This window comes from Herbaspirillum sp. NPDC087042 (assembly GCF_044745245.1).
GTDB lineage: Bacteria > Pseudomonadota > Gammaproteobacteria > Burkholderiales > Burkholderiaceae_D > Herbaspirillum.
Window position 1 is genome coordinate 112,753 of record NZ_JBIUZW010000001.1, and the last position, 228,761, is coordinate 341,513.

A 228,761-nucleotide genomic window follows, 5' to 3' on the forward strand; every position below is an offset into this window, starting at 1 on the left:
CGTATTGCTGACGATGCCGGCATTGCAGACCAGGATATCCAGCGCCGGCAAGGAGCCCGCCAAGCCATTCAGGCTGGCGCTGTCGGTCACGTCCACCCGGAAGGCCTTGCCGGGCGTGGCCAGGCTGTGGGCCGTGCTCTTGGCGCGGTCGAGGTCGAGATCGGTGCATAGCACCGAAGCGCCATGGTCGGCCAGCGCGCGTGCGCACGCCGCGCCTATGCCTTGTCCTGCGCCAGTGACCAGGGCCAGGCGGCCATTGAGGTCTGGGTGTCGGGGTGAATTCATCTGGAAGCTCTCCTCTTGGTGGTAATCAATAATATAGTTTGACTACATCTATTCTCGCCCTGGTTTTACTTTTCGGGTAATTATGGCGACTTAAGTGTGCATTTGTCGATAAATTGGGATGTGCGAGTGATTGCGCATTCTTGTTTTATCTAGTTATGCTATATTCATCACGGGCAAAGGAGAGGGCTCATGCAAGATCTGTTGGCGCGTTTTACCGGCAAGCTGTTTGTGCGAGGGGGTCTGATCGACGGCGGCGGTCCTCGCTTGCCGGTGCGAAATCCAGCCCGCGGCGAGGTGATCGGCGAGATCGCCACGGCATTGCCGGCCGAGATCGATGCCGCCGTGGCCGATGCCGATGCGGTGTTCCGGTCCTGGTCGAGGGCGCCGGCCCGCGTGCGCGCCGAAGCACTGCATGCTCTGGGGCGGCTGATTCGCGATGACGCCCGATCCATGGCGCAGGTGATGACGATGGAGCAGGGCAAGCCCCTGAACGAAGCCCGTGGAGAGATCCTGAAACTGGCCGAGGCCTGCCATTTCTATGCCGAGGAGGCCGTCCGGGTCCATGGCGAGATCATCCCCAATGACCAGCCGGGCTACCAGAGCCTGGTGGTGCGCGAAGCCATCGGCGTGGTCGCTGCCATCACGCCGTGGAACTACCCTGCCGAGCTGGTCGGCTGGAAACTCTGCGCGGCACTGGCGGCAGGTTGCCCCATCATCATCAAGCCCTCCGAATCGACTCCCTTTACCGCTCTCTACATTGCCGAAAAGACGCAGCAGGCCGGTATTCCTGCCGGCGTGGTCACGGTCCTGACCGGCGACGGCCCCACGGTCGGACAGGCGCTGGTCAATCATCCGGCCATTCCCAAGATCGCCTTCACCGGATCGAGCCAGACCGGTTTGCGCATCCAGCAGTCCTGCCCGGCGATCAAGCGACTATCGCTGGAGCTGGGCGGCAACTGTGCGCTGCTGGTGACGCGCCATGCCGAACTTGGCGCAGCGGTGCAGGGCGCGGTACGGCGATCGTTTCGCAACATGGGGCAGATCTGTATCGCCATCAACCGCATCTATGTGGAGCGCACCCTCTATCCGGCCTTCCTGGAACAGTTCGCCCAGGCCACGCGCGCGCTGGTGATCGGCGATGGCCTGCAGCATCCGGACGCCGATGTCGGGGCCATGGCGCTGGCGGCGCCCCTGCAAAAGACCCGTGCACACCTGGAAGATGCCCTGCGCAAGGGCGCCCACCTGGTCGCGGGCGGTGCGGCACCGGCGGGCGCCGGGTTCGAACGCGGTCACTTCTTCCAGCCCACCATCGTGGCGGATTGCACCCCCGACATGCTGGTCATGAAGGAGGAAACCTTCGGTCCGCTGGTCGGTGTGGCCGCCTTCGATACGCTCGACGAGGCCATTGCCCGGGTCAACGATTCCCCTTACGGACTGGCTGCCTACGCCTATACCCAGGACCTGAAGGAGATCCACCGTCTGGCTGCCGAACTGGACGTGGGCAACGTCGCCATCAACCATGTCGACGCCGGCATCATGAATGCGCCCTATGGCGGTCGCAAGCAAAGCGGCATCGGCGTCGAGCACGGCCGCGAGGGCTTGCTCGAATACTTCCAGTTCAAGCATGTGCGCCTGCGTCACGGCGTGGAGGGGTGAACCATGAGCATTTCCTGCCTGCTGGGCATAGACCTGGGTACCTCAGCCTGCAAGGCCTTGCTCCTGAGCACCGATGGCCGCATCGTCGCCACGGCCAGCAGTGCCTATGAGGTCGTGCAGCCCCGGCCCCGCTGGGTCGAGCAGGATCCGGCGCTGTGGATTGCCGCCGTCCGGCAGGCCGTGGCCCAGGCCATGCAGGCGGCTGGCCCGGTGGAGGTGCTGTGCATTGGCCTGTCGGGCCAGATGCATGGCCTGACCGCGCTGGATGGACAGGGGCAGCCCTTGCGCCCGGCCATCCTCTGGAACGACCAGCGCAACGAAGTCGAGGCGGCCGAGATCACGGCCACCGCAGGCGGGCTGGAGGCCTTGTTGCGCATCACCGGCAATCGCATGCTGGTCGGCTATACCGGCGGCAAGCTGCTGTGGATGAAAAAGCATGAGCCGCATCTGTATGCACGCCTGCGCCACGTACTCAATCCCAAGGACTATCTGCGCCATGTGCTCACCGGCGTGTTTGCCACCGAGGTTTCCGATGCCTCGGGTACGGGCTTGTTCGATGTGCGGCGCAGGGAGTGGGCGAGGGCGCTGATCGAAGCGCTTGGTCTGTCGCCGGCGCATTTCCCGGATTGCAATGAATCCCGGCAAGTCAGTGGCCGCCTGCACGCGGCAGGCGCGGCCCTGCTTGGCCTTCCGCAAGGTCTGCCGGTGATCGGCGGTGGCGGCGACAGCGTCATCCAGTCGTTGGGCGCAGGTGTGGTGGCGCCGGGTGTACTGCAGACCACCGTCGGCACGGCCGGCATCCTGGCGGCAGCGCTGGCGCAGCCGCTTGATTGCCCGGATGGGCGGATCCAGGTGTTCTGCAATGTCGATCCGCGGCGCTGGCATGCCATGGGGGTCTCCCTCAATGCCGGCGGCGCACTGGCCTGGTTCCGGCAGCGGATGAACGAGGCCGTGGGCAACGAGGTGCAAACCTTCGAGAGCCTCGTGGCGGCTGCGCAGCGCAGTGTTCCGGGCGCGCGCGGCTTGCTGTTCCTGCCTTACCTGAATGGTGAACGTTGCCCGCATCCCGATCCCGCCGCCCGTGCGGCCTTCATCGGCCTGACGGCACGGCATGATTTCGCCGATCTCTGTCGCAGCGTGCTGGAAGGCGTGGTGCATTCCCTGTGCGACATGCAGGCACTGATGGCGGCCATGGGCGTGCGCGCCAGCCTGGTCAGCACCTCCGGTGGCGGTGCGCGCTCGGCATGCTGGCGCCAGATCCAGGCCGACATGCTGGGCTGCGATGTCGTGACCCGGCAAGGCGCAGCGGAAGGTGCGGCCCTGGGCGCAGCCCTGCTGGCGGGCGTGGGCATGGGTGTCTGGTCCGATATCGATGTTGCGGCCGCACTGCTGCAGGAATTGAGTCGCGAGCGTCCCATCCCTGCCCACCAGGCGTGCTATGCGCAAGCCCGGGAAATCCATCAGGGGCTCTATCCACTGCTGGCCGGCAGCTTTGCCCGACTCGGTGAACTGGCCGAGCAAGGAGCGGCAGCATGAAGGCAGACGTCATGCCGCACTATGCGGCCTTCATTTTCGACCTGGATGGCACCCTGATCGACAGCGCGCCCGATATCGCAGCGGCAGTCAACGCCTACCTGCGCCAGCAGGGCCATGGCGAACTGGATACTGCCTATGTGGAGCGCTTCATCGGCAACGGGCCACGGCGGCTGATCGCCGACATCCTGGCCGACCAGGGCATCGCCATCGACGAGGCCGGCCTGTCGCACGCCGTCGAGCAGTACATCGGCCATTACCGGCGCAACCCTGCCAGCCACACGCGCTTCTTCCCGCATGTGCGGGAGGACCTGGCGGCACTGCATGACAGTGGCTTCCGGCTGGGCATCTGTACCAACAAGCCGCATGCACTGACCCGCCAGATCCTCGATCTGCTTGGACTCTCGCCATTGGTCGAGGCGGTCCTGGGCGCCGATGCCGTGCCGGCCTGCAAGCCCGACCCCGGGCATTTGCTGGCAGTGGCGGCCAGGATGGCGCTGGCCCCTGGCGACTGGGCCTACATCGGTGATACCGAGGTGGACCGGGCCACGGCAGCAGGTGCCGATGCCCCGTTCTTCGTGGTGCCCTGGGGCGGCGGTGGCGAGGTCGAGGTGCCGCCGCGGCAGCGTTTGCATCGCCTCAGTGACCTGCTGTCTTATAGAATCGCGCCTTTGGCCACGAGCCCTTCGACAAAGGACAGTCATGAGTAACAGCCTGCTGCAGCAGATCGTGCGCGAGCAAGACGAGATGAAAGCGGCCGAGCTGCGTATCGCGCATTTCGTCAGCGCGGCGCCGGGCGAGGTCATCCACATGAGCATGGCCACGCTGGCCGAGCGTTGCGCGGTGAGCGACCCGACCATCGTGCGCTTTTGCCGCCGCTTCGGTTTCAATGGCTACCAGGATTTCAAGCTCAGCCTGGCGCAGAGCCTGGTCCCCGCTGCCCCCTTCGTCTACGAGCAGATCACCAAGGCCGACGACATCGGGGCGATCGTCAGGAAGACCTGCCACAACTCGCTCAGCGCCATCCAGCGCGCCCTGGACGACCTGGTGCCGCAGCAGATCGAAGAGGGGGCGGCGCTGCTGCAATCGGCCACCTGGATCGGCATCTATGCCAGTGGCATTTCCGAGATCACCGCGCTGGACGCCGAACACAAGTTCCAGCGCCTGGGCCTGCGTTGCTCGGCCGTGATGGAAGAAAAGAAGCAATGGATGCACGCCGAGAAATCGCGCCCCAACGAAGTGGCGCTGATCTTCTCGCAATCCGGGCATACCCGGCGCATGGTGGAACTGGCCATCGCCGCCCGTGCCGGTGGTGCACGCGTGGTGTCGGTGACAGCGGCTGACAGCCCGCTGGCCCATGTCACCGATGCCCTCATTGCCGTCACGCCTTACGACCAGACCGAATTGATGACCCCGCTGGCCTCGCGCCTGAACCACCACCTGGTGGTCAACATGCTGGTCACGGCCATTGCAGTGGCCAGCAACAGCGAGTTCCCCGACCAGTTGCCGGCGCTCGACTCCTGGATGACCGACAAGATCTAGCCAGGACGGGCGCGGTGCCGATGTGTGTTTTTCGAAGGAGACCGACATGCAGTTGAACCAGAATGAAGCCAAGAAACTGGCCGGCCGCCGCGCCATCGAGGAATTCGTGCGGGATGGCATGCGCCTGGGCCTGGGCTCGGGCACGACGTCGCACTTCTTCGTGCGCGAGCTGGCCCGGTCCATCGCCGATGGCCTGCGCGTGACCTGTACCGCCACGTCGCGCTCGACCATCGACGTGGCCCGCGAGGTCGGCATTCCCATCATGGATCCCAATGAGATCGGCCCGCTTGACCTGACCATCGATGGCCCCGATGAAATCGATCGCGGCTTCCAGATGATCAAGGGCGGTGGCGCCTGCCTGCTGTGGGAAAAGATCATCGCCCATGCCTCCAGCCGCATGATCACCATCTGCGACGAGAGCAAGATCGTCGAACGCCTTGGCGCCTTCCCGCTGCCGGTGGAGGTGGTGCAATTCGCCTGGAAGCAGACCGAACGCATGGTGGCGGCCCTGCTGGAGAGCCATGGCATCACCGCCGAGATCAGCCGGCGCAACCGGGATGGGCGTGCGCTGGTCACCGACAGCGGCAACTTCATCCTGGATTGCCGCTGCCAGGCCATTACCGACGCGCCGCGCCTGGAAGTCGAACTCAATCGCATCCCCGGCGTGGTCGAGAACGGCCTGTTCACGCGTGAAGCCGCCGGCATGGTGGTGGGCTGCTTCGATGGCACATCCCGCGTCTTGTTGCGTGCGCAGGTCTAGTAAAACTCCGCAGCTTGTTGCGGGCAATTATTTTGTTTTCTTTTTCCCCGAAGATCCGTTGGCGATGCAGGTGGAAGCGAGGTAATGAGTAGCGGCGTGGCCGCACCTGCATCTTTTTTATAGCAAAACTATATCAATTACTGGAGGTAGGCATGAGTCAGCATCACAAGTCAGGACGTCGCCAGGTCGTATTGGGTGGTCTCGCGCTGGGCGCGATGGCGGCCACCCGTTGGGCCGGGGCACAGGAAAAACTGCTGATCCCGTTCAGCAACAAGAGTCTCGATTACTACTTCTTCGTGATCGAGGAGGCCGCCGTCAAGCGCGCCGTCGAAGCCAGCAAGGGTAGCTTCCAGGCCACCAATGCCAGCTTCGACAACACCCGCCAGCTGGAGCAATGGCAATCGCTGATGCTCTCGCGTCCAGCCGCACTGGTATCGGATCCGATCGACAGCCAGGCCATCGTCAGCGCGCTGCGCCGCTACAACCAGCAGAAGATCCCGGTGGCCATCATCGATACGCCGGCCGAGAGCGGCAACGTCGCCATCACCGTCAGCTTCGATAACTACCTGGGCGGGGTCATGGCCGCCAGGGAGATCATCAATCGCCTGGTCAAGAAGCATGGCAGCGCCAGGGGCAAGGTGCTCAACTGCTATGGCGCGCTGGCCAGCGTGGCCTGGCGCCAGCGCAAGGAGGGCATGGATGCCGAGTTCGCCAAGCACCCCGGCATCACCTACATCAGCCGTCCCACCGAGGGCAAGCTGGACCAGATGCTGGCGGTGACCCTGGCAACCCTGTCCGAACATCCCGACCTGGATGCCGTACACGCACCCAGCGATTCGCCAGCGCGCGGCATTGCCACCGCCCTGCAGCAGAAGAACCGCTGGAAGAAGGTCGACGAGAAGGACCACGTCATCTTCGTCACCATCGATGGCGAGCCGGTGGCGCTGCGCTGGATCCAGGACGGCTACATGGATGCCTGCGTCTCGCAGGATCCGATCGCCTATGGCGAGGTGGCCGTGGAGATGCTGCTCAAGTACGCCATCCCCGGCAAGGACGTCCCCATCGGTCCCTACGAGAACAAGAAGTACTTCTGGGAGAAGGGCCAGATCGTCAAGGGCAAGACCGGGCCGACGCTGATCATCCCGCCGTTCGTCATCGACCGGACCAATGCCGCCGACCAGCGCCATTGGGGCTACGTGGCCGAGAAGGTCTGGGGCATTGCCTACACCTGAGCCCCGTGGCGCCCGCCGCCGTGCTCGCTGACACCCTCACCAAGGAGTCCAGATGACGACTGACCCATCCTTCCGCGCCGACCTGGCCCTGCGCGTGGACAAGCTGAGCAAGCGCTATGGTGCCTTCCACGCCCTGCGGGGCGTCAGCCTGGGCATACGCCGGGGAAGCATCCATGGTCTGCTGGGAGAGAACGGGGCGGGCAAGAGTACGCTGGTGGGGATCATTTCCGGCCAGCGCGCCCCCAGCGAAGGCAGCATCTACCTCGACGGCCAGCCCATCGAGGGCGCCGACGTCAAGCGCATGGAAGAGGCGGGCGTCTACCTGGTGCCGCAGGAGCCGATGATCATCCCGCACATGTCGGTGATGGAAAACCTGATGCTGGGCCTGTGGCCATCCACGCGCGGCTTCATCGCCTGGCGCCGCATGCGGGCCAACGCCGCTCGCATGCTGGCCGGCACGGGGATCGACGCGCATCGCATGGCCGGCAGCCTGGACGCGGTGGCGCGGCGCAAGCTCAATATCCTGCGGGCGATGTTCTCGGGCGGCAGCATCATCATTCTCGACGAACCGACCGCCGCGCTGACCGTGCCGGACCGGATCCAGCTGTTCGACTTCATGCGCCAGCTGCGTTCGGAGGGCGTGACCTTCCTTTTCATTTCCCATTTCAACGACGAGATCCTGGAAATCTGCGACGCCGTCACCGTACTGCGCGATGGCGAACTGGTGGCCACCTGCGAGGACGTCGGCAGCCTCAGTTCATCGCAGCTCTCGGAGTTCGTACTGGGGCGGGAGCTGGATCTGTTCCAGCGTGACCGGAGCAGGGCGGATACCGGCACGGGCGGGGACGCCATCGAGCTGGATGAGATCGTCGCCGGCAAGCTCCATATCGAACGGATGGCGATCCGCCCCGGCGAAATCGTCGGCTTTACCGGCCTCCCGGGCGAGGGCGCCAAGGAGCTGGCGCGTAGCCTCTTCGGGCTGGCGCCGGTGCAGGGTGGCCGCCTGCGCTTTCCGCGCCAGCAGGCTACGGCATTACCGGCCACGCCCGAGCAGGCCATTGCCATGGGCATTGCCTATCTTTCTGACGACCGGCGCAAGGATGGCGTGGTCGGGCACCTGTCCATCCGCGAAAACATTGCGCTGTCCTCGCTGCGCCGGCGCGTCCGGCGTGGCCTGGTCGATGCGGGGCAGGAGAGCCGGGTCTGCGCTGCCTATTTCACGCGCATGGGCATCAAGGCCGGTGGCATGGAGGACGCCGTCAATACGCTCAGTGGCGGCAACCAGCAGAAGGTCTGCCTGGGCCGCGTACTGGCGACCACGCCACGCCTGCTGATCCTGGACGAACCCACGCGCGGCATCGATGTGGGCGTCAAGCAGGACGTATTGCGGATCCTGGATGAACTCAGCGCGCTGGGCGTGGCCGTCATCATCGTCTCCACCGACGTTGATGAACTGGCCCGTGCGGCTGACCGCATCTGCATCTTCCAGCGCGGCCGCATCGCCCATGTAGTCAGCGGTGACGAGATCAGCACCGACCGCTTGCGCCAGCTATCGCAATGAGACACACACGACAGAACACGAACAAAGGAGACCCGACATGACCGCTGCAACACAGACTGGCGCCACCCCGGGCGCAACCATTCCCACCCGGCAGCCGCACCGTGCCCGGCAGATGCTGGGCTGGATCCTGCGCAATGTCGTCTGGATCTGGCTGGTGGCGCTGGTGCTGGGATTCGGGATGTTCAGCCGCTTCTTCCTGAGTGTGATGAACCTGCAGAACATCCTGGTCCAGGCCACCGTGCTGGGCATGCTGGCGCTGGCGGTGGCCTTGCCCCTGCTGGTGGGCGAGATCGACCTGTCGCTGCCGGCCAACCTGGGATTTTCCTCGGCCATCGGGGCCTGGCTGTATGCCAGCTATGGCGGGCCATGGTGGCTCACCATGTTGGCCGGTGTGGCCGTGGCGACGGCCATCGGCTGGTTCAATGGCCTGTGCATCACGCGCTTGCGCATGGTCTCGCTGATCCAGACCCTGGCCATGATGATCGTGCTGCAGGGCGCCTTGCTGGCGCTCACGCAAGGCAAGACCATTACCAACCTGGACGATGGCTATATCTGGATAGGCTCGGCCACCCTGGGCGGCTGGCCGGTGATGCCGGTGATCTTCGTGCTGGCCTTGCTGGCCATGGCGGTGCTGCTCAGGCATACCGTGCTGGGGCGTTCCATCTATGCGGTGGGTGGCAATGCGCAGGCCTCGTATGCGGCCGGGATCCGGGTCAACCGCATCAAGATCACCTGCTATGCGCTGGCCGGCTGCATCGCCGGCATTGCGGGCTATCTGCTGGCCTCCTGGCAGATCGCCATCACCTCCAACCAGGGTGCCAGTTACCTGTTGTATGCGATCGCCGCGCCCATCATCGGGGGTGTCAGCGTCTTCGGCGGACGTGGCAGCGTGCTGGGCATCCTGGGCGGTGTGCTGCTGCTGACGGTGATCCAGGTGGGACTGGCCATTACCAATGTACCGTCCTTCTACGTCGGCATGATCGGCGGCGTGATGATCTTCATCGCCGTGGCCATCGATGCGATCCGGGTACGCTTCTTCGTGCAATAGCCAATCACCGATCACCCATCGCCGAGCGCCATCCATGAAAAAGGCACGCCGACGCGTCAGTGCGTCGGCGTGCCTTGTGCTGGCGTCCTGGCAGGCCAGAGGCGATCAGTGCCTCAGAATGCGTCGCCCGGCACGCGCACCCAGCCTTCCATGAGCACACGGGCGCTGCGGCTCATGATGGCCTTGGTGACCACCCATTGGCCGTCTTCCAGCCTGGCCTCGGCACCTACCCGCAGGGTGCCCGAGGGATGGCCGAAGCGCACGCTGTTGCGTTCGCCGCCGCCAGCGGCCAGGTTGACCAGGGTACCGGGGATGGCCGCGGCCGTGCCGATGGCCACCGCCGCCGTGCCCATCATCGCGTGGTGCAGCTTGCCCATGGACATGGCGCGCACCAGTACGTCGGTATCTTGCAAGCCGACCGTCTTGCCGCTGGAGGAGACATATTCCTTCGGCTTGGCCACGAAGGCCACCTTGGGGGTGTGCTGGCGGGTGGCGGCTTCTTCCACCTTGGCAATCAGTCCCATGCGGATGGCGCCATGGGCACGGATGGTCTCGAAGCGGGCCAGCGCGGCCGGATCACTGTTGATGGCCTCCTGCAGCTCGGTGCCGGTGTAGCCGAGCTCTTCCGCATTGAGGAAGATGGTCGGGATGCCGGCATTGATCATGGTGGCCTGGAAGCTGCCCACGCCCGGCACCTCCAGCGTATCGACCACATTCCCGGTGGGGAACATGGCGCCGCCGGCGCCTTCTTCCTCGGCGGCCGGGTCCATGAATTCGAGTTGCACCTCGGCGGCGGGGAAGGTCACGCCATCGAGTTCGAAGTCACCGGTCTCCTGCACCTGGCCACCCCGGATCGGGACGTGGGCGACGATGGTCTTGCCGATATTGGCTTGCCAGATGTGGATCACCGCCACGCCGTCTTGCGGCAGCTTGGCCGGATCGACCAGGCCGGCGGCGATGGCGAAGGGGCCGACGGCGGCCGACAGGTTGCCGCAGTTGCCGCTCCAGTCCACGAAATCCTTGTCGATGGAAACCTGGCCGAACAGGTAGTCGACGTCATGGCCGGCCCGGCTGCTGCGCGAGATGATGACCGTCTTGCTGGTGCTGGAGGTGGCGCCGCCCATGCCATCGATCTGCTTGCCATAGGGATCGGGGCTGCCGATGACGCGCTGGAGCAGCTTGTCGCGGGCGCGGCCCGGGACGCGGGCGGCTTCGGGTAGGTCGTCGAGCTTGAAGAAGACGCCCTTGCTGGTGCCGCCACGCAGGTAGGTGGCGGGGATGCGGAACTGGGGGACTTGGCTCATGCTTGTTCCTTTGCGTTCTGGCCGGCATGGGTGGAGGCTTCCAGGAAATCCTGGGCGAAGCGTTGCAGCACGCCGCCGGCTTCATAGATCGAGACTTCTTCGGCAGTATCGAGACGGCAGGTCACCGGCACCTCGACGCGTTCACCATTCTTGCGGTGGATGACCAGGGTCAGGTCGGCGCGCGGACGGCGCTGGCCGATGACGTCGAAGGTCTCGGTGCCATCGATGCCGTAGGTATTGCGGTTCTCGCCAGCCTTGAATTCCAGCGGCAGCACGCCCATGCCGATCAGGTTGGTACGGTGGATGCGCTCGAAGCCCTCGGCCACGATGGCTTCCACACCGGCCAGGCGCACGCCCTTGGCGGCCCAGTCTCGCGAGGAACCCTGGCCGTAGTCGGCGCCGGCCACGATGATCAGCGGCTGCTTGCGGTCCATGTAGGCTTCGATGGTTTCCCACATGCGCATTACCTTGCCTTCCGGCTCCAGGCGCGCCAGCGAACCCTGCTGCACGCTGCCGTCGGGCTTCTTCACCATCTCGTTGAACAGCTTGGGATTGGCGAAGGTGGCGCGCTGCGCCGTCAGGTGGTCGCCCCGGTGGGTGGCATAGGAGTTGAAGTCCTCCTCCGGCAGGCCCATCTTGGCCAGGTATTCGCCGGCCGCGCTATCGAGCAGGATGGCGTTGGACGGCGACAGGTGGTCGGTGGTGATGTTGTCGCCGAGCACGGCCAGCGGGCGCATGCCCGAGAGCGTGCGCTCGCCGGCCAGCGCGCCTTCCCAGTAGGGCGGACGGCGGATGTAGGTGCTCTGGGCGCGCCAGTCGTACAGCGGGCTGACCGACTGGCTGCGATCGACGCGGGCCGAGAACATCGGTGTGTAGACATTGCGGAACTGCTGCGGCTTGACGGCGGCCGCGACCACGGCGTCGATTTCTTCGTCGCTGGGCCAGATGTCCTTGAGGCGGATTTCTCGGCCATCGGCGCTGACGCCCAGCACATCCTGTTCGATATCGAAGCGGATGGTGCCGGCGATGGCATAGGCCACCACCAGCGGCGGCGAGGCCAGGAATGCCTGTTTGGCATAGGGGTGGATGCGGCCGTCGAAGTTGCGGTTGCCCGATAGCACGGCAGTGCTATAGAGGTCGCGGTCGATGATTTCCTGCTGGATCTTGGGATCGAGTGCCCCGGACATGCCGTTGCAGGTGGTGCAGGCGAAGGCCACGATGCCGAAGCCCAGCTTTTCCAGGTCGCCGGTCAGGCCGGCTTCTTCCAGGTACAGCTCGACCGCCTTGGAGCCAGGCGCCAGCGAGCTCTTGACCCAGGGCTTGCGCTCAAGACCCAGGCGATTGGCGTTACGTGCCAGCAGCGCCGCCGCGATCACGTTACGCGGGTTGCTGGTGTTGGTGCAGCTGGTGATGGCGGCGATGATGACGGCGCCGTCGGGCATCTTGCCCGGTTCGTTCTCGACCTTGCCGGCGATGCCCTGGGCGGCCAGCTCGGATACCGGCAGGCGCTTGTGCGGGTTGCTGGGGCCGGCCAGGGTGCGCACCACGGTCGAGAGGTCGAAGCGCAGCACGCGCTCGTATTCGGCCTTGGCCAGGGTGTCGGACCACAGGCCCGCCTCCTTGGCATAGGTTTCCACCAGCTGGACCTGCTCGTCTTCACGACCGGTCAGCTTGAGATAGTCAATGGTCTGCTGGTCGATCGAGAACATGGCGGCGGTGGCACCGTATTCCGGGGCCATGTTGGAGATGGTGGCACGGTCGCCCAGGGTCAGGCTGGCGGCACCGGCGCCGTAGAACTCCAGGTAGGCGCCCACCACCTTCTGCTTGCGCAGGAATTCGGTCAGCGAGAGCACGATGTCGGTGGCGGTGATGCCAGGCTGACGACGACCGGTCAGCTCCACACCGATGATGTCGGGCAGGCGCATCCAGGAGGCGCGGCCCAGCATGACGTTCTCGGCTTCCAGGCCGCCCACGCCGATGGCGATCACGCCCAGCGCATCCACGTGCGGGGTGTGGCTGTCGGTGCCGACCAGGGTGTCGGGGAAGGCCACGCCATCCTTGGCATGGATCACCGGCGACATCTTCTCCAGGTTGATCTGGTGCATGATGCCGTTGCCGGGCGGGATCACGTCCACGTTCTCGAAGGCCAGCTTGGTCCAGTCGATGAAGTGGAAACGGTCTTCATTGCGGCGGTCCTCGATGGCACGGTTCTTCTGGAAGGCCTGCGGATCGTCGCCGCCACATTCCACCGCCAGCGAATGGTCGACGATCAGTTGCACCGGCACCACCGGATTGACCTTGGCCGGATCGCCACCCATGTCGGCAATCGCATCGCGCAGGCCGGCCAGGTCCACCAGCGCGGTCTGGCCCAGGATGTCGTGGCACACCACGCGCGCCGGGAACCAGGGAAAGTCCAGCTCGCGCTTGCGCTCGATCAGCTGGCGCAGCGAATCGGTGAGGGTGGCCGGGGCGCAGCGGCGCACCAGGTTCTCGGCCAGCACGCGCGAGGTGTAGGGCAGGCCATCCCAGGCGCCGGGGCGGATCGCCTCCACGGCGGCGCGGGCGTCGAAGTAGTCCAGTCGGGTGCCGGGCAGTTGCTTGCGGTATTGGGTGTTCATGGCGGTTGGCTCGTGTCTCGTTGATGGAATGATTCTTGGGGTGCCGTCTCAGGCCTGATCCCGCTGGCTGGCCGGTTTGCCGGCCGAGGCTTGCGCGATCTGGTGTTCGATGTTGCGGCGGGAAGCGCCGATGTGACGCCGCATGAGCAGGTCGGCCAGCTCGCCGTCACCATCGGCCAGCGCATCGAGGATGCGATGGTGTTCGGCAAAGGCCTGGCGCGGCCGGTTGGGAGCGGCGGAATACTGGATGCGGTACATGCGGGCCAGCTGGTACAGCTCGCCGCAGAGGATGCGGGTCAGGATCTGGTTGCCGCTGGCCTGGATGATCTTGTAGTGGAAGTCGTAGTCGCCTTCCTGCTGGTAGTAACCGCGTCCGGCCTGGAAGCCTTCATCCTTCTCGTGGGTTTCCAGCACCCGGCGCAGCTCGTCCAGCTCGGCGCGGCTCATGCGTTCGGCTGCCAGGCGGCAGGCCATGCCTTCCAGCGATTCGCGGATCTGGAACAGCTCTACCAGCCCCTCCAGCGTCAGCGACACCACCCGTGCGCCCACATGCGGTACCCGTACCAGCAGGTTCTGGCCTTCCAGGCGATGGATGGCTTCACGCAACGGTCCGCGGCTGATGCCATAGGTGCGCGCCAGCTCGGGCTCGGAAATCTTGCTGCCGGGAGCGATATCACCCTGCACGATGGCGCTCTGGATCTTGCGGAAAACGTGTTCCGACAGTGTCTCCCCGTCGCGGTCAGATCCTGACAGTGCAATCAGCTCAGTCATGGTGTCGACAATCCTTGTTTATTTATGGGATTGATCATAGCACTTTGCCTGAAAAATGGAAGAAGTGTCGACACTCAGCTATTTTCGGCACTGACCAGTTAAAAAATAGCATGAGGCAATTTTCGTTGCAGATGAGAAAATTCAGCCAGCCATTGGGAAAATGTGAAGGCTCCCTTCAAATTTTTTCAAAAAATTTCCCTATATACGGGAATTAATCGCCTAAAGTGAGAATTTAACCTTATATTGCCGCCATGGACTCTCCACAAACCTCCACCATCGTCGACCGCGTACTCCACGTTCTAGCAGGCGTGGCCCGTGCCGGCAAACCTGTCAGTGCCAAGCAGATTGCTGCCATGGTCCAGCAACCGGTCAGTACCGTGTATCGCCACCTGGCTTCCCTGAAGAAATGGGGCCTGTTGCAGGAACACATGAACTCCGGCACCTTCGAGCCGGGACCGACCGGCGTGCAGCTGGCCTGGGGCTTTGACCAGAACTCCAACCTGATCAGCCAGAGCCGCGAGGAAATCAGCTCGCTGGTCCAGCGCAGCGGTGAAAGCGTGGGCCTGCTGGTGCCGATCAACGGACAGATGGTCTGTATCGCCATGGAAGAGAGCGACCAGCCCCTGCGCTGTTCCTTCACCAAGGGGCGGGCGCATCCGCTGCTCCGGGGCGCATCGGCCAAGAGCCTGCTGGCCTTCATGCCGCGCAAGCTGCAGCAAAAGATCATTTCCGACCAGCTGGGCGAGAAGCCCGAAGAGGCCCTGGCGCTGGAAACCCAGCTCGACGAGATCCGCCGCCGCGGCTATTGCATCAGCGAGAGCGAGGTCGATCTGGGCGTGTGGGGGGTCTCGGTCCCCATCATGACCTCCAATGGCCGCCTGGAAGGCACCATCACGCTGATGGCGCCGGCCCTGCGCGTGGGCACGCGGGAACAGGAACTGGTGCGCATGACAGTGGAATCTGCGCAGCGGATTTGTAATCGTTTTTAAGCGTGCAGGTCACCGGTCTTTCTCCTCGGGGAAGGCCGTGTACCGAACGCCTGAAGGATTTGTTGTCATCACGCCGGTATGCCGGTACGCCGGTGTCCGATCCGTCTCGTCGTTTCTCTACTGAGGAAGTCATGATGAAATTCTCCAAGCTGCTTTGCGTCTTCACGGCCAGCCTGGCCATGCTCACCGCCGCTGCGCCGGCGGTCCACGCCGCCGACAATGTCATCCGTGTCGGCACCGATGCCACCTTCCCGCCGATGGAATTCGTCAAGGATGGCAAGCGCACCGGTTTCGATGTGGAATTGATCGAAGCCCTGGCCAAGACCATGGGCAAGAAGGTCCAGTGGGTCGATATCGACTTCAAGGGACTCATCCCTGGCCTGATCTCCAACCGTTTCGACATCGCCGCCTCGGCCATCTACATGACCGATGAGCGCCGCAAGGTCGTCAATTTCAGCGATCCCTACTACCGTGGCGGCCTGGCCGTGCTGGTACGTCGCGAGGACCAGAGCATCAAGGTCCCCGATGACCTGAACAAGGGCAAGAAGGTCTCGGTGCAGGTCGGTACCAAGTCGGTGAGCTACCTGAAGGACAACTTCCCTGGTGTGGAGCGCGTCGAAGTGGAAAAGAACCAGGCCATGTTTGACCTGCTGGCCACCGGTCGTGTCAATGCCGTGGTCACCGGTCGTCCGGCGGCGGTGGAGTACGCCCGTACCCAGCCGCTGGTGCGCGTGCTGGACAAGGGCCTGACCACCGAGCTGTATGGTTTCGCCATGCGCAAGGATGATGCGGCGCTGGCCGAGCAACTCAACAAGGCCTTGCAGACCCTGCGCGTGAACGGTACCTATACGGCCCTGACCGACAAGTGGTTCGGCAAGAGCGAGTAAGTTCCAATCCGGCCGCATCCGGCCACATCCGGCCTCTGGTTCGAGCAGGCCTGAGGCCGGACCTGGACCGCCCGGGGCGGTGGTCCATTCTCCGTCTGCATGGCACCTACAGCCCGGGCTTTTCGGTCGGGGAATGGGATTCTTTTTTCCGGGGTTTTTCATGAAACTGGATTTTTCGGGCGTCTGGGAAAGCTGGCCCTCGCTCGTCCACGGGACGCTGGTCACGGTGGAAATCACCGCCGCCGCCCTGGTACTGGGCTGCGTGCTGGGACTGCTGGTGGGGCTGGGGCGTCTGTCGCCGCAGCGCCGCGTGATCTACGGCATCTGTACCTTCTACCTGACCCTGGTGCGCGGCACGCCGCTGCTGGTGCAACTGTTCCTGTGGTTCTTCGGCCTGCCGCACGTGGGGCTGATCCTGCCGGCCTATGTCTGCGGCATTCTGGGGCTGGGCATCTATAGCGGCGCCTATGTGTCGGAAATCGTGCGCGGCGCCATCCAGTCCATCGAACGCGGCCAGATGGAGGCCGCCCGCTCGCTGGGACTGCCGTATCGCATGGCCATGCGGCGCGTGATCCTGCCGCAGGCCTTGGTGCGCATGATCCCGCCGCTGGGCAATGAATTCATCGCGCTGATCAAGAATTCGGCACTGGTGTCGCTGCTGACCATCGCCGACCTCATGCACGAGGGCGAGAAGATCATCAGCGTGACCTACCGTTCGCTGGAGACCTACCTGGTCATCGCCGTGATCTACCTGGTCCTTACCAGCGTCACCACCATCATCCTGCGCCGGATCGAGAAAGTCCTGCGTTCCGAAGGGAGGGTCTGATGAGCCAGGCCATCGTCGATATCAAGGGCTTGCGCAAGTCGTTCGGCAGCCATGTGGTGTTGAAAGACATCGACTTCGCCGTCGCACCCAGCCAGGTGGTGGTCATCATCGGCCCCAGCGGCAGTGGCAAGAGTACCTTCCTGCGTTGCCTGAACGGCCTGGAAACGGCCGAAGGCGGCACCGTGGTGGTGTGCGGCCATCCGGTGGTGGAGGGCGGCCGCATGATGCCCGAGCCCAAGCTGGATGCGCTGCGTGCCGAGGTGGGCATGGTGTTCCAGTCCTTCAACCTGTTCCCGCACCTGACGGTGCTGGACAACATCACCCTGGCACCCACCTGCCTGCGTGGCGTGCCGCGCAAGCAGGCCCAGGAGCAGGGGCTGCGCCTGTTGCAGAAGGTCGGCCTGGCGCACAAGGCCAAGGAGTATCCCGGCACGCTCTCGGGCGGCCAGAAGCAGCGCGTGGCCATTGCCCGCGCCCTGGCCATGGAACCCAAGGTGATGCTTTTCGACGAACCGACCTCGGCGCTCGACCCCGAACTGGTGGGTGAAGTACTGCAGGTGATGAAGGATCTCGCCGCCGATGGCATGACCATGCTCATCGTCACCCACGAGATGGGCTTTGCCCGCGAGGTGGCCGATGTGGTGGTGGTGATGGACCATGGCAGCATTGTCGAGTCCGGCGCGCCGGCCGATATCTTCACCGCACCACGCGAGGCCCGTACCCGCAGCTTCCTGCAGACCATGCTCACGCGCGAGGCGGCCCATGGCGCCTGACTCCGGACTGAAACGGGAGCGCGCCGCCAAGACCATCGCCTTCGTCGGCGAACTGGGCCGCATCGACGCCGTCCCCTGGAAGAACGAAGGCGGCCAGACGCGCGAGCTGTGGGTGCAGCCGGAAGAGGCCGATTTCTCCAGCTTCACCTGGCGCGCCAGCGTGGCCGATGTCGGCCGCGACGGCGTGTTTTCGACCTTCGAGGGCATCGACCGCACCATCGTCTTGCTCGAGGGTGGCGGCTTCACCATGCACAGCCTGGGGCAGCCGGTACACGACCTGCGCGAATGCTTCGCGCCCCACGCCTTCCCCGGCGAACTGCCGGTGTCGGTGCAACTGCATGGCGCACCGACGCTGGACTTCAATCTGATGGTCAGGCGTGACCATGCCGAGGGCAGGGTAGTGATCTTCAATGAGCTGAACTCGCGTCGGCTGCCGGCCGACACGGTCCTGCTCTACGTCGCCCAGGGCGCTGCCTGCCTGTCCGACGTGGACGGCTTGCAGCAGGCCCTGTGCGGCGGCCAGTTTGCGCGTCTGCGCGAGGGCGTCAGGCTGCCCGACCTGCTTTGCACGCCCGGCACCGTCGTGCTGGCTGTGTGCATACGGCCGAAGACCTGAGATCCCCGGACATTGACGATCCACCCGCCACCAGCGGCGTCAATGAACTGGGCCTACACTGGAACGCCTTTCGTCGTGATTCCGTGATTCCAAGCGGACGTATGAGAGGTGTTCCAGACATAGCCAATACAAAAAGGTGAGCACATGGCATCGCATCGCGAACAAGACCTGCAACACCTTGATGGCGCCGGCGGCACGCTGTTCTGCCCGCTGGCCTTGCTCCCCGAGGGCTGGCGCAGTGACGTGCTGCTGCGCTGGGACGGCTCGGGCAATTTCCTGGCCGTCGACGCCGGTAGTGATGGTGGTGACAGCGGTGATGTGCCGGTGGCCACCGGCCCCGTCATCGCCGGCATGCCCAACCTGCATTCGCACGCCTTCCAGCGTGCCATGGCGGGATTGACCGAGACCATGGGCAGTCCCACCGATTCCTTCTGGAGCTGGCGCACGTTGATGTACCGCTTTGCCCAGCGGCTGCAGCCCGAACACCTGGAGGCCATCGGCCGCCAGCTCTACATCGAGATGCTCAAGGCCGGCTATACCTCGGTGTGCGAATTCCATTACCTGCACCATGCCCCGGATGGCCAGTCCTATGCCGATCCGGCCGAACTGGCCTTGCGTGTCATGCAGGCTGCGCAGGAGGCGGGCATCGGCATGACGCTCTTGCCGGTGCTGTACCAGCAGGGCGGCTTTGGCGGGCAGCCGCCATCGGCCCAGCAGGCGCGCTTCGTCTCCTCCGTGCCCTGGCTGCTGGATTTGCGCGAGCGTTTGCAGCGCGCGCTTCCCGAGAACGGCATGCGCCGCTATGGCATGGCGCCGCACTCGCTGCGCGCCGTGTCGGCGCAGAGCCTGGATGCGCTGGTGAACGGATTGCGCTCCCAGCCGGGCGGACACGATGCCCCCCTGCATATCCATGTCGCCGAGCAGATGCGCGAAGTGGAGGATTGCCTGGCCTGGTGCGGCCAGCGCCCGGTACAGTTATTGCTTTCCCTGCAGGAACTCGACGCACGCTGGTGCCTGGTGCATGCCACCCACATGGATGATGCCGAATATCGGCGCGTTGCCGCCAGCCAGGCGGTGGTGGGCCTGTGTCCGACCACCGAGGCCAATCTCGGTGATGGCATCATCGACGCGCCGCGCCTGCTCGATGCCGGCGCGCAATGGGGCATCGGGTCGGACAGCAACATCGCCATCAACCCGCGCTCGGAGCTGCGCCTGCTCGAATATGGGCAGCGCCTGCACCACCAGCGACGCAATGTGCTGGCCACCGGGCAGGCTCCGGCGGTGGCCGATCGCCTGTACGTGCAAGCCGTGGCTGGTGGCGCCCGAGCCAGCGGCCGGGCGGTGGCCGGGCTGGCAGTGGGGCAACGCGCCGACTTCGTGGTGCTGGACGGCGAGCATGTCAACCTGGCCGGACGCAGTGCATCGCAACTGCTCTCGGCGCTGGTGTTCGGCGAGCACGAAGGCAACCCGGTGCGTGACGTCCATGTTGCCGGCCGCAAGGTGGTCAGTGCCGGCCATCACGCGCTGGAAGACCATGCACGCCTGGCCTATCGCCAGGCCGTGGCCGATTTACTGAAGGAGTAGGAAGCAAGATGCAAAACGATATTTTCGCGCTGCGGCAGGGTACGACACCCTTGCTGATTTCCATGCCTCACGTGGGTACGCGCCTGCCCGAGGACCTGAAACCGGTCTATAGCGAGGTCGGCCTGCAGGTCGACGACACCGACTGGCATATCGCCGAGCTGTACGACTTTGCGGCCGGCATGGGCGCCTCGGTGCTGCGTCCCTACCACTCGCGCTACACCATCGACCTGAATCGTCCGGCCGATGGCAAGAGCCTCTATCCGGGCCAGAACACCACCGGCCTGTGCCCGCTGACCACCTTCGACAATGTGCCGCTGTACCGTCCCGGCTGCGAGCCCGACGAGGCCGAGACCGCACGTCGCCTGGAGCTCTACTGGAAGCCCTATCACGCGGCCCTGCAGGCCGAACTGGCGCGCATCAAGGCCCTCCACGGCTATGCCTTGCTGTGGGATGCACATTCGATCCGCTCGGTGATCCCGCACTTGTTCGAGGGCGAGCTGCCGGTCTTCAATTTCGGCAATGCCAGCGGTGCATCCTGTGCAGCCGGTGTGGGCGAATCGCTGCTGGAGCTGGCCCGGGAGCTGGCGCCGCACTATCCGGCGGTACTCAATGGCCGCTTCAAGGGCGGTCACATCACCCGCCACTATGGCCAGCCCGACCAGAAGGTGCATGCGATGCAGCTGGAGCTGGCGCAGCGCAGCTACATGCAGGAAGAGGCGCCATATGCGCTCGATGCCGCGCTGGCCGGGCAGCTCAAGCCGGTGCTGGCGCGCCTGATCGAGCGCTTCCTGGCCTTCAGGCCGACCTGATGTCCTGGTGCTGAGAAGACTCGCGGCCTGCCACTGTGCAGGCCGTTTTTGTTTGCGCGTTGCCATTTGATCTAGCGCAAGCCGCGTCCAGCCTGGCCCCCAGCGCGGTAGCGACTTGATGCATGTCAAGTACAGACCGGTGTGCCGGGCCTACTATGCAGTCATACGAAATCAGTCACCTACGGAGGTCAACATGTTCAAGAACATCCTGCTGGCAACCGATGGTTCTCGTCTCTGCAATGAATCCGTGAAGGCGGCCATTGCATTGGCCAAGAGCTGCGGCAGCAATCTGGTGGGCTTGTCGGTGGCGGGCAATCTGCGCGCCTTGTCGATTCCGGAAGTCAGCGTGGGCGTCGATGTGGCGCGTACCGGCGAAGCCGGCCGTGCACGGGCACTGGCCAGCGTGGAGATGATCACCGAGATGGCGCGTGAGCAGGGCGTTCCCTGCTCGGTGCAGGTGGCACAGGGTGGTCGGCCCTACGAAGAAATCATGCGCGTGGCCGAGCGTGAACATTGCGATGCCATCTTCATGGCTTCCAAGGCCCGCTCGACGCTGGGGCGACTGCTCTTCGGCAGCCAGACGCAAAAGCTGCTGGCCCGTAGCAAGGTGCCGGTGCTGGTGTTCCGCTGAGATGGATGGAGGAGCACTGAGATGAATTGAGGCAGGTGGCTGCAAGGGCCATTGCCAACGGTTTGTGGTGTGGAGGGTCGGGCCGTTCCTGTGGAGAGGGACGGCCCATTTTTTTTGTCCATCGAAATGGCATGGAAATGACGTTGATGCTTGCAAGGAGGCGTCAATAAAGGTCAATTTCGGCTTACAGCTCTCTGCAATTGCAAAGTTTGCCAGACACGCTCAGGTGGCAGGCTACACTCGCGGCGACCACAAGCCCACACCTGACGATGTGGGATGCGCTGGAACATAACAACAAGGCCATCCGCGACATGACTCTTTCCAAGACAAGCAAGCTGCTGCCGATGCTGCTGGCCCTCGCATTGCTGTCGGCCCACGCCAGCAGCATGGCCAACGGCATCTCGATCTCCCTGTCGCTCAGCGTGAGCGGTACCGTGGCCAGCGTCTCTACCCTGGTCAGCAAGGCCACGACCACGGTGGTCAACCTGGTGGACCTGACCCATGGCACCTACAAGGTGAGCAATATCGAGGTGGCCGATGGTCGCACCGACCAGATGCGCCTGCGGCTGCAGGCCGATGGCCAGGATCGCGACCACGACATCTATCTCTATCTGCCCGCCAATGACTATGCCCGGGTCGAGATCGGTGTGGGCCAGACGGTCAGGGCGACACGGCAGGACTATGGCCTGGCGTTCTACCAGGCATTCGAGAAGGAACCTTTCGTAGTGGTCCTCAACGAGCAGTGGCGGGATGATCTCAATGCCAGGCAGGTCGTGATCCAGTAGGATGGCCGCAGTCCTGCCCGCTATGACTGGCCGCTTGCATCGCCTGCTGCGGCAGGCGCTTTTGTGCCTGCTCTGCAGCTGCGCCGTGGTCGTCATGGCACCCGCCCATGGCGCCAACCTGTTCGTCTATTGCGACCGTACCCTGGACCTGAACGCCGAGCAGAAGAACCAGTTGCTGCATTTCGCCGCCGCCGTCAGGGCCGAACTGGACCAGGCCGATGCCAGCAGCGCCATCATTTCGCGTTCGGCCATCGATCTGGAGCGTTTTCACATCCGTTATTCGCATGCCGGCTTTGCCATCCGCACTGGTGCGATGGGCTGGACGGTGCGCCAGCTGTTCTACAGTTGCGAAGACGAGAAGCCGGATATCTTCGACCAGGGGCTGGCGGGCTTCCTGATCAACAATGACAGCACCACGATTCCCTTCGTGTCGCTGGTGTTCGTGCCCGGCGTGCTGGGCCTGGAAATGCATGACACGGCGCTAGACAAGACGCTGGCGCTGCATCTGCTGGGCGGGCAGTACAGCGCCAACGCCTATGCCTTTTCGACCCAGTTCCAGAACTGCAATCAGTGGCTCATGGAAATGCTGGCCTTTGCATGGGGGCATATCGATGTCGACCATGCGTTCCGCGCGGCGGCCCAGCAGTGGCTGCGCGACAGTGACTATCGACCCAGCGATATCCATGTCGAGCAGCGCTACCTGATGTGGGTCAGCCATGTCATCCCGCTGATCCACAATGCCGATCATCCGCCGGCCAACATTGCCGGCAATCTCTATCAGGTCAGCATGCCGGAATCCATCGAGGACTTCATCCAGCGACGCGACCCTCGCAGCCGGCGCGTCGAGCTGTGCATGCACGGTGGCACGATCGTGGTTCATCATGGCTGGAGCCGCATCGCCGACGACTGCAGCCCCGGGCAGGGTGACCAGACCCTGTCGGCGCGCTGAGCCAGATCCCGGACTCGCTTTATTTGGAGAATTGGCGCTCCCTTGTTACAGTCAATGCCTGTGTTGAAAACGGCAACAAGGAGCAGTCATTGAGCAAGACACATCAGCAATCTTCCGGCGGCAACGCCTTCATGCGTTTCTTTGCCCACGAGGCGGCCGGCGGCATCGTACTGGCCATCGCGGCGGTGCTGGCCCTGGTGATCAGCAATTCGGACTGGCGCGAAGCCTATGCGCGCTTTACCCAGATCAAGGGGACGGTCGATATCGGCGGGCTGGTGGTGCTGTCCAAGCCCTTGCTGCTGTGGGTCAATGACCTCTGGATGGCCGTCTTCTTCTTCCTGGTGGGGCTGGAAATCAAGCGTGAATTCGTCGAGGGTGAGCTGGCCTCGCGCAAGCAGGCCATCCTGCCGGCCGCCGCTGCCCTGGGTGGCATGGTGGTGCCGGCAGCGATCTATGCCCTGGTCAACCTGGGCGATCCGGTCGCCTTGCGTGGCTGGGCCATCCCCGCGGCCACCGACATCGCCTTTGCCATCGGTATCGTGATGTTGCTGGGTTCGCGCGTACCCACGTCGCTGAAGGTTTTCCTGACGGCCGTGGCCATCATCGACGACCTGGGCGCCATCGTCGTCATTGCGCTGTTCTATACCGACCATCTGTCGCTGGGCATGCTGGCCGGCGCTGGTGTGGGCACGCTGGTGCTGGTGCTGCTCAATCGCAGTGGAGTGCGGCGTGCCGACATCTACCTGGTGGTCGGCCTGATCATCTGGGTGTGTGTGCTCAAGTCGGGCATCCACGCCACCCTGGCCGGGGTAGCCACGGCGCTGGCCATTCCCATGCGCGATGCAGAGGACAAGCCACTAGCGGGTGCGCTCGAACATGGCTTGCATCCCTGGGTGGCCTTCCTGGTCCTGCCCATGTTTGCCTTTGCCAATGCCGGCGTGAGCTTGCAGGGCATGTCGCTGGGCAGCCTGCTGGAGCCCATTCCCCTGGGGATTGCCGGCGGGCTGGTGCTGGGCAAGACCGTGGGGGTCTTTGGCGCGGCCTGGCTGATGATCCGTAGCGGCCTGGCGGCAGCGCCCACCGGTGCCAGTACCCGGCAATTCATCGGCGTGTGCATGTTGTGCGGCATCGGGTTCACGATGAGCCTGTTCATCGGCGGGCTGGCTTTCCAGGGACTCTCCGCCGACTTCGAGGCCAAGCTCAAGCTGGGCGTGCTGGGGGGATCGATCCTCGCGGGCCTGTGCGGCACGCTGGTATTGTGGCGTAAGACATAAGCGTGGTGAATGTCTGGACGGCATGGCGGGCATCTGATGCCGAACTTCGGGGAGAGACCAGTACAAGCGCGGCATTCGGGACAGCGTATTGCCGAAGTCGCCATTTGACGACGATTTCACAACTTTTTGTTTTGCGGCGCAAAAAAGTTATCTGATAATCAATGACTTGGCGTTTTCCTGTCGGATGAGGCTTTGCCAAAATGGCATCGGCCTGTTTGCAGCTCTGCAATGACGTCCTGCCAACGGGCAATTTGCTGCTACGCGAAATAAAGCATTCTTTACATCATTTTTTGGCAGTAGCAAGATGGGCTTGCGGGCCTGTCTGGGCGTGGACCGGGAGCTCGGTCACGGTATCTGGAGTGACAGCAGGCCCTGCAGCATGGCAGGGATGTTGATTGAAGGAAATTTCATCCCTTGAGACGATAAGCAGCACGAATATCAGTGCGGCAGATGAAACGAGGAGACAGCGATGAAATTCATCGAATTGCTACTGGACTATGGCGCCCAGGCGTTGGCATGGTATCTCTTGTACGTCATCGTGGGCAGTTTCGCTTTTGGCGCCTATGTCTGGCGCCGCGCCAGTCCGGGACACTAGCCCGGTGCGCTGAGCGGATGTGTGGAAATGTTGCCTGGGGGCAGGCAGAAGGTTTGGGGAAGGACGATATGCACATCCTGGAACAGATCCTTGCGTGGGGCAGGGTCTTCTTGAACTGGTACGTGGTCTACGTGCTGGTGGCGGGCGGCGCTTTTGCCGCCTATCTGGTCTATCGGCTGTGGCTGCCTGATTCGCTCAAGCCCAAGCAGGACCGATCGGGGTCGGCCCATCACGGTCGCGTGGACTGACACGCCCGGCAGCAACGACGGTCATGGACGGCGGGTAGTGCCAAGCGGTGCTACCCGCCGTTTTTCATGGCAGCGTCACGGTGCGGGCTGACATGGCGGGGCCCTCCTGGCGCCGCTCTTCAAATAGATTGACTGACTGGCAAGACATGAAAAAAGCTGCGGGACGGGCTTTATTTTCATGAATGCCGGTGCTATTCTCCATTTCGCGCAAACGTTTGCGCGACTATAACGGTGCGTATCTTCAGGGAAACGCCGACAACATCAATATTGGAGACGCAGATGAACACATTCACCCGCCGCCATTTCGCCATTGCCGCTCTGGCCTGTGCAGTCCTGCCCGGTGCCGCGATGGCGCAGACCCCGGCCAAGCCCAAGGTGGCGCTGGTCATGAAGTCGCTGGCCAACGAATTCTTCCTGAACATGGAGAATGGCGCCCGCGAATACCAGAAGGCCAATGCCAGCAAGTTCGACCTGATCGCCAACGGCATCAAGGACGAGCAGGACACCGCCAACCAGATCAAGATCGTCGAACAGATGATCGTCTCCAAGGTGAGCGCCCTGGTGATCGCCCCGGCCGATTCCAAGGCCCTGGTACCGGTGGTCAAGAAGGCCATCGACGCCGGCATCATCGTGGTCAACATCGACAACAAGCTCGATGACGCGGCCTTGAAGGAGAAGGGCATCAGCGTGCCCTTCGTCGGTCCTGACAATCGCAAGGGCGCCAAGCTGGCCGGTGACTACCTGGGCAAGCAACTGCAGAAGGGCGACAAGGTCGCCATCATCGAAGGCGTGTCCACCACCTTCAACGCGCAGCAACGTACCCTGGGCTTCCAGGATGCGATGAAGGATGCCGGCGCCAACGTGGTGACCGTGCAGTCGGGCCAGTGGGAAATCGACCAGGGTAACAAGGTCGCCGCTGCCATTCTCAACGCCCATCCGGATGTCAAGGCCATCCTGGCTGGCAATGACAACATGGCGCTGGGTGCCGTGGCCGCCATCCGTGCCGCCGGCAAGACCGGCAAGGTGCAACTGGTGGGCTACGACAACATCACCGCCATCAAGCCGATGTTGAAGGATGGCCGCGTGCTGGCCACCGTCGACCAGTTCGCCCAGCAGCAAGCGGTGTTCGGCATCGAGACCGCACTCAAGGCCATCGCCGAGAAGAAGCCGCAAAGCGCCCTGGGTGGCGTGGTCGAAACCAAGGTGTCGCTGGTCACCAAATAAGCACCAGGTAAGCCCAAGGCCGCTCCGGCGCGTCTGTCTCTCCCGCAAAGCGCCTGTGCCACCGACGGTGGCGCGGGCCTTTGCCTCCCCCTCATTGCGCTACCGCTTTCATGCAGCCCAACGACAATCCTCCTCCATCGGCTCCCTTGCTGACCCTGTCGGGCATCGGCAAGCGCTATGCCGCACCGGTGCTCGATGGCATCGACCTGGACCTGCATCCCGGCCAGGTGCTGGCGCTGACCGGTGAAAACGGCGCCGGCAAGAGCACGCTCTCCAAGATCCTCTGCGGCTTGGTCGATGCCAGTGCCGGCCAGATGACCCTGGACGGCCAAGCCTATCAACCTGCCTCGCGCACCCAGGCCGAAGCCCTGGGCATCCGCATGGTGATGCAGGAACTGAATCTGATCCCCACGCTGTCCATCGCCGAGAACCTGTTCCTGGAAAAGCTGCCACGCCGCTTCGGCTGGATCGACCGCAAGCAGTTGGCTGCTGCGGCGCGTACCCAGATGGACGTGGTCGGCCTGGGCGAGCTCGATCCCTGGACGCCGGTGGGCGAGCTGGGACTGGGGCATCAGCAGATGGTCGAGATTGCCCGCAACCTGATCGGCAGCTGCCGTTGCCTGGTGCTGGACGAACCCACCGCCATGCTGACCAACCGCGAGGTGGAACTGCTGTTCTCGCGCATCGAGCGCCTGCGCGCCGAAGGCGTGGCCATCATCTACATCTCGCACCGGCTGGAAGAACTCAAGCGCATCGCCGACCGCATCGTCGTGCTGCGCGACGGCAAGCTGGTCTGCAACGACGATATCGGTCGCTATACGACCGAGCAGCTGGTGCAACTGATGGCCGGCGAATTGACCAAGGTCGATCTCGATGCCGGTCATCGTCGTATCGGCGCGCCGGTCTTGCGGGTGCGCGGCCTGGGACGCGGCACGGTAGTACAGCCCACCAGCCTGGCATTGCATGCCGGCGAGGTGCTGGGCATCGCCGGCCTGATCGGTTCGGGTCGTACCGAATTGCTGCGCCTGATCTTCGGTGCCGACCGGGCCGACCAGGGTGAAGTCTTCATCGGCGACAGCCAGCAGGCCGCGCGCATCCGCAGCCCCAAGGAGGCGGTAAAGGCGGGCATCGCCATGGTCACCGAAGACCGCAAGGGACAAGGCCTGCTGCTGCCGCAGGCCATCAGCGTCAATACCTCGCTGGCCGACCTGGGTCGGGTGAGCCGGGGAGGGGTGCTCAACCATGCGGCCGAGGCTGCCGTGGCGCAGGACTACATCGCCAAGCTGCGCATCCGCAGCCATGGCGCGACCCAGGCTGCCGGCGAACTGTCGGGCGGCAACCAGCAGAAGGTGGTGATTGCGCGCTGGCTGTATCGCGATTGCCCGATCATGCTCTTCGACGAACCCACGCGCGGTATCGACATCGGCGCCAAGTCCGACATCTATCGGCTCTTTGCCGAACTGGCGGCGCAAGGCAAGGGGCTGCTGGTGGTCTCCAGCGACCTGCGCGAGCTGATGCAGATCTGCGACCGTATCGCCGTCATGAGCGCCGGCCGCATCGCCGAGACCTTCAGCCGCAACGACTGGTCGCAGGAGCGCATCCTGGCTGCCGCCTTCAGCGGCTACGTGGGACGCCAGGAAGCCGCTGCCGCCGCGCAGGTGGCCGGCAATACGGCCTGAGGCCGGGCCGTCCCGATATCAACTGCAACGAATCGAACCGAACCGACAGATGCAAACCTCTACCTCATCCTCCCTGCCCAAGAGCCGCCAGGCGGCTTACCTGGCCGGCCTGAAGAACTATCTGGGACTGGTCGCGGCGCTCGTGGCCATGTGCGTCATGTTCGCCTTCCTGAGCGAAAACTTCCTCAGCGCGGCCACCTTCATCACCCTCTCCAATGACATCCCGCCGCTGGTGGTCATGTCGGTGGGCATGACCTTCATCCTCATCATCGGCGGCATCGACCTGTCGGTCGGCTCGGTGATGGCGCTGGCGGCCTCCATGCTGTCCATGGCCATGGTGCGCTGGGGCTGGCCGCTGTATGCCGCAGCACCCCTGGGTGTAGTGGTGGCCGCGGCCTGCGGCACGCTGACCGGCCTGGTGTCGGTGCACTGGCGCATCCCGTCCTTCATCGTCTCGCTCGGCGTGCTGGAGATCGCCCGTGGCCTGGCCTACCAGGTCACCAACTCGCGCACCGAATACATCGGCAGCGCCGTGGACGTGATCAGCTCGCCCATCCTGATGGGCATGTCGCCGGCCTTCCTCTCGGCCATTGCCATCGTGGTGATCGCGCAGCTGGTATTGACCCGCACCGTGCTGGGACGCTACTGGATCGGCATCGGCACCAACGAGGAAGCGGTGCGCCTGTCTGGCGTGAATCCCAATCCCAGCAAGATCCTGGCCTTCGCCCTGATGGGCGCACTGGCCGGCATCGCCGCACTGTTCCAGGTCTCGCGCCTGGAGGCGGCCGACCCCAATGGCGGCGTGGGCATGGAGCTGCAGGTGATTGCGGCTGTCGTCATCGGCGGCACCAGCCTGATGGGCGGTCGTGGTTCCATCGTCAGCACCTTCATCGGCGTACTGATCATCTCGGTGCTGGAAGCCGGGCTGGCGCAGGTGGGTGTGAGCGAGCCGATGAAGCGTATCATCACGGGCGCGGTCATTGTCGTGGCCGTCATTCTCGACACTTACCGTCGTCGTGGCCAACGCCACGCACGCTAGGCGTCGGGCTTGCCCACGCTTTTGAACAGCCACCATGTCAACCATCAAGGATGTCGCCAGATTGGCCGGGGTGTCGTACACCACGGTGTCCCACGTGCTCAACCAGACCCGCCCGGTCAGCGCCGAGGCGCGCGAGCGGGTGCTGCAGGCCGTCAAGGACCTGGAGTATGTCCCCAGTGCGCTGGCGCGCTCCCTGCGCAGCAAGGTGACCGGCAGTATCGGCCTGATCATCCCCAACAATACCAACCCGTATTTTTCGGAGCTGGCACGCGGCATCGAGGATCACTGCTATGGCGCCGGCTATAGCGTGATCCTGTGCAATTCCGATGATGACCCCGACAAGCAGCGCGACTATCTGCAGGTATTGCAGACCAAGCGCTGCGATGGCCTCATCATCGCCACCCTGAACCAGAGCCACTTGCAGCCGACCGGTCGGCTCGATATCCCCACCGTGCTGCTGGACCGCGCCCCCAAGGAGCGCGATATCGACCTGGTCAGTACCGACAATTTCCTGGGCGGCCAGCTGGCGGCCCACCACCTGCTGGAGCTGCGTCGCCGACGCATTGCCTGCATCGCCGGCCCGGCCGGGCTGGAGCTGTCCGACGAGCGGGTTGATGGCTTGCGCCGTACGCTCGCCCTGGGCGGCGTGGCGATGGCCGAGGCCGACCTGCTGCATGCCGACTTCAGCGGCATCGGCGGTTACCAGGCCGCCATGCAGTTGCTGCAGGGCGAAAGCCGACCGGACGCCATCTTCTGCTGCAACGATATGATGGCCATTGGCGTCTTGCGGGCCGCGGGTGAATTGCAGATCGAGGTGCCCGGTCAGCTGTCGGTGATCGGCTTCGATGATATCGAACTGGCCCAGTTCGTCCATCCGCCACTGACCACGGTGGCCCAGAACACGCGCCGGCTGGGCAACCTGACCGCGCAATTCCTGCTGGAACGCATCGCCGACCCGGCCTTGCCGGCGCGCCGCGAAACGGTGGCGCCGCAACTCCATGTGCGCGGCTCCACGGCCCCGTACATGCCTCCAACCTGAACAACCTGAAGACACAAGAGCATCGACATGATCGTCATCATCGGCAGCATCAACATGGATCTGGTATTGCGCGTGCCGCGCATGCCCATGCCGGGGGAAACCCTGGCCGGCGAGCGTTTCATGACCATCCCCGGCGGCAAGGGCGCCAACCAGGCGGTAGCTTGCGCGCGCCTGGCCGCGCCCGGTACCGGTGTGGCCATGGTGGCGTGCGTGGGCGACGATGCCTTTGGCACCCAGATGCGTGCCTCCATCGTGGCCGCCGGCATCGATGACAGCCACGTCGACGAGATCGCCGGGGAAGCCACCGGCATTGCCTCCATCATGGTCGATGCGCAGGCGCAGAACAGCATCGTCATCGCCGCCGGTGCCAATGGCCGGCTGGACGTCGATCACATCGAGCGCGCCCGGCCTCTGATCGAGCGTGCTTCCATCGTCCTGCTGCAACTGGAAGTGCCGATGCCGACCGTCATCCACGCCATCGAACTGGCCCATGCTCTGGGCAAGACAGTGGTTCTCAATCCGGCACCGGCACCGACCTCGGCGCGCGCACTCCCGGACGAGTTGCTGCAAAAGATCGACTACCTCATCCTCAACGAGATCGAGGCCGCCATGCTGGCCGGCCTGGCCTCGGAAGACATCCCGCTGCTGGCCGACAGGCTGCATGTGCAGGGCGCGCGCAATGTGGTGGTGACGCTGGGCGAGAAGGGCGTCTATGGCTCCTTCGCCGATGGCCAGAAGCGCCACCTGCCGGCACGCAAGGTACAGGCGGTCGATACCACGGCCGCAGGCGACACCTTCATCGGTGGCTTCATTGGCGCCCTGGCGCAAGGCCGCGACCAGTTCGAGGCCATCGCCTATGGCCAGGCGGCGGCCGCCCTGAGTGTCACGCGCGCCGGTGCCCAGACCTCCATTCCCAGCCGCGACGAAGTCGTGCTCTGATCACCAGGAAGAAGCAGAAACCAACAGGAACCAACAGGACCGCCATGAAAAAAACCGCCTTGCTCAATGCCGCTATCTCCCAGGTGATTGCCTCCATGGGCCATGGCGATACCCTGGTCATCGGTGACGTCGGTCTGCCGGTGCCGCCGGGTGTGCCCGTGATCGACCTCGCTCTCACGCGCGGCATTCCCGATTTCATGAGCGTGCTGCAGACGGTGCTGACCGAACTGCAGGTCGAATACCACATCGTGGCCGATGAGTTGCCGGTGGCCAGTCCTGCGATGGCAGCCCGGATCAACGCGCTGGGATTGCCCCAGAAGCGCTCGGTGTCCCATGACGTGTTCAAGGAACATACCTGGCGCGCCCGTGCCTGTATCCGCACAGGGGAGTGCACGCCTTACGCCAACATCATTCTGGGTTCAGGTGTGGTGTTCTAATTACTTGCTGAATAGTTAAGTGAGACAACTAGTTGTGTGACGACTTAGCCACATTCCGGCGTAAATATTGGATTCGATATTGCTTTGCATCAATGGCTCAAGCATCATGACGCCCAACCAACAATAAAAGTATCAGGGTGCTTCGCCACCGCTGTTCAACAAGAACAAGGCCGGTCTTCAAGAGAATGGAGAGACAGCTAACACATGAACAGCAAAGGGAAGAACCATGTTTGCGTATTTCAGGAATCTCAGGGTAGCCGTGCGCCTGGCGGCGGTCTTCACCCTGATCGTGGCGCTGCTGGCGATCGTCAGCGTGACCGCCTACATCAAGATCACCAACATCAATCGCTCGATCGACCAGATCGTCAATGACCGCTACCTGAAGGTACGCTGGGGCTTTGACGTGCGCGATGGCGTCAACGAACAGATCAAGTACCTGCGCGGCATCGTCATCGACGTTGCCCGTCCTGACCAGAACGAAAAGCGCTACGGCCAGATGGACGTCGCCGTCAGGCAGACCAAGGAAGCGATCGACAAGATCGCGGCACGCCAGGTCAGCGAAGTGGGCAAGAAGAAGATCAAGGCGCTGGAAGATGCGCGCGCGGCCTTCGATACCGGCAAGGGCGAGTTGCTGGCGCTGGTGCGCGCCGGCAATGCCGAGGGCGCACAGGAATACGTGCTGCGCAAGATCACCACGGCCCAGAACACCTATCTCGACCTGGCCCGCGCCTTTGCCGATTCCCAGGACCAGCAGCTGCGCGACGAAGGCGCACGCGCCGTGGCCGATGGCGCCGTGGCCATCACGGTTACCCTGGCCTGTTCGATAGTGGCCGTGCTGGCGGCCATCATCATGGGCTACCTGATGGCACGCTCCATCGTCGACCCGCTCAATGAAGCCGTGCGGGTGGCCGAGAACGTCGCTGCCGGCGACCTGAGCACCCGTATCGAAGCCCATTCGCGCGACGAGACCGGCCAGCTGATGCTGGCATTGCGCAAGATGAACGACAACCTGCTCGACATCGTCGGTGGCGTGCGGCGCGGTACCGAGGCCATCACCACGGCCTCCGGTGAAATCGCCAGCGGCAACCTGGACTTGTCCTCGCGCACCGAGCAGCAGGCCGGCTCCCTGGAAGAGACCGCCTCGGCCATGGAAGAGATGACCTCGACCGTCCGGCAGAATGCCGACAATGCGCGTCAGGCCAACCAGATGGCGGCCTCGGCGTCGCAGATCGCCCTGCAGGGCGGCGAGATCGTGGGCCGCGTGGTCGATACCATGGAAGAGATCAACCAGTCCTCGCGCAAGATCGTGGACATCATCGGCGTGATCGATGGCATCGCTTTCCAGACCAATATCCTGGCCCTGAATGCGGCCGTGGAAGCCGCCCGTGCCGGCGAACAGGGTCGCGGCTTTGCCGTGGTGGCCACCGAAGTGCGCAGCCTGGCGCAGCGCTCGGCAGCGGCGGCCAAGGAGATCAAGTCCCTCATCGATGACTCGGTGGGCAAGGTCGATGGCGGCAGCAAGCTGGTGGCAGAAGCGGGTGCGACCATGGAACAGGTGGTGTCCAGCGTGCGCAGCGTGACCGATATCGTGGCCGAGATCTCGGCGGCCAGCGCCGAGCAGAGCAGCGGCATCGAAGAAATCAACCACGCCATCGCCCAGATGGATGAGAGCACCCAGCAGAATGCGGCCCTGGTGGAGCAAGCTGCCGCTGCGGCCGGCGCCATGCAGGAGCAGGCCATGCGCCTGTCCCAGGCCATCAGCATCTTCAAGCTGGCGCAGGGCAGCACCATCGTGGCGCCCGTCGCCGCCGTGCCGGTGCAGCCGCTGGCGGCCCAGCGCAAGCCGGCTCCCCTGTCCCGACCGCTGCCATCCCCCGCCCGCGCCTTGAAGGCGCCGGTGCAGCAGGATGACGACGCCTGGGAAACCTTCTGAATCGGCGCCTGCCGTCACGCTGACAGGCGGGCGGCATTTCCTCCTATAGCCAGCATTTCCGGTAAGCCTGATACTCTTGCGCTTGGTCGACAAGAACAAGAGCACGGGAAGGGAGTCCGACATGCGCAATCGCTGGTCGCTGGCGTGGACCTGGCTGGCCCGGGGGATGATGCTCCTGGCCGCGTTGACGCTGTTGCTGGCGTTGCTGGTGACCCTGGCTGGCTGGAACGGCGCCAAGCCCTGGCTGCTGCACCAGGCGGCCACAGTGCTCGCGCGCGAGGTGAGCGTGACGGGGCCGCTGCGCCTCTCCTGGCGCATGGGGCCCTCCGACGGCACGCTGGTGTCGCGGGTGCTGCCGCAGTTGCATTTCTCGGCCGACCAGATTGCGCTCGGCAATCCCGCCTGGGCCGGCGAGGGCGATCCTCTGCTGCGCGCCGGACGCGTGGAACTGTCCTTTTCTCCCTGGTCACTGCTGCATCGGCACTGGCATATCACCGGATTGCGTATCGACGCACTTGACCTGATCATGCTGCGCGACGCCCAGCAGCGCAAGAACTGGCGTTTTTCTGATACACCTGAATCGGCCTGGAGCGTCGAACTTCATGGCGTTCGTGTCGATAGCCTGGCGGTGCGTTACACCGACCAGCCGCTGGACCTGGATTTGGTCTTTCGGACCAATGGGCCGGCGCAGAGCGCCCCCGCTCTGATCAAGGACGGACCCGGCACGACGGTGGACACGAGCGGACTGGCCCTGGCGGCAGACGTGTCCGGTCGCTATGGACAGGCGAGCGTGCAGGGGCGGGTACAGGGCGGCAGCCTGCCGGACCTGCTCAATGACGGCAGCGTCTATCCCCTGCAGGCAGAGGGACAGATCGGCCAGGTCCATGCCGGACTCTCCGGACATCTCATCAATCCCCGCCAGCTTGAGCGCGCCGATCTCCATCTGCGCCTGAGCGGCAGCAGCCTTGGCGAGCTCTATGCGGCTACCGGCGTCCCCCTGCCGGCCTCAAGGCCCTTCAGTACCGAGGGCAGCCTGAGCATTGCGCGCGTGGATGGCGCAAGCGACCAGTGGGACTGGCGCTATACGCACTTTACCGGCAAGGTCGGGGAGAGTGACTTCGCGGGCGATGCCCGCTATCTCAAGGGGCCGCCCAGGAACCGGCTGGACGTCAGCACCCAGGCGCAACTGTTGCGCCTGGCCGATTTTTTCCCGGCCATGGAGATGGGCAAGGCGTCGACTGCGTCGACTGCGGCGGTTTCCGGGCGTGTGTTCTCCGGCAAGCCGATGCCGGTGCAGCGCTGGGCCAGGCTGGATGCCGATATCAAGATCCAGGCGCAGCGGGTGGAGTTGCGGCCGGGACTGGAATGGCAGGATGCCAGCACCACCATCCGTCTGCAGGACCAGGTGCTGACGGCCGCGCCACTGCGCTTTGCCCTGGCCGGTGGCAAGGGCGAAGGGGAGCTCAGCCTGGATGGCCGCGCAGACCAGGTCCGCTCGCACCTGCAGATGCAGTTGCATGAGGTGCAGGTGCGGCAGCTCTTTCCTCGGCTCTCCAGCTTGCAGGCCAGTGTCGGCAGGCTGGACGCGCAAGCCGAGCTGCGTGGCACGGGTAACTCCATCGCCGCCATGCTGGGTAGCGCCGAAGGTGAGGTCAAGGTGGATCTGGGGCCGGGCAAGATCAGTCGTTTCGTCCTGGAGGCTGCCGGTTTGAATGTCGCCAATGCGGTCTTCGCCAAGCTGTACCAGGATCAGCCAGCACGCCTGCTGTGTGGTGCCGCCGATGTGGTGATCAAGGATGGTAAGGCCGATTTTCAGCGCGGCATCGTCAACACCGAGGATGCCGTCATCGATATCAGCGGCCAGGTCGACCTGGCCCGCGAAGAACTGGCGCTGGACATCCATCCGCGCGTCCGGAAGCTGCGCATCCTCTCCCTGAGAACGCCTTTGTATGTGCGCGGCACGCTGGCCAGGCCGGTGATCAGTGCCAGCAAGGAGGCCCTGGCAGCACGCGCCGGCGCGGCAGCGGCCCTGGCCCTGGTGGCGCCGGTGGCCGCGGTGATTCCCTTGATCTCACCGGGGCAGGCGCTGCCTGAGGACTGTGCTCCGCATCCATCCCAGGGCGCCGCGGTGCGCTGATGCCGGTGCCGGTCGACCAATGCGAATCAGTCGATGAATTCCAGCAAGGCCTGGAAGGCCGGCAAGGCCAGCACCAGGCGATCGGCGTCGTGCTGGCAGGGCAGATCCAGTTGCTGCGCGCGTGCGGCAATCATGTTGCGGTCGCCACCGCGTAGTCGCAGCACGGCGAAGCAGGCCGCGCGTGTCGGCACATGGGCGCTCAGCGTGCCATAGCGGCCAGGCAGGTCGCCGGGGTGGGCGAAGTCCAGGCGGAAGCCGTCTGTCCATTGGCCTAGTTGCGCGTAGCGTCTGGCCGCAGCGGCGGGGTCGGCATCAGTGACCAGCAGGCTGGCGATGCCCTGCACACCGTTGGGATGCGCCATCCATGCATCGCGCCAGACCAGCTCGGGGGTGAAATGGCGGCAGGCATAGACGCGGCCGGCCGCGAACTGGCCAGGGATCAGCCTGACCGTGGAAAAACGCGCATCGAGGGTGGCGCCGTCCAGTTCCACCGGCCGCGAGAAGTGCTGTACCGGCTGCACTTGCAGGCCCATAGCCTGCCAGGCGTCGTGGCAGGCTGGCACATCCTCGACGGCGTAGACCAGACCATCCAGCCCCACCGGGCTATCCAGGATTTCCTGGCGTACCTTTTCGCTGTGGCGCGGTTGCCCGATCAGCTCCAGGTAGCCGCCCGGGAAGACCACCAGGTGATTGACCGAGCCCAGTGTATGGTGACCGCGTGGCGTGAGCGTGAAGCCCAGCGCCTGCAGCAGATCCGCGGCAGCATCGATGTCGTAGTGGGTATTGAGGACCAGGTGATCAAGCCGGGCGGTCATCTCTTGCCCAGCGGGGGAGCTTGGAGCGTCGTGTGATGTCATGGCTTCATTGAACGGAAAAACGCGCGGCACGCGCAAGGCAGGGATTCTACGTGTGGCCTGCGGCCCTGTCATGCGGGCCGCGTGCGGGATTGCATTATCATGTTGCTGGCCATCGGGATCAGTGACGACCCACACCCGTGTCCCGGCCCAGACCAGCAGAGGGGGAAACTTGAACCACCAAGCGGCAGCAGAGGGGAATTCTCCATTGAGCAGCGCCTACCGGCATGCCCTGCTGGAAGCCATCGACGATGGTTTCTGCATCATCGAGTTCATCGATGGGCCACACGGCCCCCTGAGCGACTACGTCCACATCGAGGCCAACTCGGGCTACCAGCGCCATACCGGTATTGCCGGCATCGTCGGCAAGCGCTTGCGCGAGGTCGAGCCCGACAACGCCCAGGTCTGGCTGGACATCTACGGTCGCGTCCTGCAGACGGGCCAGCCGGTGCGCTTCGAGCAGGAGTTCGTGGCGGCCGGGCGCCATATCGAGGTCTCGGCCACCCGCGTGGGGCCGGTGGAGATGCGCCAGGTGTCGGTGCTGTTTCGCGATGTGACGGCCCGCAGGAAGACCGAGGCGGCCCTGCGTGACAACGTCGAGCGGGTGCAACTGGCCATGGAAGCCGGCGCCATCATCGGTACCTGGATCTGGGATATCCCGTCCGGCCGTTTCAACGTGGATGAAGGTTTTGCGCTGGCCTTTGGCATCGATGCCGGCCGTGATCTCTCCAGCCTGGATCTGGAAGAACTGATGCAGTCCGTGCATCCGGACGACCGCGAGGTCTTGACCGCGCGCATGCGCGAGGCGCTGGTGCGGGGTGGCGCCTATGCCCACCAATATCGTACGCGCCGGCGCGATGGCCGCTATTACTGGCTGGAAGCCAATGGCCGGGTCGAGCTGACCGAGCAGGGCCAGCCCAGGAAATTCCCCGGCGTGCTGATCGACATCGAAGGCCGCCGTGCCGTCGAAGCCGAACGTGACCGCGCCCTGGCGGCGCTGCGCACCCTCAATGAAACCCTGGAACAACGCGTGGACGAACGCACCACCGCCTTGCTCAATGCCGAGGAAGCCTTGCGCCAGGCCCAGAAGATGGAGGCCGTTGGCCAGCTGACCGGCGGGCTGGCACATGACTTCAACAATATCCTGGCTGGCATCAGCGGCAGCCTGGAGCTGATGAAGGTGCGCCTGGCCCAGGGGCGCATTGCCGACATCGAGCGCCACCTTGCCGGCGCGCAGTCCGCCGTCAAGCGCGCCGCTGCCCTGACGCAGCGACTGCTGGCCTTCTCGCGCCGACAGACGCTGGACCCGACGCCAGCCGACCTGAACCGCATCGTGGCCGGCATGCATGAACTGATCGGGCGCAGCGTAGGGCCATCGATCGCCGTGGAGACCATCGCCGCCGGCGGCTTGTGGAACACCTTTGTCGATGTCGGCCAGTTGGAAAACGCCTTGCTCAACCTGTGCATCAACGCCCGCGACGCCATGCCCCATGGTGGCAGGCTCACTATCGAAACCGCCAACCGCTGGCTCGACGATCTGGCGGCGGCCCAGCGCGGCGTGGGCGCAGGCCAGTACGTCTCGCTGTGCGTAAGCGATACCGGCACCGGCATGACCCCGGATGTGGTGGCGCGCGCCTTCGATCCCTTCTTCACGACCAAGCCGACCGGTCAGGGTACCGGCCTGGGGCTGTCCATGGTCTACGGCTTTGCGGGCCAGTCCGGTGGCGCGGTGCGCATCTATTCCGAGCTGGGACAGGGCGCCACCATCTGCATCTACCTGCCGCGCCATACCGGGGAGGACAGGGGCGAGGACCTCGCCTTGCACGAGGAGCTGGCGGCCGGGGCGGCACCGGGCAGCAAGACCATCCTGGTCGTGGACGACGAGCCGCTGGTGCGCATGGTCACCGTGGAAGTGCTGGAAGACCTGGGCTACAACGTGCTGGAAGCCGAAGACGGTCCCTCGGCCCTGCGCCTGGTGGCCGCCTGCCCGGAGATCGACTTGCTGCTCACTGATGTGGGCCTGCCCAATGGCATGAACGGTCGCCAGCTGGCCGATGCCATCCGTGCGCCTCGACCGGATTTGCCGGTGCTCTTCGTGACCGGCTATGCGGAGAATGCCGTGCTCAATCACGGTCATCTGGACCGCGGCATGCAGGTCCTGACCAAGCCGTTTGCCGCCGAAGTGCTGGCACGTCGGGTCAAGGAGCTGGTGGGGGATGAGGACGACGTGCAGGTGTGAGCACCGAGGCAGCCGGTGGTCGCGGGCCCACTACCATCCAGGGCAGCAATTCGGTGTTTCGTCGCATGGCGCTGGGGCGGCGCCATGCCGGGCGGGACAATCGGCTATCGATCCAGAGAACCGAAGGCCGTCCATGTACCTCATGCCCATCATTGCCATCCATCTTGCTGCCGCCCTGTGCGCCGTCCTGATCGGCCCCTTTGCCCTGTGGGCCAGGCTGGGCCGCATTGTCCGTCCGCGCTGGCATCGGGCGCTGGGCTATGCCTGGACGACCTGCATCGTTGCGGTGGCGGTATCGGCCATGTTCATCCGCGACGGCCGCCAGCCCAATATTGCCGGATTTACGCCTATCCACCTGCTGGTGCCCTTTACCCTGTGGTCACTGTACAAGGCATTTTCGGCGCTGGCCCGGGCCGATATCGCTACCCACCGCCGTTGCATGCAGCGCCTGTACATCGCGGCCTGCGTGATTGCGGGCTCGCTGACCCTGCTGCCGGCGCGCTACCTGGGGCAACTTGTGTGGGGAGACTGGCTGGGATGGCTATGACCGGCTAGGCCGCCGCGCCGACGATGGCGCCGATGACCACCGTCGCGCCAGCGCAGGACACTGTGCTTGCCACGACTCATATCGCCCAGCGGCCTGAGACAAGGATGCGCTCTTCAGGCCCGGCAGCACGCACGGACGCTATGCGATCCGGGTAAGCACTCACAGGCAATATGCTTGCTCAATCGGACAGGATGATAGAAATAAAAGAAATTCCATAGTGCAACCTATTGCATTAAGGTCTTTCCTGCAGCGCGTCGTGTCGCCGATGGCAGCGTCGCCGGCTGCAGCTTGCTCGACACAACACAAGAACAGGAGACGCAATGACATTCCAAGTGACAGCCGCCCTGGCAGCGGCAAGCATGATCGCGCTGGCCGGGTGCAGCAGCCTTCAGACGAGCCGTCCGGATGGCGTAGGCAGCCTGGCGGTAGCCGAGGTGGGAAGCTTTCATACCGGCGGACGTACCGTCAGCCTTGAGGGCTTGCCGATCAAGCAAGTCCGCTTTACGCCGACCTCGCCATTGACGCGGCTGGACCCGAACGGCGAATTCGCGGTCGAGCAGATGTACACCCAGTACGTCAAGCTGGCACCCCAGGCAAGGCGCGCCCCCTATCCCTTGCTGATGTGGCATGGCGGCGGACTCAGCGGCGTTACCTGGGAAACCAAGCCGGACGGTCAGCCTGGTTGGCAGATGTTCTTCCTCAAGGCCGGGCATGACGTCTATGTCTCCGATGCTGTGGAGCGTGGTCGCGCCTCATGGGCGCGCTATCCGGAAGTCTTCAACAGCGAGCCGGTGTTCCGCACCAAGAAGGAAGCCTGGGAATTGTTCCGTATCGGCCCTCCCGACAGTTACCAGGACGCTGCCCATCAGCGAGCCTATGCCGATACGCAGTTTCCTGTGGCCGCCTTTGATCAGTTCATGAAACAGGGCGTGCCACGCTGGCTGACCAATGATGACGCTACCGCGCGCGCTTACGATGCACTGGTCCAGCGTATCTGTCCTTGCGTGATCATGGTGCACAGCCAGGGAAGCACCTTTGCCTACACCATGGCCAATCGCTATCCGGACAAGGTCAAGGCAGTCATCGGGATTGAACCCTCAGGGGCAGTCGATCCCGCGACGGTGGATCTGAGCCCTCTGGCCAAGGTACCGCTGCTGTTCGTCTGGGGTGACAAGATCAGTCAGACCGCACGCTGGCAGTCCATCCAGGCGCCGTTGAAGAAGATGATCGCCGCCGTGCGCGACAAAGGTGGGCGGGCTGACGAGATCGACCTGCCCGGCAAGGGGATCATCGGCAACACCCACATGATGATGATGGATCACAACTCCGACCAGGTGGCCGCATTGATCCAGGATTGGCTGGTCGCGCAGGGACTGGCTGCGCGCTGAACCGTGCATGGGCTTGAAGGGGGCAGGTTGATCGTAGGGAAAGCCTTGTGGACGAATCGTGCATTGTCAATCGCAAGGCGGCACAACACCATTGAGCGAAAAGGCGAATGCTCATTGCGGTGACACTGACGAAGCCAACCTGGCCGGTCATGCAGCTTGCTGTGGCAATCGATATTTCAACGAGGGCATCCATGGCGCGGGTGCCTGACACAATAACGCCACAGGAGACCCCTCTATGACAACAGTTGCCCAGCCAGCCGTGCCGGCAGACCTGGTGAAATCGACGCCAAAAAAATGGTACCGGCACCTTTACCTGCAAGTTCTTGTTGCCGTCATCATCGGCATTTCGCTGGGTTATTTCCATCCTTCGCTGGGTGAGGCGATGAAGCCGCTGGGAGACAATTTCCTGAAGCTGATCAAGCTGATGGTGGCGCCTCTGATTTTCTGCACCGTGGTGCATGGGGTCGCCAGCATGAGCGACATGAAGACGGTCGGACGCGTCGGCCTGAAGTCGCTCATCTATTTCGAAGTGATGACCACGATCGCACTGGCAATCGGTATCATCGCGGTCAATGTGATGAAACCTGGTGCGGGGATGCACATCGACCCGTCCACGCTGGATGTCTCGGCCATTGCCGGCTATACCAAGGCCGCCCATGAACAGACCGTGGTTGGCTTCCTGTCGCATATCATTCCGAAGACGGTATTCGGTGCCTTTGTCGATGGCGAACTGCTGCAGGTGCTGTTCATTTCCATCATCTTCGCAGTCGGATTGCAGATGCTGGGCGAACGTGGCAAGCCCATGCTTCAGGTCATCGATGTGGCTTCCCAGACGTTTTTCAACATGGTGCGCGTGGTGATGTATCTCTCGCCGCTGGGCGCCTTCGGGGCAATTGCCTTCACCATTGGCAAGTACGGCATCGGTGCCCTGGCAAGTTATGCCCATCTGCTTGCCACTTACTATCTGACCGCGTTCTTCTTCGTCCTGGTGATCTTGAATATCACCTGCCGCCTGGCCGGATTCAGCCTGGTGAAATTCTTGCGCTACATCCGCGACGAGCTGCTGCTGGTGCTGGGGACCTCGTCGTCGGAATCTGCGCTGCCCAGGTTGATGGCCAAGCTGGAGCGCCTGGGCTGCGACAAGTCGACCGTCGGACTGGTGGTGCCGGCAGGCTACTCCTTCAATCTTGACGGCAGCTGCCTGAACATGACCGTCCTGGCCATCTTCATTGCGCAAGCGACCGATACCTATCTGTCTCTGGGGCAGCAGCTGACGCTCCTGTTGGTGCTGCTGCTGACATCGAAAGGCGCAGCCAGCGTCAGCGGCGGGGCATTCATCGTATTGGCGGCGACCCTGGGTTCGGTGCCGGGATTCCCGGTGGCCGGTCTGGTTCTGGTGCTGGGCGTCTATCGTTTCATTTCGGAAGGGGGCGCCATCGTCAATGTCATTGGCAATGGCATCGCGACGATCGTGGTTGCGAAATGGGAGAAAGTGCTGGACCTGGAGATGTTTCACCGCGAGCTGGACGCCGGGCCGGGTGAAGCAAAAGCCTGAGTGTTCTTCAGCCTGCCGCGCTTTTCCTCTGCTTTAAGGGTAGGGAGTTCGTAAAAAAGCGGGCGGGAATCTGGAAATTCTCTTGCACTTCGGATATTTTCGAATGCCCAACGAATGTAAGTCCGTCATGCGATGATCAACCCCGCCCATTTCGATCTGCAAACGCTCCGCATCTTCCTTCTGGTGGCGGATTCAGGCAGCCTGACGCGTGCGGCGGAACGGGCCCACATGACGCTATCGGCAATCAGCAAGAGAATTGGCGAGCTGGAAAAGACGATTGATTGCGAGCTCCTGGTCCGCCTGCCACGCGGGATTGAACTGACCCCCGCCGGGGTTGGTTTAAGGGAGCATGCGCAGCGCGTCATCGAGCAAGTGAACCGGATGGCCGGTGAGATGAGCGATTTCGCCGTCGGCGTCCGGGGCCATGTCCGCATGTGGGTCAACACCTCAGCCGTGGTGCAATTTCTGCCAAACGATATCGCCGAGTTTCTTTCTGAAAATGCGGGGATACATATCGGTCTTGAGGAAAAACTCAGCGTTGCCATCATCGAGGCATTGAATCATGGACGAGCGGACCTGGGTGTCTTTGCCGATAACGTGCCTTCTCCGGGTATAGAAAAGAAGCCGTATCGCTCGGATGACCTGGTCCTTCTGGTGCCACGAGGTCATCCGCTGGATGGACTCAAGGAGATAGCGTTTGCCGATACCCTGGAGTATGGGTACGTGGCGCTCAATGAGGGGAGTTCCCTGCTCAAGCGGATGGTGACCGCGGCCACTGCCACCGAGAAGACGCTCCGGATCCGCATCCAGGTCAGCAGCTTCGATGGCATTTGCCGGATGATCGAAGCGGGGCTGGGAATCGGGGTGCTGCCTCGGGCGGCCGTACGTCCTGAAATCCTTGGTACACGTCTTCATGCCATCACGCTCATCGATGCCTGGGCACATCGCACTCTTTGGATAGGGCGTTCAGCCACGGCCGTACAGCCGGAGGCCATCAAGTTGTTCAATTTCCTCGCCGGGCGGCAGTAAGCTGGCATTCCCCACGCATCCGATTTCCTTTCCGGTTCAGAAAGGGTCTTGGACAAAATCGACATTTTCTGCAAGCGCAGCTTGAGCCAACATGGACGCATCAATCACACCATGTTGGAGAGATCATGTCCAAACCCCTGCTAGGTATTCGTGTGCTTGAACTCGGGCAATTGATCGCCGGACCGTTCGCCGCGAAGATGCTGGCTGAATTTGGTGCCGACGTCATCAAGGTCGAGCCGCCCGGAACGGGTGACCCCTTGCGCAAGTGGCGACTGCTGCATGATGGTACGTCTGTCTGGTGGGCCGCCCAGTCGCGCAACAAGCGCTCACTCAGCCTGGATCTGAAAACGCCCGAGGCACAAGATGTCATCCGCAAGCTGGTCGAGAGCACGGACGTGCTCATCGAGAATTTCAAGCCAGGGATGCTGGAGCAATGGGGCCTGGACTGGGATGCGCTTCACAAGATCAATCCGCGTCTGGTGATGCTGCGCGTTTCGGGATATGGCCAGACCGGCCCGTACCGTGATCGGCCCGGTTTCGGCGTCATCGGAGAGGCCATGGGAGGCTTGCGCCACCTCAGTGGCGAGCCGGGCCGTACGCCTGTACGGGTAGGCGTTTCCATCGGTGATTCGCTCTCGGCGCTTCACGGCGTCATCGGCGTGCTGCTGGCTTTGCGCGCACGCGACGAGCATGGTGGCGAAGGCCAGATGATCGATGTTGCGCTCTACGAGTCAGTGTTCAACATGATGGAGAGCCTGTTGCCCGAGCACTCCGTCTTCGATGCCGTTCGGCAGCCGGCGGGCAGCAGCTTGCCGGGTATCGCGCCGAGTAACGCCTACTGCTGCGCCGATGGGAAATATGCGCTCATCGCCGGCAACGGTGACAGCATTTTCCGACGCCTGATGGCAGCCATTGGTCGTGATGACCTTGGCGATGACCCGGCATTGGCGCACAACGACGGCCGTGTCAGGCAAGTCGGGCGGATCGACGATGCCATCCGGGAGTGGACCGGGAAGCATCGTCTGGACGAGGTGCTGGACCTGCTCAATCAGGCTCGTATCCCGGCTGGCAAGATCTACGACATCGCTGATATCGCCGCGGATCCACACTACCAGGCGCGCGACATGCTGCTGGACGCCGAACTGGACGACGGCACCCCGGTCAAGCTCCCTGGCATTGTTCCCAAATTGAGCAAGACGCCCGGCAGCGTGGAAAGGCCGGCGCCGCGCCTGGGACAGCACACCGACGAGATCCTGTCTTCCCTCGGCATCGCGGATGCGACGCGCGACCAATGGCGGGCACGCAACATTATTTGAACCCAGGAGCAAGGCATGTCCAAATTCGCAACCTCCGGTCACGGAAAACGTATCTATATTCAAGAAGTGGCAACGCGTGATGGTTTCCAGAACGAAGCCACATTCGTCGACACCAGCGACAAGGTCGATCTCATCGACAGCCTGTCGGACTGCGGCTTCGCCAAGATCGAAGCAACGTCTTTCACTTCGCCCAGGGCAATTCCGGCCTTGCGGGACGCCGAGGCGGTAATGCATCAGATCCGGCGCCGTCCGGGTGTGGTCTACACCGTCCTGGTGCCTAACGTGCGTGGTGCCGAACGTGCGATGTCGTGTGGCGTCGATGAGGTCAACCTGGTGATGTCGACTAGCGAGACCCACAATCGGGCCAATCTGCGCATGAGCAGAGAGCAATCCTTCGCGCAGTTGACCGATGTCATCGCGGCAGTGCAGGGGAGTGGGCACAAGACGGCGATCAATGTGTCCCTGTCGACCGTTTTCGGTTGTCCGATGGAGGGGGAAATTGATGAGGCAGATGTGCTGCGCTGGATGGCACGTTTCATGGAGCTCGGCGTCGATGGGTTCACGCTGTGCGATACCACCGGCATGGCCTACCCCAGCCAGGTCCAGGAATTGAGCGATCACGCGCGCAAGCTGTTCCCGGAAGTCCAGCTGACCCTGCATTTCCACAATACCCGGGGGATGGCGCTAGCCAATGCGCTGGCGGCCATCGAGGCCGGCATAGACCGCTTCGACTCCTCCATGGGAGGGCTTGGTGGATGCCCTTACGCTCCCGGTGCCAGCGGCAATGTGTGTACCGAGGACCTGGTGCATATGCTGCAGCTGATGGGCTACGACACCGGTGTTGATCTGTCGGCGCTGCTGCAGGCGTCGGGCCGCTTGCCGGGACTGATCGGCCACGAGGTCCCCAGCCAGATCCTGAAGGCCGGGCGCCGCATGGATCTGCATGCACGTCCGGCGTATCTGGATGAAGCGCAAGGGGCGACGCAGATGGCAGGCAGTTAGACCACGGCGCCGAAGATCGAACCAATGGCCGCCGTACTGGCCATGGCGATCGAGCTCCACAGGCTCACACGGACAGCGCCTTTCCAGACATTGGCGCCACCGGTCCTGGCGGCCACGGCTCCCAGCACGGCCAGCGAGAGAAGGGCCGTGATGACGATGGCTTCCAGCAGTACACCCGGAGGTGCCAGCAGTACCACTGCCAGCGGCAAGGCCGCACCCACGCCAAAGCTGAGCGCCGACACCAGCGCCGCCTGCACCGGGCGTGCGGCCGTGGTTTCCGAGATGCCCAGTTCGTCACGCGCATGGGCGTCCAGCGCATCGTGGGCCATCAGTTGCGTGGCGACCAGGTGAGCGGTCTCCTGGTTCAGGCCTCGACGCATGTAGATGCCCATCAGTTCGCGGTGCTCGCCCACGGGATCATTGGCCAGCTCGTATTTTTCCTGGCTCAGCGCGGCCTTTTCGCTATCGGCTTGCGAGTGCACGGAGACGTATTCGCCCGTGGCCATCGACATGGCCCCTGCCACCAGTCCGGCGATGCCGGTCAGGAGGATGCTGTCGTGGCTGGCATGGGCCGCCACCACCCCGACCAGCAGGCTGGCAGTGGAGACGATGCCGTCATTGGCGCCCAGTACGGCTGCGCGCAGCCAGGAGATGGCGTCGACCTTATGATGCTCGATATGGAATTTGCTCATGGCAGGTGTTTCAGCACAATCTGGAATGGCGCCGATTCTAGTTTCCGTGCCGCGCAAACACCATCTTAATTAGCGAAAACAAGGACGATTCGTATTAAGGCGCCGCCTGGCGCCCGCCTTGGTCAGACCGCGTTGATGGGGATCTTCAGGTAGCGCACGCCGTTGGTTTCGGCTGCCGGCAATTCTCCGGCACGCATGTTGACCTGCACCGAGGGCAACAGCAGGACCGGCATGTCCAGCGTGGCGTCGCGAGCGGTGCGCATGGCCACGAAGGCATCTTCGCTGATGCCCTCGTGCACATGGATATTGGCTGCGCGCTCCTCGGCCACGGTTGTCATGAAACGCAACTCACGACCGTTGGGTTGGTAGTCGTGGCACATGTACAGTTGCGTATGGGCGGGCAACGCCAGCACGGCATGGATGGACTGGAACAGCGTGCGCGCATTGCCGCCCGGGAAGTCACAGCGTGCAGTGCCATAGTCGGGCATGAACAGCGTATCGCCGACGAAGGCCGCGATCTGCTCGCCTTCTTCCACCACATAGGTGACACAGGCAGGCGTATGGCCGGGCGTATGCATCACTCGCGCCTCGATCTGGCCGATCCGGAAACGGTCGCCATCGCGGAACAGATGATCGAACTGGCTGCCATCATGGGCGAACTCGGTGCCGGCATTGAACAGCCGCCCGAACACATGCTGCACCTGGCGGATGTGCTCACCGATGGCGATGCGACCACCCAGCTTCTGCTTCAGGTAAGGCGCCGCCGAGAGATGATCGGCATGGGCATGGGTCTCCAGGATCCACTGGACCTGCGCGCCCAGGGCCTGGACGCGCTCGATCAGACGATCGGCGCTGCGGGTCGTGGTGCGCCCGGACTTGGGGTCATAGTCCAGTACGCTGTCGAGCAGCGCGCAAGCGCCGCTGGCACGGTCCAGCACGATATAGCTGACGGTGCTGGTGACGGGATCGAAGTGACCTTCAATGTGCAGGTTTTCCATGACAATTCCTAATGCTTTGACAGAATGAAGAGCTTACGCCAGGCGGGGCTTATTGCACCACTGGTCGTTGCAGCCAGTTGAACAGCAGCATGCCGGCCAGCATGGCCACGACGAAGAGCGCCCCCTTGAGCTCTCCGGCGCCCAGCAGGACCAGTGCCGGGCCGGGGCAGATCCCGGCGATGCCCCAGCCGATGCCGAAGAGCAGGCTGCCCAGCACCAAGCGACGGTCGATCCGCGTGCTCGTGGGGAGCTGTATGGGCAGGTCCAGCAAGGTGCGTGGCATGCGTCGCGCATAGGCAAACGCCGGCACGCCGACCGCGATGGCGCCCGCCATCACCAGGGCCAGGGAGGGATCCCATGCACCGGCCAGGTCGAGGAAAGCCAGTACCTTGGCCGGGTTGGCCATGCCGGAGACGATCAGGCCCAGGCCGAATACCAGTCCGGCCAGCAAGGCAGTCAATTGGTTTTTCATCTGCGTACTCCGTGAAGTTCAGGCGCCCAGGACATGGCGTAGAAGGTAGACACTGGCAAAGCCGGTCGCCATGAAGCAGGCCGTGGCAACGGCTGAACGCGGCGAAAAACGCGACAAGCCGCATACGCCATGTCCGCTGGTACAGCCGGCACCATAACGCGTGCCAATGCCCACGATCAGTCCGGCCAGTGCGATCTGCGCATGGCTGGCCTCGATGCGAATGGGCGGCAGTGTGGCGCAGGCGATATACAGCGCTGGCGCCAGCAGCAGGCCCAGCAAGAACATCAGGCGCCAGCCGGTCTCGCGCGGACGCGGCTCCAGCAAGCCCGCCAGGATGCCGCTGATACCGGCGATGCGGCCATTGAGCAGCACCAGCAGGGCCGCGGCCAGTCCGATCAGGGCGCCACCGGCCAGCGATGCGCCGGGGCTGAAGGTATTCCAGTCAATCTGCATGGGCTTCACTCCTTGGGGCAGTACAAGTGATACATCAACGTCAGCATCTCCAGCAGCCTGGCATCGGCAACCTGGTAGTAGATGCGCTTGCCTTCGCGGCGGGTGCTGACCACGCCTTCACTGCGCAATACGGCGAGTTGCTGCGACAGGGTCGGCTGGCGGATGTCCAGGGCCTGTTCCAGTTCGCTGACGCTGGATTCCTGCTGTGACAGATGGCACAGCAACAACAGGCGATCTTCATTGGCCAGCAGCTTGAGCGCCGTCACCGCCTGGCCGGCGGCCTGGCGCATCAGTTCGGGCGACAGTGAGGCAGAAAGCGGGCTCATGGCAGCAGACAAACTACAAAATAATAATATATGAAAATATATATTAATTGATGCAGAAGTGCAAACCAGTGCTGGTAAGGCGTCAATGCAGGAGAAGTTGTGGCGGCCGGATGGTCATGAGGATGACCCGGGGGACCCGGGGCGTATGGCCAATCCGGTTCAGGAAGCGTACTGCAGGTCGATCATGTGGCGGCTGGTTTGCCGGGCGGCGGCCATGGCTTCCTCGGCGAAGGCAAACGGCGCATCCTGGCCGCAGAACCGGAGTTCGCCATTGATGTAGAGGTCCCAGGTCCATCCCTGTCCGATAGGACATTTCAGTTCGATCCTGACCAGTTCGTCGCGATAGCTGAACAACGCCTTCCTCATGGGGGCCTCGGAGATTTTCTTTTGATGTTGGCGGGACCGCCTTGTAGATCCCCTCGCACGTGTGAGAGTTTATTCGATTATCGGAATGACAATATTGGCAAAATATTGCATATATATGGCTGCTGGTCTGAAGCCTTCAATGCATCGACGTGCGTGGTCAATGGAGGTTCAGGCCGCACATCGCCTTTGCAATCAGTAAAGGCAGGATGTGGCACCGTTTCGCCGCGACGACAAAGGCCGCTGGAAGTCGGGTTGCTGGACCTGGCAGGTGCTGTCGGCGCAGCAAGCCGCTGCGCTGCGCCGATGGACCCGCTTGCGCCAGACTGGCCCAGGCTACTCGGGGAAGCGCACCAGGCGCTTGCTGTCCTTGGGTGCCTGGTATTGGGCGGCATTCATCTGCATGGCCAGCAGGGTGTAGTAGGCGTTGATGCCGGTCAGGTCTACCACGCCTTTCTTGCCGAAGCGTTTCTCGGCGCGTTCGAAGCTGCGGTCCGATACCCGCTTGTTGCGGTGCAGTTCGATGGAGAAGTCATAGACGATTTCCTCGTCCTCGCTCATGCCCACGGGGCGGCGGCCATCGGCGATGGCGCTGGCGATGTCGGGCTTGATGCCGGCCTTGATGGCAATCGGATAGTGGACGTACCACTCGTAGTCCTGCGTCCACTCCCGAGCGGTGATGAGGATCACCAGTTCGCTCAGGGTATTGCCGAGGGCGGAGTTGTAGCGCAGGTAGTCGCCCATCGCACGCGCCTGGCTCATAACTTGCGGACTGTGCATCAGCGGCTCGAAGGGGCCGAACACCGGAACCTTGCGCGCCGCCAGGAACTGCTCGGCGGCCTCTTTCTGTTCGGGCGTATATTGGTCGGGCGGGATGCTGGGCAGCCGTTCGGCGGCCTGTGCCAGTGATGCCGATAACAGCAACGACGCGAGCGCGGTGGCGAGCGGGTTCTTCATTCTTGTCTCCTCCTGGGAATGGGTATCGGGGCTGCCAGTGCAGCCACTCGCCCGGTGCATGGGCGCCGGGATCGACAGCATCTCACGAATCGGAGGCCCCACGCGTGCCGTCAGGGATCCCTTGCTCGCCGGCCGGTGCTTCCTGGTGGGCAGTGGTGTGGTGCAAGAACTCCCGGAGCTGCGCGGCCAGCGTTTCCTGGGCTTCGCTCCTGGCCACGGCCGCTGCCAGGGCCAGCTGGCTTTGATGCCATTGCGCTTCCATGCGCCTGCAGTTTTCTTCCAGCGCACCGTGGCGTGCGGCCAGCTGTTCGCTGGCCGTTGCCTGTTCCCGTAATTGCTGTTCGAGCCGCTGCTTCTGGCTCTCGACCTGGCGCAATTGGGCCAATTGATCCTCCTGCGCGCGTCCCCTGGTCTGTTCTTCCAGCAGTGCCTGACGGGCATGCGAGAGCTCCGTGACCATGCGCACGCCTTCCTGGTTGCTGCGCGTGATGTCTTCGTTGCGGATGATCAGGTCCTGGCGCAGCTGCCGTATCTCGGCCTGCAGGGTCTGGACTTGCTGTTCGTGCCGACGGACATCCTGGTCACGCTGGTCCCTGGTGGCCGCACGATAGTGTTCCAGTGCTTCACGGGCATGCTGGTGCTTCTCTTCCAGGGAGGCGCGATGCTGCTCATGCTCGGCCAGGCGCTCCTTGAGGGCGGTCAGCTGGGTGTCCAGTGTCAGGCGCAGGGTGGATTCCTCCTGCAGTTGCGTGGCTAGGCGCGCATGGGCCGCGGTTTGTGCCAGCAATTCGGTGCGGACGGCTTCCAGCTGGGTGGTCAGCATCTGGTTGGCCTGCTGCAGCGCATCCTTGTCGGCCCGCTGCTGAGCGCTCGCCGCATCGTAACGGGTCTGTGCGGCCTCGATCTGCGCATCGGCTTCCTGCTGAAGTCCGGCGGCCAGTCGTGCCACCAGGTCTTGCAGGGCATCGCTGATGGAGGGCTTGCTTGCATCGATACCGCCGTCTTCCTGCTCCAGTTCCTTCAGATATTTGTGGATCGTGCTCTTGGAGCCGGTATTGCCCAGGGCGATGCGCACGGCATCGACGGAAGGGTGCTTGCCCTGCGCCAGCAATGCGTCGCGGGCAATCTTGATCTCTGATTTGTACAGGCCGGTGCGTGCCATGGCGTGCTTGTCGGGTATTTGATAATGTATTACATAATACGTAATAACATAATGATTGTAATGTATTATTGTGGTGGAATTACATGTATCTGGTATGGGATAATCAATGCTTATCACATGTCAGCGTACTGGAATCCCCGGAATTCACCTCTCCAGCTGTAATGATTGGCCAGGGGACTGCAGAAACCGATCCGTCCATGAATCCGATAGACACCTATATCCACGCGGCCACCCGCGACAACACCCGGCGCAGTTATCGTGCAGCCGTCACGCATTTCGAAGTGGAGTGGGGCGGCTACCTGCCGGCGACGGCTGACAGCGTGGCCCGCTACCTGGCCGACCACGCGACCGTGCTGGCGCACAGTACCCTGCGGCAGCGCCTGTCGGGATTGGGGCAATGGCATGTGGAGCAAGGGTTTCCCGATCCGACCAAGGCGCCGATCGTGCGCAAGGTGCTGCGCGGTATCAGGGAATTGCATCCGGCACAGGAGAAGCAGGCCAAACCGCTGCAGCTCGATGCGCTGGCGCAGGCCATCCAGTGGCTTGAAGCGCAGCGGGAGCAGGCCCGTGTCCAGCAGCGCTATGCCGATCTGCTGCGCCATACGCGCGATCAATGCCTGTTGCTGATCGGGTTCTGGCGCGGTTTTCGCAGCGACGAGCTGATCCGCCTGGAGATCGGCCGCATCGAGGCGGTAGCCGGGGAGGGCATGACCATCCATCTGCCGCGCACCAAGACCGACCGCAGCCTCAAGGGCAGCACCTACCGGACGCCGGCGCTGTCGCGCCTTTGTCCGGTGGCGGCCTATCTGGACTGGCTGGCCGTCAGTGGCCTGTCCAGCGGGCCGGTGATCCGGGGTATCGATCGCTGGGGGCGCATCAGTCCCGATCCGGTGAGCCCAGGCAGTGTCATCCCGATGTTGCGGCGTATCCTGCAGCAGGCTGGCGTGGCCGATGCCCAGGCCTATAGTTCGCATTCGCTGCGCCGTGGATTTGCCTCATGGGCCAGCGCCAATGGCTGGGAGCTGCGCTCCCTGATGGAATATGTCGGGTGGAAAAACATGGCCTCGGCATCGCGCTATATCGATTCCGACGACCCCTACCACCGGCAACTGGTGGAGCGGCTGCTGCCGCGTCTCTAAGGCAGAGGGCGTCGTTGCTGGCCGGGCTGGTCTTGCGACGCCTGCATCTTCTCCAGCGTGATGTTGAGGCGGTTGAACTGGCTGATGTAGCTGTCGCGCAGGCAGGCTAGCCGCTCCTGGGTGGCGGCCTGCTGGTCGGAGACGCTCTTGAGGCTGATCTGCAGTGCGCGGGTCTTGCCAGCGAGGAGGCCGTTTTCGTGCAACAGCCGGCTCAACAGCGACAGCGCGCGCGGTACCAACCCGTCCTGGGCACAGAAGAATGCCGCCAGTCCTTGGGGATTATCATCGGCGGCCGCATTCAGACGAGTGGCGTCCACGGCCAGCGTGTCGTCCCTCCCGAAACAGATGCCAACGGTCGCCAGCGAGCAGTTGGCATGACCGCCGGCTGCGGCCAGCACGCTGTCGCGCAACTGCGCGATGAGGGTTGGCACCATGGCATCGCTGGCCAGCGGGTCCTGCCCATCCGCCTTGTCGCGCAGGGCCGACGGCGCGGGGCGGGACAACTCGGCCATGGTCTTGATCAGGGTGTTGAAGGCGTGGACGAAGCCACTCGCAACACGGGTCACGCTACCGGCATCGTTGCCGAGGGCGGTCTGGTACGTATCGAGCCAGGGGCTGTCCCATTCCTGCAATGCCATCTGGCAGGCGCCTAGCGCCAGGCGCAGCGCGCCATAGGCGGAGATCAGCGCATTGAGCGCTTCTGCCTTGCGGGCTAGCGGCGCCAGGCGCGACTTGCTTTCCACCTCGATCAGCTGGCTGACCAGGTTGCTCACGTCCAGCGGACCGTTTGTGCCGGGGCTGGAACCGGAAGATGTTGCCATCGGGCCTCCTTGCTACTTGCGACGTACGCCTTGCGACTCAGCGGCCTGCGCACGAGAACATGCGACCGACTTCCTGCGTAGCCTCGCGCGTGAGGGCCAGGCGCTGGCGAGCCTCGGCACGCTTGCGCGAGGGCAGCAGGTCGAGCCTGGCTTCCGGTTCGATGCAGGGCAGCTCGTAGTCACCATCGCTGCGCCGATCCGCGCCGATTTCCTGCCAGAAGGCGTCATAGTCCGCATGCACCCGCTGGCGTTTGCTACGGCGGTTGGCCACCCGGTTGCCGTTGCTGACCAGGACCACGCGGCCGCAGCCGACACCGGCGCCGATGGCGCGCACCAGCCGGATCATCAGCGCCTTGGGCCGCAGTCCGAACATGTCGCGTGTGGCGCGGCGGATCTGCTCCCGGCTGTCGGCGCAGCCTGGGCCCTGCAGGCAGCCGATGCGGATCACCCAGCTGCCCGGCTGGCGGCAGATGGTGAAGGCGGTCGAGAACAGGAGCCGGTCGCCGCGATACAGGTGCAGCGCCAGTTCGCCCTCATGCTCCAGGCTGGCGATGGCGGCCAGGCGCACTTCATAGAGGTCACCCGCCTTGCCGTTGAATTGTCCGACGGGGATGGGCTGGCGGGCTGCCTGCAGCACCAGCGGCGCCAGGCCACGGCGGATGACGAAGTCGTAGTGGGACATCAGGATGGCCATGCGCTCGGACCGGCGCAGTCGCAGGGACTGGTAGGGCCGGTAGATCTTGTGTAGCAGGCGGGGCGTGGCCAGCGCCAGCGCACTATGGGTGGTGCTATGGTTCCAGAAGGCCAGCCAGTGGCGGGTCTGCCGTGGATACAGCATGCTGCGCGTGCGCAGCTTGCATTGCCGCGCCAGCCACGACAGCAGCGCACGCGGCCGGTCGGGGGCGCTCTGCAGGGTCACGCGCCGGCTCTTGAACGTACGGTCGACGCCGGCCGGTAGCGCGCGCACGAACCAGCTGGTGCCAACCCGCAGCTGGCGATAGCAGCGGGCCAGACCCGGCCACGCCAGGTAGACGGCCAGCGCCAGCAGCACCAGGCTCAGGCAGGCCAGCAGGGGTTCCTGGGTCTCCAGCGGCAGCCAGTAGGGGGCGGCGGAACGGGGGACATGGAGAAAATGGGGGGCATGGACGATGGTCATGAGGGGGCTCCTTGCGCGATGAAGACAGAGAAATCAGTCTCTTTGTCTTGCTTGTGCAATGAGCGGCCCGAAATGACGGTCTGTTACAAATTATTTTTTCAGCGCCGCCGCAACAGGCCATGCCACGGGCGTGGATCTCGCAGGATCAGAACTCGACGATGTGGGTCAGGGTGATCGTGCGCGCCGGCTCCACGCCGATGGTGGTGGTGGCGAAGTCGCTGAAGAGGCGGCGGTCGAACAGGTTGCGGATGCCCAGGGTCGTGCGACTGTTGCCGGAGCGGTAGTAGAGGCTGGCGTCGGTGCGGGTCTGGCCGGGGATGCGCACCTGGGAATCGATGTCGTTGAAAGCCATGTAGCCGCTGCGCATGGTGAGGCCGAACCCGAAGCCCCAGCCGCGCCAGTCGTCGGACTGCAGGTCGTAGGTGCTCCACAGGCTGGCCCGGTGATGCGGGAACTGCGCCAGCCGGCTGTCTTCATCGTCGCTCGGGGCCGGGTGGAACAGGTTGTAGCTGTAGCTGGCGATGAGGTTCCAGCCGCGTGCCATGCGGCCCGACAGGCTCAGTTCCAGGCCCCGGCTGACGGCTGAGGGCAGCAGGATGTAGCGGTTGAAGGGCGAGCTGGTGTCGGGGAAGACGAACTGCAGCACATTGGTATGGCTGGCTCGGTACAGCGCCGCGGTGAAGATGGCGCGCTTGTCCAGCAACTCCAGCTTGACCCCGATTTCGGCCGACTTGCCGGTGGTCGCCGGTGCCGTGTTGACACCGGGCTTGCTGCCATTGAGGGTGGAGTCCAGCAACAGCTGGCCGGGCGTGAAGCTGCGGAAGGTGTTGGCATAGAGGGTCGCCGTATCGCTCAGGCGATAGGCAATGCCGAGGTTGTAGACCGGACGCGGACGTGGCGCGGAGGTATCATGGACCACCCCGTTCATGTCGATGTCGTAGGAAAAATTGTTGCGTTCCCGTTCATAGCCGATATTGGCCAGCACGTACCAGCGCCGCCAGCGGATCTGGTCCTGCAGGTAGACGTTGGTGGTATAGATGGCGTTGTTGTCGTCGACCAGGCTGGGCGTGCCGCTGATGGGTGGCAATACGGCCGGGGAGGGCGGCCACGGGACCTCGACGAGGTTCATGTTGTCGCTGTCGGTGAAGCTGCGTAGGCGGGTGCGGGAGAAACTGGCGCCGCCCATGACGGTATGGGTCCACTCGCCGATGCTGACGCTGCGCGAGAGATTGTTGTCGAAGCTGACGCTGTCGCTATTGAGCACGGACTGGTCGGCCACACACACGCCGGTGCCGGCGTCCAGGTCGATCGGCGTGCAATCGGTATAGCCGGCCGAGGTGTAGCGCAGGCGCGTGAAGCGGGTCTTGCTATTGAGGCGCCAGCCATCGCCCAGCTGTTGCTCCCAGGTGGCGAACAGCTCGGTCTTGGTGGCCAGGCTATGGTCGTCGGGCCGACCCCAGGGCGTGGTGCGCAAATCGGGGCCGGGGCCGTCGGCGTTGAGCATGGCGCTCTGGTAGCCACCGAACGGCGTATGCGCGACCTGGTGGCTCAAGCCTGCCACTACCGCGCTGCTACTGTCCTTGTAGCCGATGGACGAGGCCAGGTAGAACTCGCGTGCGCCGTCGTAGCCATCCAGGGTGCGCTGGTCGTGGATCGCCGAGACGATGGTGCGATACGTCCAGGCGCGGTCGGCTGACAGGCTTCCTCCCAGGTCAAGTGCGCTGCGGCGGCGCCCGCGATTGTCGATCTCCAGCGTCAGCTCCCGGATCTTGTCGGCCACCGGCTGCTTGGTGACGATGTTGACCGATCCTCCAGGCTCCATCGGACCGCCGACAATGATGGAATCGGCGCCGCCCAGCACCTCGACGCGTTCGATGGCGGCCGTGGGCACATCCAGTGAGGTAATTGCGCGCGAACCGGCGACCCGGCCATTGGTCACGTTGGACAACGAGACCAGGTCGGCCCAGCCATTGCGCATGATGGGCGCCACGAAACCGCGTACATACAGGGTGCCGGCCTGGTCGGCGCCGTCGCCACGCCCGTAAGCCACGGTACTGATGTTCTGCAGGCTGTCCACCACCGAGCGGGCTTGCTGGCTTTCGATGACGCTGCTGGTAATTTCCTGCAGCGACACCGGCAAGCCCGACAAGGGCGCGTCATTGCGGGTGGCAAGGCGGCTGTCCGTGGCCAGGAAGCCGCTGTCGAGATAGCCGTGGCTGGTGTCGCGCGGCGGGTTCTCGCTGGTACGCAGCAGCGGCGGCAGCGGCGGGTTGTAGCGTTCGGGGAGTGCGCTTTCCTGCGGCGCTGGCGCGGCAGGCCGGTCGACGCCGAAGGAGCCATCGGGATGCCGGACCAGCACCAGCGGACTATCGCCCAGCGCCAGCCGCAGCGCCTGTTCGAGCGTGAAACGCCCCTGTACCGGCGCGCTGCGCAGCGCCTGCGTCGCCACCGGGTCGAACAGCACGATGCCCCCGCCGATGCGCGCGATGCTGACGAGGCTGGTCTCCAGGCTGCCAGCCGCTACCTGGAAATCGAACAAGGCCGCCGGCGCCTGTGTTACTGCAGGTTCAGCGGCGACCACCTCGACCGGGACGGTAAGCACAGCCGCCATGATGGCGCTGGCCAGGCACGGCGCCAGCAGACAGGCGGGGCGTTGCGCTTGCATGGACAAGGGTAGATCAGCTGCGGGTACTGATGCTGACCCAGTACGGACTGAGTCGCGAGACCGAGATGGGCAGGGCGCTGGCCAGCGCCGACAGGGCGCGGTCGGTGTCATCCAGCGGGAAGGCACCGCTGATGCGCAATTGCGCCACGGCCGGATCGAGCCGCAGGAGGCCTTTACGATAGGGACGCAGCGCAGCCACGACGTCGGCCAGTGTGGTATCGGAGGCGGTGAAGTAGCCATCCACCCAGGCGCCTTCGCTGCCGTCGTTCGGACGAGGTGGGGCGACGGTGTCGGTATCGAACCAGGTGTGGCGCCCCGCGGCCAGTTCGCCGCGCGTGCCGTTGCGGGTATGGATCAAGGCGCTTGCCTGGGCGGCCACCACATCGGTGCGCATCGTCTGCAGGCTCATCGTGAGGATGCCGGCCGTCGCGCTTGCGCTGCCGTGGACGGTCTCGACAGAAAAGGGCAGTGCACCGCGCTGGGCCACCTGGACTTGCAGCTCACCCGCCAGCAGGCGCACCTGGCGCAGATCGGGCCGAATCAGATGATCGATGGCGCTGCGGGCATTGAGGATCAGTACGCTGCCATCGGCCAGCGTGGTGCGCTGGCGCTGGCCGGTGGCGGTGTGCAGGTCGGCGCTCAGGCTGCCCAGTGGCGTGACGCGATCCAGCAATACCCCCGCACTCACCGCCAGGCCGGCCAGTGCGGCAATCTGCTTGAGGGTTTTGCGGCGCTTGCTCTTCTGTTGCAGTGTGTTGCGCAGGATGCCCGGCGCGGCACCGACCTGGCGCGGCACATCGAACTGCTGTACCGATTGCGCCAGGTTGGCATAGGCCATGGCATGACGCGGATCGGCTGCCTGCCAGTGTTCGAAGCGGGCACGTTCGGACGTGCTCAGATCGCCTTGCTCAAGCAGCAACATCCACTCGATGGCCTGTTCGACGATCTTTTCTTCGCTGCTCATGGGCGGGGACTACTTCAGCGGCGCAAAGCCGGCCGCCTTGTAGCAATGCAGCAGGCCCTTGGCCACGTAGCGGCGGGCCACGCTGGGAGTGATGCGCAATTGCTGGCCGATATCCTGATAGGTCAGGCCATCGAGCTTGTAGAGCAGGAAGGCCGCGCATTCCCGGGAAGACAATCCGGCCAGCGCCTGGTCCATCGCCCGCAGGGCCTGCAGGAGCTGCAACTGGTCCTCGGGCGAAATGGCGTGATCGTCGGCACAGCGATGGGCCAGCGCTTGCAGGCAGGCCTCTTCAAGATCGCGGCGACGCCACAGTTCGTAGACGATGCGGCGCGAAATCGTTGTCAGCAAGGCGCGGGGTTCACGTACCTCCTGGGCGGGCGGCGCGCTGAGCAACTGTGTAAAGGTTTCCGACGCCACGTCGTCCGCCGCAAAGACATCGCCCACGCTACGCCGCAGGCGCGTGCGCAACCAGCCATGATGCTCGATGAACAGGGCTTCGATCCTGCTCATCGCACCGAGTCGGTCGGAGATCATCTGGGAACTCATCTGGGGGGCTTTATGAAATGCAAGTCGTTGATCTTGGCAGGAGCACAACAAGCCGCGGTGGCGTGATCTCCAGGCCATCTGCGATGCAATACAGGATGGCTGGCGAATTATAAGAGAAATTGCCTGGAGTCAAAACAGGAGAGCAGCCTGACAGGGCGGGTTGGCAGGAATTCGCCCTTGGGTGCATTCTCTGGCAAGCTTGAATTTCTGATCTCTTTGGTATTATTGCTGCTTGACAATAAATAACAATTCAACGGGGAAGGATGCGCTGTGCTTAAGTGGATCAGCAAGGCTTTGGGCGGAACAACTGACAACGTACGGGCCGAGGTGCCGGAGAAATGGCTTGCAGAGCTTGAAGCGATGCTCGCCCCAATCGAGAAATTGCCGGAAGCTGCGCTGCGCAAAGGATTGACTCGCGACATGCTGTCTTATGTGCTGGAGGGGGAGCCGCTGGCGGTCTTGCATGAACTGGGCCAGAGCAAGGTGGTGGCCGAGCGGCTCAAGCTGATCGGCTATCACCATTCCGACGAAAAAGCGGTGCCGCGCCTTTTCTATTCACTTTTCGACAGCGTGCCGGCGGACGTTGCCCTACGCTGGGCAAAACTGATTGAAGCTTGCGTGGCGCCGCATGCTGGCGGATTCGTACTGAGGCTGCCAGCAGACGTGCATTGGCCGGAGGTATTGCTCGTGCACAGTGCTGGCAGCAGCCTGACCAACTGGTCGAGCCAGCGTCCGGTCAGCGATGCCCTGTCGGCGTCGACCGTTGAGAAACTGCTGATCGAGGCGGGGATGTCCCCGGCAGCGTTGCTGGTCGCGTCATTTTCGGATCCGTCTTCCGTGGGATTCTGGACGAATCAGCGGCAACTACTGGTCAGTGACCTGAAAGGCTATGCCGGCTGGCTCGACCGCGAAGTCGACGCCATCCGGCCTTTGCTGAACGGCCCCGTTGCGCAGCGCCTGCACATTGTGTCCATGCTGGAAAAAGCCGAGCTATCGACCCTCCAGAGCCTGCTGCCCGAGCTGGTGGAGATGGTGGTGTCAGGCAGCAAGCAGGTCAGGTCGGCAACGGAAGTGCTGGTGCGCCGCGCCGGCAAGCCGGCATTCGCACCCTTGCTCGACATGGCCCGCGGCGGCAAGCCGGACCAGCGCCTGTACGCGCTGCGCCTGACGCACTCGATCGCGCGCGTGGAGCAGGATGCCGCCGCCCTGCAACTCGCACGGGATGCTGCGATGGCGGACAAAGCCGCATCGGTCAACGCCTTGCTCAGGGAGTGGGACGATGAGCAGGCACTCGGCGGCACCGCGGGCACGCAGCGCTTCGACTACGCGCTGCCTGTCATCACCTGGGCCGTGACGCTGACACCAGCGCTGTCCACCGCATTGGAAACCTTCTGGAAGACAGTCAGCGAATCGATTGTCAAAGCCAACAAACAGGCGGCCGAGCATCACGAGCGCATGCGGGCGTCGGGCCACAGCTTCCCGTTGCACCAGGCCAGGCCCTTCAGCCAAGATGACATGCGCCAGCTGCGGGCCTACCTGGAGTCGGACATCTCCGCGCCCCCCAAGCGCGACAACAACCGCATGTCCGCCATTCATCATGTCAGATCGACCTTGCAAACACTGGCGACAATAGACTGCATGACACCGGTCGCGTTATTGAAAATGCTGCTGTTCTTCGACCTGGCCGTCGACGCCGACCGTGGACTGCTGTCGCCTGCGTCGGCAGCTTTCAACGCGATGCACCGTGCTGGCGGGCGGCCCAGCCTGCTGGAGTTGTCGCTGATGCTGGAACAAGCCGGACATCCGGCAATCACCCCGCTCTACAGCTACTGTCACGTCTGGGGCGACCCGCTTGGCAGCGACTGGGATCGTGAGGCCGTATGGCCGTTCTTTGCGCACCAGCTGGATTCAGTGGTTCAACTGCTCACGGGAACGGGCTCGCCCACCGACTACTGGTTCAACCGTGACGGCCTGTTCCGCGGCATTGCCACGCTGCCTTCGCCGCCGGTCCAGGTCGTCAGTGCCTTGTTCGGGCTGGCGCTCGGTGCAGGCAAGACCGAACGGCCGGCTGCGCAGCGGGCGCTGGAGAATCATCCCGGCAAGGAAGCACGTATTGTGTCAGCGCTGGCCGATGGCAAGGCCGAGACGCGTGCCGTGGCCGCGCAATGGCTGGGCCGCCTGGCGCATGCACCCGCCGTGGAGGCACTGGAGCAGGCGTTGAAGAAGGAAAAGAACGACCTGGCCAAGGGGGCCATGCTGGATGCATTGGAGGCACTGGGTCAGCCGGTCGACAAGTATCTGGACCGCGTCGCGCTGCAGGCCGAGGCGACCAGGAGCCTGAGCAAGGGCGTGCCGAAGGAAATCGAATGGTTCCCGTGGGCCGCCTTGCCCGCGGTGCGCTGGGCCAACACGGGCGAGGCTGTCGACACCGAGCTGTTGCGCTGGCTGATGGTGCAGGCGGTCAAGCAGAAGCAGTCTGAACCCAACACCATGCTGCGCAAGGTCTGCGCGATGTTTGACCCGCGCGACCGCGAAACGCTGGGCCAGTTCATCCTGGAGGCGTGGCTGCACGAGGATGTGCGCCCGATCGCGCCGGAAGACGCCATGAGGCTGGCGCAAAGCGCAGCGCAGTCCATGCATCAGTATATGGCCAGCTACCCGCAGCACTTCCAGAATAACCCCGGACTGGGCCAGACAGTAGAACAGCTCACGGCAAGCTATCTGCCTAAATACCTGCGCCAACCGGCAGGCTCGGCCAGCGGCAGCAAGGGCTTGCTGGCCATTGCCGCCGTCTGCGCCCGTGGAATGGCCGCTGCGCCGGTCGCGCGCTACCTGAAGGAGTGGTACGGTTCGCGCGCCGCACAGGGCAAGGCACTGATCGCCATGCTGGCCTGGATCGAGCATCCTGGTGCGACGCAGCTGATGCTATCCATCGGCAGCCGTTTCCGCACCAAGAGTTTCCAGGAAGAAGCGACCCGGCAGGCGACTGCGCTGGCCGAGCGCAAGGGCTGGACGCTGGCCGAACTGGCCGACCGCACGATTCCCACCGCCGGTTTCGATGACAACGGTGAACTGGAACTGAGTTACGGCATGCGCAGTTTCACCGCGCACCTGCATGCGGACTTCAAGATCGACCTGAGCAACCAGGACGGCAAGAAGATCGCCGCGTTACCGGAGCCACGCCAGGACGATGACGCTGATCTCGCCAAGGACGCGAAGAAGGCGTTCAGCGCAGCCAAGAAGGAGATCAAGGGCATCGTCACCCAGCAGGGCGAGCGCCTCTACGAAGCGCTGTGTACCGAGCGCGAGTGGTCGTTCGAAGACTGGAGCCTGTACATGAACCGCCACCCGGTGGTGCGCCACCTGGTACAGCGGCTGGTGTGGGTCGAGGTCGGGGATGAGGGTGTGTTGCGCAGCTTCCGCCCGCTGGGCGATGGGACCCTGACCGATTTCGATGACGAAGAACTGAATATTGAGGCCAGCGCCCGCATCCGCATTGCCCACGATTCGCTGCTGGACGCCGAGCACATCGCGCGCTGGCAGCAACACCTCGCCGACTACGAGATCGCGCCGCTGTTCCAGCAGATGGGCAAGGGCATCTATACCCCGACGACTGAGGTCAGCAACAGCAATGGCATCAAGGATTTTGAAGGCCATCTGGTCGAGGCGTTTGCGCTGCGCGGCCGTTCGCTCAAGCTGGGCTATACGCGCGGGCCGACCGAGGACGCCGGCTGGTTCTACAGCTACGAGAAGCGCTTCCCGACCTTGGGTCTGCAGGCAGTGATCCAGTTCACCGGCAATCCGCTGCCGGAACAAAGCCGTACCGTGGCGCTGCTGAACCTGTCGTTTGCGTCCACGGCGGCCACCTCGACGTGGCAGCGCGCCAGCCTGCCCTTGAACAAGGTGCCCAGGATCTTGCTGTCGGAGTGCTACAACGACCTGCGGCTGATTGCGTCGGAGGGGACTGGTTTCGACCCGGAATGGCAAAAGAAGAGCGAGTACTGACATGAGCTTATCGAATGATGCAATCCTGCGCGCGCCCGCCGAGCAGGTGTACGCGGCAGAACTGGCGCGCTTGGCCGAGCGGGATGCCGGTCCGCGGCCCAGCGGTTGGAAACTGTCTCCGCGCGCGGTGCGTGGCTTCATCCTGGGCGACGACAAGCTTGGCATCAAGCGCAAGTTCTACGGTGACGATGCGCTGGTCGATCGCTGCATCGTCACCCTGATGAGCGACCGCGGCTTGTTGCTGGTGGGCGAGCCGGGGACGGCGAAATCGATGTTGTCCGAGTTGCTGTCGGCCGCTGTCTCGGGCGACTCTGCCTGCGTCATCCAGGGCACGGCCGGTACCACCGAAGACCAGATCAAGTACTCCTGGAACTACGCCCTGTTGCTGGCCGAAGGGCCGACGCCGCGCGCGCTGGTACGCGGCCCGGTCTACCAGGCCATGCAAAGTGGCAGCCTGTGCCGCTTCGAAGAAGTCACCCGCGTGCAGCCGGAGATCCAGGACAGCCTCATCAGCCTGTTGTCCGACAAGGTGCTGCACGTGCCCGAGCTGGATGGCGAGGCCGGCCTGGTGTTTGCCGCGCGTGGCTTCAATGTGCTGGCCACGGCCAACATCCGCGACCGTGGCGTGCACGAGATGTCCAGCGCGCTCAAACGTCGTTTCAACTTCGAGACCGTGCGCCCGATCAGCGACCGCAAGCTGGAAACCCAGCTGGTGCGAGAGCGCACCGAGGCGCTGCTCAAGCATGCCCAGGTGGAAGTCGAGATGCTGCCGGACGTGGTGGAACTGCTGGTCACTGCATTCCACGATCTGCGCGCCGGCGTCACCGGGGAAGGCGTGGTCGTGGAGAAGCCCACGGCCGTGATGTCTTCTGCCGAGGCGGTGTCGGTCGGCTTTGCGGCGTGTCTGGACGCACATTATTTCGGCGACGGCGTGGTCGGCGGGGAGCATATCGCCCGCCAGTTGATCGGCACCGTGCTCAAGGACAATCCCGAGGATGGCAAGAAGCTGCGGCATTACTTCGATGTTGTGGTCAAGCCGCGCGCCCAGCGCCAGCCGCAATGGCAGCGCGTGTTCGACGCGCGGCGCGAACTCGAACGCTGATCGGCAACCTTGATGCTGCCGATTTCCGACCACGTGCGCGCACTGGGAGAGCAGCTCATCACGGATGAGCTGGTGATATTGCCTGTGCGGCACCATAGCCCGGTCTGCGCCTGGCAACTGCAACGCCTGTTTGAGCAGACCAGGCCGTCGGTGGTGCTGATCGAAGGACCGCGCTCGTTCACCGCGCTGGTGCCCATGCTGGTTGATCCCCAGGCGCGTATGCCGCTGGCCATCTTTACCTATGCAGTGCGCCGCATGGAAGGAAACGACACCCCGCCGCGGCGCGCCTCCTACTATCCTTTTTGCGACCATTCTCCCGAGCTGGTGGCGCTGCGGGCGGCGACGGGGAAGGGCGTCCCGGTGCGTTTCATTGATCTGGATTTTGCCGAGCAGATGCTGCTTGTCCCTGACGGCAAGGCTGACGAAACGCAATCCGAATCGCTGCTGGAAGAGCGCCATTACCGGCGCAGCCATTACTTGACGGCACTGGCCGAACGGCTCGGATGCCGCGACCACGAAGAACTGTGGGAACACCTTTTCGAGGTGCCGGGCACGGTACACACGTTGCAGGAACATGTCACCGCCATGGCCGCGTACTGCCACCTGGCGCGCAGCGAATATGGCGATGACGAGTTGCAGGCCGACGGCACCCTGGCGCGCGAGGCGGAGATGGCCTGGCACATCCGCGAGGCCCTTGCAACGAGAGCGCCGGGCGCCGGCCCGGTACTGGCGGTGATGGGCGGGTTCCATGCGGTCGTCATGCCGGATCTGCTGCAGCAAGGAAAGGGCGGCCCGGCGCGGCCAGCGATTTCGCGCAAGGACATCACGGATGAGGCATCCGCACTGATCCGTTACAGCTTTGACCGCCTTGACCGTCTGAACGGCTATTCGGCCGGTATGACCTCGCCCGCCTGGCAGCAGTTGCTGTGGGAACGTATGAGCAAAGCCAGCCAGCTGGCTTCTCGCCCGTTGATGAAAGTGCGCCATGACGCCGCACTGACCGTGTTGTTCGACATCGCCGAGGTATTGCGCCAGCGGCATGGCATGGCCTTGCCGACGCCCGCGCTGGCGGCTGCTTACGAGCAGGTGTTGCGGCTGGCCCAGTTGCGCGGCCGGGCAGCGCCCGTGCGCGAGGACGTGCTGGATGCGGTCACAAGCTGTTTCGTCAAAGGCGAGGCGGATGCGGAGGGTGCGCTCGTGTTCGCCGCCGCACGGCGTGTGTTGAGCGGCGATGCCATGGGCAAGGTACCGGCCAATGCCGGCTCGCCACCACTGGTACAAGATTTTCACTACCGCGCACGTCGCCAGCGCCTGAAGATCGACGATTCGACGCCGCGCCGCCTGGTACTCGACATCTATCGTCGCCCTGAACACCGGATGACCAGCCGGCTGCTGCACGGCCTGGCGTTGCTCGGCGTACCGCTGGCCGTGCGCACGGGCGGGCCGGATTTCGTCAATGGCAGCGGGCTTGACCGCTTGCAGGAGCATTGGCAATACGGCTATTCAGCCGCGACTGAAGCCGCTCTGGTGGAGACCTCCGTCTACGGTGTGACCGTTGCGCTGGCAGTATCGAACCGCTTCATGACAAGGGTGGAGCAGCTGGAAACGGATAGCAGCGAACACAGTGCAGGCGCCGGCGCCACATTGCTGACCCAGGCCTGCGTGCTGGGCATGCACGACCATGTGCCGCGGGTGGTCGCCATGTTGCGGCGACAGATCGGTGGCGATCCGGCGTTCGAGTCCGTGGTGGCAGCGGCGGGCAGCATCAGCCTGTTGTCTGAATCCCGCGAGCCGCTGGAGGCGCGCGATGTGGAGGGCTTGCCCGCCTTGCTGCATGCCGCCTATGAACGCGCCATCTACCTGGGCCGTGAACTTGCCGTGCCGGACGACAAGGCCGTCGACAGCATGCAAGCGCTGGCCAGGCTGCGGGAGCTTCTGGCCAGCCGCGCGGGCGTCGCGCTGGACGCCAGCCTGTACTGGTCGATGCTGGCGGCGCTGTATGCCGGGCATGATGTACCGCTCATTCGCGGCGCCGCAGCCGGTCTGTTGTTTGCCGCTGGCCGGCTCACCGACACCGACCTGGACATGGCCTTGCAAGGGCACTTGAGCGGCATGGCGTTGCCGCGTGATACAGTGGGCTTCCTGCGCGGCTTGCTCCACACGGCGCGTGAAGTGGCGTGGCAGCAAGAGGGCGTCTTGCAGGTACTGGACCGTCTGCTCGGTGGGTGGGACGAACCGGCGTTCATCGCCAGCCTGCCCGAACTGCGCTTGGCCTTCGCCGACCTGACCCCGAAAGAAACCGATCGGGTTGCCGAATCGGTGGCCCGGCTTCACGGCCAAGACCACCTCGGCCGGCTGGTACATCAGGACCTGTCCGAAGCCGGTGTGCAAGCCAATCTGGCCTTGTCACGGACCTTGGACGAGATTCTTGGGCAGGACGGCTTGCAGGGATGGATGGTGCAATGAAGGAACCCACAAAAAATCTCGACCGCTGGCGCCTGGTGCTGGGCAAGTATGCCGACCAGGGCCTGCAGCAGGGCGCTCTGTCCGGCCATGCCGCCCGGCTTGATGCGGCACTGGAGTTCCTGTACGGCCGGGAATATCTCGGGCGCGGACTGCGTGGCGACACCGGCCCCGGCTCGCTGGATGCTTCGCAGCCGACATTGGTGACCTGGCTGGGCGAGGTGCGTGAGCTGTTCCCCAACGACACTGTCGAAGTCATCGAAAAACACGCACTGGACCGTTACGGGCTGACCGAACTGATCACCGACCCCAAGACGCTGGAACGGTTGGAGCCTAACCAGCAGCTGTTGCGTACCTTGCTGACGTTGCGTGGCCACCTCAAGGGCGAGGTGTTGAACGTGGCGCGACGCATCATCCGGCAGGTGGTCGAAGAGCTTCGTGCCAAGCTCGAGCCAGAAGTGCGCATGGCCCTGGCCGGGCGGCTGAACCGGTTCCGTCACTCGCCCATGGCCATGGCGCAGAACTTCGATGTGATGGGGACCATTCGCCGCAATCTGAAGCACTACGATACCCAGCGCCAGCAGATCGTGATCGAACAATTGCGCTTTTTCGAGCGCAACAACCGGCGTCTGCCCTGGGACATCATCCTGTGCGTGGACCAGAGCGGCAGCATGGCCGACTCGGTGATCCACAGTGCCGTGATGGCGGGCATCCTGGCGGGGTTGCCGGCATTTCGCGTCAAGATCGTGGTGTTTGATACCAGCGTGGTCGACCTCTCTGGTCACGCCGACGACCCGGTCGAGATGCTCATGCGCGTGCAGCTCGGTGGCGGCACCCATATCGCCCAGGCCGTGCGTTACTGCGGCCAGCTGGTGGAAAACCCGCACCGCACCGTCTTTGTGCTGGTGAGTGACTTCTGTGAAGGTGCACCGCCCGGAGAACTGCTGCGCGAAGTGGCCAAGCTGGCCGAGGCACGCGTGAAAACCCTCGGTCTGGCCGCGCTGGATGGTCAGGCCCACCCGTCTTACGACAGGCAGATGGCCGAGCGCCTGGCGGCCTGTGGCATGGAAATCGCCGCCCTGACGCCGCAACGGTTGGCGCATTGGCTGGTCAAGGTGATTTCATGAGCGACCTGCTGACGCAGTTGCAGGTCCAGCTGCAACGCTTTGATGATGATGCGCTGGCGGCGCTGGCCAATCGCGGGCTGCTGCGGCGCGCCCAGAAAGACCTGGAAAAGCTGGCACCTGCCATCGCGGAAGACAGCGCCACCGGCCTGGTCGTCAGTGTCGGCGAACACCGGATCCGTTTCGATGCCCGCGGTCCCGCACAAGCGCAATGCAGTTGCCCGGCCAGCAGCATCTGCCAGCACATCCTGGCGGCGATGATCGCGCTGCAGCGGATGGCCCCGGCGGAACCGCCTGCTCCCGCGCCACAGGCAGCCGGGCCGCTGACGGAAGATGACCGGAAAGACGACCCGAAGGAGGCTAGGGAAGAGCCTGCGGTTGCGAACGAACCAGCCCCCGATGATGCGCTGGCGCCCTTGCATGAGGCTCTGCTGCAAATCGGTGCCGCCGAGATGACACGCCATGGCGGAACGCGTGGTTACCGATGGGCCGTACAGTTCGTGCATGACCTTGACCCGAACGCGGGTCCGGCCATCAGCGGCAGCAAATACATCGTGATCCGCTTCGCGCATCCGCGGGTGGAATTCCGCTACATGGGCGGCGCGCTGGACAACCTGATCGCCGACGTCAGCCTGTCGGCCATCGAGAAATACCAGGTTGCAGCCGTGCTCGCCTATCAACGCGCGCATGGCATCGAACTTCCGGCACCGGCCTCCACCTCCATGGCCAAGGCCGGCAACGCCGTCCTCAATCTGGGCAAGGATCACGCCCTGCCGGAAACCGCTGGCGAGCAGTTCGCGTCGCGAAAGCGGCTGCGTGAGAGCGTGCGGCAGCTGATCGAGGAATGTGTCGGGCTCGGCCTGTCGCATTTGTCGAACGGCATCCACGAGCGTTTTTCTACCCTGTCCGTATGGGCCCAAGGTGTGGAATATCATCGTCTGGCCTTGCTGATCCGGCGGCTGGCAGATCACGTCGAATTGCTGTTGGCACGCGCCGGTGGTGCTGACGAACATCGTCTGCTGGACGAGTTGGCCCTGGCCTATGGTCTTGCCAGCGCCCTCGACCGTGCGGCGGCACGCGGCCTTGAAGCGACCCATTTGCTGGGCCGCGCCCGCAGCCGGTATGCGCAGGGCGGCGCCGTCGAGCTGCTGGGACTGGGCGCTCGGCCGTGGCGATCTGCCTCGGGCTACGTCGGCCTGTCCACGCTTTTCTGGTCGTCTCAGGACGGTAGTTTTTTCTCATCCAGCGATGCGCGCCCTGAAACGCAACGGCGCTTCAATCCGCGCGAGCGCTATCGGACCGCCGGCCCATGGACGGGCATCGGTGCGCCCGCCCAGCTCACCGGCAGGCGTGTGTTGCTGACCGGCGCGCAGTTCAATGAGCAGGGGCGGATTTCAGCCGGGCAGGGCAGCAGTGCAACGTTGCTGCCACAAGAGGCGGCAGCCCGGTTCGCGGCTGCCTTGTCAGCCTGCGACGACTGGTCCAGCCTGGCTGCGTCGCGCGCGCTGATCCGGCGCAGCTTGTTATTAGAGCAGCAACCGATGAAGGATTGGATAGTCTTGCGTCCGGCGCGTTATGGCACGGCGAGATTCGAGGCAACGCGCCAGACACTGACCTGGCCAGTATTCGACCACCAGGACCGCCAGCTGGATATCGAACTGGTCTACAGCGACATGGCGGCACACGCCATTGCCCGCATCGAGCAGATGCGGCCGGAACAACTGACTGCCGGCACCATGCTGGTCGCGATGCTGCGTAACGACATGGGGCGCTTGAGCGCGGAGCCGCTCAGCCTGGTCCGTCCGCATGCGGTGACCGGCGAGGCCGCCGTTGATGCCTTGTATTTTGATGAGGCGCCTGAAGCGGCAGTTGCTGCCCGGGTGCGGGCCTTGCAGCAGCAAGTAGCGGCGTCAGGCGATCGGAAGGCCATTGCGCAGGGCATGCCGTCCATCGTGCCAAGGGCGTTACGCGAGGTTCGCGATTGGATCCAGCGGCAAGCAGAACGTGGGGTCAGCCCGGAAGGTGGTGGGGAGGTATTGGCGCGGATCACCGAACTCAATAGGCGAACCGGCGACGCCGGCATGAGCATGTTCGGCAAACTGGCGTCGGGGGCGAATGTCGCGATGAATTTGCTGCGGATGCATTACCTCTGCATGCAGTACGAGCACTTGCTGGGCGGTGGGCAGGGAGAAGGCGGTGATTGAGGGGATTCCCGGCCAGCGATGATGGCGGGAATATAAAGCTTCTCCAGATCAACTCACGGCGCAATGCGGGCCGTGATGAGCATTCTGTGCCAGGAAACGAAAAGCGCCGTGACAATGTCACGGCGCTTCTCTTTGTACATCGGCGTCGCTTGCCTGAATCGCTTACTTCCAGTCGTCGCTGGACGGCTTGCGCTTCTTGCTGCGCATGAGAAGCACGAGCAGCACCAGCAGGAGCAGCACCACGACTACGGCGCCGACCGCCATGCCGACCCGGGCCATCAGCACCAGGTGCGAGCGCGGGCCGCCCTGGCGGATTACCGCGACGTCTTCGGCGGTGACCTTCACCGCCGGGTTGCCGTAGTACTTCAGGATGTAGTTCGACAGAGCGGCCACGTCATCGTTGCTCAATGCATTGAGTGCATTGGGTTGGCTGCCGAACGGTGGCATGAAGACATGGCCGCCGCTCCTGGTGTCACGCTCCACGCCGTACAGGATGGTGGCGATCAGGTTGTTGGCGTTGACGCCGGCGGTCGCGGAGTTCTTGTACAGGCTGGGATAGTAGCCGTCCTTGCTGCCCTGGCCGTTATAGCCGTGGCAGGAAGCGCAGCTGCCCGAGAAGATCCGGGCGCCGCGCACTTCTTCAGGGGCGCCGGACGCCACTGGCAGCCCGCGGAACTCGGGTAGTGCGTTGCCGGCCTTGCCCTGCTCGAAGCGGCTGCGCTGCACCTCGGCATCCTTGCCGGCGATGGCCGGGCGATCCTTCAGATAGACAGTGATGGCGCGCAGGTCGTCATCCGTCAGCTGGCTAAAGCTGTGCGTGATCGCTTCAGCCATGCTGCCGGCGGCCTGGGCACGGCCTTCCACCCGGCCGGTCTTGAGGTATTGCACCAGCTCGTCGTTAGTCCAGCCGCCGATGCCGCTGGTCGGGTGGGGCGTGATGTTGGGGGCATACCAGGGGCCGACCTGGGCGCCGGAGTACTGCAGGTCCAGCTTCTCCTGCATCAGCAGGCCACGCGGGGTGTGACAGGTGCTGCAGTGCGCCGGTCCCTCGGTCAGGTAACGACCGCGCAGCCACTGCGCCGAATGGTCCGGTGCCGGTGGCAAGGGCTTGTCGTTGAGGAACAGAACGTTCCAGACCTTCATGGAGGCGCGGATGTTCATCGGGAAGGGCAGGCTGGTGTGCGCCGTGGCCCGCTCCACCGGCGCGACGCCCTTCATGAAGTAAGCGTACAGCGCATGCACATCCTCGTCGCTCAGTACCGAATACGCGGTGTAAGGCATGGCCGGATAGAGATTGGCGCCGTCGGCGCGAATGCCGCGACGTAACGCGTCCGAGAACTGCGCTTCGGTGTAGTTGCCGATGCCGAACTGCCTGGAGGGCGTGATGTTGGTCGCCACGATCTCGCCCACCGGCGAGGCGATGGGGTTGCCGCCGGCCATGGGCTTGCCGTGGGCCGCGGTGTGGCAGGCCATGCAGTCCGAGGCGACGGCCAGGTAGCGGCCGCGTTCGATGAGCGCCTGCTCCGGCGTTTGCGGGCTGGCAGCCTGGGGCGTGGGTGCTTCCGTCGTGGCGGCTTGCGGGCTGGGCTCCTGGGCCCAGGTCGGGGAGAGCGGTAACGCCAGCGCCGTCAGGAGGCCGGCGAAGACCAGTGTCGTTGCTTTGTTCATGTCAGGCCTTTCGCATCTGGCGCACGATGGCGTCGGCCGCCTTGAGGCCGAGGGCGGCCATGCTGATGGTGCTGTTGCCGCACGCGGTGCTGGCCATGGCGCCGCCACCGGGCAGGAACAGGTTGTCATGGTCGTAGGCGCGGCAGTCCGGATCCACCACCGAGTTGGCCGGATCGCTGCCCATGATGGTGCCGCCCATGATGTGCTTGCTCTGCGCGAATTTCGGGCTGATCTTGACGTCGATGGCACCCATGGCTTCGGCGATGCGATTGCCAATAGGGAGCGAATAGGTCTCGGCCGACTTGCGGGTGTAGTCCCCCACGTCATAGTGGATCGCCGGACGCGGCAGGCCCAGCCAGTCTTTCTTGGACGACAGGGTGAGACGGTTCTCGGGATCAGGCAGCACTTCGTGCGCCAGCACGATGTCGGCGGTACAGCCCGACATGCGGCGGATTTCCTCGTCCAGCGCACGGCCGACCAGGCCCTTCTTGAGCGCGCCGAAGGTGACGAAGCGGTTGCGGGCAAAATTGTTGAAGCGGAAATAGGCGCCAGCGTGTTCCGAGCGGAAATCCCCTTGCGAGGTTTCCATGATGCCGCTGTTGACCACCGGGCCCACGCCCGACCAGTAGGGCTCGGTCAGCGTGAGCGTCATGGTCAGCTGCGGGTGGTCCATCATGTTGCGGCCGACCTGGTCGGAGCTGTTGGCCAGGCCCTTGGGATTGCGGGTGTTGCTGGACATGAGCAGCAGCTTGGGCGTCTCGATGCCATTGCAGGCCAGCACGAAGATCTTGCCGCTGATGCGATGGCTTTGCTTGTTGGCGTCGAAGTAGTTGACGGCCTCGACCTGGTTCTGTGCGTTGGTGTCGACGCGGTAGACCACGGCGTCGGTGAGGATGGTCGCGCCCTTGGCCTCCAGGCGGCCCAGCGCGGTGGCGGCGTCATACTTGGCGCCCACTGGGCAGACCGGCACGCAGTTGTTGTTGGCGCAGCAGGCCGGGCGGTCGTCATACGGAACGCCACTGTTGCGGGCCTGTGCGGTCGGGATGTTGCGGTAGCCGAGTTCTTTCACCACCTCGGTGAAACGCTGTTCGCCGGGACTGAAAGGCAGGGCTTCCATCGGATAGGGCTGGGAGCGCAGCGGCGGCCATTGCAGTTCCGGGTCGGACGGGCCACAGATGCCCAGCTTGTGCTCCACGCGGGTGTAGTAGGGTTCGAGCACGTCGTAGCCGAAGGCCCAGTCGCGTCCCACGCCATAGCGCGAATGCAGGCGCATGTCGTCCGGCGTGAGGCGCCAGCACGTGCCGGCCCAGTGCCAGGTCGAGCCGCCGGCGTAGCGGATGAAGGTCTGGGCGTATTTGTCCGGGCCGCTCAGGTCCAGGTATTGGTCTTCCGGATTGTCGCTGGAGGGCATGGGATGCGGTGCCCAGGGACGTGGCGGATAGCACGAGGACGGATCGCCCTTCAGCGCCAGCGGCAGGTTGCGGAAGTTCTCGACGATCTCGGAGCGCGCCACGCGCGGGCCGGCTTCCAGCATCAGCACGGAAATGCCGGCATCCAGCAGCTGCTCAGCGATGAGGACGCCGACGACGCCCGTGCCGACGATGATGACGTCGGCATTGCTATTGCTGTTCATACGATAACTCTTGTTCGGTGAATGGCGTTCAGAAGCGGGCTTCAGAAGCGAACTTAAAAGCGGACTTAAAAGCGCGGCATATCCGCCAGCGATACCGTGACCTGGCTCCAGCGGTTCGGACCGCTGAGGCCGTAGGACGGGATGGTGACGACGTCGATCGTGGTCTGGTAGGTCAAGGCTTCTTCATAGGTGAATACCTTGGCGTCTTTCTTGGCCGAAGAGCAGCCCGTGTACCAGGCGAAGATGATCCAGTGGGCGAGTGCCTGCAGCGGACCTTCGGGGATGTCGCCGAAGAAGTCTTCCACCACCTTGGCTTGCTTCTGTTCGGCAATGGCGATGATGTCAGCCATCATCCTGGCCAGGTCCTGATGCTCTGCCGCGGCCACCTTGAGCATGCGCGCGCCGACGGCGGGATTGAGCACGTGGTTGACCAGCAGCCTGGACAGGCGCATGAACTGCACCTGCTGCGCCTGTAGTGTTGCATCTTCCTGGGGGATGGCCCATGAGGGCAGGCTGGAGACGGCGACGTAGCTTCCGAGAAGGGTGATCCCGGTCAGCATCAAACCGCGCCGCGACATCATGACTTTCTTGCTGATTTCATTCATTGGCTTGTCCTGCTTTTTACCTTGCTTGCCGATGGCTTGCTAAGTGTTTGGAGGCGAATGCTAACAGGGATTGGTGCGCACTGCACAGCGCGGCTGTCGCCACCATCCCGTGTTCTCTGGCCGACGGCCAAAACGAATGTTTCATGCCGACAAGAGCTTCATGCGCGCAAGCTTGCGGGAGCAGGGCAGTTGGCACGCTACAACAGGCTTCGGGTATAATCCGCGCCCTCTCTTGCCAAGCTGTGGTCAAATGGTCCAGCGAGGCGTTGATCCCTCCTTTCACGTTGCGTCGCGGTGCTGTGTCCCGTGGCGCTGCGCTGTCAAGATGCAACCGGAAAATGCTATGACGCAATATTCACGCCGCCAGGTATTGAAGATGGTCGGACTGGTGAGCGGCGCATGTGCCGCCGGCTCCTTCTGGGCGTGGCCGCGCCTGAATGCGGCGCCCCTGGCCACGCCTGGCGCCCTGAGCAACGACTTCCTCCAGGTGTCACGCTTGCTCACCCAGCGGGACAATCTCAACGCCGGTGTCGCCAGCGCGCTGTTGCTGGCCTTCGCCGACGCCGACAAGGGCTTCGGCGACAAGCTGGCGCAGCTGGCCAAGTTGCTGCAGGACCAGCCCGAATTGCTGCAGCAGGAGCGTCTGGCCTTTCCCGCTGAGCAGGTCGCCAGCGAGAAGCTGGCCAAGACCATCCTGGCGAGCTGGTGCAGCGGCGTGGTCGGGAAGGGCAATCAAGCCCGCTATGTCACGTATATCAATACGCTGCCCAACCAATGGGTGAGCCACAAGCTGGTGCCGCCCAGTTATTCCTATGGCCCGTGCGGCAGCTGGGCAAAGCAGGCCTGAAGCCTGAGCAACCCTGATCCTGATGAGTGATGCAATCCAATGAGTAATGTGAATTCTGCCGATGTCGTCGTGGTCGGCGCCGGTGTCAGCGGCGCCTTGCTGGCCACGCGCCTTGCCAAGGCAGGCAAGTCAGTGCTGCTGCTGGAGTCCGGCCCCAAGCTTGGCCGCGATGAGCTGGTGGAGCGTTTCCGCACCTCCGCGTTCAAGTCCGACTTCGTGTCGCCTTATCCGTTTTCGCCAATGGCGCCGCATCCGCGCTATACGCCGGAGCCTAACGGTTACCTGCACCAGGCGGGTCCGCACGCCTTCAACGCGCAGTACATCCGCATGTTCGGCGGTACCAGCTGGCACTGGGCGGCACAGTTGTGGCGCTTTGTTCCTGGCGATTTTCACCAGCACAGCCTGTATGGCGTGGGCAAGGACTGGCCGATCTCCTACGACGACCTGGAAGACTACTATTACCAGGCCGAGGTGATCGCCGGTGTGGGCGGTTCCCCGGACAACGGCTCGCCGCGCCGCAAGCCTTATCCCATGGAACGCGTGCCAGCCTCGTGGCTGCAGCAGCGTGTGACGGCCCGCCTGGCACCTGATTTCACCGTGCTCGACGACAGCACCGGCCGCAACAGCCGCAGCTATGACGGCCGTCCGGCCTGCTGTGGCAACAACAACTGCATGCCCCTGTGCCCCATCGATGCGCAGTATCACGGCGGCCTGGCCGCGCAACAGGCCGTGGACAGCGGCGTGCAGGTGATCACCGAAGCCGTGGTGTATCGGCTGGAGCATGACGCCCAGGGCAAGATCGTGGCGGTGCATTATTACGACTGGAACAAGACCAGCCACCGTGTCACCGGCCAAAGCTTCGTACTGGCCGCCAATGCCATCGAAACGCCCAAGCTGCTGCTCATGTCGGTGAGCGACAAGTTCCCGCAAGGCATTGCCAATGCGCGCGACAACGTGGGGCGCAACCTGTGCGACCACCCGGCCATCGGCGTGACCTTCGACGTCGACGAGGAAATCTGGCCAGGCCGTGGTCCGGTCAGCCCCTGTTCGATCGGCCAGTTCCGCGATGGCGATTTCCGTCGCGAGCATGCGCCGTTCCGCATCGATATCTCCAACGCCTCGCAGGTCGCGTCGGTCTCGCAGGAGTTGCTTGCCGAAGGCTATTTCGGCAAGCAACTGCAGGAGCAGATCCTGTTCCGCGCGGCACGCCGCCTGAGCATCAAGAATGCGCTGGAACAACTGCCCGATCCGAACAACCGCGTCACCCTCAGCGACCAGAAGGATGCACTCGGCTTGCCCACGCCCTCGCTTTACTGGAACGTGGACGACTACGTCATCAAGGGCACGGCAAAGACCAAAGAGGTCTATGACGCCATCGCCGCCAAGCTGGGTGGGACCAATATCAAGCACAGCAAGAGCGGTGCCTTCTCCAACCGCCAGCACATCACGGGTACGCTGTCCATGGGCCGGGACCCGGCCAACAGCGTCACCGACGAATGGGGCCGCGCGCACGACCATCCGAACCTGTTCATGGTCGGCACCGGCGTCATGCCCACGGTCGGCACCTGCAACGTCACGCTGACCGCGATGGCGCTGTCGCTGCGCACCGCCGACAAGATCCTGCAGGAGACACGCAATGCTTAAGACTTGCAAAGTGTTCCTGGCAGCGGGTCTGCTGTTGCTTGGCTGGGGTGCTGCCCGTGCGGCCGACCAGGCTGAGCTCATCAAGCGCGGCGCCTATCTGGCCATTGCCGGCGACTGCGCCGCCTGCCACTCGGTGCAAGGCCGGGCGCTGTTCGCCGGCGGCCATCCCATCGAGAGCCCGCTGGGCAGGATCTACAGCACCAACATCACACCGTCCAGGACCGCAGGCATAGGCCAATACACCCAGGAACAGTTCGCCGCAGCGCTGCGCCGGGGTGTGCGCGCCGATGGCAGCCAGCTGTATCCGGCCATGCCCTATACCGCCTATGCCAAGCTCAGCGACGACGATGTGGCTGCCTTGTATGCCTACTTCATGCATGGGGTGGACGCTGTCGACACGCCGGCGCAGCAAACCGCCTTGCCGTTCCCCTTCAACGTGCGCATGAGCATGATGGCGTGGAACTGGCTGTTCCTTGACAAGACCCCGTTCCAGCCCGACAGCACCAAATCGGTCGAATGGAACCGCGGTGCCTACCTGGTGCAGGGGCTGGCCCACTGCAGCACCTGCCACACGCCGCGCAATTTCCTGATGGCCGAACAAGCCGGCAAGCCGTTGCAGGGTTCGTCGCTGGGGACCTGGTTCGCGCCTGACATCACGGCCGCCACCCTGCAGGGCAAGCCCCATTGGACACAGCAGATGCTGGCCGACTACCTGGCGACCGGCCACGCCGGCAACGGCGCGACCGCCGGCGGTCCCATGCTCGAGGCGATCGAAAAGAGCTTCTCGCGCATGACACCCGAGGACGTCCGGGCCATGGCGAGCTACCTGCTGCCGGAAGACGCGGCGGCTGGCGCGGCGACCGGCAGTCCCGTGCCACAGGCGGCGGGACTGACCCCGGTGCAGGGCGACGATACCCCGCAGACCCTGGACGGCTTGAGCCTGGGTGCCAGGCTCTATCGCAACAACTGCGCGTCTTGTCACAATGTGTCGGGGCAGGGCTTGAACGGGCTGCCGCCGCTGCAGGAGCACCCGGTCCTCAAGAAGCCGAACGGCGACAATGTTGCCATGGCGGTGCTCGAAGGCGTGCTGCCTGAGAAGGGGCAGGGCATGATCGGATTCGCCCATACCCTGGACGACAAGCAGATCGCCGCCCTGACCAACTACGTGATGCAAGACCTGGGCAAGAGCACTGTCGGCATCACCGAGGCCCGCGTGCAAGCCTTGCGCGCAGGCGGCGAAGCATCGCCCCTGATGCTGATGTCGCGTATCGGCATGGGCATCGCGGGGGTGCTGGTCTTGCTGGTGGTGGTCTGGCTGGTGAGAAGGCGCAAGCGCTGATATCGATGAATGACGGGCCACTTCGGTGGCCCGTTTTTTTGTCGGTGTTCAGTCGAGCTGTTTTCTCAGGTTGATCAAGTGGACGTCAGCACAGTCTGTTGATGTCCATCTGGGCTTGGAGGCGGTGCTACCTGGCGAACCAGAATGGTAGTTGGTGTAGGTATGGTCAAGGCAGGTGCTGTGCGTGCTCTCACGTAAAATTTTAGACAATTAAAATTTGCTAAGCATTTGATTTTCGTGGGAAAAGAACACGATGACGAGAAATTTACGTTTAATTTCTTAACGCATTTGCAACACAATCGGATTGCTGCTCGCCGGATTCGTGCGATCTCGTAGCTTCTTCACATCCTCGCTTTTGACTTCTCCCCCTTTATTCCCCCAGGCTGTCCGGACAAAGCTCAGGACGTCCGCGATTTCCGCGTCGGAGAGCTGGTTTCGGAACGGCGGCATCCGATAACCATCGGCTACCCCATCTGCTACGACACGCGCAGAACCGTTCAACGTCACGTTGATAGACGAAGCATCTTCCTTGGCCATCGAGGATGCCGATCCGGCCAGAGGAGGAATCCACTGCCCTTGGCCCCGGCCATCAGCACCATGGCAGGCACTGCACTTGGCCATGAAGGTCTGCGCTCCGCGTATGCTCAAACGTCGCTCAGCGGTGAGGAAAGCGTTCGTGCTGGCATCGTATTGCCAAGGATCTCCATCTCGTTTTGGATCTCCCGGTAGTGATTTCAGATATCGCGCAATGGCACTGAGGTCCTCATTGCTCATGAATTGGGTCGAATTGTTGAAGGCATCAGCCATCGATCCGAAGACAACTGCGTGGTTATTGCGCCCGGTTTTGAGGAACTGGACGATCTCCGCTTCGCTCCAGCGTCCTATCCCGATATTGCGGTCACCGCGCAGGCTCGGCGCATACCAGCCGTCCAGCAACGCCCCCGAAAGATAAAGTGGATGACCGCCGTCCAGGCCCTTTTCATTCATGGCTACGCCGCGCGGCGTATGGCAACTGCCGCAATGTCCCGCACCTTCTACAAGGTAGGCCCCTCGGTTCCATAGGGCATCTCTCGATGGTTGCGGTTGATAGGGTTGCGAATCCGTGAACACCGTGTTCCAAAGTGCCAGCGGCCATCTCATGTTCAACGGCCATGGGATATCGCTTTCCTTGTTTTTCTGATTGACCGCGCTGACGTCGTGCATAAAGTAGGCATACAGTGCCTGGACGTCTTCATCGTTCAGCTTGGCGTAGGACGGATACGGCATCGCCGGATAGAGGCGACGGCCATCGTGTGCTACACCGTGTCGCAGTGCACGGTCAAAGTCCGCCAGGCTGTAACGGCCAATGCCGGTCTCTACATCTGGCGTGATATTGGTCGCGAAAATTACGCCCAAGGGAGTGGCCATTTCCAGGCCGCCGGAAAAGGGCTTACCCTTCGGCGTGCTGTGACAGGCCACACAGTCGCTCAGGCGCGCCAGATACTCACCCTTGCGAATCAGATCGCCTGATGTTCCACCTGCAGGAGATGGAACATCGAAGGGAGATGGCGGTGTGCGCTTGACGAACGTCGCAACGCCAACTGCCACCACCAGGCAGAGCAGAAAGATTGCGACGGCTTTCTTGGAGCGGGAAATCGTCATTGTTGTCGTCGTCCTATTTGTGGCGCAAGCCTGGTCAGGTCTCAAATTTGTAGCGAGACAATGGCATGCTGCGAATCCTCTGGCCTGTCAGGTGCGATACGGCGTTGGCTACCGCGGGCGGCACTGCTGGCAAGGGCGGCTCGCCGATTCCGCCCATCTTGGCACCACTTTCGATGATCTTGACGTGGACGCGCGCCATGGCGCCTGGCGGGAGAATCGGATACATGTCGTAGTTGCGTGCGATTGGTACGCCATCCTGGAAAACGACCTCCTCCAGCAGTACCTGCGACAAGCCGAGCGCCACCGCACTATTGACCTGCGCTTCAACGATGGCTGGATTGACGATGCTGCCCGGATCAATGGCCTCCCAGATATCGTGCACCCTGACGCGGCCATTCTCGATCGATACTTCGGCGATGGCCGCCGTTTCCGTACCAAATGCCTGGGCCATTGCCACTCCGCGTGCGCGGCGCGTGCCGTCCGGCGCAGTAAAAGGCCCGCGCTTCCAGCCACCAGAGAGTTCGCCAGCCGCACGCAGTAAATTGGTCAGACGCTCATTGCCACTCAACAGGCTCATGCGCAGTTCGTAGGGATCTTTTTTGCCCTTGTCCGCGATCTCGTCCAGAAAGGCTTCATAGAGGAAATCATTCATTGAGTTGCCGACCGAGCGCCAGAAGCCAAGTGCTGGTGGGCTCTTGACGAATCGTTGAGCAATTCGCCGGTTCGGTACTGTGTAGGCTTTGTTGGTCAGCCCTTCCAGCGCGGTCGAATCGAGCTTTGGCCCGCGCTTGTTGCCAACAGACTCTCGCGGGCCCTCCGTCGCGCTGATGGCCTCAAGGGCAATGGGCATCCCGGTCTCATCAAGTCCAGCGCGAAATTGAACCGCGGCCATGGGGCGCAGGGTATCCCGCAGGAACTCCTCCTCGCGACTCCAGATGACCTTGACCGGACGGTTCAATGTCTTGGCCAATTGAATCGCCTGCGGATAGGCAACGGCTGTCTCATACAGGAAGTGGCGTCCGAAGAAGCCGCCCAGCAATGAGGAGTGAATTGTGATTTTCTCAGGCGGCAAGCCGGTCTGCTGTGCAATGGCTCCCTGGAATATCTCCGGCGCCTGGTTCGGCATCCAGAGATCAAGCGAGTCATCGGCATTGAATCGGGCAAGCGCTGACGGCGGCTCCAGTTGAGCGTGGTGGACGTACTGACTGTGGTAGGTCGCGCTGATCACCGTCTTGGATTTTGCCAGCGCATCATCGACATTGCCTGCAACTTCGGCATCTTCGATCTTGGCTTGCGACTTGGCGAGTTCTTCCGAGAACGCTTCGGTAGAAAAGTCAGCCGGAATATAGCGTGGGCTACTCCCCGGCCCACCATCGTTCCAGTCGACCTGCAGCGCTTCAGCTGCGCGTTTGGCATTCCACCAGTGCTCGGACACGACAGCGACCGCTCCCGGCAGCTGATGAATGGAATGCACGCCTTTCATCCGCTTGACCTGGTCTTCGTTGCGGATGCCAGCAACCGTCAGCCCCAAGCGCGGTGCATGCTGGATTGCGGCCTGCAGCATGCCATCGACCTTCACATCGATGTTATAGATTGCGCGTCCGGTCGATTTGTCGAGGACATCAAGGCGCGCGACAGGCTTGCCTATCCATCGGAATTGGGCGGGGTCCTTCAGTTTGATGCTATCGAGTGCCGGTATGGGCAAATCCAGCGCATGAGGGGCCAACTGACCATAGGTCAATGAGCGTCCTGAGGGGGCGTGAACAACGCGCCCTGGCTCCGTTGACAGCGAATCGATCGCGACACCGAGTTGACTTGATGCGGCCTGCAGCAGCAGGCGGCGCGCCAGGGCGCCCAGGCGACGCATGGTGGGGTAACTCGTGCGCACGGATTGGCTTCCACCCGTGATACGCATGCCATTGGCCATCACCTTGTACTCTTGTCCCGCGGGAGCATTTTCGACAAGGAAGCTGGCCGGATCGGCATCCAGCTCCTCGCCGACGATCTGCGCCATGGCAGTGAAGATGCCTTGTCCTCCCTCGACAAAGGGACTTTGGAAGCGGATGGTATTGTCCGGTCGAATTTCCAGGAACGCCGGAACATTGGTGCCCGGCACAATGGGATTGGCAGCCTGGGCGCGCGACACACCCAGAGGCAGGCCGAAGCCGAGCACCAGGGCGCCCGCCGTAGTGCCTGCCGACTTCAGTAGAAAACGTCGTCTGGAAATGTTTGTCGGCTCTCCGGTCGGAAAGCTATCGAGGCCATCGAGACTGGTCATGGTTTGGCTCACGATTCATCCCCCTCGGCCTTGTTTTTCTGCGTCTTTTTCCATTGGACTGCGGCTAACGCACCTGCGCCGACAACTGCGACGGCGGCGACTGCTACGGCAGTCTTGTTCAGGGGATGCTCGGCAGTCCCAGTGCTCGCCGGAACCGGAACCGGAACCGATGCCGCCGCATCGGTATTGCCAGACAAATCGTGGACTGCCGCCTTGATCATGTTGTAGGTCCCACAACGGCACAGGTTGACCATTGCGCCAACAATCTGCTCGCTGCTCGGACGCTGAACTTGCTTGAGTAGCGCAGTAGCTGCGATCACCTGGCCAGATTGGCAGTAGCCGCATTGCGGCACCTGATGTCGGACCCAGGCATCAACGACGCGCTTTCCGACTTCATCTTCTTCGATTGCCTCGATCGTCGTGATCTTGCGGCCGGCCAACCCCTCGATCGGCGTGACGCATGATCTTACTACTGCACCGTCGACCATGACCGAGCAGGCGCCACACTGCGCAAGGCCACACCCGTATTTCGTACCTGTCAGACCGATCTCATCCCGGATGACCCACAAGAGGGGCGTATCGGCATCGGCTTGGACCTGATACGTCTTGTTGTTTATCTGGAGTTCCATTGTTCTTTGGCCTTGGTTGGTTGAAGTGCCTGTCTGATGAAGCCATGGCTTCGATTAAACGACCGCATACTGATCCGACATCTGGATAAGACAAACTCAGGAAGCGACGTCAGGCTGACTGGAGCAAGTTCTTTGCCTTGTCCACTTCCATTGACGAGGAAAGTAGTACGCCGTTTTTTACGGCCAGTACCTCCGCCATCACACTGACGGCAATCTCCGATGGTGTCTTGCTGCCAATGTAGATGCCGATTGGGCCACGAAGGCGCCGGAGAGAATCCTCTGAGGCAGAAAAATACGTCGCAAGTCGCTCCCTGCGGCCGGCGCTATTGCGACGGGAACCGATGGCACCTACATAGAACGCCTTGCTGTGGATTGCCTCCAGCAATGCAAGGTCATCGAGCTTCGGATCGTGGCTGAGCGCGATAACGCAGCTGCGCTGGTCGGGATTGAAATCGATGACGGCATCGTCAGGCATATCGGTGATGACCCTCACCCCGGGAACCTGCCACGCTTCTACGTACTCCCGCCTGGGGTCACACAGCGTTACATCAAAACCATTGAAGATGGCCATTGTCGCCAGATACTGGGCCAGAGAACCGGCGCCGATGAGCAACATCCGATAGCCGGGGCCCAGCGTCGTGACCAGTCGGACGTCATCAAAAATCAGTTCGGCGGGAACGGTAGCTCTTTGTAGTTGGACACTTCCGTCACTACGTGAAAGCGTGCGCGTGACCAGTTCACCCTGGTCGAGAGCAGCCAACAGCTTGGCCAGGATGGTGAGGTCGGGATTGAATTCCAGGAGCAGCTGCAGCGTGCCGCCACATGGCAACCCGAACCGGTGCGCCTCGTCGGCTGACACACCGTAGGTGACGGACTGGACTTGTCCGTCTTGCAGGGCGGAACGCCCATCAGTATGGCCATAGCGGGAGATCAAGTCATCTTCGATGCAGCCACCCGATACGGAGCCGGATAGACGGCCATCGTCGCGCAGGGCCAACATGGAGCCTACCGGGCGCGGGGAGGAGCCCCAGGTACGTACTACCGTCGCCAGTAACGCCGAATGTCCTGCAGCCAACCAGGCGTGCAAGTCTCTTAGCACGCAGACATCCACACTCTCCATATCAATCTCCAAGCGGGGCTGAGAAGTCAGTACAGGACATTGTCATGCAAATATCAGGAAACCAGGTCCGCAAGCTGCAGCTTGTTCAGCGCCGAAAACAAAGCTGATCCCTTATCCTACGCAAGAAGGGCCGATGCCGCACAACCCAGACCGCATAAGGCGATGATGCAAGCCATCGGAACGGGTGTTCCGTTGGCCAGAGCACCTACCAGCGCAGAACCTGCGATACCCGTGCCGTATTGGGTTGCACCGATGAGGGCGGACAGCGCACCAGCATGCATGGGCGAAACATTGAGAGCACCTGCAATGGCATTGGCGACAATAAACCCGGTCGTCGCGACATAGAGAAACAGAAGAAGAACCAGGCCAGCAAGACCACCTATCTTCCAATGCGCTGCAATCAGCAGCAGGATTCCTGATATCGCCGCAGAAATGCTGCCCCATCTCATCAAACGATCACTGCCGAAATGGACAACCAACCTGGAATTGAATTGGTTGGTCGCCATAATTCCGATAATACCTAACGCAAACAGCAGGCCATATGCCTGAGGTGAGACGTGGTAATAGGAGATGTAAGCAGACGGCGTGCCGGAGACATATGCATACATGCCGCCATAAAAGAAACCGCCACATCCGATGTAAGCCAGTAACCGCCGATCACGCAGCAATTGGGTGTAGGTACTGAACGCCTTGTCGACGGCTACCGGATTGCGCCGTTCTGGCGGCAGGGTCTCGGGAAGAAGCCAAAGCGACAGCAGGGTAGCAAAACCGACAATCACCAGGATCCAGAAGATGGTTCTCCATGAGCCGGTCTGGAGAATCATGCCACCGACACTAGGGCCAATCAAAGGGGCAATAGCCATGACCGTCATCAGAGAAGACATCGTCTTTGCCGCTTGCGAACCGCTATACAGATCACGCACCATGGCGCGTGCAAGCACGACGCTGGCGCATGCGCCGGCCGCCTGCAGGATGCGCCAGGCAATCAAGGTTTTTACATCGGGAGAAAGGGCACATCCAGCCGAACCGATGATGAACAATACCAGGCCGGCTGCGATCGGAAGACGTCTTCCATAACGGTCGCCCAGAGGACCCCATAGCAGTTGTCCCAAGCTGAACCCAATCAGGTAGCCTGAGATTGTCCATTCCATGGAGCCGTGTGCCGCGCCCAGCGCGATACCCATGGTGGGCATCGCGGGCAAATACAGGTCGGTCGAGATGGATGCGAACGCCATCAGTCCGCTCAAGATCAACATCGTCAACCACGCATGACGATGACGTGGAGCGACGATGCGATCTGTCTCGGCTGGCTCGTAAAGGGCGGACACGGGCTTCTCCATGACTAGCGTTTGTTCAGCGATTGACGCGTTGCTGGAGATGCGGCGGATAGCGATCACCCACGACCTGGATGGCGGCCAGCGCAGACTCAATGGCAGCCAGATCGCTGGCGCTCAAGGAGATATTCGCTGCACCGATGTTCTCTTCCAGGCGGTTGAGCTTGGTCGTGCCGGGAATTGGAGAAATCCAGGGCCGCTGAGCAAGCAACCAGGCCAGCGCAATCTGGGCACGTGTGACGCCATGGCCTTCGGCGAGGCTGCCTAGCAGTTCTACCAATGCAGCATTGGCTTTGCGATTGTCTTCGGCGAAACGCGGAACGACATTGCGGAAGTCGTTCTTGTCGAAGACAGTCTTGTCGTCGATGGCACCGGTGAGGAATCCTTTTCCCAGCGGGCTGAACGGGACAAAACCAATGCCCAGTTCCTCCAGCACTGGCAAGACGGTCTGCTCCGGTTCGCGCCACCACAGCGAGTATTCACTTTGCAGCGCAGCGACCGGTTGCACCGCATGCGCGCGACGCAAGGCCTGTTCGCCGGCTTCGGACATACCGAAGTGCTTGACCTTGCCTTGCGCGATGAGCTCCTTGACGGTACCGGCGACTTCTTCCATCGGTACCTGCGGATCGACTCGGTGCTGGTACAGCAGGTCGATATGATCGGTACCCAGCCGCTTGAGTGCCGCATCTGTCATGGCGCGGATGTTGGCCGGACTGCTGTCCAGGCCTTGCGCGACGTCACCGTTCTTGAAACCGAACTTGGTGGCGATGACGATCTTGTCGCGAAACGGCGCAACGGCCTCGCCCAGCAGCTCCTCGTTGACATACGGTCCGTAAGCTTCGGCGCTGTCGAAGAAAGTGACGCCCAGGTCGAATGCGCGACGGATCAGTCCGATAGCGGCCGTCTTTTCCATGGCGGGACCATAGGCATAGCTCAAGCCCATGCAGCCCAGGCCAATGGCCGATACTTCCAATCCGCTGGTGCCGAGTTTGCGTTGTTGCATGACTTACTCCTTTAGTCTGAGTGGTGTTGATTGCATACAGATGCATCTATGTGCCAAGCATCTTAGTCGTGACGACGTGCTTTGATTAGAGGTGGCAATCGGGATGTACTTATGAAATCGAATCATGAATCTTCATCTACCTGCCAGCCGCCTCCCAAGGCGCGCACCAATTGCACTGAGGCGCGCAATTGTCGTGTTTCCATCTGGAGTTCACTGCGACGAGACTGCAAATGGGCTGTCTGAGCGGTCACGACTTCCAGATAGCTCGCCGCCCCCTGGCGATAGCGCGTATCGGCGTGGTACAGGGCGTTTCCGGCAGCCAGCGCTGCCAGTTTTTCTGCTTGCGCGGCTTGTCCGTAGCGATCCAGCAAGGCCAACTGGTCTTCGACTTGGGCAAAGGCCGTCAGCACAATCGACCGATATTGCTGTCCGGCCTCATCCAACGCACCTTCGGCCTGCTCAACTTGTGCCTGGCGGCGTCCTCCATCGAACAGGCTCATGGCCAGGCCCGGACCGATGGCCCAAAACAGATTGGGCATCTCGGCAAAGCGCGCCAGGTCGCTGCTTTGCCAGCCTGCTTGCGTTCCCAGTACCAGGGAAGGGAAGAAAGCCGTCTTGGCCGCCCCCACGGTAGCGCCCGCCGCGACGACTCGCATCTGCGCCGCGACGATATCGGGGCGGCGTTGTAGCAGTGTCGAGGGAAGACCGGTCGGGATGGAGGGAATTCGCGGTGGCATCGCGCGTGGACGTGGTGTTACCGAAAATGACGATGCACTTTCGCCAATCATGACCGCCAGGGCATGCTCCAGTACCGCGCGCTGGGCTTGGCTCTGATTGAGCTGGGAGCGTGTTGCTTCAAGCTGGTTCTGCGCACGCGCCAAATCCAGGCCGGATGCAATTCCCTCATTGTGGCGCCTCTGAATCAGCGCCAAGGCATCGAGATAGGCTTCTTGCGTTTGACCGATGAGCCATATCTCGTCATCCACGCCGCGAAGGGCGAACAAGGTATCCGCCAGCTGTGCCTGCAGCGACAGCCTTGCCGCCGCAAGATCGGCCTTGGCAGCCCCCTGGCGCGCCAGTCCCGCGTCGACTTCCCGTGCAATGCGCCCCCAGAGGTCAACTTCGTAGGAAAAATTGAAACTCAAGCTGCCGTTGTTGTACTCATCCGGAGAGCCTGCGCCCCGTAGCGGGCGCAACGCCGATTGCCGGTTTCGTTGCACACTGACGCCCGCGTCCAGGCTTGGCATCTGGGCCGAACGCGTGAGGTCGGTAGCAGCCCTGGCTTGCCGATAACGCGCCAGGGCGCTCGCCAGGTCCGGGCTGTTGGCAAGCAGCCGTGACTCCAGCTGATCAAGCTCGTCATCACCATAAATGATCCACCAGTGATGCGAGGAGATCCGGACCGACGCGTTATCTGATGCCACGGCGGTGCCTTCCCGGAAGGCCGCAGCAGTCGGGATGGCGGGAAGGGAGGGGTTGTGCACCTGTGCACAACCGGCCAGGACGAGGCTTGCCAGTAGCAGCGCATGTGCGTTTGCACGGTTCATCGAGTCGTCCTTCCTGCACCGTCCTGCGCAGCAATACGTACGCGATCACCGTTGGCCAGGCCATCCGGCGGACTGTTGATGATGCGCTCGTCCTTGCCAATACCGGCAAGCTCGATGGCATTTCCCAGGTCTCGGACGATACTGACCTTCTTGAGCACGACCTTGTCCTTGGTATCCAAGGTCGCGATCTGCGCTCCATCACGGCCCAGGATCAAGGCAGCAGGCGGGATACTCAATGTTCCGCTGTCACGCTCGGCCGGCAGACGTAAAGTGGCATAGCCGCCCGGAAGCAACTTCCCGTCGGGGTTGTCGACACTCAATTGAACCAGCATCGTGCCCGAGACACTGGATATGGCGCCGGAACTGCTTCTCACCACCGCCTCGAAAGTCTTGCCCGGCTGTTCAGGAACAAGCAATTGCGCTTTTAAACCCGGGCTAAATTGCGCCGCCTGCCGTTGCGGGACATTGACGTAGACCCGTAGGCGATGGATATCCGAAACGACAAACAGCTCCGACCCGGAAGACCCGCCAACACTGATCAAGGCACCGACATCCGTGTTGCGGGTCGTCACCACGCCATCGAAGGGGGCCGTCAAGCGGGCATAGCGCTTGAGCGCGCCGATTCGCTCCACATTGGCCTGCATGGCATGTACTGCCGATTGCTTGGCGGCCAGGTCGCCGCTCTTTTCGTCGGCTTCCTGGCGAGAAACGGAGTCCGATTTAAGCAGCGCCTGCCAGCGTTGTGCCGTGCTCGCTGCCAATTCAACATTGCTGCGTGCCGTAGCCAGCTCTGCCTTGGCCTGCAGCAATTGCTGGTCGAGATCCGGTGTTTCAATTTCGGCCAGTAATTGGCCGGATTTCACCGTAGTTCCGATATCGGCCTTCCATTGCTTCAGATATCCGGGGACTCGTGCATAGATTGGTGCCCGCGACCACGGCTCGATACGCGCGGGGAGCTCGATGGACGCCCCGACGATATCAGCCGGGGTGACCAACGCCACCGTAGGAACAGTCTGGGAGGCGGCGGTTTCATTGAGTTGTTCGGCCTGGAGCCGCCGGCTGGCCAGGCCTGCCGCAACCACGACGGCTGCCACGCCTATCAGTCCGATCCCGAGGAACCGATGACTGCGCTTCATATTGGATTTAGCTTGCATGTTGTGGAACTCCGGAAACAGGTTGTGACGAGGTATCGGGATTGCGACGGACATAGTTCCGGTGCGCGAGACTGAACACCACTGGTACAAAAACGAGCGTGGCGATAGTGGCGAAGAGCAGCCCGCCAATCACGGCACGACCCAGGGGCGCGTTCTGTTCGCCGCCTTCACCTAGTCCTAGTGCCATTGGCAGCATGCCGATCATCATTGCCAATGCCGTCATGAGAACCGGGCGAAAGCGTACGAACCCGGCTTCCATTGCGGCCGCCGTGGCGTCGCCCAGTTCTTCGAGTCGTTCCCGGGCAAAGCTGATGACCAGTACGCTGTTGGCTGTTGCCACTCCCATGCACATGATGGCGCCGGTCAACGCCGGAACGGACAAGCTCGTGTTGGTGGCAAACAGCATCCAGACGATCCCAGCCAGTGCGGCTGGCAAGGCAGACACAATGACCGCAGGATCAAGCCAGGACTGGAAATTGATCACGATCAGCATGTAAATCAGCACGACTGCCCCAAGAAGCCCAAACATCAGGCCCGAAAATGCGCGCTCCATCGTCCGTACCTGGCCAAGCATCTGTACGCTCGATCCTTTGGGGACATCGGCTTGGGTATCGTCGATGAGCTTGCGGATATCAGCAGCAACTGCGCCCAAATCACGACCTTGCGTGGTGGCATGGATTTGCACCATGGTCTGCACGTCATACTGGCTGATCAGCGCACTGCCATTGCCGCGTTGGAGGCTTGCGATGCCGCCGACCGTCGTCAGGCCGCTTTGTACCGTCGAACCGATCGGCAAGTTGGAGAGGGCGGCCAAGGAGTCAAGCTGGTACTGCGGCGTCTGCATCACGATCGGATAACTCACGCCGTTAGCGGGATTGAGCCAGAAGGTCGGTGCCACCTGGCTGCTGCCAGCCAGATTGACCACCATATTGCTGGTGACATCGCGGGTTGTCATGCCCAGCAACTGGGCTTGGGTACGATCCAGGTTGACGTTGATGACCGGCGCCTTGTTGGACTGTTGAATGCGGGCATCTGCCACGCCAGGCAGGGCGCGGACACGCTTGAGCAACTGCTGGGCATAAGCATAGTTCGCGTCGATCGCATTGCCCCGCACTTGTATGTCGATCGGTGCCGGAGCGCCGAAGTTGAGAATCTGGCTGACGATATCCGCCGGCGGGAAGGAGAACGTGGTATCAGGGAACTCTCTGGGCAGCACCTCGCGCAACTGTCTTACATAGTCTCCAGTCGGCTTGTGCCCCTCGCGCAAAGCGATCTGGAAGTCGCCGTCCTGGGAGCCCATGACACCTGTGTTGTTGTAGGTCAGGTTGATGCTGCTGCCCGGCAGGCCAATATTGTCAACCATCGTGGAGATCTCCTGTGCCGGGATGACGCGCCGCACCGCCTGCTCGATACGACTGAAACGTGTTGCGGTTTCCTCGACGCGGGTACCTACCGGAACACGCACATGCATCAGGATTTGGCCGGAATCGACAGAGGGAAAGAAGTTGCTGCCGATGAAAGGCAATAACAGGAACGACAGTGCCACCACACACAGGAAGCCGACGATGAAGCGCGGGCGATTTTCCAGCGCCAGTGCCAAAATGCTTCGGTAGCCTAGCCGCAGATGCTCAAAGTGGATCTCGAACTGCTGTTGGAATCGAACCAGTGGGTTGCGGGATGGTGTCCTGCGCGGATCAGGCTCCGCGTGGGGGCGTAGCAGATAGTTGGCCATGGTCGGCACCAACGTACGGGAAAGAACAAAGGAACAGATCATCGCGAAAATGACCGCCTCCGCCATTGGCACGAAGAGGAAGCGTGATACGCCTTCCAGGAAGAACATCGGGATGAAGACAATGCAAATGCACAGCAGAGAAACGAACGCAGGCGTAACGATCTGGCGTGCCCCGTCCAGGATGGCGGTCTCGACGTCCTTGCCTTGCTCCAGATGCCAGTTGATATTCTCAATGGTCACGGTGGCGTCATCGACCAGAATCCCTACTGCGAGTGCTAGTCCGCCCAAGGTCATCAGGTTGAGCGTTTCCCCTGTGGCGGCCAGGGCAATAAGGGCGCCGAGGATGGACAGGGGGATGGAGACTGCGATGATGATGGTTGAGCGCCAACTTCCCAGAAACAGCAGGATCATGACGCTTGTCAGCGCCGCGGCAATAGCACCTTCAAAGGCCACCCCCTTGATCGCTGCGCGTACAAATACCGACTGGTCGTTGATCGGTACGACATTGAGCGCATCTGGCAGGCTGGCCTTGAGGCCCGCCACTTTTGCCCGAATACCGTCAACGATCGCCACAGTCGAAGCGGATCCGTTCTTGAGCACGGTCATCAACACCGAGCGACCTCCATCGACATGGACGATATTCGTCTGCGGCGCATTGCCGTCATGAACGTCTGCTACGTCCCGCAGGTAGATGGTGGTCCCGTTGACGACCTTGATCGGCAACTTGCCGAGATCGTCAATGGCAGAAGGCGCGCTGTTGACCTGGATGGTGTATTCGAGGCTATCGATCTTTTGAGTCCCTACCGGAATCAGCACGTTTTGCGCCGCCAGCGCGTTGGCGACGTCCTGGGACGACAAGCCGCGTGCCTGTAGGGCTGCCGGATTGACGTCAACCTGGACTTGCCGCTGTTTGCCACCATATGGCAGGGGAATCGCCGCCCCCGCCACGGTAGTCAAGGGCGTGCGGACCGTATTCATGCCCAGGTCGAATAGTTGCTGCTCAGAGAGTCCTTTTCCGGACAGTGCCAACTGCAGGATAGGAACCGTCGCGGCGTTGTAGTTGAGGATCAGCGGCGGCGTGATGCCAGCGGGCATCTGGCGCAACATGGTTTGCGACACGGCCGTCACCTGCGCATTGGCGACGGCAATATTGACGCCCGGCTGAAAAAAGATCTTGACGACGCTGATGCCGGGGTAGGTGTTGGCCTCGATATGTTCGATGTCGTTGACCGCGGTGGTCAGCACCCGTTGAAACAAAGTCGAAATCCGTCCCGACATTTGGTCAGTAGGCAGGCCGGTATATTGCCAGGCGACCGCAATGACTGGCATGCGAATCTCCGGAAAGATATCCGTTGGAGTTCGCATAGCGACGATCGGGCCCACAATGAGCAGCATCAACGCCATGACGACAAACGTATAGGGGCGCCGCAAGGCGACCCGTACAGCACCGATGAGCAAAGTAATCTCCAGTGAAGGTGAATAGGGCAGCCTCCGAGGGAAATCCGGACCGCTGCGGTTACTGATTTGGTATTGGCGAAGACGGGAGCTCAGTCCCGTTTAATTGATGTAGCGCGGGCAGGGGATGCCCGGCAAGAGCTTGCGCGGCATTTTTCTTCTGCATTGCACCAGGTGCATGTTAAGTGGTGTTACTCGCTTTGATTAGCCATTACAATGTGCATGATCTTATGAATGGAGATCATGAATGGCTCGGGAAAACTATAACGACTTGCTTGCTTTTCTCGCCATCGCACGAGAAGGGAGCTTTACGCGTGCGGCCGCGCAGTTGGGGGTCTCGCAATCCGCTTTGAGCCATACCATACGGGCGCTTGAAGCGAGACTCGGTGTGAGGTTGCTGACGCGTACCACACGCAGTGTCTCGGTGACCGAAGCGGGGGAACGCCTGATGGAGACTATTGGCCCCCGTTTTGAGGAAATCGAGGCCGAACTTGCCGCTCTTGGCCTGCTCAAGGACAAGCCCGCGGGAACCATCCGGCTGACTGCGGCCGAGCACGCCGCCAATACGGTGCTATGGCCAAGGCTGATTCAGCTTACCGCAGACTATCCCGAAATCAATGTGGAAATATGCGTAGACTACGGCCTTACCGATATCGTTGCTGGTCGCTACGACGCGGGAGTGCGCTTGGGCGACCAAGTCGAGAAAGACATGATCGCAGTACGCATCGGGCCAGATCTGAGAATGGCAGTCGTGGGCAGTGAAGAGTATTTCGCAGGAAGGTCGCGGCCGCAGTCACCAAGCGATCTGGCTCAACACAAATGCGTCAATCTGCGACTGCCAACACATGGTGGGCTCATGGCCTGGGAGTTTGAGCGCGATGGACATCTCGTCAAGGCGCGCGTCGAAGGGCAGTGGACGTTCAACAGCAGCAGCCCAATCCTGCGTGCAGCTCTTTCGGGGTTCGGACTGGCATATCTCCCCGAAGACATGGTGGCGCCACATGTGCAGTCTGGCGCGCTCAAGCGCGTCATGAGGAATTGGACCCCGACATTCCCGGGTTATCACCTTTACTACGCGAGTCGCCGCCATTCTTCGCCGGCTTTCAGTTTACTGGTGGAAGCATTGAGGTATCAGTTACCAGACAAAAGCTAAGAGGAGGGGATGCCTTGATTGATGAGCGTTTTTCATAAGTTTATGCGGCTTTAGGGCCTTAATTTGTACCATATGCTGTTTTAGCATAGCCACCGGCAATCGGTCAGTTGCTATCCGGTTGTCTCATCAGGCGCTGGCTCGTACCGACCGAAGCAACAACTTCGGGGCTTGCACATGGCGCGTGAAAATTTCAATGATCTGCTGGTTTTCCTTGTAGTAGCGCGTGAACGCAGCTTCACCCGTGCGGCAGGGCAACTTGGCATTTCGCAATCCGCGCTGAGTCACACGGTGCGTGCCCTCGAAGAACGGCTAGGCGTCCGTTTGCTGACGCGCACCACGCGCAGCGTATCTCCGACCGAGGTTGGTGAACGTTTGCTCAAGAGCATCGGGCCACGTTTTGACCAGATCGATAGCGAAATTACTGCCTTGGCAGATTATCGCGACAGGCCTGCCGGCAAGATACGACTCAACTCCAGCGAACATGCGGCACGCAGCATTCTTCGCCCCTGCCTTGAACGCCTGCTACCCGTTTATCCGGACATCAAGGCCGAAGTCGTGGTGGACTACAGCCTGGTTGATATTGTGGCGGAACGCTACGACGCCGGCATCCGTCTTGGCGACCAGCTTGCCAAGGACATGATCGCCACGCGTATAGGGCCCGATATCAGATTGACCATCGTCGGCTCCCCCGAATACCTCTCTCGCTGGGGTGTCCCACGCGAGCCCCAGGATCTGCTGCAACACAATTGCATCAACTTGCGCCTTCCTACCGCCGGGTGCTTCTATGCCTGGGAATTGAAGAAGGATGAACGCGCACTGCAGGTAAGGGTGGATGGACAACTCGCGTTCAATAGCATCTATCAGATACATGAAGCCGCCTTGGCCGGCCTCGGCCTGGCATTTCTGCCTGACGATCTTGCGTTGCCATATGTCCGATCGGGCCATCTCTGTTTTGTGATGGAAGACTGGGTGCAAACCTTCTCAGGATTTCATATCTATTATCCGAATCGGCGCCAATCTGGGGCGCTACGTCTGCTGATCGACGCCCTGAGGTATGACAAGGAGATCACGCCAATAACACTCCGCAAGACGGAAGTCTTCCAGGCTGCAGGGACAGGTCATGACATCGGGAGCTAGGCATGGATACATTTGAGTGGATTTTGGTGATGCTGCTCGTCGCGGCAATTCTGGCGGAAATCGCTCGCCGAATCAGTGCCCCTTATCCAACCTTATTGGCTCTGGGCGGGGTGGGCGTCGCCTTTTTACCTGGCAGTCCTCAATGGGTTCTCGATCCGCAACTAGCCCTTGCGCTCTTCGTGGCACCCGTTCTGCTGGACTCCGCATACGATACGTCACTACGCGACTTGCGTGCATACTGGCGTCCCATCGCGGGCTTGGTCTTCGCAGGTGTCGTGACCACCGTGATTGGCGTGGCGTTTGTCTGCAGATGGCTGGTCCCCGAGATGTCTTGGCCGGTTGCGATCGCGCTGGGCGCTATCGTAGCGCCACCTGACGCTGCCGCCGCCACCGCAATCATGCGTCAGGTGGGATTGCCACACCGCCTGCTTAGCATTCTTGAAGGCGAAAGCCTGTTGAATGACGCGAGTGCTCTCTTTATTTATCGCTTGGCAATGATGGCCGTCGCTACGGGAACGCTGGGCTTTCAGGATTATTTGCCGGTCTTTCTTCTGACGGTATTGGGCAGTGTCGCAGCAGGTATCGCTCTGGCGTTTTTGCTTGGACCGATCATGCGTATTCCCAAACATGTCCCGACTTCTCTGATCCTGCAGTTCTGCAGCACGTTCGGGATCTGGATCCTGGCCGAAAGGATCGGGCTTTCCGGAATTCTCACCATCGTTGCTTTTGCAATGACAATGGCCCGACGTGGCGGGCCTCAGATGCCGCCACAGATGCGCGTGCCGATCCTTGCCGTGTGGGAGGCCGTCGTCTTTCTTCTTAATGCACTTGCCTTTGTTCTCATCGGGATGCAACTCAAGCCAATTTGGACACGGTTGGGAAGCGACCCGGCCAGGCTCGACGCGATTGTCGTTGCCATTGTCGTCGTCGCCGTGGCTATTGGCACACGGTTCCTATGGGTGATGCTGTACAGCGCAATCGAAATTCGTCGAGTCAAGGGGAAGGGAGATGCGGCAGATAACAAGGGCGCGTGGCGCGCCGGAATTGTCGTGTCATGGTCCGGGATGCGCGGAATCGTTACTCTGGCAGCGGCTTTTTCTGTTCCGCACGTTCTCTCCGACGGCAGTGAATTTCCGCACCGGGACCTCATTCTTCTATGCGCATTTTCCGTTGTCTTTGGAACTCTGGTTCTGCAGGGGATGACGATGAGGCGCGTCATCCGACTGATGAAACTCCCCGAAGACAATATGGTGGCCAAAGAAGTCAGGGCGGGGCGGATATCCATCTATCAATCGCTGATCGAGGCAATCGGCGCGGACAACTCCCTGCATGGAAAGCTCCTGAGAAAGCAGTACCACGCAGCCCTTGAGTTCAACGAGGAGTCCACCTCCGTGAATGCAATGAGATTTCTTCCAGACAGCAGTCTCAGGAGAAACGGCATAGCCGCTGCCCGAGAGAAATTGATATCGATGAGAGAGCAGGGTCTGATCGGAGACCAGGCATATAGAACCTTGGTTCAGGAACTGGATTGGGCGGAGCTTTCTATCGGCGAGGCAGGGTGATCGTGTTCCTGGCTTTCGCCATTGATGCAGGGACTGTTCGGCGCTTTCAATGTGGATCGCCGGGGCGCCGGCTCGTTTGAATAAGCTTCTCGATACGCGCCAGGTCGCTCAAGGTATCAATATCCATCACGATACCGTCGTCCTCCATCGGCATGTCGCATACGAGACCTTGCGAACGGTACCACTCAACAACTGGCTTCGCGCCGGATTCACCGTTCAATTGCAGCAGCCGGCCCTGGCACTCTTTGCGAAAGCCCACCGGATGACCGGGTATGGCGTGGCGGCGCGGTACCACAACTGCATGCTCCAGTAGTTGTGCGGCGACATGCTGCAAGCTCTGGGGCTGTATCAGCGGCAAGTCGGCGGGCAGAATCAACCATCCATCAGCCGAGGCGGTAGCGCTGACTCCTGCTGCAACCGATGCCCCCATCCCACCTTCGACGCCGGTAACCAGATGCCACGTCAGGCCACTGGCGGCGACCGATTCCAGTACATGCTCGATGACAGCCTTTCCCGCCAGGGCGGCATGAAGCTTGTTTAGCTTGCCGCCCGACGCAGTAAAGCGATGACCCGCGCCGGAGGCTAGGACCAGTACCACCGGTTTTCCGACTGCCAGGGCAGGTGTCATCAGGAAGATCCCGTCAATTGGCGGACGATGCGATAGCGTCCAGATCATCCAGAACATGCTGAGGTTCGTTCTGAACAGGCATGTTGCTGCTATCTCGTACCGCATCAAGATGGCCTGGCACATCAGCGGCCAGCGCTGAGAATAGCGATCCTAGATCGGATTGTGCGGGGCCGTTCCCGGCTACCAGCTCAAAGGTCTTTCCTGCGGCGGCATCCATGGTAAGCGAAGCAAGCAATACCTGCGCAATTTGCTCACGGGAAACCACGCCATCACTCGGGTCGCCTGCGTGACGCTTGTCACCCTGGAGAAATTCGAGCTTGTGCTGATGCTCATCGTTGTAGTCGAACCAGCCAGGACGAACAATCGTGTAGGGAAGACCGCTCGCGCGAACCAGTCGTTCACCGCGACGCTTCCAGTCATGTGCTTCTGTAGCACGGTTATATTGCCCGGTACGGTTTGTCACACCAATCGACGTCATCAGTGCAATGCGAACGGGACGTCCTGCGAGCGCCAGCAAAGTGTTTCGTACCGCGCCGTAATCGACACTGCGTGCTCCCGTCTTTCCCGATCCGTCAGATCCGTGAGTAAAGACAATGGCATCGACGCCTGCAACTGCCGTCAACAAGGCACTGATGTTCGACACATCGCCTTGGGTCAACATGACCTGCGGTGGGAGTACTCGCTGAGCCTTGGAGGGAGTCCGCGACAGCGCCTTGACCACGAAGCCCGCCTTGAGCGCCTGCGATACGACGAGCCGACCAACACTGCCAGTTGCACCAATGACGAGAATGGTTTTGATGTCAGATGTCATCACCGTGGATTCCATCTCTAGTGTTGCGGCGCCAGCTCGCCGAACCAATACGACGAAGTGACGCCACCATCCATCAGGAAATCGCTACCGGTGATGAAGGCACCATCTGCCCCCATCAGCAATGCCGCAACAGAACCGACTTCGTCAGGCGTGCCGGCACGGCCAGCAGGGCTTAGCTCCAGCATGCGGCGATAACCTTCCGCGCGTGGCCCCCGCAGTTCATCGTTGGCCAGCGGCGTCATGATGATGCCGGGACTGATCGTGTTCACGCGCGCACCACGCTTTCCCCAACGGACTGCTTCGGCCATTACGCGCAGCGAATTGCCGCGTTTGGAAAGCTGATACGCATTCAGGGAATCTGTGACGACCTCGGGGGCAAGAAAAGGCAACGCCAACAATTCTTCGGTGGGGGTCGTCGCCAGCGCCTTGCTGTGCTCAATCGATAAAGGGCCAAGGCGATGGCCGGACTGCGAGGCAATGACGACGCAAGAACCGCCGCGGGCGATGACGTTGCCGAATTCTTCAAGAATGAGGGCGGTGCCATACAGATCTACCTTCAGGATGGCCTGTGGCGATGCCTGTGACGGGGAAACGCCTGCAGCATGGATGACTCCGAATACATTGCCCATCGAACTGGCTTGGCGGACAAGCGCCTGGATCGATGCTCTTGACGAGATGTCGACACTGGCCACTTCGGTTTCAAAGCCAGCATTGGAGAGCACTTCGGCCGCCATTTTCGCGTTCTCGATATGGATATCTGCCAACAGTACCTTTTTCCCGGCGCTCACCCGGCGGGCAATCGCCTGGCCGATAGACCCCGGACCAATGACCACGATGACGTCGTTCATGACTTCCTCCTCATTCAATTTGGGATGAGGGACATCCTAGCGCCTGAGGACACTGTTGATTAGTCACATGAAACTGCATGAACCTATGCGATCAGTTCATGAATCGTGCGAGTAGACAAACCTGAATGTTTATCTGCGTATTTTTCCAATTCCTCTTGACTGGAAAGCGGCCAATTCTTCCCGCGTGAAAATGAAATCGGGATTGTCGTGCAGGCGTTCAACGACGAGATCGATGAAGCTGCGCACCCGCGCCGGTTGACCAGTCCGACTTCCATAGTAGATGTACAGGTTGTAATGATCGGTCATGTGATCGATTAGCAAGGGCACTAAGCGGCCTGCCCGGATATGTTGGGCGGCCGTGGAACCCGCCAGTTGCGCCACAATCTCGCCGGCCAATGTGGCGCGCAGTTCGAAGGCTTCATCGTTCGTGCTAAACGAAGGACGGACATGATGATCCTGGATGCTATCTCCAACCTGGACGCGCCAGGGAGCCAACCGGCTATCGGTGGCGCGACGAAATGCACTACATCGATGTGAGTTGAGATCGGCCAGGCTGCGCGGCACACCATACCGCCGAATGTAGCTGGGGGCGGCACAGATGATGAGTTGCAAGGGCAATAGCACCCGGGCAATGACGCCTTCCTGCGGCGGGTTGCCCAATCGGAAAGCGACGTCGATGCGATCTTCTACCCAATTGCCGATCCGGTCGTCGAGCTGCATGTCGGGGACGACCTCAGGGTAAAGCCGGCAATATTCATCGAGAACCGGCCCCAGCAGCGATTGAACCACGGTACGGGGCGCCAGAATACGCAGCGGGCCGGCGATCTCTTCCTTGGTACTCCGCGCCGATTGCAGCGCTTGCTGCAGTGCGACCAAGGAGGGTTGCGTCGCCTCCAGAAACCTCTGTCCCTCCTCTGTTAGCGAGACGCTACGCGTGGTGCGGTGAAACAGTCGCACGCCCAGGTGTTGCTCCAGTTGGGCGAGGGCCTTGCTTGCAGCCTGCTGGGAAATCTCCTGTGATTCCGCGGCCTTGCTGATGCTGCCTAGTTCGGCCGTGCGTACAAATGTCGTGATGCACCGCAATTCGTTGATGGCCACATTCGCTCCACGATTTAATTCACAAGTAATGGATGTTAATTATTCAACGAATATCCATCTAGTTCAATGTTGATGAGCCGATTAAAGTGCCGGCATCGCATCATTTAACGTGGAAAAGAGGCAGAACCATGGACAATTTTTTGTTCTACAACCCGACCAAGGTGGATTTTGGTACCAACAAGGAACAGTTGATCGGCCAGCACCTGGCCGAGGCCGGCATCAAGAAAGTACTGCTGTGCTACGGCAGTGAGCGGATCAAGCATGACGGCTTGTTCGCCGTGGTCGTCAAGAGCCTGGACTCTCATCAGGTCCAGTTCGTCGAGTGCGGCGGAATTGTCAGCAATCCCGTCATCTCCAAGGTACGTCAGGCCATTGCCCTGGCGCGAGCCGAGAATGTCGATGCCATTCTCAGCGTCGGCGGTGGTTCCGTCCTTGACAGCGCCAAGGCCATTGCTGCCGGGGTTCCTTATCAGGGCGATGTGTGGGATCTGTTCATCGGCAAAGCACAGATCGATACAGCACTTCCTGTCTTCGACATCCTGACCTTGGCCGCAACAGGTAGCGAGATGAATAGCGGCGCTGTAGTGACCAATGAAGACACCAAAGAGAAATTTGCCATCGGTTCGGTCCAGCTGTTCCCCAGGGTATCGATCGTCAATCCGGCGCTGATGCAGACGGTATCACGCAACTACCTGGTCTATTCCGCTGCCGATATCATCGCGCACTGCATTGAGGGCTACTTCACGGCAAGCGTGCAGCCGCGCTTCCATTCGCGGATGGTAGAGGCGATCATCAATACCGTCATGGAGACCACCGAGGCATTGCTCAAGGATCCCACCGACTATCATGCCCGCAGCGAATTCGCCTGGGCTTCCACCCAGGCGCTCAATGGCCTGATCTACGCTGGAACCTCGGGATTCAGCTACCCGAACCACATGATCGAGCATGCGTTGTCTGCATTGTTCAACGTTCCGCATGGCGCTGGCCTCTCGGTCGTGATGCCCGCATGGATGAAGTGGTACCAGCAACACAATGCCGCGCAGTTCGAGCGTTTCGCCAAGCACATCTTCGGGAAGTCCACAGCGGAGGAGGGGATCGCAGCGCTGGAAAAGTGGTTTGACTCGATCGGTACGCCCACACGACTGTCGCAATTGGGCATCCACCAGTCGGACTTGCCAGCGGTTATCGAGAACGTCCTGGGCAATGCCCGCTATTTCGGTATCGCAGAAACGTATACGCCGGACGTGGTCCAGACCATTCTGCAGAGCGCCTTGTGATGCGCAACGCGCAAACCATGCCGCGACGATCATTTCTGGTACTCATCGTACTAGCGAGCTACGCGATGATCGTGATCGACAATTCGATCGTGATCACCGGTCTCCCATCAATCCGGGAAGGCCTCGGTTTCTCGGCAGCCGGCTTGTCGTGGGTACAGAATGCCTATGCACTGGCATTCGGCGGATTCATGTTGTTGGGTGCCAGGGCTGGAGATCTGCTTGGCCGCCGCAAGGTCTTCATGGCCGGACTCGGGCTATTCACGATATCGTCGCTGGCCATTGGATTGGCCATGTCGCCAGCCTGGCTCATTGCCAGTCGGGCGGTGCAAGGTATCGGTGCTGCAATTTTGGCACCGTCGACGCTAGCGCTGCTCTCCACCAGCTTCGCGGAAGGACCCGAGCGAAATCGCGTACTTGGCTGGTATGGCGCGGTTGGTGGCATTACCGCCAGCGTTGGCCTGGTCGCGGGAGGACTGCTTGCAGATCTTGTCTCATGGCGGGCCGGTTTCTATATCAATGTGCCATTGGGCCTGGCACTCATGTGGGCGGCACGTAGCTACATTGTCGAAACGCCGCGCCAAGAGGGGCGCTTTGACGTCGCTGGCGCACTCTTTTCGACCATAGGAGTGGTTGCGCTGGTGTATGGGCTTGTTCATGCGGCGGAAGAAAGCTGGCTGCATTGGCAAACTGCCGCACCATTGGCGATAGGTGTTGTCTGTCTCGGCCTGTTCATTCTTGTCGAGCGGCGAGCCAGCCAACCGATCTTGCCACTCCGCCTTTTTTCGAGCAAGAAGCGTAACGGTGCCAACACGGCCCGGGTATTGTTCATCGGTTCGGCAATGGGATTCTTCTTTTATTCCACGCAGTATCTTCAGGGAGTGCTGGGGCTGCGGCCCATGTTGGCCGGTGCCATCTTCTTTCCCTCTATGCTGGTGAATTTCATCGGTGCGCTGATGGCCCCTCGTCTGGTAAGACGATTTGGAAGCCATGCAGTCCTGATTGCCGCGCTAACGATCTCGATGATCGGGATGGCTTGGCTCGGACAACTCCGGGTAGGCAGCTCGCTTGTATGGGGTGTGATGTTGCCAATGATACTTGTGGGAGCGGGGATGGGATCGTCGCTGGCGTTACTGACGATTTCCGGCGTGGCTGGCGTACAGAGGGACGATGCCGGTTCTGCCTCAGGGCTGGTGGGCGTGGCGCACCAGCTTGGAGGGGCGCTAGGGCTGGCGACCTTGGTCGTCGTATTCGCTGCATCAACTCCCGTAGTCGCGGATACCGCCGTGGCAGCCTTGACACATCGAATCGGCATGGCGATCTCGGCGGCCGCAATACTGATATTGCTTGCACTTATCGCAGTTGTCACTCTGGTCGTTCGAGATGGCTCGCAGGCTACAAGTCGGCCATCCCATTGATCTGATTGGTCAACGAAACGTCTGGTCAACCAAGATCAGATTCACCGCAGGTAAGCCCTGGGCTTATCACTAATCTCCAATCCAGCAATTGAAAGGACGAGTCATGAAATACACGAAGCTGGGAAACACCGGCATGGATGTGTCGAAGATATGCCTGGGCATGATGAGCTTTGGCAAACCAGGTCCTGAACACGGTCTTTTCCCGTGGGCCAGGGATTTCGACGAGGCCAAGCCCATCTTCCGGAAAGCCATTGAGGCCGGGATCAACTACTTTGATACAGCGAACATCTATCAATTGGGTTCCAGCGAAGAGGTCACGGGACGACTCATCAAGGAGTTCTCGCTGGATCGGGACGAGATCGTCGTGGCGACCAAGGTACGTATGGAAATGCGCCCGGGAAAGCCGAATGGCGGCGGGCTCTCGCGTAAAGCGATCCTGGGAGAGATCGACAAGAGTCTCAAGCGCCTGGGGCTGGACCACGTGGACTTGTACACCATTCATCGCCTCGATCCGCTGACCTCGATGGAAGAAACGATGGAAGCCTTGCACGACGTAGTGAAGAGCGGAAAAGCCCGCTACATTGGTGCCTCGACCATGTATGCCTGGCAATTCGAGAGAATGCAGAACATTGCAGAGAAAAATGGTTGGACCAAGTTCGTGGCCATGCAAAACCACTACAACCTGATCTATCGCGAGGAAGAGCGGGAAATGATACCGCTTTGCCAGGACCGTGGAATTGGACTGACGCCATGGAGTCCCCTCGCTGGAGGACGATTGGCCCATCCCTGGGGAACGATCACACCTCGCGTGAAGGTTGACGAGGTATCGAAGTGGGTGTGGGATGGTACAAACGCAATGGACAAGATCGTGGTCGATAACGTCCAATCGATGGCTCAGGAACGAGGCATTTCAATGGGAAAACTTGCCCTGGCATGGATGCTCAGCAAGCCTTACATCACCGCGCCGATTGTCGGGACGACGTCCACCAATCATGTGGAAGAAGCGGTGGCTGCGCTGGATATTCAACTTACTCCAGAAGAAATACAACGACTTGAGCAGCCATACCTATCGCACCCAGTGTTAGGGATGATGTAAATGAGAAGCGGCCAGGCTACCTTTGTAGAACTGGCCGTAATTGACCGGGATAATTGCAATGCTTCAATCAAAGTCAGCGCAGAAGGAACTGACGCTGCTATATCAAAAAATGTATCGTGCGATGGTTGAGCGAGATACGACTGCGCTATCAAGCATACTTGCCGACAACTTCCATCTCGTTCATATGACCGGATATGATCAGCCCAAGGATGAGTGGCTGTCGCATATCGAGTCTGGGCGCATGCAGTATTCGACATCTGTGAAAGAGAGTGTTCGCATTGACGTCAAGGGTACGAAGGCCACTTTGATCGGACAAAATCGCGTCGAGGCCGATATTTGGGGCGTAAAGGGAGTCTGGCCGCTACGGCTTGAAATCGAATGTTCGTATCACAATGGGCGCTGGTTAATGCTATCGGCGCACGCCAGTACCTATTGAATGCAGCACCAAGGCAGGGGCAGACTCCTGTTTTCAGCTATCCTGCCTATTGCCCAAGAGGGGGCACGATCCCGATTATTCCTTTGCCGATTCCTTGAAACTCTGCAGAATGAAGCTGTTCACTTTTTCTGCCTTGGGATCAATGAGCGTATCCAGGCGCGTGTTCAGAACCCATACATCGTTTCCAGCGCGGGTGGCAGATGATGGAAAGGTACTCGCAGCTGGCATTGTCTCTGCAATTTGCGCGGTTTTCCAACCATCGTTCGACTGTAGCCGCACGGCACGCGGTTTCCCGACATTGATGGTCGCGATCAAATTCTGAGCATCCAGCAGCGTGATGCCATCCATGCCTTTCAATGTTTCACCAATGCGCAGCTTTGTTATGTTCTTGGGGTCGTCAAGTGCGATGCGGAACAATTCGCCACTGTTCCATGCGCCAACCAGAAGGTAGCCATCAGGATGAACAGCAATGCCATTGAGACCGAACATTTCGCCCGTCTCGAATAGCGGACTGCTGGCGAAGATGCTAAGTTTTCCGGCTTGATCTATGCGATAGACGACATGGGCATAGCTGTCGGTCACGTATGCGTTGCCATCTTTGTCGACGGCCACGTCGTTGGCTAAACGAGGACCTGGCCCGATACTGTGCATATCGTAATAGGCAAGTTTCTTGCCGGTTTTTGAATCAAACACCGCTACGGCTGCCAGTTTCCCTTGTGTCTCAGCGGAAGAGCTAGCGCCGGTTCCCAGATCGTCAATTGTCACCCACACTTTTTGGTGCGTATCGTCGATATTAATTCCGAAGGTGGAGGGGAGAGCGCCATCTTGTGCAAACGGTTTGTATTGACCGTTCATATCTACCGTCCCAATGCCTCCATGACGCACTGAACCAACAAAAAACCGGTTTTGTTGATTCGACCAGCTGACTGATTCTGGATAGATAGTGTCACCACTGAACTCAATTATTGTTGTTGGTGCAGCAAATGCAATATTTGATATCAGCGAAACGGCGGCTAACAAGATCAAGACGGGGCGCTTTGTAATTTTCAATTTTGATGACTCCATTTGAAGGTGACCGGGCAACACCATGTGATTGCACGCTCATCGCAGATGCCCTGCTCAAGACTTGGGCGCATCTGGCGATTGCTGATTTCGGGAAGATTTTATGTCACATATATGTGTACGATTAGTGGTCACAATCTGATTGAACATATGTCGCTTGTTCATGAATTGGGTACCAGTCTTCTCAGCTCCAATCTACTGTCGTCGAGGAAATCTGTAGGTAGATCTGAGGCATTGACCATTTTTTGGTCTAAGTTACGCCTTGATAAGCCAAAGCTGACCACATAGTATTCCTGCAGGCGTCCGCCTTGAGACGCCATGACAGGAGACAAGCCTTGGCACGCTGGCGAAATTGCGGCACCGAAGACCTCGACGTCTTGCAGACCATCTTCTGGTCGGCGGGCGCCTCGCGCAACGCGCTGGCGCAGCGGCTGGCCTATTCCAAGAGCAAGGCCAACGCCATGGTGGCGGCCTTGCTGGACGAGGGGCTGCTCGATGAAGTCGGGCTGCAGGAGTCCTCCGGAGGCCGCCGCGCCGAGACGCTGCGCCTGAGCGAGACGCTGGGTGTGGTGATCGGTGCCGATCTCGGGGCCACCAACATGCAGGTAGCCGTCATGCGGCCAGACATGAGCTTGCTGGCGCGTCACCGTGAACCTATCGACGTGCGCCAGGGGCCGGGCGTGGTCCTGGCACGGCTGCGCAGCCTGATGCGGGAGTTGATGACCCGCTGCGGCTTACCGGCGTCCAAGGTGATCGCCATCGGGGTGGGTGTACCCGGGCCGGTCGATTTCGCCAGCGGCCAGCTGGTCAATCCGCCGCTGATGCCCGGCTGGGACGGTTTTTCCATCCGCGACTACCTGCGTGAGGCTTTTTCCGCGCCGGTGTTCGTGGACAACGACGTCAACCTGATGGCGCTGGGCGAGATGTATCGCTTGCAGCGCAATCTGCCCAACTTCCTGGTGATCAAGGTCGGCACCGGCATCGGCTGTGGCATCGTGTGCCATGGACAGGTGTACCGCGGTGCCAATGGCTCGGCCGGCGACGTCGGCCATATCTGCGTGGACCAGACCGGGCCGCGCTGCCACTGCGGCAACCAGGGTTGCGTGGAGGCGATGGCAGCGGCGCCCGCGATGGCGCGCATGGCGATCGAGGCCGCGCAGCGTGGCGAAAGTGTGGTGCTGGGCGAGCGCCTGCAAGCCAACGGCACCCTGACGCCGGAGGACGTGGCACAGGCCAGCCGTACCGGTGATGTCGCGGCCAATGCCATCATCCAGCGTGCAGGCAATCTGGTGGGGCAGATGCTCGCCTCCGTCGTCAATTTCTTCAATCCCTCGCATGTGTTCATCGCCGGCCGGGTCACCGACATGGGTCCGCTGTTCCTGGCGTCGGTTCGGCAGAGCGTCTACCACCGCTCGCTGGCACTGTCGACACGCCATCTTGAGATCCAGTACGCGCCTTTGGCCGACGAGGCCGGTGTGGTGGGAGCGGGCGTACTGGCGATGCAGGAGAGCATGGCCAGTGCGGGCGGAGTGATGCCATGAGCCTCGCTATCGAATTTCGCAACGTGACCAAGGAATTCGGCCTGGTACGCGTGCTGCACGGTGTGAGCTTCGCGCTGAAACCGGGCCGCGTGTACGGCTTGCTGGGCGAGAATGGCGCGGGTAAGTCCACGCTGATGAAGATCCTGGCCGGCTATGAGAGCCCGAGCTCCGGCGAGCTGGTCATCGACGGCGCGGTGCGTGCATCGGGCGGTGGCTCACGTGCGGCCGAGGCCCAAGGCATCGTGCTGATCCACCAGGAATTCAATCTGGCCGACGATCTCACGATCGCACAAAACATCTTCCTCGGTCACGAAATCCGCAAGAGCCTGTTCCTCGACGACCGTGCCATGCGCGAACAGACCCGCGCGGCGCTAGCCAAGGTCGGCCTGCTGCTGGATCCCGACACCCGTGTGCGCAAGCTGATCGTGGCCGAGAAGCAGCTGGTGGAGATCGCCCGCGCGCTGGTCCGGAATGCGCGCCTGCTCATCATGGACGAGCCGACCGCCACATTGACACCTGGGGAGACCGAGCGCCTGTTCGCACTGATGGCCGAACTCCAGGCGGCAGGCGTGACCATCATCTATATCTCGCACAAGCTGGACGAGGTAGAGCGCACCACCGACGAGGTAATCGTGATGCGCGACGGCCTGCTGGTGGCGCGCGAAGCAACGGCGTCGCTCACCCGACGGCAGATGGCCAACCTGATGGTCGGGCGCGAGCTGGCCGACCTGTTCCCGGAAAAACGGCCTGCACCGGGCGGCGCACCGGCGATCCGGGTACGTGGCATGACGGTACCCGGCTGGGCCGAAGATATCGATTTCGAGGTGAGGCGCGGCGAGATCCTGGGATTCGCCGGTCTGGTTGGCGCCGGGCGCACTGAATTGTTCGAAGGCTTGCTGGGCCTGCGTCCGCGTGCGGGCGGCGTGCTGGAGCTGGCGGGCCGGCAGGTAGAGCTCAACAGCCCGCGCGACGCCGCGCGCCATGGTCTGACCTATCTCAGCGAAGACCGCAAGGGCAAGGGCTTGCACGTGCATTTCGGCCTGCGCCCCAATCTCACGCTGATGGCGCTGGAACGCTACGCCAGGCCCTGGCTGCAGCCCGCCGCGGAACAAAGCGCGCTACGCGATGCAGTGCAGGAGTTCGGCATACGCACCGGTTCGCTGGAGGTGCGTGCTTCCTCGCTATCGGGCGGTAACCAGCAAAAGCTGGCCCTGGCCAAGGTGCTGCATCCGGGGCCGTCGGTGGTAGTGCTCGACGAGCCCACGCGTGGCGTGGACGTGGGCGCCAAGCGCGAGATCTATCACCTGGTGCAGCGCCTGGCGGCGCAGGGCCTGGCGGTGATCGTGATTTCATCCGAACTGATGGAGCTGATCGGCCTGTGCCACCGCGTCGCGGTGATGCGCGCCGGCCGGCTGCAGACCACACTACAAGAGCCCCACCTGACCGAAGAGGAGTTGATTGCCCATGCCACAGGTACCCGCTGAACGCACTGCCGTTCCCGATTCTCATCATCGGCCCCGCGCAGCGACCGCATCCGCCTGGTGGGCGAGACTGCACGGATTTGGCCCCGTCATCGGCCTGGTGTTGCTGTGCATCGCTGGCACGCTGCTCAACAGCAATTTTGCTACCTATGACAACGTGATGAACGTGCTCACCCGCACGGCCTTCATCGGCATCATTGCGGTGGGCATGTGCTTCGTCATCATCTCGGGAGGCATTGACCTGTCGGTGGGTTCGATGGCGGCCTTGATCGCCGGCGCGGTGATCATGTTCATGAACACCATGGCGCCGCTGCTGGGTTCACCCATCGCTGCCGTGGTGGCGGGCATGGTGCTGGCGGTGGTGCTGGGGGCGGTCTTCGGCCTGGTACACGGCCTGCTGATCACCAAGGGGCGCATCGAGCCCTTCATCGTGACCCTCGGCACGCTGGGCATCTTCCGTGCCTTTCTGACCTATTTCTCCAATGGCGGCGCACTCACGCTGGACAACGATCTCTCCGACATCTATAGCCCGGTGTACTACGCCAACCTGCTGGGCGTGCCGGTGCCGGTGTGGGTGTTCCTGCTGGTGGCGGTGCTGGGTGGCGTGATCCTCAACCGAACGGCGTATGGGCGCTACGTACAGGCGATCGGATCCAACGAGCAGGTGGCGCAGTACGCCGCAGTGGACGTGCACAGGATCAAGATCCTCACCTACATGCTGTTGGGCGTCTGCGTGGGCATCGCCACGCTGCTCTATGTGCCGCGCCTGGGGTCTGCGTCGCCAACCACCGGTCTGCTATGGGAGCTGGAGGCGATCGCCGCAGTGATCGTGGGCGGCACGGTATTGAAGGGCGGAGCCGGCAGCATCACCGGCACGGTGGTGGGCGCCATCCTGCTCTCGGTCATCAGCAACATCCTCAACCTGACCAGCATCATCAGCGTGTACCTGAACGCGGCAGTGCAGGGCTTCGTGATCATCGCGGTGGCCTTCATGCAGCGTGGCAGGAGGTGAGGCCGGCCAGGTGTTCATTGAGCGGTTTCAGTTTGTCGGTGTGTTCCCCAATGGGTTGGTTTGCATGTCCTTTCTCAACAACAACAGGAGACAACGCATGAACAGCAAGCTTTCATTCACCCGCCGCCTGGCGCTCTCAGCCATGGGCGCCGCAGCTGCCCTGGTGGTGGCAGGCCCAGCCTTGGCGCAGGCCAACAAGGTGGTGGTCGGCGTGGCCATTCCCTCGGCCACGCACAGCTTCACGGCGGGCATCGTGTACTGGGCCAACCAGGCCAAGAAGGATCTGGAAAAGGCCCATCCCGGCCTGCAGGTCATCGTCAAGACCGCCGGAGGTGCGCCCGAGCAGGCCAACCAGTTGCAGGATCTGGTGACCGTCAACAAGATCACCACGCTCGTGATCTTCCCCTTCGAATCGGCGGCGCTGACCAAACCGGTAGCCCAGGTCAAGGCCAAGGGCATCTACGTGACAGTGGTGGACCGTGGCCTGACCGACACCAGCGCCCAGGACGCCTATGTCGCCGGCGATAACACCGCCTTCGGCAAGATCCCGGCCGAATACATCGCCAAGACGCTCAATGGCAAGGGCAACGTGGTGGCCCTGCGCGGCATCGCCACCACGCTGGACAACGAGCGCATGGATGCCTTCAACGCCGTGCTCAAGCAGCATCCCGACATCAAGCTGCTCGACGCCAAGTACGCCAACTGGAACCGCGACGACGCTTTCAAGGTGATGCAGGATTACCTGACACGCTTCCCGCATATCGATGCCGTGTGGGCGGCCGACGATGACATGGCAGTGGGCGTGCTCAAGGCCATCGAGCAAGCCAAGCGCAAGGACATCAAGCTGGTGTTTGGCGGCGCCGGTGCCAAGGGCATGATCAAGACCCTGATCGATGGCAGTAACCCGCTGATCCAGGCCAATGTCTCGTATAGCCCCAAGTTCATCTATGACTCGATCAAGCTCACCGCCGAGGCCCGCATCAAGGGTGAGACACTGCCACCCACTACCATCATTCCCTCGGTGCTGATCACCAGGGAGAACGCCAAGAGCTTCTACTTCCCGGACTCTCCGTTCTGATGGCCGGCCTTGTCCCGCCATGAAGTGGGGCAGGGTCTTTCCCCGATCACTATCGCGCCGCACCTGCGGCGCATCGCACGACCACACGCAAGAGGAGCCAGGCCCATGCCAAGACCCGTCACTCTCTTTACCGGCCAATGGGCCGACCTGCCGCTGGCCGAACTCGCGCCCCTGGCCCGCGAAATGGGCTACGACGGCCTGGAGCTGGCCTGCTGGGGCGACCACTTCAATGTGCAGCAGGCGCTGGCCTCCGAGCAGTACCTCAAGGACAAGCACGCGCTGCTGGCGCGGCACGGCCTGCAATGCTTCGCTATCGGCAACCATCTGGTGGGGCAGGCGGTGTGCGATCTCATCGACGAGCGCCACCGATCCATCCTGCCGCTGCATGTGTGGGGTGACGGCGATCCGGAAGGCGTGCGCCAGCGCGCGGCCCGGGAACTGGCCGATACCGGGCAGGCCGCCGCCCGCTTTGGCGTGAGGACGGTGACCGGTTTCACCGGCTCCTCGGTCTGGCATTCCCTCTACGCCTTTCCACCGACCACGCAGGCCTACTGGGACAAGGGATTTGCCGACTTCGCGCAGCGCTTCGGTCCCATCCTCGACACCTTCGAAGAGCACGATGTCAATTTCGCCTTGGAGGTGCATCCCACCGAAATAGCTTTCGACATCGCCTCGGCCGAACGTGCCATTGCCGCGGTCAAGGGGCACCGGCGCTTCGGTTTCAACTTCGATCCCAGTCACCTGGCCTACCAGGGCGTTGACTACGTGAAGTTCATCCGCGTCTTTGCCGACCGCGTCTACAACGCCCACATGAAAGACGTCTGGTGGGGCAAGGGTGATGGCACGGTCGGCGTGTTCGGCGGCCACACCAGTTTCGGCGATGCACGCCGGTACTGGGATTTCCGCAGCGTCGGGCGTGGCATGATCGATTTCGAATCCATCATCGTGGCGCTTAACGACATCGGCTACCAGGGGCCGCTCTCAGTGGAGTGGGAGGATAGCCGCATGGACCGCGTGCATGGCGCCACCGAGAGCGCAGCCTTCTGCAAGCGGCTCGACTTCAAACCGGCGACCGGCGCCTTCGATGCCGTGTTTGCCAAGGACCGCCAAGCCTGAGGCCTCGGCTGCCGCCCCATCAAAACAACCAAGACACGCAAGGATTCCACGTATGTCCCGTGAAAGAAAACTCCGCTACGCCATGGTGGGCGGCGGACAGGGCGCCTTCATCGGTGCGGTGCACCGCAAGGCCATGGCCCTGGATGGCCAGTTCGAGCTGGTGGCCGGCGCGTTCTCGTCCTCGCCCGAACGTGCGCGCGAATCAGGCGCTACGCTGGGCCTGGCCGATGATCGCAATCACGGCAGCTGGCAGGAATTGCTGGCCGACGAGCTGCGCAGAGGCCCCGGGGAGCGCGTCGACCTGGTGAGCATCGTCACGCCTAACCACGTGCATCACCCGGTGGCGCTGGCCTTCGTCCAGGCGGGGTTCCACGTCGTCTGCGACAAGCCGCTAGTGCATACAGCGGCCCAGGCCGACGAACTGGTGGCCGCCGTGCGCCAGGCAGGTACTGTCTTCGGCGTGACCTACAACTACACCGGCTATCCCATGGTGCGCGAGGCGCGCCACCTGGTTTGCAGCGGCGCACTGGGCACATTGCGCAAGATCGCCGTGCAATACAACCAGGGCTGGCTGGCCAGCGCAGTGGAGCAGGGCGGCGATAACAAGCAGGCAGACTGGCGGCTGGACCCGCAGCGCAGCGGCAACGCAGGCAGCATGGCCGATATCGGCTCGCATGCCGAGAACCTGGCCGCCACCGTCACCGGCCTGCGACCGGATGCATTGTGCGCGGACCTGAGCGTATTCGGTACGGGGCGCCGCCTGGACGATGACGCACAGTTGCTGTTGCGCTATGCCGGGGGCGCACGCGGCATCATCGTGGCATCACAGGTCGCGGCGGGGCTGGAAAACGACCTTTGCTTGCAGGTCTCCGGCACGCTGGGCAGCCTGATCTGGCGCCAGGAAGAGCCGAATCAGTTGATCCATGCGCCGCTGGACGGGCCGCGCCGCATCCTCACGCGCGGTTCTCCCTGGTTGAGCGAATCGGCCAGGCGGGCAGGACGGATTCCCGCGGGGCATCCGGAGGCCTTCATCGAAGCCTTTGCCAATGTCTATCTGGGTGTGGCAGCCGACATTCGGGCACGGGCGGAAAGACGTATTGCAGATCCGCTCGACGCCGACTATCCGAACGTGGAAGACGGTGCACGGGGTGTGCGCTTTATCGAGAAAGTGGTGGAGTCGGCTGCGAGTGAAAAGAAATGGACTAGCGTGGATTGAGGCCCAAGGCGTGCAGCCCCTGGATATTCATCAGTGATAAAAAAATCTCTGGCTTGAATCCAAGGGGCCGGCAGTGGAATCGCGGCACTTTTGCTTCAACGAACGGCTGTTGTTAAGATTTCAACGGATTGGCGCAGCGTCACCACATTTGAAATTTTACATAATACAAATTATGCGAAGTATTGAATGGATCAAGGAGAGAGCACGACTCTCTGTTTCATCCATCTCATCTATCTAGTTAGTTGTGTGTCTTGCACTTATGTGCCCATCGCCAAAATCAGCCTATGAGAATACGTCAGTTTTCTGGAAATATCTGGTGTGCTCATCGAACGCTCAAGCCTTTGCAAGGTCAAGACTCACTCGCAAGCCTAGGGAAATGCATGCAGCGGTCATCCGTTGCAGTCCGAACCACGGCTTGAAGACGACCGTCCTGGTGACGTAGAAATTGCCGAGGAGTAACTTAAACAATCAGATAGTCATGAACAATCTGCCCTGGGCCGACCGTGCCCGCGCCCCCGTCCCTGTTTCTGCAAGCCATTGTCGCCCACACCCTAGGCGACAGAAAGCTGCTGCCGGCTGACGCTGGGCCTGCTCCAGCCGGGAGACGAGCCGCAAAAAACTGCTCGATAAATTGTTGTCGCAAAATGGAACTTTTCCGCAGATCGGTGTACCGCGCATTGCCCAAGATTCTTTAAATCGTTAATATTAGGGCCACAAAGTTAAAGAAAATATAAGGCGACGCGCGACAGCCGAACGCCAAGTGGGGGCCCTAACGGGCGCCCACTCATCTGAGGACGTGCATTCATAGGGGTACCCAGCGATGGCAACTTCCGGAGAAATCAAAAATCCTGAGGGTGGAACGGATTTGTCCCTATCGAACGCTCAAGTGTTTGATGAGAATGATGACAGAACGCCCTCACAATTAGAGGACGTAATCGTGCATAACGATTCGTATGGAATTCGACTAACTGATACGGCTGCCGGTCGAAGTTCGGCCAGTATGCTGATCAACAAGATGTACGCGTGGCGGGGTTACCCCGGCACCCACCAGCTGACCGATGACCCCAATCGCATCACCCTGACCGCCACGGACAAGGGTGAGGTAGTGGGGACGCTTACCATTGGTATTGACTCGAAGATCGGTCTGATGGCTGACCAGATCTTCAAGGAAGAGCTGGACGTCCATCGTCATCGCGGCGCCCGCCTCTGCGAATTCACCAAGTTCGCCTTCGATCCTTCAGTGCGATCGAAGAACGCGCTCGCCAACCTGTTCCATCTGGCTGTGATCTATGCCCGTAACATCTACGATTGCACCGATATCGTGATCGAGGTCAATCCGCGCCATCGCCGCTTCTACGAGCGCATGCTCGGCTTCGAGCAGGAAGGCGACCTGAAGATCAATCCGCGCGTCAATGCCCCGGCCTACCTGCTGCGCGTGAACTTCGAGTACGTGACCAAGCAGATCGAGAAATACGGCGGCACCTTCGATGCCGAGGGCGGTACCACCGACCGCTCCTTCTACCCTTATTTCTTCTCGCCGCGCGAAGAGTACGGCATCATCAATCGCCTGATGCGCATGGACGAGCTGCACGCCGCCTGACCCCTCAACCCCTCTTATCTCCCCCCCGCATCGATGAGCATTTCTTTTAATTATGAAAAGGCGTTCTCACGCAATATCGGCTGGGTGACTCCTCAGGAACAACAGATCCTGCGCAACAAACGGGTTGCCATCGCGGGCGGTGGCGGCGTCGGTGGCGTCCACTTGCTGACCCTGGCCCGGCTGGGCATCACCAAATTCCACCTCGCCGACTTCGACTCCTTCGACATCCACAACTTCAACCGTCAGGTCGGCGCCATGATGTCGACCGTGGACCAGCCCAAGTCGGAAGTGCTGGCGCGCATGGCGCGCGACATCAATCCCGAGATCGAGATCAAGATCTTCCCCGAGGGTGTCAACCAGGGCAATCTGCGCGAATTCCTGGCCGGTGTCGACCTGTATGTGGATGCCCTCGACTTCTTCGCCTTCGACGCGCGCCAGCAGACCTTCGCCATGTGCGCCGAGCTGCGCATTCCGGCGACCACCGCGGCGCCCCTGGGCATGGGGGCGGCCCTGCTCAACTTCCTGCCGGGCGGGATGAGTTTCGAAGAATATTTCCAATGGGGCGACCTGCCCGAACTCGACAAGGCGATCCGCTTCGTGGTGGGCCTGGCCCCGGCTGGCCTGCACCGGCCCTACCTGGTGGTGCCGGAGGCCGTGAACTTTGCCGAGCGTCGCGGGCCGTCGACCATGATGGCCTGCCAGATGTGTGCCGGCGTCGTGGGTACCGAGGCCTTGAAGATCCTGCTCGGACGCGGCAAAGTCCTGGCTGCGCCGCATGGCGTCCAGTTCGACGCCTACCGCAACAAGCTGGCGCGCACCTGGCGCCCCGGTGGCAACCGCCATCCCCTGCACCGCCTGATGATCGCCATCGCCGGCAAGCAGATGCGCAGCATGCTGGCCGCGGCGACACCGGCGATCCGCAACGATGCCGCGAGCAAGGATATTCCGCCCGCCATCTACCGTATTCTTGAGCTGGCACGCTGGGCGCCCAGCGGTGACAACACCCAGTGCTGGCGCTTCGAGGTGGTCGCAGCCGACCACCTGGTGGTCCATGCCTACGACACCCGCGCTGATACCGTCTACGACCTGGATGGTCACCCGAGCCAGATCTCGATGGGCGCGTTGCTGGAGACCATCTCCATCGCAGCCAGCGCCCAGGGCTTGCGTGCGAGCTGCACGCGACGTGCTGATAGCCCGGTGGAGTCTCCCCTCTTCGACCTGCGTTTCACGCACGACCCCGGCCTCGCACCCAGCCCCTTGCTGGATGCCGTCGAGAAGCGCAGCGTGCAGCGCCGTCCGATGAGCACCCGCCCCTTGCGCGACGATGAGAAGCAGGCGCTGCAAGCGGCTGTGGGGCCAGACTATGTGATCGACTGGATCGAAGGCTTTGGTCCCAAGCTCAAGACCGCACGCCTGATGTTCAACAATGCGAAGCTGCGCCTCACGATGCCCGAGGCATATGAGGTCCATCGTCGCATCATCCACTGGAACGCAACGCGCAGCCCGGACAGGGTGCCGGACCAGGCCCTGGGTGTCGACAAGATGACCCTGAAGCTGATGAAATGGGCGATGGTGAGCTGGAAGCGCCTGTCAACCATGAACGCCGTGATGGGCACCTGGGCCCCGCGCCTGCAGATGGATCTGGTACCCAGCCTGGCCTGCGCCGCGCACTTCGTGATCAAGGCAAAGCGCGCACCGCAGGGCATCGACGACTATGTAGAGGCGGGCTGCGCCTTGCAGCGCTTCTGGCTGACCCTGACCCGGCTCGGGCTGTTCATGCAGCCGGAAATGACGCCCCTGATCTTTTCGAAATACGTGCGCGAGGGTCGTTCCTTCACCAGCGTCCCTGCCCTGCACGAGCGTGCGCGCCGGCTAGCGCAGGAAGCGGCACCCCTGATCTTCACGGATCAGTTCTTCCCGGTCTACATGGGGCGGCTGGGTGCCGGCCCTGCACCCACTGCCCGCTCGGAGCGACTGCCGGTGGAACAACTGCTCTACCGGCCGGACACGGGCGCCTCCCCTGCCCCTTAATCCAGCAGGTTGCAGCTCATGCCGCCCATGCGGAAGTGGCGGATCAGGTCGACGATGTCGGCCTTGTGCCATTCGGGCAGGTTACGCTTGAGCGTGGCCAATTGGGCCTTCAACTCGGGCGCCGCACCGCGCCGCGGTGCGCTCTTGAGCGCCATCATGAACTTGAGCAGCCCGGTCGAGTACAGGCGGGCCCGCCCTTCCAGCGGCTTCACGGCCATGCGGAAGTCGTCCGGATAGAAGGCTGCACGCAAGGAGTTGTAATAATCCTCGGTAAAGAGGGCCGGCTGCCGGTCCGCGTACTGGTAGGCGAAATAGTTGATCGAGCGCTCTGCCTTGAGGTGGCCGAAATCGACCATGTACACGCCGCCGTCCGGCTTGAGGATGCGCGCCACCTCGGCATAGGTCTGGCACAGCATGTTGACCGTGGGCAGGTGATGCAGGGCCATGGTCGACATCACGGCATCCACCGACGCGTCTGCGAAGACGCTGAGGTCGGTGATGTCGCCGTGGCGGAATTCCACATTCTTCAGGCCCATGCTGGCGACCAGCGCGCGTGCGTTCTCCAGCATCGGCTCCGACAGGTCGACCCCGATGAAGCGAATATCGGGATTGAGTCGCGCCACCATGGCCAACTGATTGGCCGGTCCGCAGGCCAGGTCAACCACCGTATCGCCCGGTCGGATCACTTCGCAGATGTTGGCGCAATGGAACAGATAGACAGGCGCCATCACGGCATGCTCGCGGCCGGCCTCGACATAGGCGGCAACATTGTCGGGATCGTCCATGACAAGGTCGGGTTCGGTGAGGCGCGGGCTCTTCTCACGCGAGAAAATCTCGCGAACTACGGTTCCTAACAATTGTGCATTTGGCATGTTATTGATTCCCAATGAATGAATAGTTGCAATTTCATGTTGTCGAATTTCCTTACACTTCTAGCCAAAAATCCGGGATCCCATTGTGATATTTTTAGTAAGCGATTGATTTTAAAGTGAAAAAAATAACTGGCATGTTGATTGCTTCATACTTTGCGCCGTCGATAAACACGCTGCTATTCAAACAAGAGTTTAATGTTTAATCGCCACTTTATCGCGTGACAAAGTAAATTTTGGCAGGGGCTGTCGCAGAGCTGAATGCCTTGATTGGGATGTCATCGTTTTTTAACCCGACTCTCGAAGCTCACGTATTTCTGTTCTCATCTGGAGACTAATATGATCAGCACTAAGACACTGCGCTCCCTCACCGTTGGGGCTGTCATGACCGTGGCAGCTGCCGCGGCCCACGCTCTCCCGACATTCACTGTCAATCCGAACACCAATGGCCTGGCCACGCAAGGTACTCCCTTCACTGCTGACGCTATGACCGGTGTGTCGTCTGCCCGCATCAGCTACACCGGTACCAGCGGCGGCGTCTACAGCTACACGGGTGTCGGTTACATCGACTACACCGCCTTCAGCCTGAACGACTCGGGCATCAGCGCGGCCATCACCCGCGACAACTTCGACTATGGCATTTATGCCACCTTCACCCAGACCTTCTCCTGCGGTTCCGTTCTGGCACCGGGGGTGAGCTGCGCGGTCACCTCGATCACGCTGAACCTGTGGGGTGATGCGGGTAATGACAATATCTACAACAAGGCTACCGTCGGCAGCAATGCCAGCGTGACCACGGTGGGTACCCAGGTTCTGCTGGGTACGGTTACCCAGGTTCTCGCCGGTGCCGCCGGTATCGACGCTCTGGGTGGCGCATTCCAGAACGTCAACACCAACTTCATCCTCACCGCCGCCGGTCAGCTCTTCTTCACCTCGCCGGATCCGTTCTACCAATTTGCCTTCAGCGCCTTCAATAACACCTCGCAAGGCCTGACCTGCAACGGCAATACCAATGTGAGCACGGGTGGTGCCGCCAATGGTTGCGCTGGCGAGTTCACTGCCATCGCGATCAACAACGAATCGGGTATCACCGACTTCAACAACATTCCCGAACCGGCTTCGCTGGCCATCTTCGGCGCCGGCCTGATGGGCTTGGTTGCCCTGCGTCGCCGCAAATCCTGATTCTGGATAGCCTTGCCTGACGGCCCGGTCGCTCACGCGGCCGGGCCGTTTGTCTTGGTGCTGTTGGCGTCAGGAGTGGTCAGGTGCGGGATCTTCCCGTTGCCATCTCGGCCCGGGTTCATCTGACCCGGCTGGCTGCCTGAACACCGCATGGATCGGCTAGCCCCCTTCCCTGACGCGTCAGCGGCGTATCGGCACTTGCCATCGCATCCGCATCTGGACGTGCTGCCCAGCGGCACCCCGGCGTGCGTCGCGCGCCTTTGCCTTGCACACCAGGCCAGCTGCCAGACGTCTGCCTGGAGCAATGACGGCGTCGTGATGACGTGTGCAACATCGCATCGACTATTTCAATGAGATCGCCCATGAAAGCAGACCTTCTCAATGGTGTCTTGGTATTCATCCGGGTTGTTGAGAAGCGGAGCTTTTCGGGGGCGGCCCGTGAGCTGGGGGTGACACACGCCGCAGTGAGCTGGACCATCAAACGGCTGGAAGAGCGTGCAGGACGCACCCTGCTGGCCCGCACGACCCGTTCGGTCGAGCTGACCGAGGCAGGTGAAGTGTTCTTCGAACACGCCAGGCTGGGGGTTGCGCACGTCGGCTCGGCGTTCGAGGCGGCCCAGCAGATTGGCGGCCGGCCAAGCGGTTTGCTACGGCTGGCAGCGCCCTATCTCGCCCAGCCCCTCATTGCACCATCACTTGTCAGATTCTCCGCAGCTCACCCGGATATCGAGCTTGAATTGGACTTCGTGGATCGCCTGGTGGATATCGCCGCAGAGGGTTACGACGGCGGCATTCGCCAGGGGGAAATGATTGCCCAGGACATGATCGCCGTAAGGCTGAGTGCGCCGACACAATTGGCGGTGGTCGGCTCACCGGCCTACTTTGAAGCGCATGGTGTACCGAAGCACCCCGAGGACCTGGTCAGACACAATTGCATCAGATTCCGGCAGCCGGGGGGCGATATCTGTCGCTGGCCATTTCGTGAAGACAGTCACGACAGCTGTGTAAGACGCTTCGACATCGCCCTGAAAGGCAGTCTGATCATCAATGATCCGTCGTTGGGCGTGCGACTCGCCCTGGAGAGCGGCGGCCTCCTCTGCGTGACCCTGGAAAATGTACGTCCCCTGCTTGAACGCGGTGACCTGGTCAGCTGCCTGGAGGGCTACATGATTGATTGCGCTGGATTTTTTCTTCATTTCCCGAGCAGGTCCAAGGTCCCGCAAAAAATGCTGGCCTTCATTGATTTCTGGAAACAGGAAATGTATCCCCGGTCGTGAGGGCCATTGCGGCAGAGAAGTCGCCGTCGCAACGAAAAAAGCACTTCGTTGACCGATTGCCGCCATGACAATATCAAACACGCAAGCCCCATAGCCTGCCGCCACAAGGAGTATGGCGGCTCAACCGCGCGCACTTGACGAACCTCGCCCTGTTCTGCGAAATTGCCATGTGGAATCTTTATTCAATAAAGATCGATCCACATTATGATCAATATGGCAATGCCGGCTGGCCGGTGTATCGAGCCAGCATCAAAGGAATGGTGCATGGGCATGACAAGAGCAGGCAACCCGGCCGCCCCGTTCAGATACGGGCGCATGGCGCTCACCCTGAGCCTGCTGTTGACGCAGTACGACGTGGGCGCACAGGAAAGCACCGCCAGGCAGGCCGCCATTGTCAAGGTCTTGCATGGCGATGTGCAGACCCAGCGTGGAGGCAAGATGACTCCGCTGGCGATAGGCGCGCGCCTCTACGAGGGGGACCGCATCGTCACCGCCGCCGCCAGTTCGATCGGCTTCACCTTGCGTGACGATACCCTGATCTCGCTAGGCCCGAACAGCCAGTTCGTGCTTGAACAGTTCGTCTTCAACGAAAAAACGGACGAAGGCAACATCGCCGTGCGCCTTGCCAAAGGCACGCTGCGCTATGTCTCGGGCCTGATCGGCAAGCATGCGCCGGAGCACCAGCAATTCTCCACGCCCACGGCGACCATCGGCATCCGGGGCACTGACTTCATCGTCGAGGTGGTCGATGAATAAGTACATGATTCCCCTGGTCCTGGTCCTGGCCGGCTGCGCTGGTCCCAGCGAACGATTCTTGTTGTTGCCGCAAGCCGACGGTTCGGCCAGCAGCATCGTGGTCAAGACCGCCACGGGGCAAACCGCGCTGGAGACACCCTATGCCTCGGTGGCAACGTCCCGGGGCAAGATCGACAAGCCCCAGATCCTGGCCAAGCCAGAGGTGGAAAAACGTTATGCCGACGTCCTCGGAAGCCTGCCCGCGCGCCCGCGCAGTTACGACCTGTTGTTCGAATTGGGGACGGATCGCCTGACGCCCGCCTCGCAGGAGTTTCTGAAGAAGGCGATTGCCGAGATCAAGGACTTCCCCGCTGGTGAATTCGTCCTGATCGGACACGCCGACAATATCGGCAGTGATGCCTCCAACGACGCCCTCTCGCTTCGCCGCGCCCGCTTGATCGAGCGCGAACTGCAGCGTGCGAACGTCAAGGCCCTGAGCATCGAAGTCATCGCCAAGGGCGCACGCGATCCGCGTGTCGCCCAGAAGCGCGGCGTGGCCGAGCCACGCAACCGCTTTGTCGAAATCAAGATCCGATGAATCGTCTGGACGCTATTCGCGATTGATGAGCCTGATACATAGGTCCTTGCGGAATTTCCCCTCTAATCAGATCAATCTCCTGGCAGTACGATGCTCCCCATTCCATCACCCAGCGGGAGCATCTCATGCAAGACGTCGTTGTCGTCATCGGTCCTGGGTCCATCGGCCAGGCCATTGCGCGCCGTGTCGGCGCCGGCAAGAAGCTGCTGCTGGCCGACCTGCGCCTGGAGCACGCCCAGGCGGCTGCCCGTACCCTGGCTGACGCCGGTTTCCAGACCGAAGTCGCCAGCGTCGATATCGCCTCGCGGGCATCGGTGCAGGCGCTGGTCCGTACCGCCGCCTCCCTGGGCCGGGTCTGGCATGTGGTACACGCTGCCGGTGTGTCGCCCTCGCAAGCGGCGCCCGCGACCATCCTGGCGGTCGACCTGGTCGGCACGGCACTGATCCTGGAAGAATTCGGCCAGGTCATCGCCAGCGGTGGCTCCGCCGTGGTGATCGCCTCGCAATCCGGCCACCGGCTTGGCCCCCTCCCGCGGGAACAGAGCCAGGCCCTGGCCATGACCCCTGCCGACGAGCTGCTGGCCCTGCCCTTCCTGGCGCCCGACGCTGTCACCGATGCCCTGCACGCCTACCAGCTCTCCAAGCGTGGCAACGCACTGCGCGTGATGGCCGAGGCCGTGCGCTGGGGCAAGCGCGGTGCGCGGCTCAATACCATCAGCCCCGGCATCATCATCACACCGCTGGCCAACGACGAGCTGCAGGGCCCGCGTGGCGCCGGCTATCGGCGCATGCTCGCACTGAGCCCGGCCGGGCGCGCCGGTACGCCCGACGAAGTGGGCTCGGTCGCGGCCCTGTTGCTGGGGGCGGACGGCGCCTTCATCACGGGCAGCGACTTCCTCATGGACGGCGGCGTAACCGCGTCCTACTGGTTCGGCGAACTCGCGCCCGACCATTCACACCCATCGCAGGAAAGGAACTGACATGAACGACCCCATCAAGAACAAGGTACTGGTCATCACCGGCGGCAGCAGTGGCCTGGGCGAAGCCTCGGCGCGCCTGCTGGCTCGTCATGGCGCCCGGATCGTGCTGGGCGCGCGCCGCATGGAACGTATGCAGGCCATCATCGAATCCATTCAGGCCGAGGGCGGCGAAGCCATCGCCGTGCAGACCGACGTGACCCACGAGGAGCAGGTCCGGCGCCTGGTGCAGGCCGCGATCGACCAGTACGGCCAGGTCGATGCCCTGCTCAACAATGCCGGCCTGATGCCGCAGTCGCTGCTGGAACTGGGCCGCTCCGAGGACTGGAACCGCATGATCGACGTCAACATCAAGGGCGTGCTGTACGGGATCGCGGCGGTGCTGCCGCACATGCGTGAGCGCAAGAGCGGCCACATCATCAATGTCTCTTCGGTGGCGGGCCACAAGGTGCGCGCCGGCGGCGCTGTGTATTCCGCGACCAAGCACGCCGTGCGGGTGATTTCCGAAGGCCTGCGCCAGGAGGTCAAGCCCTACAACATCCGCACCACCGTGATCTCGCCGGGCGCGGTCGATACCGAGCTGCCAGCCAGCGCCACGGTGGGGGAGGTGCGTGACGCCTTGCAGAAATACTATGACGAGATCGCCATCCCGGCCGATTCGTTTGCGCGCACCCTGCTCTTTGCCATGAGCCAGCCGGAGGACGTCGATATCAACGAGATCCTGTTCCGTCCGACCCGCCAGGAATACTGAACATGCCGGGCCTGCCCGGTCATGCCCTCCCCCTTCACGAACAGAAAGCCTCTTTCCCATGAAAATCAGCCGCAATGGCAGCCAGCCCTCGGTCAAGGGCCCCGCCGAGTATTTCACCGGTGCCGTGCGCATCGACAGTTTCTTCAATGCCGAGGCGCCCGCCCGCAGCGGTGGCGCCATCGTCACCTTCGAGCCGGGCGCGCGTACCGCCTGGCATACCCATCCCCTGGGACAGACCCTGGTCGTGCTCTCCGGTGTGGGCTGGACCCAGTGCGAAGGCGGCCCGCGCACCGAGATCCGCGCCGGCGACGTGGTCTGGTGTCCGTGCCAGCGCCGTCACTGGCACGGCGCCACCGATCGCACAGCCATGTCGCATGTGGCCATCACCGAAATGCTCGATGGCAAGAACGTCGAATGGATGGAGCACGTCAGCGACGCGCAATACCTGGACGGTCCCGTCGTTACCGACTGAGGGGCGCAGCTGCCCCCCGCTGGCGCAGCGCTTGTACCAGCAGATGAAATGCCGGCGAGTTCTGGCGTCGGCTCGGGTAGTACAGGTGATAGCCCGGGAAGGTCGGCATCCAGGCCGTCATGACCCGCTTGAGCTGGCCGGCCGCCACATGGGACTGCACCATGTCATCGGGCAAGTAGGCCAGGCCGAAGCCGGACAGGGCCGCCCGCAACATGGGCTGGCTGCTGTTGAAGGTCCACTGCCCCTGCACCCGGGCCTTGACCATGTGACCGTCGCGTTCGAACTCCCAGGCCATCAGGCCGCCGTGGGTGGGCAGGCGCAGGTTGATGCACTGGTGCTGCGCCAGGTCGGCCGGCGACTGCGGCCTGGGCTTGCCGGCCAGGTAGTCGGGGCTGCCCACCACGGCCATCTTCAGATCCGCGCCGATGCGCACGGCAATCATGTCCTTCTCCACCTGGTCACCCAGGCGCACGCCCGCATCGAAGCGCTGGGCCACGATATCGGTGAGGCCGTAGTCCACCGTGATCTCGACATGGATATCCGGATAGCTGGCGGCCAGCGGCACCAGCTTGGGCCAGAGCACGGTAGTGGCGGCGTGTTCGGCGGCCGTCAGGCGGATGTTGCCGGCCGGCTTGTCCTTGAGCAGGCTCAGCGCGGCCAGCTCGGCATCGATCTCGTCGAAGCGCGGACTGATGGTCGCCATCAGCCGTTCGCCCGCCTCGGTGGGCGAGACGCTGCGCGTGGTACGCGTCAGCAGGCGCACGCCAAGACGCTCTTCCAGCGCCCGCATGGTGTGGCTCAGGGCCGATTGCGACACCCCCAGCTGCGCCGCCGCGCGCGTGAAGCTGCGTTCGCGCGCCACTGCCACGAAGGCCAGCAGGTCATTGTAGTTCTCCCGCGCCATTGGTGAGCTCCATTCATGAGATGAGCCCGATTGTACTGGCTTGTGGCGCTTCTGCGCAGGCCCTGGCGCGGGAGGGGTGATGGCATTCAGCGCGGTAGCTGTTCCAGCTCCGGCCGGGCCAGGTAGAGCACCTGGTAAGCCGTGCCGGCATCCTGATCCAGCTCGGATTCCGAGAGCAGGATGCGGCTCACGCGCCATTGCTGCACGTCCACACCGACGGCGCCGGCGACGATGGCCGGGCGGGCGACCTGGGACTGGTTGCGCGCCGCCTCCTCGGCCAGCACCGCCGCCAGGTCGGCATCACGGGCGATGTCGATATCCTGGCGATAGGCGAAGCGTGCCACGGTGCCGTTGCCACGGCGGGCGTCCAGTGCCAGCCGGGTCTGGATCTCGGGACGACCGAAGCTGTCGGTCACCGAACGGAAGCGACTGCCCACGAACTGGGTTAGCGCCTGCGCGTGCCGCCACAGGTACAGCGAGGAATAACTGTGGCCGGTGGCGCCGTGACGTCCTGATTCACGGAGCAAGAAGGCCTTGAAGTAGAGATCGCGGGTGTCGTCCCAGAGCTGGCCGCGCTGGGCGGCCCTGGAGCGGATGCGTTCGAGGTCGTAGTCGGCGGGAAGGCGATGTTCGTAGTGGGCAATGATCATGATGGCGATAGGCAGGAGTGTGGGTGACAAGGCGGCTGGCCGTCACGCAGGTGACTCCAGCCTGTTGACACCTTAGTCTTGCACGATCGTCGGCGGCAGATACAGAGCCGCCGATTTCGATGCGCAACTCATTGCGACACGCCTTATGCATTGGGCGCATAAGGCGGGCAACACCCTCCCTTGCTACCTAGGCCGCAAAGCGCCGCTGCAACTCCTCGAAGCACACCAGTTCCCCCGCGATGGCGCTGGCCGCCACCGTCGGCGGGCTGGCCAGCCACACCTGGCCCGGACCCGAGCGGCCGGGGAAGTTGCGGTTGATGGCGCTGACCGTGACCTGCTGCGCCCCGGTGGACGAACCCGGGCCGCAATTGGCACAGGCACCGCAAGCCGGTTGCAAGAGCTCGGCACCGACCGCCTCGAAGGCCGCGAGATAGCCGCGCTGCTGGCAATAGTCGCGCACCGCCACGGTACCGAACTGCAGGTAGAGCTTGACGTGGGATGGCACCTTCAGCCCGCGCTCGGCGGCCCAGGAGAGCACCTGGTGGTAGTAGTCGAAATCCTCGCGCTTGCCGGCCGTGCAGGAGCCGCCGTAGGCAATGTCCAGCTTTACCGGCCCGTCGGTGAGTGCAGTGATGGGCAGGCCATTGCCGGGGTCCCCGGGGCGCGCCACCATGGGGATCAGCGCGGTGCAATCGATGTGGAAGTGGTCGGCATAGTGGGCGCCATCGTCGCTGCGCATCCAGTCTTCGAGGACGAAGTCGAGCCCGCGCCGCTCTTTGAGAAAACGCACCGTCTCCTGGTCCGGCGCCACGATGCCCGAGAAGCCGCCCAGTTCGGCGGTCATGTTGGTCAGGGTGGCGCGCTCGTCGGTAGACAGCTGGGCGATGGCCGCACCGGCAAATTCGAAGACCTTGCCCACGCCGGCGCCGGCACGGATGCGCGGCTCGGCCAGCAGCGCCAGCACGATGTCCTTGGCGGTCACGCCCGGCGCAATGTGGCCCGATAATTCCACCCGCAGCGAGGCCGGTACCGTCATGCGCACCGCGCCCGTGACCATGCTGTTGGCCATGTCGGTCGTGCCCACGCCGAAGGCCAGGCAGCCCACCGCGCCGCTATGGGGGGTGTGCGAATCGGTGCCCACCACGACCTGGCCGGGCAGCGCATAGCTTTCGGCCATGACGGCGTGGGAGATGCCTTCCGAGCCCCGCCCCTGTTCGACAGCGGCATCGTCCAGGTAGCCGTGGTTGCGGATGCCGTAGTCGCGGGCGAATTCGCGATGCGCGCGGGAGAGCTGGACGACTCCGCTCATCAGGCCATCCTGCTGGTGCACCGGGCTGCGATTGGCATAGGACAGATGATCCTCGAAGGCCAGGATGGTCTGCGGCTCGTGCAGCGTGACCGGCTTGCCGAAGGCGCTGTGCAGCATATGCGTGGCCATGCCGGTGTAGTACTCGTGGATGAAGCGCCAGTCGGCCTTGACCAGCCCGCCATCGCCCGGCACCAGGCTGGCCGCGACATCGTCGGTGGTCACCAGGTGGCGGGCCAGGATCTTCTCGGCCAGCGTCTGCGGCTGGCCTGCCACGCTGGCGGGCCCTTGGATACGTACCTGGCGCATGTGTGCCTGCCCATAACGCAGCAAGCCGCCGCTGCGCAGGATGGCGGCGGCCAACTGGTCGCGCGAGGCCACCAGTTCCTCGATGGGAATGGCTTCGCCGGCCTGGATGCGCTCGATCAGTCCGAAATCCGTGGATGTAAAAAGGCCGACGTTGTCGGCATTTTGTCGGTAGATGCGTTCGAAATTCTCGGCAATCACCAGCACGATGCCGGCATTGCGCTCGGCCACCGGGCTGTGCTCGCGCGAGGAACCCTTGCCGTAGCGCTTGCCGGCCACGGTGACGCTGAAGCCGCCATTGCGGACTGCATCGGTGCCGATGGGAAGCCGATCACCGGCCTTCAGGCCGACATAGGGATAGCGCCCCAGCCGTTCGTCGTAGTTCACCAGCACCGGAATGGGCGTGATCTCGTCGGTGGAAACGTCGTGGCGCAAAGGCCCGGCTTGCGCCCGGCTCAGGGATTGCCCTGCAAGCTGGGCCTGGATGGTTGCCGGATCTTCCGCAAGGAAGAGGATCCGGCCTGGAATCGTCAATGCGCTCATGTGCCTCTCCTGAAGCGGCCACTGTAGCCGACCCGCAAGCGGCGCCGAAGTGCCGATTGATGCGGTGAGCCATCGCCGATGGCGATGGCCGGGTCCGACCTGCCTACTGGGAGATCTTCTCCAGCGCCATGCCGCGCGTCCTGGGGCCGAACAGCCCGATGGCGACCATCACCACCAGCATGGACGAGGCGATGAACACGAACACCCCCGTCACATTGAACTCGTGCAGCACGAAGGCGATGATGAAGGAGCTGAAGATGGCCGAGAAACGGCTCCACGAGTACACGAAGCCCACCGCCCGGGCGCGGATGGCGGTGGGGAACAGTTCGGCCTGGTAGGTGTGGTAGCTGTAGGAAATGATATTGCCCGCCAGCGTCAGGCAGATCCCCATCGTCACCAGCAGCACCGTGGCCGAGGCCTGGCTGAAGACCAGTCCGCACACCACGTTCACCCCCGCCATGGCGACGATGACGTGCTTGCGCTCGAAGCGGTCGGCGATGAGCAGGCCGATGATCGGACCCAGCGGCGCGGCGATGGCAATGATGCTGGAATACATCAGGCTGGTCGTGATCGTGATGCCCTGCTTGATCAGCAGGGTCGGTACCCAGTTGGCAAAGCCGTAGTAGCCCACCGTCTGGAAGATATTGAAGACGATCATCATCAGGGTGCGGCGGCGATACGGCGCCACCCACATGGTGCCAAAGCCGGCGCGCACCGTGCTGATCGCCTCGGCCACGAGCGGTGCCGGCAAGGGCTTGCCGTATTCCTTCTCGACCCGGGCTTCGAGCGCCGACAGGATGCGGTCGGCCTCCTCGAAGCGGCCCTTGCCGGCCAGCCAGCGCGGGCTTTCCGGCAGCTGACGGCGGATCCACCAGACGAAGATGGCGCTGTGGCAGCCGATCAGCACCACCCAGCGCCAGCCATCCAGACCGAAGGGCTTCAACGGCACCAGCAGGTAGGAAATGAAGGCCACCACCGGTACGGCGCTGAAGCCGACCGCCTGGCAACAGGCAAAGGCGCGTCCGCGCACATGCTTGGGGACCAGTTCGGAGAGATAGGTACCGATGGTGATCATCTCCACGCCCAGGCCGATGCCCACCAGGAAACGCCAGGTATTGAGCCCGCTGGCACTGTCCTGGAAGGCCAGCACCAGGTTGGCCCCCACATACCACAGCAGCGAATAGGTAAAGACCGTGCGCCGCCCGAAGCGGTCGGCCAGGAAGCCGCAGGCCATGGTTCCCACGAACAGCCCGGCAAACAGTGCCGCCACGAAACTGGCCACCCCGGTGGTGCCGAACAGGCCCGTGGTGGACGCCGTCAGCAGGCCGGCCTTGACCATGCCCGGGGCCACGTAGCCGGTATAGAGCAGGTCGTAGAGTTCGAAGAAAAAGCCCAGGCTCAGCAGGATGATCAGCTTCCAGACCGAGCGCGTGGTGGGCAGCCGGTCCAGCCGGGCCGAGATGCTTCCCACGTCATGCACCGGCACGGCGGCCGATGCCATGGTCCTGGCGCCTGGGGAGGATGCGGTCGACGAGGCGCGTACGCCCTCGCCGGCCATCGCTGCGCTCGCGGCCGATTTGTTGTTCATTGCTGTCTCCATGCATTCTTGAGCCCGTTGACTGGCTGGGCCTTGTTGTCGACAGGCGCGTCGTGACGCCCTTTAGGTCTGATCCAATATACGTGGGGCAGACTGGCCCAGAGGTGTTAAGTCGGGAGGGCTGGCCTCTCGATTCGAGACGCCAGCACAGCCGGTTCAGTCCTGGTGTTCCAGGAAGCTCACCAGCGAACTGGCGCAGGCGCTCAATTGCTCGCGCGCCTTGATGAGGATGACCAGCTCGCGCGTGGCCCATGCCTGCGCCAGCGGGATCAGTGCGATATCGAGCGTGTTGAGGTAAAGCTGCCCCACCTGCTGCGGCAGGATGGTGATGCCCAGCCCCACATGCACCATGCGGCAAAGCGCATCGAGGCTGCTGACGCGGATCTTGACCTTCAGCGGCGCCAGCCCTTCGCGACTGGCTTCGCGGGCCAGCATGGCGGTCAGGGCGCTGTCGCTGGAGAGGCCGACGAAGTTTTCTTCGGCCAGACTGGCTAGCCCGACCTGGCTTGCCCCGGCCAGGCGATGCTGGCGCGGTACCAGCACGGCCAGCCGGTCGCTGCGATAAGGCAGCTGCTGCAGCGTTTCCGCTCCCGGCGTCTGCGCCACGCAGATGCCGAAATCGGCACGGCGCTCCTCGACCGAGCGCACGATGTCGATGCTGTTCTGCTCCTCGATATCGACGTTGACCTCGGGAAAGAGCCGCTCGAAGGCGGCAATGTCTTCCGGCAGGAACTGCACCATCGACGACAGGTTGGCCACCACCCTCACCTCGCCCCGCGCGCCCGAATAGAACTGGCCGAGTTCGGCATTCATGGCCTCGATATTGGCGATGATGGCCTGGGCATGGCGCAGCACGGTCTGGCCGGCCGGGGTGACGGCAATGCCGCGCGACTGGCGCTGGATCACCGGCAGGCCGATGATGGCTTCGATCTCGGTGATGCGCCGGCTTACCGCCGAGGGCGCGATGAATTCGCGTTCGGCGGCGCGGGCGATGTTCTTTTCCTGGCAGACCGCGACAAACAGGCGCAGCGAGGTCAGGTCGATTTTTCTGAGCAGATTGTTCATAGGACGGCTGGTTCAAGCGCAGATCGCTTCGCATTGTAGTGCCCTTTATGCTGTTTGCTGCCCGGCAGGCCTGAAACGACACGTTTCCGGGCTTGCGGATAGGCAAGTCCCGGGCCAGCTGAAGCGTCGATCTCATTGAATCCTCCCAAAGTGATATCCTTGGCAGGTTGTCGGCGTCGTGGAGCGCCGATGCCTTACTCAACCAGACACAGCTTGCAATGACTACCCAGAACTTCTTCTCGACGCAACATTCCATCCAAGTCGCCACCGATGTGCGCGAGGCGGCCATGCAGAATCCCGGCTTCGGCAGCGTCTTCTCGGCCAACATGGCATCGGCCCGCTACACCACCGCCGACGGTTGGCATGATGGCAAGATCGTCCCCTACGCTCCCCTGAGCATCGCTCCCAGCGCCCTGGTGTTCCACTATGCGCAGGAAATCTTCGAAGGCCTGAAGGTCTACAGCCTGGAAGATGGCGGTTTCTCGCTGTTCCGTCCGGACGCCAATGCCCGCCGCTTCGTGAAGTCGGCCGAGCGCCTGGCGATGGCCCCGCTGCCGGTGGAGCTGTTCCTGGAATCGGTCGAGAAGCTGGCCAAGACCGACAAGGACTGGATCCCCAAGGCACGCGGTTCTTCGCTCTACCTGCGTCCGGTGATGTTTGCCAACCAGGCCGCGCTAGGCGTGAAGCCGGGTTCGGAATATGCCTACTACGTGCTGGCCTGCCCGGTCGGTGACTACTTCAAGGATGGCAACTCCGGCATTTCGCTGTGGGTGTCCGAGAACTACTCGCGCGCCGGCATCGGCGGCACCGGCGAAGCCAAGTGCGGCGGCAACTACGCCGCCAGCCTGGCCGCGCAAGCCGAAGCCCAGCGCCAGGGCTGCGACCAGGTGGTGTTCCTGGACAGCCGCGACAAGACCTGGGTGGAAGAACTGGGTGGCATGAACATCTTCTTCATCTTCAAGGATGGCACCATCCAGACCCCGCCGCTGGGCGGCACCATCCTGCCGGGCGTGACCCGTGACTCGCTGCTGACCCTGGCCAAGAGCCTGGGCATCGAAGCCCGCGAAGAACCCTATTCGATCGAGCAATGGGAAGCCGATGCCCGCAGCGGCAAGCTCACCGAAGTGTTCGCCTGCGGCACCGCAGCCGTGATCACCCCGATCCGCCACATCAAGCGCGCCAAGTCCGAGTTCACCATCGGCGAAGGCCAGGCCGGCAAGATCACCCTGCTGCTCAAGAACGCCCTGCTGGACATCCAGCAAGGCCGCGCCGAAGACAAGTTCGGCTGGGTCAAGCGTCTGGGCTAAGCGCCTGTCTCATCCTGGGGTGCCCGGCCGCTGTTGCCGGGCTGCCCAGTCAAAGCCGCCCACCTGGGCGTAATGCAGTTCAGTTAAGAAAAATTCGCCGCTCCAGAGTCATCTGGCGCGGCGATTTTGCTTAAGTTCTCTTCAATCCATTTGAAACCGTTCGGACTGAGTAGGCCCTTTAGGGGCGTATCGAAGGCGCACTTGAGCCTGGTGTGCAGGTGCGCCTTCGATACACGGCTACGCCGCTACTCAGGACGAACGGTCAGCGGTGGCGCAAGCAAAGTCAAGCAGGCTTCGGGACTGGCAACAAGCTTAGCTGAACGGCATTGCCACCTGGGCGTGCATTCGTATCGCTCCAGAAGCAATCAATGCCGTCAATACGACTCAAGGCCAGTATTGCAGCCGTGTTGCGCCTGATACGATTGTAGCTTTTAAGTTACAGGCGTATCGTCGATCGAGCTGTTCTGGATCGAATGGAAGCGGAGGCAAACATGAGCAAACCAAACGCGGCGGTCTCTCATCACGATCTGGAGGTGGCTGAACTGCGTGCAGATCGGGATCTGGCCGTGGAGTATCTCAAGGCGGCGATGGAGTCGCTCGACAATCCGGATGATCGGGCTGCCGGCCTGTTGGCGCTGCGCACCGTGGCGGAAGCATACGGCGGCCTGGCTGCGGTGGCTGCCGAAGCCGGTATCAGCCGGGAATCGCTGTATCGCGCTCTCTCGCCGAAGGGCAATCCGACGCTGAAAACGCTGCTGGCAGTGCTTAAGGCAGTGGGAATGCGCTTGTCTGTCGAGCCTGACCACCACGTTCCTGCCTGACACGTTCGCGGCGACACGCGTACATGCTATGCGCACGACGCACAAGCTAAGAAGAAATTCGCAGTTTGGCCTGCTCATGGCTGCCCCTATGATGTCTGCATCCCATCAACAACGATGCCACTCATACAGGACACGCCCTCATGTCTGCCTTCCCAGCCGAACTGCTGCAACGTATCACCGACGGCGCCGCCCAGCGCGATGCCCAGCGCGAACAACCCTTCGCCCTCATCAACGAGATCAAGGCCACCGGCTTCGGCGCACGCCGCCTGGCGGCCCGCTACGGTGGCGGCGGTGCCAGTCTGGTCGAGACCCTGGATGCGGCCATCACGCTGGCCCAGGCCGATCCCAACATCGCCCATATCTGGCGCAACCACCATGTGGCGCTGGAGCGTGTGCTCAATACCCCCTCGCAGCACCCGGCCCTGCGTCATCTGCGCGAACAGGTCGCGGCAGGTGCGCTCATCGGTGCAGCCCATACCGAACCGGGACATGACCAGATCGGGGGCGCCGGGCCCTTGTCCACGCGGCTGGTGCGTCAGGGCGATCACTATGTGGTCAACGGGCAGAAGTTCTATTCGACCGGCTCGCTCTTTGCGGACTGGCTGCACATCACCGTCTCGACAGAAGACGGCGCACGCGCCATCGTGCTGCTGCCCCGGGACAGGGAAGGCGTCAAGACCGTGGATGACTGGTTCGGCATGGGACAGCGCCTGACCGGCAGCGGCACGACGCTGCTGGAGAACGTGCTGGTGAAGGCCGACGAAGTCCTGCTGCCCCATGAGGTGCCGGTACGGCAGGCGGTATTCGGCTCGACCATCGCGCAACTGTTCCTGACCGCAGTCATTGCCGGCGTGGTCAGCGCCATTGCGCGCGATTCTGCCGCGCTGCTGGGCAAGCGCAAGCGCAACTTCTACTACGCCCCCACGGCAGCCGCCTCGCAAGATCCCATCCTGCTGGCGGCGCTGGGCGAGCGCGAGGCCGATGCCTTCGCTACCCGTGCCATCGTGCTGGCTGCGGCCGCACAAGCCGACCGCGCCTATGCGGCCCTGCAGACCGATGCGCCCGACGTCGACGACCAGGTCCAGGAGGCAGCCGCTGCCGCCGCCAAGGCCAAGGTCACGGTGGATCGCATCGCCCATCACGCGGCCACGGCCCTGTTCGACATCGCCGGTGCCTCGGCCACCCTGTCTCACCTGAACCTGGATCGCCACTGGCGCAACATCCGCACCGTGTCGACCCACAACCACACCAGCCACAAGGCCTATGCCCTGGGCAACCTGAGCGTGAACCAGGTCAGGCTGCCGACGCTGGGCTTCTTCTAGGCGGCCTTCGCTCTTCTGCGGCGCGGGGTGCAAGGCCCCGCTCTCATGGGCGTGCCCGGGCGGTGGCGGCTGCCGTCGGGAAGGCCGCCAGCAGGAAGCCGCCGGCGATGGCGACATTCTTGAAGAAGTGATTGAACTGGTTGCCGAACTGCGCGTCCGGCACGGCCCAGAACTGGTGCGCGACCACGCCCGTGGCCACCGTATAGAGCGCCAGCAGCACCCCCAGCTCGCGCAGGCGCCAGCCTGCGATGAAGAGAAGCGGCAAGACGATCTCGATGGCGATGACCAGCGGCGTCACCAGACCAGGCAACGGCAGCCCCAGGCCGCTGAAATGCTGGACCGTGGCGCCATAGGCCAGGATCTTGCGCAGGCCGGCCAGCAGGAACAGCGCGGCCGGCAACAGCCGGATGAACATGGCCAGGCCCTGGTGCGGGGCCTGGACGGCCTGCTGCAGGGTGGTCGTGGATGGTGTAGTGTGCATGGCGACTCCTGTTTCGGAATGGTGGAAAAGTGCAACGAACCGGCGCAACAAACGGTGCGTCAGGATCATAGTCGGCCCGCGCCAGGCCAGCCATGCGCGCCGGGGAAATTGAAAATTTCAGGACGAGAAACAATCCCTGCCGCTTTCCACTGTCCAAGCAGCTCGCCTTTCCTGCCACTTCTTACCGTCTGAAAGCTGCCATGGACCGCCTCCAAGCGATGGAAATCTTCCTCTGCGTCGCCGACGCCAAGAGCTTCGCCAAGGCTGCCGCCATCCTCGACATCTCCCCGGCCTCCGTCACCAAGGCCGTGCAGTCGCTGGAAGACTACCTGGCCGTGCGGCTGTTGCAGCGGACCACCCGGCGCCTGAGCCTCACCCCCGAGGGCGAAGCCATCAGCGAGGATTGCCGGCGCATCCTCAATGACGTCGCCGATCTGGCCAGCGGCGATGGCGATCGCGTGCTGCGCGGTCGCTTGCGGGTGGATATGCCGGCTTCGCTGGCCAAGAGCGTGCTGATCCCCGAGCTCAGTCACTTCATCGATGCGCACCCCGGACTGGAACTGGTGTTGGGCGTAGACGACAAATCGATCGACCTGGTCGAGGCCGGGGTCGATTGCGCCATCCGGGTCGGTCTCAACTCGGACTCCAGCCTGGTGGCCCAGACCATCGGCGCCTTGCAGCGGGTGTCCTGTGCGGCGCCAGCCTACCTGGCACGCCACGGCAATCCGGCGACCCTGCAGGATCTGGCCGGCCATGCCGTGATCCGCTATTTCCCCAAGGGAGGATGGCGCGATGTCAGCGAAGAATTCGTCGCCGATGGCCGCCCCATCGATGTGAAGCTGCCTAGCGCTGTGGCTGTCAATGATGTCGACACTTACCTGGCCTGTGGCTTGCAGGGGCTGGGCATCATCCGGATCGGCCGCTATCTGGCGCAAGCCCACCTGGACAGTGGCGCGCTGGTCGAGATCCTGCCGCACTGGGTCACGCCGCCCACGCCGATTTCCGCCATCTATCCGGCGCGTCGTCATCTGTCTCCCAAAGTGCGCGCCTTCATCGCCTGGGCCACCGGGGTATTTTCCGCCCATCCCTGGTTGCATCCCGCCCCCGTGCGCGAGGGATCGGGTGCATATAGGCCTTACAAATCAGCCTGATCCCAGTAGAATTGGCAAAAAACCAATTCACCATGCATTCAGGCGGTATGAAGACTCTGGCAAGCTACCTGACAGCAAAGCGATCTGATCATTCTGACGGCCTCATTGCCAGGCCTACCGCTGCGCTACGCCTGATGCGGCTGTCTTGCCTGTGGCTGGTCCTGCTGGCGTGGCTGTACATGTTGCCGCAGGCACATGGCGCGCAGCGCGAGCTGAAGGTCGGTGTCTACCAGAATCCGCCAAAAATCTTCTTTGATAGCGCCGGCCAGGCCAGCGGCATCCATATCGACCTGTTGCGCCAGATCGCCGATCGCGAAGGCTGGCAGCTGCGTTTCGTCCCCTGTGAATGGCAAGCCTGCTTGCGCGGCGTGCAATCCGGCCTGATCGACCTGCTGCCTGACGTGGCCTATTCGGAGGAGCGCGACAAGCTCGTCCAGTTTTCTACCGTGCCGGCGCTGTACGGCTGGTCCATCCTGTATCGCAACCCACGGGTCGCAATCCAGTCGGTCTTCGACCTGAAGGGCAAGAAGATCGGCGTGCTGGACAACTCGGTGCAGTCGAGCTACTTCCGCAACCTGATGGAAAACTCGGGGATCCAGGTGACCCTGGTCGGCCTGCAGGACCTGGAAGCCGGTTTCAGCCTGGCAGCAGCCGGCCAGATCGACGGTGTGATCGCCAGCCAGCAGGCCGGCGACATGCTGGCCGACCGCCATCACCTGACCGCCACCAACATGGTGTTCCAGCCGGTGAAGCTGTTCTTCGTCAGCGGCAAGGGCCATGACCTGGATACGCTGTCCACCATCGATCGATACCTGACGCAGTGGCAGGCCGATCCCCGGTCGGTCTATTTCGACATCCTGGGTAAATGGGGGCCGGTCAACAAGGGCATTCCGCCGTATGTGTGGTGGTTGCTGGGGGGCGCGCTGGGCCTGTTGGCCTGTGCCAGCCTGATGGCGATCTACCTGCGCCGGGAAGTGGCGCGCCGCACGCACAAGCTGATGCAAAGCGAAGCCTCCTTGCGCATCGCCGCCACCGCCTTTCATTCGGCCGAGGCGATCTGGGTCATGGATGCCCAGCGCCAGATACTGGAAGTCAACGCCGCCTTCACCGAACTGACCGGCTACCACCTGGCCGATCTGACCGGCCAGACCATGCCGCCCTGTCGTCTGGAAAACACGCAGCTGGACTTCCGGTCCCACCTCTGGGTGCTATTGCATGGCCGCGGCAAATGGCATGGGGAGCTGCTGGTACGCAAAAAGGATGGCAGCGAGTTCTTCGCCGTCCTCACCCTCACCGCCGTGGCCGCGCCCAGTGGCGAGGTAAGCCACTATGTGGGTACCCAGCTTGACATCAGCGCCCAGAAGGCCCTGCAGGAAGAGACGCGCCAGCTGGCCCTGTACGACCCGCTGACCGCCCTGCCCAATCGCCGGCTCTTGCTGGAGAAGATACAGACTGCCGTCCTGCAGGCCGGTGGCGGACCGACCATGGGGGCGCTGTTCTTCATCGATGTCGACAACTTCAAGGATCTCAACGACGCCCTTGGCCATCCCATGGGCGACCTGCTGTTGCAGCAGATTGCCGCACGCCTGCTGGTGCTGGTGGCAGGAAGCGGGATGGTGGCACGGCTGGGTGGCGACGAATTCGTGGTGCTGTTGCATGCGCTGCCGCGTACCGAGGCCACGCAGAAGGCGGCGTATTTCGCGCAACAGATCATCGCCTCCATGGAAAGGCGTTTCGAGCTGGACGGTGTGGGGCATTTCTCGACCTGCTCGGTGGGCGTGGCGCTGATGCAGGATCAGCACGCCGACGTGCAAGACCTGCTGCGCCAGGGCGACCTGGCCATGTATGCGGCCAAGACCAATGGTCGCAACACCTATTGCCTCTTCGACGTGGAGATGGAACATGCGCTGCACTTCCGCATCGGCCTGGAAGCCGACATGCGGCGCGCCATCCAGGCCGGCGAATTCGACCTGCATTACCAGCCGCAGCGCGACCTGAGCGGCCGTCTGATCGGTGCCGAGGCGCTGGCGCGCTGGACCAGTCCCCAACGCGGGCCGGTCTCGCCGGGCGTGTTCATCCCGGTGGCCGAGGCATCCGGCCTGATCCTGCCGCTGGGCCAATGGGTGCTGGAGCAAGCCTGCCGCCAGGCGGTGCGCTGGAACGGCCACGACGAGAAGGCCGCGGTAGTCATCGCCGTCAATGTCAGCGCGGTGCAATGGCGTCAGCCGGACTTCGTGGGCAATGTGCTGGAGATCCTGGCACGGACCGGGGCGCGTGCATCGCATCTCAAGCTGGAATTGACCGAGTCGGCCATGGTCGATGACATCCAGGGCACCATCGTCAAGATGCTGGAACTCAAGCGCCACGGGCTGGCGCTGTCGCTGGATGACTTCGGCACCGGCTATTCATCGCTGTCGCTGCTCAAGCGCCTGCCCATCGACCAGCTCAAGATCGACCAGTCCTTCGTGCGCGAGCTGCTGGTGGCGCCCAGCGACGTGGCCATCGCCAAGAGCATCATCGCGCTGGGCGAGGCACTCGGCCTGGAGGTGATCGCCGAAGGCGTGGAGACGCTGGCGCAGCAACAGTTCCTGGCGGCGCTGGGATGTGGCCGCTACCAGGGCTACCTGATCGGCCACCCGGTCCCGCCGGCTCAGTTCGACGAGATGAACCGGGCAGCCTGAGCGCCGGGAGCCCACGGCCAGGCGTCAGTTTTCGTCAAGGCCGGCGAAGCTTCGGCAAATTGGCTAACATCGGGCCTGTCTTCGCCATTCACCTGCCCAAGCTGCCATGATCCTCGCCTCTCTCCTCGCCCGTCTGCGCCGTCCATTGACCGGCGCCCTGCTGGCGACTGCCCTGCTCCCTTCACTGACCCTGGCGGCCACCGATGATGCCAGAGCAGGCCCCGTCTATGGCCCCAGACTGGAGGGATTCGACTATCCCTATCCGGTATCGCAATTCCGCTTCCACTCACAACGCCAGGAAATCGAGATGGCCTACCTCGACGTGGCACCGGCGGCGGGTACGGCCAACGGCCGCACGGCGGTGCTGTTGCATGGCAAGAACTTCTGTGCCGGTACCTGGGGCCCGACCATCGACGTGCTCAGCCGCGCCGGCTACCGCGTCATCGCCCCGGACCAGATCGGTTTCTGCAAGTCCAGCAAGGTGGAGAACTACCAGTTCAGTTTCCAGCAACTGGCGGCCAATACCCACGCCCTGCTGCAATCGCTGGGCATCCGCGAGGCCACGCTGGTCGGACACTCCACCGGTGGCATGCTGGCCATCCGCTATGCCCTGAGCTATCCGCAAGAGACCCGGCAACTGGTGCTGGTGGACCCGATCGGGCTGGAAGACTGGCGCGCCAAGGGCGTGCCGCCCGTCTCGGTGGACCAGTGGTATGCGCGTGAACTGGGCACGACCGCCGAGCGCATCCGCAATTACGAGCGCAATACCTATTTCGCCGGTCAATGGAGCCCGGCCTACGAGCCGCCGGTGCAGATGCTGGCAGGCATGTATCGCGGGCCCTGCAAGGCCCTGGTGGCGTGGAATTCGGCCCTGCTCTACGACATGATCCTGACCCAGCCGGTCTACTACGAGCTGGAGCATCTGCAGACCCCGACCGTGCTGATGATCGGCGACCAGGACAACACCGCCATCGGCAAGGAGTTCGCCCCGCCCGAGCTGCGCGGCGCGCTGGGCAACTATGCCGAGCTGGGACGACAGGCCGTGGCACGCATCCCGCATGCCAGCCTGGTGGTCTTCCCCGGTGCCGGTCATGCACCCCAGACGCAGATGCCCGAGGCCTTCCATGCCCAGTTGCTCAAGAGCCTGGGGCCGGATCCCGCGCTGGTGAAGCAATTTGCGCCGGGCGGCGTGCTGCGCGCCTCCATCAACCTGGGCAATCCGGTGCTGGCCAGCATGGACGCCGGCAGCGGCCAGGCAGTGGGTGTCTCGGTCGACCTGGCACGCGAACTGGCGCGTCGCCTGGGCGTGCCGCTGCAGCTGGTGGTGGGCAAGACGGCGGCCGGGTCGGTGCACAATCTTGAGGACGGCCAGGCCGATATCGGCTTCTTCGCCATCGATCCCAAGCGCGCCCGCGAGATCCACTTCACCCGTCCCTATGTGCTCATCGAAGGCTACTATGCCGTGCGCGCCGACTCGCCCATCACCGCCAATGCCCAGGTGGACAGGCCCGGCATCACGGTGGCCGTGGGCCAGGGCAGCGCCTATGACCTCTACCTCTCGCGTGAACTGAAACAGGCCCAGCTGGTGCGCACCCCGACCTCGGCGGCGGTGGTGCCCAGCTTCCTGACGCAGCACCTGGATGTGGCCGCCGGCGTGAAGCAGCAATTGCAGGCAGACGCCGCCAAGGTCGGTGGTCTGCGCATTCTCGACCAGCGCTTCATGGTGATCCGCCAGGCCATGGGCCTGCCCACCGCCCGTGGGCAGCAGGCGGGCGACTACCTGGCGGCGTTTGTGGAGGAGATGAAGGCCTCCGGCTTCGTCGCCGCCGCCCTGGCCCGTCATGGGATCGAGGGGGCGCTGGTGGCGTCCGGCCAGGACTGACGCTCCGGGCCAGCGCCATGGCGGCTGGCCATCTCTCCCCTCCTGGCGACAACGATTTGCGCATATCGATGCGCGAATTGATTCGTTCCCCTCCCTGGCATCGGTGCTTACCATTGCCTCGGTCATAACCTGTCATGACAGGTTGCCGAGCAGTCATCACCCAGCCCGATTTGCCAGGAACCCGTATGTCCGCCTTCGATGTCATCGCCCCCTCGCCTGTCCCGCTCTATGTCCAGATCAAGGATCGCCTGCGCGAGCGCATCCTGGATGGCACCTATGGCGACCACGAGCGCCTGCCCTCCGAGAGCGAGCTGGGCGCCCTCTTCGGCGTAAGCCGCATCACGGTGCGCCAGGCGCTGTCGGACCTGCAGCGCGAAGGGGTGATCTTCAAGATCGCCGGCAAGGGGACCTTCGTGGCACGCAAGAAGGCCCAGCAGGAACTGACCCGGCTCGAAGGTTTTGCCGAAGCCATGGCGCGTCAGGGGCACCAGATCCACAACCGGGTGATCGGCCACCGCAGTGTGGCGGCTACCCTGGAGGTGGCCGAACGGCTGGCGGTCGCTCCCGCTACCGGCGTGACCGAGATCCGCCGCATCCGGCACCTGGACGGCGAACCGGTTTCGCTGGAAATCACCTATCTGCCCGAGGATCTGGGCGAGCGCCTGCGCCATGAAGACCTGGAACGGCGCGACATCTTCCTGATCTTCGAAAACGACTTCGGCATCCCGCTGGGACATGCCGACCTGCAGATCGGCGCCGTGCTGGCTGACGCGGCCCTGGCCGAGGCCTTGCAGGTGCCGCAAGGCAGTGCCCTGCTGCGCATCGAGCGCCTGACCTGCGACGCCCAGGGACGCCCCTTCGACTTCGAATACCTGTATTTCCGCAGCGAGACCTTCCAGTACCACCTGCGCATCTCGCGCGGCGGACCGGCAGCAAGCTGATCGCTGCCCCTCGAATCCACAAGCAAGGAGAATGCATGGAAACCCATGTACAGAGCGTTGACGTACTGGTCATCGGTGGCGGCACCGCCGGCCCCATGGCCGCCGCCAAGGCCAAGGAAGCCAATCCGGCACTGCGCGTGCTGCTGCTGGAAAAAGCCCATGTCAAGCGCAGTGGCGCCATCTCGATGGGCATGGATGGGCTCAACAATGCCATCGTCCCCGGCTTTGCCACGCCCGAGCAATACGTCAAGGAAATCACCATTGCCAATGACGGCATCGTCAACCAGAAGACCGTCATGGCGTATGCCCGCAACAGCTTTTCCATGATCGAGGAACTGGATCGCTGGGGCGTCAAGTTCGAGAAGGACGAGACCGGCGACTATGCCATGCGCAAGGTGCATCACATGGGCACCTATGTCCTGCCCATGCCGGAAGGCCACGACATCAAGAAGGTCCTGTACCGGCGCCTCAAGCGCGCCCGCGTCGAGATCACCAACCGCCTGGTGGCCACGCGCCTGCTGACGGCCGACGATGGCCGCATCGCCGGGGCCATGGCCTTCGATTGCCGTACGGGCGACTTCCATGTGATCCGTGCCAAGAGCGTGGTGCTGGCCACCGGCGCGGCGGGCCGCCTGGGCCTGCCAGCCTCCGGCTATCTCTTCGGCACCTACGAAAACCCGACCAATGCCGGCGATGGCTACAGCATGGCCTACCATGCCGGGGCCGAATTGTCGGGCATCGAATGCTTCCAAATCAATCCCTTGATCAAGGACTACAACGGCCCGGCCTGCGCCTATGTGACCGGTCCTTTCGGTGGCTTCACGACCAACAGCCAGGGCGAGCGCTTCATCGAGTGCGACTACTGGAGCGGCCAGATGATGCAGGAGTTCTATAACGAACTGCAAGGTGGCAAGGGGCCGGTCTTCCTCAAGCTGAACCACCTGGCCGAGGAAACCATCGGCACCATCGAGACCATCCTGCATACCAACGAACGGCCCAGCCGCGGGCGTTTCCATGCCGGGCGCGGCACCGACTACCGCCAGCAGATGGTGGAGATGCATATCTCAGAAATCGGCCTGTGCAGCGGCCATTCCGCCTCCGGTGTGTGGGTCGATGAACAGGCCCGCACCACGGTGCCGGGCCTGCATGCGGCCGGCGACCTGGCCTGCGTGCCGCACAACTACATGCTGGGGGCCTTCGTCTATGGCCGCCTGGCAGGAGAAAGCGCGGTCAGCTATTGCGCCGACCATGCACTGGCCGAGATCGATGAACAGCAGGTCGCCACTGAACGTGCGCGGGTCTGGGCGCCGCTGGCGCGCCAGGACGGCCTGCCGCCCAACCAGGTGGAATACAAGCTGCGCCGCATGGTCAACGACTACCTGCAGCCGCCCAAGGTGACCCGCAAGATGGAAATCGGCCTGCAGCGTTTCGATGCCATCCATGACGATCTGGCACGGCTGCAGGCGCGCAATCCGCATGAGCTCATGCGCGCCATGGAAGTGCATGCGATCCGGGATTGCGCCGAGATGGCTGCACGGGCCTCGCTGTTCCGCACCGAGAGCCGCTGGGGCCTGTACCACAACCGGGTCGACTATCCCGAGCGCGACGACGCCCAGTGGCTGGTACACGCCCAGTTGCAGAAGCAGGATGGCCGCATGGTCAGCTTCAAGCGCCCCATCGAGCCCTACATCGTGGCCTTGGACGAGCAGGAGAAGTCGGCCTACCAACACCTGCGCATCAAGAAGCAAGCCGAACCGGCTGCCGCCTGAGCCCTTCAGAGGAGATCCCATGCCCACCGCGTTTTCCATCACCAATGTCCCGGTCACCATCGATGAGGACAAATGCATCGCCGACAAGGGGTGCACCGTCTGCGTCGATGTCTGCCCGCTCGACGTGCTGGCCATCCATGCCGAGAAAGGCAAGGCCTACATGAAGTTCGACGAGTGCTGGTATTGCATGCCCTGTGAGAAGGACTGTCCCACCGGGGCAGTCCATGTCGACATACCGTACCTGCTGCGCTGACCATCCACGCTCAGAAAAGGCAGGACTTCATCTTTCAGGGAACCCTCCATGCAATTACGCCACACCCTCATCACTGCGCTGTTCGGCCTCTCCACGCTGGCCGCAGCCTCTGCCAGTGCCGAGACCATCCGCATTGCCATCGGCACCCAGGACACCACCATCAATTGCGCCACCGGTGGCCTGCTGATCCGGGAACTCAAGCTGCTCGACAAGTACCTGCCCCATGACGGCAAGTACCAGGACGCCCAGTACGATATCCAGTGGAAGAATTTCACCTCCGGCGCGCCACTGACCAACGAGATGGTGGCCGGCAAGCTCGATATCGGCTCCATGGCCGACTTCCCGGGGTCCTTCAACGGCGCGGCCTTCCAGAAGGCGGGAAAGAAGAGCCTGTTCATCACCGTGCTCTCGGGCAGCACCACCGGTAGCGGCAATGGCATCGTGGTCCCCAAGGACTCGCCGGTGCAGTCCCTGTCCGAACTCAAGGGCAAGACCATCTCCGTGCCCTTTGCCTCCACCGCACACGGCATGCTGCTGCGGGCGGTCAAGGACCAGGGCTGGGATCCCGACAAGGACGTCAACATCATCACCCAGGCCCCCGAAGTGGCCGGCTCCGCCCTGCAGGGCAACAAGATCGACGCCCACGCCGACTTCGTTCCCTTTGCCGAGCTGTTCCCGCATCGCGGCTACGCCCGCAAGATCTTCGATGGCTCGCAGGCCAATACGCCCACCTTCCATGGCAGCCTGGTCGATGCCGACTATGCGAAGAAATATCCCGAGATCGTCATCGCCTACCTGCGCGCGGCCATCGAAGCCAACCGCCTGATTGCCGCCGAGCCGGAAAAGTATAGCGAGCTGATCGCCAAGGTGACTGGCATCGAGGCCGAGGTGGATTACCTGTTCCACGGCCCGCTGGGCCTGCAGACCCGTGATTTCACGTGGAAGCCGGAGTACCGCCAGGCCGTCAAGACCTCCATCGCCACGCTCAAGGCCATGAAGCGCACCGAGACCGACCTGGATGCCGATACCTTCATCGACGACCAGTACATCCGGGCTGCCTTCAAGCAATCCGGTCTGGACTACGATGCCCAGCTCAAGAACTACGCCAAGTCGCCGCTCAACGCCAAGGATGCCCTGACCGGCAAGCCCATCACCGATCCGCGCCGGGTTGGCCAGATCTGGGTCCAGGGCGAGCCGTTGGTGCGTCACTATGCGACCTTGCAGTCCGCCCTGGCCGAGGCGCGCAAGCTGGAGCAGTCGGGCCGCAAGATCCGTACCGTCTATGCCCATGACCGCGAAACCGGCCTGAAACTGCTGGCCGCCGATGCCTGGTATGTACAGGCCAAGGGCGAGACCAGCGCCTTCCTGCTCAAGGACTCCGCCCGCGACTGGGCCGTTGCGAATGGCGGCAAGGTGCTCGATTTTGCTGCCGCCAAGGCCGCTGCCCTCTAAGCGGGAGTCCGACATGAGCCCGAGTTCCCCCGCCAGCACGGCGACCTCCTTGCCCGATCTGCCCAGGCAGGCCAGCGTGCCGCAGGCCCTTGCCATCCCGTGGCGCCGTTACCTGCTGCGGGTCGCCTCGATCACGGCCTGCCTGCTGCTATGGCAATGGGCCGCGCAGCACCGGGTGAACCTGGGCCTGGTCACCTTCCAGAATGTCCCGGCCCCGCGTGAAGTACTGGCGGCGGCCTGGACGCTGCTGCAATCGCCCAGGCTGGCCAGCCACCTGTGGGCCAGCCTGGTGCGGGTGTTTTCCGGCTTTGCGGTGGCTGCGCTGGCCGGCATCGTGCTGGGCATGCTGATCGGCCGGCTGCGCTGGCTGGCCGATGTACTGCTGCCACCGCTGGAGCTGCTGCGGCCGATTCCGGCGGTGGCCTGGATTCCGCTGGCGATCCTGATGTTTCCCTCGTCCGAGCTGTCGATGATCTTCATCACCTTCATCGGCGCGCTGTTTCCCATCCTGCTCAATACCATCCACGGCGTGGAAGGCATCGATACGCGCCTGGTGGCCTCGGCGCGCAGCCTGGGATGCGGCGCGCGCGCCATCCTGACCCAGGTCATCCTGCCGGCGGCCGCACCCAGCATCGTCACCGGCCTGTCCATCGGCATGGGCACAGCCTGGTTCTGCCTGGTGACCGCAGAGATGATCGCCGGTCAGTTCGGCATCGGCTATTACACCTGGGCCTCCTACACCATCCAGAACTATGCTGACATCGTGGTGGGCATGATGTTCATCGGCCTGTTGGGCATGGGCAGCAGCGCCGCCATCCGCAAGCTCGGTGCCTGGCTGATGCCCTGGTATCTGTTGCAAAGGTAGACCATGCATATTCCTTCCTCCGGCCAGGTGGCCATCGCGCACCTGTCCCTGCAGCTCGGTACAGGCCAACGCCGCTTCACGGCGCTCCAGGACGTGTCGCTGCAGATCGCCCCGGGCGAGTTCGTCTGCGTGCTGGGCCCGTCCGGCTGCGGCAAGTCGACCCTGCTGGGCGCGCTGGCTGGCCATCTGGAGCCCAGCGCGGGCCAGGTCCACGTCGACGGCAAGCCGGTGCGCGGCCCCCACCCGGATCGCGGGCTGGTGTTCCAGCATCACACCCTCTTCCCTTGGCAAAAGGTGATAGACAACGTGGCCTTCGGCTTGAAGATGAAGGGCGTCGCACGTGCCGAACGGCTTGAGAAGGCCAGGCAATTGCTGCGCCTGGTCGGTCTCGGGGAGTTCGCGCAGAGCTACCCGGCCCAGCTGTCGGGCGGCATGCAGCAGCGGGTGGAGATTGCCCGCGTGCTCATCAATGCGCCGCGCGTGATGCTCATGGACGAACCCTTCGGCGCCCTCGACGCCCAGACCCGCCTCAAGATGCAGGAACTGCTGTTGCAGGTCTGGAGCAGCATCGGCACCACCATCCTCTTCATCACCCACGACATCGACGAGGCCTTGTTCCTGGCCGACCGCATCCTCGTCATGAGTCCGCGCCCGGGGCGCATCATCGAGGAGCTGGCCATCGATTTTCCGCGTCCGCGCGGCCCGGACCTGGTGACCTCGCCGCGCTTTACCGAACTCAAGCGCCACTGCCTGGCGCTGCTGCATCCCGAAGCCCGGGTCGTTCCGCTGGAGCGCCTCAGTCCCCTGGGTGGGCAGGCACTTGCCTCCATGGATGCCATCCAGTTCGCCATCTGACTCCTGATATTTGCGACTTCCGCATTGACCATTAAGGAAAGACCCTGTGACTTCCAGCCATCCCGCCACCTTCGATGACGAGCTCGCCCCCTGGCGCGACCGTCTTGCCCATGCCGACCCGGCCGTACGCCGCATTGCGGTGCTGGACCTGATCGACGAGGCCGGCGACGAACACGCGCCACTGCTGATCCAGGCGCTGGCCGACGAGGCGGCCGTCGTGCGCCTGGAGGCCGTGCGCGCACTGGAAGCCTTCGAAAGCCCGGACAGCGTCGCGGCCATCATCGCGCTGCTGCAGGATGCCGATATCGAGGTGCGCCAGGCTGCGGCCCACGCACTGAGTGAGCTCAAGCTGCCATCGTCGGCACCGCTGCTGCTGGCGCAGGCCCATGCCAGTCAACCCGAGGTGCTGGTGGCCATCCTGCGTGGCCTGCGCGAGCTGCGCGCCCCGCAAAGCCTGGCCCCGGCCCTGGAGGCAGTCGCCCACGCGGATGCCGAGGTTCGGCGCGAGGCCGTGGCCGTGCTGGGCTATCTCAAGCAGGAGTCGGCCATTGCCGCACTGACCGGATTGGCGGTGACGGATCCCCACGCCGATGTCCGTCGTGCAGCGACCGGCGCGCTCGGTTTTTCCCGGGACAGCGCCGTGTTGCCTGCGCTGCTCTCCGCACTGCGCGATGCCCACTGGCAGGTGCGCGAGGAAGCCGCCACCACCCTGGGCAAGCTCAAGCCGGCCGAGGCCGTGGCCGACCTGATCGCTGGCCTGGAGGATCCTTACTGGCAGGTGCGCCTGCGCGCCGCCCGCAGCCTGGGACGATTGCGCGATGCCAGGGCCGTGAGCGCCTTGCTGATCACGCTGACCCACAGCAACAGCAACCTGCGCAAGGAGTCGGCCCTGGCCCTGGGCGAGATCGGCGACGAGTCGGCGCTACCGGCGCTGCTGCTGGCCGAACAGGATCCTGATCCCGAAGTACGCAAGTCGGTACGCCTGGCGCTGGAACAGATCGGTCGCGACCGCTGAACCATGCCGCAAGCACTCAGCCTGACCAACCACGCCATCTCGGCCAGCCTGCACATCGAATGGGACGATGGCCAGCGCCAGCAGCTGTCGCATCACCAGCTGCGCCTGGCCTGCCGCTGCGCCGATTGCACCGCGCTGCGGCAACAGCACGGCAAGATCGTCGTGGTCGCCGCCATCAGGCTGGTGAAGATCCTGCCCGTGGGCCACTATGGCGTCCAGCTGGTCTTCGATGACGGCCACGACCGTGGCATCTACCCCTGGCCCTTCCTGCGCTCGCTGTCCTCCCTGCCCTCCTTGCCAGTCCGCGCATAAGCATCTGCGTCCCGTGCAGCATGCGTTTTCCGCGCAAGGTCATGCGCAATGCTTCGTTCGGCGTGGCCACGCGCTTTGGTCTAATAGCGTATTCGGCCACTGCCCATTCCCCCCAACAAGAAAACGCGCACCAGTCCGCTGCAACGCGCATCAGGAAACGATCTCACCATGGCTACACGCTTGCGCAATCTCGTCTTGGCTTCACTCTTTGTATCCGGTATTGCAATAGCCGCCCCCAAATCCGGCGGCACGTTGCTGGCCATCGTCCAGCCCGAGCCGGTCACACTGACCGGGGCCGTCAATACCGCCCAGCCGACCTCGCTGATCGCCACCAACGTCTATGACGGCCTGCTCAGCTATGACAAGGACCTGCAAGCCCATGGCCAGCTGGCCGAACGCTGGGAGGTTTCCAGGGATGGCCTGGCCATCACCTTCCACCTGCGGCGCGGCGTCAAGTGGCACGACGGCAAGCCCTTCAGCTCGGCCGACGTGAAGTGGTCGGTGGAAAACGTCTGGAAGACCCTGCACCCGCGCAACAAGGCCATCCTGGTCAACCTGACGCAGGTGGACACGCCCGACGAACTGACCGCCATCTTCCGCTTCAGCAAGCCTTCGCTGGCACTGCTGTCGACCTTGAATTCGTGGGGGGCGCCGGTCCTGCCCAAGCACCTCTACGAGGGCAGCGACGTCCTCAACAATCCCAACAACAACAAGCCGATCGGCACCGGTGCCTTCCTCTTCAAGGAATGGGTGCGCGGCAGCCATATCACCCTGGAACGCAATCCCGAGTACTGGGACAAGGGCAAGCCCTACCTGGACAAGATCGTCTTCAAGGTGGTCCCCGACGCCGGCGCGCGCGCAGCCCTGCTGGAGAATGGCGAAGCGCAGTATGCCGTCTTCAGCCCGGTGCCACCCAAGGAAGCCCAGCGCCTGGCCGCCTCCGGCAAGGTGAAGGTCGAGACCAATGGTTACCAGTGGTCCTCGCCGGTGATGTACGTGGACTTCAACCTGGATAACAAGTACCTCAAGGATGTGCGCGTGCGCCGCGCCATCGCCTATGCGACCAACCTGGACGGCCTCAACAAGGTGGTCTGGTATGGCTATGGCAAGCCTGCCGTGTCGGTAGTGCCCAGCGCCCTGACGCAGTTCTTCGACGCCACGGTGCCGCGCTACGGCTACGACATCAGGAAGGCCGAGGCCCTGCTGGACGAGGCGGGCTTCAAGCGCGGCCCCGATGGTGTGCGCTTTACCCTCAACAATGACTACCTGCCCTACGGCGACGACTATCGCCGCACCGCCGAATACTTCAAGCAATCGCTCAAGCGTGTCGGCATCGAGGTCAACATCCGCAGCCAGGATACGGCAGCCTTCACCAAGCGAGTCTATGGCGACCGCGACTTCGATACCTCGATCTCCTGGAATGCCTCCTTCCCCGACCCGCAGATCGGCCTGACCCGCATGTACTGGTCGGGCTGGATCGGCAAGAACGTGCCGTGGACCAATGCCTCCGGCTATCGCAATGCCGAAGTCGACCAGATCATCGACCAGGCCCAGGGCGCCGCGACCCAGGCCGAGCGGGTCGCGCTGTTCAAGCGCTTCCAGCAGATCACCCAGTCCGAGTTGCCGACCTTGCCCTTGCTGGAGCTGCACTTCTTCACCCTCCATTCGCCGCGCCTGCATGGCATCGATGCACAGGGTGACCAGTCGCAGGGTTCGCTCAAGGACGCCTGGCTGGACTGAGGTGGCGACCTTGCCAGACTTCGTCACCGCAGCAGAACACTGACAAAACAACAGATCACAGAGGGAAGACCATGCTCCAACTCCATCGATTGCGCGCCCTGCTGGGTGTCGCCATGCTGACCGTCACCGGCATCGTACATGCCGCCCCACCGGTGCCGGGTGGCACGCTCACCGCCCTCCTGCAGCCGGAACCGGTGATCCTGACCTCGGCGCTCAATACCGCCGCGCCGACCGGCTTCTTCAGCGCCAATGTCTTTGATGGCCTGGTGGAATATGACAACGACTTCAAGTTGCGCCCGGCCCTGGCCGAGCGCTGGGCGTTCTCCCAGGATGGCAAGACCCTGACTTTCTACCTGCGTCATGGCGTGAAGTGGCACGATGGCAAGCCCTTCACCTCGGCCGACGTGAAGTGGACACTGGAAAACGTCTGGAAGAAGATCCACCCGCGCAACCAGATCCTCTACGGCAAGGTCACCTCCACCGACACCCCGGATGACTACACGGTGGTCATCCATTTCAGCGAACCCTCGCTGGCCGTGCTCAGCTCGCTCAACAGCAATGGCGCGCAGGTGCTGCCCAAGCACCTCTACGAGGGCACCGACATCCTCAACAATCCCTACAACAACAAGCCGGTGGGCACCGGCCCCTTCGTCTTCAAGGAATGGAGCCGGGGCAACTACATCACGCTGGAGCGCAATCCCGAATACTGGGACAAGGGCAAGCCTTACCTGGACAAGATCGTCTTCAAGATCGTGCCTGACGCCGGCGCCCGCGCAGCCTCGCTGGAAAAGGGCGAGGCCCAGTACGCCCCATTCTCGCCGGTGCCCCTGAAGGATGCCGAGCGCTTGGCCAAGCTGCCCAGCCTGAAGCTGGAGACGCGCGGCTATGAGTGGCTCTCGCCCTGGCTGTTCGTCGATATCAACCTGGATCGTCCCTACTTCAAGGACGTACGGGTGCGCCAGGCGCTGGCCTACGCTATCGACCGCAATGCCTTCAACAAGGTGGTCTGGTATGGCTTCGGCAAGCCCGCCGACAGTCCGGTGGTCTCGACCCTGAAGCAATTCCATGCCAGTGACGTGCCACAGTATGGCTATGACCCCAAAAAGGCCGAAGCCCTGCTCGACGAAGCCGGTCTCAAGCGTGGTGCCGACGGTACCCGCCTGAAGATCAACCTGGACTACCTGCCCTATGGCGACGACTTCAAGCGCAGCGGCGAATTCATCCGCAGCGCCTTGAAGCGCGTCGGCATCGAGGTCAACGTACGTGCCCAGGACACGCCCACCTATACCAAGCGCGTCTATGGTGACCGTGACTTCGATCTGTCCGTGGTCTGGTTCGCCGGTTTTGCCGATCCGCTGGTGGGTGTCACCCGCGCCTACTGGAGCGATTCGGTAGGCAAGAACATCCCCTGGAGCAATGGCTCCGGCTACCGCAGCGCCGAGGCCGACAAACTGATCAGCCAGGCCCAGGGTTCGCCCAGCCAGGCCGAGCGCGTGGCCCTGTTCAAGAAGCTGCAGCAACAGGTGCAGACCGACCTGCCCTCGCTGCCGCTGCTGGAACTGCACTTCTTCACGGTGCAGTCGTCCAGCCTCAAGGACACCGTGGCCGGCGTGGACCAGGTCTATGGTTCGCTGAAGAATGCCTGGTTCGACAATGGCGCCAAGGTGGCCGCCAATGCGGGCGCCAATACCGAGCCCAAGCAGCGTTGAGGCCGGCATGAGCATCAGTGTCGACGCCGTCACGCCCGTCTTGCCCCGCCGGGGCAGCCTGCTGCGCGCCAGCGGCCGCCGCCTGCTGCAATTGCTGGCGGTGGTGCTGGGGGTGGCGGTGATCAATTTCTTCCTGCTGCGACTGGCGCCGGGGGATGCCGCTCAGGTGCTGGCCGGCGAAGCCGGTGCGGCCACACCCGAATATATGGCGGCCTTGCGCGCCCAGTTCGGGCTGGACCAGCCATTGCCCGTCCAGTTCGGCAAATACCTGCTGCATCTGCTGCAGGGCGACCTGGGCTACTCGTTCCGCCAGGGCATGCCGGTGGTGCAGCTCATCGCCGAGCGCATACCGGCCACCCTGCTGCTCATGGGGGCCAGCATCCTGCTGGCCGCAGTCGGTGGCGTGGTGCTGGGCAGCCTGGCCGCCTACCGCGCCGGCAAGCTGACCGACTTGCTGGTGTCGCTGCTGGCGCTGGTGTTCTTTGCCACCCCGCTGTTCTGGATCGGCCTGATGCTGGTGGTGGTGTTCTCGGTCTGGCTGGACTGGCTGCCGGTGGGCGGCATGATCACCGTCGAGGCGGGCTATACCGGCCTGGCCCACGTGCTGGACGTGGCCCGCCACCTGGTCTTGCCGGCCCTGACCCTGGGCCTGTTCTACATGGCGGTCTACACGCGCCTGATGCGTGCAGCCATGATCGAGGTCCGGCGCCAGGACTTCGTGCGGACGGCCGTGGCCAAGGGCGCCCGGCCACCCCGCGTACTGCTGGCGCATGTGCTGCGCAATGCGCTGCTGCCGCTGGTGACCATGCTGGGCGTGCAGGCTAGCGCCGTGGTCGGCGGCGCGGTGCTGGTGGAGACCGTGTTTTCCTGGCCGGGTCTGGGCCGCCTGGCCTTCGAAGCGCTGTTCCAGCGCGATTTCAATCTCCTGCTTGGCATCCTCTTGTGCAGTTCGGCCGTGGTCGTGGTGGTCAACTGGATCGTCGATGCCATCTACGTGCGGCTCGATCCGCGCATCCGACTCTAACGAGGACGCTGTCATGACATCACTGGCACCGGCCTTGCCGGCCATCCCCACGCAAGGCGCACTAGCGCGACTGCTGCGCTCGCCCTCGGCACTGGCCGGCAGCCTGCTGTTGCTGCTGGTGCTGGCCATGGCGGCCACCGCTGGCTGGTTGTTCCCGGGCGACCCGCTGGACATGGTGGCCGAGCCCTTTCTGCATCCGGGGGCCGATCCGGCCTACCTGCTGGGCAGCGACATGCTGGGCCGCGACCTGCTGGCCGGCATCTTCCACGGCGCCCGCGTCTCGTTGCTGATCGCCGCCGTCTCTACCCTGCTGGCCCTGCTGCTGGGTGTCAGCGGTGGCCTGCTGGCCGGCTACTACGGCGGCTGGCTGGATGCGACCCTGATGCGGGTGACCGAATTCTTCCAGACCATCCCCTCCTTCCTGTTCGCCCTGGCCATTGTGGCCGTGGCGCAACCGACGCTGTGGACCATCGCCCTGGCCATCGGTGTCACGGCCTGGCCTGGTCTTGCGCGCCTGGTACGGGCCGAGGCCCTGAGGCTGAGGCAGGGCGAGATGGTGCGCGCCAGCGTGGCGCTGGGAGCCTCCGACGCCCGCATCCTGCTGCGCGACATCCTGCCCAATGCGGCTACGCCCATCCTGGTCTCGGCCTCGCTGATGGTGGCCACTGCCATCCTGACCGAATCCAGCCTGGCCTTCCTGGGCCTGGGCGACCCCAATGCCCCCAGCTGGGGCAACATGGTCGGCGCCGGCCGCGAAGTGCTGCGCACCGACTGGTATATCACCACCATTCCGGGCCTGGCCATCGTGATCACGGTGCTGGCCCTCAACCTCCTGGGCGACGGGCTGGCCGATGTGCTGGACCCGCGCGACCACCAATAAGGACACTCCCATGGCACGCGTCTCCACCCTGTCAGCTTCGCAACTCCCGCCGGGTCCGGCCCGTAGCATCTTCGAGAAGGTCGAGGCCGAATATGGCGCCTTCGGCAACATGCTGGGCGTGCTGGCCCACCGGCCTGCCGCCATCGAGCACCTCTATGGCCTGCTGCTGGGCTTTGCCGCCGAGGGCAATATCTCGCGCCTGCACCTGGAAATCGTCCTGGTGACTGCCTCGCGGGCCAATGAATGCAGCTACTGCGTGTCACACCATGCGCCCAAGCTGCGCGCCGAACAGGTCTCGGCCGAGACGGTCGAGCGCATCCTGGAGGCCGATGTGCCCGGCCTGGGCCCGCTTGAGCTGCTGGTGCGCGACTATGCGCTGGCGGTGACCCGGCAGCGCGTGGGCGATAGCCTGGTGGCGCGTCTGCGCGAGCATTTCAACGAGTCGCAGATCGTCGAACTGACCCTGCGTGCGGCCCTGTGCGCCTTCTTTGCCCGCTTCAACGAGGCACTGGACGTGCAACTGGAGGCGCAATACCAGCCAACCGGGCTGGCCGCCTGAAGACGGGAGTCCATCATGTCATCCCTGCTCGAGATTCGTGATCTCAAGGTCAGCTTCGGCCAGCACCAGGCAGTGCGCGGCCTGGACTTGAGCATCGCCGCCGGCCAGACCGTGGCCCTGGTGGGCGAGTCGGGTTGCGGCAAGTCCACCACGGCGCTGTCGCTGCTGCGCCTGTTGGGGCCGTCGGCAAAGGTGTCGGGCCAGGTCCTCTTCGAAGGGCGGGACCTGCTGGCCCTGTCCGAGTCGGAGCTGGTCGCCCTGCGTGGCAACGCCGTCTCGATGATCTTCCAGGAACCCATGACTTCGCTGAACCCGGTGCTCTCCATCGGCCAGCAACTGATCGAGGCCATCCGCCTGCACCAGCCACTGGATCAGCGGGCCGCGCGGGCACGTGCGCTCGAGCTGCTGGCCCTGGTGCGCATTCCTGATCCGGCACGCCGCATCGATGACTATCCGCACCAGCTCTCCGGCGGCCAGCGCCAGCGGGTGATGATCGCCATGGCCGTGGCCAACCGACCGCGCCTGCTGATTGCCGACGAACCCACCACGGCGCTGGATGTCACCGTGCAGGCGCAGATCCTCGAACTGCTCGACCAGTTGCGCCGTGAACTGGGCATGGCGGTGCTGCTGATCACCCATGACCTGGGTGTGGTGGAACAATGGGCCGACAAGGTCGCGGTCATGTTTGGCGGCGACAAGGTCGAAGACGCGCCGACTGCGCAACTGTTCGCACGCCCCCAGCATCCCTATACCCGTGGCCTGCTGGGGGCGTCCCTGCGACTGGAGCAGGACCTGCACTATCGCCAGCAACGCCTGCCGGAAATCCGCAACCAGCCCGATGCACCCGGCAAGCCACAGTTCAGCCTCACAACGACGACCCTGGCCCAGCCGCCTCAGGCGGTGCTTGCCGATGCCCTGCCCTTGCTGTCGGTACAAGACCTGCAGGTGGACTACGCATCGCCCAGGGGAGTGGTCCACGCCGTGCGCGGGGTGAGCCTGGATATTGCCCCCGGCGAGACCGTGGGCCTGGTGGGTGAATCGGGCTGCGGAAAGTCGACCCTGTCACGCGCCATCATCCGCCTGGAGGAAAGTCGCAGCGGCCGCATCCTGCTGGAGGGCCAGGATATCGCCCGGCTCGATCGCAAGGCCATGCGGCCCCTGCGCCGGCGCATACAGATGGTGTTCCAGGATCCGTATGCCTCGCTCAATGCGCGTCACAGCGTGCGCGAGATACTCGATGCCGCCTTGCAGATCCACGATGTCAGGGATGCCAACGAGCGGCGCACCCGCATTGCCCGCATCATCGACCTGGTGGGCCTGCCGCAAAGCGCGCTGGCGCGCTATCCGCATCAGTTCTCAGGCGGCCAGCGCCAGCGTATCGGCATCGCCCGCGCATTGGTGCTCAAGCCGGCCCTGGTGATCTGCGATGAGCCCGTCTCCGCACTGGATGTGTCGGTACAGGCGCAGATCCTGAACCTGCTGGTGGACCTGAAACAGGAGTTCGGCCTGTCCTATCTCTTCATCTCGCACGACCTGTCGGTAGTGCGCTATATCGCCGACCGTGTCCTGGTGATGCAGGCGGGCCGCATCGTCGAACAGGGTGGCCACCAGGACATCTGGCGCCAGCCGCAACACCCCTACACCCGTGAATTGCTGGCCGCAGCGCCAGGATCGGCGCGGATACCACGTCCTGCCACCGAGCTGCTGACAGCCTGAGCGGATCGGACAGCGGGACGTTTCAATACTTTTATCACACCAAGAGGATCAATCCCATGCAGTCCCCATTCTCCCTGACCACGCACCAACAACCGAAACGGATTGCCCGCTGGCCCGCCCGCCTGGCCGCCGTCGCATCAGCCATCGCCCTGCTGCTGGGCACTCCGGCCCATGCCGAAGGACAGCTGCGTATCGCCTACCAGTACGATGTCGGCGACATCCTGCTGCACGTCGTGCGCGACCAGAAGCTCATCGAGAAATATGCCGCCCAGGAAGGTGTGCAAGCCAATGTGGAGTGGAAGCAGCTCTCCGGTGGCGCGGCCATCAATGACGCCATTCTCTCCAATACCCTGGATGTGGCCTCCACCGGCCTGCCGCCGCTGCTGACGGTCTGGGATCGTACCCGTGGCAAGCAGAACATCAAGGCCATCGCGGCCCTGGGTTCGTTGCCGACCTATCTGCTCTCGCGCAATCCGGCGGTGAAGACGCTGGATGACTTCGGTCGAGGCGATCGCATCGCCCTGCCGGCCACAACCATCTCGCTGCATGCGCGACTGTTGCAGATCGCCGCGGCCAACCGCTATGGTCGCGACAAGTTCAATCACTTCGACGAACTCACGGTCAGCCTGCCGCATAGCGAAGCGGCCGCCGCCCTGCTCTCGGGCAAGACCGAGGTCAACGCGCACTTTGCCAGCCCGCCGTTCCAGTTCCAGGAACTGAAGGATCCGGCCATCCACAAGATCACCAGTTCCTACGAGATCCTGGGCGGACCGGCGACCCTGAACATCCTGTGGGCGCCGGAGCGCTGGCAAAAGGAAAACCCCAAGACCTTCACCGCCCTGCGCCGCGCGCTGGCCGAGGCATTGACTTACGTGCAAGGCCACAAGGCCGAGGCTGCGGCCACCTATGTGCGACTGGAGAACTCGAAGCTGCCGGTGGCCTTCGTGCAGGAAATCATTTCCCTGCCCGATGTGCAATACACCCTGCAGCCGCAGAATACCTACAAGCTGGCATCGTTCCTGGCTGACGTGGGCGCCATCAAGCAGCGTCCGGCTTCCTGGAAGGATTACTTCTTTGAAGACGCCCACGCGGGCGGTGGCAGCTAGGACTGCATGCCATGGGGGATGCAGGGATGCATCCTCCTTGCCGGCGCGGCAGGCCAGTCCGATTCAATGCAGGAATTTACGGTCGGTCACGACCAGATATTCGGCATGCAGGTGGGCGGCCTCCAGCACGTGCCGGAATTTTTCCTTCTCCAGCGGCAGCAGCTCCAGTTCGTGCTGCAGCAATTCCTCGATGATCTCGGCGGCGTCCGCCGCGTCCGCACCTGCGGCCTGCATGGCCAGCAGGCAGTTCCTGACCGTGGTACGCACCAGCTCGTCCACCGGTTCGTCGTGCTCCGACATGTCGCCCAGCCGGGCAATGATTTTTACATGGCGAAGCGCAATGCTCATGGCATTGGTACACATGATCCCCTCCCTCGTTATGAAGGAAAAGATAGGCGCTCTCAGCGCCTGCCACCATCGGGCGTTTCCTGATTGCAAGACAGGCAAGGCGCCGCGGCGCCCGGCCTCACTGCTCACTCCTCGGCAAAGCCCAGGATGACGCCATGGGTGTGGGACGGTGGCACCACCAGCTTGTCGCCCACCGTCAGCACGTCGGAGAGGCCATTGGCCTCCAGTAGCGTGCGGGTGGTCCCGGTCGACGCCACCCGCACGGTCAGGCCGACGGCGCGTTCTATGCCCTGCGGTACCAGCGCGACATCCACCCCATAGTGTTGCGCCACGCCCTCCCGGCTCAGGTACCAGATGGCCGTCTTGCCAGCCTGGAAGCGCACGCCATGCCGATGACGGGTCACCGTGTTGCTGCCGAAAGCCTGGCTCAGGATGCTTTGCGCCGCGCTCGGATCCAGCGCCAGATAGACATATTCAGCCAGACCGGTGGCACCGTTAGGATGGGTTTGCCAGGGCGCGCGCCAGACCAGTTCGGGCGTGGCGTGCTCGCAGAAGAACACGCGGCCGTTGGGGATGCGGTTGGCGGCAATGCGCAAGGTGCGGAAGCGGGCATCGCCCAGATGCTCTCCATCGACCACCACAGGACGATGGAAGGATTGCGGCCCACCCTCTTCCAGCGGCACGCCGCGTTCGACCAGGTGGCGCCAGGTATGGTCGGCGTCGCTGGTCTTGAAGACCAGTCCGGCCAGGCCGCCGGGATGGCCCCAGCGCAGCGAGGAGCGCTGCGGCTCCACCCCCAGCAGCTCCAGGTAGTCATCGCCGAAGACGGCCAGATGGTTGCTGGTGCCCTTGGAATGGTGGCCGCGCGGCGTCAGCGCAAAGCCCAGGCGGGTGTATTTTTCCTGGGCGTCGTCGAGGGCGTCCTCGACGTGGATCACCACGTGGTCGATGCGAGTGCTCATGCTTGTCTCCTGATGGATGGTTCAACCCTCGCGGGCTGGTTCTCGATGCCACTGCCGGCCCGGGACGGACTCCAGCAACTGGCGGGTATAGGGATGGACCGGCGCGCCGAAGACCTCGGCGCAACTGCCCTGCTCGACCACCTGGCCTTGCTTCATGACAGCGATGCGGTCGCAGATCTGCGCGGCGACCCGCAGGTCATGGGTGATGAAGAGGATGGACAGGCCCAGTTGCTCGCGCAGCCGGGCCAGCAAGGCCAGTACCTGGGCCTGTACCGACACGTCCAGCGCCGACACCGGCTCGTCGGCCAGCAGCACCTGCGGTCGCAAGGCCAGGGCACGCGCCAGGCCGATGCGCTGGCGCTGGCCGCCGGAGAACTCGTGCGGATAGCGTTGCCAGGCATTCGGATCCAGCCCCACCAGCGCAAACAGCTCACGCGCTTCAGCCAGGGCCTGGCGGCGCGGCACGCCCTGCTCCAGCGGCCCCTGGGCGACGATTTCACCGACCCGGTGACGCGGATTGAGCGACCCGTAGGGATCCTGGAACACCATCTGGATCTTGCGTGCCCGCGCGCGTCGCTGCGCGGCACCCTGCGGCAAGGGGCTGCCACCCACCTGCACCTGACCGGCGTCCGGCGCCAGCAGGCCCAGCACCAGCCGGGCCAGGGTGGACTTCCCGGAACCGCTTTCGCCGACGATGCCCAGGGTGGCGCCCGCTGGCAGGATCAGGCTGACATCGTCCACCGCCGCTGGGGAGCTCGCGTGGCGCTGGAACCAGCCACGCGGACGATAGGTTTTGCTCAAGCCTTGCAGTTCCAGCGCGGGTGGCGCATCGCTGGCGCTCAACAGGCGTGGCGCCGGCGGCGTCAGCGGCGGCACCGCCGCGATCAGCGCTTGCGTGTAGGGATGGCGGGGATGCCCCAGCACCTGCTGCGCCAGCCCTTGCTCGACCAGTTGGCCACGCTGCATGACGGCCACCCGGTCGGCGATCTCGGCCACCACGCCGAAGTCATGGGTGATGAAGAGCACCGCCGTGCCGCGTCGCCGCTGCAGATCGTGGATCAGGTGCAGGATCTGCGCCTGGGTGGTCACGTCCAGCGCGGTCGTGGGTTCGTCGGCGATCAGCAGCGCCGGTTCCAGCGCCAGCGCCATGGCGATCATCACACGCTGGCGCTGGCCGCCCGAGAGTTCATGCGGATAGGCGCGCAGCGTGCGGGCCGGGTCGGGGATCTGGACCGACTCCAGCAAGGCCAGCACGCGCGCCTGGATCTCGCGCCGGCGCAGTACCGTATGCACCTCGAAGACCTCGGCCAATTGGCGGCCAATGGTGTGCAAGGGGTTCAGGGCCGTCATCGGCTCCTGGAAGATCATGCCGATGCCCTGGCCACGCAGGCGGCGCAAGGCAGCCGGTGAAAGCGTGAGCAGGTCGTCGCGGCCCTGCCAGATCGCTTGCCCGGCGACCGTCCTGACACCGTCCGGCAGCAAGCCCAGCACGGCATTGGCGGTGAGCGACTTGCCCGAGCCGCTTTCGCCGACCACGCACAGGACTTCGCCGGCGTACAGGTCGAGGGAGACATCATCCAGCGCCAGGGCCCGATCGGCGCCCTTGGGCAGGGCGATCGACAGATGCTTCAGCGCCAGCAGGGGTGTAGCCGCCGGGTCCGGCGCCGGCGCCAGCAAGGAGGCCGGGATGGGATGGGGAGCGTTCATGAGCGGTGCAACCTCGGATTGAGTGCGTCGTTGAGCCCCTGGCCCACCAGCGAGATGCCCAGGACCGTCAGCAGGATGGCCACGCCCGGGATGGCCGAGACATACCATTGCACCCGGATCACGCCGCGCCCGGCACCGATCAGGTTGCCCCAGGACGGCACGTTGGGATCAGACAGGTTGAGGAAGGCCAGCGCACTCTCCAGCAGGATCGCCACGGCCATGATGACGCTGCCGTAGACGATCACCGGTGGCAAGGCATTGGGCAGGATCTCGCGGAAGATCAGCTTGGCATCGCCCATGCCCAGGCTGCGTGCGGCCTGCACGAACTCGCTATGGCGCAGCGTCAGGAACTGCGCACGTGTCAGGCGCGCCACCGGCGGCCAGGACACCACACCGATGGAGAGCACCACGGTGCCGATCTCGGAGCCGAACACCGCCACCAGCACCAGCAGGAGCAGGAAGTTGGGCAGGATCTGGAAGGCCTCGGTGATGCGCATGAGCAGGTCGTCGATCCAGCCGCCATAGAAACCGGCCACCGCCCCCAGCACCAGGCCGATGACGGCGGCAATGGCGGTGGCGACCACGCCGATGCCCAGCGAGACGCGGGCGCCGTAGAGGATCTGGGCGGCGATGTCGCGCCCGACCTGGTCGGTGCCCAGCAGGAAGCGGCTGCTGTCACCCGGCCATTGCAGGGGACGGCCCGCCAGCGAAAGCGGATTGCGCGGATACGCCCAGCCGGCCGAGAGCGCCGCGGCCAGCACGGCCAGCAACAGCAGCAGGCCGACCACGGCGGCGGGATTGTTGAGGTAACGTTTGAGCAGATTCATGAATTCAGATCATCAGTGCGTGCCATTGATGCGCGGATCCAGCCGCGCATAGAGCAGGTCGACTACGAAATTGATGGCGATGACCAGCAAGGCCGAGACGAACACGATGCCCAGCAAGGTGTTCAGGTCGCGCTGCACCACCGCCTCGTAGGCCAGCCGGCCCAGGCCGGGCAAGGCAAAGACCGTTTCCACCACGACCGAGCCGCCCAGCATGGTGCCGGCCTGCAGCCCGACCAGGGTGAGCATGGGCAAGAGCGCATTGCGCAACATGTGGCGCACCACCACGGCGGTCTCGCCCACGCCCTTGGCGCGCGCGGTCCGCACGAAGTCCTGGGACGACACCTCCAGCATGGAGGCACGCATGATGCGCAGGTACACCGCCAGGAAGATCAGCGACAGCGTCACCGTCGGCAAGGCCAGGTGCCAGGCGATATCGGTGATCCTGGCCAGGCCGTGCAGCGAGACATCGATGGATTCGAAACCGCCCGAGGGCAGCCAGTCCAGCCAGATGGCGAAGACGAAGATGCCCATCAGCCCAAACCAGAACGAGGGCGTGGCATAGAACACCAGTCCCAGCGTGGAGATCAGGGTATCGGGCCAACGGTTCACGCGACGCGCGGCCAGCACACCCAGTGCCATGCCGACGGCAAAGGCGATCGCCAGCGCCGAGCCCATCAGCAGCAAGGTGGCCGGCAGGCGTTCGGCGATCACCAGCGCCACCGGCTTGCCATAGATCGCCGAGTGACCCAGGTCCAGGTGGACCAGCCGCCACAGGTAGTCGCCCAGGCGCATCGAGACCGAGTCATTGAGCCGGTAATACTCGCGCAGGCTGGCGATCATGGTGGCGTCGCCACCGCCCATCTGCGCCACCAGCGCATCGACGGTATCGCCCGGGGCCAGTTGCAGCAGCAGGAACAGCCCCGCCAGGATGATCAGCAAGGCCGGCAGCGCCGCCAGCAGGCGGCGCGCGGCCAGGGCAAACAGACGCATGGCGTGGCTCCTTATGCCTTGAGCCAGGTGTCGTGCCAGCTGCTGGAGGGCCAGCGGGCATTGTTGTGGCCGTTCTGCACGTTGCGACTGACCACCGAATAGAACTCGCGCTCGGTGGCCATCCAGATCGGCAGTTCGTCGTTGACCGCCTGCACCCATTGGGCATACAGGGCGCGACGCTTGGCCGGATCGATCTCGCTGGCGGCATCGTCGATGAGCTTGTCGACCTTGTCGGATTTCCAGCCGTACTGGTTGGTCCAGGGCGCGCCGGCCGGGCTGCCCGAGCGGTACCACACCGTGGTGGAGACGGCCGGGTCGCCGCGGAACTGGTGCCAGCCGGTGGCGATGTCGAAGTTGCCGTCCTTGTAGATGGCCGTCAGGGCGCCGGCGATATCGTACTGGACGATCTCGACCTTGATGCCGACCGTCTCCAGCGATTGCTGGATGAAGGTGGCCAGCAGAGGCACATCCTCGCCGTTCTGGATCGGCACCAGCTTCAGCGAGAAGCGCACGCCGCCCTTGCCGCGCTTGTAGCCGGCTTCGTCCAGCAAGGCCTCGGCGCGCTTGGTATCGAAGGGATACGGCGGCTTGGCGCCCTTGGGCGAGAACGACGAGGTCGAGGGAATCGGTCCGTTGGCCGGCTTGCCCAGGCCATAGAGGAAGTTGTCGATGAAGTAGCCGATATCGATGGCATGCACGATGGCGCGGCGCACCCGCACATCGGCCAGCTCCTTGCGGCGGAAGTTGAATTCCACGGTGTTGTTGAACTGGTTGGCCTCCAGCCCCTTGCTGCGCACCTCGAACTTGGGGTTCTTGCGCAGCCGGTCGAGGTCGGCCAGGGCCAGTTGCGAATAGGCCGACAGTTGCAGCGAGCCTGTCTCCAGCGCGGCGGTGGCGGCGGACTTGTCGGTGATGATGCGCCAGACGATGCGGTCCAGGTAAGGCAGGCCACGACGCCAGTAGTCGGGATTGCGCTCGGCGATGATGTACTGGCCGCGCTGGTACTCCACGAAGCGGAACGGGCCGGTACCGATGGGCGCGGTATTGGCCGGGTTTTCCAGCACATTGGTCTTTTCATAGACGTGGCGCGGCACCACGTAGCCGAGATCGGCCAGCGCGCGCAGCAGCAGGTCCAGCGGCATCGGACGCTCGTAACGGAAGACCACGGTGTGGGCGTCGGGGGTGTCGACCGCATGCAGGTAGAGATGCAGGGCGGTGGCGTAGTTGAGCTGCTTCTTCCACAGTTCCAGCGCGTTGTACTGCACATCGGCGGCGGTGAAGGGCTTGCCGTCGTGCCACTTCACGCCTTCACGCAGCTTGAAGGTGATGGTCTTGCCATCGGCCGAACTGCTCCAGGAGGTTGCCAGTTGCGGTACCGGCTTGCCGTCGGCATCCAGGTCCACCAGTGATTCGATGATCTTGCTGGTGACGATGTAGACACCGGTGGAGGCGCGCAGGGACGGATTGAGGATGCGCTGTTCCGAACCGAGGTGGACGTTGAGCACGCCGCCACGGCGTGGTTCGGTCTGCGAGAAGGAAATCGAGGGCCAGGCGGTGGAGACCAGCAGGGCTCCGGAAGAGAGCAGAAATTGACGGCGGTTTGCGCGCATTGTTTTTCCCGAGAGGATGTTGAATTGAAACACCCGCGCAGCGTAAGACAGGCCATGCCCGCTGCGGAACGACCGATTTCGCATTTGTTAATACGTTTGTCGTCGTCCGGTCATGTGGCGGGAACCCGCCGGGTGAGGCGCATGGACGCAGGCGGGCCGGACGCCATCGCGCCCTGCCCGCCTGCCGTCGTCACTGCTATCGTGGCTGCTGCGTCCTCAGACGTTCAGAGGGAACAGGTGATTGACCACCACCAGTACCACCAGCAAGGCGATGCCGGTGATGAGACTGCCGGCGATGAGTTTCTTCTCGATGGGCAGCAGAGGCTCCACCACCTTGGTGGCCGCCAGTTCCTGCTTCAGTTCTGCATGCGTGGGTTGTTGCGACATGGACGTTTCCTTAAAATAATCAGTTGGCCAGCGGCGGCTTGACACCGGCAAAGAAGATCCACGACACCAGCAGGCCGACCCAGATCACGAAGCCGAACAGGCTCAATGCATAGACCCCGACCAGCTTGCCCAGGCCGTCTTCCCACAGCTTGCGGAAGTTGGACAGCACACCGATGGAGAAGAAGGTCAGGATGAAGAAGATCACCCGGAATGTGTTGGCCACCCCCACCGACGGCGTGAGCTTGGCCAGCGTCTCCGGCGAGCTGGTGGTGGCCAGCCAGAAGCCGATCAGGAAGGTCGCCACGAAGCCCAGGATGAACTTGGGGAAGCGTTCCCAGATCTCGCTGGCCCGCGCACGCGGCTGGCCGGCCTGGACGTTGATATGGTTGGTCCAGACATAGGCCAGGATGAAGGCCCAGATGCCGATGAAGACATCGATGAACACCTTCACGGTGGCCGTGGTGCCGAGGATCCAGCCACTCTGGTAGTGGATGCCCTGGGCGGCGTTCTTGGCCTGGATCAGCGCCTCGGTGATGCCGCCGGCGGCCACGGCCGCACCATCGGTCTTGACCGCCAGGCCCAGCCAGGCAGCGGCTACCAGCGGCTCATGCCAGAGGAAGGTCTGCGCCAGCCAAGGCAGCACCAGTACCTCGATGACCGCGAAGATCACCACCAGCGAAGACACCAGTACCGGCACCGCCGGGCGTGAGCGGATCGCGCCGCCGGTGGCGATGGCCGCTGCCACGCCGCAGATCGAGATGCCGGAAGCCAGCGGTGCGGCCCATTCGCGCGAGAAGCCGAACCACTTGCGCGCCACGAAGTACACCACCGCCCAGTAGATCAGGTAGGCCTCGATGATGGCCGCCAGCCCCCGCAGTAGCACCGAGCTGGCCAGCGACAGCTTGCCGGCGATGGTCACGGCGATGAAGCCGCCCAGGATGACGATGGCGATCTTGATGTAGAGCTCGGGGCGGATGGCTTCCTTGAGCCAGTCGGCAAAGCGCGGGAAGACATTGCTGATGACCAGGCCGACGATGAGGGCCACCACGAAGCCGCCCTCGTTGGTCAGCCGCAGTGACCAGCCGATGTCGAACTTCTGCAGGTCGGCCGGCGTCACGGCGGCCAGGTAGGCATTGTTGCCGATGAACCAGCTCAGGTAGGCCAGTGCAAACACCACCGTGAAGCTCAGTGCGAAGCGTCGCACCGGCAGTTTCAGCAGCGACGCGCCCAGCGAGAGCACGGCCAGCAGCGCCAGGTAGGTCACCAGCAAGGCGCCGATGCCGCCCAGACCGGCGTAGTTCTTGGCGGTCGGGCCGAGGGCACCGGCCGGGTCTTGCCAGACCGAGGTGGACACCACCCAGCCCAGCAGGTTGGCACCGGCCAGGCCGCTCAGGGCCAGCGCAAAGATCAGCAGGCCTATGCCCAGGGCCAGCCAGTCTTCGTTGAAGCGGGCAGTTCGCCCGACCTGCGAATTGACGGCATTGGCGATTGTTGGATTCGACATTTGACAGACACCTCCACATGAGACGCCGCGACCCGGTGATCGTATTGTTGGCGGCCACGGCGTTGCTTCGACGACTTGCCGGCCCCTCCCTGCGGGATGCCGGCTGCTCAGGTTGGCCGTGCCGCGCTTTATGACGCGAGCCGCCCGGTGTGAGGCGGCGTTAGCGTCGTCAGGCTTTGGCGATGATGTTGTTGATGGTGCGCGCACGGATGCCGCCAACTTACCGCGCCCGGGTGGGCGGGGGAACGAATCGATTTGCATATCCTTGCGCAGCTTTTGCAAGCGCTGCCGCGTGATGAATGCAGGGTTTTCTTATGCGTTTTCCGCATTTCAAATTTTCCTTTTATTCGTTCACCAAAGCGGGGACCGGTCTTAGAGTGAGCCCATGGATTGCCGTCTATAGCCATCAAGTAAATAGCGGCAAGTGCTACCACCCCGTTCATGGAGAGTTCCAATGTCGTCCCTGAGTGCCATCCCCAAGCCCACCTCCCCTCAAGCGTCCCGCGAGTTGCCACCCGAGCTGGCCGCCATCCGCGACCAGGCCGCCGCTGCCGGCTTGCCCTATGCCGGCGGGATTGCCCCGCAGGCCGCCTGGGCACTGGTGGCTGCCGGCAAGGTGCTGCTGGTCGATGTGCGCAGCGCCGAGGAGCGCAAGTTCGTCGGCCATGTGCCGGACAGCCTGCACGTGGCCTGGGCGACCGGCACGGCGCTGTCACGCAATCCGCGCTTCGTGCGCGAACTGGAGAGCAAGATCGGTGGCAAGGACGTCCCGGCGCTGCTGCTGTGCCGCAGCGGCAAGCGTTCGGCGGCGGCGGCCGAGGCGGCCAGCAAGGCCGGACTGACCTGTATTTTCAATGTGCTGGAAGGCTTCGAGGGCGAGATCGATGCCACGCAGCAGCGCGGGAAGGCCGATGGCTGGCGTTTCCATGGCCTGCCCTGGGTGCAGGACTGAGCGCCTGATTGCAGGCATCGATCTCCCCTGCCCTCGTGCAGCCGCCGGCTTGAACAAGAACAGTCACGACTATCCCATGGCCAATTTCGATATCCACCAGATCGTCCAGTCCCTGCATGAAGCGCGGGTGGACTGGCGGGTCACCCAGCGGCGCAATAATGATTCCAATGGCCGCGAATTCCCCTCGCGCGATGCGCTTGACGGCATCGTCAATACGCTCAAGGGCGTGCTCTTCCCGATGCGCCTGGGCCCGCCCGACCTGCGCCAGGAGAGCGAGAACTTCCACGTCGCCCATGCCCTCGATGCCGCCCTGCATGCGCTGCTGGAACAGGTAAGGCTGGAACTGAAGTACAGCGCCGGCCTGCTCGGGCAGGCCACGCCCACGCTGGACGAGGATGCCATCTCCATCACCCGGGCCTTTGGTGCCTCGCTGCCGCAGATCCGCAGCCAGCTCGATACCGACGTGCTGGCGGCTTACCAGGGTGACCCCGCTGCGCGCAGCGTGGACGAGGTGCTGCTGTGCTATCCCGGCACCCTGGCCATGATCCATTACCGCCTGGCGCACCGGCTGTACCAGCTGGGCCTGCCACTGCTGGCGCGCATCATCGCCGAACTGGCCCATGGCGCCACCGGTATCGACATCCATCCCGGCGCGCAGATTGGTGCGGGCTTCTTCATCGATCATGGCACCGGTGTGGTGATCGGCGAGACCGCCATCATCGGCAACAATGTGCGCATCTACCAGGCCGTCACGCTCGGGGCCAAGCGCTTCCCCACCGACGCCGACGGCAAGCTGGAGAAAGGCCGGGCCCGCCATCCCATCGTCGAGGACGATGTGGTCATCTATGCCGGGGCCACCATCCTGGGCCGTATCCGCCTGGGACGGGGCGCGGTCATCGGCGGCAATGTCTGGCTCACGCATGACGTACCGGCCGGGGCCCACATCTCGCAAGCGGCTTCGCGCGAGGATGCGCTCTCGCTGGTCAGCGCGGCGGCGGCATGAGCAGCGCGCCCACAACGCCGCGCACGGCCGACGAGGAGGCGCTGGCCAGTGCGCTGGTGCAAAGCTTTGGCATCGGCGTGCGCCAGTTGCGACGTGCGCGCGGCTGGTCGCAGGAGCGGCTGGCCGAGAACTCCAACCTCAACCGCTCCTACATCGGCGAGATCGAGCGTGGCACCGCCATCGCCTCGCTGGTGACGGTGGAGAAACTGGCCACGGCGCTGACCCTCTCGCCCTCGGCCCTGGTCACCCACGGAGAACACATCAATCAGCAGAACCTGGTGCGTGGCCTCAAGTTGATGGCTATAGCATGTTGAGGCCCAGGCCCGCAGCCGCGACACTTCGCCTGCCCTTTTTTTGACGCACTGTCCCACGTACTGATCGCGCACCCGTGCGCATCCAGCAGTCCCTGCAACCTTACCCTACGGAGTCCAGATGTCCGCAACTGTCGGCGGTACCACCGCACTCGGCGATAACGCAGCACGGCAACTCGCCAATGCCACCAAGACCGCACCCCAGCTCGACACCATCAGCCCACGCTGGCTGACCCACCTGCTGCAATGGGTACCGGTCGAGGCTGGCATCTATCGCCTGAACAAGGTCAAGAACCCGGAATCGATCAAGGTCACCTGCACCGCCCGCCAGGAAGAAAACCAGCTGCCGCGTACCTTCGTGGACTATGAAGAGCAGCCGCGCGAGTACTTCCTCAACGCGGTCTCGACCATCCTGGACGTGCACACCCGCGTCTCGGATCTCTACAGCAGCCCGCACGACCAGATCAAGGAGCAGCTGCGCCTGACCATCGAGACCATCAAGGAAAACCAGGAAAGCGAACTCATCAACAACCCCGACTACGGCCTGCTGGCCCAGGTGACCGAGGAGCAGCGCATTTTCCCGCTGACCGGCGCACCCACCCCGGACGACCTGGACGAGCTGCTCACCAAGGTCTGGAAGGAACCGGCCTTCTTCCTGGCGCACCCGCTGGCCATCGCCGCCTTCGGCCGTGAAGCCACCCGTCGCGGCACGCCCCCGCCCACCATCAGCCTGTTCGGCTCGCAGTTCATCACCTGGCGTGGCGTCCCGCTGATCCCCTCGGACAAGGTGCCGGTGGCCGATGGCAAGAGCAAGATCCTGCTGCTGCGCGTGGGCGACAAGCGCCAGGGCGTGGTTGGCCTGTACCAGCCGGGCTTGCCGGGCGAACAGAGCCCGGGCCTGTCGGTGCGCTTCATGGGCATCAACAACCATGCCATCGCCTCCTACCTGATCTCGCTGTATTGCTCGCTGGCCGTGCTGACCAGCGATGCGCTGGCGGTGCTGGACGATGTCGAGATCAACAAGTATCACGACTATCCCGATACCTACAAATAAGAGGTCGCCATCGTGAGCATCCTCACTTCCGCATCCGAGGGCGCCGGCTTGCCGGGCCAGGACGCGTCGGCCGCGCCGTTCGATCCGGCCCAGCTGGCGCGACTGGCCACCGAGCTGTTTGCCGCGTCCTCCTTCCCCGGGGCTGCCCGGGTGCCGGGGGCGCAGCCACCGGCCAACTTCACGCCGCCGGCTTCGCCCCTGTCCAGCCCTGCCGGCACCAGCCAGGGCGTGCCGGGCACGGCCATTCCGCAGGGACTGGCACCGGGTCTGAACCTGATCCCGTCTTCGCCGCATCAGGTGCTGACGCTGGGTAACCGTGCGCCGTCGCTGGCTCCGGCTGCCGCTGCTGGCAACGGTACCCCCGACAAGGTCTTTTCCACCCTGCCGGCCTATGAGCCGCGCCTGGGCGGCGCGGTCATCGGTGCGCCACAGGCAGCCCCGGCAGCCGCTCCGGCGGCAGCTTCCACGGCGGGCTATTACTTCCTCGACGGCGGTCATGGTCATCCGGGTGCCGCCCAGGTGGGGCCTGCTGCCAGCACGGAGCCGCAGTATTACTTCCTGCACGCAGTGGAGTTGCCCAGCGGCTATGTGACACCGGCCAAGCCGGCGCCGCATGCGGTGCACCAGCCTGCTGGCGCCAACCAGGCGGCGGCTTTCGACGTGCATGCGGTGCGCCGCGACTTCCCTATCCTGCAGGAACGCGTCAATGGCCGCCAGTTGATCTGGTTCGATAACGCTGCGACCACCCAGAAGCCGCAGTCGGTGATCGACCGCATCAGCGAGTTCTACCGGCGCGAGAATTCCAACATCCATCGCGCTGCGCACGAACTGGCCGCGCGGGCCACCGATGCCTATGAAGGTGCACGGGAGCGTGTACGCGCCTTCCTCAATGCACCCGATGTGAACGAAGTCATCTTCGTGCGTGGCACCACCGAGGCCATCAACCTGGTGGCCAAGTCCTGGGGCGGCAAGCATGTGGGCGCGGGCGACGAGATCATCGTCTCGCACCTGGAGCACCACGCCAACATCGTCCCCTGGCAACAGCTGGCGGCCGAGAAAGGCGCCAAGCTGCGGGTGATCCCGGTGGATGATTCGGGCCAGGTGCTGCTGGATGAATACGCCAAGCTCTTGAACGAGCGTACCAGGATCGTGGCCGTCACCCAGGTCTCCAATGCCCTGGGCACGGTCACCCCGACCCGCGAGATCATCGAGCTGGCCCGCCTGGCCGGCGCCCGCACGCTGGTCGATGGCGCGCAATCGGTGTCGCACATGCGCACCGACGTGCAGGCACTGGGGGCGGACTTCTTCGTCTTCTCCGGTCACAAGGTCTTCGGTCCCACCGGGATCGGCGCCCTGTGGGGTCGGCGCGAGGTGCTGGAAGACATGCCGCCCTGGCAAGGCGGCGGCAACATGATCGCCGACGTCACCTTCGAGAAGACGGTGTTCCAGCCGCTGCCCAATACCTTCGAAGCCGGCACCGGCAATATTGCCGATGCCGTCGGCCTGGGCGCGGCCATCGACTACGTCAACCGCATCGGTATCGAGAACATCGCCAGCTACGAGCATGCCCTGCTGGAGTATGGCATGCACAAGCTGGGCGAGATTCCCGGCCTGCGCCTGATCGGCACGGCGGCCCACAAGGCCAGCGTGATGTCCTTCGTCCTCGATGGCTACAGCACCGAGGAAGTGGGCCGGGCACTGAACCAGGAAGGTATCGCCGTGCGCACGGGTCACCATTGCGCCCAGCCCATCCTGCGCCGCTTCGGGGTGGAAACCACGGTACGGCCTTCGTTGGCGTTCTATAACACCTTCGAGGAAATCGATTGCCTGCTCACGGTGGTACGACGCCTGTCGGCCCAGCGCGGGCGGCGTTGAAGGATAGACCTGCAAGACCTGACGGCCGCTTCATGCGGCCGTTTTTGTTAGCTTTTCGCGATGATGCAAAAAGCGCATAAGCACATGAAAAATGGGCGCAGCGCGATCATATCGGCTGTCTTAGTATCGTTTCCATTACCTTGATTACTATGGAACTGCGATGCCAGAAACGACTTCGGATATTGCCATCGTCGGCGGTGGTTTTGCCGGCACGGTCACCGCCATCAAGCTCTTGCGCGCCGTGACCGCCAGCGGCCAGCACGCGCCGCTGACGCTGACCCTTATCGAGAGCCGCGCCGAGATCGGCCGCGGCATCGCCTACAGCACCGACAATCCCGACCATATCGTCAATGGCACGGCGCAGCTGTTCGGCCTCTACCCGGACCAGCCCACCCACCTGCCGCAATGGCTGGCCCGCCATGCCCAGCGCCATGGCTGGACGCCACCGCCCGGCGTGGCCGAGGCCGGCTTCCTGGAGGCTTTTCCTCCGCGCTGGCTTTACGGCAGCTATCTCCAGGATGAACTGCGGCAGGCCGCGCAGGATGCCGGAGCGCTGGTACGCCTGGAGACTCTGCAAGGCCGTGTGGTCGACCTGCTGCCGCAGGCGCAGACGGCCGGTCATACGCTGTTGCTGGAGGACGGTCGCCGCCTGTCGGCCCGCCGCGTGGTGCTGGCCCTGGGCCTGTTCCGCAAGGGCGAGGACCGTTTCGTGGGCTCGCCGGAACAACGCCAGGCCCTGGGTGCGCGCTATATCGACGACGTCTGGAATGTCGCCGCCTGGCAAGGCGCAGCGCAGGACGAGGATATCCTGCTGATCGGTTCCAGCCTGACGGCGCTGGATGCCGCCTTCAGCGCCGACCGGGCCGGCTTCAAGGGGCAGTTCCATGCCTTGTCGCGCCATGGCTTGCTGGTGCAGCCGCGCCGCGCACAGACAGCCTGGCCCGATGTGCTCGATGGCCAGCGCCTGCCTGCCACCCTGCGCGAGCTGCTCAGGGCTACCCGTGCGGCGCGCCGGTCCGTGCGCGCCGCCGGCGCCGACTGGCAGCACCTGCCGCCGGCCATCCGCCCCCATGTGCCAGCCCTGTGGGCCAAGGCCAGCCCGGCCGACCGGCGCCGCTTCCTGCGCCATCTGCGCCCCTTCTGGGAAATCTCGCTGCACCGTGCCGGCCCCGAATCCAGCCGCAAGCTGGCCGGCTACCAGCAACAGGGCCGCCTGCGCCAGCTGACCGGTCGTCTGCACGGCTTGCAACGGGTCGGTGACAAGGTCGCCGTGCAATGGACGCCACGCGGCCAGGACACCGTCCAGACCCTGCTGGTGGACCGCGTGGCCAATGCCGCCGGCTACGAATTCGACTGGCAGCACATCCGCGATCCGCTGGTGACGGCGCTGCAGCGTCGCCGACTGGTCCGTCGTCATGCCACCGGTTTCGGCATCGATGCCGATCCGGGAACGGGCGCGCTCTACACCACCGACGGGCAATTGCAGGAGGGCCTGTTTGCCGTGGGCCATCCGCTGCGCGGCGTGAACTGGGAGTCCAACGCCATCGGCGAACAACTGGCCGGCGCCACGCTGACCGCCCATGCACTGGCAGCCGCACTCCACGCTGCATCGACGGCACTGCAGCCCGCCGAAAGCCTCTGATCCTTCATCCTCACCATCATGACCCAAGCCAAACCACAACTCGCCCTCGGCGCCTTCCTCATGCAGACCGGCCACCACATCGCTGGCTGGCGCCATCCCGAGGCCCAGGCCGATGCCGGCAGCCATTTCGCGCACTATGTTGCGCTGGCGCGCCAGGCCGAAGCGGCCAAGTTCGATGCCATCTTCATCTCGGACTCGGTGGGCGTGCGCAACCGCAACCTGGCGGCGCTGTCCCGCACCGCGCGCGCGGACCAGTTCGAGCCGCTGACACTGCTCTCGGCGCTGGCTGCGGTGACCGAGCGCATTGGCCTGATCGGCACCGCCTCGACCTCCTTCAACGAGCCCTTCAACATCGCCCGCAAGTTCGGTTCGCTGGACCAGATCAGCGGCGGCCGGGCCGGCTGGAACCTGGTGACGTCCAGTGGCGATGGCGAGGCCGAGAACTTCAACCTCGATCGCCACATCGACCACGCCCTGCGCTACGAGCGCGCCGCCGAGTTTCATCAGGTGGTCCAGGGCCTGTGGGACAGCTGGGAGGATGATGCCTTCCTGCGCGACAAGGAGAGCGGCCAGTATTTCGACCCCGACAAGCTGCACGTGCTCAACCACAAGGGCAAGCATTTCTCGGTGCGTGGCCCCTTGAACGTGGCCCGCTCGCCGCAAGGCCGGCCGGTGCTGGTGCAGGCCGGCGCCTCCGAGGCCGGGCGCGACCTGGCCGCACGTACCGCCGAAGTGGTCTTCGTGGCGCACCAGACCTTCGACGAGGCGCGCAGCTTCTATGCCGACATCAAGCAGCGTGCCGCCGCCTATGGCCGTGCCCCCGAGGAGATCCGCATCATGCCGGGCGTGTTCCCGGTGGTGGCGCCGACCCGCGCCGAGGCCGAGGAGAAATTCCAGGCCCTGCAGGAACTGATTCCCACCGTGGTGGGCGTGAGCCTGTTGTCGCAGATGGTCGGCTTCGATCTCTCGCCCTATCCGGTCGATGGGCCGCTGCCGGAACTGCCCGCCACCAATGGCGCCAAGAGCCGCCAGCAACTGATGGTGGACCTGGCCCGGCGCGATGGCCTGTCGATCCGCCAGACCTACCTGCGCATCGCCGGTGCGCGCGGCCACCAGCAGGTAGTGGGCACGCCCAAGGACATCGCCGACCTGATGGAGTCCTGGTTCCGGGACGGTGGCGCGGATGGTTTCAACATCATGTCACCGGCCCATCCGGTGGGCCTGTCGGACTTCATCGCGCTGGTGCTGCCGGAGCTGCGCCGGCGCGGCCTGTTCCGCACCGACTACCAGGGCCGCACCCTGCGCGAGCACCTGGGCCTGCAGCGTCCGGCCCATCCGGCAGCGCGCTGACCGATGCGGGCCTTGCAGGAGCGCCCGCCGGGCTTGCTGGCGGACATCCGCTTCGTCCTCACCGACATGGACGAGACGCTGACCTGGCGCGGCCGCTTGTCGGCAGCCACCTATCTCGCGCTGGAGCAGTTGCAGCAGGCCGGCATCCGCGTCATCCCGGTGACGGCGGCACCGGCCGGCTGGTGCGACCAGATGGCCCGCATGTGGCCGGTCGATGGCGTGATCGGCGAGAACGGCGGTTTCTTCTTCCGCCGCGAGGGTGAGCATGGGCTGGTCCGCCGCTTCTGGCATGGCGATTACGCCGACGCCGTCCTGCAGCAGTTGCGCGACAAGGGGGAGCTGGTGCTGCGCCAGGTCCCCGGTGCCAGGCTGGCCGACGATCAGCCGTTTCGCCTGACCAGCCTGGCCTTCGCGCGTGATGGCGACGTCGCGCGTGAGCAGGCGCTGGCGACCTCGCTGCGCGCCTTGGGGCTGGATGTCACGGTCAACAACCTGTGGGTGCTGGGCTGGATAGGCGGCTATGACAAGCTGGCCGCGGCCCGCAAGGTGCTGCAAGACGACTATGGCGTCAGCGACGAGCAGGCGCAGCGGCTGCTGGCCTACAGCGGCGACTCCCTCAACGACGCCCCCATGTTCGGGCACTATCGCCATACGCTGGGTGTGTCCACCATCCGCAGCTGCCTGGCGGACTTGCCACGGGCGCCGGCCTGGGTCAGCGCGGGGCCGGGGGGCGCCGGCTTCGTCGAGTTCGCCCAGGCCATCCTGGCCGACCGTGCCGGGCGTGCTCGCGATCAGTAGAGCCCGGCTTCGGTACGCTGCGGCAGTTCGCGATCGTAGGCCGCACCATCGAAGACGCCGCCACTGAGGCGATGATGCATCTGGCCCGGGCTGGGCAGGCTGGTACGCGCCACCTGCGCCTCGGGCGACCACAGGGCCGAGCGCACGATGGATTTGGAGCAGTGGAAGTAGGCGGCATCGATCTCCACCACGATCACGCTGCGCGGCAGCTTGCCGCGCATCTCGAAGCGCGCCAGCAGGGCCGGATCGATGGAAATCGTGGCGCGTCCGTTCACGCGCAGGGTCTCGCCCACACCGGGAATGATGAACAGCAGCGATACACGCGGATCCGCCAGGATATTGCGCAGGTTGTCGACGCGATTGTTGCCGGGACGGTCCGGCACGGCCAGCGTGCGCTCGTCGAGGATATGGACGAAGCCGGCCGGGTCGCCCTTGGGTGAGCAATCCAGCCCCTCCTCACCGACCGAGGCCAGCACCACGAAAGGCGAGGCACGCACGAAAGCCTGGTAGTCGGCATTGAGATGATCGAGTTCCTTGACCAGGGCGCGCTCGGTGGGCTGGCCGTAGACGGCATCGAGCTGCTCCAGGGTGGTGATGCGATGACTCACGACACGCTCCTTCACGAAAAGAGGGAGGCCAGTATAGCGGCAAGAACGATCCCAGGCCGCGCCGATTTTTCGCATATTCAAAGGCGGAAATAGTCGTTCCTCATCCTGTTTCCCCTTCCTATACTCGCTCCCATTTGGTGCATGCCGCACCAGATCGCCATGCCCGCACCTGCGCGGTTCGCCACGAGCACCGATGCAGGCCTGCGCGGCGGCGTTCCTGATTCCACAACAACAAGGGAAGATCCTATGCAATCGCTGACTCTGAAAACGGCCTTCACGCCGCTGTTCCTGGCAATGACACTGGCCCTGGCCTCGGGCGCGGCCCATGCCGACAAGCTGGACGACATCAAGAAGGCCGGCGTACTGCGCGTGGCCGCCTTCGACGGCAATCCGCCCTTCGGTTATGTCGATGCCACCACCCGCAAGATCATCGGCCTGGACGTGGACTATGCCAATGAGCTGGGCAAGAAGCTGGGCGTGAAGGTGGAGATCGTGCCGACCAATCCGGCCAACCGCATTCCCCTGCTGACCGCCAACAAGGTCGACCTGGTCTTTGCCAACTTCACCATCACCGAGGATCGCGCCAAGGTGATCGACTTCAGCATCCCCTACATCGCTTCGGGCCAGCAGTTCCTGGCCAAGAAGGGTGTGCTCAAGAACGCTGATGACATCAAGAAGGTCCGCGTAGGTACCGACAAGGGCACCACCATGGAAACCACGCTGCGCGAGAAGTATCCCGATACCAAGGTCGTGCTCTATGACGACACCCCGCTGGGCCTGGCCGCCCTGCGCAATGGCAATATCCAGGCTCTGAGCCAGGATGGCACCAAGCTGACCGCGATCCTGGCTACGCTGCCCGACAAGGATAAGTACGAGATCCCGGCCTTCGCCATCTCGGAAGAATATGAAGGCGTGGGCGTGCCCAAGGGCGAGACCCGCCTGGTGAGCTACCTCAACGACTGGCTGCGCGAGCTGGAAAAGAACGGTACCGCCCAGCAGATCTATGACAAGTGGTTCGGCCCGCAAAGCGCCCAGCCGCTGCCGCGCCTGTTCAAGATCGGCGATACCCGCCTGAGCCAGAAGTAAATCATTTCCCTCCAGCGGCAAGGCGGCCGGCATTGTGCCGGCCGCTTGTCGTTGCGGCCTGCTGAGTCCGTTTGATTCCGATTTATTCCGATGATGTCCCATTTCCTTGCCGGCCCCTGGCTGGCGCCCAAGTACCTGCTGTGGATGTGGCAAGGGTTCCTGGTCACGCTGTGGCTGACGGCCCTGGTGGCCCTGCTGGCGACCTTGCTGGGCGCGGTACTGGCCAGCGCGCGTGCCAGCCGCTCGCCGTTCTTGCATGTACCGGCGACGCTCTATACGTCGCTGTTTCGCAATACGCCATTGCTGGTGCAGTTGCTGTTCTGGTATTTCGGCGTGCCCAGCCTGTTTCCCGAGGGCGCGATGGAGTGGCTCAACGGCGACCACGTGCTCCACCTGTTCGGGCCGCTGGCCTTGCCATGGCCGTCCTATGAATTCCTCGCGGCGCTGTGCGGGCTGGTGTTCTACTCCAGCGCCTACATCGGCGAGGAGATCCGCTCCGGCCTGCGTGGTGTGCCGGCCGGACAAGCCCTGGCCGCTGCCGCCATCGGCATGACGCGTGGCCAGGTGCTGCGTCATATCGTGCTGCCGCAGGCGATACGGCTGATCCTGCCCTCGCTGCTGGGCCAGTACATGAACATCCTCAAGAACACCTCCCTGACCATGGGCATCGGCCTGGCCGAGCTGTCCTATGCCTCGCGCCAGGTGGAGTCCGAGACCTTCTTGGCCTTCCAGGCCTTCGGCGTGGCCACCCTGCTCTACATCGGCGCCATCGCCCTGATGGAAACCGCCGGCCACCGGCATCTGCGCGCGCGTCGCCTGCGCCAGGGGAGGCATTGATGCAACTGGCCGTCCTGCACGACAACCTGTCCTATCTGCTCTGGGGCAATTATCCCGATGGTCCGCTGGGTGGCGCGGCGCTGACCGTGATCCTGAGTGCCGGCTCGGCCCTGCTCTCGGCCCTCCTGGGGCTGTTGCTGGGAATCCTGCTGGCCATCGGCCAGGGACCATGGCATCGCCTGCTGGTGGTGCTGCTGGGCTTCCTGCGCGCCATCCCGGTGCTGATGCTGATCTTCTGGACCTACTTCCTTTTGCCCATCGCCTTCGGCATCGACGTGCCGGGCGTGCTGTCGGTGATGCTGGCGTTGTCGCTGGTGGGTGGCGCCTACCTGGCCCATGCAGTGGCCGCAGGTATCCACGGCATCGGCAGCGGCCAGTGGCAGGCGGCCCTGTCGCTGGGAATGCCGCGCGGGCAGGTGCTGCGCTACATCATCCTGCCGCAGGCGCTGCAAATCATGCTGCCCTCCTTCGTCAATCAATGGGTCACGCTGGTCAAGGACAGTTCGCTGGCCTATATCGTCGGCGTGGGCGAGCTTTCTTTCGTGGCGGCCCAGGTCAATAGCCGCCTGATGGTGTATCCGGCCGAGGTGTTCCTGCTGGTGGGATTGCTGTATTTCATCCTGTGTTCGGCGCTGGAGCAATGCGCCCTGCGGGTCGGCCGTTACTACCAGGCGGCAGGCCAGCCGGGTGGGCGCTGAACTGCATTTAGCGCATAAGGATATCGATTTTTATTCGTTCCGCGCAGCTTGCCCCATTCATTAGAGTGATCGACTTCCACGCAACAGGAATGAACCCACTCCATGAGCAAGCCTAATTTCTCCGCACTCTCCCTGAGCCGTATCGCCACCGCCGTGGCCGGCACTGCCATCCTGCTGGCGACCGTGCCGGCACACGCCGATGCCACGCTGGACAAGATCAAGAGCCGTCACAAGATCGTCATCGGCGTGATGCTCTCCGGCGGTCCCTTCGGCTCCATCGACCCGTCCAACCAGAAGCCGGTCGGCTGGAACGTCGAGCTGGCCCAGGACATTGCCCGCCAGCTGGGCGTGGAGCTGGAAACCGTGCAGGTGCAGCCGTCCAACCGCGTGCAGTTGCTGCAACAGGGCAAGGTTGACCTGCTCATCGCCGGCATGGAATGGACCCAGGAACGCAACGAGATCCTCGGTTTCGCGCCCACCCCCTTCTATCGTGTCGGCGGCATCGCCATCGTCCCCGCCGACAGCAGCATCCGCCGCTGGGAAGACCTGCGCGGCAAGGAAGTCTGCCTGTCCCAGGGCAGCAACTACGCCAAGCCGCTGGCCAACGACTACGGCGCCACCCCCAAGGGCTTCAAGGGTTCCTCGGAGTCGCTGCTGGCACTGCGCGGTGGCAATTGCGTGGCGGCCGTGCATGACGCCACCCTGATCAATCCGCTGGTGGCCACCAATCCGGAGTGGAAGAACTACCGCACCATCGCACCCGAACTGATCCCCGGCAACTCGGTGGTATGGACCCGCAAGGGCGAACAGGATACCGCCGCCGCCGTCGACAAGATCGTGCAAGGCTGGCACAAGAGCGGCTGGCTGATCGCAACCGAGAAGAAGCTGGGCATCACCCCGCCTTCGCTGGCCCTGCCCGAGCTGCAAAACAAGTTCAAGAGTGCCTGAGCCAAAGGCATGACGATCTCGCAGTGGCCCGAGGCGGCCGTGGCAGCCATCAAGGCGGCCGGCCTCAACTATGAATTCCTGCTTGCGGCCAGTGAGCGCACCTCCTTCCTGCAAGGGCTGGTGGTGACGATCGAACTGGCGCTGGCCGCCATCGTCTGCAGCCTGGTGGCCGGGCTGTTGCTGGCGGCCATGCTGGTGTCGCGTCAGCGTGCGCTGGCCTGGCTGGCGCGCGGTTTTGTCGAGCTGACCCGCAACACGCCCACGCTGGTGCAGCTCTACTGCGCCTTCCTGGTGCTCAACATGCTGTTGACCGAAGCCCTGAAGCTGTCCGGCGGCAATCCGCTCACGCCCTTCATCTGGGTGGTGATCGTGATCTCGCTGCACAAGGCGGCCTTCCATGCCGAGTCGCTGCGCGCGGGCCTGCAGGCGGTGCCGCCGGTGATGCTGGAGGCAGCGGCCTCGCTGGGCTTTTCGCCGACGCGGCGGCTGTGGCTGGTGCAGTTCCCGCTGGCGCTGCGCTTTGCCCTGCCCAGCCTGGTCAACAACCTGGTGGACCTGGTCAAGATGACCACCGTGGCCTCGGCCATCGCGGTGGGCGACGTGACCTACCAGTCCATCATGATCTGGAGCCAGCGCGACAATGTGCTGGAGCTGATGCTGCTGATGCTGGTCTTCTTCGGTGTGTTGACCTGGCTGGTCAACCAGGCCGGACGTGTACTGGAACAACACTGGAGGATGCCTGGCTATGGCCGATAACAGTGAACTGACGGCCCCGATCGCCCTGGCGAGCGGGCGCACCCTGCGCAGCATCACGCTGCCCGCCATCACCGCCGTGGCGCTGGCGGCGCTGCTGGCCCTGACAGTGCTGTGGCTGATTCCCGCCTGGCAGGGCTGGCCGCTGGCCGCCCACCTGCAACGCTGGCTGCCGGCGCTGCTGTGGGGCATGCTCGCCAACATCCAGATCAGCGTACTGGCCATTGCCATCGGCACGGTGGCGGGCCTGTTCGTGGGGGCGCTGCAGCTCTCGCCGCTGGCCCCGGTAGCGCGCCTGGCACGCTGGTATGTGCAGGTGTTTCGCAATGCGCCGATGCTGATCCTGATCTATTTCAGCACCTACGTCTTCCCCTTCGAACTGCACCTGGGCAGCCACTACGTGGCCTTCCCGGACTGGATCAAGGTGACCCTCGGCCTGGCCCTGCCGGCCAGTGCCAATGTGGCCGAGATCTTCCGTGGCGCCATCGGCTCGATCCCCTCGGCGCAGTGGGAGGCCGCGGCCCTGCTGGGACTGCGCCGTTCGCAGGCGTATCGCTGGGTGATCCTGCCGCAGTGCCTGCGCCGCATGCTGCCGCCGTGGATGAACCTGTACGCCACCATCACCATGGGCACCGCCCTGGCCTCGCTGGTGGGCGTGAAGGACTTGCTGGACACCGCACAGATCGCCAGCAGCACCGTCAACCGGGTCGATTTCACGGTGGCCGTGTACTTCCTGACGCTGCTGATGTTCTTCCTCTACTGCTATCCGATTTCGCGTTTGACGCAATACCTGGAAAAGAAACATGCCTTCCATTGACTCCCCAACGAGCGCACAGCCCCTGGTCAGCCTGCGCGATGTGCATCTGACCCTGGGCGGCAATGCCATCCTGCGCGGCATCGACCTTGAGGTGCAGCGCGGTCAGGCGGTCTCCATCATCGGGCCCTCCGGCTCGGGCAAGTCCACCATCCTGCGCTGCGTGACGGGGCTGCTGCGCCCGCAGGCGGGCCAGATCATCCTCGATGGCGTGGATATCCGCGCCCTCAAGTCCGAGGCGCAACTGGCGCAATTGCGCCAGCGCGTGGGCTTCGTGTTCCAGCAATACAACCTGTTCCCGCACCTGACGGTGCTGGAGAACCTGGTGATGGCGCCGATCCGCATCCTTGGCCTGGGCCGCGCCAGCGCGCGCAGCCGTGCGCTTGGGCTGCTGGAACGGGTGCGCCTGGCCGGCAAGGCCGACGCCTATCCGGGCGAGCTCTCCGGCGGCCAGCAGCAGCGCGTGGCCATTGCCCGGGCGCTGGCGATGCAACCGGAACTGATCCTCTTCGACGAAGTGACCTCGGCACTGGACCCAGAAATGGTCGGCGAAGTGCTGACCGTGATCCGTGAACTGGTGCAGGACGGCATGACCTGCGTGCTGGTCACCCATGAAATGCGCTTTGCCGAGGAAGTCAGCGACCAGGTCTATTTCATCGAAAGCGGTCGCGTCATCGAGCATGGCCCGGCGCATCACATCTTTACCGAACCGGACAACGAGCGTACCCGTGCCTTCCTCAACCGCGCGCTCAATGGCGAACGCGCCACGGCACGCAACAGCTTCGCGCCCATCGATTTCAACCGGCTGAGCTTCTCGGTCTAGCCGCTCCCCCGACAACAGATACCGACTACAGACAGGACATCCTCATGAGCATCGCCCAAGAACGCGCCACCGCCGTGGCATCCACCCTGGCCCGCATCCGCCAGATCGAACAACAGCAGGGCGAACAGGGCATCAGCCGCGCCGCACTGCAGGCCATCACCGAGGTCTTGCAGGCGCTGGCCGAGCGCCGCGACCTGTTCAGCTTCGCCGATTTCCCGCCGCCGCAGGCCGACAGCGGCGCCACCTCGACCCGCTACTACCTCAACCACGAGGGCGCCGACACCGACAAGGACGATATCGCCCTGTATCTGAATTCCATCATCCCCGGCAAGACCACCTTCCCGCACAACCACGACACCTGGGCGGTGATCGTGGCCGTCAGCGGCCAGGAACTCAACCGCCTTTATGAGCGCGAGGATGACCGCTCCGACCCGGAACAGGCGCGCATCCGCCTGGCTCGCGAACTGGTGGTGCAGCCCGGCACGCCGATCAGCTTCCTGCCGGACGACTTGCACAGCATCCATGTACAAGGCGATGCACCGACCCTGCACTTCCACCTTTATGGCCGCCCGCTGGATACCCTGACGGGCCGCATCGGCATCGACCCGCAGAGCGGACGCATCCTCAACTACAACCAGAACTTCTTCAACCGCGCGGAGAAAGCCGCATGAGCCGCCACCTGCATACCGAACTGATCCACGCCGGCACGCCGCAACTGGCCTCCGGTACCGGCCCGGTCAATGTGCCGGTGGTGCGCACCAGCACCCTGCGCTACGCCAGCACGGCCGAATACGATGACATCCACCAGCGCCGCGCCGCCGGCGAAAACGTGGCCGCCTATGGCCGCCATGGCCTGGAGACCCATCGCGCGCTGGAAAGCGCCATCGCCACCCTGGAAGGCGGGCGCCATTGCTTCCTCGCGCCCTCGGGCCTGGGCGCCATCACGCTCACGCTGCTGGCGCTGCTCTCGCCGGGCGAGCATGCGCTGGTGCAGGACAGCGTCTATTCGCCCCTGCGACGGGTGGACCACAGCCTGCTCAAGCGCTTTGGCATCGAACTCAGCTATTTCTCGCCCTCGCGCGACGACGTCGCCAGCCTGATCCGGCCCGAGACGCGCCTGCTCTATCTGGAGGCGCCCAGCTCGTTGCTCTATGAAATCCCCGACCTGCCGGCGCTGTCGGCACTGGCACAACGCCACGGCGTGATCGTGGCCACCGACAACACCTGGGCCTCGGGCTACCTGTATCGTCCGCTGCAACTGGGGGCGCAGGTGTCCATCCTGGCGGCGACCAAGTACATCTCCGGCCATTCGGATGTCATGCAGGGCGCCGTGGTGGTCAATGACGATGCACTGGCGCAGCGCATCCGCGAGGCCAGCGACAGCCTGGGACTGGCAGTCAGCCCGGATGACGCCTACCTGTCCCTGCGCGGCATCCGTACCCTGCCGGTGCGGCTGGCGCAGCACCAGGTCAATGCCCTGCAGGTGGCGCAATACCTGGAATCGCATCCGCAGGTGGACCGCGTGTTCTACCCGGCACTGCCCTCCGACCCCGGCCACGCCTTGTGGAAGCGTGACTTCAGTGGCGCCAATGGCCTGCTGTCGTTTGCCTTCCGCCAGGCCGACGGCGAGCAGGCCCGCCGCTTCATCGATACGCTGGAGCTGTTTGCCATCGGCGCCTCCTGGGGCGGCTACGAAAGCCTGGTGCAACTAGCCGCGCCGGCAAGACTGGCCGAGCACAGCTACTATGACGGCAGCCAACCGGTCGTACGCCTGCACGTCGGCCTGGAGAATCCCCACGACCTGATCGACGATCTCTCGCGCGCCTTCCAGGCCGCCCTTGCCCACTGAACCGACACCGACACCGACACCGACATCATGGCTGATCTCATCTCTTCGACGACCCTGAAACACTGGCTGGACCAGCGCGCCGAACTGGCGCTCTTCGATGTCCGCGAAGCCGGTCAATTCGGTGAAGGACACCTGTTCTTCGCCACTCCGCTGCCCTACAGCCGGCTGGAACTGGACGCGCCACGCCTGGCCCCGCGCAAGGAGGTACGTGTGGTGCTGGTGGACGACAACGACGGCGTCGCCGGCCGCGCGGCCACCCGGCTGGAAGCCCTGGGCTACCGCCAGGTACTGGTGCTGGATGGTGGCGTGCCGGGCTGGGAGACGGCCGGTCATACGCTCTTCAAGGGTGTCAACCTGCCCTCCAAGACCTTTGGCGAACTGGTCGAGCATGCCTATCACACGCCCCACATCAGCGCGCTCGAACTGGAACAATGGCGCCGCGACGGCAAGCCTTTCGTGCTGCTCGATGGCCGCACGCTGGAAGAACATCACAAGATGACCATCCCCGGTTCGGTGGCCTGCCCCAATGGCGAACTGGCCTACCGCATCGCCGCGCTGGTGCCTGATGCCGACGTGCCGGTGGTGGTCAACTGCGCCGGCCGCACGCGCAGCATCCTGGGCGCGCAGACCCTACGCAACCTGCAACTGGCCAATCCGGTGCTGGCGCTGGAAAACGGCACCCAGGGCTGGTACCTGGCCGGCCTGACGCTGGAGCATGGCAGCCAGGCGCGCTATCCCGACCAGGTCCCCGACGACCTGACGGCCGCCCGTGGTGCCGCCGAACGCTTGCGTCGCCACTTCGCCATTCCGCGCCTGGATGCGGCCCAGGCCCAGGCCTGGATCGATGACAGTGCGCGTACTACCTTCGTGCTGGATATCCGCAGCGAGGCCGAGTATCGCACCCGCACGCTGCCCGGTGCCGCACATGCGCCCGGTGGCCAGCTGATCCAGGCCACCGATCAATACGTGGGGGTGCGCAACAGCCGGCTGATCCTGCTGGACGACGAACAGGTGCGCGCACCGGTCGTGGCCAGCTGGCTGTATCAGCTGGGCTTCGACGTGGCGGTGCTGGAACAGGGCATCGCCACCCCGCTGCGCCTGCCGGCGGCACCGGTGGAGCGCTGGGCGCTGCCAGCGGCCAATACGCAACTAGTTACGGAGCAGCTCAAGCAAGGCCGTGCCAGCCTGCTCGATCTGCGCAGCAGCGCTGCCTATCTGAAGGAACATGCCCTGAGCAGCCAGTGGCTGGTACGCGGGCAACTGGGGCAATGGATCAGGTCGCAGGAGGCAACGCCGCACACGGTCTACCTGATTGCCGACAGTGAGGCGCTTGCGGGGCTGGCGGCGCGGGACTTGCGCGAGGCCGGTGTGGGCGAGATTGCCTGGATCGCCGGGCTGGAGCCTTTACGGCAAGCCAATTGGCCCACGGCCGTGGATGCAGCGGCGCTGTCGCCGCAACAGCGCGTCGACTACCTGTTCTTCGTGCATGACCGCCATGAAGGCAATGCCGAGGCGGCACGCCAGTACCTGGCCTGGGAGACGGCGCTGATCGCGCAATGCGGCGAAGGGGAATTGGACGTCTTCCGGCTGGACAGGTTGCCGGCCTAGTCGAGGATGGCCTGCAGACGGGCCAGGGCGTCATCAATCACGACCTCGGGAGCCTTCTCGATCTTGCGGGCGCCCCTGGCTTCCAGGTCCATCATGCGGATCTGGTTGACCAGCGCCGCGCCTTGGGTCCGGGTGCCGGCGCCACTCAGGCTGACGGCAAAACCGGCGTGACGGGCAAAGTCACCTCCCTGCGTGATGGGCGCCACCAGCACCGTACCCATCACATTGAACACGGACGTCGACAGGATCAGCGCGGGCCGATGCTCGCCGCGCTGTTCGTGACCCTGTGTCGGCTCCAGGTTGACGACCACGATGTCGCCACGCTCGAACTTGACGCGCCTCACCATGTCTCGCGGCCTACCGGCTTGAGCTTGCTCCACGCGGCCATGTCCGCCGGTTCTGGCGCCTTGACGTCGCATTGAGCGACCAGGTCTTCGAGCGCATAGGTATGGCGCTTGGGCTTCAGTAGCGCGCCTTCGGGGCGGATATCGACCGTGAGCTTGTCGCCCAGCTTGACATTGAGCAGGCTGAGAAATTCGGTGGACAGGCGCACTGCCGCGCTGTTGCCCCATTTCTGGATCGAGAGTTCCATGCATATCTCCGTAATGTAGATACATTGTATAAACACGCATTCGGTAGTTCAAGTGTTGCGTAGATACAATGTATCTACCATCTTGCACGTCATGAGATTTTCGCACGAAGCACTTGGGGTGATGCAGAACGTGCTGCAGGCGATCGCATTGAACCTACATTTCTCGATCGAATTCTTTGTCGCCAGCAACGCTGTCCGCCTATCCGGAGGTGCTTCGATCCCGGCCGCCGACCATCGCATAAGCACATACGAATTCATTCCTTTCCGACGGCAATTTCCCCTTTCTATACTGGTTGGCGCTGTTGTTGTACCCCTCTCCACGCCACGGTTCAGAAAGGACCTCCATGCAATCGGATCGCCGCGACTTGCTCAAACATCTGGCGCTAGGCAGCGCCGCCCTGCTCACCCTGCCGGCGCTGCCCCTGCGTGCCGCGCCGGCCAGGCCCGATGTCATCCGCATCGGCGTGGCGCAACCGGGCATCGGCAATCCACCGGTGTTCTCGGGCAGTTCGGCGGCGGTGGCCAATGCAAAGGGCTGGGTCGAGGAAGAATTCAAGGCCGATGGCATCAAGGTCGAGTGGTTCTTCTTCAAGGGCGCCGGTCCTGCGGTCAACGAGGCACTGAGCAACCAGCAACTGGACTTCGCCTTCCAGGGCGACCTGCCGGCCATCGTGGCGCGTGCTGCGGGCCTGAAGACCAAGCTGGTGCTGGCCACCGGCGTGCGCTCCAACATCTACCTGGCGGTGCCACCGGATTCGCCGATCCAGTCGGTCAAGGACTTGCGCGGCAAGCGCGTGGCCATCTTCAAGGGCACCAATGCACAGTTGCCCATCAACCGCGTACTCGAAGCCAACGGCCTGCAGGAGCGCGAGCTGCGTTCTATCAACCTGGACCAGGCCACCACGCTGGCGGCACTCTCCACCAAGGATATCGACGCCGCCTTCGGCAACATCAACCTGCTGCGCCTGCGCGACAAGAACGCGGCCCGCATCGTCTTCACCAGCAAGGGGGCCTCGCCCATCTTCACCACCCAGTCGCATGTGCTGGTGACCGAGCAGTTCGCCCAGCACTATCCCGACACCACGGCGCGCGTGGTCAAGGTCTTCGTCAAGGCGGCCAAGTGGGCTTCCGACGAGGTCAACCGCGATGAGGTGCTGCATCTCTGGGCCAAGGCCGGCACGCCCTACGAGCACTGGCGTGAGGACTATGACGGCCAGCCGCTGCGGGTGCGCATCAATCCCAACTTCGATCCCTTCCTCATCGCCCGCTACAAGGACTCGGTGGAACAGGCCTATCGCTTCAAGCTCAGCCGCGCGCGCTTCGATGTGGACCAGTGGATCGACCAGAGCTACCTCAAGGCCGCCCTGAAGGACTTGAAGCTGGAGAACTTCTGGCCGGTGTTCCAGCCCGATGGCAAGATCCTGGGAGCGTAAGCGATGAGCACGCCACCGGCTGCCTTGGCAGCCTCCCTCCCCACGACAGGCACTGCGCCCGGCCGCAGCGCCTACACCGCCTTCTTCGGCCGCCACGCTGCGTTCTGGCTGGCGCTGCCCTTCCCGCTGGGCTTGCTGCTGCTCTGGACGGTGGCCGCGCAACTGGGCTGGGTCGCGCCGCAGGTGCTGCCCTCGCCGCAAGCGGTGCTGGCCACCTTCATCGACCTGGCGCAATCGGGCGAACTGCTCGACAACCTGGGCATCAGTCTTCTGCGCGTGTTGCTGGGCTTTGGCGTGGGCGTGGCCGGCGGCTTGCTGCTGGGCGTGGCCATGGGCCTGTCGCCGCTGTTCAAGGACTACGTCTATCCCTTCTTCAAGGCCTTCAGCCAGGTACCGGTGCTGGGCTGGCTGCCCTTGCTGATGCTGCTGGTAGGCATCGACGAGGCGCTCAAGATCATCCTCATCGCCAAGGCGGCACTGGTGCCCATTGCGGTCAACACCTACAAGGGCATCGAGAACGTACCGGCCCGCTACGTCGAGGTGGCGCGGGTGCTGCGCTTTTCGCGCTGGCAGCTGCTGTGGCGGGTGATCTTCCCGGCGGCGCTGCCGCCGATCTGGAATGGCGTGCGCTATGGCTTCACACATGCCTGGCTGGCGCTGGTGGTGGTGGAACTGCTGGCGTCCTCCGAGGGGCTGGGCTACATGATCGTGTTCGGTCGCCAGCTGTTCCAGCTGGACGTGGTGATTGCCGCCGTGGCGGTGGTGGGCGTGGTGGGTTACCTGGGCGACCAGGTGCTGGCACGTATCGAAGTGATCCTGCTCGGCTGGCGCCGCAGCGGTTTTTGAGGAACTGCCATGAGTACCTCCCGACATGACCGTCACCCGGTGCCGCCTGCCTTGCGCGGCTGGGTGCTGCCCATTGCACTGGTGTTGCTGTGGTGGCTGGCGGCGCGCCTGCACTGGTCGACCTCGCCACTGCTGGTGCCGCCGGGCAAGGTGTGGGACACCGCCGTGCAGCAGTTGCTCAGTGGCGACCTGGCCCTTGCCCTGGCAGCCAGCCTGCGGCGCGACCTCATCGGCCTGGCCATTGGCGTGACGGCGGGCCTGGCCTTCGGCATCGCCTTCGGCCTGTCGCGGCTATTCGAACGGATGATCGGGCCGACCTTCCATACCCTGAAGCAGATTTCGCTGTTTGCCTGGATTCCGCTGCTGTCGGTGTGGTTCGGCCTGGGCGATGCGGCCAAGGTGGCCTTCCTGTCGCTGGCGGCCTTCTTTCCCGTAGTGCTCAACACCTTCGAAGGCATCCGCAGCGTGCCGGGCGAACTGATCGAGGCCGCCCGCGTGCTCAAGTTCAGCCGTCGCCAGTGGCTCACCAAGCTGGTGCTGCCGGCGGCGGCCCCCTCCATCCTGGCCGGCATCCACCTGGCCCTGGTGTATGCCTGGCTGGCCACGCTGGGGGCGGAATACCTGCTGGTCTCTGGCCAGGGCATCGGCAACACCATGATCGACGGGCGTGAACTGTTCCTGATGGATCTGGTGATCTTCGGCGTGCTGGTGGTGGGTTTTGTCGGCTTTGCCCTGAACTGGCTGGCCGCGCGCATCGAGCGCCGCCTGCTGGCATGGCGCGGGCGTTCGGTAGCGCAATTCTGAAAATTCTGAATTTTCCAAGGAGAGAAGATGGCCCAGGCCGGTACGCTGGAAATCCAGCACCTGAGTAAATCGTATGCCGTCAAGGACGGCGAGCTGGCCGTGCTGGAAGACGTGACGCTGCACATCGCGCCCGGCGAGTTCGTCAGCATCGTCGGCACCAGCGGTTGCGGCAAGTCCACCCTGCTGCGCCTGATCGTGGGGCTGGAAGACCAGTACCAGGGCCAGGTGCTGCTGGATGGCCAGCGCATCGTGGGTACAAGCCTGCAGCGCGGCATCGTGTTCCAGGAGCATCGCCTGTTCCCCTGGCTGACGGTGGAAGGCAATATCGAATTGGGCCTGCTCAACGCACCCGGCACGGCCGCGCAAAAGCGCGAGGCGGTGCGCGAGCATATCGCCCTGGTGGGCTTGCAGGGTTTCGAGAAATCCTATCCGCACCAGTTGTCGGGTGGCATGGCGCAACGCGTGGCCATTGCCCGCGCACTGGTGAGTAAGCCCGAGATCCTCTTGCTGGACGAGCCCTTCGGCGCGCTCGACGCCATGACCCGCGCCTACCTGCAACAGGAGCTGCACCGTGTCTGGCAGGCCGAGGGCATCACCATGATCCTGGTGACCCATGACGTGGAAGAAGCCGTCTACCTGGGTGACAAGGTAGTGGTGATGGAACCGCGCCCGGGCCGCGTGCGCCGCATCGTGCCGGTGGCGCTGGCCCATCCGCGCGACCGCGCCGACCTCGGCTTTGCCAGCGTCAAGCAGCAGGTGCTCGACGAGTTCTCGCACGACAGTGCCAGCCTGGCCGAGCCACCGCTCAAGCCGGAACGTGCGCTGGCGCCACCCTTGCCGGCTGCCTTGTGGCAATTCGCGGTATGAGCCGCTCCGCTTCTCCTTCCAGCCGGCGGCAGTTCCTGCGTGCCGGTGGTGCGCTTGCGGGGGCCGCGCTGGCACCAGCGGTGTCTGCCGCCACGGCCGGCCAGGCCCAGCCACTGGAAGTGGCGCCGTGGAGCAAGACGCCGGGCGAGCCGGCCCTGTGGCATCCCTACGGCCAGCCCTCGCCTTACGAAAAGAACGTGGTCCGCCGTACACGCGGCAGCGCCCCCTTCCCCGGCGCCAATTCCTCGATGACGCCGCTGCAGGACCTGTTCGGCATCATCACGCCGACCGGGCTGGTATTCGAGCGCCACCATGCAGGCATCCCGCTGATCGACCCTGGCCAGCATCGCCTGGCGGTACATGGACTGGTGGCCCGGCCGACACTCTTTACGATGGACGACCTGGTGCGCCTGCCCTCGGTGTCGCGCATCCACTTCCTGGAGTGTTCGGGCAATACCGGACGCGAATGGAAGGGGCCGGGCACGGCCTCGCTGCAATTCAGCCATGGCCTGCTGTCCTGCTGCGAGTGGACCGGCGTGCCACTGTCTGTCGTGCTGGACGAAGTGGGCGTGGATCCGCAGGCTAGCTGGATCCTGGCCGAAGGGGCCGATGCCGCCGGCATGTCACGCAGCATCCCCATCAGCAAGGCGCTTGACGATGCCCTGCTGGTGTATGCCCAGAACGGTGAGCGCCTGCGCCCCGAACACGGCTATCCGCTGCGCCTGTTCCTGCCCGGCTTCGAAGGCAACATGAGCGTGAAATGGCTGCGCCGCCTCAAGGTCGGGAGCGCGCCCTTCATGTCGCGCGAGGAAACCTCCAAGTACACCGACTCCCTGCCCGATGGCACGGCGCGGCAATTCACCTTCCTGATGGAGACCAAGTCGGTCATCACCTTCCCGGCCCCCGATCATCGCCTGCGCGAGGCGGGCTTCTACCAGATCTCGGGACTGGCCTGGACCGGGCGCGGACGCATCAAGCGGGTCGATGTCTCCACCGACGGCGGGCGCAACTGGAGTACGGCCACCTTGCAGGAACCGGTGCTCGATCGCGCCCTCACGCGCTTCACCCTGCCCTGGCGCTGGGACGGCGCGCCCACCGTGCTGCAAAGCCGGGCCATCGATGAGAGTGGCTATGTGCAGCCGACCGGGCGACAACTGGTCGATGCGCGCGGGCTGGAATCGAACTATCACTTCAATGCAATCCAGAGCTGGAAGGTGGCTGCCGATGGCGTCATTACCAATGTCCAGGTCTAGCCGGGTGGCGGCCCTGGCGCGGCTGCTGCCGGCCATCCTGCTGTCGTTGCTGGCCGGCAGTGCGCATGCCCAGCTCTACGGTATCGGCCAGCCCCTGGCCGAGCCTGTCGTAGCGCCCTGGAACATCGATGTCGACGCCCAGGGCCACGGCCTGCCGGCAGGTCGCGGCAGCGTCGCGCAGGGACGCGTGCTCTATGCCCAGCAATGCGCGGCCTGCCATGGCGAGAAGGGCCAGGGCAATCCGGCCGATGCCCTGGTGGGGGGGCGCGGCAGCCTGGCCACGGCCAAGCCGCTGAAGACCATCGGCAGCTTCTGGCCTTATGCCACCACGCTGTTCGATTTCATCAACCGGGCCATGCCCTATAACGCCCCCAAGAGTCTCAGTGCCGATGAGGTCTACGCGATCAGCGCCTATCTGCTCCATCTCAACGGCATCGTGCCGGCCGACACGGTGCTTGACGCCGCCTCGCTGGCGGCCGTGCGCATGCCCAACCGCGACGGCTTCGTCAGCGATACCCGTCCCGACACCAGCAATATCGCCTGCCGCCATTGCAAGACCGGCGCGGCAGGCCAGTAGCGAGGCTGTTCCCGACACACCGTACTGCCCTACCAACAAGGAGATCCGCCATGTCTGACACCCTGCTTGAGATCCACCCGGTCGCCGGCCGCATCGGCGCGGAAGTGCGCAACATCCGTCTCTCGGCCGAGCTGGAGCCGGCCACCTTTGCCGCCGTGCGCGCGGCATTGCTGCGCTACAAGGTACTGTTCTTCCGTGGCCAGCAACACCTCGACGATGCTGGCCAGGAAGCCTTCGGCAAGCTCTGGGGCGAACTGGTGGCGCATCCCACGGTGCCGGTACGCGATGGGACCGGTTACCTGCTGGAGCTGGACTCCGAACACGGCGGGCGGGCCAACTCCTGGCATACCGACGTGACCTTCGATGTGGCCTATCCGCAAGCTTCCATCCTGCGCGCGGTGGTGATCCCGGCTGCCGGTGGCGACACGGTCTGGGCCAATACCGCCCAGGCCTACCAGGACCTGCCGCCGGCGCTGCGCCAGCTGGCCGACCAGCTGTGGGCGCTGCATACCAACGACTACGACTATGCCGCACGCTTCAATACCACCGAGGCGGGCCTGAAACGCTATCGCGAAGTCTTCACCGCCACCCTCTACGAGACCGAGCATCCGGTCGTGCGGGTGCATCCCGAGAGCGGTGAACGCACACTGGTGCTGGGCCATTTCGTCAAGAAGCTGCTGGGCTACCCGACGCCGGATTCGGAACACCTGCTCAAGCTGCTGGAAAGCTACATAACCCGCCTGGAAAACACCGTGCGCTGGCGCTGGTCGGTGGGCGACGTGGCGATCTGGGACAACCGCGCCACCCAGCACTACGCCGTCAACGACTATGGCGACCAGCATCGCGTGGTGCGCCGGGTCACGGTGGCCGGCGACGTACCGGTATCGGTGGATGGCCGCGCCAGCGTCTCGCGCAGCGTGCAGCGCAAGCCGGCCGAGTCGGTCCGGGTGCCGCAGCCAGCGACGGTGGCGCCATGAGTTCGCCGCGCAAGCAGATGAAGCTGGGTGCCTTCGTGATGGCCACCGGCCATCATGTGGCGGGCTGGCGCCATCCTGGCGCACAGCCCGATGCCGGCCAGAACATCGCCCACTACCGGCAGATAGCCCAGGCGGCCGAGCGGGCCAAGTTCGACGCATTGTTCCTGGCCGATGGCGTCGCCATCCGCTCGCACGACCCAGAAACCCTGCACCGCACCGCCCGCGCGGCCTCCTTCGAGCCGCTGACGCTGCTGTCGGCTTTGTCCCAGGTGACCGAGCACATCGGCCTGGTGGCGACCGTCTCGACCACCTACAACGAGCCCTATCACGTGGCCCGCAAGTTCGCCTCGCTGGATCACCTCAGCCATGGCCGTGCGGCCTGGAACGTGGTGACCTCCTGGTCCGAGCATGAGGCCCGCAATTTCAACCTCGACAAGCATCCCGAACATGGCGCCCGCTATCAGCGCGCAGAGGAATTCGTCGACGTAGTGCGGGGCTTGTGGGATAGCTGGGAAGACGACGCCTTCCTCTATGACCGCGAAGAGGGCCTGCTCTTCGACGCGGCCAAGCTGCATGAGATCGACCATCGCGGCACCCATTTCTCGGTCAAGGGGCCCTTGAACGTGGCCCGTCCGGTGCAAGGCCACCCGGTGATCGTGCAGGCCGGATCTTCTGAGTCCGGCCAGGAACTGGCGGCGCGCACCGCCGAGGTGATCTTCACCGCGCAGCAGTCGCTGGCCGACGCCCAGGCCTTCTACACCAGCCTGAAGTCGCGCATGGCGCGCCATGGCCGCCATCCCGACCAGCTGAAGATCATGCCCGGCGTGTTCCCGGTGGTCGGCCGCAGCCACAGCGAGGCGCAGGAGAAGTATGAAGAGCTGCAATCGCTCATCCACCCCAGCGTGGGGGTGTCGATGCTGCAGCATCACCTCGGCGGCATCGACCTCTCCGGCTACCCGCTGGATGGCCCCTTGCCGGAAAACCTGCGCGAACCCAATGGCTCCAAGAGCCGCTTCCACCTGGTGACGGCGATGGCGCGACGCGAAGGCCTGACCTTGCGTCAGCTCTATCTGCGGGTCGCCACGGCACGCGGCCACTGGTCGCTGTATGGCACGCCGGAAAGTATCGCCGACGAGCTGGAAGCCTGGTTCACCCAGGGTGGTGCGGACGGTTTCAACATCATGCCGCCGACCTTGCCGGCCGGGCTGGACGACTTCATCGCCCTGGTCCTGCCGGAGCTGCGCCGGCGCGGCCTGTTCCGTAGTGAGTACGAAGGCCGTACCCTGCGCGAGAACCTGGGGCTGGCACGGCCGGCCTACCAGCCTTACCGGCAGGATGGGAGGTGGCAGCCCAAGGTGGCTTGATGGGCTAGTCGGGGTAGCCCCAATTTTTGATGTATATATACGTCAAAAAATGATTTATGATGCATATATGCGTCAAAAATCGGATTTCATCTCTACTGCAGTCCTGGATACGCTTGCCAGTCTTGGCGCGCGTATCCGTCGCGCGCGCCGTGCGCGCAAGCTCTCGCTGAGCGATCTGGAGCAGATGACGCGCATTCATCGCAGCACGCTGGGTCGCCTGGAACTGGGCGATGCCGGAGTCTCCATCGGCGTCTTCCTCACGGTATTGGAAAGCCTGCAGGAACTCTCGGACATCGCCTTGCTGGTGAGCCACCCGGAAACGCCAAGGCATCTGCGCGTGGCTGCCCCACCGGAACTGGATCAGGATTTCTGACATGCACCAGACCGCCTGCACCGTCTTCGACTGTACCGACCCTGCCGCACCGAGGCCGGTGGCGGGCTTCGCACTGGGCGCTGATGGCAATGGCATGCTCGGCTACGGCAAGCGCTATGTACTGCAGGAGGATGCTTTTGCCCTGGATCCGCTGCACCTGCCTCTGGGCATTGCGCCTCAGCAGGTGCGCCGCCGCCGCGATGGCTCCTTTGGCGTGCTCTCCGATGCCGGCCCCAATGCCTGGGGTGTGCGGCTGACCAGCAGCATCAACCGCAAATATGGACGCGCCCAGCCGGTGACGCCCGTGGACTGGTTCGTCCATTGCTGGCAATTTGGCTCTGGATGCCTGGGTTTCTCATCGCATCACAGCATCCCGCCACAGGTTGGCCCTGGGCCGCAGCCCCTATCCCACCTAGATGCACGACAGACCCTGGCCATCGAGGCCCTCACCGGTGACGCTGACGCCGAACTTGATGATGAGGCGGCGCGACTGTTCTTCCCTGGCGCGAGCCTGGGCGGCGTACGCCCCAAGACCGTGGTGTTGCATGAAGGCCAGGAATACATCGCCAAGTTCAGCCGGCTCGATGACCGTTTCGACGTGCCGGCCGTGGAATATGCCACCCTCCGCCTGGCCCATGCAGCAGGCATCGACGTCCCGGATTTCGAACTGGTCGCGCTGGGCCGCCATTCGGTGTTGCTGGTTGCGCGCTTCGACCGCACGGAGGATGGCCGGCGTATCCACTACCTGAGTGCCAACAGTCTCATCGATATCGACCAGGTGGAACCGGAACACTATCGCTCCCGCTATTCCTATGCCGGCATTGCGGAGGCCCTGCGGCCACTGGACGACCAGGCGCAAGCCGACAGCCACGCGCTGTTCCGGCGCATGGTCTTCAATATTCTGGTGGGCAATGTCGATGACCACATGCGCAACCATGCCCTGTTGATGGGCCAGGATGGTCGCTACCGCCTCTCCCCGGCTTTCGATCTGCTGCCGCACCTGGATGCCGCCTACCTGCCGCAATCGATAGGCGTGGGCAGCGATGGTGCGGCCAGCACCTTGTCCAATGCAATGTCGCAATGCCGACGCTTCCTGCTCAGGGAGGTCGAGGCACAACAGATCATCGACGAAGTACGGGCGGCGCTGTCGCCATGGCAGCAGGTCTTTGCCGAGTCCGGTGTCTCACGCACCGACATCCGCATGCTCCGACCCTGCTTCGGCCAGATCGACCAGGCCTGAGTCAGCACAGGCCTGCCGCAGAAGGCGCCACCCTGTCGCCATGCTGAAACAACCATCCAGAACAAAATTCTGTGCGGTTTGCCCTCCCCAGTTCAGGTGAAACGCCTGCCCCTCCCGCCGTATTCTTGATAGCCAATGCCAGGGCCATGTCCTCCTGCGGCCTTGCGCTTACCCCTCCCGATTTGCCGTTTTTCCGCTTTCCCTTTTCCATCCAGCACCGGAGCAAGACATGGCCCTAAAAGATTTCAAGGTACTCACGTTTGACGTCGTCGGCACCCTCATTGACTTTGAAGGCGGCATGCTCGCCTACCTGCGCCAGGCGGTGCCGGACAGCAAGCTCTCCGACGAGGATTTCCTGGCGGCCTATCGCGCCGCCCGCAGCGACGGCAATACCGGCTGGTACCCCGACGACCTGGAACGCTGCTGGCACGTCATCGCCCCCGGCCTGGGCCTGCCTGACAGCGACGAACTGGCACGCGGCCTGCGCGACTCGGTGGCCAGCTGGCCGGCTTTCCCGGATTCGGTCGAGGCCTTGCAGCGCCTGCGCAAGCACTTCAAGCTGGTCACCATGACCAACGCCCAGAGCTGGGCGCTGCAGCACTTTGCCCGCACCCTGGGCGAGCCCTTCGACATGCTGCTCAGTTGCGACGATGCGCTGTGCGAGAAGCCCGATCCGCAGTACTTCGCCTATGCCCGTGGCCGCTTCGAGGGCCAGTGGGGCTACCACCAGGCCGACAACCTGCATGTGGCGCAGAGCCAGTATCACGACATTGGCGTCTCCAAGGGCCTGGGCATCACCACCTGCTGGATCGAACGTCGCCATGGCAAGGCCAGCTCCGGCGGCACCATCTCGTCGGCCCACACGGTGCCGGACTACCATTTCCATACCCTGGCCGAGCTGGCCGACGCCGTCGAGGCCGGCCGCTAAGCACCCCGCCATCCCGCCACCCCACTCAGGAGCAGCATCATGGACGACAAGAACAAAAGCAGTCTGGACCACCTCATCGGCGCCGACGAAAGCCAGCGCCTGATGACCTGTATGCAGCGCGGCGCCACCCGCCGCGACATCCTCAAGATCCTCATGGCCGGCGGCATGCAGGCCACCCTGGCGGGCGGGTTGGCCACCACGGCCATGACTGCCCATGCGCAGACGCCGCGCCGGGGTGGCCGCATCACCGTGGGCAGCGATACGGCGTCGGTGAGCGATACGCTGGATCCGGCCAAGCAATCCAACAAGACCGACTACTGCCGTGGCACCATGCTCTACAACGGCCTGACCACGCTGGATGCCAGCCTCACGCCACAGCCTGCGCTGGCCGAGTCGTTTGCTACCAAGGATGCCAAGGTCTGGGTGTTCAAGCTGCGCAAAGGGGTCAGCTTCCATGATGGCAAGCCACTCACGCCGGCCGACGTGGTCTTTTCCATCCTGCGCCACAAGGATCCGGCCACTGCCTCCAAGGCCAAGCCGCTGGCCGACCAGATCGAGAGTGTCAAGGAAAGCGGCCCCGGCGAGGTCACCATCACCCTCACCTCGGCCAATGCCGACCTGCCGGTGATCGTGGGGACCTTCCACTTCCATATCGTCAAGGCCGGCACCACCGACTTCAATGCGGGCATTGGCACCGGGCCCTACAAGCTCAAGGAATTCAAGCCCGGCATCCGCTCGGTGATGGTGCGCAACGACAACTACTGGAAGCCCGGCAAGCCCTACCTGGACGAGATCGAACTGGTCGGCATCGGGGACGAGAGCGCGCGCGTCAATGCCCTGCTGGCCGGCAGCCTGGACCTGGTGGCCAACCTCAACCCGCGCTCCATCGAACGCATCAAGGGCAGTGCCGGCTATGCCATCCTGGAAACCCAGTCCGGTGCCTATACCGACCTGATCCTGCGCAAGGATGTCGGGCCCGGCGCCAATCCCGATTTCGTGATGGCCATGAAATACCTGCTCGATCGCGAAGTGATGAAGAAGAACATCACCCTGGGCCATGCCGTACTGGGCAACGACCAGCCGATCGATCCGACCAACCGCTTCTACCTGGCCGGCCTGCCGCAACGCCAGATGGATCTGGACAAGGCCAAGTTCCACCTGCAGAAATCGGGGGTGACCGGACGGGTGCCGGTGGTGGCGTCGACGGCGGCCATGTATTCGGTGGATATCGCCACCGTGCTGCAACAGAGCGCCCAACGCATCGGCCTGGAGCTGGAACTCAAGCGCATGCCGGCCGAGGGTTACTGGTCCAACCACTGGCTCAACAGCCCGGTGGGTTTTGGCAACGTCAATCCCCGCCCCAGCGCCGACGTGCTGCTGACGCAGTTCTTCCAGTCGGCCGCACCCTGGAACGAGTCGCGCTACAAGAGCGAAAAGTTCGACCAGCTGCTCACCGGCGCCCGTGCCGAGATCGATGTCGGCAAGCGCAAGCAGATGTATGCCGACATGCAGACCATGATTCACGAGCAGGCCGGTATCGGTATCCCGATGTTCCTGGCCAGCCTGGATGGGCATAGCAGCAAGCTCAAGGGCCTCTCGCCGATTCCGCTGGGCGGGATGATGGGCTATTCCTTCGCCGAGAACGTCTGGCTGGACGCCTGATACGCTGATCTGCAAGCACGCCGGGGCTGGTCATTGACCATCCCCGGCGTGTCTCTTTTGACTTACACTCTATCGCCATTGGCAGCCAGCCGCCCAAGGCGAGACGATGAGAATATTGCTGGTCGAAGACGACCCCATGATCGGCGAGGAAGTGCGCGCCGCCCTGAAGGACAACAGCTACGCGGTCGACTGGACCCGGGACGGGCCGTCGGCCCTGGCCGCGCTGGCGCACCAGGCCTATGACGCCGTGCTGCTCGATCTGGGCCTGCCTGGCAAGGATGGCCTGGAGGTCCTGCGTCATCTGCGTATTCGCCTGGCCACGCCGGTGCTGGTCATCACCGCCCGCGATGGCGTCGACGATCGTATTGCCGGCCTGGATGCCGGCGCCGACGATTATGTGCTCAAGCCCTTCGCCATCGGCGAACTGCTGGCGCGCCTGCGGGCGGTGCTGCGGCGCAAGTCGGGCGTGGCGATCGACCTGCTGTCAAATGGCGCGCTGGAACTTGACGTGGCGGCCAAGACCGCACGCTGGCGCGAACAGGAGCCCACGCCGCTGTCGGCGCGTGAATTCGCCCTCCTGCATGCCTTGATGGCGCGGCCCGGCGCCATCCTCTCGCGCGGGGAACTGGAGGAGCGCATCTATGGCTGGGGCGAAGAGGTAGAAAGCAACGCCGTCGAATTCCTCATCCATTCGCTGCGCAGGAAGCTCGACAAGGATGCCATCAGGAACGTCAGGGGGATGGGATGGCTGGTCGCCAGGGAACCATGATCACCTCGCTGCAGTGGCGGCTGTCGCTGACCCTGACGGCGGCTATCCTGGTGGTGGCCGTCGGTGCCGGCTGGCTGGGTTTCAGGTCAGCGTATGACGACACCATCGGCCTGCAGGATGATCTGCTCATGCAAGTCGGGTCCCTGCTGGACCGGCTGGAGGTGGCACTGCCAGACGAAGGCCTGGTCGGCGGCTATCCCGGCGCCGACCATGAATCCCGCATCACCCTGCAAAAACTGGATGGCGGGGAGCATGCGCAGCCGTCGCAGGAGCATGTGCTCAGTTTGCCGGCGGATCTGCCGGAAGGCTTGCAGACCGTGCTAGCCCAGGGGGAATATTTCCGGATCTATGTCCGCACCTTGCACTCCGGGGTGCGCATTGCCTTATCCCAGGAAACCGATGTGCGCGAACAGATCGCCTATCGCAATGCCTGGCGCGCCATCCTGCCCTTCCTGGCACTGGTGCCACTGCTGTTGCTGGTGATCCATCGCCTGGTGCGCAGCCTGCTGGCGCCGGTCAACCTGCTCAGCCAGGAGATCGATGGCCGCCGCGATGACGACCTGCATGCCATCGCCACGACCACCCTGCCGCGCGAGATCCGGCCATTCGTCGACGCCATCAATCGCCTGTTGCAGCGGGTGGGCGATACCCTTGCCGTGCAGCGACGCTTCGTGGCTGATGCTGCCCATGAACTGCGTACGCCGCTGACGGCCCTGTCGCTGCAGGCCGAGCGCTTCGAACAGGCCGAACTCACCAGCGACGGCCGCCAGCGCCTGGCGCGCTTGCGCAGTGGCATCGATCGCGCCAAGGCGCTGCTGCACCAGCTGCTGACACTGGCACGGACGCAGGCCGCGCCGCCACGGGAGAACACCGTCTTCGCCGTGCGCGAACTCATCCGCCAGGTGCTCGAAAACCTGCTGCCACTGGCCCAGCAAAAGGACATCGAGATCGGCGTGGATGCCTGTGGCGACGCCCGCATCCGGTCCAGCGAGCTGGAACTGGCGCTGGTGCTCAACAACCTGATCGACAATGCGATCCGCTACACGCCGTCTGGCGGGCGCATCGATATTGCGGTGCAGGAGCAAGCAGGCCAGGTCAGGGTCGTGATTGCCGACAACGGCCCCGGCATTCCGGTGGCGCAATGGCAACAGGTCTTCGAGCCGTTCTATCGGCTCAATGGCAACCAGGAACCGGGATCGGGACTGGGCCTGGCGATCGTCAAGACGATCGTCGAGCGCCTGCACATCGGGATCGCGCTGGCTTTTTCCGACCAGGATCAAGGAACAGGCTTGCAGATAAGTCTTATCATACCGACAGCCACCCCGGCCAACCCTGCTATCCCGGGCCAGCTCTAAGGCCGGCCTAAGTTTGGGTCCGTACCATCGGGGTCGCCAGCAAGCCGCTGGTCATTTCTTTCCAGGAAAGGAGCCAAGCATGACATCTTCCATCAGTGGTCTGTCCAGCAACTGGAGCGTACCGACCCACGTCGGCACCGCCCCGGCACGCACGACCGGTATCGATAGTGACGGTGATCGCGACAACAGCGCGCCGGGTGAAGCCGAGAAGCCCAAGGCCAGCACGGGCGCGCTCGGCACCATCATCGACACGCACGCCTGACCCGTCTTGCTGGCCATTGCCGCACGGATGGCCAGTGTTTCACCGGAGACTCCCGGAAAGCCGACTACGCCATGAAGCGAACTCACTACCATCCCCTCTCGGTCACCCTGCACTGGGTGATCTTCCTGCTCTTCGTGGTGGCACTGGCCACCATCGAATTCCGTGGCGAAGTGCCCAAGGGCGATCCATTGCGCGACCTGCTGCGCACCATCCACATGCATGCCGGGCAACTGGTGCTGATCCTGGTGCTGCTGCGCATCCTCGCGCGCCAGCTGCTGGGCGTGCCGCCCGAACTGGATCTGCCCCGGATCCAGCGCTGGGGGGCGCAGGCCGTGCACCTGCTGCTGTATGTGGTGATGATCGGCCTGCCCATTACCGGCATCCTGTTCACCCAGGCCGGCGGCGGCGATGTGGTGTTCTTCGGCACCACCCTGCCGGTGCTGATGGCCAAGAACCAGGCATTGCGCGGACCGATCAAGGACGTCCACGAGCTCATGGGCAATGCCGTCTACTTCCTGGTGGGCTTGCACATCCTGGGCGCGCTGTGGCATCAGTTCATCGACAAGATGCCTATCCTGCAGCGCATGTCGTGGAAGTCGTCACGCAAGCCCTGAAATCGTCCGCCCCCCCTCCTCAGGCATCGGGGGGCTTGGGAAAACGCAGCGTGAATTTCGCACCGGTGCCATCGCTGCGGTTGCCAAAGAGGATGGAGGCGCCATGCCCCTCCAGGACCGCCTTGACGATGGCCAGGCCCAGGCCGGCACCACTGGTCTGCTCCAGTTGCGAGGCGCGCCCGCGATAGAAACGCTCGAACAGGTGGCCCAGGTCGTTGGCGGCAATGCCCGGGCCGTGGTCGGCCACCACCAGGGTGGCGCCTTCGGCGTCTTCGCTGACGCTGACCTCGACGGCGGATTGCGGCGGGGAGAACTTGATCGCATTGTCCAGCAGGTTGTTGAGCACCAGCATGGCCGCGCGCTGCCCGACCCTGGCCTGCACCGGTTGCGCCGCATGCAGCACCAGCGCAATGCCACGCGCCTGCGCAGCACCTTGCCACTTCGCCACACCTTCGCTGGCCAACTGGTCGAGACGGATGTTCTCGACGGTGCGGGTTTCCTGGCCGGCATCGAGCCGGGCCATCAGCAGCAGTTCTTCCACCACGCTGGTGAGACCGGCGACTTCTTCCAGGCAGGAGTGCAGGGTTGCCACATAGTCCTCACCCGAGCGGGGCCGACGCAGGGATAGCTCGATCTCGGTACGCAGGCGCGACAGGGGCGAGCGGATCTCGTGGGCCGCATTGGCGGTGAAGTTGCGCTGCAGTTCGAAGGCCCGCTCCAGCCGTTCCAGCATGGAATTGAGGGTGCTGACCAGGTGGCCGATCTCGTCATCGCTGCCGGGATGGGCCAGCCGCTCGCCCAGGTTGGCATCACTGATGCGGCGCGCCTGCGCGGCGATGCGTTCGACGGTACCAAACAGGCGCCCGGTCAGCACGGCGCCAGCTGCCGCCAGGGCCAGCAACAGCGCCAGGGCCAGTCCGCCGAACAGCAGAGCGGCCGATTGCAGGGTGCGATCGGCATCATCGAGCGAACCGGCCACCTGCACGGCGAACTTGCGATCGCCCACGCGCACCGGTACCGAAACCATGCGCAAGGGTTCTTCGCTGGCATGCGGCAGGGTTTCAAAGACCGTCTGCCCCTGCTCCATGCTCTTGAGCAGGCTCATGGAGACCGGTAGCGCGGCCACCCCGAGATTATTGCTGCGCCCGAGGATATTGCCGTGGACGTCGATGATCTGTACCAGGCGGTCCAGGCGCACCAGCGAGGGCGGCGCCGTGCCCGGACTGGGCTCGTGGACGTGGATGGCCGCGGGCGTGGTCTCCATGAGCAGCCCGGCCTCGGTCTCGCCCAGCGCCAGCAGGGCGGCGTCAAGCTGGCCCAGCACCGACTGCGACAACAGCCACCAGCCGGTGGCCGCCGCACAGGTGACGATCATCACCACCGCCATCAGGTGGACCAGCAGCAAGCGTTGCCTGAAACCCATGGCGATTACGGCCTTTCCTGGCGAATGACAAAGCCCTGCCCGCGCAGGGTCTCGATCTGCACGGTCTGCCCGTCGGCGCCCCCGCTATCGAGCTTGCGCCGCAGGTTCTTGATATGGACGTCGATGAGGTTGTCGATGGCGATCAGGTCGGCATGCCAGACTTCCTCGGCCAGCTGTTGCCGGCTGACCACATTGCCGGCATGACGCACCAGCAGCACCAGCACGGCATATTCCTTCTGGGTCAGGTCCAGGCGCTGACCTGCGCGCACTACCTCGTGGGCCAGCAGGTCGATGCGCAGGTCGGCCAGTTGCAGCTGGGTCACCTGCATCCTGCTCGGGCGGCGCAGCAGCGCATGCAGGCGCGCCAGCAATTCCTCGAAGGCGAATGGCTTGGCCAGATAGTCATCGACACCGGCATTGAGTCCCTCGACCCGGTCAAGCAGGGCATCGCGCGCCGTCAGCATCAGGATGGGCCATTGCACGCTCTCCTGGCGCACGCGCTGGCACAGTGAGATGCCATCCATGCCGGGCAGCATGCGATCGAAGATGGCCACGTCGAAGCGCTCGCCAAGATGGCCCAGCGCCTGCTCGGCACTGTGCGCCACCGTGATCGTGAAGCCCTCTTCCTGCAAGCCCTGGGCCAGCAGCCGGGCGGCTTTCTTGTCGTCTTCCACTAGCAGGATCTGCATGCCGTCCTAGTTCCATCCATCAATTAAACCATCATCGTGAAGCCCTCTTTCCTGAAGAACAATTCAGGAAGCGCTTCATCTAGCCCACCTATCATAGCGAAGTTTTCTGCCGCTCAACAGCCTGGTACCGGCCACGCTGATGCGGCCTGCAAGACATGCAGGTGGTGTCGCCACAGGGGAGATGCCACCGCCCCTCCGTTTCCGCACGATGCGCACGATGCGCACAATCTGCACAGCCCACGGTGCCACCATGAAAAACAGAATCTCCACGACCAGGAACCTGGTCGTCCTGCTTGGCGCAGCCGCCCTCATTGCCGTCGCCGTGCGCGGCGTCATGCCGCTCATGGCCGGTGAAGTCAAGAGCAGCGTTGCCAGCCCCATCCTGACGCATGAAGGCCAAGCCATCGTCATTCCGGCCGAGTCCGCCCTGCGCGACACCTTGAAGACCGCTGTCATCGAACAGCGCGATATTGCCCTGCCCTTCAGCCTGCCGGCCTCGGTCGAAGCTGATCCGGCGCGCCTGGCCAGGATCCTGCCGCCGACCACCGGACGCATCGTCGCCATCCAGAAGCGATTGGGCGACGACGTCAAGGCCGGTGACGTCCTCTTCGAAGTGGAGTCCTCCGACCTGGCGCAAGCCATCAGTGACGACCGCAAGGCCCAGGCGGCCCTGGCGCTCACGCGTCGCAGCCTGGAGCGCCAGCGCAGCCTGGACCAGGCCAACATCTCGGCGCGCCGTGATCTGGAGCAGGCGCAGAGCGACTATGAACAGGCCGACAGCGAAGCTGCCCGCAGCCGCGCCCGCGTGGCGGCCCTGGGTGGTGCACGCGCCTCCGGCGGCGGCTCGCGCCTGGCTGTACGCTCGCCCGTCAGCGGTCACGTCATCGAACTCAATGCCGCCGTGGGCAGCTTCTGGAATGACGCCACCGCTTCCGTGATGACGGTGGCCGACCTGTCCTCGGTCTATGTCACCGCCAGCGCCCAGGAAAAAGACCTGTCACGCGTCTATGCCGGCCAGGATGCCGAGCTGGCGCTGGACGCCTATCCCGGCCAGATCCTGCAGGCCAAGGTCCGCTCGGTGGCCCAGGTGCTCGATCCCGATACCCGTACCGTGAAGGTCCGCATCCTGGCGGCCAACAAGGATGAGCGGCTCAAGCCGGGCATGTTTGCCCAGGTGACCCTGCGCGAGCACGCGCATGTGGGCATGCTCATGCCGATGTCGGCGGTGGTGCAGACCGGCTTTGCCAATCGCGTCTTCGTCGAGGTCGCGCCGTGGAAGTTCGAGGCTCGCAAGGTCAGCCTGGGCGCCCAGGTGGGCAACGATGTCGAAGTCACCGAAGGCCTGACATCGGGCGCACGCGTGGTCGTCAAGGATGGAGTGCTGCTCAATGATTGAACGCCTCGTCAACCTCTGCTTCCAGCGGCGCGGCATCGTCAAGCTGGTGTTCCTGCTGGCCGGTCTGTACGGCTGGTATTGCTGGAACCAGCTGCCCCTGGAAGCCTATCCGGATATCGCCGACGTCACCTCCCAGGTGGTCACCCAGGTCAATGGCCTGGCCGCCGAAGAGGTCGAACAGCAGATCACCATCCCGCTGGAGCGCCAGATCATGGGCACGCCGGGCATGCATGTGATGCGCTCGCAAAGCACCTTCGGCCTGTCGCTCATCACCGTGGTCTTCAACGATGGCGCCGAGGATTACTGGTCGCGCCAGCGCCTGCAGGAACGCATCTCCGCTGTCACCCTGCCCTATGGCGCCCAGCCCGGGCTGGATTCTCTGACCTCGCCCATCGGCGAGATCTACCGCTATACCCTGCAATCGAAGACGCGTGACCTGCGCGAGCTCTCCGAGCTGCAGTTCTGGAAGGTCATCCCGCGCTTGAAGCAGGTCTCCGGCGTGGTGGACGTGTCCAACTTCGGCGGCCTGACCACCCAGTTCATGCTGGAACTCGATCCGAACAAGCTGATCAAGTACAACACCTCGCTGAACCAGATCAGCCAGGCCATCTCGAACAACAACGCCAATGCCGGCGGCAGCATCATGAAGCGCGGCGAACAGGGCCTGGTCATTCGCGGCGTGGGCCTGATCCGCAGCCTCGATGACCTGGGCAATATCGTGGTCTCGCAAAAGAATGGCGTGCCGGTGCTGGTCAAGGATCTGGGCCGGGTCGTGCTGGGCAACCAGGAACGCCATGGCATGCTGGGCATCGACGATCAGGCCGACGCCATCGAGGGCATCACCCTGCTGCTGAAGAACGAGAATCCTTCCCGCGTCATGCAGGGCGTGCATGCGGCCGTCGAGGACCTCAACGAACACATCCTGCCCAAGGACGTCAAGATCGTCCCCTACATCGACCGCAGCAAGCTGGTCGAGGCCACCGTCCATACGGTGGGCAAGACCCTGATCGAGGGCATGGTGCTGGTCTCGCTGGTGCTGTTCCTGTTCCTAGGCAGCCCGCGCGCGGCGGCCATCGTGGCCATCACGATCCCGCTGTCGCTGCTGACGGCCTTCATCCTGATGCACCACTTCAAGATCCCGGCCAACCTGCTCTCGCTGGGGGCGATCGACTTCGGCATCCTGGTCGACGGCGCCATCGTGCTGGTGGAAAGCATCCTGCGCCTGCGCGAAGAACGCCCGGAAGGCGAGATCACCGGCGAGGACGTGATGCAACTGATGCGTCAGCTGGCGCGCCCGATCTTCTTCGGCATGCTGGTCATCATCATTGCCTATCTGCCGCTGTTCGCCTTCCAGCGCATCGAATACAAGCTGTTCTCGCCGATGGCCTTTGCGGTGGGTTTTGCCCTGCTGGGCGCGCTGCTGGTGGCCTTGCTGCTGACCCCGGGGCTGTCGTGGCTGGCCTATCGCCGTCCGGTGAAGGTGTTCCACAACCCGGTGCTGGTGTGGCTGGAGCCGCGCTATCGCAATGTGCTGGGCCACCTGGTGGGACGCTCGCGCTTCGTGCTGGCCATGACCGCGCTGACCCTGGCCGCCATCGGCGTGCTGGGGGCGACCATCGGTCGCGATTTCCTGCCCTACCTGGATGAAGGTTCGATCTGGCTGCAGGTGCAGTTGCCGCCGGGCGTCTCGCTGGACAAGGCCGGCGAGCTGGCCGACCGCCTGCGCGCGGCCACCCGCGAATTCCCCGAGGTCGAGCACATCGTGACCCAGGTCGGTCGCAACGACGATGGCACCGACCCCTTCACGCCCTCGCACATCGAATGCGCGGTGACCCTGCACCCCTACGCGGAATGGAAATCCGGCTGGACCAAGCAAGAGCTGATCGCCCACATGTCGGAGCGTTTCAAGAAGCTGGCCGGTATCGAGGTCGGCTTCACCCAGCCCATGATCGATGGCGTGCTCGACAAGCTCTCCGGTTCGCATAGCGACCTGGCCGTGAAGATCTATGGCAATGACTTCCGCGACATGCGTACTCTGGCCACTTCGGTGCAGGGCGTGCTGCAGGATGTGCCGGGTGCCGCCGACGTGATCATCGACCAGGAGCCGCGCCTGCCGCAGGTGCGCGTGAATGTCGATCGTGGCGCCGCCGCCCGCCTGGGCATCAATGTGGCCGACATCATGGCCCTGATCCAGACCGGTATCGGTGGCAGTCCGGTGACCCAGGTCTTCATCGAGGAACGCAGCTACAACGTGGCCGCGGTCTTCAACAGCAAGGCACGCTCCAACCCGGAGGCGCTGGGCAACCTCACGCTGGTGGCGGCCAATGGCGCCCACGTGGCGCTCTCGCAGGTGGCGCGCATCACCATGGAAGATGGCGAAACCACCATCACCCGTGAAATGAACCGCCGCCACCTGACCGTGCGTCTGAACCTGCGCGGTCGTGACCTGGCGTCCTTCCTGGAGGATGCCAAGGCCCGCATCGACCAGCAGGTGCACTACGACCACGCCCGCTACGAAATTGCCTGGGGCGGCCAGTTCGAGAACCAGCAACGTGCCCAGGCACGCCTGGCGCTGATCGTGCCGATGGCGCTGGCCTTCATGTTCGTGCTGCTGTTTGCCGAGTTCAAGAACCTGCGCCAGCCCGCGCTGATCCTGCTGTGCGTGCCGCTGGCCACGCTGGGCGGCCTGGTAGCCCTGCACCTGCGCGGCATGACCTTGAACGTCTCCTCGGCGGTGGGCTTCATCGCCCTCTTCGGAGTCGCCGTGTTGAACGCGATCATCATGATGTCCAACCTGAACCGCTGGGTCAGCCAGTCCGGCCTGCCCTTGCGCGAAGCGGTCATCGGCGGTGCGCTCGAACGTATGCGTCCGGTGCTGATGACCGCCACCGTGGCGGCCCTGGGCCTGGTGCCGGCGGCCATCGCCCACGGCCTGGGCAGTGACGTGCAGCGTCCGCTGGCCACCGTGGTGGTGGGCGGCCTCATGAGTGCCACCATCCTGACCCTGGTGCTGCTGCCGGCCCTGTACTACCTGGTCGAGACGATGCTGGCGCGGCGCGCGGGCGCGGCGGCCAACAACAATGCCAACGCACATTGAGGACGACCACATCATGTCCCTGAACCTGTACTCCCCCACCTCCCTCCCCCGGCGCTGGAGCGGCCTGGCAGGCTGCGCCGCGCTGGGCCTGGCCCTCGGTGGCTGCGCCGTCGGCCCCGATTTCAAGGAACCCGAGGCCCCCAAGGTCAGCGCCTACACCGCCGAGAAGGTCGAGGCCTCCCAGAGCATTGACGGCCAGCGCTTCGTGGCCGGCCAGGATGTGCCCGGCCAATGGTGGAAGGCCTTCGGCTCCCCGGCCCTGGATGCGCTGGTCGATGACGCACTGGCCAACAACGCCGACCTGCAGGCGGCCCAGGCTGCCTTGCGCTCGGCGCGCGAGACGGCGGCGGCACAGGGTGGCGCGCTCTTCCCCAGCGTCGACCTGCATTTCATGCCGACGCGCCAGAAGGTCGCCGATACCCTGGCCAGCCCGCTGGCCGACAACAGCTATATCTACAACCTGCATACCGCCCAGCTCAACATCTCGTACGCGCCCGATATCTTTGGCGGTACGCGCCGCCAGATCGAGGCCGGCCGCGCCCAAGCCGAGGTGCAACGCTTCCAGCGCAATGCCACCTACCTGACCCTGGTCTCCAATGTGGTACTGGCGGTGGTCAACGAAGCCTCGCTGCGTGACCAGTTGCAGGCCGCCGAAAAGGCCGAGGCGCTGGCCGCGCAACAGCTGGAACTGGTGCGCAAGCAGCGTGCGCTGGGCGCACTGGGCCTGGCCGACGTGGCCGCCCAGGAAAGCCTGCTGGCCCAGGCGCAGACGGTCTTGCCGGGCCTGCGCAAGCAGCTGGCCCAGCAGCGCGACCAGATCGCGGTGCTGGCCGGTCGCTTCCCCGGCCAGGGCGGTACGCCCCAGGTGCAATTGTCGGCCCTGACCTTGCCGACCGAACTGCCGCTGAGCCTGCCCTCCACCCTGGTACAGCAGCGCCCCGACGTGCGTGCGGCCCAGGCGCAACTGCAGGCGGCGTCGGCCCAGGTCGGCATCGCCATCGCCAATCGCCTGCCCAGCTTCACCATCACCGGCGCCATCGGCAGCTCGGCCCAGGAGTTCTCCAAGCTGTTCACCTCGGGGCCGGGCTTCTGGACCCTGGGGCTGGACCTGGCTACGCCAATCTTCCATGGCGGCAGCCTGCAACACCAGCAGCGTGCCGCCGAGGCCGGGCTTGACCAGGCCGGCGCGCAGTACCGCAGCGTGGTGCTGGGGGCCTTCCAGAACGTGGCCGATACCCTGCACGCGATTGCTGCCGATGCCGACGCACTCAACGCCGCCACGCGCGCCGAAGGCGCTGCCCAGCGCAGCTTCGACGCGGCCCAGGCGCAATGGAAGGCGGGGATTGCCGGCTATCCGCAAGTGCTGCTGGCACAGCAGAACCTGCTCTCGGCCAGCCAGTCGCGGGTGCAGGCGCAGGCAGTGCGGCTGTCCGACACCGTGGCGCTGTTCCAGGCGCTGGGTGGCGGCTGGTGGCACCAGGATCTTTGAACCATCCACCAATAAGAAAAGGGGAACGGCGGCCAGCGTGCCGCCGACATGACGCATGAAACGCTATCTACTCGCGGCCCTGCTGCCGCTGCCTGTGCTGGCCTTCGCCGCTGACGAACCCGCCGACTCTGGCGATGAACCCTGGAACATGCACGGCCAGGCTACCTATATCTGGCAGCGCAAGTCCCCCTTCGATGCTGCCTATAGCGGTCCCAACAGTCTGGGGACGCAGGCAGAGAAAACCTACTCGTTCTCTGGCACGCTGTTCTTCGGCTTGCGCCTGGCCCAGGGGACCGAGCTGTACTTCGACCCGGAGGTGGTGCAATCGGTCCCCATGTCAGGCCTGACCGGCCTGGGCGGCATGATCAATTCCGAGCAGCAGAAATCGTCCGGGCCGAATCCGACCTTCTATCGCGCCCGCCTGTTCCTGCGCCAGACCTGGAACCTGGACGGCGAAACCACCCGGGTGGAGTCCGACGCCAACCAGCTGGCCACCAGCATCAGCGCGCGCCGGGTGGTGGTGACCGCCGGCAACTACGCCATCACCGACGTCTTCGACAACAATGCCTACGCCCATGACGGTCGCACCCAGTTCCTGAACTGGTCCTTGCTCACCCACGGCGCTTTCGACTATGCCGCCGATACCCGTGGCTACACCTGGGGCGCAGCCATCGAGTACTACGACAACGACTGGGTCTACCGCTATGGCCGCTACCTGGTGCCGCAGGAGTCCAACGGCCAGGCGCTTGATTCGCGCATCATGCGCCACTACGGCGAACAGGCCGAGATCGAGCACGCCCACCAGATCGGCGGCCAGCCGGGCAAGCTGCGCCTGCTGGTGTTCCACAACCACATGGTCAGCGGCAGCTTCCGCGACGCGCTGGCGGCGGCCGCCGCCAATGGCGGTACGCCCTCGGTGGCCGATGTGCGCCGGGAACAGGGCAAGTACGGGCTGGGCATTGCCGGCGAACAGAGCCTGAGCTCGGATATCGGCGTGTTCTTCCGGGCTAGCTGGAACGATGGCCAGACCGAGACCTATTCCTTTACCGAGGTCGAGCGTTCGGTCACGGCCGGGGTCCAGGTCACCGGCCAGCGCTGGGGCCGCGCCGACGACGTGCTGGGCATCGCTGCCATCGCCAACGGCTTGTCCAAGGCGCACCAGGATTATCTGGCTGCCGGCGGCACCGGCGTGTTCATCGGCGATGGCCGCCTGAACTATCGCCCCGAGCAGATCGTGGAGGCCTACTACAACCTGCGCGTGACCAAGTCCACCACGGTGGCCCTGGACGTGCAGAAGATCTTCAACCCGGCCTACAACGCCGACCGTGGACCGGTGCTGGTGCTGGGCGCGCGCCTGCATACGCAATTCTAAAAAAGGGCTGTGGGCGATGCGTTACGGCGCCCACCGCCCTCCTACAATGGAGACACTGCCATGAACCTGTCCTGGAAAACCGGCATCGCCGCGCTGGCCCTGCTGGGCCTGTCGGCCTGCGCATGCATCGACCCGCATGAGCATCATGACGCGGCCGGCACGGTGGAGCGCTTCATCGACCAGCAGGCCCAGCCCGAGCAGCTGCCACCCTGCCTGGCCAGCCGTATCGCCCAGATCCAGGATGGTACCCGCTTTGCCGCCATCCGCTATCGGCACTGGGCCAGCCACTTCAAATCCACCGTGTACGCCGAGGTGCCTGCCGGCATGACGCTGCAACTGCATCAGGAAGTACGGATCGAACCCGGCCAGTGCTCGCACGACGAGCTGGCCGTTATCGTGCAAAATGATGCGCTATCCACCAGAAAAGGAGCCATGTGATGGGTGACAAGACCGCCAAGGCAGACAAGCCCGCCATCAACTGGCTGGACCAGCCCGAGGAGCACGACTACCCGGCTGCCCAGTCCTACCTCAACCTGCTCTACGACGACAAGAAGACCGCCGACCTGGTGCGCCGCCTGCGCGAAGCACCGATGGCGGCCTTCAAGGCCAAGGACATCCTGCGCGCCTCCGGCCTGTCGCCATTGGGCATGAGCAATGCCCACGTCGAAAAGGATCTGAAGAAGATCCAGTCCGGCACCCGGATCTCGCCGCTGCTGCTGGTGCGCCAGGATGGCCAGCGCACCGTGGTAGCAGATGGCTACCATCGCCTGTGCGCCCTCTACAGCTTCGACGAAGACACCACCATTCCCTGCAAGATCGTCTGATCCCGCGGCCCTCCCCGTTCAGTGGGAGTGCTGGTGGTGGCTGTCGGGGAAGTGGGCATGCGCATGGCGGGTGGCGGCATGCCGGTGGCGGTGGCTATGGACCACGCCCGGCGCCACGTCCTGCCCATGCTCGTGGGTGTGATGCAGGTCGTCGTGGCGATGTGCGTGTTCATGCTCGATCTCGTCGTGCAGGTGCTCATGGCTATGCGTTTCGGTCAGGTGCAGCCAGATGCCCAGCCCCATCAGCAATCCCGCCGTCACCAGTTGCTCGCTGAGCGCCTCTCCCATGAGCAGGGCCAGCATGGCGCCCAGGAAAGGCGCGGCCGAGAAGTAGGCGCCGCTGCGCGCCGTCCCCAGGTGGCGCAGCGCCACCACGAACAGGCTCAGGCTCACGCCATAGGCCAGGAACCCCAGCACGGCCGTGGCCGCCATGACCGGCAGCGGCGGCAAGTGCGCTCCCAGCGCCAGTGCCAGCACCAGGTTGGTGGAACCGGCCACCAGGCCCTTGACGCTGGCGATCCAGGAGCCGTCCGAGAGCGATACCTTGCGCGTGAGGTTGTTGTCGATGGCCCAGGCCAAGCAGGCGCCCAGGATGCACAGCGTGGGCAGCAGGTCGGCCGCATCGACCTGGCGCGGCCAGGCCAGCACCACGGCGCCGGCTACGATGGCGGCCATGCCCAGGGCGACGCGGCGATCGACGTTCTCGCGGAAGGCGAACCAGGCCAGCAAGGCCGTCAGCACGCCCTCGGCATTCAACAGCAAGGCCGCACTGGAGGCCGGTGCGGCGCGCAATCCCAGCATCAGCAATACCGGCGCGATCACCCCACCGGCCAGCACGGCAGCCCCGAACCAGCCAGCTTCGGCGCGTGGCAGGCGCACCGCCTGCGCGCGCCTCAGGCGGCGGAAGATGAACAGCCCGCTGCCCGATCCCAGATACAGCAAGGCGGCGATGACCCAGGGCGAGTTGCCCGTCAGCAGGGGCTTGGCCAGCGGCGTGGCGGCCCCGAACAGCAAGGCCGACAGCAGGGCTGCCCTGACGCCGGGATGTCGTAGTGTGTTCCAGAGTTGCATGTGAGATTCTCCTGCCTGTTGCTGCATCTGCGGTCTTGCATACAGCCGGTGCGCAAGCTTAGCCGATCAGGGCGGCGACATCATGACAATGCGCTGACAAGGGCCTCAGAACCAGTGATTGGCCTGTTTCAGGTCGGTGCGCAGTTCGCGGAAACAGTGGTCGGTCCAGTGGCTGCGGCTGACTTCGTTGCGCCGCATGAGCACGATCTTGCGCTTCAGGGTGGGCTGGCGCAAGGGCGCCACATGCAGGCTGTCGTCGCGCAGGTAACTGGTATAGAGGCTGGGCATGATGCCGATGGCAATGCCCGAGCGTACCACGCCATAGAGCGATTCGCTGTGCACCACCTGGTAGCGCCGCGACGAGGCCAGTCCATGCTGCATCAGGGCCGCCGAGGCGAATTCCCACACGCTGCCCTGGGTAAACATCACGATCTCCTCCCCCGCCATCTGCCGCCACTGCACTTCCTTGGCGCCGGCCAGCGCATGATGGCGCGACACGATCAGCACCAGCTCATCCTCGAACAGGCTCACCGTCTCCAGCGTTTGCGAGGACAGCGAGTCAGGCGGCTTGATCCCCACACAGAAGTCCAGCTTGCCCGAATGCAAGGCATCCAGCAGGGCATCATTGGGCATGTCCTGTAGCAGAATTTCCACATGCTCGTCATGCGCCTGGTTGTAACGGGCGATCACGGCGGCCGTCAGGGTCACCGCCGAGGGGATCGCGCCGACCCGGATGCGGTGGCGTCCGGTACCGATGGCGTGCTCGATGTCTTCGAAGATATTGCTGGCCGTATTGAGCAGGTGGCGCGCGTATTCCAGCACCACGCCGCCCTGGGCGGTGAGGCTGATCTGGTGCGTGGTGCGGTCGAAGAGCCGCGTCCCAAGCTGGTTTTCGAGTTGCTTGATGGATGCCGACAGGGCCGGCTGGGTCACCGCCAGGGCATCGGCGGCGCGGCTGAAACTGTTGGTCTCGGCCAGCGTGACCAGCGCCTGCAGGTGCCGCAGCGTGACTTTCTGGTTGAGTTTGATCATAAGAAATGGGCAAGCCGCCAGAATCGCGCCGCCTGGTTATAAGTTCTATTTATGAAATTATAAATATAAACAAATTATATTATTTAATCACTTGTCCTATGCTCCACACCGTTCGCAGCGAATTCCAACAATGAACGGTCGCAAGACCATGATCAAAATCACAGGGGCAGGCATGAAAAAACATTGGATGATAGGCGCGCTGGCCATTCCGGCAGCGCTGGCAGGCACGCAGGCGCAGGCGCAAAGCAAGTTCGAGATCTATGGCCTGATCTCGGGCGGCGTCGGTTACCTCTCCAACCAGGGCGGTCCGCACAATCTGGAGGCGCTGTCCGGCACCAACCAGAACCCGCGCATCGGTTTCCGTGGCCAGGAAGACCTGGGCGGTGGCAACAAGGCCATCTTCACGCTGGAAAACGGCTTCAACATGATGACCGGCGCCGCCGCGCAGAGCGGTCGCCTGTTCGGCCGCCAGTCCTGGGTGGGCCTGTCCTCCAACAGCATGGGAACGGTGACCCTGGGCCGCCAGTATGAAGCGGTCAAGGATTACCTCGGTCCGGTGGTCATCGCCAGCAACGGCGTGCACATCGGCGACAACGACAACGGCTACAACAACCTGCGCGCGCAGAACTCGGTGAAGTACGTCAGCCCGTATTTCAACGATTTCAACGTCACCGCCCTGTACGGCTTCGGCGAAGCTGCCGGCGACACCAGCACCAACCGCGTCATGAGCATCGGCTCGGGCTACAAGGGCGGCAACTTCCGCTGGGCCGTGGCCTATACCCAGATGGATACGCCCAACAGCAGCAAGAGCCCCGATGGCGCCATGGGCAACGACTACGCCAGCTCGCTGCTGATCTTCAACAAGAGTGCGGTCAACAGCGCCTTCGGCGTGCGCCGCCAGCGCATCTCCGGCACCGGTGGTTTCTACACCGTGGGCAATACCGACTTCGGCGCGATGTACAGCAACGTCAAGTATGAGTATCTGGACAACACCAAGCTGACGCTGCAGAACTTCGACATCAACCTGGTGCACCACTACACGCCGGCGCTGAACCTGGGCGCGTCCTACTTCTACACCACCGGCAAGTACGACACCATCAACACCAATCCGAAGTGGCACCAGATCAACCTGCAGGCGGATTACTTCCTCTCCAAGCGCACTGACGTGGCCATCACCTACAGCTACCAGCTGGCCGCCGGTGACGCCAAGAACGCCACCATCTTCGGCTTCCCCTCGTCCAGCGACAAGAAGCAGGCCGTCCTGATGCTGGGCATGCGTCACGTGTTCTGATCGTTCTCCCCAGGCCTGGCCGCTGGCTCCCCCGGCGGTCGGGCCTACAATACAAGTCTTTTGTCGGTTCCAAGGATAGTCATGTTGAACAAAGCACGTTTCCCGGGCGCACGCGCCGCCCTCGCCACCGTCGGTCTCGGTCTGGCCTTGCTGGGCAATCCTGCCCATGCGGAAAAACGCACGCTGGTGCTGTCGGCCTATCCGATCTCCCAGCCGCTGTTCAACAAGCTGGTCTATGCCCCCTTCAAGGAAAAATGCGGCTGCGAGATCGTGGTCGAGACCGGCAACAATGCCGACCGCATCGCCAAGCTGGATGCCCGCCGCAACAATCCGGTGGTGGACCTGGTGCTGCTGTCGGACTTCGGCATGCTCGAAGCCGCCCGCAAGGGCCTGGTGCAGCCGCTGGACTACAGCCAGCTGAAGAACTACGGCCAGCTCTATCCCTTCGCCCGCAATCCCATCGGTGGCAACTATGCCGTCGGCTACACCATCTATTCGGTGGGCCTGGTCTACCGCAGCGACAAGACCGCCGCGCCCAAGTCCTGGAAGGATCTCTGGAACCCCGAGCTCAAGGGCCGCATCGCCCTGCCCGATGTCAGCACCACGCAAGGCCCGCTGGCCCTGCAGATGGCCGATCTGGCCTGGGGTGGCAAGGGAGGCGACTACGCCACCGGCATGCAGAAGATCCTCGCCATCAAGAACAATGTCGTGACCTTTACCAAGAACAGCGCGCAATTGTCGTCGCTGTTTGCCCAGGACGAGATCTGGGCCGCGCCGGTGGCGCGCTTCACCTGGGCGCAGCTGATGAAGACCGGCATGCCGCTGAAGTGGGCCATCCCCGCCGAGGGCCAGGCCGCCGGCATGAATGTCATGGGCATCGTCGCCAAGTCGAAGAATGCCGACCTGGCCTACCAGCTGATGGACTTCTGGTTGTCCAGGGAAGTGCAGACGGCGCTGGCCATGGAACTGGTCGATTCGCCCGTCAACACCCAGGTGGTGCTGCCCAAGGACAAGGCCGAATTCAATACCTATGGCGGCGAGCACATTGCCTCGCTGAAGTTCGTCAAGCCCGAAGACCTGCTCAAGCACCGCTCGGGCTGGCTGGAGCAATGGAACAAGGGCATCAGCAAGTAAGAAGCTGACGCCATCGCGTGACGCCACGTCCCTGCCGGACGTGGCGCCGCCTCTCCTTTTCGACACCTGTTTGCGCACCATGCTCGCACAATCCAAAACCCGCCTCGGCCTGATGCTGGTCATGCCGGCGCTGATCTTTACCGTGGTCTGCTTCCTGCTGCCGGTCGCCGCCCTGCTGCTGGACGCCTTCCGCATCGGCGGCCCGGACAGCCTGGACGGTGGCCCGCTGCAATGGAGCCTGGCCCGCTTTGCCGATTTCTTTGCCGAACCGCTGCACCTGCAGGTCTTGTGGCGCACCCTGCGCATCGCCGCGCTGGTGACGGCGTGCTCCGCCCTGCTCTGCTATCCGGCGGCCCAGGCCATCGTGCGCGTAGCGCCGCGCTGGCGCGGCCTGGTGCTGGGCATGATGATCCTGCCGCTGATGGTCTCGCCGATCGCCCGTACCTATGCCTGGATCGTGCTGTTCGGCCGCAATGGCGCGGTCAATGCCGTGCTGATGCATCTGGGCCTGGCCGACGAACCGCAACGGCTGCTGTTTTCCGAGATGGCCGTCTTCGTCGGCCTGCTGCAACTGCTGTTGCCGCTGATGCTGATGTCGCTGGTCAGTGCCATGGAAAACATTTCCGCCGACCTGGCACTGGCCGCCTCCACCCTGGGGGCCAATGCCTGGCAGGTCTTCACCCGCGTGACCCTGCCATTGACACAGGAAGGCCTGATCGTGGGCGGCCCCCTGGTCTTTACCGGTAGCGTCACCGCCTATGTCACCCCGGCCCTGCTGGGCGGGCCCAAGGTCTTGATGCTGGAGACACTGCTGTACCAGAAGGTCAGCGTGGAAAGCGATTTCGGCACCGCCAACGTGATCGCCGTGATCCTGGTGGCCATGACGCTGGTGGTCAACGCCGGCCTGAAACGTATTGCCGCACCCCGGAGGTCGACATGAAACAAGCTTTGTTCCCGCGCGTGGTGCTGTGGGCCGTGATGCTGTTCCTGCTGGGGCCGTTCGTGATCGTCTTCCTGGCCGGGTTCAGCGGTGGCGAGACGCTGGCCTTCCCGCCGCCCTCGTATTCGCTGCGCTGGATCGTGGCAGTGCTGCAGGCCGATGAATTCCGCCAGGCCTTCGGCACCAGCCTGGAGATTGGTCTCTTGGCGACCGTCATCGCCCTGCTGCTGGGTGTGCCAGTGGCCTATGCGATGTCGCGCACGCCGCCTCCCGGCATGGCCGTCATCAAGCAAGTACTGACTTCTCCCCTGATCATCCCGGCCATGCTGGTGGGCCTGGGCCTGCTGCGCCACTTCGTGCTGCTGGTCGATGCCCCGGTGTTCCTGGGCCTGCTGGTGGGCCACGTCGGTCTGCTGACGCCTTACGCGGTGCGGGTGGTCTATTCCAGCCTGGCCAACCTGCGCATGGATATCGAGGAAGCCGCCATCACCCTGGGCGCCACCCGCGCCCAGACCTTCCGCCTGGTGGTCTTGCCCAATATCCGCGGCGCGGTGATTGCGGCCTTCTTCCTGGCCTTCGTGACTTCCTTCAACCAGGTGCCGGTGTCGCTGTTCCTCACCGGTCCCGGTATCAGTACCCTGCCCATCGAGATGCTGGGCCATATGGAAAACAGCTTCGATCCGTCCATTGCCGCGCTGTCCACGCTGCTGGTGATGTTCACGATGGCCTTTGTGCTGGTCACCGAGAAGCTGCTGGGCATTTCCAAATACATGTGATGTGAGAACGTGATGAGTTACCTGAAATTGCAGCAAGTCGCCCTCGGCTACGGCAATGCCAAGACCGCCGTGCAAGGCCTGGACCTGGACGTGGCGCGGGGCGAACTGATCTCCCTGCTCGGCCCCAGCGGCTGTGGCAAGACCACGACCATGCGCGCCATCGCCGGCCTGATCGAGCTGCGCGGCGGCAGCATCACCCTGGATGGCCGCGACATCAGCCGCCTGCCGCCCAACAAGCGGGATATCGGCCTGGTGTTCCAGTCCTATGCACTGTTCCCGCACCTGAACGTGTTCGACAACGTGGCCTTCGGCCTGCGCCTGCGCAAGGTGCCGGCGGCCGAGCTGCGCCAGCGCGTGGAACAGGTGATCGCCGCCGTCGGCCTGGCCGGCTTCGAGGCGCGCCTGCCGGCCCAGATGTCGGGTGGCCAGCAACAGCGCGTGGCGCTGGCGCGTGCCATCGTCATCGAACCCAAGCTCCTGCTGCTGGACGAGCCCCTCTCCAACCTCGACGCCAAGCTGCGCGTGCAGATGCGTGCCGAACTGCGCCGCATCCAGCGCGAGCTGGGCATCACCATGCTCTACGTCACCCATGACCAGGACGAAGCCCTGGCCATGTCGGACCGCATCGTGGTCATGAATGGCGGCAAGATCGAACAGCTCGATACCCCGGAGCAGTTGTTCAATGCCCCGCGCACGCGCTTCGTGGCCAACTTCATGGGCTTCGAGAACCTGTTCGACTACCGTGACGGCCAGTTGCATGGCCCCGCCGGCCAGTTGCCGCTGGCCCTGCTGCCGCCCGGCACCGCCTGCGCCGCCTGGCGCGTGCAGCAGGTGCCGGTCGGTCGTGGCGCCTATCGTGGCCGCGTGCTCTCGCGCGGCTTCCTGGGCGAGAGCGTGGAATACCTGCTTGAGACCCCGCTGGGCCAGGTACGCGGCATGGCGCAGGCCGCGCTGGCGACGGCCCGCGAAGGCGAGGACGTGGCCTTCGACCTGCCGGCCGGCGAGGCCCTGCTGCTCGATGCCTGAATGCCTGAGACCGGGCACAACTCCGATAACACAACCCTGCAAGACAAGAACAATGAAAAAGATCTGGCTTGATACCGACCCCGGCTTCGACGACTGGCTGGCCATGCTGATGCTGTCGGCCAACCTCGACGTGAGCTGGCTGGGCGTCTCGGTGGTGGCGGGCAATGCCCCGCTGGTGACCACCTATGACAATGCGCTGCGCATCAAGCAGCACTACCGCCTGGATGTGCCGGTCTACGCCGGCTGCGCCGCGCCGCTGGCCGGCGCCATCGAGACTGCCCAATCGATCCTGGGCGAGTCCGGCATGGCCACCACTGGCGAAGCCCTGCCGCAGGTCGATATTGCCGCGCTGGAAGCCCAGCAGTCGGCCCGCCTGCAACGCTCGCCGCTGCCGCACGCGGTGGATGCGCTCATCGAGGCGATCCGCCTGCATGCGGGCGATATCACGCTCATGTGCATCGCCCCGCTGACCAATATCGCCATGGCCTTGCAGCGTGCGCCCGAGATCGCCTCCATGGTCAGTGAAATCATCCTCATGGGCGGCTCGGCCGACCAGGGCAACCACACGGCTGCCGCCGAATTCAACATCTTCGCCGATCCTGAGGCGGCCGATGTGGTGTTCCGGTCCGGCATCCCGCTGCGCATGTTCGGCCTGAACCTGTGCCGCCAGCTGCTGGTGACCTCGGCCGAGGTGCAGCAGGTGCGCGACCTGGGCACGCCCCGGGCAAAGTGGCTGGCCGGCTACTTCGACGCCTACCTGCGCATCCGCAGCCCCGACGGCTCGGTGCCCATGCCCATGTATGACCCGGCAGTGGCGATCTGGATCAAGCGCCCGGAACTGTTCAGCTTCCAGCCGGCGCGGGTGGATATCGAACTGCAGGGCCGGCTCACGCGTGGCATGACCGTGTGCGAATTCCGCGTGCCGCGCCGGGCCAAGCCCAATGCGCAGGTGGCGATGACCGTGGATGGTCCGCGTGCCATGCAATGCATGATGCAGGAACTGCTGGGCAGCCTGTCCTGAGCGGCTTGCCGCCCCTCTTTCAAGATTGATCTTTATGACCCTGTTTGAAGACGCAACCTCAGGGCCGCTTTCGCTCGAACAATTCGTGCGCGCGCTGCCCAAGGTCGAATTGCATTGCCACCTCTTCGGCGCCGTGCGCCGCCAGACCTTCAGCGCGCTCTCGGCGCGTGCTGGCCATCCGGTGAGCGAGGAGGATATCGAAGCCTTCTACACCCGTGGCGAGAAACCCGTGGGCGTGCTGCGCGTGCTGCGCGCACTGGACGCCATGCTGATCCGCGAGCCCGACGACCTGCGCCGCCTGGCCTATGAATACCTGGAAGACGCCCATGCCCATGGCGTGGCCTACAGTGAATTCTTCTGGAACCCGACCGGCACCGTGCGCATCTCGGGCATTGCCTATGACCAGGCCCAGGACGCCATCGTCGCCGGCATCGTGGCGGCCGAGCGTGACTTCGGCATCATCGGCCGCCTGATCCCCAGCATCGACCGCGAAGCCAGCCCCGAGGAGGCCGTGGCCATGGTGCAGTGGATGCTGGCCCACCGCGCGCCGCAGGTGCTGGGCATCGGCATGGATTACCGCGAGAACGACCGCCCGCCCGAGCTGTTCGAAGAAGCCTACCGGCTGGCACGCGAAGCGGGCCTCAAGACCACCGCCCATGCCGGCGAATTCGGCATGCCCTGGAACAATGTGGCCACCGCCATCGACCTCTTGCAGGTCGACCGGGTCGATCACGGCTACACCATCGTCGACAACCCCGCACTGCTGCAACGCTGCATCGCACGCGGGCTGGTCTTTACGGTGGTGCCGACCAATTCCTACTACCTGCGCACGCTGGCGCCGCAGCGTTGGGCCCAGGACCATCCGATCCGCCAGATGCTGGCGGCAGGCTTGCGCCTGCATCCCAATACCGACGATCCGACCCTGCACCTGATCACGCCCACCGGGGCCTGGATGATGATGCTGCAGCTGGGCGCCAGCGTGGATGACTTGAAGGGTTTCATGCAGAACGGTCTCGATGCAGCGTGGATGGACGAGGGCTTGCGACAGCGCTGGCACGCGCAATGGAGCGCGCAGTTCGATGCGCTGAGGCAGCGCCTGCAGGCGTAGCGGCGTCACCGCGCGGGGCACCGATCCGGCATTTCCGCCCCGCGCCAGCAGGAATCCTCGTGAACGGTCACAATAGCGCTCTTTGCACTCCCCGCAGTCCCTTCCCATGAGCACATTTGCCCCGCCCACCGCCAAGCATCCGCCCAATCATCCGCGCTTCCTGCTGTTCCTGATCTGCGCCTTCGCGTCGGCCGGACAGCTGGCCATCGACATCTACGTCCCGGCGCTGCCGGTGATGGCGCATTACTATGAGACCTCGGCCCAGGCTATCCAGTCCAGCGTGACCGGCTACCTGATCGCCTACGCCTGCGGCCAGTTGCTCTTCGGCCCCATGGCCGATGCCTATGGCCGCAAGCGCATCCTGGCGCTGGGGCTGGGCATGTTCACGCTGGGCTGCGCGCTGTCGCTGGCCGCGCCCAACCTGGAAACCTTCGTGGCCGCCCGCGTCCTGCAGGGCTTCGGCATCGCCGCCACCAACCTGCTGGCCAAGGCCATCATCACCGATTCCTTCGTCGGCCAGGAACTGGTACATGCCTACACCTACATGGCCACCGCCTGGGGCCTGGCGCCGATTATCGCGCCGGTGATCGGGGCGCACCTGCAGGAAGCCTTCGGCTGGCGCTCCTGCCTGGTCTTCCTGCTGGTCTATTCCTTCGGCATGTGGGCGGTGCTGTGGCGCTATCGCGAGACACTGGCGCAGCCGGTGCGGCTGCATCCGGCCACGCTGCTCAAGAATGCCCGCAAGGTGCTGGCCAGCCCGGTGTTCCAGAGCTGCTTCCTGGCCCAGGGCCTGTGCTACAGCATCTTGCTGGTGTTCAACATTGTCGGTCCCTTCATGGTGCAAAACACCCTGCATGAGCCGCCGACCTTCTTCGGTTACCTGGCCCTGGCCATTGGCGTGATGTATTTCCTGGGCGGCATCTCCAATCGCCTGCACCATCCGCGCCTGCCCACGCCCGAGCAGCGCCTGCGCATCGGCGCGCGCGTGATGACCGCTGCCGCCTTCGCCATGCTGGCGCTGGCCCTGACCGTGGGTCTGCAGGTCTGGACGCTGATGGCTCCGGTGCTGGTGATGGCCTTCTGCGCTGGCGCCATGTATCCCACGCTGATGGCCAAGGGTAATTCCATCTTCCCGCATATTGCCGGTTTGACCAGTGCCATCCTCGGCTTTGCGCTGCTGCTGGTGTCGTCGGGAATGATGGGGCTGGCCGGCTTCGTGTCCATCCACAGCCTCACGCCCCTGGCGGTGTTCTTCTGCATCGTCGGCCTGACCGTCATCCTCATGATCGGCAAGCTGCTGCAACACCTGCAGCCGCCTGCGGCCGACCTGGCCAAGCCGGCCGCCAGCCGCTGAGGGGCAAATCCGCCACACTTGGACAAGTGATACTGGCGACGCGCCCCGAATCAGGCGACAATTTCCCCCTGGCATCGCTGCCAGCAACATCCCGGATCCGCCTTGAGGGAGGCCGATCCGGTTGTTGTCCGGTCGCACATCAGAAAAACCCTGATAGGCGACCCTTTATCCGGGGAATAGGATGAGGCCATCGAATCTGGTCTTGTCCACGAGAGGGAAACATGAACGTCATCCAAAGCCTGCTGCACTACGGTAGCTATGCCGTGGCTTTCTACGCACTCTATTTTGTCGTCGCTGCAGCAGCGTCGTCGCTCTATGTATGGCAACGCGTCTATCGCAAGCCTGAACTGCAGCCGGTGCCGGTGCCGGTACGGGCCCGCCGCGAGCTGCACGATCGCGATTCGCGCCTGCGCTGAACATGGGCCCCGCGCGGGCCAGGCATTGCCAGCAAAGAGGGCCGGTCATGACCGGCCCTCTTTCTTTTTCCCTTACCCATTTCCTGATCAGAACAGCTCCTGCTGGGGCGAGGTGACGGCGCCAAAGCTGTCATCGACGAACACCAGGATGGCGTCGGCCACCGGCGCCAGCTGGCGCTCCAGATAGTGCGCATAGTCGATGGCGGCACTGCGCTTTTCCAGCGGTTCGGGGCCGGCGGTGGTCATCACGTAGTTGATCCAGCCGCCCTGCTGGTATTGCGGCGGACGCCCATCTTCCTGGTTGACCAGGTCGGCCATGCGCGCGGCCCGCACATGGGGCGGCACATTCTTTTCATAGTGATCGAGCTGGCGCCGCAGGCGCTTGCGGTAGACCAGCAGCGCATCCAGACGGCCGGCCAGCAGGTCGGCCACATACCCGGCGATATAGTCGCGATACGGTTCCTGCTTGAAGATGCGCAGATACAGCTCCTGCTGGAAGCGCTGCGCCAGCGGCGTCCAGTCGGTGCGCACCGTCTCCAGTCCCTTGTAGGTCACCTTGTCTTCACCCGCCTCGGTACGGACGTAACCGGCATAGCGTTTCTTGCTGCCGGTATCGGAGCCACGCACATTGGGCATGAGGAAGCGCTGGTAATGCACCTCGAACTGCAGTTCCAGGGCACTGTCGAGTCCGTAATCGCTGGCCAGTTTCCGGCGCCACCAGTCGTTGATCAGCCCCGCCAGTTCCAGTCCGATGCGACGCGCCTGCTGGTCGTCGTGCGCGCGCTTGAGCCAGACGAAGGTAGAGTCGGTATCGCCATAGATGACTTCATAGCCCTGCTGTTCGATCAGTTCGCGGGTGTGATGCATGATCTCGTGGCCGCGCCGCGTGATCGAGGAGGCCAGGCGCGAATCGAAGAAGCGGCAGGCCGTCGAGCCCAGCACGCCGTAGAAGGAATTCATGATGATCTTCAGCGCCTGCTGCAGGGGCTTGTTGCCCTGGCGCTTGGCCTCTTCCCGGCCTTGCCAGATCTGCTCGATGATGGCCGGCAGGCTGTGGCTGCGACGCGAGAAGCGCGCACCGTTGAAGCCCGGCACGGTATCGGCCTCGGGCTCGTTGACGGTGCCGTCCACCAGCCCCGCCGGATCGATCAGGAAGCTGCGGATGATGCTGGGGTACAGGCTCTTGTAGTCCAGCACGATCACCGAGTCATACAGGCCCGAGCGCGAATCCATGACAAAGCCGCCGGGGCTGGCGATCGGCTCGGCATCGCCCAGGTTGGGGGCCACATAGCCCTTGCGATGCAGCTGCGGCAGGTAGAGGTGGGTGAAGGCCGCCACCGAGCCGCCGCTGCGGTCGGCCTGCAGGCCGGTGACGCTGGCGCGCTCCAGCAGGAAGGCCAGGATCTCGGTCTTCCCGAAGATGCGCGTGACCAGTTCGCAATCCTTGAGGTTGTAGGTCGCCAGGGCGGCCTTGTCCTCGGCGAACATGCGGTCGATCTCATCCATGCGCTGATAAGGCGTGGCAATCGCCTTGCCTTCGCCCAGCAGCGTCTGGGCCACATTTTCCAGGCTGAAGGACGGGAAGTTCCAGAAGGCCGAACGCAGGCTTTCGATGCCGTCGATCACCAGCCGTCCCGGCGCATTGACCAGCAGGTGATTGGCGCGCATGCCATTCTCGCGCCACTCCAGCAGGCGTCCGGCACGTCCCAGGCACAGCTTGGCGTGGTATTTGTCGGCCTGCTTCTGCAGCACGTTCAGGTCGAACTGGACCAGGTTCCAGCCGATGATGGCATCGGGGTCATGGCGCGCCATCCAGTCGTTGAGGCATTCGATCAGTTGCTGGCGGGTCTCGCAGAACTGCAGCGAGAAGTCCACCGCTCCGACCGCCCCGCTGGCCGGCCCCAGCGCGTAGACGTTACGCTGGCCGCAGCCCTCGATGGCGATGCTATAGAGTTCGCCGTGCCAGCTGGTCTCGATGTCCAGTGAGGCCAGCCTCAGCGGCGGCCGATAGCCGGGCAAGGGCCGGATGCGTGCCTCGACCAGGGCGCCGTGGCCGTCCTCCACCCCGTGGAAGGCCAGCGGCGCATTGATGAAGCGCTCCATCAGGTAGCGCTCGGGCGGCCGGATATCGGCCTCGTAGACCGGGATGCCGGCGGCCAGCAATTGTTTTTCCTTCTTCAGCAAGGCGCGATAGTGACGGGCATACAGGCCCATCACCGGACGCTGGCTGAAATCCTTGAGCGCATCGAGGGGACGTAATTCGAAGCCGCGCTCGCCTTCCAGCAGCGTACTGATGCGTTCCAGATCGGCCTGCGGCACGAAGGCCACCGCCTGCTGTGGCGGCAGGCGCAGGCATTGCGGGCCGTCCTCGGTGGCGACCCACAACTCGATCTCGACACCGGCTGGCGTATCGCGCCAGTGGCGGCTGAGGATGAAACCGGCGCGCTCGCCTGGGCGCAGATCCGGTGCTTGCCTGCTCTCCTGCATGGGGGTGGTGATATCCGTTTTTACATCAAGAACGCGATTCTACCTGGGTGTCCCGAGGGTTGCGCGAGGCGATTGTTAAGAAGTCCCAACACGCTTTTTCAGCTGCAAAGATTTTAAAAAATTTCCGTTTCTTATCCTCGTTTTGCCGCTGCATGCGTGGTGCCATGCTGGCGCCCATCGCATTCTCGCAACACGGAACGGATCGTCATGAAAACTCTCGCCTACGCCGCTGCCCTGGCCACCTTTGGCGCTCTGTGCGTCACTCTTCCCTCTTCCTCGCAGGCTGCCAGTTTTGATTGCAGCAAGGCCGGATCAGCCAACGAAAAAGCCATCTGTGGCGACGCCGAACTCTCGGCGCTGGACGACAAGCTGGGTCGGGCCTTCCGCCGGGCGCGCCAGGCTGCCACCGATCGCCGCAGTTTCCGCGCCGAGTCCGATCTGCAGTGGCGCTGGCGTGAGCAGAACTGCCACGACCGCGCCTGTCTGCTGGACTGGTACCACCGCCGCCAGGCCGAGCTGGAGGCGCTGGCACCGGCCACCCTGGCCGACGCCAGCCGCCTGCCCCAGAAGACCAGCCGCAGCACCTCGGCGCCAGCCCCCGCGCTGGCTACTGTGACGCCGGTACAATCCGCGCCCGTCGCTGTGGCTGCCACCATCACGCCGGCCGCACCTGTAGCGACGGTCGCGCCAGTCGCGCCGGCCGCACAGGTAGTGGCACCCGCGACACCCATGGCAAGCGCCGCTGCGCCGACCGGTCCGGCACCATTGCAACTGGGCCTCAATACCTCGCAGATCGCCGGCGTGGCACCGCTGGGCAGCATGCCCTGGCCCCACTATGTGCGCATGGACCGGGGCGAGTATTTCTATGAAGACCCGCAGGCGCCGGATCGCCAGCAACTGGTGGGCGTGCGCTACTTCGGCGTGGAAAACGGCCAGTACATCATCGAGGCCGTCAGCGGCGATGCCGTGCTGCGCTATACCTGTAGCGCCGATTGTGCCTACATCGGGCAACTCAAGCTGCCCGGCGATATCGAGAAGGACATGGTGATCGTCAAGAACGACCGCACCTCGCTGCCCTCGATCATCGTCAACGATGCCGTCAACGGGCTGCTGGCGCAGTCCGGCGTACGCTGATCGCGCCCGCATCCTCATCCATCCTCATCGCCACCGGGTTCCCGTCCCGGTGGTCAGCCTTTTTGTCGCGCCCGGCATAAAATCTTCCACATCGCGGGAATAAACCCCGCGCCCATTCGTTTTACTGGCAGAACGCATTACCACGCGCCTGATGGCGCATGACACGGATTGCCATGCCACAAGATTTCACCGATGACGACTTGCGCGAACTGCTGCCGCGCCTGCGCCGCTTTGCCCTGTCGCTGACACGGCAGGAGCACAGCGCCGACGACCTGGTCCAGGCTTGCCTGGAGCGCGCCTTGACGCACCGCCAGCAGCGTGGCGAGGGCGACCTGCGGGCCTGGCTGTTCCAGATCATGTATCGCCGCTTCATCGATGGCGAACGCCGCGCCAGGCGGTATGCGGGCCTGCTGTCGCTGTTCTCGCGCAGCGAGGAGGACGAACTGGCCCCGTCCACCGAAGAGCTGGTGCTCTCACGCGCGGCCCTGGCCGACTTTGCGCGCCTGCCCGCCGAGCAGCGTGCCTTGCTACTGCTGGTGTCGGTCGAAGGCCTGAGCTACCAGCAGAGCGCCGATGCCCTGGGCATCCCCATCGGTACGGTGATGTCGCGCCTGTCACGCGCCCGCCGCGCCCTGCGCGAACTCAATGACGGCGCCACCACGGCGCCCAACCTGCGGATCATGAAATGAACAGCATTGTCCCCACCGAAGCCGAGCTGCATGCCTATCTCGACGAGCACCTCGATGCCGACCGGCACGCGGCCATCACGCACTACCTGAGCCAGCACCCGGAGACGGCACGACAAGTCGAGCAATGGCGCCAGGAGCGCCAGCAACTGCGCGCGGCCATGGAGCAATGGCCGGCCTCGCCGACCCCGGCACGACTGGATCCCTTCCGCATCCGTCGCACGCTGCAATCGCGCCAGCGCCGCCACTGGGGCATCGCCGCCTCGCTGCTGTTGAGCCTGTCGCTGGGTGCGCTGGGCGGCTGGCAATGGCGCGACGCCGATATGCGCAAGACCTACCTGCCCATGGCCGACGCCACCCAGGCCTACCGGATGTTTGCCACTGCCGAGCAAGGCGGGATGGTGGATGTGCGCAATGACGATCCCGCCAGGTTGCAGCAATGGCTCGACCACCATTTCGTGCAGGCCGCGCCGCTGCCGGACTTCAGCGCCTATGGCTTCCGCCCGGTGGGGGGACGCCTGATGGCCAGCGACAAGGGGCCGGCGGCCATGGTGGTCTACCAGAACCCGCAGGGACAGGCCATCGTCTATTACCTGCGCCCACCCGGCGAGCTGTTCAACTTCGGCAGCGGCAATCGCCGGGAGGGCAGCCTGCTGACCCAGTACTGGCGCCAGGGGCGCTACTTCTATGCGGTGGTGAGTCCGGATTCTCCGGCCACGCTGCCGCTGCAGCGGGCGGTGGAACCGGGAAGACCCTGGTCCTGATGCCGCCGCGCTGATCTCTCTCCAGTTTCTGCACACCTGAATCCTCCGCCCTGGTCGGGGCGGACGGTGCCACTCGTCCTGTCGTCCTGCCGCGCGCAGCGACAGCCGGGCTGCGTGCGCCTGACCGACGCCATCGTTTCTCCACTCCCTGAAAGGACATGCCATGAAGGCCATTCGTCGTACCCTCCTCTGCACCCTGCTGGCTGCCAGCACCACCCTGATGCTGGCGCAAACCGCCAGCGCCCAGCAAGGCCCGGCCGCCACCGCCGCCGCCCCGATCCGCAATGTGGTGCTGGTCCATGGCGCCTATGCCGACGGCTCCTGCTGGACCGAGGTGATCGAGCGCCTGCAACGCGCCGGCCTGCATGTGACGTCGGTACAGAATCCGCTCTCCTCGCTGGCCGACGATGTACAGGCCACGCGCCGCATCCTGGCCCTGCAGGATGGCCCCACCATCCTGGTCGGCCACTCCTGGGCAGGCACCGTGATTACCGAAGCAGGCAACGATGCCAAGGTGGCAGGCCTGGTCTATGTGGCTGCGCGAGCCCCGGATGTGGGCGAGGACTACGGCGCGCTGGCCGCACGCTTCCCGACGCCGCCAGCCTCGGCCGGCCTGGTCAAGGCCGATGGCTATGCCCAGTTGAGCGAGCAGGCCTTCGTGCATGACTTCGCCGGCGACCTTGATCCGGCCAGGGCGCGAGCGCTGTCGGCGGTGCAGGGACGCATCTCCGATACCCTGTTCGCCGCGCGCACCACCCAGGCGGCATGGCGCAACAAACCGACCTGGTATGCCGTCTCCACCAACGACCGCACGACCTCGCCGGATCTGGAGCGCTTCCTGGCCGCACGCATGAAGGCCAAGACCATCGAGGTGGCGTCCTCGCACGTGTCCATGCTGTCGCACCCGGACGAGATCGCCAACCTGATCCTGGACGCCGTGGCGCACGCCGCCCACTGATGGCGAGATGGTCAGTTGGCGAGAGGTCGTGGCCGGCTAGACCACCACCTCGCGCGGCCCGCGCCGGTGCGCCAGTTCGGCCAGCCGGCGCAGTGCATTGACCAGCTCGAAACGGCTGCGCGCACGTCCCAGCGAGATGCGGATGTGGGCCGGCGCCGGCAAGGCCGCGCCGGCCACGGCGAAGGATTCCTGGGCGATGACGTGGAGACCTTCGCGACGCGCCATCTGCACGAACTCCGGCGCGCTCCAGTGTGACGGCAGCGCCTGCCACAGGTGGATACCACCCGACTCCGCCGCGCCGGACGCGCCCAGCGTACGCAGAGCCAGTTCCTGGCGCGCCCAGGCTTCCTTGCGGATGCCCTCCAGCAGGGTCGCAGCGGTACCGTCATGGATCCACTGGGTGGACAGCGCCGTCATCAGCGGCGCGGACATCAGCACAAAGGAGCGCAAGGCCCCCAGCACCTCATCCTGCGCCATGCCCTCGGGCATCACCACATAGGCCGTGCGCAAGCCCGGCAGCAGGCACTTGGACAGCGTCGAGACATGGAACACATGGCGCGGCGCATAGTGCGCCAGCGGTCGCGGCGCGCGGGTGGCAAAGCGCCAGTAGGGATCGTCCTCGATGATGCGCAGGCCCATGCGCATGACCACGGCGGCAATGTCGGCGCGCCGACCGGCCGGCATGGTGTGGGTGCTCGGATTCTGCAGCGTCGGATTGAGATAGACCAGGCGCGCCCGGTGCTGACGCACCATGCTCGCCAGCAGGTCGGGCCGCATGCCTTCGCCATCCACGCCGACGGCCACCACGCGCCGGCCCAGTTGCGCGGCCACCGACAACAGACCCGGATAGCAGAGCGGTTCGGCCAGGATGACCTCGCCCGGCTGCGTCTGCGACAGCACCAGCGCGGCCAGCGCCGCTTGCGCGCCGGGGCTGGCCAGCACCCGCTGTTCCTCCACCTGCCCCAGCATGGGCGCCAGCCAGAGTGCGCCGGCGGCGCGGTCGGCACTGCTGCCGCCACCCAGATGGTAGGTCATCAGCAGGTCCGCATCGCTATGCAGCAGCACTTGCGACACCCCCTGACGCAGGAGATCGTCCAGGTCGACGCCGGCGGGTGGCGGCGGGATATTCATCGACAGGTCGATCGCCTGGCTCAGGTCCACCTTGGGCGCGGCCACGAAGGTGCCGGCCGAGCCGCGTGCCTCCAGCAGGTTGCGCCGGCGCGCCTCGGTGTAGGCGCGCGTGACGGTGGTGAGATCGACGTCCAGCCGCTCGGCCAGCAAGCGCTGCGGCGGCAGCCGGTCACCGGGGCGCAGGCGGTCGTCTGCGATGGCCTGTTCCATGAAGGCCACGATCTGCAGGTAGCGGGGTCCGCCATTGGCGGAGAACTGGCTGATCCAGTCCAGGGAGAGTCCCGATCGGTCCATGTGATGGCGGTGACGAAGAAGGTTTGTATGGATTTTATCTGGCTTGTTGCGGCTTTTTACGGATGTTAGTATGGATTTACTGGAAATACAAATCCATACATCCGTAGGCGCACACTCAGGCACTCAGGCAGGCCGATGCCGGCCGCCTCCTTCTCATCAATCATCATTCATCAACGGAAATACACCATGGCCAATTTCCTCCTCATCCACGGTGCCTGGCAAGGCAAGTGGGTATGGCCGGCGGTCAGCGCCGAGCTGACCATGCGCGGGCATGAGGTGCACAGCATCGACCTGCCAGGCAGCGGGGCCGACGACACGCCGCTGGAGCAGGTCTCCCTGGCGATGTATGCGGATGCCATCGCACGCGCGGTCAAGGCCATCGGCAAGCGGGTCACGCTGGTGGGACACAGCATGGGCGGCATCGCCGTGACGGCGGCGGCCGAACAGGTGGCCGACCGGCTGGCGCGCATCATCTACCTGTGTGCCTTCGTGCCGCGTGATGGCGATTCGCTGGTGTCGCTGTCGGACCTGATGCCGGCTAGCCAACTGCCGCCGGTACAGACCGAAGCCGATGCCGTCTCGGCCCAGACCAGCCCCGCCTCCCGCGTGGATACCTTCATGCAGGACGCCCCCTATGCGGTAGCCAGCTGGGCCGCGCCGCAGTTTCGCCCGCAGGCGCTGGCCCCCATGGTCACGCCGGTGGCGCAGACCGGTGAGCGCTTTGACAGGCTCTCCAAAAGCTACATCGTCTGCACCCGCGACCGCGCCATCGATCCGGTGCTGCAGCGGGTGATGGCGGCGCGCGCGGGCTGCGGCCGCATCAAGGAACTGGAGAGCGGGCATTCGCCCTTTCTCTCCCATCCGACCGACACCGCCGAAATGCTGCATCGGCTGGTGACGGAAGCCTGACCAGGGCGCCTCACCCCACCACCGCCGCCGCCGCTGCCGCCCAGGCCCGGGCATCTTCCCCGGCCGGGATGCGCATGGGCGCAGCCGGGTCGGTGGCGGCCTGCCAGACGGCCTCGGCCACATCCTCTGCATGGGTGATCTGCGACACATCCTGGAAATTCTCGAACACTGCCGCCGCCAGTGGCGCGTAGGGCTCGGGGATGGTGTTTGCCATGCGTGGGCGGGCGTTGTCGGCAAAGCGCGTTCCGGGTGCGCGCCCCGGCAGTACCAGCCGCGCCTGGACATCGAAGGCCGCCAGCTCCAGCGCCAGCGATTCGGTAAAGGCATTCACCGCCGCCTTGCTGGCCGTGTAGACCGACAGCAGCGGCAGCGAGCGCAGGGTCACCGAGGACGTCACATTGATCACCACCCCGGCCCGGCGCTGGCGCATCTGCGGCAAGACCGCCTGGGTCAGCGCGATGCTGCCGAAGGTATTGGTCTCGAAGATCTCGCGCACCTGCGCCATCTCCATGCCTTCCACCGCCCCCAGCGCGCCGATGCCGGCATTGTTGACCAGCACATCGATGGGGCCGGCGTCCGCCACCGCCGCGGCGATGCTGTCGGGGTCGGTCACGTCCAGCGCCAGCAGGCGCAGATGCGGCGAGGCGGGCAACAGGTCGGTACGCGGCGTGCGCATGGTGGCCACGACCTGCCAGTCACGTTGGAGGAAGTAACGGGCAATTTCCAGGCCGAAGCCGGACGAACAGCCAGTGATGAGGACGGTTTTCATGCACAACTCCTTGCAGTGGTGAGGGAACAAGGCGAAGCATAGGCTGCACCATCCGGACTTGCTACAATCATCCGTCCACAATTCATTGGCAATCGTCCGCTCATGTCCGCTCATGTCCGATTTCACCGATCCCCTTACCGAAGTCGTCACCCTGCTCCAGCCCGCCGCCCGCTACACCAAGTATGTACAGGCTGCCGGTGGCTGGCGGGTGCGCCGCAGCCGCCCGGAACTGGCGTTCTATTGCGCCGTACTGGAAGGAACTTGCCGGATCTTGCACGACGATGGCAGGGAGATACTCCTTGAAGCAGGTGATTTCGTCCTCGCGCCAGCCTTGCATGGTTTTGCCCTGGCCAGCCGCCAGCACTACGATGGCCCGGACCTGGACGAAAACCACCCGCCACCCCGCCTGCCCGACGGCCAATATCGCCTGGGCGAGCCCGATGGCCCGCCAGAAGTGCGGCTGGTGGTGGGGCATTGCGTGTTCGACTCGCCCGACTCGGCGCTGCTGCTCTCGCTGCTGCCAGACCTGCTGACGGTGCGCGCCCATCCGCGCCTGGCGACGCTGGTGCAACTGGTCGGGGATGAATCGCGTGCGCAACGACCGGCACGCGAGATGGTCTTGTCGCGTCTGCTGGAAGTGCTGCTGATCGAGGCATTGCGCTCAAGCCAGGACCCGGATGCCGGCGCGCATGCCGCCCCCGGCTTGCTGCGCGGGCTGGCCGATGCCCGGCTGGCGATGGCGCTGCGCTCCCTGCATGCCCACCCTGCCGCGCCCTGGAGCATGGCCAGCCTGGCCCGCGAGGCGGCGCTGTCGCGCTCCTCCTTCTTCGAACGCTTCCGTCGCGAAGTCGGCGTGGCGCCGATGCAGTACCTGCTGTCCTGGCGCATGGCACTGGCCAAGCGCCTGCTGCTGCGCGAGCAGGCCAGCCTGGTGGAGGTGGCGCAGCAGGTTGGCTACAGCTCGGCCAGTACCTTCAGCGTGGCTTTCAGCCGCCATGCGGGCTTGCCGCCCTCGCTGTTTGCCCGGCACCAGCGTGCTCTGCCCACCGCCTGACAGGCTCAGGCGGCCACGAATCCCACCCGTTCCATCGTGCCGATGTGCATGCTCAGCAATTGCACGGCACGGTCGGTCTTCTTGTCCTTCAGGGCGTCGATGATGAGCATGTGATCGTGATCCGAGCGCGGCTGCCAGCCGCGCTTGAAGCCAGTCGAGAACAGGTAGCGCGAGTTGGTCAGCTGCAGCTGCTTCAACACCGCCTGCAGGCGCGGCATCCCGCATTCGCTGGAGAGGATGTCGTGGAACAGGTTGTTGGCGGCATCCCATTGCACCAGTGATTCGGCCTGGGCGCAGGCCTCCTGTGCCTG

At 63.7% G+C, this 228,761-nt stretch carries 203 protein-coding genes and 2 pseudogenes (2 of these 205 only partly in view); 144 read left to right on the forward strand and 61 right to left on the reverse strand.

Going from position 1 to position 228,761, the window contains the following annotated elements:
* Window positions 1–285, reverse strand: the 5' end (the start) of a protein-coding gene (locus ACIPHN_RS00510) for an SDR family NAD(P)-dependent oxidoreductase (RefSeq protein ID WP_400431194.1). 468 nt of this gene lie to the left of the window's left edge; only the first 285 of its 753 coding nucleotides appear in the window; its start codon is at window positions 283–285; its stop codon lies beyond the left edge, outside the window.
* Window positions 286–474: 189 nt separating this feature from the next.
* Here ACIPHN_RS00510 and ACIPHN_RS00515 point away from each other — a divergent pair, with 189 nt between their 5' ends.
* From ACIPHN_RS00515 to ACIPHN_RS00550, 8 genes are all read left to right on the forward strand, one after another.
* Window positions 475–1,941 (forward strand): aldehyde dehydrogenase family protein, encoded by a 1,467-nt coding sequence (locus tag ACIPHN_RS00515; RefSeq protein ID WP_400431196.1) that lies wholly within the window; start codon window positions 475–477, stop codon window positions 1,939–1,941.
* 3 nt (window positions 1,942–1,944) lie between these two features.
* Window positions 1,945–3,477: a xylulokinase gene (gene xylB / locus ACIPHN_RS00520; protein WP_400431199.1), complete on the forward strand. Its 1,533-nt coding sequence runs from the start codon at window positions 1,945–1,947 to the stop codon at window positions 3,475–3,477.
* Window positions 3,474–4,184, forward strand: a complete 711-nt coding sequence (locus tag ACIPHN_RS00525) for an HAD hydrolase-like protein (RefSeq protein ID WP_400431202.1) — start codon at window positions 3,474–3,476, stop codon at window positions 4,182–4,184. The genes xylB and ACIPHN_RS00525 overlap by 4 nt, the downstream gene beginning before the upstream one ends.
* Window positions 4,177–5,016 carry a MurR/RpiR family transcriptional regulator gene (locus ACIPHN_RS00530; protein ID WP_400431205.1) on the forward strand — a complete coding sequence of 280 codons (840 nt, stop codon included), beginning with the start codon at window positions 4,177–4,179 and terminating at the stop codon, window positions 5,014–5,016. Before ACIPHN_RS00525 ends, ACIPHN_RS00530 begins: the two co-directional genes overlap by 8 nt.
* A 46-nt stretch (window positions 5,017–5,062) precedes the next feature.
* Complete coding sequence (gene rpiA / locus ACIPHN_RS00535; RefSeq protein WP_400431208.1) at window positions 5,063–5,776, forward strand: ribose-5-phosphate isomerase RpiA; 714 nt, start codon at window positions 5,063–5,065, stop codon at window positions 5,774–5,776.
* A gap of 152 nt (window positions 5,777–5,928) precedes the next feature.
* Window positions 5,929–7,008, forward strand: a complete 1,080-nt coding sequence (locus tag ACIPHN_RS00540) for a sugar ABC transporter substrate-binding protein (protein ID WP_400431211.1) — start codon at window positions 5,929–5,931, stop codon at window positions 7,006–7,008.
* A 52-nt stretch (window positions 7,009–7,060) separates the two neighbouring features.
* A complete protein-coding gene (locus tag ACIPHN_RS00545; protein WP_400431214.1) occupies window positions 7,061–8,569 on the forward strand; it encodes a sugar ABC transporter ATP-binding protein in 1,509 nt (502 codons plus the stop codon).
* Between the two features lie 37 nt (window positions 8,570–8,606).
* Entirely contained in the window at window positions 8,607–9,617 is a 1,011-nt protein-coding gene (locus ACIPHN_RS00550; RefSeq protein ID WP_400431217.1) for an ABC transporter permease, read from the forward strand.
* A gap of 113 nt (window positions 9,618–9,730) precedes the next feature.
* Here the strand turns inward: ACIPHN_RS00550 and prpF are convergent, their stop codons facing one another.
* Genes prpF through ACIPHN_RS00565 form a run of 3 tightly spaced genes read right to left on the reverse strand, consistent with a single transcriptional unit; the run spans window position 9,731 to window position 14,310 of the window.
* Window positions 9,731–10,921: a 2-methylaconitate cis-trans isomerase PrpF gene (gene prpF, locus ACIPHN_RS00555; protein ID WP_400431220.1), complete on the reverse strand. Its 1,191-nt coding sequence runs from the start codon at window positions 10,919–10,921 to the stop codon at window positions 9,731–9,733.
* Window positions 10,918–13,539, reverse strand: coding sequence for a Fe/S-dependent 2-methylisocitrate dehydratase AcnD (gene acnD, locus ACIPHN_RS00560; protein ID WP_400431222.1), 2,622 nt, complete (start codon window positions 13,537–13,539; stop codon window positions 10,918–10,920). Before acnD ends, prpF begins: the two co-directional genes overlap by 4 nt.
* Before the next feature lie 48 nt (window positions 13,540–13,587).
* Window positions 13,588–14,310, reverse strand: coding sequence for a GntR family transcriptional regulator (locus ACIPHN_RS00565; protein WP_400431225.1), 723 nt, complete (start codon window positions 14,308–14,310; stop codon window positions 13,588–13,590).
* Between the two features lie 251 nt (window positions 14,311–14,561).
* Here ACIPHN_RS00565 and ACIPHN_RS00570 point away from each other — a divergent pair, with 251 nt between their 5' ends.
* From ACIPHN_RS00570 to ACIPHN_RS00670, 21 genes are all read left to right on the forward strand, one after another.
* Complete coding sequence (locus tag ACIPHN_RS00570; RefSeq protein ID WP_400431228.1) at window positions 14,562–15,299, forward strand: IclR family transcriptional regulator; 738 nt, start codon at window positions 14,562–14,564, stop codon at window positions 15,297–15,299.
* A gap of 134 nt (window positions 15,300–15,433) precedes the next feature.
* Window positions 15,434–16,186, forward strand: coding sequence for a transporter substrate-binding domain-containing protein (locus tag ACIPHN_RS00575; protein WP_400431231.1), 753 nt, complete (start codon window positions 15,434–15,436; stop codon window positions 16,184–16,186).
* A 160-nt stretch (window positions 16,187–16,346) separates the two neighbouring features.
* Window positions 16,347–17,012: an amino acid ABC transporter permease gene (locus tag ACIPHN_RS00580; RefSeq protein ID WP_400431234.1), complete on the forward strand. Its 666-nt coding sequence runs from the start codon at window positions 16,347–16,349 to the stop codon at window positions 17,010–17,012.
* Window positions 17,012–17,785, forward strand: a complete 774-nt coding sequence (locus ACIPHN_RS00585) for an amino acid ABC transporter ATP-binding protein (protein WP_400431237.1) — start codon at window positions 17,012–17,014, stop codon at window positions 17,783–17,785. Before ACIPHN_RS00580 ends, ACIPHN_RS00585 begins: the two co-directional genes overlap by 1 nt.
* Window positions 17,775–18,401, forward strand: a complete 627-nt coding sequence (locus tag ACIPHN_RS00590; RefSeq protein WP_400431240.1) for a HutD family protein — start codon at window positions 17,775–17,777, stop codon at window positions 18,399–18,401. Before ACIPHN_RS00585 ends, ACIPHN_RS00590 begins: the two co-directional genes overlap by 11 nt.
* Before the next feature lie 144 nt (window positions 18,402–18,545).
* A complete protein-coding gene (locus ACIPHN_RS00595) occupies window positions 18,546–19,985 on the forward strand; it encodes a formimidoylglutamate deiminase (protein WP_400431243.1) in 1,440 nt (479 codons plus the stop codon).
* A gap of 8 nt (window positions 19,986–19,993) precedes the next feature.
* On the forward strand, window positions 19,994–20,794 hold the full coding sequence (hutG, locus tag ACIPHN_RS00600) for an N-formylglutamate deformylase (protein ID WP_400431246.1): 801 nt from the start codon (window positions 19,994–19,996) through the stop codon (window positions 20,792–20,794).
* A 193-nt stretch (window positions 20,795–20,987) separates the two neighbouring features.
* Window positions 20,988–21,425, forward strand: coding sequence for a universal stress protein (locus ACIPHN_RS00605; RefSeq protein ID WP_400431249.1), 438 nt, complete (start codon window positions 20,988–20,990; stop codon window positions 21,423–21,425).
* Between the two features lie 311 nt (window positions 21,426–21,736).
* Entirely contained in the window at window positions 21,737–22,210 is a 474-nt protein-coding gene (locus ACIPHN_RS00610; protein WP_400431252.1) for a hypothetical protein, read from the forward strand.
* Window positions 22,211–22,304: 94 nt separating this feature from the next.
* On the forward strand, window positions 22,305–23,159 hold the full coding sequence (locus tag ACIPHN_RS00615) for a DUF2145 domain-containing protein (RefSeq protein WP_400431254.1): 855 nt from the start codon (window positions 22,305–22,307) through the stop codon (window positions 23,157–23,159).
* 131 nt (window positions 23,160–23,290) lie between these two features.
* Window positions 23,291–24,433, forward strand: coding sequence for a Na+/H+ antiporter NhaA (gene nhaA, locus ACIPHN_RS00620; protein WP_400433116.1), 1,143 nt, complete (start codon window positions 23,291–23,293; stop codon window positions 24,431–24,433).
* Window positions 24,434–24,902: 469 nt separating this feature from the next.
* Window positions 24,903–25,028, forward strand: a complete 126-nt coding sequence (locus tag ACIPHN_RS00625; protein ID WP_400431257.1) for a hypothetical protein — start codon at window positions 24,903–24,905, stop codon at window positions 25,026–25,028.
* A gap of 68 nt (window positions 25,029–25,096) precedes the next feature.
* A complete protein-coding gene (locus tag ACIPHN_RS00630) occupies window positions 25,097–25,276 on the forward strand; it encodes a hypothetical protein (RefSeq protein ID WP_400431260.1) in 180 nt (59 codons plus the stop codon).
* Between the two features lie 279 nt (window positions 25,277–25,555).
* Window positions 25,556–26,500, forward strand: coding sequence for a sugar ABC transporter substrate-binding protein (locus tag ACIPHN_RS00635; protein ID WP_400431263.1), 945 nt, complete (start codon window positions 25,556–25,558; stop codon window positions 26,498–26,500).
* A gap of 110 nt (window positions 26,501–26,610) precedes the next feature.
* A complete protein-coding gene (locus ACIPHN_RS00640; protein ID WP_400431266.1) occupies window positions 26,611–28,179 on the forward strand; it encodes a sugar ABC transporter ATP-binding protein in 1,569 nt (522 codons plus the stop codon).
* 49 nt (window positions 28,180–28,228) lie between these two features.
* Complete coding sequence (locus ACIPHN_RS00645; RefSeq protein WP_400431269.1) at window positions 28,229–29,218, forward strand: ABC transporter permease; 990 nt, start codon at window positions 28,229–28,231, stop codon at window positions 29,216–29,218.
* A 34-nt stretch (window positions 29,219–29,252) separates the two neighbouring features.
* The gene (locus ACIPHN_RS00650) at window positions 29,253–30,257 is read left to right on the forward strand and encodes a LacI family DNA-binding transcriptional regulator (protein ID WP_400431272.1); all 1,005 of its coding nucleotides are present in this window, start codon (window positions 29,253–29,255) and stop codon (window positions 30,255–30,257) included.
* A gap of 27 nt (window positions 30,258–30,284) precedes the next feature.
* Window positions 30,285–31,196, forward strand: coding sequence for a ribokinase (rbsK, locus tag ACIPHN_RS00655; protein ID WP_400431274.1), 912 nt, complete (start codon window positions 30,285–30,287; stop codon window positions 31,194–31,196).
* A 44-nt stretch (window positions 31,197–31,240) separates the two neighbouring features.
* Window positions 31,241–31,633 carry a D-ribose pyranase gene (rbsD, locus tag ACIPHN_RS00660; RefSeq protein ID WP_400431277.1) on the forward strand — a complete coding sequence of 131 codons (393 nt, stop codon included), beginning with the start codon at window positions 31,241–31,243 and terminating at the stop codon, window positions 31,631–31,633.
* Between the two features lie 226 nt (window positions 31,634–31,859).
* Window positions 31,860–33,566 (forward strand): methyl-accepting chemotaxis protein, encoded by a 1,707-nt coding sequence (locus tag ACIPHN_RS00665; protein ID WP_400431280.1) that lies wholly within the window; start codon window positions 31,860–31,862, stop codon window positions 33,564–33,566.
* Between the two features lie 121 nt (window positions 33,567–33,687).
* Window positions 33,688–35,703 (forward strand): AsmA family protein, encoded by a 2,016-nt coding sequence (locus ACIPHN_RS00670; protein WP_400431282.1) that lies wholly within the window; start codon window positions 33,688–33,690, stop codon window positions 35,701–35,703.
* A 26-nt stretch (window positions 35,704–35,729) separates the two neighbouring features.
* Here the strand turns inward: ACIPHN_RS00670 and ACIPHN_RS00675 are convergent, their stop codons facing one another.
* Window positions 35,730–36,518 carry a VOC family protein gene (locus ACIPHN_RS00675; protein WP_400431285.1) on the reverse strand — a complete coding sequence of 263 codons (789 nt, stop codon included), beginning with the start codon at window positions 36,516–36,518 and terminating at the stop codon, window positions 35,730–35,732.
* A gap of 211 nt (window positions 36,519–36,729) precedes the next feature.
* Between ACIPHN_RS00675 and ACIPHN_RS00680 the strand changes: the two genes are divergently transcribed.
* From ACIPHN_RS00680 to ACIPHN_RS00710, 7 genes are all read left to right on the forward strand, one after another.
* Window positions 36,730–38,796, forward strand: a complete 2,067-nt coding sequence (locus ACIPHN_RS00680; protein WP_400431287.1) for a response regulator — start codon at window positions 36,730–36,732, stop codon at window positions 38,794–38,796.
* A gap of 133 nt (window positions 38,797–38,929) precedes the next feature.
* Window positions 38,930–39,343 (forward strand): DUF2306 domain-containing protein, encoded by a 414-nt coding sequence (locus tag ACIPHN_RS00685; protein WP_400431290.1) that lies wholly within the window; start codon window positions 38,930–38,932, stop codon window positions 39,341–39,343.
* Window positions 39,344–39,663: 320 nt separating this feature from the next.
* A complete protein-coding gene (locus tag ACIPHN_RS00690) occupies window positions 39,664–40,731 on the forward strand; it encodes an esterase (RefSeq protein ID WP_400431293.1) in 1,068 nt (355 codons plus the stop codon).
* Between the two features lie 235 nt (window positions 40,732–40,966).
* Window positions 40,967–42,286 carry a C4-dicarboxylate transporter DctA gene (gene dctA, locus ACIPHN_RS00695; RefSeq protein ID WP_400431296.1) on the forward strand — a complete coding sequence of 440 codons (1,320 nt, stop codon included), beginning with the start codon at window positions 40,967–40,969 and terminating at the stop codon, window positions 42,284–42,286.
* Window positions 42,287–42,418: 132 nt separating this feature from the next.
* Window positions 42,419–43,315 (forward strand): LysR family transcriptional regulator, encoded by an 897-nt coding sequence (locus ACIPHN_RS00700; protein WP_400431299.1) that lies wholly within the window; start codon window positions 42,419–42,421, stop codon window positions 43,313–43,315.
* Window positions 43,316–43,440: 125 nt separating this feature from the next.
* Window positions 43,441–44,631: a CaiB/BaiF CoA transferase family protein gene (locus ACIPHN_RS00705; protein ID WP_400431302.1), complete on the forward strand. Its 1,191-nt coding sequence runs from the start codon at window positions 43,441–43,443 to the stop codon at window positions 44,629–44,631.
* A 15-nt stretch (window positions 44,632–44,646) separates the two neighbouring features.
* Window positions 44,647–45,633: a hydroxymethylglutaryl-CoA lyase gene (locus tag ACIPHN_RS00710; RefSeq protein WP_400431305.1), complete on the forward strand. Its 987-nt coding sequence runs from the start codon at window positions 44,647–44,649 to the stop codon at window positions 45,631–45,633.
* On the opposite strand, the gene ACIPHN_RS00715 is transcribed toward ACIPHN_RS00710, so the two are convergent.
* The 8 genes from ACIPHN_RS00715 to ACIPHN_RS00750 form a co-directional block, all read right to left on the reverse strand.
* On the reverse strand, window positions 45,630–46,325 hold the full coding sequence (locus ACIPHN_RS00715) for a VIT family protein (RefSeq protein WP_400431307.1): 696 nt from the start codon (window positions 46,323–46,325) through the stop codon (window positions 45,630–45,632). The genes ACIPHN_RS00710 and ACIPHN_RS00715 overlap by 4 nt on opposite strands.
* 122 nt (window positions 46,326–46,447) lie before the next feature.
* Complete coding sequence (locus ACIPHN_RS00720) at window positions 46,448–47,323, reverse strand: MBL fold metallo-hydrolase (RefSeq protein WP_400431309.1); 876 nt, start codon at window positions 47,321–47,323, stop codon at window positions 46,448–46,450.
* Window positions 47,324–47,372: 49 nt separating this feature from the next.
* Window positions 47,373–47,795, reverse strand: coding sequence for a DUF6691 family protein (locus tag ACIPHN_RS00725; protein WP_400431311.1), 423 nt, complete (start codon window positions 47,793–47,795; stop codon window positions 47,373–47,375).
* 18 nt (window positions 47,796–47,813) lie between these two features.
* On the reverse strand, window positions 47,814–48,248 hold the full coding sequence (locus ACIPHN_RS00730; protein WP_400431314.1) for a YeeE/YedE family protein: 435 nt from the start codon (window positions 48,246–48,248) through the stop codon (window positions 47,814–47,816).
* Window positions 48,249–48,253: 5 nt separating this feature from the next.
* Entirely contained in the window at window positions 48,254–48,574 is a 321-nt protein-coding gene (locus tag ACIPHN_RS00735; protein WP_400431316.1) for an ArsR/SmtB family transcription factor, read from the reverse strand.
* A 159-nt stretch (window positions 48,575–48,733) separates the two neighbouring features.
* Window positions 48,734–48,940, reverse strand: a complete 207-nt coding sequence (locus ACIPHN_RS00740; RefSeq protein WP_400431319.1) for a hypothetical protein — start codon at window positions 48,938–48,940, stop codon at window positions 48,734–48,736.
* Between the two features lie 333 nt (window positions 48,941–49,273).
* The gene (locus ACIPHN_RS00745) at window positions 49,274–49,894 is read right to left on the reverse strand and encodes a carboxymuconolactone decarboxylase family protein (protein WP_400431322.1); all 621 of its coding nucleotides are present in this window, start codon (window positions 49,892–49,894) and stop codon (window positions 49,274–49,276) included.
* An 82-nt stretch (window positions 49,895–49,976) separates the two neighbouring features.
* A complete protein-coding gene (locus ACIPHN_RS00750) occupies window positions 49,977–51,056 on the reverse strand; it encodes a DNA-binding protein (RefSeq protein ID WP_400431325.1) in 1,080 nt (359 codons plus the stop codon).
* 197 nt (window positions 51,057–51,253) lie between these two features.
* Between ACIPHN_RS00750 and ACIPHN_RS00755 the strand changes: the two genes are divergently transcribed.
* A complete protein-coding gene (locus ACIPHN_RS00755) occupies window positions 51,254–52,195 on the forward strand; it encodes a site-specific integrase (RefSeq protein WP_400431327.1) in 942 nt (313 codons plus the stop codon).
* Here the strand turns inward: ACIPHN_RS00755 and fliD are convergent.
* From fliD to ACIPHN_RS00780, 5 genes are all read right to left on the reverse strand, one after another.
* Complete coding sequence (gene fliD, locus ACIPHN_RS00760; protein ID WP_400431328.1) at window positions 52,192–53,016, reverse strand: flagellar filament capping protein FliD; 825 nt, start codon at window positions 53,014–53,016, stop codon at window positions 52,192–52,194. The two genes, ACIPHN_RS00755 and fliD, sit on opposite strands and share 4 nt — an antisense overlap.
* Before the next feature lie 37 nt (window positions 53,017–53,053).
* Window positions 53,054–54,172: a VirK/YbjX family protein gene (locus tag ACIPHN_RS00765; RefSeq protein ID WP_400431330.1), complete on the reverse strand. Its 1,119-nt coding sequence runs from the start codon at window positions 54,170–54,172 to the stop codon at window positions 53,054–53,056.
* A gap of 145 nt (window positions 54,173–54,317) precedes the next feature.
* A complete protein-coding gene (locus ACIPHN_RS00770) occupies window positions 54,318–56,837 on the reverse strand; it encodes a TonB-dependent siderophore receptor (protein WP_400431333.1) in 2,520 nt (839 codons plus the stop codon).
* Between the two features lie 13 nt (window positions 56,838–56,850).
* Window positions 56,851–57,801: a DUF4880 domain-containing protein gene (locus tag ACIPHN_RS00775; protein ID WP_400431334.1), complete on the reverse strand. Its 951-nt coding sequence runs from the start codon at window positions 57,799–57,801 to the stop codon at window positions 56,851–56,853.
* Window positions 57,802–57,810: 9 nt separating this feature from the next.
* Window positions 57,811–58,335, reverse strand: coding sequence for a sigma-70 family RNA polymerase sigma factor (locus tag ACIPHN_RS00780; RefSeq protein ID WP_400431336.1), 525 nt, complete (start codon window positions 58,333–58,335; stop codon window positions 57,811–57,813).
* A 282-nt stretch (window positions 58,336–58,617) separates the two neighbouring features.
* Here ACIPHN_RS00780 and ACIPHN_RS00785 point away from each other — a divergent pair, with 282 nt between their 5' ends.
* The 5 genes from ACIPHN_RS00785 to ACIPHN_RS00805 are packed head-to-tail and all read left to right on the forward strand — an operon-like array spanning window position 58,618 to window position 69,245.
* The gene (locus ACIPHN_RS00785) at window positions 58,618–62,352 is read left to right on the forward strand and encodes a DUF4132 domain-containing protein (protein ID WP_400431339.1); all 3,735 of its coding nucleotides are present in this window, start codon (window positions 58,618–58,620) and stop codon (window positions 62,350–62,352) included.
* A 1-nt stretch (window position 62,353) separates the two neighbouring features.
* Entirely contained in the window at window positions 62,354–63,454 is a 1,101-nt protein-coding gene (locus tag ACIPHN_RS00790; protein WP_400431342.1) for an AAA family ATPase, read from the forward strand.
* A gap of 12 nt (window positions 63,455–63,466) precedes the next feature.
* Complete coding sequence (locus tag ACIPHN_RS00795; protein ID WP_400431345.1) at window positions 63,467–65,920, forward strand: DUF5682 family protein; 2,454 nt, start codon at window positions 63,467–63,469, stop codon at window positions 65,918–65,920.
* Window positions 65,917–67,044, forward strand: coding sequence for a VWA domain-containing protein (locus ACIPHN_RS00800; protein ID WP_400431348.1), 1,128 nt, complete (start codon window positions 65,917–65,919; stop codon window positions 67,042–67,044). The genes ACIPHN_RS00795 and ACIPHN_RS00800 overlap by 4 nt, the downstream gene beginning before the upstream one ends.
* A complete protein-coding gene (locus tag ACIPHN_RS00805) occupies window positions 67,041–69,245 on the forward strand; it encodes an SWIM zinc finger family protein (RefSeq protein ID WP_400431351.1) in 2,205 nt (734 codons plus the stop codon). Before ACIPHN_RS00800 ends, ACIPHN_RS00805 begins: the two co-directional genes overlap by 4 nt.
* Window positions 69,246–69,407: 162 nt before the next feature.
* Here the strand turns inward: ACIPHN_RS00805 and ACIPHN_RS00810 are convergent, their stop codons facing one another.
* The 3 genes from ACIPHN_RS00810 to ACIPHN_RS00820 all read right to left on the reverse strand — a co-directional run bounded on the left by ACIPHN_RS00810 (window position 69,408) and on the right by ACIPHN_RS00820 (window position 73,151).
* Window positions 69,408–70,913, reverse strand: a complete 1,506-nt coding sequence (locus tag ACIPHN_RS00810; RefSeq protein ID WP_400431354.1) for a c-type cytochrome — start codon at window positions 70,911–70,913, stop codon at window positions 69,408–69,410.
* A 1-nt stretch (window position 70,914) separates the two neighbouring features.
* On the reverse strand, window positions 70,915–72,546 hold the full coding sequence (locus ACIPHN_RS00815; protein ID WP_400431357.1) for a GMC family oxidoreductase: 1,632 nt from the start codon (window positions 72,544–72,546) through the stop codon (window positions 70,915–70,917).
* A 65-nt stretch (window positions 72,547–72,611) separates the two neighbouring features.
* Window positions 72,612–73,151 carry a sorbitol dehydrogenase family protein gene (locus tag ACIPHN_RS00820; protein WP_400431360.1) on the reverse strand — a complete coding sequence of 180 codons (540 nt, stop codon included), beginning with the start codon at window positions 73,149–73,151 and terminating at the stop codon, window positions 72,612–72,614.
* Between the two features lie 343 nt (window positions 73,152–73,494).
* Between ACIPHN_RS00820 and ACIPHN_RS00825 the strand changes: the two genes are divergently transcribed.
* The 3 genes from ACIPHN_RS00825 to ACIPHN_RS00835 are packed head-to-tail and all read left to right on the forward strand — an operon-like array spanning window position 73,495 to window position 76,981.
* The gene (locus tag ACIPHN_RS00825; protein ID WP_400431363.1) at window positions 73,495–73,998 is read left to right on the forward strand and encodes a sugar dehydrogenase complex small subunit; all 504 of its coding nucleotides are present in this window, start codon (window positions 73,495–73,497) and stop codon (window positions 73,996–73,998) included.
* Window positions 73,999–74,037: 39 nt separating this feature from the next.
* Window positions 74,038–75,642 carry a GMC family oxidoreductase gene (locus ACIPHN_RS00830; protein WP_400431365.1) on the forward strand — a complete coding sequence of 535 codons (1,605 nt, stop codon included), beginning with the start codon at window positions 74,038–74,040 and terminating at the stop codon, window positions 75,640–75,642.
* Window positions 75,635–76,981: a cytochrome c gene (locus ACIPHN_RS00835; RefSeq protein ID WP_400431368.1), complete on the forward strand. Its 1,347-nt coding sequence runs from the start codon at window positions 75,635–75,637 to the stop codon at window positions 76,979–76,981. Before ACIPHN_RS00830 ends, ACIPHN_RS00835 begins: the two co-directional genes overlap by 8 nt.
* 279 nt (window positions 76,982–77,260) lie before the next feature.
* Here the strand turns inward: ACIPHN_RS00835 and ACIPHN_RS00840 are convergent, their stop codons facing one another.
* The 9 genes from ACIPHN_RS00840 to ACIPHN_RS00880 form a co-directional block, all read right to left on the reverse strand.
* Window positions 77,261–78,622, reverse strand: coding sequence for a c-type cytochrome (locus ACIPHN_RS00840; RefSeq protein WP_400431371.1), 1,362 nt, complete (start codon window positions 78,620–78,622; stop codon window positions 77,261–77,263).
* Window positions 78,623–78,656: 34 nt separating this feature from the next.
* The gene (locus ACIPHN_RS00845) at window positions 78,657–80,900 is read right to left on the reverse strand and encodes a molybdopterin cofactor-binding domain-containing protein (RefSeq protein ID WP_400431373.1); all 2,244 of its coding nucleotides are present in this window, start codon (window positions 80,898–80,900) and stop codon (window positions 78,657–78,659) included.
* 8 nt (window positions 80,901–80,908) lie between these two features.
* Complete coding sequence (locus tag ACIPHN_RS00850) at window positions 80,909–81,529, reverse strand: (2Fe-2S)-binding protein (RefSeq protein ID WP_400431376.1); 621 nt, start codon at window positions 81,527–81,529, stop codon at window positions 80,909–80,911.
* A gap of 109 nt (window positions 81,530–81,638) precedes the next feature.
* Window positions 81,639–82,649, reverse strand: coding sequence for an XdhC family protein (locus tag ACIPHN_RS00855; RefSeq protein ID WP_400431379.1), 1,011 nt, complete (start codon window positions 82,647–82,649; stop codon window positions 81,639–81,641).
* Window positions 82,650–82,765: 116 nt separating this feature from the next.
* Window positions 82,766–83,905, reverse strand: a complete 1,140-nt coding sequence (locus ACIPHN_RS00860) for a multidrug effflux MFS transporter (RefSeq protein WP_400433119.1) — start codon at window positions 83,903–83,905, stop codon at window positions 82,766–82,768.
* 97 nt (window positions 83,906–84,002) lie between these two features.
* Window positions 84,003–84,986, reverse strand: a complete 984-nt coding sequence (locus tag ACIPHN_RS00865; RefSeq protein WP_400431381.1) for an aldo/keto reductase — start codon at window positions 84,984–84,986, stop codon at window positions 84,003–84,005.
* Window positions 84,987–85,108: 122 nt separating this feature from the next.
* Entirely contained in the window at window positions 85,109–86,533 is a 1,425-nt protein-coding gene (locus tag ACIPHN_RS00870; protein ID WP_400431384.1) for an efflux transporter outer membrane subunit, read from the reverse strand.
* The gene (locus ACIPHN_RS00875) at window positions 86,530–87,687 is read right to left on the reverse strand and encodes an efflux RND transporter periplasmic adaptor subunit (protein ID WP_400431386.1); all 1,158 of its coding nucleotides are present in this window, start codon (window positions 87,685–87,687) and stop codon (window positions 86,530–86,532) included. The genes ACIPHN_RS00870 and ACIPHN_RS00875 overlap by 4 nt, the downstream gene beginning before the upstream one ends.
* Entirely contained in the window at window positions 87,677–90,823 is a 3,147-nt protein-coding gene (locus tag ACIPHN_RS00880) for an efflux RND transporter permease subunit (protein ID WP_400433122.1), read from the reverse strand. Before ACIPHN_RS00880 ends, ACIPHN_RS00875 begins: the two co-directional genes overlap by 11 nt.
* Before the next feature lie 298 nt (window positions 90,824–91,121).
* On the opposite strand from ACIPHN_RS00880, the gene ACIPHN_RS00885 reads away from it, so the two are divergent.
* From ACIPHN_RS00885 to ACIPHN_RS00895, 3 genes are all read left to right on the forward strand, one after another.
* On the forward strand, window positions 91,122–92,027 hold the full coding sequence (locus tag ACIPHN_RS00885; protein WP_400431388.1) for a LysR family transcriptional regulator: 906 nt from the start codon (window positions 91,122–91,124) through the stop codon (window positions 92,025–92,027).
* 174 nt (window positions 92,028–92,201) lie between these two features.
* Entirely contained in the window at window positions 92,202–93,164 is a 963-nt protein-coding gene (locus ACIPHN_RS00890; protein WP_400431391.1) for a LysR family transcriptional regulator, read from the forward strand.
* A gap of 2 nt (window positions 93,165–93,166) precedes the next feature.
* Window positions 93,167–94,726, forward strand: coding sequence for a cation:proton antiporter (locus ACIPHN_RS00895; RefSeq protein ID WP_400431394.1), 1,560 nt, complete (start codon window positions 93,167–93,169; stop codon window positions 94,724–94,726).
* A gap of 46 nt (window positions 94,727–94,772) precedes the next feature.
* Here ACIPHN_RS00895 and ACIPHN_RS00900 read toward each other — a convergent pair whose 3' ends face one another.
* The 4 genes from ACIPHN_RS00900 to ACIPHN_RS00915 form a co-directional block, all read right to left on the reverse strand.
* On the reverse strand, window positions 94,773–95,411 hold the full coding sequence (locus ACIPHN_RS00900) for an NTP transferase domain-containing protein (RefSeq protein WP_400431397.1): 639 nt from the start codon (window positions 95,409–95,411) through the stop codon (window positions 94,773–94,775).
* A complete protein-coding gene (locus tag ACIPHN_RS00905) occupies window positions 95,368–96,165 on the reverse strand; it encodes an SDR family oxidoreductase (RefSeq protein WP_400431400.1) in 798 nt (265 codons plus the stop codon). The genes ACIPHN_RS00900 and ACIPHN_RS00905 overlap by 44 nt, the downstream gene beginning before the upstream one ends.
* A gap of 17 nt (window positions 96,166–96,182) precedes the next feature.
* On the reverse strand, window positions 96,183–97,013 hold the full coding sequence (locus ACIPHN_RS00910; RefSeq protein WP_400431402.1) for an SDR family oxidoreductase: 831 nt from the start codon (window positions 97,011–97,013) through the stop codon (window positions 96,183–96,185).
* A gap of 129 nt (window positions 97,014–97,142) precedes the next feature.
* Window positions 97,143–98,111 (reverse strand): LysR family transcriptional regulator, encoded by a 969-nt coding sequence (locus ACIPHN_RS00915; protein ID WP_400431405.1) that lies wholly within the window; start codon window positions 98,109–98,111, stop codon window positions 97,143–97,145.
* 128 nt (window positions 98,112–98,239) lie between these two features.
* Between ACIPHN_RS00915 and ACIPHN_RS00920 the strand changes: the two genes are divergently transcribed.
* The 4 genes from ACIPHN_RS00920 to ACIPHN_RS00935 all read left to right on the forward strand — a co-directional run bounded on the left by ACIPHN_RS00920 (window position 98,240) and on the right by ACIPHN_RS00935 (window position 102,335).
* Window positions 98,240–99,388 carry an iron-containing alcohol dehydrogenase gene (locus tag ACIPHN_RS00920; RefSeq protein ID WP_400431408.1) on the forward strand — a complete coding sequence of 383 codons (1,149 nt, stop codon included), beginning with the start codon at window positions 98,240–98,242 and terminating at the stop codon, window positions 99,386–99,388.
* Window positions 99,388–100,803, forward strand: coding sequence for an MFS transporter (locus tag ACIPHN_RS00925; RefSeq protein WP_400431411.1), 1,416 nt, complete (start codon window positions 99,388–99,390; stop codon window positions 100,801–100,803). The genes ACIPHN_RS00920 and ACIPHN_RS00925 overlap by 1 nt, the downstream gene beginning before the upstream one ends.
* 103 nt (window positions 100,804–100,906) lie before the next feature.
* On the forward strand, window positions 100,907–101,899 hold the full coding sequence (locus ACIPHN_RS00930) for an aldo/keto reductase (protein ID WP_400431414.1): 993 nt from the start codon (window positions 100,907–100,909) through the stop codon (window positions 101,897–101,899).
* Window positions 101,900–101,957: 58 nt separating this feature from the next.
* The gene (locus tag ACIPHN_RS00935) at window positions 101,958–102,335 is read left to right on the forward strand and encodes a nuclear transport factor 2 family protein (protein ID WP_400431417.1); all 378 of its coding nucleotides are present in this window, start codon (window positions 101,958–101,960) and stop codon (window positions 102,333–102,335) included.
* A gap of 75 nt (window positions 102,336–102,410) precedes the next feature.
* Here ACIPHN_RS00935 and ACIPHN_RS00940 read toward each other — a convergent pair whose 3' ends face one another.
* A complete protein-coding gene (locus tag ACIPHN_RS00940; protein ID WP_400431420.1) occupies window positions 102,411–103,385 on the reverse strand; it encodes a hypothetical protein in 975 nt (324 codons plus the stop codon).
* A gap of 347 nt (window positions 103,386–103,732) precedes the next feature.
* Here ACIPHN_RS00940 and ACIPHN_RS00945 point away from each other — a divergent pair, with 347 nt between their 5' ends.
* The 8 genes from ACIPHN_RS00945 to ACIPHN_RS00980 all read left to right on the forward strand — a co-directional run bounded on the left by ACIPHN_RS00945 (window position 103,733) and on the right by ACIPHN_RS00980 (window position 114,472).
* Window positions 103,733–104,938, forward strand: coding sequence for an ROK family transcriptional regulator (locus ACIPHN_RS00945; RefSeq protein ID WP_400431422.1), 1,206 nt, complete (start codon window positions 103,733–103,735; stop codon window positions 104,936–104,938).
* Complete coding sequence (locus ACIPHN_RS00950) at window positions 104,935–106,422, forward strand: sugar ABC transporter ATP-binding protein (RefSeq protein WP_400431425.1); 1,488 nt, start codon at window positions 104,935–104,937, stop codon at window positions 106,420–106,422. Before ACIPHN_RS00945 ends, ACIPHN_RS00950 begins: the two co-directional genes overlap by 4 nt.
* On the forward strand, window positions 106,403–107,431 hold the full coding sequence (locus ACIPHN_RS00955) for an ABC transporter permease (protein WP_400431428.1): 1,029 nt from the start codon (window positions 106,403–106,405) through the stop codon (window positions 107,429–107,431). Before ACIPHN_RS00950 ends, ACIPHN_RS00955 begins: the two co-directional genes overlap by 20 nt.
* Window positions 107,432–107,528: 97 nt before the next feature.
* Window positions 107,529–108,509, forward strand: coding sequence for a substrate-binding domain-containing protein (locus ACIPHN_RS00960; protein WP_400431431.1), 981 nt, complete (start codon window positions 107,529–107,531; stop codon window positions 108,507–108,509).
* Between the two features lie 105 nt (window positions 108,510–108,614).
* Complete coding sequence (locus ACIPHN_RS00965; protein WP_400431434.1) at window positions 108,615–109,625, forward strand: sugar phosphate isomerase/epimerase family protein; 1,011 nt, start codon at window positions 108,615–108,617, stop codon at window positions 109,623–109,625.
* 52 nt (window positions 109,626–109,677) lie between these two features.
* Window positions 109,678–110,841, forward strand: coding sequence for a Gfo/Idh/MocA family protein (locus ACIPHN_RS00970; RefSeq protein ID WP_400431437.1), 1,164 nt, complete (start codon window positions 109,678–109,680; stop codon window positions 110,839–110,841).
* A 1,000-nt stretch (window positions 110,842–111,841) separates the two neighbouring features.
* On the forward strand, window positions 111,842–112,441 hold the full coding sequence (locus ACIPHN_RS00975) for a GNAT family N-acetyltransferase (RefSeq protein WP_400431440.1): 600 nt from the start codon (window positions 111,842–111,844) through the stop codon (window positions 112,439–112,441).
* 33 nt (window positions 112,442–112,474) lie between these two features.
* Window positions 112,475–114,472, forward strand: coding sequence for a ThiF family adenylyltransferase (locus ACIPHN_RS00980; protein WP_400431443.1), 1,998 nt, complete (start codon window positions 112,475–112,477; stop codon window positions 114,470–114,472).
* Here the strand turns inward: ACIPHN_RS00980 and ACIPHN_RS00985 are convergent.
* Entirely contained in the window at window positions 114,469–115,344 is an 876-nt protein-coding gene (locus tag ACIPHN_RS00985) for a methyltransferase domain-containing protein (protein WP_400431446.1), read from the reverse strand. The two genes, ACIPHN_RS00980 and ACIPHN_RS00985, sit on opposite strands and share 4 nt — an antisense overlap.
* A gap of 336 nt (window positions 115,345–115,680) precedes the next feature.
* Here ACIPHN_RS00985 and pepA point away from each other — a divergent pair, with 336 nt between their 5' ends.
* The 7 genes from pepA to ACIPHN_RS01020 all read left to right on the forward strand — a co-directional run bounded on the left by pepA (window position 115,681) and on the right by ACIPHN_RS01020 (window position 121,333).
* Window positions 115,681–116,523 (forward strand): flocculation-associated PEP-CTERM protein PepA, encoded by an 843-nt coding sequence (gene pepA / locus ACIPHN_RS00990; protein ID WP_400431449.1) that lies wholly within the window; start codon window positions 115,681–115,683, stop codon window positions 116,521–116,523.
* A gap of 362 nt (window positions 116,524–116,885) precedes the next feature.
* Window positions 116,886–117,800, forward strand: a complete 915-nt coding sequence (locus ACIPHN_RS00995) for a LysR family transcriptional regulator (protein WP_400431451.1) — start codon at window positions 116,886–116,888, stop codon at window positions 117,798–117,800.
* 315 nt (window positions 117,801–118,115) lie between these two features.
* Window positions 118,116–118,556, forward strand: coding sequence for a FecR domain-containing protein (locus tag ACIPHN_RS01000; RefSeq protein WP_400431454.1), 441 nt, complete (start codon window positions 118,116–118,118; stop codon window positions 118,554–118,556).
* Window positions 118,549–119,133: an OmpA family protein gene (locus ACIPHN_RS01005; protein ID WP_400431457.1), complete on the forward strand. Its 585-nt coding sequence runs from the start codon at window positions 118,549–118,551 to the stop codon at window positions 119,131–119,133. The genes ACIPHN_RS01000 and ACIPHN_RS01005 overlap by 8 nt, the downstream gene beginning before the upstream one ends.
* Before the next feature lie 125 nt (window positions 119,134–119,258).
* Entirely contained in the window at window positions 119,259–120,113 is an 855-nt protein-coding gene (locus ACIPHN_RS01010; protein WP_400431460.1) for an SDR family oxidoreductase, read from the forward strand.
* Window position 120,114: 1 nt separating this feature from the next.
* Window positions 120,115–120,861 (forward strand): SDR family oxidoreductase, encoded by a 747-nt coding sequence (locus ACIPHN_RS01015; protein ID WP_400431463.1) that lies wholly within the window; start codon window positions 120,115–120,117, stop codon window positions 120,859–120,861.
* Window positions 120,862–120,919: 58 nt separating this feature from the next.
* A complete protein-coding gene (locus ACIPHN_RS01020; protein ID WP_400431466.1) occupies window positions 120,920–121,333 on the forward strand; it encodes a cupin domain-containing protein in 414 nt (137 codons plus the stop codon).
* Here the strand turns inward: ACIPHN_RS01020 and ACIPHN_RS01025 are convergent.
* From ACIPHN_RS01025 to ACIPHN_RS01045, 5 genes are all read right to left on the reverse strand, one after another.
* Window positions 121,323–122,237, reverse strand: coding sequence for a LysR family transcriptional regulator (locus ACIPHN_RS01025; protein WP_400431469.1), 915 nt, complete (start codon window positions 122,235–122,237; stop codon window positions 121,323–121,325). The two genes, ACIPHN_RS01020 and ACIPHN_RS01025, sit on opposite strands and share 11 nt — an antisense overlap.
* 86 nt (window positions 122,238–122,323) lie before the next feature.
* Window positions 122,324–122,917: a DUF4865 family protein gene (locus ACIPHN_RS01030; RefSeq protein WP_400431472.1), complete on the reverse strand. Its 594-nt coding sequence runs from the start codon at window positions 122,915–122,917 to the stop codon at window positions 122,324–122,326.
* A 157-nt stretch (window positions 122,918–123,074) separates the two neighbouring features.
* A complete protein-coding gene (locus tag ACIPHN_RS01035) occupies window positions 123,075–125,042 on the reverse strand; it encodes an aconitase family protein (protein ID WP_400431475.1) in 1,968 nt (655 codons plus the stop codon).
* Between the two features lie 103 nt (window positions 125,043–125,145).
* On the reverse strand, window positions 125,146–126,600 hold the full coding sequence (locus ACIPHN_RS01040) for an MFS transporter (RefSeq protein WP_400433125.1): 1,455 nt from the start codon (window positions 126,598–126,600) through the stop codon (window positions 125,146–125,148).
* A gap of 195 nt (window positions 126,601–126,795) precedes the next feature.
* Window positions 126,796–127,704: a LysR family transcriptional regulator gene (locus ACIPHN_RS01045; protein ID WP_400431478.1), complete on the reverse strand. Its 909-nt coding sequence runs from the start codon at window positions 127,702–127,704 to the stop codon at window positions 126,796–126,798.
* Between the two features lie 218 nt (window positions 127,705–127,922).
* On the opposite strand from ACIPHN_RS01045, the gene ACIPHN_RS01050 reads away from it, so the two are divergent.
* From ACIPHN_RS01050 to ACIPHN_RS01060, 3 genes are all read left to right on the forward strand, one after another.
* Window positions 127,923–129,011 carry a branched-chain amino acid aminotransferase gene (locus ACIPHN_RS01050; RefSeq protein ID WP_400431481.1) on the forward strand — a complete coding sequence of 363 codons (1,089 nt, stop codon included), beginning with the start codon at window positions 127,923–127,925 and terminating at the stop codon, window positions 129,009–129,011.
* A 491-nt stretch (window positions 129,012–129,502) separates the two neighbouring features.
* A complete protein-coding gene (locus ACIPHN_RS01055; RefSeq protein WP_400431483.1) occupies window positions 129,503–129,832 on the forward strand; it encodes an addiction module antidote protein in 330 nt (109 codons plus the stop codon).
* A gap of 140 nt (window positions 129,833–129,972) precedes the next feature.
* Window positions 129,973–131,154 carry an acyl-CoA dehydrogenase gene (locus ACIPHN_RS01060; protein ID WP_400431486.1) on the forward strand — a complete coding sequence of 394 codons (1,182 nt, stop codon included), beginning with the start codon at window positions 129,973–129,975 and terminating at the stop codon, window positions 131,152–131,154.
* A gap of 43 nt (window positions 131,155–131,197) precedes the next feature.
* Here the strand turns inward: ACIPHN_RS01060 and ACIPHN_RS01065 are convergent, their stop codons facing one another.
* Window positions 131,198–131,635 (reverse strand): DoxX family protein, encoded by a 438-nt coding sequence (locus ACIPHN_RS01065; RefSeq protein ID WP_400431489.1) that lies wholly within the window; start codon window positions 131,633–131,635, stop codon window positions 131,198–131,200.
* Window positions 131,636–131,835: 200 nt separating this feature from the next.
* Here ACIPHN_RS01065 and ACIPHN_RS01070 point away from each other — a divergent pair, with 200 nt between their 5' ends.
* From ACIPHN_RS01070 to ACIPHN_RS01160, 19 genes and pseudogenes are all read left to right on the forward strand, one after another.
* The gene (locus ACIPHN_RS01070) at window positions 131,836–132,786 is read left to right on the forward strand and encodes a LysR family transcriptional regulator (protein ID WP_400431492.1); all 951 of its coding nucleotides are present in this window, start codon (window positions 131,836–131,838) and stop codon (window positions 132,784–132,786) included.
* 134 nt (window positions 132,787–132,920) lie between these two features.
* Window positions 132,921–135,467 (forward strand): EAL domain-containing protein, encoded by a 2,547-nt coding sequence (locus tag ACIPHN_RS01075; protein ID WP_400431495.1) that lies wholly within the window; start codon window positions 132,921–132,923, stop codon window positions 135,465–135,467.
* Window positions 135,468–135,573: 106 nt separating this feature from the next.
* Window positions 135,574–136,614, forward strand: a pseudogene (locus ACIPHN_RS01080) (alpha/beta fold hydrolase); the annotation flags it as partial.
* Window positions 136,615–136,719: 105 nt separating this feature from the next.
* Window positions 136,720–137,349, forward strand: a pseudogene (locus tag ACIPHN_RS01085) (transporter substrate-binding domain-containing protein); the annotation flags it as partial.
* 185 nt (window positions 137,350–137,534) lie between these two features.
* Window positions 137,535–138,290, forward strand: coding sequence for a GntR family transcriptional regulator (locus ACIPHN_RS01090; protein WP_400431498.1), 756 nt, complete (start codon window positions 137,535–137,537; stop codon window positions 138,288–138,290).
* Between the two features lie 35 nt (window positions 138,291–138,325).
* Window positions 138,326–140,059: a fumarate reductase/succinate dehydrogenase flavoprotein subunit gene (locus ACIPHN_RS01095; protein ID WP_400431501.1), complete on the forward strand. Its 1,734-nt coding sequence runs from the start codon at window positions 138,326–138,328 to the stop codon at window positions 140,057–140,059.
* A 19-nt stretch (window positions 140,060–140,078) separates the two neighbouring features.
* Entirely contained in the window at window positions 140,079–140,312 is a 234-nt protein-coding gene (locus ACIPHN_RS01100; RefSeq protein WP_400431504.1) for a ferredoxin family protein, read from the forward strand.
* 48 nt (window positions 140,313–140,360) lie between these two features.
* Window positions 140,361–141,764, forward strand: coding sequence for an ABC transporter substrate-binding protein (locus ACIPHN_RS01105; protein ID WP_400431506.1), 1,404 nt, complete (start codon window positions 140,361–140,363; stop codon window positions 141,762–141,764).
* Window positions 141,765–141,777: 13 nt separating this feature from the next.
* Window positions 141,778–142,629 carry an ABC transporter permease gene (locus tag ACIPHN_RS01110; protein WP_400431509.1) on the forward strand — a complete coding sequence of 284 codons (852 nt, stop codon included), beginning with the start codon at window positions 141,778–141,780 and terminating at the stop codon, window positions 142,627–142,629.
* Window positions 142,630–142,632: 3 nt separating this feature from the next.
* Window positions 142,633–143,484: an ABC transporter ATP-binding protein gene (locus ACIPHN_RS01115; RefSeq protein WP_400431512.1), complete on the forward strand. Its 852-nt coding sequence runs from the start codon at window positions 142,633–142,635 to the stop codon at window positions 143,482–143,484.
* A gap of 46 nt (window positions 143,485–143,530) precedes the next feature.
* Window positions 143,531–144,499 (forward strand): HEAT repeat domain-containing protein, encoded by a 969-nt coding sequence (locus ACIPHN_RS01120; protein WP_400431515.1) that lies wholly within the window; start codon window positions 143,531–143,533, stop codon window positions 144,497–144,499.
* Window positions 144,500–144,502: 3 nt separating this feature from the next.
* The gene (locus tag ACIPHN_RS01125) at window positions 144,503–144,811 is read left to right on the forward strand and encodes a DUF971 domain-containing protein (RefSeq protein ID WP_400431518.1); all 309 of its coding nucleotides are present in this window, start codon (window positions 144,503–144,505) and stop codon (window positions 144,809–144,811) included.
* A gap of 168 nt (window positions 144,812–144,979) precedes the next feature.
* A complete protein-coding gene (locus ACIPHN_RS01130) occupies window positions 144,980–146,551 on the forward strand; it encodes an ABC transporter substrate-binding protein (protein ID WP_400431520.1) in 1,572 nt (523 codons plus the stop codon).
* Between the two features lie 71 nt (window positions 146,552–146,622).
* Entirely contained in the window at window positions 146,623–148,260 is a 1,638-nt protein-coding gene (locus ACIPHN_RS01135) for an ABC transporter substrate-binding protein (protein WP_400431523.1), read from the forward strand.
* A 7-nt stretch (window positions 148,261–148,267) separates the two neighbouring features.
* Complete coding sequence (locus tag ACIPHN_RS01140; RefSeq protein ID WP_400431526.1) at window positions 148,268–149,284, forward strand: ABC transporter permease; 1,017 nt, start codon at window positions 148,268–148,270, stop codon at window positions 149,282–149,284.
* Window positions 149,285–149,297: 13 nt separating this feature from the next.
* Entirely contained in the window at window positions 149,298–150,164 is an 867-nt protein-coding gene (locus tag ACIPHN_RS01145) for an ABC transporter permease (protein WP_400431529.1), read from the forward strand.
* Window positions 150,165–150,174: 10 nt separating this feature from the next.
* On the forward strand, window positions 150,175–150,723 hold the full coding sequence (locus tag ACIPHN_RS01150) for a carboxymuconolactone decarboxylase family protein (protein WP_400431532.1): 549 nt from the start codon (window positions 150,175–150,177) through the stop codon (window positions 150,721–150,723).
* A 15-nt stretch (window positions 150,724–150,738) separates the two neighbouring features.
* A complete protein-coding gene (locus ACIPHN_RS01155; protein ID WP_400431535.1) occupies window positions 150,739–152,439 on the forward strand; it encodes an ABC transporter ATP-binding protein in 1,701 nt (566 codons plus the stop codon).
* A 56-nt stretch (window positions 152,440–152,495) separates the two neighbouring features.
* Window positions 152,496–153,545 carry an ABC transporter substrate-binding protein gene (locus tag ACIPHN_RS01160; RefSeq protein ID WP_400431538.1) on the forward strand — a complete coding sequence of 350 codons (1,050 nt, stop codon included), beginning with the start codon at window positions 152,496–152,498 and terminating at the stop codon, window positions 153,543–153,545.
* A gap of 63 nt (window positions 153,546–153,608) precedes the next feature.
* Here ACIPHN_RS01160 and ACIPHN_RS01165 read toward each other — a convergent pair whose 3' ends face one another.
* The 8 genes from ACIPHN_RS01165 to ACIPHN_RS01200 all read right to left on the reverse strand — a co-directional run bounded on the left by ACIPHN_RS01165 (window position 153,609) and on the right by ACIPHN_RS01200 (window position 161,880).
* The gene (locus tag ACIPHN_RS01165) at window positions 153,609–153,893 is read right to left on the reverse strand and encodes a hypothetical protein (protein WP_400431541.1); all 285 of its coding nucleotides are present in this window, start codon (window positions 153,891–153,893) and stop codon (window positions 153,609–153,611) included.
* 125 nt (window positions 153,894–154,018) lie between these two features.
* Window positions 154,019–154,855 (reverse strand): VOC family protein, encoded by an 837-nt coding sequence (locus ACIPHN_RS01170; RefSeq protein WP_400431544.1) that lies wholly within the window; start codon window positions 154,853–154,855, stop codon window positions 154,019–154,021.
* Between the two features lie 21 nt (window positions 154,856–154,876).
* A complete protein-coding gene (locus ACIPHN_RS01175) occupies window positions 154,877–156,562 on the reverse strand; it encodes an ABC transporter ATP-binding protein (RefSeq protein WP_400431546.1) in 1,686 nt (561 codons plus the stop codon).
* On the reverse strand, window positions 156,559–157,389 hold the full coding sequence (locus ACIPHN_RS01180; RefSeq protein ID WP_400431549.1) for an ABC transporter permease: 831 nt from the start codon (window positions 157,387–157,389) through the stop codon (window positions 156,559–156,561). Before ACIPHN_RS01180 ends, ACIPHN_RS01175 begins: the two co-directional genes overlap by 4 nt.
* 12 nt (window positions 157,390–157,401) lie before the next feature.
* A complete protein-coding gene (locus ACIPHN_RS01185) occupies window positions 157,402–158,379 on the reverse strand; it encodes an ABC transporter permease (RefSeq protein ID WP_400431552.1) in 978 nt (325 codons plus the stop codon).
* An 11-nt stretch (window positions 158,380–158,390) separates the two neighbouring features.
* Window positions 158,391–159,989, reverse strand: coding sequence for an ABC transporter substrate-binding protein (locus ACIPHN_RS01190; RefSeq protein WP_400431555.1), 1,599 nt, complete (start codon window positions 159,987–159,989; stop codon window positions 158,391–158,393).
* A 216-nt stretch (window positions 159,990–160,205) separates the two neighbouring features.
* Window positions 160,206–160,376: a hypothetical protein gene (locus ACIPHN_RS01195; RefSeq protein WP_400431558.1), complete on the reverse strand. Its 171-nt coding sequence runs from the start codon at window positions 160,374–160,376 to the stop codon at window positions 160,206–160,208.
* A 19-nt stretch (window positions 160,377–160,395) separates the two neighbouring features.
* On the reverse strand, window positions 160,396–161,880 hold the full coding sequence (locus ACIPHN_RS01200) for a putative sulfate exporter family transporter (protein ID WP_400431561.1): 1,485 nt from the start codon (window positions 161,878–161,880) through the stop codon (window positions 160,396–160,398).
* Between the two features lie 454 nt (window positions 161,881–162,334).
* Here ACIPHN_RS01200 and ACIPHN_RS01205 point away from each other — a divergent pair, with 454 nt between their 5' ends.
* The 8 genes from ACIPHN_RS01205 (at window position 162,335) to ACIPHN_RS01240 (ending at window position 170,865) form a co-directional block, all read left to right on the forward strand.
* Window positions 162,335–162,832 carry a rhodanese-like domain-containing protein gene (locus ACIPHN_RS01205; RefSeq protein ID WP_400431564.1) on the forward strand — a complete coding sequence of 166 codons (498 nt, stop codon included), beginning with the start codon at window positions 162,335–162,337 and terminating at the stop codon, window positions 162,830–162,832.
* 76 nt (window positions 162,833–162,908) lie between these two features.
* On the forward strand, window positions 162,909–163,835 hold the full coding sequence (gene epsC / locus ACIPHN_RS01210) for a serine O-acetyltransferase EpsC (protein WP_400433128.1): 927 nt from the start codon (window positions 162,909–162,911) through the stop codon (window positions 163,833–163,835).
* Window positions 163,832–164,149, forward strand: a complete 318-nt coding sequence (locus ACIPHN_RS01215) for a helix-turn-helix domain-containing protein (RefSeq protein WP_400431567.1) — start codon at window positions 163,832–163,834, stop codon at window positions 164,147–164,149. The genes epsC and ACIPHN_RS01215 overlap by 4 nt, the downstream gene beginning before the upstream one ends.
* A 118-nt stretch (window positions 164,150–164,267) precedes the next feature.
* Window positions 164,268–165,200 (forward strand): family 2A encapsulin nanocompartment shell protein, encoded by a 933-nt coding sequence (locus tag ACIPHN_RS01220; RefSeq protein WP_400431569.1) that lies wholly within the window; start codon window positions 164,268–164,270, stop codon window positions 165,198–165,200.
* 12 nt (window positions 165,201–165,212) lie between these two features.
* Complete coding sequence (locus tag ACIPHN_RS01225) at window positions 165,213–167,075, forward strand: family 2A encapsulin nanocompartment cargo protein cysteine desulfurase (protein WP_400431572.1); 1,863 nt, start codon at window positions 165,213–165,215, stop codon at window positions 167,073–167,075.
* 160 nt (window positions 167,076–167,235) lie between these two features.
* The gene (locus tag ACIPHN_RS01230) at window positions 167,236–168,717 is read left to right on the forward strand and encodes an FAD/NAD(P)-binding protein (protein WP_400431575.1); all 1,482 of its coding nucleotides are present in this window, start codon (window positions 167,236–167,238) and stop codon (window positions 168,715–168,717) included.
* A gap of 18 nt (window positions 168,718–168,735) precedes the next feature.
* On the forward strand, window positions 168,736–170,067 hold the full coding sequence (locus ACIPHN_RS01235; protein ID WP_400431578.1) for an LLM class flavin-dependent oxidoreductase: 1,332 nt from the start codon (window positions 168,736–168,738) through the stop codon (window positions 170,065–170,067).
* A gap of 33 nt (window positions 170,068–170,100) precedes the next feature.
* Window positions 170,101–170,865, forward strand: a complete 765-nt coding sequence (locus ACIPHN_RS01240) for an HAD family hydrolase (RefSeq protein WP_400431581.1) — start codon at window positions 170,101–170,103, stop codon at window positions 170,863–170,865.
* On the opposite strand, the gene ACIPHN_RS01245 is transcribed toward ACIPHN_RS01240, so the two are convergent.
* Window positions 170,859–171,473 (reverse strand): pyridoxamine 5'-phosphate oxidase family protein, encoded by a 615-nt coding sequence (locus ACIPHN_RS01245; RefSeq protein ID WP_400431584.1) that lies wholly within the window; start codon window positions 171,471–171,473, stop codon window positions 170,859–170,861. The genes ACIPHN_RS01240 and ACIPHN_RS01245 overlap by 7 nt on opposite strands.
* A gap of 294 nt (window positions 171,474–171,767) precedes the next feature.
* Here ACIPHN_RS01245 and ACIPHN_RS01250 point away from each other — a divergent pair, with 294 nt between their 5' ends.
* The 10 genes from ACIPHN_RS01250 to ACIPHN_RS01295 all read left to right on the forward strand — a co-directional run bounded on the left by ACIPHN_RS01250 (window position 171,768) and on the right by ACIPHN_RS01295 (window position 180,889).
* On the forward strand, window positions 171,768–172,559 hold the full coding sequence (locus tag ACIPHN_RS01250) for an ABC transporter substrate-binding protein (protein ID WP_400433131.1): 792 nt from the start codon (window positions 171,768–171,770) through the stop codon (window positions 172,557–172,559).
* Window positions 172,560–172,649: 90 nt separating this feature from the next.
* On the forward strand, window positions 172,650–173,396 hold the full coding sequence (locus ACIPHN_RS01255) for an amino acid ABC transporter permease (RefSeq protein WP_400431587.1): 747 nt from the start codon (window positions 172,650–172,652) through the stop codon (window positions 173,394–173,396).
* On the forward strand, window positions 173,396–174,094 hold the full coding sequence (locus ACIPHN_RS01260; RefSeq protein ID WP_400431590.1) for an amino acid ABC transporter permease: 699 nt from the start codon (window positions 173,396–173,398) through the stop codon (window positions 174,092–174,094). The genes ACIPHN_RS01255 and ACIPHN_RS01260 overlap by 1 nt, the downstream gene beginning before the upstream one ends.
* Before the next feature lie 102 nt (window positions 174,095–174,196).
* Window positions 174,197–175,042 carry a transporter substrate-binding domain-containing protein gene (locus ACIPHN_RS01265; protein WP_400431593.1) on the forward strand — a complete coding sequence of 282 codons (846 nt, stop codon included), beginning with the start codon at window positions 174,197–174,199 and terminating at the stop codon, window positions 175,040–175,042.
* Between the two features lie 9 nt (window positions 175,043–175,051).
* Complete coding sequence (locus ACIPHN_RS01270; protein WP_400431595.1) at window positions 175,052–175,798, forward strand: amino acid ABC transporter permease; 747 nt, start codon at window positions 175,052–175,054, stop codon at window positions 175,796–175,798.
* Complete coding sequence (locus ACIPHN_RS01275; protein WP_400431598.1) at window positions 175,788–176,612, forward strand: amino acid ABC transporter permease; 825 nt, start codon at window positions 175,788–175,790, stop codon at window positions 176,610–176,612. The genes ACIPHN_RS01270 and ACIPHN_RS01275 overlap by 11 nt, the downstream gene beginning before the upstream one ends.
* On the forward strand, window positions 176,599–177,432 hold the full coding sequence (locus tag ACIPHN_RS01280; protein ID WP_400431601.1) for an amino acid ABC transporter ATP-binding protein: 834 nt from the start codon (window positions 176,599–176,601) through the stop codon (window positions 177,430–177,432). Before ACIPHN_RS01275 ends, ACIPHN_RS01280 begins: the two co-directional genes overlap by 14 nt.
* Window positions 177,433–177,476: 44 nt before the next feature.
* Entirely contained in the window at window positions 177,477–178,103 is a 627-nt protein-coding gene (locus ACIPHN_RS01285; protein WP_400431604.1) for a cysteine dioxygenase, read from the forward strand.
* Entirely contained in the window at window positions 178,100–179,281 is a 1,182-nt protein-coding gene (gene metC, locus ACIPHN_RS01290; protein ID WP_400431607.1) for a cystathionine beta-lyase, read from the forward strand. Before ACIPHN_RS01285 ends, metC begins: the two co-directional genes overlap by 4 nt.
* Before the next feature lie 27 nt (window positions 179,282–179,308).
* Window positions 179,309–180,889 (forward strand): rhodanese-like domain-containing protein, encoded by a 1,581-nt coding sequence (locus ACIPHN_RS01295; RefSeq protein WP_400431610.1) that lies wholly within the window; start codon window positions 179,309–179,311, stop codon window positions 180,887–180,889.
* Here ACIPHN_RS01295 and ACIPHN_RS01300 read toward each other — a convergent pair.
* Window positions 180,886–181,236 (reverse strand): type II toxin-antitoxin system ChpB family toxin, encoded by a 351-nt coding sequence (locus ACIPHN_RS01300; protein WP_400431613.1) that lies wholly within the window; start codon window positions 181,234–181,236, stop codon window positions 180,886–180,888. The genes ACIPHN_RS01295 and ACIPHN_RS01300 overlap by 4 nt on opposite strands.
* Window positions 181,230–181,481, reverse strand: a complete 252-nt coding sequence (locus ACIPHN_RS01305; RefSeq protein WP_400431616.1) for an AbrB/MazE/SpoVT family DNA-binding domain-containing protein — start codon at window positions 181,479–181,481, stop codon at window positions 181,230–181,232. The genes ACIPHN_RS01300 and ACIPHN_RS01305 overlap by 7 nt, the downstream gene beginning before the upstream one ends.
* A gap of 344 nt (window positions 181,482–181,825) precedes the next feature.
* Here ACIPHN_RS01305 and ACIPHN_RS01310 point away from each other — a divergent pair, with 344 nt between their 5' ends.
* From ACIPHN_RS01310 to ACIPHN_RS01385, 16 genes are all read left to right on the forward strand, one after another.
* Complete coding sequence (locus ACIPHN_RS01310) at window positions 181,826–182,914, forward strand: ABC transporter substrate-binding protein (protein ID WP_400431619.1); 1,089 nt, start codon at window positions 181,826–181,828, stop codon at window positions 182,912–182,914.
* 3 nt (window positions 182,915–182,917) lie between these two features.
* Window positions 182,918–183,760 carry an ABC transporter permease gene (locus tag ACIPHN_RS01315; RefSeq protein ID WP_400431622.1) on the forward strand — a complete coding sequence of 281 codons (843 nt, stop codon included), beginning with the start codon at window positions 182,918–182,920 and terminating at the stop codon, window positions 183,758–183,760.
* Between the two features lie 9 nt (window positions 183,761–183,769).
* Entirely contained in the window at window positions 183,770–184,564 is a 795-nt protein-coding gene (locus ACIPHN_RS01320; RefSeq protein ID WP_400431625.1) for an ABC transporter permease, read from the forward strand.
* Between the two features lie 27 nt (window positions 184,565–184,591).
* Window positions 184,592–185,431, forward strand: a complete 840-nt coding sequence (locus ACIPHN_RS01325) for an ABC transporter ATP-binding protein (RefSeq protein ID WP_400431628.1) — start codon at window positions 184,592–184,594, stop codon at window positions 185,429–185,431.
* The gene (gene soxC / locus ACIPHN_RS01330; RefSeq protein WP_400431630.1) at window positions 185,428–186,684 is read left to right on the forward strand and encodes a sulfite dehydrogenase; all 1,257 of its coding nucleotides are present in this window, start codon (window positions 185,428–185,430) and stop codon (window positions 186,682–186,684) included. The genes ACIPHN_RS01325 and soxC overlap by 4 nt, the downstream gene beginning before the upstream one ends.
* Window positions 186,671–187,261 (forward strand): c-type cytochrome, encoded by a 591-nt coding sequence (locus tag ACIPHN_RS01335; protein WP_400431632.1) that lies wholly within the window; start codon window positions 186,671–186,673, stop codon window positions 187,259–187,261. The genes soxC and ACIPHN_RS01335 overlap by 14 nt, the downstream gene beginning before the upstream one ends.
* Before the next feature lie 50 nt (window positions 187,262–187,311).
* Window positions 187,312–188,238, forward strand: a complete 927-nt coding sequence (locus tag ACIPHN_RS01340; protein WP_400431634.1) for a TauD/TfdA dioxygenase family protein — start codon at window positions 187,312–187,314, stop codon at window positions 188,236–188,238.
* The gene (locus tag ACIPHN_RS01345) at window positions 188,235–189,602 is read left to right on the forward strand and encodes an LLM class flavin-dependent oxidoreductase (RefSeq protein ID WP_400431636.1); all 1,368 of its coding nucleotides are present in this window, start codon (window positions 188,235–188,237) and stop codon (window positions 189,600–189,602) included. Before ACIPHN_RS01340 ends, ACIPHN_RS01345 begins: the two co-directional genes overlap by 4 nt.
* Before the next feature lie 67 nt (window positions 189,603–189,669).
* Window positions 189,670–189,975, forward strand: coding sequence for a helix-turn-helix domain-containing protein (locus tag ACIPHN_RS01350; RefSeq protein ID WP_400431638.1), 306 nt, complete (start codon window positions 189,670–189,672; stop codon window positions 189,973–189,975).
* A gap of 1 nt (window position 189,976) precedes the next feature.
* Window positions 189,977–191,215, forward strand: coding sequence for a type II toxin-antitoxin system HipA family toxin (locus ACIPHN_RS01355; protein ID WP_400431640.1), 1,239 nt, complete (start codon window positions 189,977–189,979; stop codon window positions 191,213–191,215).
* A 229-nt stretch (window positions 191,216–191,444) separates the two neighbouring features.
* Complete coding sequence (locus ACIPHN_RS01360) at window positions 191,445–192,143, forward strand: HAD-IA family hydrolase (protein ID WP_400431642.1); 699 nt, start codon at window positions 191,445–191,447, stop codon at window positions 192,141–192,143.
* A gap of 39 nt (window positions 192,144–192,182) precedes the next feature.
* Window positions 192,183–193,805: an ABC transporter substrate-binding protein gene (locus ACIPHN_RS01365; protein ID WP_400431644.1), complete on the forward strand. Its 1,623-nt coding sequence runs from the start codon at window positions 192,183–192,185 to the stop codon at window positions 193,803–193,805.
* 106 nt (window positions 193,806–193,911) lie between these two features.
* Window positions 193,912–194,574: a response regulator transcription factor gene (locus ACIPHN_RS01370; protein ID WP_400431647.1), complete on the forward strand. Its 663-nt coding sequence runs from the start codon at window positions 193,912–193,914 to the stop codon at window positions 194,572–194,574.
* The gene (locus ACIPHN_RS01375) at window positions 194,571–195,929 is read left to right on the forward strand and encodes an ATP-binding protein (protein WP_400431650.1); all 1,359 of its coding nucleotides are present in this window, start codon (window positions 194,571–194,573) and stop codon (window positions 195,927–195,929) included. Before ACIPHN_RS01370 ends, ACIPHN_RS01375 begins: the two co-directional genes overlap by 4 nt.
* A 79-nt stretch (window positions 195,930–196,008) precedes the next feature.
* Window positions 196,009–196,191: a hypothetical protein gene (locus ACIPHN_RS01380; protein ID WP_400431653.1), complete on the forward strand. Its 183-nt coding sequence runs from the start codon at window positions 196,009–196,011 to the stop codon at window positions 196,189–196,191.
* Between the two features lie 71 nt (window positions 196,192–196,262).
* A complete protein-coding gene (locus ACIPHN_RS01385) occupies window positions 196,263–196,805 on the forward strand; it encodes a cytochrome b (RefSeq protein ID WP_400431655.1) in 543 nt (180 codons plus the stop codon).
* A gap of 19 nt (window positions 196,806–196,824) precedes the next feature.
* Here ACIPHN_RS01385 and ACIPHN_RS01390 read toward each other — a convergent pair whose 3' ends face one another.
* Together ACIPHN_RS01390 and ACIPHN_RS01395 are read right to left on the reverse strand one after the other, a co-directional pair.
* Window positions 196,825–198,228, reverse strand: coding sequence for a sensor histidine kinase (locus ACIPHN_RS01390; protein WP_400431658.1), 1,404 nt, complete (start codon window positions 198,226–198,228; stop codon window positions 196,825–196,827).
* Window positions 198,229–198,233: 5 nt separating this feature from the next.
* Window positions 198,234–198,917, reverse strand: a complete 684-nt coding sequence (locus tag ACIPHN_RS01395) for a response regulator transcription factor (protein ID WP_400431661.1) — start codon at window positions 198,915–198,917, stop codon at window positions 198,234–198,236.
* Between the two features lie 250 nt (window positions 198,918–199,167).
* Here ACIPHN_RS01395 and ACIPHN_RS01400 point away from each other — a divergent pair, with 250 nt between their 5' ends.
* The 6 genes from ACIPHN_RS01400 to ACIPHN_RS01425 are packed head-to-tail and all read left to right on the forward strand — an operon-like array spanning window position 199,168 to window position 207,095.
* A complete protein-coding gene (locus ACIPHN_RS01400; protein ID WP_400431663.1) occupies window positions 199,168–200,313 on the forward strand; it encodes an efflux RND transporter periplasmic adaptor subunit in 1,146 nt (381 codons plus the stop codon).
* A complete protein-coding gene (locus ACIPHN_RS01405; protein ID WP_400431666.1) occupies window positions 200,306–203,410 on the forward strand; it encodes an efflux RND transporter permease subunit in 3,105 nt (1,034 codons plus the stop codon). The genes ACIPHN_RS01400 and ACIPHN_RS01405 overlap by 8 nt, the downstream gene beginning before the upstream one ends.
* Before the next feature lie 13 nt (window positions 203,411–203,423).
* The gene (locus tag ACIPHN_RS01410) at window positions 203,424–204,899 is read left to right on the forward strand and encodes an efflux transporter outer membrane subunit (RefSeq protein ID WP_400431669.1); all 1,476 of its coding nucleotides are present in this window, start codon (window positions 203,424–203,426) and stop codon (window positions 204,897–204,899) included.
* 55 nt (window positions 204,900–204,954) lie between these two features.
* Complete coding sequence (locus ACIPHN_RS01415) at window positions 204,955–206,271, forward strand: carbohydrate porin (RefSeq protein WP_400431672.1); 1,317 nt, start codon at window positions 204,955–204,957, stop codon at window positions 206,269–206,271.
* Between the two features lie 60 nt (window positions 206,272–206,331).
* Complete coding sequence (locus ACIPHN_RS01420; protein WP_400431675.1) at window positions 206,332–206,709, forward strand: hypothetical protein; 378 nt, start codon at window positions 206,332–206,334, stop codon at window positions 206,707–206,709.
* Complete coding sequence (locus tag ACIPHN_RS01425; RefSeq protein ID WP_400431677.1) at window positions 206,709–207,095, forward strand: hypothetical protein; 387 nt, start codon at window positions 206,709–206,711, stop codon at window positions 207,093–207,095. Before ACIPHN_RS01420 ends, ACIPHN_RS01425 begins: the two co-directional genes overlap by 1 nt.
* Window positions 207,096–207,113: 18 nt before the next feature.
* On the opposite strand, the gene ACIPHN_RS01430 is transcribed toward ACIPHN_RS01425, so the two are convergent.
* Window positions 207,114–208,166, reverse strand: coding sequence for an EamA family transporter (locus ACIPHN_RS01430; RefSeq protein ID WP_400431680.1), 1,053 nt, complete (start codon window positions 208,164–208,166; stop codon window positions 207,114–207,116).
* A 105-nt stretch (window positions 208,167–208,271) separates the two neighbouring features.
* On the reverse strand, window positions 208,272–209,198 hold the full coding sequence (locus tag ACIPHN_RS01435; protein ID WP_400431682.1) for a LysR family transcriptional regulator: 927 nt from the start codon (window positions 209,196–209,198) through the stop codon (window positions 208,272–208,274).
* 172 nt (window positions 209,199–209,370) lie between these two features.
* Here ACIPHN_RS01435 and ACIPHN_RS01440 point away from each other — a divergent pair, with 172 nt between their 5' ends.
* The 9 genes from ACIPHN_RS01440 (at window position 209,371) to ACIPHN_RS01480 (ending at window position 218,264) form a co-directional block, all read left to right on the forward strand.
* Entirely contained in the window at window positions 209,371–210,489 is a 1,119-nt protein-coding gene (locus tag ACIPHN_RS01440; RefSeq protein WP_400431685.1) for a porin, read from the forward strand.
* Between the two features lie 81 nt (window positions 210,490–210,570).
* Window positions 210,571–211,623 carry a PotD/PotF family extracellular solute-binding protein gene (locus ACIPHN_RS01445; RefSeq protein ID WP_400431688.1) on the forward strand — a complete coding sequence of 351 codons (1,053 nt, stop codon included), beginning with the start codon at window positions 210,571–210,573 and terminating at the stop codon, window positions 211,621–211,623.
* 79 nt (window positions 211,624–211,702) lie between these two features.
* Entirely contained in the window at window positions 211,703–212,563 is an 861-nt protein-coding gene (locus ACIPHN_RS01450) for an ABC transporter permease (protein ID WP_400431691.1), read from the forward strand.
* Window positions 212,560–213,339 (forward strand): ABC transporter permease, encoded by a 780-nt coding sequence (locus tag ACIPHN_RS01455; RefSeq protein ID WP_400431694.1) that lies wholly within the window; start codon window positions 212,560–212,562, stop codon window positions 213,337–213,339. The genes ACIPHN_RS01450 and ACIPHN_RS01455 overlap by 4 nt, the downstream gene beginning before the upstream one ends.
* 12 nt (window positions 213,340–213,351) lie before the next feature.
* Window positions 213,352–214,365: an ABC transporter ATP-binding protein gene (locus tag ACIPHN_RS01460; RefSeq protein ID WP_400431697.1), complete on the forward strand. Its 1,014-nt coding sequence runs from the start codon at window positions 213,352–213,354 to the stop codon at window positions 214,363–214,365.
* Window positions 214,366–214,417: 52 nt separating this feature from the next.
* A complete protein-coding gene (locus tag ACIPHN_RS01465) occupies window positions 214,418–215,386 on the forward strand; it encodes a nucleoside hydrolase (protein WP_400431700.1) in 969 nt (322 codons plus the stop codon).
* Window positions 215,387–215,420: 34 nt separating this feature from the next.
* Window positions 215,421–216,494, forward strand: a complete 1,074-nt coding sequence (locus ACIPHN_RS01470) for an adenosine deaminase (RefSeq protein WP_400431702.1) — start codon at window positions 215,421–215,423, stop codon at window positions 216,492–216,494.
* 106 nt (window positions 216,495–216,600) lie between these two features.
* Window positions 216,601–217,848: a multidrug effflux MFS transporter gene (locus ACIPHN_RS01475; protein WP_400431705.1), complete on the forward strand. Its 1,248-nt coding sequence runs from the start codon at window positions 216,601–216,603 to the stop codon at window positions 217,846–217,848.
* 221 nt (window positions 217,849–218,069) lie between these two features.
* Window positions 218,070–218,264: a hypothetical protein gene (locus tag ACIPHN_RS01480; protein WP_400431708.1), complete on the forward strand. Its 195-nt coding sequence runs from the start codon at window positions 218,070–218,072 to the stop codon at window positions 218,262–218,264.
* 87 nt (window positions 218,265–218,351) lie between these two features.
* On the opposite strand, the gene ACIPHN_RS01485 is transcribed toward ACIPHN_RS01480, so the two are convergent.
* The gene (locus ACIPHN_RS01485; RefSeq protein ID WP_400431711.1) at window positions 218,352–220,751 is read right to left on the reverse strand and encodes a DNA polymerase II; all 2,400 of its coding nucleotides are present in this window, start codon (window positions 220,749–220,751) and stop codon (window positions 218,352–218,354) included.
* Window positions 220,752–220,958: 207 nt separating this feature from the next.
* Between ACIPHN_RS01485 and ACIPHN_RS01490 the strand changes: the two genes are divergently transcribed.
* From ACIPHN_RS01490 to ACIPHN_RS01505, 4 genes are all read left to right on the forward strand, one after another.
* On the forward strand, window positions 220,959–221,885 hold the full coding sequence (locus ACIPHN_RS01490) for a lysozyme inhibitor LprI family protein (protein ID WP_400431714.1): 927 nt from the start codon (window positions 220,959–220,961) through the stop codon (window positions 221,883–221,885).
* Between the two features lie 173 nt (window positions 221,886–222,058).
* Window positions 222,059–222,574 carry a sigma-70 family RNA polymerase sigma factor gene (locus ACIPHN_RS01495; protein ID WP_400431717.1) on the forward strand — a complete coding sequence of 172 codons (516 nt, stop codon included), beginning with the start codon at window positions 222,059–222,061 and terminating at the stop codon, window positions 222,572–222,574.
* Window positions 222,571–223,335: an anti-sigma factor family protein gene (locus ACIPHN_RS01500; RefSeq protein ID WP_400431720.1), complete on the forward strand. Its 765-nt coding sequence runs from the start codon at window positions 222,571–222,573 to the stop codon at window positions 223,333–223,335. The genes ACIPHN_RS01495 and ACIPHN_RS01500 overlap by 4 nt, the downstream gene beginning before the upstream one ends.
* A gap of 220 nt (window positions 223,336–223,555) precedes the next feature.
* Window positions 223,556–224,293 (forward strand): alpha/beta fold hydrolase, encoded by a 738-nt coding sequence (locus tag ACIPHN_RS01505; protein WP_400433134.1) that lies wholly within the window; start codon window positions 223,556–223,558, stop codon window positions 224,291–224,293.
* A gap of 36 nt (window positions 224,294–224,329) precedes the next feature.
* On the opposite strand, the gene ACIPHN_RS01510 is transcribed toward ACIPHN_RS01505, so the two are convergent.
* Entirely contained in the window at window positions 224,330–225,718 is a 1,389-nt protein-coding gene (locus tag ACIPHN_RS01510; RefSeq protein ID WP_400431723.1) for a PLP-dependent aminotransferase family protein, read from the reverse strand.
* Window positions 225,719–225,904: 186 nt separating this feature from the next.
* On the opposite strand from ACIPHN_RS01510, the gene ACIPHN_RS01515 reads away from it, so the two are divergent.
* The gene (locus tag ACIPHN_RS01515; RefSeq protein WP_400431726.1) at window positions 225,905–226,627 is read left to right on the forward strand and encodes an alpha/beta fold hydrolase; all 723 of its coding nucleotides are present in this window, start codon (window positions 225,905–225,907) and stop codon (window positions 226,625–226,627) included.
* Between the two features lie 10 nt (window positions 226,628–226,637).
* Here ACIPHN_RS01515 and ACIPHN_RS01520 read toward each other — a convergent pair whose 3' ends face one another.
* Complete coding sequence (locus ACIPHN_RS01520; protein WP_400431729.1) at window positions 226,638–227,396, reverse strand: SDR family oxidoreductase; 759 nt, start codon at window positions 227,394–227,396, stop codon at window positions 226,638–226,640.
* A gap of 112 nt (window positions 227,397–227,508) precedes the next feature.
* Here ACIPHN_RS01520 and ACIPHN_RS01525 point away from each other — a divergent pair, with 112 nt between their 5' ends.
* The gene (locus ACIPHN_RS01525) at window positions 227,509–228,450 is read left to right on the forward strand and encodes an AraC family transcriptional regulator (protein WP_400431732.1); all 942 of its coding nucleotides are present in this window, start codon (window positions 227,509–227,511) and stop codon (window positions 228,448–228,450) included.
* A gap of 5 nt (window positions 228,451–228,455) precedes the next feature.
* Here ACIPHN_RS01525 and ACIPHN_RS01530 read toward each other — a convergent pair whose 3' ends face one another.
* Window positions 228,456–228,761: the end of a GntR family transcriptional regulator gene (locus ACIPHN_RS01530; protein WP_400431735.1), read on the reverse strand. Its footprint extends 336 nt past the window's final position; the window shows 306 of its 642 coding nt (coding positions 337–642); its start codon lies beyond the right edge, outside the window; the stop codon is at window positions 228,456–228,458.

What these genes read in the sequence shown, in the direction of transcription:
- ACIPHN_RS01050 (WP_400431481.1), top strand. Translation starts at nt 127,923, where the DNA reads ATGACTACCCAGAACTTCTTCTCGACGCAACATTCCATCCAAGTCGCC.
- ACIPHN_RS00920 (WP_400431408.1), top strand. Translation starts at nt 98,240, where the DNA reads ATGGACAATTTTTTGTTCTACAACCCGACCAAGGTGGATTTTGGTACC.
- ACIPHN_RS00580 (WP_400431234.1), top strand. Translation starts at nt 16,347, where the DNA reads ATGAAACTGGATTTTTCGGGCGTCTGGGAAAGCTGGCCCTCGCTCGTC.
- ACIPHN_RS01410 (WP_400431669.1), top strand. Translation starts at nt 203,424, where the DNA reads ATGTCCCTGAACCTGTACTCCCCCACCTCCCTCCCCCGGCGCTGGAGC.
- ACIPHN_RS01470 (WP_400431702.1), top strand. Translation starts at nt 215,421, where the DNA reads ATGACCCTGTTTGAAGACGCAACCTCAGGGCCGCTTTCGCTCGAACAA.
- ACIPHN_RS00595 (WP_400431243.1), top strand. Translation starts at nt 18,546, where the DNA reads ATGGCATCGCATCGCGAACAAGACCTGCAACACCTTGATGGCGCCGGC.
- ACIPHN_RS00975 (WP_400431440.1), top strand. Translation starts at nt 111,842, where the DNA reads ATGCTGATCAACAAGATGTACGCGTGGCGGGGTTACCCCGGCACCCAC.
- ACIPHN_RS01400 (WP_400431663.1), top strand. Translation starts at nt 199,168, where the DNA reads ATGAAAAACAGAATCTCCACGACCAGGAACCTGGTCGTCCTGCTTGGC.
- ACIPHN_RS01235 (WP_400431578.1), top strand. Translation starts at nt 168,736, where the DNA reads ATGACCCAAGCCAAACCACAACTCGCCCTCGGCGCCTTCCTCATGCAG.
- ACIPHN_RS00590 (WP_400431240.1), top strand. Translation starts at nt 17,775, where the DNA reads ATGGCGCCTGACTCCGGACTGAAACGGGAGCGCGCCGCCAAGACCATC.
- ACIPHN_RS01355 (WP_400431640.1), top strand. Translation starts at nt 189,977, where the DNA reads ATGCACCAGACCGCCTGCACCGTCTTCGACTGTACCGACCCTGCCGCA.
- ACIPHN_RS00745 (WP_400431322.1), bottom strand. Translation starts at nt 49,894, where the DNA reads ATGAAGAACCCGCTCGCCACCGCGCTCGCGTCGTTGCTGTTATCGGCA.
- ACIPHN_RS01175 (WP_400431546.1), bottom strand. Translation starts at nt 156,562, where the DNA reads ATGAACGCTCCCCATCCCATCCCGGCCTCCTTGCTGGCGCCGGCGCCG.
- ACIPHN_RS00575 (WP_400431231.1), top strand. Translation starts at nt 15,434, where the DNA reads ATGAAATTCTCCAAGCTGCTTTGCGTCTTCACGGCCAGCCTGGCCATG.
- ACIPHN_RS01305 (WP_400431616.1), bottom strand. Translation starts at nt 181,481, where the DNA reads ATGGAACTCTCGATCCAGAAATGGGGCAACAGCGCGGCAGTGCGCCTG.
- ACIPHN_RS00570 (WP_400431228.1), top strand. Translation starts at nt 14,562, where the DNA reads ATGGACTCTCCACAAACCTCCACCATCGTCGACCGCGTACTCCACGTT.
- hutG (WP_400431246.1), top strand. Translation starts at nt 19,994, where the DNA reads ATGCAAAACGATATTTTCGCGCTGCGGCAGGGTACGACACCCTTGCTG.
- ACIPHN_RS01430 (WP_400431680.1), bottom strand. Translation starts at nt 208,166, where the DNA reads ATGCAACTCTGGAACACACTACGACATCCCGGCGTCAGGGCAGCCCTG.
- ACIPHN_RS01250 (WP_400433131.1), top strand. Translation starts at nt 171,768, where the DNA reads ATGACACTGGCCCTGGCCTCGGGCGCGGCCCATGCCGACAAGCTGGAC.
- rbsD (WP_400431277.1), top strand. Translation starts at nt 31,241, where the DNA reads ATGAAAAAAACCGCCTTGCTCAATGCCGCTATCTCCCAGGTGATTGCC.
- ACIPHN_RS00930 (WP_400431414.1), top strand. Translation starts at nt 100,907, where the DNA reads ATGAAATACACGAAGCTGGGAAACACCGGCATGGATGTGTCGAAGATA.
- ACIPHN_RS00670 (WP_400431282.1), top strand. Translation starts at nt 33,688, where the DNA reads ATGCGCAATCGCTGGTCGCTGGCGTGGACCTGGCTGGCCCGGGGGATG.
- ACIPHN_RS01435 (WP_400431682.1), bottom strand. Translation starts at nt 209,198, where the DNA reads ATGATCAAACTCAACCAGAAAGTCACGCTGCGGCACCTGCAGGCGCTG.
- ACIPHN_RS00515 (WP_400431196.1), top strand. Translation starts at nt 475, where the DNA reads ATGCAAGATCTGTTGGCGCGTTTTACCGGCAAGCTGTTTGTGCGAGGG.
- ACIPHN_RS00740 (WP_400431319.1), bottom strand. Translation starts at nt 48,940, where the DNA reads ATGAGGAAGGCGTTGTTCAGCTATCGCGACGAACTGGTCAGGATCGAA.
- ACIPHN_RS01185 (WP_400431552.1), bottom strand. Translation starts at nt 158,379, where the DNA reads ATGCGTCTGTTTGCCCTGGCCGCGCGCCGCCTGCTGGCGGCGCTGCCG.
- ACIPHN_RS01350 (WP_400431638.1), top strand. Translation starts at nt 189,670, where the DNA reads ATGCGTCAAAAATCGGATTTCATCTCTACTGCAGTCCTGGATACGCTT.
- ACIPHN_RS00645 (WP_400431269.1), top strand. Translation starts at nt 28,229, where the DNA reads ATGCAAACCTCTACCTCATCCTCCCTGCCCAAGAGCCGCCAGGCGGCT.
- ACIPHN_RS01130 (WP_400431520.1), top strand. Translation starts at nt 144,980, where the DNA reads ATGGCTACACGCTTGCGCAATCTCGTCTTGGCTTCACTCTTTGTATCC.
- ACIPHN_RS00855 (WP_400431379.1), bottom strand. Translation starts at nt 82,649, where the DNA reads ATGGAGAGTGTGGATGTCTGCGTGCTAAGAGACTTGCACGCCTGGTTG.
- ACIPHN_RS00640 (WP_400431266.1), top strand. Translation starts at nt 26,611, where the DNA reads ATGCAGCCCAACGACAATCCTCCTCCATCGGCTCCCTTGCTGACCCTG.
- ACIPHN_RS00830 (WP_400431365.1), top strand. Translation starts at nt 74,038, where the DNA reads ATGAGTAATGTGAATTCTGCCGATGTCGTCGTGGTCGGCGCCGGTGTC.
- ACIPHN_RS01300 (WP_400431613.1), bottom strand. Translation starts at nt 181,236, where the DNA reads ATGGTGAGGCGCGTCAAGTTCGAGCGTGGCGACATCGTGGTCGTCAAC.
- ACIPHN_RS01190 (WP_400431555.1), bottom strand. Translation starts at nt 159,989, where the DNA reads ATGCGCGCAAACCGCCGTCAATTTCTGCTCTCTTCCGGAGCCCTGCTG.
- ACIPHN_RS01295 (WP_400431610.1), top strand. Translation starts at nt 179,309, where the DNA reads ATGGCTGATCTCATCTCTTCGACGACCCTGAAACACTGGCTGGACCAG.
- ACIPHN_RS00720 (WP_400431309.1), bottom strand. Translation starts at nt 47,323, where the DNA reads ATGGAAAACCTGCACATTGAAGGTCACTTCGATCCCGTCACCAGCACC.
- ACIPHN_RS00805 (WP_400431351.1), top strand. Translation starts at nt 67,041, where the DNA reads ATGAGCGACCTGCTGACGCAGTTGCAGGTCCAGCTGCAACGCTTTGAT.
- ACIPHN_RS00700 (WP_400431299.1), top strand. Translation starts at nt 42,419, where the DNA reads ATGATCAACCCCGCCCATTTCGATCTGCAAACGCTCCGCATCTTCCTT.
- ACIPHN_RS01160 (WP_400431538.1), top strand. Translation starts at nt 152,496, where the DNA reads ATGCAGTCCCCATTCTCCCTGACCACGCACCAACAACCGAAACGGATT.
- ACIPHN_RS00955 (WP_400431428.1), top strand. Translation starts at nt 106,403, where the DNA reads ATGCCACAGGTACCCGCTGAACGCACTGCCGTTCCCGATTCTCATCAT.
- ACIPHN_RS01310 (WP_400431619.1), top strand. Translation starts at nt 181,826, where the DNA reads ATGCAATCGGATCGCCGCGACTTGCTCAAACATCTGGCGCTAGGCAGC.
- ACIPHN_RS00810 (WP_400431354.1), bottom strand. Translation starts at nt 70,913, where the DNA reads ATGAACAAAGCAACGACACTGGTCTTCGCCGGCCTCCTGACGGCGCTG.
- ACIPHN_RS00875 (WP_400431386.1), bottom strand. Translation starts at nt 87,687, where the DNA reads ATGCAAGCTAAATCCAATATGAAGCGCAGTCATCGGTTCCTCGGGATC.
- ACIPHN_RS00630 (WP_400431260.1), top strand. Translation starts at nt 25,097, where the DNA reads ATGCACATCCTGGAACAGATCCTTGCGTGGGGCAGGGTCTTCTTGAAC.
- ACIPHN_RS01055 (WP_400431483.1), top strand. Translation starts at nt 129,503, where the DNA reads ATGAGCAAACCAAACGCGGCGGTCTCTCATCACGATCTGGAGGTGGCT.
- ACIPHN_RS00895 (WP_400431394.1), top strand. Translation starts at nt 93,167, where the DNA reads ATGGATACATTTGAGTGGATTTTGGTGATGCTGCTCGTCGCGGCAATT.
- ACIPHN_RS00865 (WP_400431381.1), bottom strand. Translation starts at nt 84,986, where the DNA reads ATGCAACAACGCAAACTCGGCACCAGCGGATTGGAAGTATCGGCCATT.
- ACIPHN_RS00775 (WP_400431334.1), bottom strand. Translation starts at nt 57,801, where the DNA reads ATGAGCAGCGAAGAAAAGATCGTCGAACAGGCCATCGAGTGGATGTTG.
- ACIPHN_RS01525 (WP_400431732.1), top strand. Translation starts at nt 227,509, where the DNA reads ATGTCCGATTTCACCGATCCCCTTACCGAAGTCGTCACCCTGCTCCAG.
- ACIPHN_RS01180 (WP_400431549.1), bottom strand. Translation starts at nt 157,389, where the DNA reads ATGAATCTGCTCAAACGTTACCTCAACAATCCCGCCGCCGTGGTCGGC.
- ACIPHN_RS00790 (WP_400431342.1), top strand. Translation starts at nt 62,354, where the DNA reads ATGAGCTTATCGAATGATGCAATCCTGCGCGCGCCCGCCGAGCAGGTG.
- ACIPHN_RS01270 (WP_400431595.1), top strand. Translation starts at nt 175,052, where the DNA reads ATGACGATCTCGCAGTGGCCCGAGGCGGCCGTGGCAGCCATCAAGGCG.
- ACIPHN_RS01280 (WP_400431601.1), top strand. Translation starts at nt 176,599, where the DNA reads ATGCCTTCCATTGACTCCCCAACGAGCGCACAGCCCCTGGTCAGCCTG.
- ACIPHN_RS01220 (WP_400431569.1), top strand. Translation starts at nt 164,268, where the DNA reads ATGTCCGCAACTGTCGGCGGTACCACCGCACTCGGCGATAACGCAGCA.
- ACIPHN_RS00635 (WP_400431263.1), top strand. Translation starts at nt 25,556, where the DNA reads ATGAACACATTCACCCGCCGCCATTTCGCCATTGCCGCTCTGGCCTGT.
- pepA (WP_400431449.1), top strand. Translation starts at nt 115,681, where the DNA reads ATGATCAGCACTAAGACACTGCGCTCCCTCACCGTTGGGGCTGTCATG.
- ACIPHN_RS00870 (WP_400431384.1), bottom strand. Translation starts at nt 86,533, where the DNA reads ATGAACCGTGCAAACGCACATGCGCTGCTACTGGCAAGCCTCGTCCTG.
- ACIPHN_RS00715 (WP_400431307.1), bottom strand. Translation starts at nt 46,325, where the DNA reads ATGAGCAAATTCCATATCGAGCATCATAAGGTCGACGCCATCTCCTGG.
- ACIPHN_RS01195 (WP_400431558.1), bottom strand. Translation starts at nt 160,376, where the DNA reads ATGTCGCAACAACCCACGCATGCAGAACTGAAGCAGGAACTGGCGGCC.
- ACIPHN_RS01450 (WP_400431691.1), top strand. Translation starts at nt 211,703, where the DNA reads ATGCTCGCACAATCCAAAACCCGCCTCGGCCTGATGCTGGTCATGCCG.
- ACIPHN_RS00820 (WP_400431360.1), bottom strand. Translation starts at nt 73,151, where the DNA reads ATGAATGAAATCAGCAAGAAAGTCATGATGTCGCGGCGCGGTTTGATG.
- ACIPHN_RS01075 (WP_400431495.1), top strand. Translation starts at nt 132,921, where the DNA reads ATGCGGCTGTCTTGCCTGTGGCTGGTCCTGCTGGCGTGGCTGTACATG.
- ACIPHN_RS01365 (WP_400431644.1), top strand. Translation starts at nt 192,183, where the DNA reads ATGGACGACAAGAACAAAAGCAGTCTGGACCACCTCATCGGCGCCGAC.
- ACIPHN_RS00840 (WP_400431371.1), bottom strand. Translation starts at nt 78,622, where the DNA reads ATGACGATTTCCCGCTCCAAGAAAGCCGTCGCAATCTTTCTGCTCTGC.
- ACIPHN_RS01025 (WP_400431469.1), bottom strand. Translation starts at nt 122,237, where the DNA reads ATGGCGCGGGAGAACTACAATGACCTGCTGGCCTTCGTGGCAGTGGCG.
- ACIPHN_RS01325 (WP_400431628.1), top strand. Translation starts at nt 184,592, where the DNA reads ATGGCCCAGGCCGGTACGCTGGAAATCCAGCACCTGAGTAAATCGTAT.
- ACIPHN_RS00950 (WP_400431425.1), top strand. Translation starts at nt 104,935, where the DNA reads ATGAGCCTCGCTATCGAATTTCGCAACGTGACCAAGGAATTCGGCCTG.
- ACIPHN_RS01015 (WP_400431463.1), top strand. Translation starts at nt 120,115, where the DNA reads ATGAACGACCCCATCAAGAACAAGGTACTGGTCATCACCGGCGGCAGC.
- ACIPHN_RS01145 (WP_400431529.1), top strand. Translation starts at nt 149,298, where the DNA reads ATGACATCACTGGCACCGGCCTTGCCGGCCATCCCCACGCAAGGCGCA.
- ACIPHN_RS00610 (WP_400431252.1), top strand. Translation starts at nt 21,737, where the DNA reads ATGACTCTTTCCAAGACAAGCAAGCTGCTGCCGATGCTGCTGGCCCTC.
- ACIPHN_RS01100 (WP_400431504.1), top strand. Translation starts at nt 140,079, where the DNA reads ATGCCCACCGCGTTTTCCATCACCAATGTCCCGGTCACCATCGATGAG.
- ACIPHN_RS01255 (WP_400431587.1), top strand. Translation starts at nt 172,650, where the DNA reads ATGATGTCCCATTTCCTTGCCGGCCCCTGGCTGGCGCCCAAGTACCTG.
- ACIPHN_RS01420 (WP_400431675.1), top strand. Translation starts at nt 206,332, where the DNA reads ATGAACCTGTCCTGGAAAACCGGCATCGCCGCGCTGGCCCTGCTGGGC.
- ACIPHN_RS01395 (WP_400431661.1), bottom strand. Translation starts at nt 198,917, where the DNA reads ATGCAGATCCTGCTAGTGGAAGACGACAAGAAAGCCGCCCGGCTGCTG.
- ACIPHN_RS00965 (WP_400431434.1), top strand. Translation starts at nt 108,615, where the DNA reads ATGCCAAGACCCGTCACTCTCTTTACCGGCCAATGGGCCGACCTGCCG.
- ACIPHN_RS01115 (WP_400431512.1), top strand. Translation starts at nt 142,633, where the DNA reads ATGCATATTCCTTCCTCCGGCCAGGTGGCCATCGCGCACCTGTCCCTG.
- ACIPHN_RS01390 (WP_400431658.1), bottom strand. Translation starts at nt 198,228, where the DNA reads ATGGGTTTCAGGCAACGCTTGCTGCTGGTCCACCTGATGGCGGTGGTG.
- rbsK (WP_400431274.1), top strand. Translation starts at nt 30,285, where the DNA reads ATGATCGTCATCATCGGCAGCATCAACATGGATCTGGTATTGCGCGTG.
- ACIPHN_RS01215 (WP_400431567.1), top strand. Translation starts at nt 163,832, where the DNA reads ATGAGCAGCGCGCCCACAACGCCGCGCACGGCCGACGAGGAGGCGCTG.
- ACIPHN_RS01495 (WP_400431717.1), top strand. Translation starts at nt 222,059, where the DNA reads ATGCCACAAGATTTCACCGATGACGACTTGCGCGAACTGCTGCCGCGC.
- ACIPHN_RS00625 (WP_400431257.1), top strand. Translation starts at nt 24,903, where the DNA reads ATGAAATTCATCGAATTGCTACTGGACTATGGCGCCCAGGCGTTGGCA.
- ACIPHN_RS00750 (WP_400431325.1), bottom strand. Translation starts at nt 51,056, where the DNA reads ATGGCACGCACCGGCCTGTACAAATCAGAGATCAAGATTGCCCGCGAC.
- ACIPHN_RS01035 (WP_400431475.1), bottom strand. Translation starts at nt 125,042, where the DNA reads ATGAGCGCATTGACGATTCCAGGCCGGATCCTCTTCCTTGCGGAAGAT.
- ACIPHN_RS00825 (WP_400431363.1), top strand. Translation starts at nt 73,495, where the DNA reads ATGACGCAATATTCACGCCGCCAGGTATTGAAGATGGTCGGACTGGTG.
- ACIPHN_RS01475 (WP_400431705.1), top strand. Translation starts at nt 216,601, where the DNA reads ATGAGCACATTTGCCCCGCCCACCGCCAAGCATCCGCCCAATCATCCG.
- ACIPHN_RS01445 (WP_400431688.1), top strand. Translation starts at nt 210,571, where the DNA reads ATGTTGAACAAAGCACGTTTCCCGGGCGCACGCGCCGCCCTCGCCACC.
- ACIPHN_RS01105 (WP_400431506.1), top strand. Translation starts at nt 140,361, where the DNA reads ATGCAATTACGCCACACCCTCATCACTGCGCTGTTCGGCCTCTCCACG.
- ACIPHN_RS01095 (WP_400431501.1), top strand. Translation starts at nt 138,326, where the DNA reads ATGGAAACCCATGTACAGAGCGTTGACGTACTGGTCATCGGTGGCGGC.
- prpF (WP_400431220.1), bottom strand. Translation starts at nt 10,921, where the DNA reads ATGAGCCAAGTCCCCCAGTTCCGCATCCCCGCCACCTACCTGCGTGGC.
- ACIPHN_RS00525 (WP_400431202.1), top strand. Translation starts at nt 3,474, where the DNA reads ATGAAGGCAGACGTCATGCCGCACTATGCGGCCTTCATTTTCGACCTG.
- ACIPHN_RS00860 (WP_400433119.1), bottom strand. Translation starts at nt 83,905, where the DNA reads ATGTTGATCTTGAGCGGACTGATGGCGTTCGCATCCATCTCGACCGAC.
- xylB (WP_400431199.1), top strand. Translation starts at nt 1,945, where the DNA reads ATGAGCATTTCCTGCCTGCTGGGCATAGACCTGGGTACCTCAGCCTGC.
- ACIPHN_RS00565 (WP_400431225.1), bottom strand. Translation starts at nt 14,310, where the DNA reads ATGACTGAGCTGATTGCACTGTCAGGATCTGACCGCGACGGGGAGACA.
- ACIPHN_RS00530 (WP_400431205.1), top strand. Translation starts at nt 4,177, where the DNA reads ATGAGTAACAGCCTGCTGCAGCAGATCGTGCGCGAGCAAGACGAGATG.
- ACIPHN_RS01135 (WP_400431523.1), top strand. Translation starts at nt 146,623, where the DNA reads ATGCTCCAACTCCATCGATTGCGCGCCCTGCTGGGTGTCGCCATGCTG.
- ACIPHN_RS00690 (WP_400431293.1), top strand. Translation starts at nt 39,664, where the DNA reads ATGACATTCCAAGTGACAGCCGCCCTGGCAGCGGCAAGCATGATCGCG.
- ACIPHN_RS00835 (WP_400431368.1), top strand. Translation starts at nt 75,635, where the DNA reads ATGCTTAAGACTTGCAAAGTGTTCCTGGCAGCGGGTCTGCTGTTGCTT.
- ACIPHN_RS01480 (WP_400431708.1), top strand. Translation starts at nt 218,070, where the DNA reads ATGAACGTCATCCAAAGCCTGCTGCACTACGGTAGCTATGCCGTGGCT.
- ACIPHN_RS01285 (WP_400431604.1), top strand. Translation starts at nt 177,477, where the DNA reads ATGAGCATCGCCCAAGAACGCGCCACCGCCGTGGCATCCACCCTGGCC.
- ACIPHN_RS01040 (WP_400433125.1), bottom strand. Translation starts at nt 126,600, where the DNA reads ATGGCCGGCGAGGGCGTACGCGCCTCGTCGACCGCATCCTCCCCAGGC.
- ACIPHN_RS00730 (WP_400431314.1), bottom strand. Translation starts at nt 48,248, where the DNA reads ATGCAGATTGACTGGAATACCTTCAGCCCCGGCGCATCGCTGGCCGGT.
- ACIPHN_RS00880 (WP_400433122.1), bottom strand. Translation starts at nt 90,823, where the DNA reads ATGGCGTTGATGCTGCTCATTGTGGGCCCGATCGTCGCTATGCGAACT.
- ACIPHN_RS00970 (WP_400431437.1), top strand. Translation starts at nt 109,678, where the DNA reads ATGTCCCGTGAAAGAAAACTCCGCTACGCCATGGTGGGCGGCGGACAG.
- ACIPHN_RS00735 (WP_400431316.1), bottom strand. Translation starts at nt 48,574, where the DNA reads ATGAGCCCGCTTTCTGCCTCACTGTCGCCCGAACTGATGCGCCAGGCC.
- ACIPHN_RS01200 (WP_400431561.1), bottom strand. Translation starts at nt 161,880, where the DNA reads ATGTCGAATCCAACAATCGCCAATGCCGTCAATTCGCAGGTCGGGCGA.
- ACIPHN_RS01140 (WP_400431526.1), top strand. Translation starts at nt 148,268, where the DNA reads ATGAGCATCAGTGTCGACGCCGTCACGCCCGTCTTGCCCCGCCGGGGC.
- ACIPHN_RS01515 (WP_400431726.1), top strand. Translation starts at nt 225,905, where the DNA reads ATGGCCAATTTCCTCCTCATCCACGGTGCCTGGCAAGGCAAGTGGGTA.
- ACIPHN_RS01070 (WP_400431492.1), top strand. Translation starts at nt 131,836, where the DNA reads ATGGACCGCCTCCAAGCGATGGAAATCTTCCTCTGCGTCGCCGACGCC.
- ACIPHN_RS01170 (WP_400431544.1), bottom strand. Translation starts at nt 154,855, where the DNA reads ATGAGCACTCGCATCGACCACGTGGTGATCCACGTCGAGGACGCCCTC.
- soxC (WP_400431630.1), top strand. Translation starts at nt 185,428, where the DNA reads ATGAGCCGCTCCGCTTCTCCTTCCAGCCGGCGGCAGTTCCTGCGTGCC.
- ACIPHN_RS00770 (WP_400431333.1), bottom strand. Translation starts at nt 56,837, where the DNA reads ATGCAAGCGCAACGCCCCGCCTGTCTGCTGGCGCCGTGCCTGGCCAGC.
- ACIPHN_RS01485 (WP_400431711.1), bottom strand. Translation starts at nt 220,751, where the DNA reads ATGCAGGAGAGCAGGCAAGCACCGGATCTGCGCCCAGGCGAGCGCGCC.
- ACIPHN_RS01460 (WP_400431697.1), top strand. Translation starts at nt 213,352, where the DNA reads ATGAGTTACCTGAAATTGCAGCAAGTCGCCCTCGGCTACGGCAATGCC.
- ACIPHN_RS00615 (WP_400431254.1), top strand. Translation starts at nt 22,305, where the DNA reads ATGGCACCCGCCCATGGCGCCAACCTGTTCGTCTATTGCGACCGTACC.
- ACIPHN_RS01045 (WP_400431478.1), bottom strand. Translation starts at nt 127,704, where the DNA reads ATGAACAATCTGCTCAGAAAAATCGACCTGACCTCGCTGCGCCTGTTT.
- ACIPHN_RS01440 (WP_400431685.1), top strand. Translation starts at nt 209,371, where the DNA reads ATGAAAAAACATTGGATGATAGGCGCGCTGGCCATTCCGGCAGCGCTG.
- ACIPHN_RS00675 (WP_400431285.1), bottom strand. Translation starts at nt 36,518, where the DNA reads ATGACCGCCCGGCTTGATCACCTGGTCCTCAATACCCACTACGACATC.
- ACIPHN_RS01205 (WP_400431564.1), top strand. Translation starts at nt 162,335, where the DNA reads ATGTCGTCCCTGAGTGCCATCCCCAAGCCCACCTCCCCTCAAGCGTCC.
- ACIPHN_RS00985 (WP_400431446.1), bottom strand. Translation starts at nt 115,344, where the DNA reads ATGCCAAATGCACAATTGTTAGGAACCGTAGTTCGCGAGATTTTCTCG.
- ACIPHN_RS01520 (WP_400431729.1), bottom strand. Translation starts at nt 227,396, where the DNA reads ATGAAAACCGTCCTCATCACTGGCTGTTCGTCCGGCTTCGGCCTGGAA.
- ACIPHN_RS01060 (WP_400431486.1), top strand. Translation starts at nt 129,973, where the DNA reads ATGTCTGCCTTCCCAGCCGAACTGCTGCAACGTATCACCGACGGCGCC.
- ACIPHN_RS01110 (WP_400431509.1), top strand. Translation starts at nt 141,778, where the DNA reads ATGAGCCCGAGTTCCCCCGCCAGCACGGCGACCTCCTTGCCCGATCTG.
- ACIPHN_RS01000 (WP_400431454.1), top strand. Translation starts at nt 118,116, where the DNA reads ATGGCGCTCACCCTGAGCCTGCTGTTGACGCAGTACGACGTGGGCGCA.
- ACIPHN_RS01380 (WP_400431653.1), top strand. Translation starts at nt 196,009, where the DNA reads ATGACATCTTCCATCAGTGGTCTGTCCAGCAACTGGAGCGTACCGACC.
- ACIPHN_RS01415 (WP_400431672.1), top strand. Translation starts at nt 204,955, where the DNA reads ATGAAACGCTATCTACTCGCGGCCCTGCTGCCGCTGCCTGTGCTGGCC.
- acnD (WP_400431222.1), bottom strand. Translation starts at nt 13,539, where the DNA reads ATGAACACCCAATACCGCAAGCAACTGCCCGGCACCCGACTGGACTAC.
- ACIPHN_RS00905 (WP_400431400.1), bottom strand. Translation starts at nt 96,165, where the DNA reads ATGACATCTGACATCAAAACCATTCTCGTCATTGGTGCAACTGGCAGT.
- ACIPHN_RS00540 (WP_400431211.1), top strand. Translation starts at nt 5,929, where the DNA reads ATGAGTCAGCATCACAAGTCAGGACGTCGCCAGGTCGTATTGGGTGGT.
- ACIPHN_RS00925 (WP_400431411.1), top strand. Translation starts at nt 99,388, where the DNA reads ATGCGCAACGCGCAAACCATGCCGCGACGATCATTTCTGGTACTCATC.
- ACIPHN_RS01320 (WP_400431625.1), top strand. Translation starts at nt 183,770, where the DNA reads ATGAGTACCTCCCGACATGACCGTCACCCGGTGCCGCCTGCCTTGCGC.
- ACIPHN_RS01315 (WP_400431622.1), top strand. Translation starts at nt 182,918, where the DNA reads ATGAGCACGCCACCGGCTGCCTTGGCAGCCTCCCTCCCCACGACAGGC.
- ACIPHN_RS01265 (WP_400431593.1), top strand. Translation starts at nt 174,197, where the DNA reads ATGAGCAAGCCTAATTTCTCCGCACTCTCCCTGAGCCGTATCGCCACC.
- ACIPHN_RS01370 (WP_400431647.1), top strand. Translation starts at nt 193,912, where the DNA reads ATGAGAATATTGCTGGTCGAAGACGACCCCATGATCGGCGAGGAAGTG.
- ACIPHN_RS00890 (WP_400431391.1), top strand. Translation starts at nt 92,202, where the DNA reads ATGGCGCGTGAAAATTTCAATGATCTGCTGGTTTTCCTTGTAGTAGCG.
- ACIPHN_RS01340 (WP_400431634.1), top strand. Translation starts at nt 187,312, where the DNA reads ATGTCTGACACCCTGCTTGAGATCCACCCGGTCGCCGGCCGCATCGGC.
- ACIPHN_RS00960 (WP_400431431.1), top strand. Translation starts at nt 107,529, where the DNA reads ATGAACAGCAAGCTTTCATTCACCCGCCGCCTGGCGCTCTCAGCCATG.
- ACIPHN_RS01490 (WP_400431714.1), top strand. Translation starts at nt 220,959, where the DNA reads ATGAAAACTCTCGCCTACGCCGCTGCCCTGGCCACCTTTGGCGCTCTG.
- ACIPHN_RS01505 (WP_400433134.1), top strand. Translation starts at nt 223,556, where the DNA reads ATGCTGGCGCAAACCGCCAGCGCCCAGCAAGGCCCGGCCGCCACCGCC.
- ACIPHN_RS00780 (WP_400431336.1), bottom strand. Translation starts at nt 58,335, where the DNA reads ATGATCTCCGACCGACTCGGTGCGATGAGCAGGATCGAAGCCCTGTTC.
- ACIPHN_RS01375 (WP_400431650.1), top strand. Translation starts at nt 194,571, where the DNA reads ATGATCACCTCGCTGCAGTGGCGGCTGTCGCTGACCCTGACGGCGGCT.
- ACIPHN_RS00935 (WP_400431417.1), top strand. Translation starts at nt 101,958, where the DNA reads ATGCTTCAATCAAAGTCAGCGCAGAAGGAACTGACGCTGCTATATCAA.
- ACIPHN_RS00550 (WP_400431217.1), top strand. Translation starts at nt 8,607, where the DNA reads ATGACCGCTGCAACACAGACTGGCGCCACCCCGGGCGCAACCATTCCC.
- ACIPHN_RS01500 (WP_400431720.1), top strand. Translation starts at nt 222,571, where the DNA reads ATGAACAGCATTGTCCCCACCGAAGCCGAGCTGCATGCCTATCTCGAC.
- ACIPHN_RS00755 (WP_400431327.1), top strand. Translation starts at nt 51,254, where the DNA reads ATGAATCCGATAGACACCTATATCCACGCGGCCACCCGCGACAACACC.
- ACIPHN_RS00685 (WP_400431290.1), top strand. Translation starts at nt 38,930, where the DNA reads ATGTACCTCATGCCCATCATTGCCATCCATCTTGCTGCCGCCCTGTGC.
- metC (WP_400431607.1), top strand. Translation starts at nt 178,100, where the DNA reads ATGAGCCGCCACCTGCATACCGAACTGATCCACGCCGGCACGCCGCAA.
- ACIPHN_RS01425 (WP_400431677.1), top strand. Translation starts at nt 206,709, where the DNA reads ATGGGTGACAAGACCGCCAAGGCAGACAAGCCCGCCATCAACTGGCTG.
- fliD (WP_400431328.1), bottom strand. Translation starts at nt 53,016, where the DNA reads ATGGCAACATCTTCCGGTTCCAGCCCCGGCACAAACGGTCCGCTGGAC.
- ACIPHN_RS00705 (WP_400431302.1), top strand. Translation starts at nt 43,441, where the DNA reads ATGTCCAAACCCCTGCTAGGTATTCGTGTGCTTGAACTCGGGCAATTG.
- ACIPHN_RS00995 (WP_400431451.1), top strand. Translation starts at nt 116,886, where the DNA reads ATGAAAGCAGACCTTCTCAATGGTGTCTTGGTATTCATCCGGGTTGTT.
- ACIPHN_RS01360 (WP_400431642.1), top strand. Translation starts at nt 191,445, where the DNA reads ATGGCCCTAAAAGATTTCAAGGTACTCACGTTTGACGTCGTCGGCACC.
- ACIPHN_RS00545 (WP_400431214.1), top strand. Translation starts at nt 7,061, where the DNA reads ATGACGACTGACCCATCCTTCCGCGCCGACCTGGCCCTGCGCGTGGAC.
- ACIPHN_RS01345 (WP_400431636.1), top strand. Translation starts at nt 188,235, where the DNA reads ATGAGTTCGCCGCGCAAGCAGATGAAGCTGGGTGCCTTCGTGATGGCC.
- ACIPHN_RS01275 (WP_400431598.1), top strand. Translation starts at nt 175,788, where the DNA reads ATGGCCGATAACAGTGAACTGACGGCCCCGATCGCCCTGGCGAGCGGG.
- ACIPHN_RS01165 (WP_400431541.1), bottom strand. Translation starts at nt 153,893, where the DNA reads ATGAGCATTGCGCTTCGCCATGTAAAAATCATTGCCCGGCTGGGCGAC.
- ACIPHN_RS01405 (WP_400431666.1), top strand. Translation starts at nt 200,306, where the DNA reads ATGATTGAACGCCTCGTCAACCTCTGCTTCCAGCGGCGCGGCATCGTC.
- ACIPHN_RS00650 (WP_400431272.1), top strand. Translation starts at nt 29,253, where the DNA reads ATGTCAACCATCAAGGATGTCGCCAGATTGGCCGGGGTGTCGTACACC.
- ACIPHN_RS00725 (WP_400431311.1), bottom strand. Translation starts at nt 47,795, where the DNA reads ATGAAAAACCAATTGACTGCCTTGCTGGCCGGACTGGTATTCGGCCTG.
- ACIPHN_RS01465 (WP_400431700.1), top strand. Translation starts at nt 214,418, where the DNA reads ATGAAAAAGATCTGGCTTGATACCGACCCCGGCTTCGACGACTGGCTG.
- rpiA (WP_400431208.1), top strand. Translation starts at nt 5,063, where the DNA reads ATGCAGTTGAACCAGAATGAAGCCAAGAAACTGGCCGGCCGCCGCGCC.
- ACIPHN_RS01010 (WP_400431460.1), top strand. Translation starts at nt 119,259, where the DNA reads ATGCAAGACGTCGTTGTCGTCATCGGTCCTGGGTCCATCGGCCAGGCC.
- ACIPHN_RS00910 (WP_400431402.1), bottom strand. Translation starts at nt 97,013, where the DNA reads ATGAACGACGTCATCGTGGTCATTGGTCCGGGGTCTATCGGCCAGGCG.
- ACIPHN_RS00605 (WP_400431249.1), top strand. Translation starts at nt 20,988, where the DNA reads ATGTTCAAGAACATCCTGCTGGCAACCGATGGTTCTCGTCTCTGCAAT.
- ACIPHN_RS00850 (WP_400431376.1), bottom strand. Translation starts at nt 81,529, where the DNA reads ATGGAACTCCAGATAAACAACAAGACGTATCAGGTCCAAGCCGATGCC.
- ACIPHN_RS01230 (WP_400431575.1), top strand. Translation starts at nt 167,236, where the DNA reads ATGCCAGAAACGACTTCGGATATTGCCATCGTCGGCGGTGGTTTTGCC.
- epsC (WP_400433128.1), top strand. Translation starts at nt 162,909, where the DNA reads ATGGCCAATTTCGATATCCACCAGATCGTCCAGTCCCTGCATGAAGCG.
- ACIPHN_RS00665 (WP_400431280.1), top strand. Translation starts at nt 31,860, where the DNA reads ATGTTTGCGTATTTCAGGAATCTCAGGGTAGCCGTGCGCCTGGCGGCG.
- ACIPHN_RS01455 (WP_400431694.1), top strand. Translation starts at nt 212,560, where the DNA reads ATGAAACAAGCTTTGTTCCCGCGCGTGGTGCTGTGGGCCGTGATGCTG.
- ACIPHN_RS01150 (WP_400431532.1), top strand. Translation starts at nt 150,175, where the DNA reads ATGGCACGCGTCTCCACCCTGTCAGCTTCGCAACTCCCGCCGGGTCCG.
- ACIPHN_RS01005 (WP_400431457.1), top strand. Translation starts at nt 118,549, where the DNA reads ATGAATAAGTACATGATTCCCCTGGTCCTGGTCCTGGCCGGCTGCGCT.
- ACIPHN_RS00800 (WP_400431348.1), top strand. Translation starts at nt 65,917, where the DNA reads ATGAAGGAACCCACAAAAAATCTCGACCGCTGGCGCCTGGTGCTGGGC.
- ACIPHN_RS01065 (WP_400431489.1), bottom strand. Translation starts at nt 131,635, where the DNA reads ATGCACACTACACCATCCACGACCACCCTGCAGCAGGCCGTCCAGGCC.
- ACIPHN_RS00815 (WP_400431357.1), bottom strand. Translation starts at nt 72,546, where the DNA reads ATGAACAGCAATAGCAATGCCGACGTCATCATCGTCGGCACGGGCGTC.
- ACIPHN_RS00710 (WP_400431305.1), top strand. Translation starts at nt 44,647, where the DNA reads ATGTCCAAATTCGCAACCTCCGGTCACGGAAAACGTATCTATATTCAA.
- ACIPHN_RS01125 (WP_400431518.1), top strand. Translation starts at nt 144,503, where the DNA reads ATGCCGCAAGCACTCAGCCTGACCAACCACGCCATCTCGGCCAGCCTG.
- ACIPHN_RS01155 (WP_400431535.1), top strand. Translation starts at nt 150,739, where the DNA reads ATGTCATCCCTGCTCGAGATTCGTGATCTCAAGGTCAGCTTCGGCCAG.
- ACIPHN_RS01385 (WP_400431655.1), top strand. Translation starts at nt 196,263, where the DNA reads ATGAAGCGAACTCACTACCATCCCCTCTCGGTCACCCTGCACTGGGTG.
- ACIPHN_RS01510 (WP_400431723.1), bottom strand. Translation starts at nt 225,718, where the DNA reads ATGGACCGATCGGGACTCTCCCTGGACTGGATCAGCCAGTTCTCCGCC.
- ACIPHN_RS00765 (WP_400431330.1), bottom strand. Translation starts at nt 54,172, where the DNA reads ATGACCATCGTCCATGCCCCCCATTTTCTCCATGTCCCCCGTTCCGCC.
- ACIPHN_RS01335 (WP_400431632.1), top strand. Translation starts at nt 186,671, where the DNA reads ATGTCCAGGTCTAGCCGGGTGGCGGCCCTGGCGCGGCTGCTGCCGGCC.
- dctA (WP_400431296.1), top strand. Translation starts at nt 40,967, where the DNA reads ATGACAACAGTTGCCCAGCCAGCCGTGCCGGCAGACCTGGTGAAATCG.
- ACIPHN_RS00885 (WP_400431388.1), top strand. Translation starts at nt 91,122, where the DNA reads ATGGCTCGGGAAAACTATAACGACTTGCTTGCTTTTCTCGCCATCGCA.
- ACIPHN_RS01020 (WP_400431466.1), top strand. Translation starts at nt 120,920, where the DNA reads ATGAAAATCAGCCGCAATGGCAGCCAGCCCTCGGTCAAGGGCCCCGCC.
- ACIPHN_RS01090 (WP_400431498.1), top strand. Translation starts at nt 137,535, where the DNA reads ATGTCCGCCTTCGATGTCATCGCCCCCTCGCCTGTCCCGCTCTATGTC.
- ACIPHN_RS00845 (WP_400431373.1), bottom strand. Translation starts at nt 80,900, where the DNA reads ATGACCAGTCTCGATGGCCTCGATAGCTTTCCGACCGGAGAGCCGACA.
- ACIPHN_RS00900 (WP_400431397.1), bottom strand. Translation starts at nt 95,411, where the DNA reads ATGTTCTGGATGATCTGGACGCTATCGCATCGTCCGCCAATTGACGGG.
- nhaA (WP_400433116.1), top strand. Translation starts at nt 23,291, where the DNA reads ATGCGTTTCTTTGCCCACGAGGCGGCCGGCGGCATCGTACTGGCCATC.
- ACIPHN_RS01260 (WP_400431590.1), top strand. Translation starts at nt 173,396, where the DNA reads ATGCAACTGGCCGTCCTGCACGACAACCTGTCCTATCTGCTCTGGGGC.
- ACIPHN_RS00795 (WP_400431345.1), top strand. Translation starts at nt 63,467, where the DNA reads ATGCTGCCGATTTCCGACCACGTGCGCGCACTGGGAGAGCAGCTCATC.
- ACIPHN_RS00585 (WP_400431237.1), top strand. Translation starts at nt 17,012, where the DNA reads ATGAGCCAGGCCATCGTCGATATCAAGGGCTTGCGCAAGTCGTTCGGC.
- ACIPHN_RS00980 (WP_400431443.1), top strand. Translation starts at nt 112,475, where the DNA reads ATGAGCATTTCTTTTAATTATGAAAAGGCGTTCTCACGCAATATCGGC.